This is a genomic window from Nonomuraea sp. IBHARD001, from assembly GCF_056106265.1.
On sequence record NZ_JBWBBW010000002.1, the window covers coordinates 1,982,501 to 2,210,319 of the forward strand.

At 69.8% G+C, this 227,819-nt stretch carries 195 protein-coding genes, 2 rRNA genes and 3 pseudogenes (2 of these 200 running past the window's edge); 106 read left to right on the forward strand and 94 right to left on the reverse strand.

Going from position 1 to position 227,819, the window contains the following annotated elements; translation table 11 throughout:
- Positions 1-2,551 (forward strand): 23S ribosomal RNA (locus tag ACTWNK_RS11295); it begins 553 nt to the left of the window's first position.
- Between the two features lie 76 nt (positions 2,552-2,627).
- A 5S ribosomal RNA gene (gene rrf, locus ACTWNK_RS11300) occupies positions 2,628-2,744 on the forward strand.
- Between the two features lie 109 nt (positions 2,745-2,853).
- On the opposite strand, the gene ACTWNK_RS11305 is transcribed toward rrf, so the two are convergent.
- Positions 2,854-3,804 (reverse strand): aminoglycoside phosphotransferase family protein, encoded by a 951-nt coding sequence (locus tag ACTWNK_RS11305; protein WP_474303842.1) that lies wholly within the window; start codon positions 3,802-3,804, stop codon positions 2,854-2,856.
- Positions 3,805-4,576: 772 nt separating this feature from the next.
- Entirely contained in the window at positions 4,577-6,049 is a 1,473-nt protein-coding gene (locus tag ACTWNK_RS11310) for a phosphodiester glycosidase family protein (RefSeq protein WP_474303843.1), read from the reverse strand.
- Positions 6,050-6,287: 238 nt separating this feature from the next.
- Here ACTWNK_RS11310 and ACTWNK_RS11315 point away from each other — a divergent pair, with 238 nt between their 5' ends.
- Together ACTWNK_RS11315 and trpS are read left to right on the forward strand one after the other, a co-directional pair.
- Positions 6,288-6,437 carry a hypothetical protein gene (locus ACTWNK_RS11315; protein ID WP_474303844.1) on the forward strand — a complete coding sequence of 50 codons (150 nt, stop codon included), beginning with the start codon at positions 6,288-6,290 and terminating at the stop codon, positions 6,435-6,437.
- Positions 6,438-6,638: 201 nt separating this feature from the next.
- Complete coding sequence (trpS, locus tag ACTWNK_RS11320; protein WP_474303845.1) at positions 6,639-7,631, forward strand: tryptophan--tRNA ligase; 993 nt, start codon at positions 6,639-6,641, stop codon at positions 7,629-7,631.
- Positions 7,632-7,708: 77 nt separating this feature from the next.
- On the opposite strand, the gene ACTWNK_RS11325 is transcribed toward trpS, so the two are convergent.
- The 8 genes from ACTWNK_RS11325 to ACTWNK_RS11360 form a co-directional block, all read right to left on the reverse strand.
- Positions 7,709-8,743: a methyltransferase gene (locus ACTWNK_RS11325; protein ID WP_474303846.1), complete on the reverse strand. Its 1,035-nt coding sequence runs from the start codon at positions 8,741-8,743 to the stop codon at positions 7,709-7,711.
- 49 nt (positions 8,744-8,792) lie between these two features.
- Positions 8,793-9,101, reverse strand: coding sequence for a cupin domain-containing protein (locus tag ACTWNK_RS11330; RefSeq protein ID WP_474303847.1), 309 nt, complete (start codon positions 9,099-9,101; stop codon positions 8,793-8,795).
- Positions 9,098-10,195, reverse strand: coding sequence for a DmpA family aminopeptidase (locus ACTWNK_RS11335; protein WP_474303848.1), 1,098 nt, complete (start codon positions 10,193-10,195; stop codon positions 9,098-9,100). The genes ACTWNK_RS11330 and ACTWNK_RS11335 overlap by 4 nt, the downstream gene beginning before the upstream one ends.
- Complete coding sequence (locus ACTWNK_RS11340; protein ID WP_474303849.1) at positions 10,192-11,808, reverse strand: PucR family transcriptional regulator; 1,617 nt, start codon at positions 11,806-11,808, stop codon at positions 10,192-10,194. Before ACTWNK_RS11340 ends, ACTWNK_RS11335 begins: the two co-directional genes overlap by 4 nt.
- A 455-nt stretch (positions 11,809-12,263) precedes the next feature.
- Positions 12,264-15,812, reverse strand: coding sequence for a M28 family peptidase (locus ACTWNK_RS11345; protein WP_474303850.1), 3,549 nt, complete (start codon positions 15,810-15,812; stop codon positions 12,264-12,266).
- A gap of 109 nt (positions 15,813-15,921) precedes the next feature.
- Positions 15,922-16,890 (reverse strand): LysR family transcriptional regulator, encoded by a 969-nt coding sequence (locus ACTWNK_RS11350; RefSeq protein ID WP_474303851.1) that lies wholly within the window; start codon positions 16,888-16,890, stop codon positions 15,922-15,924.
- Positions 16,891-16,954: 64 nt separating this feature from the next.
- On the reverse strand, positions 16,955-18,559 hold the full coding sequence (locus ACTWNK_RS11355) for an AMP-binding protein (RefSeq protein ID WP_474303852.1): 1,605 nt from the start codon (positions 18,557-18,559) through the stop codon (positions 16,955-16,957).
- A gap of 49 nt (positions 18,560-18,608) precedes the next feature.
- A complete protein-coding gene (locus tag ACTWNK_RS11360) occupies positions 18,609-19,322 on the reverse strand; it encodes a TetR/AcrR family transcriptional regulator (protein ID WP_474303853.1) in 714 nt (237 codons plus the stop codon).
- Between the two features lie 55 nt (positions 19,323-19,377).
- Between ACTWNK_RS11360 and ACTWNK_RS11365 the strand changes: the two genes are divergently transcribed.
- The 6 genes from ACTWNK_RS11365 (at position 19,378) to ACTWNK_RS11390 (ending at position 28,871) form a co-directional block, all read left to right on the forward strand.
- Entirely contained in the window at positions 19,378-20,838 is a 1,461-nt protein-coding gene (locus tag ACTWNK_RS11365; protein WP_474303854.1) for an MFS transporter, read from the forward strand.
- Positions 20,839-20,937: 99 nt separating this feature from the next.
- Positions 20,938-22,230: an aspartate aminotransferase family protein gene (locus ACTWNK_RS11370; RefSeq protein ID WP_474303855.1), complete on the forward strand. Its 1,293-nt coding sequence runs from the start codon at positions 20,938-20,940 to the stop codon at positions 22,228-22,230.
- Complete coding sequence (locus ACTWNK_RS11375) at positions 22,227-23,735, forward strand: CoA-acylating methylmalonate-semialdehyde dehydrogenase (protein WP_474303856.1); 1,509 nt, start codon at positions 22,227-22,229, stop codon at positions 23,733-23,735. The genes ACTWNK_RS11370 and ACTWNK_RS11375 overlap by 4 nt, the downstream gene beginning before the upstream one ends.
- Positions 23,736-24,634: 899 nt before the next feature.
- A complete protein-coding gene (locus ACTWNK_RS11380) occupies positions 24,635-25,375 on the forward strand; it encodes a hypothetical protein (RefSeq protein WP_474303857.1) in 741 nt (246 codons plus the stop codon).
- Positions 25,376-26,148: 773 nt separating this feature from the next.
- A complete protein-coding gene (locus ACTWNK_RS11385; RefSeq protein WP_474303858.1) occupies positions 26,149-27,348 on the forward strand; it encodes an extracellular solute-binding protein in 1,200 nt (399 codons plus the stop codon).
- A gap of 302 nt (positions 27,349-27,650) precedes the next feature.
- Entirely contained in the window at positions 27,651-28,871 is a 1,221-nt protein-coding gene (locus ACTWNK_RS11390; RefSeq protein WP_474303859.1) for a saccharopine dehydrogenase family protein, read from the forward strand.
- Between the two features lie 13 nt (positions 28,872-28,884).
- Here the strand turns inward: ACTWNK_RS11390 and ACTWNK_RS11395 are convergent, their stop codons facing one another.
- Together ACTWNK_RS11395 and gabT are read right to left on the reverse strand one after the other, a co-directional pair.
- A complete protein-coding gene (locus ACTWNK_RS11395; RefSeq protein WP_474303860.1) occupies positions 28,885-29,121 on the reverse strand; it encodes a hypothetical protein in 237 nt (78 codons plus the stop codon).
- 183 nt (positions 29,122-29,304) lie between these two features.
- Positions 29,305-30,654 (reverse strand): 4-aminobutyrate--2-oxoglutarate transaminase, encoded by a 1,350-nt coding sequence (gabT, locus tag ACTWNK_RS11400; protein WP_474303861.1) that lies wholly within the window; start codon positions 30,652-30,654, stop codon positions 29,305-29,307.
- An 87-nt stretch (positions 30,655-30,741) separates the two neighbouring features.
- On the opposite strand from gabT, the gene ACTWNK_RS11405 reads away from it, so the two are divergent.
- Positions 30,742-32,160, forward strand: a complete 1,419-nt coding sequence (locus ACTWNK_RS11405; protein ID WP_474303862.1) for a PucR family transcriptional regulator — start codon at positions 30,742-30,744, stop codon at positions 32,158-32,160.
- Between the two features lie 49 nt (positions 32,161-32,209).
- Here the strand turns inward: ACTWNK_RS11405 and ACTWNK_RS11410 are convergent, their stop codons facing one another.
- Positions 32,210-32,881, reverse strand: a complete 672-nt coding sequence (locus ACTWNK_RS11410; protein ID WP_474303863.1) for a TetR/AcrR family transcriptional regulator — start codon at positions 32,879-32,881, stop codon at positions 32,210-32,212.
- A gap of 180 nt (positions 32,882-33,061) precedes the next feature.
- On the opposite strand from ACTWNK_RS11410, the gene ACTWNK_RS11415 reads away from it, so the two are divergent.
- Entirely contained in the window at positions 33,062-34,489 is a 1,428-nt protein-coding gene (locus ACTWNK_RS11415; RefSeq protein ID WP_474303864.1) for an aldehyde dehydrogenase family protein, read from the forward strand.
- Between the two features lie 52 nt (positions 34,490-34,541).
- Here the strand turns inward: ACTWNK_RS11415 and ACTWNK_RS11420 are convergent, their stop codons facing one another.
- Together ACTWNK_RS11420 and ACTWNK_RS11425 are read right to left on the reverse strand one after the other, a co-directional pair.
- On the reverse strand, positions 34,542-35,678 hold the full coding sequence (locus ACTWNK_RS11420; RefSeq protein ID WP_474303865.1) for a trypsin-like serine peptidase: 1,137 nt from the start codon (positions 35,676-35,678) through the stop codon (positions 34,542-34,544).
- A 98-nt stretch (positions 35,679-35,776) separates the two neighbouring features.
- Positions 35,777-36,787 (reverse strand): trypsin-like serine peptidase, encoded by a 1,011-nt coding sequence (locus tag ACTWNK_RS11425; protein WP_474303866.1) that lies wholly within the window; start codon positions 36,785-36,787, stop codon positions 35,777-35,779.
- Positions 36,788-36,973: 186 nt separating this feature from the next.
- Here ACTWNK_RS11425 and dxr point away from each other — a divergent pair, with 186 nt between their 5' ends.
- The 4 genes from dxr to ACTWNK_RS11445 all read left to right on the forward strand — a co-directional run bounded on the left by dxr (position 36,974) and on the right by ACTWNK_RS11445 (position 42,089).
- Positions 36,974-38,197: a 1-deoxy-D-xylulose-5-phosphate reductoisomerase gene (gene dxr, locus ACTWNK_RS11430; protein ID WP_474303867.1), complete on the forward strand. Its 1,224-nt coding sequence runs from the start codon at positions 36,974-36,976 to the stop codon at positions 38,195-38,197.
- An 82-nt stretch (positions 38,198-38,279) separates the two neighbouring features.
- Positions 38,280-39,452: a flavodoxin-dependent (E)-4-hydroxy-3-methylbut-2-enyl-diphosphate synthase gene (gene ispG / locus ACTWNK_RS11435; RefSeq protein ID WP_474303868.1), complete on the forward strand. Its 1,173-nt coding sequence runs from the start codon at positions 38,280-38,282 to the stop codon at positions 39,450-39,452.
- A gap of 108 nt (positions 39,453-39,560) precedes the next feature.
- Positions 39,561-41,186, forward strand: a complete 1,626-nt coding sequence (locus ACTWNK_RS11440; protein ID WP_474303869.1) for an alpha/beta hydrolase — start codon at positions 39,561-39,563, stop codon at positions 41,184-41,186.
- A 60-nt stretch (positions 41,187-41,246) separates the two neighbouring features.
- The gene (locus ACTWNK_RS11445) at positions 41,247-42,089 is read left to right on the forward strand and encodes a GNAT family N-acetyltransferase (RefSeq protein WP_474310894.1); all 843 of its coding nucleotides are present in this window, start codon (positions 41,247-41,249) and stop codon (positions 42,087-42,089) included.
- Positions 42,090-42,092: 3 nt separating this feature from the next.
- On the opposite strand, the gene ACTWNK_RS11450 is transcribed toward ACTWNK_RS11445, so the two are convergent.
- The 4 genes from ACTWNK_RS11450 to ACTWNK_RS11465 are packed head-to-tail and all read right to left on the reverse strand — an operon-like array spanning position 42,093 to position 44,187.
- Complete coding sequence (locus tag ACTWNK_RS11450) at positions 42,093-42,464, reverse strand: DUF3037 domain-containing protein (RefSeq protein ID WP_474303870.1); 372 nt, start codon at positions 42,462-42,464, stop codon at positions 42,093-42,095.
- Positions 42,465-42,466: 2 nt separating this feature from the next.
- Entirely contained in the window at positions 42,467-43,267 is an 801-nt protein-coding gene (locus ACTWNK_RS11455; RefSeq protein WP_474303871.1) for a HipA family kinase, read from the reverse strand.
- A gap of 10 nt (positions 43,268-43,277) precedes the next feature.
- The gene (locus ACTWNK_RS11460; protein WP_474303872.1) at positions 43,278-43,808 is read right to left on the reverse strand and encodes a hypothetical protein; all 531 of its coding nucleotides are present in this window, start codon (positions 43,806-43,808) and stop codon (positions 43,278-43,280) included.
- A complete protein-coding gene (locus ACTWNK_RS11465) occupies positions 43,792-44,187 on the reverse strand; it encodes an SRPBCC family protein (protein ID WP_474303873.1) in 396 nt (131 codons plus the stop codon). Before ACTWNK_RS11465 ends, ACTWNK_RS11460 begins: the two co-directional genes overlap by 17 nt.
- A 63-nt stretch (positions 44,188-44,250) precedes the next feature.
- Here ACTWNK_RS11465 and ACTWNK_RS11470 point away from each other — a divergent pair, with 63 nt between their 5' ends.
- The 3 genes from ACTWNK_RS11470 to ACTWNK_RS11480 all read left to right on the forward strand — a co-directional run bounded on the left by ACTWNK_RS11470 (position 44,251) and on the right by ACTWNK_RS11480 (position 48,162).
- Entirely contained in the window at positions 44,251-44,799 is a 549-nt protein-coding gene (locus ACTWNK_RS11470; protein ID WP_474303874.1) for a TetR/AcrR family transcriptional regulator, read from the forward strand.
- Between the two features lie 55 nt (positions 44,800-44,854).
- Complete coding sequence (locus tag ACTWNK_RS11475) at positions 44,855-46,111, forward strand: serine/threonine-protein kinase (protein ID WP_474303875.1); 1,257 nt, start codon at positions 44,855-44,857, stop codon at positions 46,109-46,111.
- A 104-nt stretch (positions 46,112-46,215) separates the two neighbouring features.
- The gene (locus ACTWNK_RS11480; RefSeq protein WP_474303876.1) at positions 46,216-48,162 is read left to right on the forward strand and encodes a serine/threonine-protein kinase; all 1,947 of its coding nucleotides are present in this window, start codon (positions 46,216-46,218) and stop codon (positions 48,160-48,162) included.
- Here the strand turns inward: ACTWNK_RS11480 and ACTWNK_RS11485 are convergent, their stop codons facing one another.
- Entirely contained in the window at positions 48,163-49,101 is a 939-nt protein-coding gene (locus tag ACTWNK_RS11485) for a hypothetical protein (protein ID WP_474303877.1), read from the reverse strand. It lies immediately after the preceding gene.
- A gap of 53 nt (positions 49,102-49,154) precedes the next feature.
- Here ACTWNK_RS11485 and ACTWNK_RS11490 point away from each other — a divergent pair, with 53 nt between their 5' ends.
- From ACTWNK_RS11490 to ACTWNK_RS11500, 3 genes are read left to right on the forward strand one after another with little or no spacing between them, the layout of a single operon-like run.
- Positions 49,155-49,979 carry a response regulator gene (locus tag ACTWNK_RS11490; protein ID WP_474303878.1) on the forward strand — a complete coding sequence of 275 codons (825 nt, stop codon included), beginning with the start codon at positions 49,155-49,157 and terminating at the stop codon, positions 49,977-49,979.
- Positions 49,976-51,019 (forward strand): hypothetical protein, encoded by a 1,044-nt coding sequence (locus tag ACTWNK_RS11495; RefSeq protein ID WP_474303879.1) that lies wholly within the window; start codon positions 49,976-49,978, stop codon positions 51,017-51,019. Before ACTWNK_RS11490 ends, ACTWNK_RS11495 begins: the two co-directional genes overlap by 4 nt.
- A complete protein-coding gene (locus tag ACTWNK_RS11500; protein WP_474303880.1) occupies positions 51,016-52,131 on the forward strand; it encodes a sensor histidine kinase in 1,116 nt (371 codons plus the stop codon). Before ACTWNK_RS11495 ends, ACTWNK_RS11500 begins: the two co-directional genes overlap by 4 nt.
- Positions 52,132-52,259: 128 nt before the next feature.
- Here ACTWNK_RS11500 and ACTWNK_RS11505 read toward each other — a convergent pair whose 3' ends face one another.
- On the reverse strand, positions 52,260-52,802 hold the full coding sequence (locus tag ACTWNK_RS11505; RefSeq protein ID WP_474303881.1) for a TetR/AcrR family transcriptional regulator: 543 nt from the start codon (positions 52,800-52,802) through the stop codon (positions 52,260-52,262).
- 128 nt (positions 52,803-52,930) lie between these two features.
- On the opposite strand from ACTWNK_RS11505, the gene ACTWNK_RS11510 reads away from it, so the two are divergent.
- Both ACTWNK_RS11510 and ACTWNK_RS11515 read left to right on the forward strand, forming a co-directional pair.
- A complete protein-coding gene (locus ACTWNK_RS11510) occupies positions 52,931-55,147 on the forward strand; it encodes an MMPL family transporter (protein WP_474303882.1) in 2,217 nt (738 codons plus the stop codon).
- Positions 55,148-55,268: 121 nt separating this feature from the next.
- The gene (locus ACTWNK_RS11515) at positions 55,269-58,271 is read left to right on the forward strand and encodes an AfsR/SARP family transcriptional regulator (protein WP_474303883.1); all 3,003 of its coding nucleotides are present in this window, start codon (positions 55,269-55,271) and stop codon (positions 58,269-58,271) included.
- Here the strand turns inward: ACTWNK_RS11515 and ACTWNK_RS11520 are convergent.
- The 4 genes from ACTWNK_RS11520 to ACTWNK_RS11535 all read right to left on the reverse strand — a co-directional run bounded on the left by ACTWNK_RS11520 (position 58,244) and on the right by ACTWNK_RS11535 (position 63,680).
- Entirely contained in the window at positions 58,244-58,897 is a 654-nt protein-coding gene (locus ACTWNK_RS11520) for a M15 family metallopeptidase (protein WP_474303884.1), read from the reverse strand. The genes ACTWNK_RS11515 and ACTWNK_RS11520 overlap by 28 nt on opposite strands.
- Before the next feature lie 24 nt (positions 58,898-58,921).
- Positions 58,922-59,824, reverse strand: coding sequence for a CHAP domain-containing protein (locus ACTWNK_RS11525; protein WP_474303885.1), 903 nt, complete (start codon positions 59,822-59,824; stop codon positions 58,922-58,924).
- A gap of 151 nt (positions 59,825-59,975) precedes the next feature.
- Positions 59,976-61,586, reverse strand: coding sequence for a CHAP domain-containing protein (locus tag ACTWNK_RS11530; protein WP_474303886.1), 1,611 nt, complete (start codon positions 61,584-61,586; stop codon positions 59,976-59,978).
- Positions 61,587-61,880: 294 nt separating this feature from the next.
- Positions 61,881-63,680 (reverse strand): protein kinase domain-containing protein, encoded by a 1,800-nt coding sequence (locus tag ACTWNK_RS11535; protein ID WP_474303887.1) that lies wholly within the window; start codon positions 63,678-63,680, stop codon positions 61,881-61,883.
- Positions 63,681-63,809: 129 nt separating this feature from the next.
- On the opposite strand from ACTWNK_RS11535, the gene ACTWNK_RS11540 reads away from it, so the two are divergent.
- Positions 63,810-65,375, forward strand: coding sequence for a BCCT family transporter (locus ACTWNK_RS11540; RefSeq protein ID WP_474303888.1), 1,566 nt, complete (start codon positions 63,810-63,812; stop codon positions 65,373-65,375).
- 4 nt (positions 65,376-65,379) lie between these two features.
- Here ACTWNK_RS11540 and ACTWNK_RS11545 read toward each other — a convergent pair whose 3' ends face one another.
- Positions 65,380-66,513: a serine hydrolase domain-containing protein gene (locus tag ACTWNK_RS11545; protein ID WP_474303889.1), complete on the reverse strand. Its 1,134-nt coding sequence runs from the start codon at positions 66,511-66,513 to the stop codon at positions 65,380-65,382.
- A gap of 68 nt (positions 66,514-66,581) precedes the next feature.
- Here ACTWNK_RS11545 and ACTWNK_RS11550 point away from each other — a divergent pair, with 68 nt between their 5' ends.
- Both ACTWNK_RS11550 and ACTWNK_RS11555 read left to right on the forward strand, forming a co-directional pair.
- Positions 66,582-67,502 (forward strand): carbon-nitrogen hydrolase family protein, encoded by a 921-nt coding sequence (locus ACTWNK_RS11550; protein WP_474303890.1) that lies wholly within the window; start codon positions 66,582-66,584, stop codon positions 67,500-67,502.
- A 76-nt stretch (positions 67,503-67,578) separates the two neighbouring features.
- Positions 67,579-68,811, forward strand: coding sequence for an alpha/beta fold hydrolase (locus ACTWNK_RS11555; RefSeq protein WP_474303891.1), 1,233 nt, complete (start codon positions 67,579-67,581; stop codon positions 68,809-68,811).
- 4 nt (positions 68,812-68,815) lie between these two features.
- On the opposite strand, the gene ACTWNK_RS11560 is transcribed toward ACTWNK_RS11555, so the two are convergent.
- The 3 genes from ACTWNK_RS11560 to ACTWNK_RS11570 are packed head-to-tail and all read right to left on the reverse strand — an operon-like array spanning position 68,816 to position 72,704.
- Positions 68,816-70,246 (reverse strand): ATP-binding protein, encoded by a 1,431-nt coding sequence (locus ACTWNK_RS11560; protein ID WP_474303892.1) that lies wholly within the window; start codon positions 70,244-70,246, stop codon positions 68,816-68,818.
- Positions 70,243-71,889 (reverse strand): NAD(P)/FAD-dependent oxidoreductase, encoded by a 1,647-nt coding sequence (locus tag ACTWNK_RS11565; protein WP_474303893.1) that lies wholly within the window; start codon positions 71,887-71,889, stop codon positions 70,243-70,245. The genes ACTWNK_RS11560 and ACTWNK_RS11565 overlap by 4 nt, the downstream gene beginning before the upstream one ends.
- Positions 71,890-71,945: 56 nt before the next feature.
- Entirely contained in the window at positions 71,946-72,704 is a 759-nt protein-coding gene (locus ACTWNK_RS11570; RefSeq protein WP_474303894.1) for an SDR family oxidoreductase, read from the reverse strand.
- Between the two features lie 79 nt (positions 72,705-72,783).
- Here ACTWNK_RS11570 and ACTWNK_RS11575 point away from each other — a divergent pair, with 79 nt between their 5' ends.
- Complete coding sequence (locus tag ACTWNK_RS11575; RefSeq protein WP_474303895.1) at positions 72,784-73,452, forward strand: ThuA domain-containing protein; 669 nt, start codon at positions 72,784-72,786, stop codon at positions 73,450-73,452.
- 156 nt (positions 73,453-73,608) lie between these two features.
- On the opposite strand, the gene ACTWNK_RS11580 is transcribed toward ACTWNK_RS11575, so the two are convergent.
- The 4 genes from ACTWNK_RS11580 to ACTWNK_RS11595 all read right to left on the reverse strand — a co-directional run bounded on the left by ACTWNK_RS11580 (position 73,609) and on the right by ACTWNK_RS11595 (position 77,223).
- Positions 73,609-74,238, reverse strand: coding sequence for a MerR family transcriptional regulator (locus tag ACTWNK_RS11580; protein WP_474303896.1), 630 nt, complete (start codon positions 74,236-74,238; stop codon positions 73,609-73,611).
- 15 nt (positions 74,239-74,253) lie between these two features.
- Positions 74,254-75,129 (reverse strand): LysR family transcriptional regulator, encoded by an 876-nt coding sequence (locus ACTWNK_RS11585; protein WP_474303897.1) that lies wholly within the window; start codon positions 75,127-75,129, stop codon positions 74,254-74,256.
- A 236-nt stretch (positions 75,130-75,365) separates the two neighbouring features.
- Positions 75,366-76,199: a universal stress protein gene (locus tag ACTWNK_RS11590; protein WP_474303898.1), complete on the reverse strand. Its 834-nt coding sequence runs from the start codon at positions 76,197-76,199 to the stop codon at positions 75,366-75,368.
- A gap of 37 nt (positions 76,200-76,236) precedes the next feature.
- Positions 76,237-77,223: an N-acetylglucosamine kinase gene (locus ACTWNK_RS11595; RefSeq protein WP_474303899.1), complete on the reverse strand. Its 987-nt coding sequence runs from the start codon at positions 77,221-77,223 to the stop codon at positions 76,237-76,239.
- 80 nt (positions 77,224-77,303) lie between these two features.
- On the opposite strand from ACTWNK_RS11595, the gene ACTWNK_RS11600 reads away from it, so the two are divergent.
- The 5 genes from ACTWNK_RS11600 to ACTWNK_RS11620 all read left to right on the forward strand — a co-directional run bounded on the left by ACTWNK_RS11600 (position 77,304) and on the right by ACTWNK_RS11620 (position 82,111).
- Positions 77,304-78,185, forward strand: a complete 882-nt coding sequence (locus ACTWNK_RS11600; RefSeq protein ID WP_474303900.1) for a MurR/RpiR family transcriptional regulator — start codon at positions 77,304-77,306, stop codon at positions 78,183-78,185.
- A gap of 130 nt (positions 78,186-78,315) precedes the next feature.
- Positions 78,316-79,740 carry an N-acetylglucosamine/diacetylchitobiose ABC transporter substrate-binding protein gene (gene ngcE, locus ACTWNK_RS11605; RefSeq protein ID WP_474303901.1) on the forward strand — a complete coding sequence of 475 codons (1,425 nt, stop codon included), beginning with the start codon at positions 78,316-78,318 and terminating at the stop codon, positions 79,738-79,740.
- A gap of 13 nt (positions 79,741-79,753) precedes the next feature.
- Positions 79,754-80,638 carry a carbohydrate ABC transporter permease gene (locus tag ACTWNK_RS11610; protein ID WP_474303902.1) on the forward strand — a complete coding sequence of 295 codons (885 nt, stop codon included), beginning with the start codon at positions 79,754-79,756 and terminating at the stop codon, positions 80,636-80,638.
- Entirely contained in the window at positions 80,638-81,534 is an 897-nt protein-coding gene (locus tag ACTWNK_RS11615) for a carbohydrate ABC transporter permease (protein ID WP_474303903.1), read from the forward strand. The genes ACTWNK_RS11610 and ACTWNK_RS11615 overlap by 1 nt, the downstream gene beginning before the upstream one ends.
- A gap of 43 nt (positions 81,535-81,577) precedes the next feature.
- A complete protein-coding gene (locus ACTWNK_RS11620; protein ID WP_474303904.1) occupies positions 81,578-82,111 on the forward strand; it encodes a GNAT family N-acetyltransferase in 534 nt (177 codons plus the stop codon).
- Here the strand turns inward: ACTWNK_RS11620 and ACTWNK_RS11625 are convergent.
- Entirely contained in the window at positions 82,065-82,742 is a 678-nt protein-coding gene (locus ACTWNK_RS11625) for a DNA alkylation repair protein (protein WP_474303905.1), read from the reverse strand. The two genes, ACTWNK_RS11620 and ACTWNK_RS11625, sit on opposite strands and share 47 nt — an antisense overlap.
- A complete protein-coding gene (locus ACTWNK_RS11630) occupies positions 82,739-83,419 on the reverse strand; it encodes a TetR/AcrR family transcriptional regulator (RefSeq protein WP_474303906.1) in 681 nt (226 codons plus the stop codon). Before ACTWNK_RS11630 ends, ACTWNK_RS11625 begins: the two co-directional genes overlap by 4 nt.
- Positions 83,420-83,582: 163 nt before the next feature.
- On the opposite strand from ACTWNK_RS11630, the gene ACTWNK_RS11635 reads away from it, so the two are divergent.
- From ACTWNK_RS11635 to ACTWNK_RS11660, 6 genes are all read left to right on the forward strand, one after another.
- A complete protein-coding gene (locus ACTWNK_RS11635; protein ID WP_474303907.1) occupies positions 83,583-84,968 on the forward strand; it encodes an alkaline phosphatase D family protein in 1,386 nt (461 codons plus the stop codon).
- 98 nt (positions 84,969-85,066) lie between these two features.
- Positions 85,067-86,563, forward strand: coding sequence for a glycoside hydrolase family 3 protein (locus tag ACTWNK_RS11640; protein ID WP_474303908.1), 1,497 nt, complete (start codon positions 85,067-85,069; stop codon positions 86,561-86,563).
- Between the two features lie 354 nt (positions 86,564-86,917).
- Positions 86,918-87,601, forward strand: a complete 684-nt coding sequence (locus ACTWNK_RS11645; protein ID WP_474303909.1) for a pentapeptide repeat-containing protein — start codon at positions 86,918-86,920, stop codon at positions 87,599-87,601.
- 366 nt (positions 87,602-87,967) lie between these two features.
- Entirely contained in the window at positions 87,968-88,225 is a 258-nt protein-coding gene (locus ACTWNK_RS11650) for a hypothetical protein (RefSeq protein WP_474303910.1), read from the forward strand.
- Positions 88,226-88,318: 93 nt separating this feature from the next.
- A complete protein-coding gene (locus ACTWNK_RS11655) occupies positions 88,319-88,576 on the forward strand; it encodes a hypothetical protein (protein ID WP_474303911.1) in 258 nt (85 codons plus the stop codon).
- Between the two features lie 706 nt (positions 88,577-89,282).
- The gene (locus ACTWNK_RS11660; protein WP_474303912.1) at positions 89,283-90,098 is read left to right on the forward strand and encodes an ATP-grasp domain-containing protein; all 816 of its coding nucleotides are present in this window, start codon (positions 89,283-89,285) and stop codon (positions 90,096-90,098) included.
- Positions 90,099-90,138: 40 nt separating this feature from the next.
- Here ACTWNK_RS11660 and ACTWNK_RS11665 read toward each other — a convergent pair whose 3' ends face one another.
- Complete coding sequence (locus ACTWNK_RS11665; RefSeq protein WP_474303913.1) at positions 90,139-90,591, reverse strand: winged helix-turn-helix transcriptional regulator; 453 nt, start codon at positions 90,589-90,591, stop codon at positions 90,139-90,141.
- A gap of 95 nt (positions 90,592-90,686) precedes the next feature.
- Between ACTWNK_RS11665 and ACTWNK_RS11670 the strand changes: the two genes are divergently transcribed.
- Both ACTWNK_RS11670 and ACTWNK_RS11675 read left to right on the forward strand, forming a co-directional pair.
- Positions 90,687-91,361 carry a DUF899 domain-containing protein gene (locus tag ACTWNK_RS11670; protein ID WP_474303914.1) on the forward strand — a complete coding sequence of 225 codons (675 nt, stop codon included), beginning with the start codon at positions 90,687-90,689 and terminating at the stop codon, positions 91,359-91,361.
- A complete protein-coding gene (locus ACTWNK_RS11675; protein WP_474303915.1) occupies positions 91,358-91,798 on the forward strand; it encodes a pyridoxamine 5'-phosphate oxidase family protein in 441 nt (146 codons plus the stop codon). The genes ACTWNK_RS11670 and ACTWNK_RS11675 overlap by 4 nt, the downstream gene beginning before the upstream one ends.
- A 17-nt stretch (positions 91,799-91,815) precedes the next feature.
- On the opposite strand, the gene ACTWNK_RS11680 is transcribed toward ACTWNK_RS11675, so the two are convergent.
- Positions 91,816-93,108, reverse strand: a complete 1,293-nt coding sequence (locus tag ACTWNK_RS11680) for a DUF2252 domain-containing protein (RefSeq protein ID WP_474303916.1) — start codon at positions 93,106-93,108, stop codon at positions 91,816-91,818.
- A 156-nt stretch (positions 93,109-93,264) separates the two neighbouring features.
- Positions 93,265-93,582 (reverse strand): hypothetical protein, encoded by a 318-nt coding sequence (locus ACTWNK_RS11685; RefSeq protein ID WP_474303917.1) that lies wholly within the window; start codon positions 93,580-93,582, stop codon positions 93,265-93,267.
- 137 nt (positions 93,583-93,719) lie between these two features.
- Between ACTWNK_RS11685 and ACTWNK_RS11690 the strand changes: the two genes are divergently transcribed.
- From ACTWNK_RS11690 to ACTWNK_RS11700, 3 genes are all read left to right on the forward strand, one after another.
- Complete coding sequence (locus ACTWNK_RS11690) at positions 93,720-94,469, forward strand: GntR family transcriptional regulator (RefSeq protein WP_474303918.1); 750 nt, start codon at positions 93,720-93,722, stop codon at positions 94,467-94,469.
- Positions 94,470-94,828: 359 nt separating this feature from the next.
- Positions 94,829-95,398, forward strand: coding sequence for a GNAT family N-acetyltransferase (locus ACTWNK_RS11695; protein ID WP_474303919.1), 570 nt, complete (start codon positions 94,829-94,831; stop codon positions 95,396-95,398).
- 117 nt (positions 95,399-95,515) lie between these two features.
- Positions 95,516-96,196 carry a copper homeostasis protein CutC gene (locus ACTWNK_RS11700; RefSeq protein WP_474303920.1) on the forward strand — a complete coding sequence of 227 codons (681 nt, stop codon included), beginning with the start codon at positions 95,516-95,518 and terminating at the stop codon, positions 96,194-96,196.
- On the opposite strand, the gene ACTWNK_RS11705 is transcribed toward ACTWNK_RS11700, so the two are convergent.
- The 5 genes from ACTWNK_RS11705 to ACTWNK_RS11725 form a co-directional block, all read right to left on the reverse strand.
- Entirely contained in the window at positions 96,193-96,591 is a 399-nt protein-coding gene (locus ACTWNK_RS11705) for a RidA family protein (protein ID WP_474303921.1), read from the reverse strand. The two genes, ACTWNK_RS11700 and ACTWNK_RS11705, sit on opposite strands and share 4 nt — an antisense overlap.
- On the reverse strand, positions 96,588-97,757 hold the full coding sequence (locus ACTWNK_RS11710) for a DUF6986 family protein (RefSeq protein ID WP_474303922.1): 1,170 nt from the start codon (positions 97,755-97,757) through the stop codon (positions 96,588-96,590). The genes ACTWNK_RS11705 and ACTWNK_RS11710 overlap by 4 nt, the downstream gene beginning before the upstream one ends.
- Before the next feature lie 42 nt (positions 97,758-97,799).
- Positions 97,800-99,110, reverse strand: a complete 1,311-nt coding sequence (locus ACTWNK_RS11715) for an FAD-dependent oxidoreductase (protein WP_474303923.1) — start codon at positions 99,108-99,110, stop codon at positions 97,800-97,802.
- Between the two features lie 40 nt (positions 99,111-99,150).
- Entirely contained in the window at positions 99,151-100,284 is a 1,134-nt protein-coding gene (locus ACTWNK_RS11720; RefSeq protein ID WP_474303924.1) for a class I adenylate-forming enzyme family protein, read from the reverse strand.
- Between the two features lie 94 nt (positions 100,285-100,378).
- Positions 100,379-101,377 (reverse strand): phenylacetate--CoA ligase family protein, encoded by a 999-nt coding sequence (locus tag ACTWNK_RS11725; protein WP_474303925.1) that lies wholly within the window; start codon positions 101,375-101,377, stop codon positions 100,379-100,381.
- A gap of 224 nt (positions 101,378-101,601) precedes the next feature.
- On the opposite strand from ACTWNK_RS11725, the gene ACTWNK_RS11730 reads away from it, so the two are divergent.
- The 5 genes from ACTWNK_RS11730 to ACTWNK_RS11750 all read left to right on the forward strand — a co-directional run bounded on the left by ACTWNK_RS11730 (position 101,602) and on the right by ACTWNK_RS11750 (position 106,597).
- Positions 101,602-102,048 (forward strand): hypothetical protein, encoded by a 447-nt coding sequence (locus ACTWNK_RS11730; RefSeq protein WP_474303926.1) that lies wholly within the window; start codon positions 101,602-101,604, stop codon positions 102,046-102,048.
- 170 nt (positions 102,049-102,218) lie between these two features.
- Complete coding sequence (locus ACTWNK_RS11735; RefSeq protein ID WP_474303927.1) at positions 102,219-102,881, forward strand: hypothetical protein; 663 nt, start codon at positions 102,219-102,221, stop codon at positions 102,879-102,881.
- 85 nt (positions 102,882-102,966) lie between these two features.
- Positions 102,967-104,709: a proline--tRNA ligase gene (locus ACTWNK_RS11740; RefSeq protein ID WP_474303928.1), complete on the forward strand. Its 1,743-nt coding sequence runs from the start codon at positions 102,967-102,969 to the stop codon at positions 104,707-104,709.
- Positions 104,710-104,984: 275 nt separating this feature from the next.
- On the forward strand, positions 104,985-105,440 hold the full coding sequence (locus ACTWNK_RS11745; protein ID WP_474303929.1) for a DoxX family protein: 456 nt from the start codon (positions 104,985-104,987) through the stop codon (positions 105,438-105,440).
- Between the two features lie 197 nt (positions 105,441-105,637).
- Entirely contained in the window at positions 105,638-106,597 is a 960-nt protein-coding gene (locus tag ACTWNK_RS11750) for a zinc-binding dehydrogenase (protein WP_474303930.1), read from the forward strand.
- Between the two features lie 26 nt (positions 106,598-106,623).
- Here ACTWNK_RS11750 and ACTWNK_RS11755 read toward each other — a convergent pair whose 3' ends face one another.
- The 4 genes from ACTWNK_RS11755 to ACTWNK_RS11770 all read right to left on the reverse strand — a co-directional run bounded on the left by ACTWNK_RS11755 (position 106,624) and on the right by ACTWNK_RS11770 (position 108,200).
- Positions 106,624-106,836: a DUF4236 domain-containing protein gene (locus ACTWNK_RS11755; RefSeq protein WP_474303931.1), complete on the reverse strand. Its 213-nt coding sequence runs from the start codon at positions 106,834-106,836 to the stop codon at positions 106,624-106,626.
- A 104-nt stretch (positions 106,837-106,940) separates the two neighbouring features.
- Positions 106,941-107,138 carry a DUF4236 domain-containing protein gene (locus ACTWNK_RS11760; protein WP_474303932.1) on the reverse strand — a complete coding sequence of 66 codons (198 nt, stop codon included), beginning with the start codon at positions 107,136-107,138 and terminating at the stop codon, positions 106,941-106,943.
- A gap of 64 nt (positions 107,139-107,202) precedes the next feature.
- Complete coding sequence (locus ACTWNK_RS11765; protein WP_474303933.1) at positions 107,203-107,706, reverse strand: ferritin-like domain-containing protein; 504 nt, start codon at positions 107,704-107,706, stop codon at positions 107,203-107,205.
- Entirely contained in the window at positions 107,703-108,200 is a 498-nt protein-coding gene (locus ACTWNK_RS11770; RefSeq protein WP_474303934.1) for a hypothetical protein, read from the reverse strand. The genes ACTWNK_RS11765 and ACTWNK_RS11770 overlap by 4 nt, the downstream gene beginning before the upstream one ends.
- A 231-nt stretch (positions 108,201-108,431) precedes the next feature.
- Between ACTWNK_RS11770 and rimP the strand changes: the two genes are divergently transcribed.
- From rimP to truB, 8 genes are all read left to right on the forward strand, one after another.
- Positions 108,432-108,932 carry a ribosome maturation factor RimP gene (gene rimP, locus ACTWNK_RS11775; protein ID WP_474303935.1) on the forward strand — a complete coding sequence of 167 codons (501 nt, stop codon included), beginning with the start codon at positions 108,432-108,434 and terminating at the stop codon, positions 108,930-108,932.
- Between the two features lie 12 nt (positions 108,933-108,944).
- Complete coding sequence (nusA, locus tag ACTWNK_RS11780) at positions 108,945-109,949, forward strand: transcription termination factor NusA (RefSeq protein ID WP_474303936.1); 1,005 nt, start codon at positions 108,945-108,947, stop codon at positions 109,947-109,949.
- Entirely contained in the window at positions 109,933-110,229 is a 297-nt protein-coding gene (locus ACTWNK_RS11785; RefSeq protein WP_474303937.1) for a YlxR family protein, read from the forward strand. Before nusA ends, ACTWNK_RS11785 begins: the two co-directional genes overlap by 17 nt.
- A 124-nt stretch (positions 110,230-110,353) precedes the next feature.
- Complete coding sequence (gene infB / locus ACTWNK_RS11790) at positions 110,354-113,548, forward strand: translation initiation factor IF-2 (protein ID WP_474303938.1); 3,195 nt, start codon at positions 110,354-110,356, stop codon at positions 113,546-113,548.
- A 135-nt stretch (positions 113,549-113,683) separates the two neighbouring features.
- The gene (locus tag ACTWNK_RS11795) at positions 113,684-113,980 is read left to right on the forward strand and encodes a DUF503 domain-containing protein (RefSeq protein WP_474303939.1); all 297 of its coding nucleotides are present in this window, start codon (positions 113,684-113,686) and stop codon (positions 113,978-113,980) included.
- Between the two features lie 71 nt (positions 113,981-114,051).
- The gene (gene rbfA, locus ACTWNK_RS11800; RefSeq protein ID WP_474303940.1) at positions 114,052-114,546 is read left to right on the forward strand and encodes a 30S ribosome-binding factor RbfA; all 495 of its coding nucleotides are present in this window, start codon (positions 114,052-114,054) and stop codon (positions 114,544-114,546) included.
- The gene (locus ACTWNK_RS11805; RefSeq protein WP_474303941.1) at positions 114,543-115,532 is read left to right on the forward strand and encodes a DHH family phosphoesterase; all 990 of its coding nucleotides are present in this window, start codon (positions 114,543-114,545) and stop codon (positions 115,530-115,532) included. Before rbfA ends, ACTWNK_RS11805 begins: the two co-directional genes overlap by 4 nt.
- On the forward strand, positions 115,529-116,401 hold the full coding sequence (truB, locus tag ACTWNK_RS11810) for a tRNA pseudouridine(55) synthase TruB (protein WP_474303942.1): 873 nt from the start codon (positions 115,529-115,531) through the stop codon (positions 116,399-116,401). Before ACTWNK_RS11805 ends, truB begins: the two co-directional genes overlap by 4 nt.
- An 11-nt stretch (positions 116,402-116,412) precedes the next feature.
- Here truB and ACTWNK_RS11815 read toward each other — a convergent pair whose 3' ends face one another.
- On the reverse strand, positions 116,413-117,432 hold the full coding sequence (locus tag ACTWNK_RS11815; RefSeq protein ID WP_474303943.1) for a TRM11 family SAM-dependent methyltransferase: 1,020 nt from the start codon (positions 117,430-117,432) through the stop codon (positions 116,413-116,415).
- A 62-nt stretch (positions 117,433-117,494) separates the two neighbouring features.
- Here ACTWNK_RS11815 and ACTWNK_RS11820 point away from each other — a divergent pair, with 62 nt between their 5' ends.
- Positions 117,495-118,781 carry a leucyl aminopeptidase family protein gene (locus ACTWNK_RS11820; RefSeq protein ID WP_474303944.1) on the forward strand — a complete coding sequence of 429 codons (1,287 nt, stop codon included), beginning with the start codon at positions 117,495-117,497 and terminating at the stop codon, positions 118,779-118,781.
- On the opposite strand, the gene ACTWNK_RS11825 is transcribed toward ACTWNK_RS11820, so the two are convergent.
- On the reverse strand, positions 118,760-119,569 hold the full coding sequence (locus ACTWNK_RS11825; RefSeq protein WP_474303945.1) for a FadR/GntR family transcriptional regulator: 810 nt from the start codon (positions 119,567-119,569) through the stop codon (positions 118,760-118,762). The two genes, ACTWNK_RS11820 and ACTWNK_RS11825, sit on opposite strands and share 22 nt — an antisense overlap.
- A 116-nt stretch (positions 119,570-119,685) precedes the next feature.
- Between ACTWNK_RS11825 and ACTWNK_RS11830 the strand changes: the two genes are divergently transcribed.
- The 11 genes from ACTWNK_RS11830 (at position 119,686) to ACTWNK_RS11880 (ending at position 132,781) form a co-directional block, all read left to right on the forward strand.
- Positions 119,686-120,588 carry a proline iminopeptidase-family hydrolase gene (locus ACTWNK_RS11830; protein WP_474303946.1) on the forward strand — a complete coding sequence of 301 codons (903 nt, stop codon included), beginning with the start codon at positions 119,686-119,688 and terminating at the stop codon, positions 120,586-120,588.
- Between the two features lie 7 nt (positions 120,589-120,595).
- Entirely contained in the window at positions 120,596-122,251 is a 1,656-nt protein-coding gene (locus ACTWNK_RS11835) for an ABC transporter substrate-binding protein (protein WP_474303947.1), read from the forward strand.
- Between the two features lie 3 nt (positions 122,252-122,254).
- Positions 122,255-123,256, forward strand: a complete 1,002-nt coding sequence (locus ACTWNK_RS11840) for an ABC transporter permease (protein ID WP_474303948.1) — start codon at positions 122,255-122,257, stop codon at positions 123,254-123,256.
- A complete protein-coding gene (locus ACTWNK_RS11845; RefSeq protein WP_474303949.1) occupies positions 123,256-124,224 on the forward strand; it encodes an ABC transporter permease in 969 nt (322 codons plus the stop codon). Before ACTWNK_RS11840 ends, ACTWNK_RS11845 begins: the two co-directional genes overlap by 1 nt.
- Positions 124,217-125,158, forward strand: a complete 942-nt coding sequence (locus tag ACTWNK_RS11850) for an ABC transporter ATP-binding protein (protein ID WP_474303950.1) — start codon at positions 124,217-124,219, stop codon at positions 125,156-125,158. The genes ACTWNK_RS11845 and ACTWNK_RS11850 overlap by 8 nt, the downstream gene beginning before the upstream one ends.
- Positions 125,155-126,120, forward strand: coding sequence for an ABC transporter ATP-binding protein (locus ACTWNK_RS11855; protein ID WP_474303951.1), 966 nt, complete (start codon positions 125,155-125,157; stop codon positions 126,118-126,120). Before ACTWNK_RS11850 ends, ACTWNK_RS11855 begins: the two co-directional genes overlap by 4 nt.
- Before the next feature lie 45 nt (positions 126,121-126,165).
- Positions 126,166-127,122: a bifunctional riboflavin kinase/FAD synthetase gene (locus ACTWNK_RS11860; RefSeq protein WP_474303952.1), complete on the forward strand. Its 957-nt coding sequence runs from the start codon at positions 126,166-126,168 to the stop codon at positions 127,120-127,122.
- 70 nt (positions 127,123-127,192) lie between these two features.
- Positions 127,193-128,296: a carboxylate-amine ligase gene (locus tag ACTWNK_RS11865; protein ID WP_474303953.1), complete on the forward strand. Its 1,104-nt coding sequence runs from the start codon at positions 127,193-127,195 to the stop codon at positions 128,294-128,296.
- A gap of 182 nt (positions 128,297-128,478) precedes the next feature.
- The gene (gene rpsO / locus ACTWNK_RS11870; RefSeq protein ID WP_474303954.1) at positions 128,479-128,748 is read left to right on the forward strand and encodes a 30S ribosomal protein S15; all 270 of its coding nucleotides are present in this window, start codon (positions 128,479-128,481) and stop codon (positions 128,746-128,748) included.
- 324 nt (positions 128,749-129,072) lie between these two features.
- Positions 129,073-131,418, forward strand: a complete 2,346-nt coding sequence (locus ACTWNK_RS11875) for a polyribonucleotide nucleotidyltransferase (protein ID WP_474303955.1) — start codon at positions 129,073-129,075, stop codon at positions 131,416-131,418.
- 49 nt (positions 131,419-131,467) lie between these two features.
- On the forward strand, positions 131,468-132,781 hold the full coding sequence (locus ACTWNK_RS11880; RefSeq protein ID WP_474303956.1) for a M16 family metallopeptidase: 1,314 nt from the start codon (positions 131,468-131,470) through the stop codon (positions 132,779-132,781).
- A 4-nt stretch (positions 132,782-132,785) separates the two neighbouring features.
- On the opposite strand, the gene ACTWNK_RS11885 is transcribed toward ACTWNK_RS11880, so the two are convergent.
- Positions 132,786-134,321: a glycosyltransferase family 39 protein gene (locus ACTWNK_RS11885; protein ID WP_474303957.1), complete on the reverse strand. Its 1,536-nt coding sequence runs from the start codon at positions 134,319-134,321 to the stop codon at positions 132,786-132,788.
- A gap of 196 nt (positions 134,322-134,517) precedes the next feature.
- Here ACTWNK_RS11885 and dapB point away from each other — a divergent pair, with 196 nt between their 5' ends.
- The 5 genes from dapB to ACTWNK_RS11910 all read left to right on the forward strand — a co-directional run bounded on the left by dapB (position 134,518) and on the right by ACTWNK_RS11910 (position 139,088).
- Positions 134,518-135,258 carry a 4-hydroxy-tetrahydrodipicolinate reductase gene (gene dapB / locus ACTWNK_RS11890; protein ID WP_474303958.1) on the forward strand — a complete coding sequence of 247 codons (741 nt, stop codon included), beginning with the start codon at positions 134,518-134,520 and terminating at the stop codon, positions 135,256-135,258.
- Positions 135,259-135,656: 398 nt separating this feature from the next.
- Complete coding sequence (locus tag ACTWNK_RS11895; protein ID WP_474303960.1) at positions 135,657-136,139, forward strand: GNAT family N-acetyltransferase; 483 nt, start codon at positions 135,657-135,659, stop codon at positions 136,137-136,139.
- A 268-nt stretch (positions 136,140-136,407) separates the two neighbouring features.
- On the forward strand, positions 136,408-137,070 hold the full coding sequence (tenA, locus tag ACTWNK_RS11900) for a thiaminase II (protein ID WP_474303961.1): 663 nt from the start codon (positions 136,408-136,410) through the stop codon (positions 137,068-137,070).
- Positions 137,061-138,587 carry a PucR family transcriptional regulator gene (locus ACTWNK_RS11905; protein WP_474303962.1) on the forward strand — a complete coding sequence of 509 codons (1,527 nt, stop codon included), beginning with the start codon at positions 137,061-137,063 and terminating at the stop codon, positions 138,585-138,587. Before tenA ends, ACTWNK_RS11905 begins: the two co-directional genes overlap by 10 nt.
- Before the next feature lie 180 nt (positions 138,588-138,767).
- Positions 138,768-139,088 (forward strand): hypothetical protein, encoded by a 321-nt coding sequence (locus ACTWNK_RS11910; protein WP_474303963.1) that lies wholly within the window; start codon positions 138,768-138,770, stop codon positions 139,086-139,088.
- Here the strand turns inward: ACTWNK_RS11910 and ACTWNK_RS11915 are convergent.
- The 7 genes from ACTWNK_RS11915 to ACTWNK_RS11945 all read right to left on the reverse strand — a co-directional run bounded on the left by ACTWNK_RS11915 (position 139,083) and on the right by ACTWNK_RS11945 (position 146,972).
- On the reverse strand, positions 139,083-140,087 hold the full coding sequence (locus tag ACTWNK_RS11915; protein ID WP_474303964.1) for an adenosine deaminase: 1,005 nt from the start codon (positions 140,085-140,087) through the stop codon (positions 139,083-139,085). The genes ACTWNK_RS11910 and ACTWNK_RS11915 overlap by 6 nt on opposite strands.
- 5 nt (positions 140,088-140,092) lie before the next feature.
- Positions 140,093-141,838, reverse strand: coding sequence for an adenine deaminase C-terminal domain-containing protein (locus tag ACTWNK_RS11920; RefSeq protein ID WP_474303965.1), 1,746 nt, complete (start codon positions 141,836-141,838; stop codon positions 140,093-140,095).
- A gap of 3 nt (positions 141,839-141,841) precedes the next feature.
- The gene (locus ACTWNK_RS11925; RefSeq protein WP_474303966.1) at positions 141,842-143,209 is read right to left on the reverse strand and encodes a purine-cytosine permease family protein; all 1,368 of its coding nucleotides are present in this window, start codon (positions 143,207-143,209) and stop codon (positions 141,842-141,844) included.
- 105 nt (positions 143,210-143,314) lie between these two features.
- Positions 143,315-144,190, reverse strand: a complete 876-nt coding sequence (locus ACTWNK_RS11930) for a 1,4-dihydroxy-2-naphthoate polyprenyltransferase (RefSeq protein ID WP_474303967.1) — start codon at positions 144,188-144,190, stop codon at positions 143,315-143,317.
- A 135-nt stretch (positions 144,191-144,325) separates the two neighbouring features.
- A complete protein-coding gene (locus ACTWNK_RS11935; RefSeq protein ID WP_474303968.1) occupies positions 144,326-144,937 on the reverse strand; it encodes an N-acetyltransferase family protein in 612 nt (203 codons plus the stop codon).
- A gap of 86 nt (positions 144,938-145,023) precedes the next feature.
- Positions 145,024-145,542 (reverse strand): CGNR zinc finger domain-containing protein, encoded by a 519-nt coding sequence (locus ACTWNK_RS11940; RefSeq protein WP_474303969.1) that lies wholly within the window; start codon positions 145,540-145,542, stop codon positions 145,024-145,026.
- Positions 145,543-145,571: 29 nt separating this feature from the next.
- A complete protein-coding gene (locus ACTWNK_RS11945; protein ID WP_474303970.1) occupies positions 145,572-146,972 on the reverse strand; it encodes an aminotransferase-like domain-containing protein in 1,401 nt (466 codons plus the stop codon).
- On the opposite strand from ACTWNK_RS11945, the gene ACTWNK_RS11950 reads away from it, so the two are divergent.
- The 3 genes from ACTWNK_RS11950 to ACTWNK_RS11960 all read left to right on the forward strand — a co-directional run bounded on the left by ACTWNK_RS11950 (position 146,971) and on the right by ACTWNK_RS11960 (position 150,105).
- Entirely contained in the window at positions 146,971-147,894 is a 924-nt protein-coding gene (locus ACTWNK_RS11950; RefSeq protein ID WP_474303971.1) for a DMT family transporter, read from the forward strand. The genes ACTWNK_RS11945 and ACTWNK_RS11950 overlap by 2 nt on opposite strands.
- 54 nt (positions 147,895-147,948) lie before the next feature.
- Positions 147,949-148,971: a hypothetical protein gene (locus tag ACTWNK_RS11955; protein WP_474303972.1), complete on the forward strand. Its 1,023-nt coding sequence runs from the start codon at positions 147,949-147,951 to the stop codon at positions 148,969-148,971.
- A gap of 330 nt (positions 148,972-149,301) precedes the next feature.
- Entirely contained in the window at positions 149,302-150,105 is an 804-nt protein-coding gene (locus tag ACTWNK_RS11960; RefSeq protein ID WP_474303973.1) for an ABC transporter ATP-binding protein, read from the forward strand.
- Between the two features lie 206 nt (positions 150,106-150,311).
- Here ACTWNK_RS11960 and ACTWNK_RS11965 read toward each other — a convergent pair whose 3' ends face one another.
- Positions 150,312-150,818 (reverse strand): GntR family transcriptional regulator, encoded by a 507-nt coding sequence (locus tag ACTWNK_RS11965; RefSeq protein ID WP_474303974.1) that lies wholly within the window; start codon positions 150,816-150,818, stop codon positions 150,312-150,314.
- Between the two features lie 48 nt (positions 150,819-150,866).
- A complete protein-coding gene (locus ACTWNK_RS11970) occupies positions 150,867-151,346 on the reverse strand; it encodes a GntR family transcriptional regulator (protein WP_474303975.1) in 480 nt (159 codons plus the stop codon).
- Between the two features lie 1,069 nt (positions 151,347-152,415).
- On the opposite strand from ACTWNK_RS11970, the pseudogene ACTWNK_RS11975 reads away from it, so the two are divergent.
- Positions 152,416-152,674 (forward strand): annotated as a pseudogene (locus ACTWNK_RS11975) (IS701 family transposase); the annotation flags it as partial.
- A 221-nt stretch (positions 152,675-152,895) separates the two neighbouring features.
- Here the strand turns inward: ACTWNK_RS11975 and ACTWNK_RS11980 are convergent.
- From ACTWNK_RS11980 to ACTWNK_RS11990, 3 genes and pseudogenes are all read right to left on the reverse strand, one after another.
- A pseudogene (locus tag ACTWNK_RS11980) lies at positions 152,896-153,690 on the reverse strand (IS5 family transposase).
- Positions 153,691-153,801: 111 nt separating this feature from the next.
- Positions 153,802-154,464: a JAB domain-containing protein gene (locus ACTWNK_RS11985; RefSeq protein WP_474303976.1), complete on the reverse strand. Its 663-nt coding sequence runs from the start codon at positions 154,462-154,464 to the stop codon at positions 153,802-153,804.
- A 1,019-nt stretch (positions 154,465-155,483) separates the two neighbouring features.
- A complete protein-coding gene (locus tag ACTWNK_RS11990; RefSeq protein WP_474303977.1) occupies positions 155,484-156,206 on the reverse strand; it encodes a GntR family transcriptional regulator in 723 nt (240 codons plus the stop codon).
- A 198-nt stretch (positions 156,207-156,404) separates the two neighbouring features.
- Between ACTWNK_RS11990 and ACTWNK_RS11995 the strand changes: the two genes are divergently transcribed.
- The 3 genes from ACTWNK_RS11995 (at position 156,405) to ACTWNK_RS12005 (ending at position 161,470) form a co-directional block, all read left to right on the forward strand.
- Complete coding sequence (locus ACTWNK_RS11995; protein WP_474303978.1) at positions 156,405-158,747, forward strand: discoidin domain-containing protein; 2,343 nt, start codon at positions 156,405-156,407, stop codon at positions 158,745-158,747.
- A gap of 71 nt (positions 158,748-158,818) precedes the next feature.
- On the forward strand, positions 158,819-159,730 hold the full coding sequence (gene dapA / locus ACTWNK_RS12000; protein WP_474303979.1) for a 4-hydroxy-tetrahydrodipicolinate synthase: 912 nt from the start codon (positions 158,819-158,821) through the stop codon (positions 159,728-159,730).
- Positions 159,731-159,784: 54 nt separating this feature from the next.
- Positions 159,785-161,470: a ribonuclease J gene (locus ACTWNK_RS12005; protein ID WP_474303980.1), complete on the forward strand. Its 1,686-nt coding sequence runs from the start codon at positions 159,785-159,787 to the stop codon at positions 161,468-161,470.
- A 312-nt stretch (positions 161,471-161,782) separates the two neighbouring features.
- Here ACTWNK_RS12005 and ACTWNK_RS12010 read toward each other — a convergent pair whose 3' ends face one another.
- Entirely contained in the window at positions 161,783-162,550 is a 768-nt protein-coding gene (locus ACTWNK_RS12010; RefSeq protein WP_474303981.1) for an ABC transporter permease, read from the reverse strand.
- A gap of 89 nt (positions 162,551-162,639) precedes the next feature.
- Positions 162,640-163,296: pseudogene (locus ACTWNK_RS12015) on the reverse strand (ABC transporter ATP-binding protein); the annotation flags it as partial.
- A 117-nt stretch (positions 163,297-163,413) separates the two neighbouring features.
- Here ACTWNK_RS12015 and ACTWNK_RS12020 point away from each other — a divergent pair.
- The 3 genes from ACTWNK_RS12020 (at position 163,414) to ACTWNK_RS12030 (ending at position 166,328) form a co-directional block, all read left to right on the forward strand.
- Positions 163,414-164,940: a sensor histidine kinase gene (locus ACTWNK_RS12020; RefSeq protein WP_474303982.1), complete on the forward strand. Its 1,527-nt coding sequence runs from the start codon at positions 163,414-163,416 to the stop codon at positions 164,938-164,940.
- Positions 164,941-165,010: 70 nt separating this feature from the next.
- The gene (locus ACTWNK_RS12025) at positions 165,011-165,784 is read left to right on the forward strand and encodes a response regulator transcription factor (protein WP_474303983.1); all 774 of its coding nucleotides are present in this window, start codon (positions 165,011-165,013) and stop codon (positions 165,782-165,784) included.
- 10 nt (positions 165,785-165,794) lie between these two features.
- Positions 165,795-166,328 (forward strand): DUF402 domain-containing protein, encoded by a 534-nt coding sequence (locus ACTWNK_RS12030; protein ID WP_474303984.1) that lies wholly within the window; start codon positions 165,795-165,797, stop codon positions 166,326-166,328.
- A 374-nt stretch (positions 166,329-166,702) separates the two neighbouring features.
- Here ACTWNK_RS12030 and ACTWNK_RS12035 read toward each other — a convergent pair whose 3' ends face one another.
- The 4 genes from ACTWNK_RS12035 to ACTWNK_RS12050 all read right to left on the reverse strand — a co-directional run bounded on the left by ACTWNK_RS12035 (position 166,703) and on the right by ACTWNK_RS12050 (position 171,692).
- Positions 166,703-167,827 carry a hypothetical protein gene (locus tag ACTWNK_RS12035; RefSeq protein ID WP_474303985.1) on the reverse strand — a complete coding sequence of 375 codons (1,125 nt, stop codon included), beginning with the start codon at positions 167,825-167,827 and terminating at the stop codon, positions 166,703-166,705.
- A gap of 368 nt (positions 167,828-168,195) precedes the next feature.
- On the reverse strand, positions 168,196-169,224 hold the full coding sequence (locus tag ACTWNK_RS12040) for a YihY/virulence factor BrkB family protein (RefSeq protein ID WP_474303986.1): 1,029 nt from the start codon (positions 169,222-169,224) through the stop codon (positions 168,196-168,198).
- A gap of 318 nt (positions 169,225-169,542) precedes the next feature.
- Positions 169,543-170,817: an MFS transporter gene (locus ACTWNK_RS12045; protein ID WP_474303987.1), complete on the reverse strand. Its 1,275-nt coding sequence runs from the start codon at positions 170,815-170,817 to the stop codon at positions 169,543-169,545.
- A gap of 218 nt (positions 170,818-171,035) precedes the next feature.
- The gene (locus ACTWNK_RS12050; RefSeq protein WP_474303988.1) at positions 171,036-171,692 is read right to left on the reverse strand and encodes a tyrosine-protein phosphatase; all 657 of its coding nucleotides are present in this window, start codon (positions 171,690-171,692) and stop codon (positions 171,036-171,038) included.
- A 111-nt stretch (positions 171,693-171,803) separates the two neighbouring features.
- Here ACTWNK_RS12050 and ACTWNK_RS12055 point away from each other — a divergent pair, with 111 nt between their 5' ends.
- Positions 171,804-172,499, forward strand: coding sequence for a GntR family transcriptional regulator (locus tag ACTWNK_RS12055; protein ID WP_474303989.1), 696 nt, complete (start codon positions 171,804-171,806; stop codon positions 172,497-172,499).
- Between the two features lie 821 nt (positions 172,500-173,320).
- Here ACTWNK_RS12055 and ACTWNK_RS12060 read toward each other — a convergent pair.
- On the reverse strand, positions 173,321-174,157 hold the full coding sequence (locus ACTWNK_RS12060) for a metallophosphoesterase (protein WP_474303990.1): 837 nt from the start codon (positions 174,155-174,157) through the stop codon (positions 173,321-173,323).
- 127 nt (positions 174,158-174,284) lie between these two features.
- Between ACTWNK_RS12060 and ACTWNK_RS12065 the strand changes: the two genes are divergently transcribed.
- The 6 genes from ACTWNK_RS12065 (at position 174,285) to ACTWNK_RS12090 (ending at position 180,775) form a co-directional block, all read left to right on the forward strand.
- On the forward strand, positions 174,285-176,765 hold the full coding sequence (locus ACTWNK_RS12065) for a DNA translocase FtsK (protein ID WP_474303991.1): 2,481 nt from the start codon (positions 174,285-174,287) through the stop codon (positions 176,763-176,765).
- A 78-nt stretch (positions 176,766-176,843) separates the two neighbouring features.
- Positions 176,844-177,611 (forward strand): helix-turn-helix domain-containing protein, encoded by a 768-nt coding sequence (locus ACTWNK_RS12070; protein WP_474303992.1) that lies wholly within the window; start codon positions 176,844-176,846, stop codon positions 177,609-177,611.
- Between the two features lie 57 nt (positions 177,612-177,668).
- Complete coding sequence (rimO, locus tag ACTWNK_RS12075; protein ID WP_474303993.1) at positions 177,669-179,078, forward strand: 30S ribosomal protein S12 methylthiotransferase RimO; 1,410 nt, start codon at positions 177,669-177,671, stop codon at positions 179,076-179,078.
- Positions 179,075-179,647, forward strand: a complete 573-nt coding sequence (gene pgsA / locus ACTWNK_RS12080; RefSeq protein WP_474303994.1) for a CDP-diacylglycerol--glycerol-3-phosphate 3-phosphatidyltransferase — start codon at positions 179,075-179,077, stop codon at positions 179,645-179,647. The genes rimO and pgsA overlap by 4 nt, the downstream gene beginning before the upstream one ends.
- Positions 179,644-180,156, forward strand: coding sequence for a CinA family protein (locus tag ACTWNK_RS12085; RefSeq protein WP_474303995.1), 513 nt, complete (start codon positions 179,644-179,646; stop codon positions 180,154-180,156). Before pgsA ends, ACTWNK_RS12085 begins: the two co-directional genes overlap by 4 nt.
- Positions 180,157-180,418: 262 nt before the next feature.
- Positions 180,419-180,775 (forward strand): helix-turn-helix domain-containing protein, encoded by a 357-nt coding sequence (locus tag ACTWNK_RS12090; RefSeq protein ID WP_474303996.1) that lies wholly within the window; start codon positions 180,419-180,421, stop codon positions 180,773-180,775.
- 7 nt (positions 180,776-180,782) lie between these two features.
- On the opposite strand, the gene ACTWNK_RS12095 is transcribed toward ACTWNK_RS12090, so the two are convergent.
- From ACTWNK_RS12095 to ACTWNK_RS12105, 3 genes are read right to left on the reverse strand one after another with little or no spacing between them, the layout of a single operon-like run.
- Positions 180,783-181,751 (reverse strand): DNA-formamidopyrimidine glycosylase family protein, encoded by a 969-nt coding sequence (locus tag ACTWNK_RS12095; protein WP_474303997.1) that lies wholly within the window; start codon positions 181,749-181,751, stop codon positions 180,783-180,785.
- Between the two features lie 33 nt (positions 181,752-181,784).
- Positions 181,785-182,234, reverse strand: a complete 450-nt coding sequence (locus ACTWNK_RS12100; protein WP_474303998.1) for an RrF2 family transcriptional regulator — start codon at positions 182,232-182,234, stop codon at positions 181,785-181,787.
- A gap of 8 nt (positions 182,235-182,242) precedes the next feature.
- Entirely contained in the window at positions 182,243-184,051 is a 1,809-nt protein-coding gene (locus ACTWNK_RS12105; RefSeq protein ID WP_474303999.1) for an endonuclease/exonuclease/phosphatase family protein, read from the reverse strand.
- A gap of 90 nt (positions 184,052-184,141) precedes the next feature.
- Between ACTWNK_RS12105 and ACTWNK_RS12110 the strand changes: the two genes are divergently transcribed.
- Positions 184,142-185,320 carry an ROK family protein gene (locus ACTWNK_RS12110; RefSeq protein ID WP_474304000.1) on the forward strand — a complete coding sequence of 393 codons (1,179 nt, stop codon included), beginning with the start codon at positions 184,142-184,144 and terminating at the stop codon, positions 185,318-185,320.
- A gap of 9 nt (positions 185,321-185,329) precedes the next feature.
- Here the strand turns inward: ACTWNK_RS12110 and ACTWNK_RS12115 are convergent, their stop codons facing one another.
- The 4 genes from ACTWNK_RS12115 to ACTWNK_RS12130 all read right to left on the reverse strand — a co-directional run bounded on the left by ACTWNK_RS12115 (position 185,330) and on the right by ACTWNK_RS12130 (position 190,118).
- The gene (locus tag ACTWNK_RS12115; protein WP_474304001.1) at positions 185,330-186,769 is read right to left on the reverse strand and encodes a glycoside hydrolase family 3 protein; all 1,440 of its coding nucleotides are present in this window, start codon (positions 186,767-186,769) and stop codon (positions 185,330-185,332) included.
- 150 nt (positions 186,770-186,919) lie between these two features.
- Positions 186,920-187,771, reverse strand: a complete 852-nt coding sequence (locus ACTWNK_RS12120) for a carbohydrate ABC transporter permease (RefSeq protein WP_474304002.1) — start codon at positions 187,769-187,771, stop codon at positions 186,920-186,922.
- Positions 187,768-188,664, reverse strand: coding sequence for a carbohydrate ABC transporter permease (locus tag ACTWNK_RS12125; protein WP_474304003.1), 897 nt, complete (start codon positions 188,662-188,664; stop codon positions 187,768-187,770). The genes ACTWNK_RS12120 and ACTWNK_RS12125 overlap by 4 nt, the downstream gene beginning before the upstream one ends.
- A gap of 122 nt (positions 188,665-188,786) precedes the next feature.
- Positions 188,787-190,118, reverse strand: a complete 1,332-nt coding sequence (locus tag ACTWNK_RS12130; RefSeq protein WP_474304004.1) for an extracellular solute-binding protein — start codon at positions 190,116-190,118, stop codon at positions 188,787-188,789.
- Between the two features lie 212 nt (positions 190,119-190,330).
- Here ACTWNK_RS12130 and ACTWNK_RS12135 point away from each other — a divergent pair, with 212 nt between their 5' ends.
- On the forward strand, positions 190,331-191,491 hold the full coding sequence (locus ACTWNK_RS12135) for an ROK family protein (protein WP_474304005.1): 1,161 nt from the start codon (positions 190,331-190,333) through the stop codon (positions 191,489-191,491).
- 73 nt (positions 191,492-191,564) lie between these two features.
- Entirely contained in the window at positions 191,565-192,230 is a 666-nt protein-coding gene (locus ACTWNK_RS12140) for a M15 family metallopeptidase (protein WP_474304006.1), read from the forward strand.
- Positions 192,231-192,254: 24 nt separating this feature from the next.
- Here the strand turns inward: ACTWNK_RS12140 and ACTWNK_RS12145 are convergent, their stop codons facing one another.
- Both ACTWNK_RS12145 and ACTWNK_RS12150 read right to left on the reverse strand, forming a co-directional pair.
- Entirely contained in the window at positions 192,255-193,163 is a 909-nt protein-coding gene (locus ACTWNK_RS12145) for an oxidoreductase (RefSeq protein ID WP_474304007.1), read from the reverse strand.
- 195 nt (positions 193,164-193,358) lie between these two features.
- Positions 193,359-197,852, reverse strand: coding sequence for an ATP-dependent helicase (locus tag ACTWNK_RS12150; RefSeq protein WP_474304008.1), 4,494 nt, complete (start codon positions 197,850-197,852; stop codon positions 193,359-193,361).
- A 139-nt stretch (positions 197,853-197,991) separates the two neighbouring features.
- Here ACTWNK_RS12150 and ACTWNK_RS12155 point away from each other — a divergent pair, with 139 nt between their 5' ends.
- Positions 197,992-198,480, forward strand: coding sequence for a VOC family protein (locus ACTWNK_RS12155; protein ID WP_474304009.1), 489 nt, complete (start codon positions 197,992-197,994; stop codon positions 198,478-198,480).
- A gap of 16 nt (positions 198,481-198,496) precedes the next feature.
- Here the strand turns inward: ACTWNK_RS12155 and ACTWNK_RS12160 are convergent, their stop codons facing one another.
- Positions 198,497-198,661: a hypothetical protein gene (locus ACTWNK_RS12160; RefSeq protein ID WP_474304010.1), complete on the reverse strand. Its 165-nt coding sequence runs from the start codon at positions 198,659-198,661 to the stop codon at positions 198,497-198,499.
- Positions 198,662-198,705: 44 nt separating this feature from the next.
- On the opposite strand from ACTWNK_RS12160, the gene ACTWNK_RS12165 reads away from it, so the two are divergent.
- Positions 198,706-198,900 (forward strand): DUF3046 domain-containing protein, encoded by a 195-nt coding sequence (locus ACTWNK_RS12165; RefSeq protein WP_474304011.1) that lies wholly within the window; start codon positions 198,706-198,708, stop codon positions 198,898-198,900.
- Between the two features lie 16 nt (positions 198,901-198,916).
- Here ACTWNK_RS12165 and ACTWNK_RS12170 read toward each other — a convergent pair whose 3' ends face one another.
- The gene (locus tag ACTWNK_RS12170) at positions 198,917-199,804 is read right to left on the reverse strand and encodes a LysR family transcriptional regulator (RefSeq protein ID WP_474304012.1); all 888 of its coding nucleotides are present in this window, start codon (positions 199,802-199,804) and stop codon (positions 198,917-198,919) included.
- A 165-nt stretch (positions 199,805-199,969) separates the two neighbouring features.
- Here ACTWNK_RS12170 and ACTWNK_RS12175 point away from each other — a divergent pair, with 165 nt between their 5' ends.
- The gene (locus ACTWNK_RS12175; RefSeq protein ID WP_474304013.1) at positions 199,970-201,892 is read left to right on the forward strand and encodes a multicopper oxidase family protein; all 1,923 of its coding nucleotides are present in this window, start codon (positions 199,970-199,972) and stop codon (positions 201,890-201,892) included.
- Positions 201,893-201,951: 59 nt separating this feature from the next.
- On the opposite strand, the gene ACTWNK_RS12180 is transcribed toward ACTWNK_RS12175, so the two are convergent.
- Complete coding sequence (locus ACTWNK_RS12180; RefSeq protein WP_474304014.1) at positions 201,952-202,635, reverse strand: hypothetical protein; 684 nt, start codon at positions 202,633-202,635, stop codon at positions 201,952-201,954.
- A 256-nt stretch (positions 202,636-202,891) separates the two neighbouring features.
- On the opposite strand from ACTWNK_RS12180, the gene recA reads away from it, so the two are divergent.
- Both recA and recX read left to right on the forward strand, forming a co-directional pair.
- Entirely contained in the window at positions 202,892-203,989 is a 1,098-nt protein-coding gene (recA, locus tag ACTWNK_RS12185) for a recombinase RecA (RefSeq protein ID WP_474304015.1), read from the forward strand.
- 1,097 nt (positions 203,990-205,086) lie between these two features.
- Positions 205,087-206,205, forward strand: coding sequence for a recombination regulator RecX (gene recX, locus ACTWNK_RS12190; protein WP_474304016.1), 1,119 nt, complete (start codon positions 205,087-205,089; stop codon positions 206,203-206,205).
- A 4-nt stretch (positions 206,206-206,209) separates the two neighbouring features.
- Here the strand turns inward: recX and ACTWNK_RS12195 are convergent, their stop codons facing one another.
- Complete coding sequence (locus ACTWNK_RS12195; RefSeq protein ID WP_474310896.1) at positions 206,210-207,136, reverse strand: LysR family transcriptional regulator; 927 nt, start codon at positions 207,134-207,136, stop codon at positions 206,210-206,212.
- A 180-nt stretch (positions 207,137-207,316) separates the two neighbouring features.
- Here ACTWNK_RS12195 and ACTWNK_RS12200 point away from each other — a divergent pair, with 180 nt between their 5' ends.
- Both ACTWNK_RS12200 and rny read left to right on the forward strand, forming a co-directional pair.
- Positions 207,317-208,039 carry a CTP synthase C-terminal region-related (seleno)protein gene (locus tag ACTWNK_RS12200; RefSeq protein WP_474304017.1) on the forward strand — a complete coding sequence of 241 codons (723 nt, stop codon included), beginning with the start codon at positions 207,317-207,319 and terminating at the stop codon, positions 208,037-208,039.
- Between the two features lie 1,009 nt (positions 208,040-209,048).
- On the forward strand, positions 209,049-210,671 hold the full coding sequence (gene rny, locus ACTWNK_RS12205) for a ribonuclease Y (protein WP_474304018.1): 1,623 nt from the start codon (positions 209,049-209,051) through the stop codon (positions 210,669-210,671).
- Between the two features lie 234 nt (positions 210,672-210,905).
- Here the strand turns inward: rny and ACTWNK_RS12210 are convergent, their stop codons facing one another.
- The 5 genes from ACTWNK_RS12210 to ACTWNK_RS12230 form a co-directional block, all read right to left on the reverse strand.
- Positions 210,906-212,804 (reverse strand): S9 family peptidase, encoded by a 1,899-nt coding sequence (locus ACTWNK_RS12210; RefSeq protein WP_474304019.1) that lies wholly within the window; start codon positions 212,802-212,804, stop codon positions 210,906-210,908.
- 234 nt (positions 212,805-213,038) lie between these two features.
- Complete coding sequence (locus tag ACTWNK_RS12215; RefSeq protein ID WP_474304020.1) at positions 213,039-213,905, reverse strand: amino acid ABC transporter permease; 867 nt, start codon at positions 213,903-213,905, stop codon at positions 213,039-213,041.
- On the reverse strand, positions 213,902-214,585 hold the full coding sequence (locus tag ACTWNK_RS12220; RefSeq protein WP_474304021.1) for an amino acid ABC transporter permease: 684 nt from the start codon (positions 214,583-214,585) through the stop codon (positions 213,902-213,904). Before ACTWNK_RS12220 ends, ACTWNK_RS12215 begins: the two co-directional genes overlap by 4 nt.
- Before the next feature lie 67 nt (positions 214,586-214,652).
- Entirely contained in the window at positions 214,653-215,507 is an 855-nt protein-coding gene (locus tag ACTWNK_RS12225; protein ID WP_474304022.1) for a glutamate ABC transporter substrate-binding protein, read from the reverse strand.
- 75 nt (positions 215,508-215,582) lie between these two features.
- Positions 215,583-216,338, reverse strand: a complete 756-nt coding sequence (locus ACTWNK_RS12230) for an amino acid ABC transporter ATP-binding protein (protein WP_474304023.1) — start codon at positions 216,336-216,338, stop codon at positions 215,583-215,585.
- Positions 216,339-216,521: 183 nt separating this feature from the next.
- On the opposite strand from ACTWNK_RS12230, the gene miaB reads away from it, so the two are divergent.
- Positions 216,522-218,021, forward strand: coding sequence for a tRNA (N6-isopentenyl adenosine(37)-C2)-methylthiotransferase MiaB (miaB, locus tag ACTWNK_RS12235; RefSeq protein ID WP_474304024.1), 1,500 nt, complete (start codon positions 216,522-216,524; stop codon positions 218,019-218,021).
- 158 nt (positions 218,022-218,179) lie between these two features.
- Here the strand turns inward: miaB and ACTWNK_RS12240 are convergent, their stop codons facing one another.
- On the reverse strand, positions 218,180-218,623 hold the full coding sequence (locus ACTWNK_RS12240) for a hypothetical protein (RefSeq protein WP_474304025.1): 444 nt from the start codon (positions 218,621-218,623) through the stop codon (positions 218,180-218,182).
- Positions 218,624-218,783: 160 nt separating this feature from the next.
- Between ACTWNK_RS12240 and ACTWNK_RS12245 the strand changes: the two genes are divergently transcribed.
- Both ACTWNK_RS12245 and ACTWNK_RS12250 read left to right on the forward strand, forming a co-directional pair.
- Positions 218,784-219,299 carry a hypothetical protein gene (locus ACTWNK_RS12245; RefSeq protein WP_474304026.1) on the forward strand — a complete coding sequence of 172 codons (516 nt, stop codon included), beginning with the start codon at positions 218,784-218,786 and terminating at the stop codon, positions 219,297-219,299.
- 121 nt (positions 219,300-219,420) lie between these two features.
- Complete coding sequence (locus ACTWNK_RS12250) at positions 219,421-220,173, forward strand: isocitrate lyase/PEP mutase family protein (protein ID WP_474304027.1); 753 nt, start codon at positions 219,421-219,423, stop codon at positions 220,171-220,173.
- 82 nt (positions 220,174-220,255) lie between these two features.
- Here the strand turns inward: ACTWNK_RS12250 and ACTWNK_RS12255 are convergent, their stop codons facing one another.
- Complete coding sequence (locus ACTWNK_RS12255) at positions 220,256-223,549, reverse strand: glycosyl hydrolase family 18 protein (RefSeq protein WP_474304028.1); 3,294 nt, start codon at positions 223,547-223,549, stop codon at positions 220,256-220,258.
- 201 nt (positions 223,550-223,750) lie between these two features.
- Between ACTWNK_RS12255 and ACTWNK_RS12260 the strand changes: the two genes are divergently transcribed.
- Positions 223,751-224,440, forward strand: a complete 690-nt coding sequence (locus tag ACTWNK_RS12260; RefSeq protein ID WP_474304029.1) for a class III extradiol ring-cleavage dioxygenase family protein — start codon at positions 223,751-223,753, stop codon at positions 224,438-224,440.
- On the opposite strand, the gene ACTWNK_RS12265 is transcribed toward ACTWNK_RS12260, so the two are convergent.
- The 5 genes from ACTWNK_RS12265 to ACTWNK_RS12285 are packed head-to-tail and all read right to left on the reverse strand — an operon-like array spanning position 224,412 to position 227,689.
- Positions 224,412-225,305 carry a ribonuclease Z gene (locus ACTWNK_RS12265; RefSeq protein WP_474304030.1) on the reverse strand — a complete coding sequence of 298 codons (894 nt, stop codon included), beginning with the start codon at positions 225,303-225,305 and terminating at the stop codon, positions 224,412-224,414. The genes ACTWNK_RS12260 and ACTWNK_RS12265 overlap by 29 nt on opposite strands.
- Positions 225,306-225,347: 42 nt before the next feature.
- Positions 225,348-225,752: a type II toxin-antitoxin system VapC family toxin gene (locus ACTWNK_RS12270; RefSeq protein WP_474310897.1), complete on the reverse strand. Its 405-nt coding sequence runs from the start codon at positions 225,750-225,752 to the stop codon at positions 225,348-225,350.
- A 7-nt stretch (positions 225,753-225,759) separates the two neighbouring features.
- The gene (locus ACTWNK_RS12275; RefSeq protein WP_474304031.1) at positions 225,760-225,999 is read right to left on the reverse strand and encodes a hypothetical protein; all 240 of its coding nucleotides are present in this window, start codon (positions 225,997-225,999) and stop codon (positions 225,760-225,762) included.
- A gap of 10 nt (positions 226,000-226,009) precedes the next feature.
- Positions 226,010-227,071 (reverse strand): NAD(P)H-dependent flavin oxidoreductase, encoded by a 1,062-nt coding sequence (locus tag ACTWNK_RS12280; RefSeq protein ID WP_474304032.1) that lies wholly within the window; start codon positions 227,069-227,071, stop codon positions 226,010-226,012.
- A 15-nt stretch (positions 227,072-227,086) separates the two neighbouring features.
- Positions 227,087-227,689, reverse strand: coding sequence for a flavodoxin family protein (locus ACTWNK_RS12285; RefSeq protein ID WP_474304033.1), 603 nt, complete (start codon positions 227,687-227,689; stop codon positions 227,087-227,089).
- Between the two features lie 90 nt (positions 227,690-227,779).
- On the opposite strand from ACTWNK_RS12285, the gene ACTWNK_RS12290 reads away from it, so the two are divergent.
- Positions 227,780-227,819 carry the 5' portion of a TetR family transcriptional regulator gene (locus ACTWNK_RS12290; protein WP_474304034.1) on the forward strand. The gene runs 548 nt beyond the window's last position, so the window shows 40 of its 588 coding nt (coding positions 1-40); the start codon lies at positions 227,780-227,782; its stop codon lies beyond the right edge, outside the window.

Genomic DNA, 227,819 nt, shown 5'->3' on the forward strand with positions numbered 1-227,819 from the left:
GAAAGGTGAAAAGCGCCCCGGTGAGGGGTCGTGAAATAGTACCTGAAACCGTGTGCCTACAAGCCGTAGGAGCTTGCACCAGCTTGTCTGGTGTGTGATGTGACTGCGTGCCTTTTGAAGAATGAGCCTGCGAGTTATGGTGTGTGGCGAGGTTAACCCGTGTGGGGGAGCCGTAGCGAAAGCGAGTCTGAATAGGGCGTTTGAGTCGCATGCTGTAGACCCGAAGCGGAGTGATCTACGCATGGGCAGGTTGAAGCGAGGGTAAGACCTCGTGGAGGACCGAACCCACCAGGGTTGAAAACCTGGGGGATGACCTGTGTGTAGGGGTGAAAGGCCAATCAAACTCCGTGATAGCTGGTTCTCCCCGAAATGCATTTAGGTGCAGCGTCACGTGTTTCTTGCCGGAGGTAGAGCACTGGATGGCCGATGGGCCCGACAAGGTTACTGACGTCAGCCAAACTCCGAATGCCGGTAAGTGAGAGCGTGGCAGTGAGACTGCGGGGGATAAGCTCCGTAGTCGAGAGGGAAACAGCCCAGATCACCGACTAAGGCCCCTAAGCGTGTGCTAAGTGGGAAAGGATGTGGAGTCGCAGAGACAACCAGGAGGTTGGCTTAGAAGCAGCCACCCTTGAAAGAGTGCGTAATAGCTCACTGGTCAAGTGATTCCGCGCCGATAATGTAGCGGGGCTCAAGTACACCGCCGAAGTCGTGGCATTCACACTGCAAGGTGTGGATGGGTAGGGGAGCGTCGTGTGCTGCGGTGAAGCGGCAGAGTGATCTAGCCGTGGAGCGTACACGAGTGAGAATGCAGGCATGAGTAGCGAATCGAGGGTGAGAAACCCTCGCGCCGGATGACCAAGGGTTCCTGGGCCAGGCTAATCCGCCCAGGGTAAGTCGGGACCTAAGGCGAGGCCGACAGGCGTAGTCGATGGACAACGGGTTGATATTCCCGTACCCGCTTTAACGCGCCCATACTGAACCTCGTGATGCTAAGAGTCCTTAACCCCTCCTGTGACCTTCGGGTCTTGGTGGGGTGAACGCTCGGACCGATCGGGTAGTAGGTAAGCGATGGGGTGACGCAGGAAGGTAGTCCAGCCCAGGCGATGGTTGTTCCTGGGGTAAGCATGTAGGGCGAGACGTAGGCAAATCCGCGTCTTATTAAGCCTGAGGTGTGATGCCGAGCCGATTGTGGCGAAGTGGATGATCCTATGCTGCCGAGAAAAGCCTCTAGTGAGTGTTATGGCGGCCCGTACCCTAAACCGACTCAGGTGGTCAGGTAGAGAATACCAAGGCGATCGGGTGAACTGTGGTTAAGGAACTCGGCAAATTGCCCCCGTAACTTCGGGAGAAGGGGGACCTCTGCTGGTGATAGGCCTTGCGCCTGGAGCTGGTGGGGGTCGCAGTGGCCAGGGGGAAGCGACTGTTTACTAAAAACACAGGTCCGTGCTAAGTCGTAAGACGATGTATACGGACTGACGCCTGCCCGGTGCCGGAACGTTAAGGGGACCGGTTAGCGACGTAAGTCGCGAAGCTGAGAACTTAAGCGCCGGTAAACGGCGGTGGTAACTATAACCATCCTAAGGTAGCGAAATTCCTTGTCGGGTAAGTTCCGACCTGCACGAATGGCGTAACGACTTCCCCGCTGTCTCAACCGCAGACCCGGCGAAATTGCACTACGAGTAAAGATGCTCGTTACGCGCAGCAGGACGGAAAGACCCCGGGACCTTCACTACAGCTTGACATTGGCGTTTGGAACGTCTTGTGTAGGATAGGTGGGAGACTGTGAAGCTGTCACGCTAGTGGTGGTGGAGTCATTGGTGAAATACCACTCTGGTCGTTTTGAACGTCTAACCCTGGTCCGTGATCCGGATCGGGGACAGTGTCTGGTGGGTAGTTTAACTGGGGCGGTTGCCTCCTAAAGAGTAACGGAGGCGCCCAAAGGTTCCCTCAGCCTGGTTGGCAATCAGGTGTCGAGTGTAAGTGCACAAGGGAGCTTGACTGTGAGACTGACGGGTCGAGCAGGAGCGAAAGCTGGGACTAGTGATCCGGCGGTGGCATGTGGAAGCGCCGTCGCTCAACGGCTAAAAGGTACCCCGGGGATAACAGGCTGATCTTCCCCAAGAGTCCATATCGACGGGATGGTTTGGCACCTCGATGTCGGCTCGTCGCATCCTGGGGCTGGAGTAGGTCCCAAGGGTTGGGCTGTTCGCCCATTAAAGCGGTACGCGAGCTGGGTTTAGAACGTCGCGAGACAGTTCGGTCCCTATCCGCTGCGCGCGCAGGAGACTTGAAAGGAGCTGTCCCTAGTACGAGAGGACCGGGACGGACGAACCTCTGGTGTGCCAGTTGTTCCGCCAGGAGCACGGCTGGTTGGCTACGTTCGGAAGGGATAACCGCTGAAAGCATCTAAGCGGGAAGCTCGCCTTGAGATGAGGTCTCCCACCATGAGAGTGGGTAAGGCTCCCAGTAGACGACTGGGTTGATAGGCCGGAGGTGGAAGCACGGTAACGTGTGGAGCTGACCGGTACTAATAGGCCGAGGACTTGACCACAAAGCAACTTTTGCTCGCGTCCACTAGGCAATTCTGAAACCACAAACAGCTGGTCTGTTTGACAGTTTCATAGTGTTACGGCGGTTATAGCGTGGAGGAAACACCCGGTTACATTCCGAACCCGGAAGTTAAGCTCTACTGCGCCGATGGTACTGCACTCGGGAGGGTGTGGGAGAGTAGGTCGCCGCCGGACAATCTTTCGAGAAGGGCCACCCTGCTTGTGCGGGGTGGCCCTTTTTGCGTTGTACCGAAGAATGTTGCGCCGAAAACGCCGAAGAATGCTGGAAGCGGGATGCTGTCGGCTAGAGCAGGCGTTCTGCGGTGAGGAGGTAGGGCTGGGCCTGACTCACGGAGCCGAGGCTCTGGATGAACAGGCCGCTGGAGACGCGTTCGAGGTAGCCCCATTGCCAGATGGCCGTTTCGTCCACGTCGGTATGGGTGGCCAGGAGGCGGCAGTACCGGCGGGCCAGGGCGACGGGGTCGGGAGAGGCGAGGAGTTCGGGCGTCCAATCGCGCAGCACCACGCCCAGGTCGTACGCCGGGTCCGAGAGGAAGCCGTCCGGGTCGACGAAGACGAAGCCGGACTCGGCGCCCGCGCGAGGCGTGGAGATCTGGAGGGCGTTGGCCGGGTGCGGGTCGCCGTGGACGACCACGCAGCGCTCCGGCGAGTAGGCGTCGATGCGCTGCTGAGCGTAGTCGAGGGCTCGGGCGACGACGCGTTCCGGGCAGGGCCGGTCGAGTGTGGTCCACAGGTCGGTGACCAGGTCGACGAGCTGCTGCGCCTTCTCGTCGGTGTCCGGGACGGAACAATTCGTAGGGCGAGGCACCTGCCAAGCTTGTTGAAGCGTTCGTGCGAGAATCTCGATCTTCCGCTCGGGAGGGAGAGGCGAATCCTCCAAGGACGTACCGAGCGATTCGAGCAGGATGGCATGCCGCGCCGCGTCGTATTCCAGAAGGCGTACATATCCGTGGCCGTCGGCGGCGGCGATCGTACGGACCTGCTGGTCGAACGTCAGGTCCGGGGAGGGAAGCTCCAACTTGAGCACAACCGCCCGACCATCCGCGGTACGAGCCCGTGCCACATACGCGGCCGACCCACCCGGCAGCGACTCGCCCACCGTGATCGCCCACCGCCGCTCAAGCTCCCCCACCAAACCCGGCAGGCCGGCCACCCACCGTAGCCCCACCTCCCCAAGCTGCCGCGCCCGCTGCTCCACAAGCGGCTGCACTTCCACACCCTGCACCCTCTCCATGGGCAGCACTCTTTCATCGCGAGGGCTGGCGTTTCATCTGAAATATGGTCGCCCGGTTGTTGGCGTAAGGGGAGAGGCATGCGTATGGGGAGGCGTGACTGGGCGCCTGCGTGAATCTGGCAGGCCGACACCCAGCCACGAGGAAGCGCCAGGATCGAGAGGCGCCTATCGCCAAGCGCGCCAACGAGAGCGCGATGAGCGTCAGCCTCGACGCTGTGTCCATGCAGTCCGCGCGAGGAGTCGCTGGCGGGGCGGCTCATTCTGCTGGGAGCTCTAAAGGGTCTAAGCAGAATGCGGTGCTCGCTCGGTCGCCCCTTGCTTGCTCGGCCTTGCTCTGCTGGTGAGGGTAAGCCTGCGCTGACTGTATGTGGGGAAGCTCAGGGCGAGGAGCAGGGGAGGGCATTCTGCTGGCAACCCCAAGAGCGCCCAGCAGAATGCGGTAAGCGTCAATCGCAGCAGCGCGTGCGCGCGGACTGCACAAGGCGGAATGCTGGCAGGCTAACCCTGCAAGCCCAGCTCACCCTGCTGGACACCTCACCCTCCTGCAGCTAAGACCCGTCCTACCCCAAGGGGCTCGGTCGCTTGGGGTCCTTGATGCTTGCCCCTCAAGCAGCTGCCTGCTTGGCCATCCGGCTCCACGCCCAAGCCCCCGCAACCCACCCACCCGACACGCCAACCCCCCGCCCCAAGGCACCCCGATGGCGGCAACGCCAGCTGTGCGCCTACCGGGGCGGGCATAGACACGCGTACGATCCGGCGAGCCGGTCAGCCCCTACCGCGGTAGCACCAGCAGGGCATCCCCAACCGGGCGCTCGCGGCCGTCGGATGGGGCGTTGACGACCTTGCCGGAGACCACCATGGCCGTGGAGCCGCCTCCGTCCAGGTTGATCGCCTGGACGGCGCCGAGCCAGCGCATGAGTTGGGCGGCTTCGATCATGTTGGCGCCTACGGTGACGCCGGGCTTGCGGCCGTCGACGGTGGCGAGGATGAGGCCGCCCTTGCGGGTGATGCCGACCAGGGTGCGGGGGTGGCGGCGCAGGACCATGTTGACCGAGGCGTGGCCGTCCTGGGCGGCGGTGACCTTGACGCGGCCGTTGCGGACGAGGCCTACGCCGCCGCCCACGACGTGCAGGTCGGGGGTGAGCCGGAGCGCCTTGCCGGTGCGCTTGTCGACGACCTTGGTGTCGATGCCGATCTTCCAGCCTTCCCAGGCGTGCTCCCACAGCCATTCGCCCGCGACGCCGGCGCCGTGCAGGACGCGGGTGCCCTTGGGTACGGCTCCGCCTGCCGTACGGAGGGAGATGACGGTGCCGCTGGCGTCGATGACGGCTTCGGCGCCGCCGTCGGCGGGGGTCTTGGCACCGTACTCCTCGGTGTAGAGGATCATCTCGGCGCCCTTGCCGAGGCGGTTGACGCCCTTGACCTCGTAGCGGGCGCCGTCCTGGGAGGAGGCGGTGACGGCGGTGGTGAGTTCGGTGACGTGTGCGGTGCGGCCCTTGAGCACGACGGCCGAGCGACCGGGTACGGCCTCGCTGAGCAGGCGGCCGGCGACGACGGAGACGCCGACGGGCTCGCCGCGCAGGGCGGGCAGGGTGTGGATGTTGAAGAAGCCGCCGTTGACGGCCGCGACGGCCTTGGCCTGCTTGGCCATGGCCGAGGTGGTCTCGCGCTTGGCGACGGAGGTGCCGAGGCTGGCGGCGAAGGAGCCGCGGAAGGTACGCGGGTCGATCATGAGGACGCGCATGTCCCAGGGGCCCGTGGTCTGGACGCCGTCGTCGCCGAGGTAGTCGGCCTTGGCGCGGATGTCGGCCTTCTTGAGCTTGGCGACCATCTTGCCCGCCTTGGCCTGGTCCTTGAACGACCACAGGCCGACCCTGACGGTCCAGATCTCCTCGGCGGGGTCGTCGGCGACCGCGGGGCGGATCACCTTCTGCACGCTGGGCACCTCGCCCGCGGCCTCGACCTCGGTGGCCTTGAGTTCGGCCTGCTCGCGGGTGCCGTGGTCGCGGCCGTTGTCCAGGATGACGGTGGCGGTCCAGCCGTCGGTGGACTTGCCGGCGAGCACGTTGTAGAGCTCGATGCCCGGCGTGACGGATCTGACGGACTTGGCGGGCAGTGTGCGTTCGCCGAGCGGGAACTTCGTTGAGGGGAAACCGACGCTCGCTTGCTGGGCTGCGGCCGCCGGCACGGCGGAAACCGTGAGCACGGTGGCCATGGACAGGCCGACGATGACGCGTCGTGACATGAAGACTCTCTCCCCGGGGGTGGAAAACGATCCGCACCATACTGTCGGGATCTCTGCGCGCAGACCCGTGAAACACGCGAAACCCGGCAAAGTGAGCAGGGTTTGTTACCTAGTCGTGCTGGTCAAAATGGATCAGTCATCGACGTTCTGCTGCGAGCGATCGCAGGTCGGGGCTACGGTGCGGTAGGCCGCTTACGTCATCAGGTCAAGCGGCACGTACTCCCGAGAGGCAGCCGTCATGGGGCTGGGCATCCTCCTAGTGATCTTCGCAAGCGTCGTACTCGGCTTCATCCTTGGCGCGATCATGGCGCGTCCCCGTAGATGGGATCTCTACATCTGCGCCGACGACACCATCCACGCCGAAGCCTCATCCGATCGTCACGGCTGAGGCCGTACGATGGAGTTATGACACGCGTCAGCATGTGGTGGCGGCCGGACGACGGCCGCTGATCTTCGCATGCGCGGGCCGTCCTCGGACAGCCCGCACGGTCTCTCCCTGGACGGTCCTCGACCGACAGGGATCCCGGCCGACGGGGCCCCCGCGCGGGTCGCCTCGCCGGCACGGGACTGCCAGAGAGGGACCCCCGACATGACCGACCTCGATATGCCCGACGCCGATATGCCCGACCTGGTGCTCACAGGCGACCGCCCGACCGGGCCGCTGCATCTGGGCCACTACTTCGGCACGCTGGCCAACCGGGTCAGGCTGCAGGAGACGCATCCGATGGTCGTGCTGATCGCCGACTACCAGGTGATCACCGACAGGGACCGGCCCGGCCGGATCCAGGACAACATCGACCATCTCCTGGCCGACTACCTGGCCGTCGGACTCGACCCCGCGAGGGTGACGATCTGCAGGCACAGTGCGCTTCCCGAGCTGAACGAGCTGCTGCTGCCGTTCCTGAGCCTGGTGAGCGTGGCCGAGCTGCAGCGCAATCCCACCGTCAAGGACGAGATCGCGCACAGCTCGCAGAGCGCGGTCAGCGGGCTGATGTTCAGCTATCCGGCGCATCAGGCGGCCGACATCCTGTTCTGCAAGGGCACGCTGGTGCCGGTGGGCCGGGACCAGCTCCCGCACATCGAGCTCACCAGGACGATCGCCAGGCGCTTCAACGAACGCTACGGGCCGGTCTTCCCCGTGCCGGAGGCGATGCTCGGCCGGACGCCGCTGCTCATGGGCCTGGACGGCGGCAAGATGAGCAAGAGCCGCGGCAACGCGATCGCGCTATCGGCCACGGCCGACGACAGCGCCGCCCTCATCCGCAGGGCCCGCACCGACGGCGAACGCCTGATCACGTTCGAGGAGGAGCGCCGGCCGGAGGTGGCCAACCTGCTGCGCCTGGCCGGCCTGTGTCTCGGCCGCGCACCCGCGGAACTGGCCGACGAGATCGGGTACGGCGGCGCCGCGGGCCTGAAGAAGCTGACGACCGACGCCGTCAACGACTTCCTGCGCCCGATCCGGGAACGAAGGGCGCAGATCGACCCGGCGGACGCCAGACAGGTGCTCAGGGAAGGCAACGAGCGCGCCAGGCACCTGGCCGTACGCACCCTGAAGGAGGTGCACACCGCCATGGGCCTGTGACCGTCGTCAGCCTTCCAGGCGCCAACCGTCCAGGCTCCAACCTTCCAGGCGCCGGCCCGCACGAGATCGCCGCCGCCTCAGCGCACCGCGAGGGCGAGTTGTGTCGCCGGGGAGCGCAGGGGCCGGCGGTGGCGGGGGCGGGTGAAGCCGGAGGCGGTGAGCATGGCCGCGACCTGGGCGTATGTCCTGATCCGGCCGCCCACCGCGATCAGGTAGTTCAGGTCGAGCAGGTCGAGCAGGGTACGGCTGGCCCGGCCGGGCATCAGGCCGCCGCGGAACTGCTCGCCGACCACGACGACGCCGCCCGAGTTCAGCGAGCCCGCCACCCGCCGCAGCAGCAGGGCGCACTCCTCGTCCGTCAGGCCGTGCAGCACGTTGAACACCAGGGCGATGTCGTAGCCGTCGCCGAGTTCCTGGTCGAGGAAGGAGCCGGGGCGCAGCGTCACCCGTCCGGCCAGGTCGGCGTCGATCTCGGCCGACTTCAGCGCCTGGGGCAGGTCGACGACGGTGGCGTGCAGGTCGGGATGGCGGCGCAGCAGGGCGCAGCTGTAGGCGGCGTGGCTGCCGCCGACGTCGAGCAGGTTGCGCGCGTGCGGGTGCACGGGGATGGCCTTGACGGTCGCGGGCCCCTGGCGGCGGGCGATGGCCGAGGTCCAGGCCTGGAACGAGCGCGACAGCTCGGGGTCGCTCTCGGTCAGCCGGTAGAAGGGCACGGGCGGACCGCCGTCGCGTACGGTCTGGGCGAGTGCGGTCCACATCACGCACGCACTGCGCTCCCAGAACTCCAGCCCGTCGACGAGTGTGCTCGGCGAGTCGCCGACCAGCCAGACCTTCGACGCCCTGGTGAGGCGGTAGCGTCCGCGCCGCGCCTTGACGTGGCCCAGCCCGGTCAGCGAGCGCAGCAGGACCTCGGTGGCGCCGGGGTCGGCATCGATGCGCGCCGCCAGCTCGGCCGGGGGCATCGGCCCGGCGGCGAGGGCGTCGAACAGGCCGAGCCTGACCCCGGCGAGCAGGGTGTGGAAGCCGAGCACGCCGAAGTAGTCGGCCAGCATCGGCGGTACGACCGTGAGGCGGAACGCGGTCGCTTCGAGGGGGTTGGGGAGCAGCGGCACATATCCGACGTTAGGTGGTTGTGGCGAAAACGCCAGAGCCCACCGGCCCTCACCTGGAGTGGTACACCTTGCGTAGCGTCTCGTGCACGGTCCACGTCGTCCGCGCGCCTTCGGCCAGCAGGCACACGTCGCCGGGTCCCACCTCGACCGTGGCGCCGCCCTCGACCTCGATCGTGGCCCGGCCGGACAGCACGACGAACAGTTCGTCGCTCTCGACGTCGGTCACCACGCCCGGCGTGATCTCCCAGATGCCCCGGCCCTCGCCGAGCTCCGCGCTGGCGGTGGTGGGGCCGTCGGGGACGAGCGTGACGTCGGCGACGTGGTGCACGAGCACCCCGGCGGCGGCGAGATCGGTCATCGGGTTCCTCCTGAGACTCCTGAGACTCCTGAGACTCCTGGGGCGAGCAGGGCGGCCAGCCGGGCGCCGTCGAGGGCGTGTGCGGTGACGCCGTTCATACCGGTCATGGTCTCGGCCGCGACGAGGGCGTTGACGATGGCCTCCTCGGTCGCCTCGATCACCGCGTCGTAGAGCGGCGTGATGTAGTCGTCGGCGAGCACGTTCACCGTGTGGACGCGGGGCGGGTCCGCGTCCAGGGCGTTGGGCGGCAGGTTGCGGTTGCCGGTGGAGAAGCACAGGAAGCCGTCGCCGCTGGTGTTCTCACCGGCGCCGCCGAGCCTGGCCACGCCGAGCCCGGCGCGCTGGGCCAGCCGTGTGCACTGGTGCGGCAGCAGGGGAGCGTCGGTGGCCACGACGGCGATGATGGATCCGGCGCCCTCGGTCTCGGGACGGCCGGGCCGCGGCACGTCGGGCATCGGCACGGGCACGCCGTTGACCGCGAACCTGTCCCTGCGCCCGTGGTTGGCCTGGACGAACACCCCGACCGTGTACCCGTCGACCAGGCGGGAGGCGGTGCCCGAGCCGCCCTTGAAGCCGTGGCTGATCATCCCGGTGCCGCCGCCGACCGATCCTTCGGCCACCGGCCCGCCGGAGGCCGACGCATAGGCGGCCTGGACGTGGGCGAACCGTACGTGCTGGCCGTCGATGTCGTTGAGCCGGCCGTCCCACGTCTCGCCGACGACGGGCAGCGACCAGGCCTGGCCGCCCCGGCCGCGCTCGCCGAGCTCGATGCGGACCAAGGCGTCGCGCACGGTGCCGACCGAGGAGGAGTTGGTCAGCCCGATGGGCGAGGCCAGCAGGCCGAACTCCCGCATGTACGCCATGCCGGTCAGCTCGCCGTTGCCGTTGAGCCAGTGGTACCCGGCGAAGACCGGCTGTTCGAAGGTGAGGTCCTCGTGCGGCAGGATGAGCGTCACACCGGTGCGGACCGGCCTGGGGCCGTCGTCGGAGATGATCGTGCTCTGGCCCACCCGGACGCCGGGCACGTCGGTGATGGCGTTGAGCTCGCCCGGTGTGCCTGTGCCGATGACGATGCCGTGGTCGCGGGCCCTCATCTGTTCTCCCTTCGGAAGGACTCCAGCGCCAGCAGCGCGACGTGCAGCGACAGACAGGACTCGACGTCGTCGAGGTCGGTGTCGAGGATGCGTTCGAGTCGTCTGAGCCGGTCGTAGAAGGCGGGCCGCGACAGGTGCGCCCGCTGGGCGGCCACCGCCTTGTTGCGGCCCGCGTCGAGGTAGATGCGCAGGATGCGGGTCAGGTCGCCGCCGCGTTGCGCGTCGTGCGCCAGCAGCGGCCCGAGCTCGCGTTCGGCGAACGTCTGGATCCTGGCGTCGTCGCGCAGCAGATGCAGCAGGCCGCGCAGCCGCAGGTCGGGCAGCCGGTAGTAGGCCCTGCCGTCCGGCTGGCGCACGGCCACGTCGGCGACCTGCTCGGCTTCGAGGAAGCTGCGCCGTACGTCCCTGATCGACTCCACGACCGATCCGGCGGCCAGGACGAAGGCGCTGCCGGGCTTCCACAGCACGCGCAGGCGGTCGGCCAGGGCGGTGAGCGCGGGCTCGGCGTTGGTACGCGGGGGCAGGGGCAGCAGGACGCCGATGCGGTCCTGGTCGAGCGCGCCGACGAGGGCGGGCAGCCGGGCGTCGCGGCAGGCGGCGGCCGCGGCCTCGGCGAGCTCGCCGAGCTGGGCCTGGCCGTCGAGTGCGGTGTCGACCTGGTCGACCAGGCGGAGGACCACGCTGATCAGCTTGCGGCCGGTCAGCGGCACGCCGACGGCCCGAGCCCTGGCGGCGGCCTCGTCGGGATCGGCGTAGGCGTGGGTGAGGATGCCGGTGATGATCGTGCCGTGCGCCTGGCGTTCCAGCGACTCCTGGTGGCGTTCCAGCAGTCGGCCGAGCGCCAGCGTGGTGGCGGCGCGTTCGGCGAGAACGAGGTCGCGGGGGCCCGGCTGCTGGTCGCAGATGAGGATCAGGCGGCCCCAGTCCTGGCCACGCGCGCCGACGGTGGTGACCAGCCAGCCCGATGCTGGGTCGTAGGCGGTGCGTTCCGGCGGGGCGACCGCACGCGAGCGGCTCTCCCACCCGGCCAGCAGCGTGCCGGTGTCACGTCCTCCGGACTCGCAGGCGAGCACCTGGTGGGCCAGGTTCTCCAGCAGGACGGCCTTGCCCGACAGGCGTACGACCTGGGCGAGGACCTCGGCGGGGGAGGCGCCTTCGACCGACAGCTCGGTGAAGACCTCGTGCAGCTGTTCGGAGGCGCGTAGCTCCTCCAGCTGGATGTCGATGATCCGGGCGTGGACCGACTCGGTGATCTGCACGAACGGCGTCTCGCGTGCCAGCACGATGAGCGGGAGCCCGTGCTCCTCGGCCGCCTTGACGACGGCGTGCGGCAGCTCGCGCACGAACTTGCGGCCGAGCTCGACGACCAGGCCGGAGGCGCCGACCTCGGCCAGTTCGGCGATGTAGTCGACCAGCTTCTCCGGCTCGTCGGGCAGGGCGACGCCGGTGGTGAGGACCAGCTCGCCGCCGCGCAGCAGGTGCGCGATGTCGGTGATCTCCCCGACGTGGACCCACCGCACACGGGTGTCGAGCCGGTCGGCGCCCGCCACGACGCGAGGATTGCCCCGGCGGACGGTCTCCAGGGCCAGCACGTCGGCGATGGTGGGCAGCACGGCCCAGAGCCTAGCCGATCAGAGTGTAAGTATGGAGATTAGCCTCATTACATGCTGAAACGCGGCTCGATGAGCCGCGTTTCAGGACGACCCCGGCGTCGCTGTGGTGGCGTCCGCGCCGACGCCGTTGGCGACGCGGACGAGCTCCGGCTGACGTTCGCGATCGGAGTGGCCGCCCCAGTGCTGGCCTCAGGTCTCGCGGTGGTCGGGCGGCACCTGCCGCCGGGGTCGGGATCATGGGTTCGCCCGTGCGACGGGCACTCGGCGACCATGGCGGCGGGGGTCACCGCCGCCATGGCCACGGGGTACGGCCTGCGGGAGCCGGGTGTGGTGGTGGCTCCCGCTTTCGTTCACCGCCGTGATCGGCTGTTCGCCGGGCCCACGGCCGATGAAGCTTTTCGGGCAAAAGAAGGGACGGGCGGTCCCCCGGCGACCGCCCGCCCTTCGTCAGTGGGTCAGATCTGCTGCCAGAGAGCCGGAACGTTCGGCGGCTCCCAGCCGGGCAGGGACGTGTGGCCCTGCAGGCATCGGTAGCTGACTCCGTTGTAGGTCACCACGGCGCCCACCGCGTACGCGGTCCATTCCTGCCAGGTGGTGCCCTGGCCGCCGCCGATGGTGAGGTTGAAGGAGGTGGAGCGGTCGACCGAAGCGCCGTCGCCGGTGATCGAGATGTTGCCCGACGAAGCGCCGGCCGCGGTCGCGATCGTGACGGTGGAGCTCTGGCCCGCCGTGATGGTCGAGGGGCTGAAGCTCACCGTCACACCGCTGGGCACGTTGCCCGCGGTGAGCGAGATGCTCTGAGCGCTGCCCTGGGTGACCTGGGTGCTGACGGTCGTGGTGGTCGACTGACCGGCCGTGACCGTGGCGGAGGACGGGTTCACCGAGATGGAGAAGTCGTCCGTGCTGCCGCCGCCGACCGTGAGGTTGAAGGCGGTCGTACGGTCGACCGAGGTGCCGTCACCGGTGATGGTGATGCTGCCCGAGCCGGCGCCGGCCGAGGTCGCGATCGTGACCGTGGAGCTCTGGCCCGAGGTGATGGTCGCCGGGCTGAAGCTGACGGTCACACCGCTGGGCACGTTGCTCGCCCGGAGCGTGACGCTCTGGGCCTGGCCCGAGGTGACCTGGGTGCTGACGGTCGCGGTGGTCGACTGACCACCGGTGACCGTGGCGGAGGACGGGTTCACCGAGATCGAGAAGTCGTTCGTCGGGATCGGCGTGCTACCGACGGCGAGCTTCCAGATGCCGTAGGCGGCCGCGTCCGAGGCCCGGTCGAGAACGATGTCCTTGATGTTGCTGATGTTGTCGCAGGAGGCGTGGTAGCAGCGGTCGTAGGCCGTGTTGGCCTGGCCGCCCCACTTGCTGGCCTGCGCCGCCGTCATCCTCGCGCTGGCACCGGCTGCCACACCCGAGGTGGGGATGCCGGCGTTCCTGAAGGAGGCGTCGTCGGAGCGGTTGGCGCCCTCGGTGTTCTCCTCGGGCGACAGGTTCAGCGAGGTGTAGAACTCGCGCAGGTAGCGGGCTGCTTCGGTGTTGATGTTGTTGATGAAGTAGCCGCCGTTGGGCGAGCCCACCATGTCGTAGTTGTGGTAGGTCTTGATCTTCGCGCGCTCGGTGGCGCTGAGGGAGTTGACGTAGAACCTGGAGCCCAGCAGGCCCTGCTCCTCGTCGGTCCACCAGCCGAAGCGAACGTGCTTGTCCATGGTCGGGTTCTGCGCGGCCAGGGCAAGGGCGACCTCGAGCAGCGCGGCGGAGCCGGAGCCGTTGTCGTTGATGCCGGGGCCGGCGGAGACGCCGTCCAGGTGCGCACCGGCCATGATGACGTTGTTGGCGTCACCACCGGGCCAGTCGGCGATCAGGTTCGGACCGGCGCCCGCGGTGCAGCCGCTGGTGCAGGCCTGACGGACGACCGTGTAGCCCGCGGCGCGCAGCTTGCCCTCGACGTAGCTCACCGAGGCGGTGTAGCCGGGGCCGGTGGACCTGCGGTTGCCGCCGTTGCTGCTGGCGATCGACGCGAACTGCGACAGGTGCGCCTTGACGTTGGCCAGGCTGATGTTCGGCGGGTCGGTCGGGTTGGTGGGACCGGAGCCCACGGTCAGCGAGTACGCCGCCTGCTTGTCCTCGTTGGCGCCGTCGGCGGTGATCCCGATGGAGGCCGTGCCGTTCGGCGTGCCGGAGGTGGTGGAGATCGTCACGGTGGACGACTGCCCGGCGGTGATGCTGGCCGGGTTGAAGGAGACGCTCACACCGGCGGGCAGGCCGGTGGCCGCACGCAGGGTGATCGCCTGGGCGCTACCGCCGGTGACCTGGGTCGTCAGCGTCGTGGTGGCGGAAGAGCCGGCCGTGACGGAGCCGGCCGTCGGGTTCAGCGTGACGCTGAAGGTGTTGCCGCCCTGAACGGTGCAGGTGGGGTCGTTGGTCGCGGGGACCGAGACCGCCGTCCACGCGGCCTTGACCGCGTTGAACTCGACACAGCTGCTCGGGAAGGCCGACTTGGCCGCGTTCAGCGTGGCGATGCGGGCCTTGGCGTGGGTCCACGGGGAGGTCTTGAGGTTGAGACCGCCCATGAAGATCTTGCCGGCCGCCTGGATGCCGATGCCGGTCAGGCTGCTCGGGCCGCCACAGACGCCGCTGGCGGGCTTGCCGGGCGGGTTGGTGCCCTCGGCGAGCAGGTAGAACCAGTGGTTCTGCGGGCCGGCCGCCGCGTGCACCTCGGTGTTGGGGATCTGCGAGGAGTAGCAGTTCGGGTCGCCGAGCGCGCCCGGGTTGTACATGTTGCGGATCGGGCCCTGGCCGACCAGGTTGACCTCTTCGCCGACGAGGTAATCAGGCTCGTCGTACTGGGCCGGGGCGTTGACGAAGTGCTCGGTCAGCGCGCCGAAGATGTCACCGGTCGACTCGTTGAGGCCGCCGGCCTCGTTGCCCGAGCCGGCGCCGCCGCTTCCGGAGAACTGGAAGATCGCGTGGCCGTACTCGTGGGCCACCACGTCCATCGGCGTGGCCTGCTTGGTGTTGGCCTGGTTGTGGCCGAAGTTGGTGTAGCTGCCGTTCCAGTAGGCGTTGACCTCGTTCAGGCCCACGCGGGCCGGGAAGGCGCCGCCGGAGCCGTTGAAGCCGTTGCGGCCGACCCACTGGCTGAGCATGTCCCATTCCTTCTGGGCTGCCCACATCGCGTCCACACAGGCGGTCTCCAGGTTGGTGCCCGAGCCGTTGCCCCATGCGTCGTCGGTGCCGGTGTAGGCGGTGCCGCCCTGCCCACCACAGCGAAGACCCGAACGCGTCGTGTCGGTCATCGAGTAGGAGCTGCCGGAACCGGAGGTGTTGAAGGTCACCGGGCCGTTGAAGTGGCCGGTGCCCGTGCCCGCGCGCACGTCGTCGTAGCTGTCGAAGACCTTGCCGGTCTTGGCGTCGACGAAGACGTGAAGGACGCTCTCCTGGCCCTTCGCGGAGGCGCCCTTGACGACGACCTCGTAGGCGAGCCTGGGCGTGTCGGTGGCGGCGTGCACCAGAAGGGTGGGAGCCGAGACCGACTGGACGGTCGGGAGCTGGCCGCGGGCCGTGGCGGCCGCCTTGGCGGAGCTCACTCCGGCCTTGGTGGCGACCTTGACCTCGGCGGTCTGGCCGGTGGTCACCGTGTCGACGGCCTGACCTGTGGGGTCGGTCGCCACGATGACGTCGCCGCCGTAGACGGGCAGGCCGTCGTGCGAGCGGTTGTAGAGCAGGTACTTGAGTCCGCGGTAGCCCACGGTGGTCTTCGCCAGGCTGTACTCGTCCTGGTCGGAAGTGTGGAGGGCTTCGGCCTTCGATGCCAGTGTGCTTTCGGCGAGAAGGACGGCGCGGGTGAGCGCAGCTGGATCGGGCGCGGTGGACGCCCCCGCCGCTGCGGCGCTTGTGGCGCCTGCGGCTATCGTGGCGTTCGCGGCGCTTGTGACGCCCGCCAGTGAGGATGCGGTCAGGGCCGCCGCCGATAGCACGGCGACGGCGCCCAGCCTGAGCTTGGGGTTCACTCTCGGTGACTCCTATCCCTTGGGGGGTGGAGGGATGTGTAGCGGAGCCCGGCCGGGGCTGGAACCCAATGTGGCATTTGCCGTGTGCAGGGAGTAACCCTTCAGATTTCTATACTCTTGCGCTATATCCGGTGGGCTGAGGCAGAGGTCCGTGCCGGTCGAGCCAGCCGCGATAGGCCACGGCGTTCTCGGTGTCGGCCCAGTACACCTCGCGCACGGCCTCCACGAGCTTGTCCCCGTACGGCTCGACGGGTCCTGCGACCGTCCAGCCGATGAGGTTGCGGAACTGCAGCGGGGTCCCGACCAACGGCCGGATCGCGACGCCCGGATAGCCCCTGGTCGTCGCCTGGAACATGCCCACGCACCGGGCGCTCGCGATGACGTCGATGGCCACCGTGACCGAGACCTCGAAGGCGACCTCGGGGGTGAACCCGGCTCGCGCGCAGGCCTCCCAGAAGTGTTCGCGGTGCCCGGCCTCCATCAGGGCGGGCAGCGACCAGTCCTCGTGCGCCAGGTCGCCGAGCTCGATCTCGTCCTTGGCCGCGAGCGGGTGGTCGGCCGCGACCCCGACGAAGATGGGCTCGACGGCCACGGCCGAGTACACCACCCCCGGCGGGGCGGTGAGTTCGTGGCCCGGATAGTCACCGAGAGTAGCCAGCTCAAGCCGATGCGAGGCCAGCAGGCCCGGCAACATGTCGAGCGACTCCTCGGTGCGCATGGTCATACGCGCCTCCGGCATGAGGTCGCGCAAAGCGCCGCTGACATAGGCGGCCAGATGGCTGGGCATGCATCCTGCCCTGATCGTGACCGTGCCGCCGTCGAGCACGGCGTATCGTTTGCCGTCGCGTTGGAGTTCGTCGAAGGCGGGCAGCAACGACCTGGACCTGACCAGCACCCACCTGCCCAAAGGGGTGGGCTGGCTGCCGTCGCGGCCCCGGTCGAAGAGCGGGCCGCCGAACATGGTCTCGATCCGTCGCAGCTGCGCCGCGAGGGCTGGTTGAGAGGTCTTCAGCGCCACGGCCGCCTTGGAGATACTTCCATGATCGGCTATCGCGCAGATGGCTCGGAGGTGTCGCACTTCTAAGTCCACAATGAACAGCGTAAAAGTAAAGAACCTTTCCAGTAAGACCCAAATTCGCCGGTCAGAGGGTGAATTCGCGTCCTGGGGCCTGCTCTCGCAGCTCAACGCGCCGAATCTTGCCGGAGATGGTCTTGGGCAGGTCCGCGAACTCCAGGCGCCTGATGCGCTTGTAGGCCGCGAGGTTGGCCGTCGTGTGCTCCAGGATCGAGCGCGCGGTCTCCTCGGTCGGCTCGAAACCGGGCGCGAGCAGCACATACGCCTTGGGTACGGCCAGGCGCAACGGGTCGGGCGCGGGCACGACCGCGGCCTCGGCCACCGCCTCGTGCTCCAGCAGCACACTCTCCAGCTCGAACGGCGAGATGCGATAGTCCGACGCCTTGAACACGTCATCGGTGCGCCCGACATAAGTGATGTATCCATCGGCGTCCCGGGTGGCCACATCCCCGGTGTGGTAGTACCCATCCCGCATCGCGTCGCCGCCTCCCGAGACGTACCCGGTCATCAGCCCGGCGGGACGCCGGTCGAGCGGCAGGCAGATCTCGCCGTCGTCGCCGGGCTCGCCGGTGATCGGGTCGAGCAGGGCGACGTCGTAGCCGGGCAGCGGCAGGCCCATCGAGCCCGGCTTGACCGGCTGGCCGGGTACGTTGCCGATCTGCGCGGTCGTCTCGGTCTGGCCGTAGCCGTCGCGGATCGTCACGCCCCACGCCTTGGCGACCTGGTCGATGATCTCCGGGTTCAGCGGCTCCCCGGCCGCGACGACCTCGCGCAGAGCCAGCGGCCAGCGGGGCAGGTCCTCCTGGATCATCATCCGCCACACGGTCGGCGGCGCGCAGAACGTCGCGACCGACTCGTCGCGCATGACGTCGAGCAGGTCGGGGGCGGAGAACCTGGCGTAGTCGTGGATGAGCACGGTGGCCCCCGCGTTCCACGGCGCGAACACGTTGCTCCACGCGTGCTTGGCCCAGCCGGGCGAGGACACGTTGAGGTGGACGTCGCCGGGACGCACGCCGATCCAGAACATCGTCGACAGATGGCCGGCCGGATAGGAGGCGTGGGTGTGCTCGACCAGCTTGGGCTGCGAGGTCGTGCCCGAGGTGAAGTACAGCAGCAGCGTGTCGGCCGCCTTGGTGACGCCGATCGGCGTGAAGGCGGCCGTGGCGCCCGCCGAGTCGGCGAACGGCAGCCAGCCATCGGCCTCGCCGACGGCGATCCTGGTGAAGTCGCCTTCGGGGAACCTGCCGGCATCGGTGGCATTGGCGATCACGTGGGCCACGCCGCCGCGCTCGATGCGGTCGCGCACGTCGGCGGCCGACAGCAGTGTGGTGGCCGGGATCAGCACGGCGCCGATCTTCATCAGGGCGAGGATCGACTCCCACAACTCGGCCTGGTTGCCCAGCATGAGCAGCACGCGATCACCCCGGCGCACGCCCTGCGCACTCAGCCACGACGCCACCCGGTTGGAGCGCTCCGCCAGCTCGGCGAAGGTGTAGCGGGCGCCACTGGTGATCTTCAAGGCGACGGCGTCGGGCGTCTCCGCGGCCAGCACGCCGTCGAACCAGTCGATCGCCCAGTTGAACTCGTCGAGCTCGGGCCAGCGGAAGTCACGCTTGGCGGTGGCGTAGTCGGCGTCGAGAAGCAGGTCACGGGCGGCGCGGAAAGTGCTCATGCCCCGATCCTGCTACGCCGGTGCCGCCGCTCTCAAGCAGGGGGCGTGCTCAATGCCCGAGTCTGGCCTGGATGCCGTCCAGGATGCAGGTCAGGCCGAAGTCGAAGTTCATCGTCCTGGCCGTCTCGTGGTCGAGATGGGCGTACTTCTCGAACTTCTCCACCAGTTCGGGATGGACCGAGGCGGCGCGGTGCACCTGGGGGCGCAGGTGTTCGTCCCACTCCTGCGCGCTCGCGCCCGAACGCTCCAGCGTCGTGCGCCAGGTGACCTCGGGTGTGACCGCGCCCAGCACGTAGGAGAGCACGGCCGAGGTCGCCCTGTCGGTGTCGAGGCCGCTCAGCCCGGCCCGGCCGAACACCTTGCCGACATTGACCGACAGGGCCAGCGCGTTGGGGCCGATCGAGGGCACGGTGCCGATGAGCGAGACCGCCCAGGGGTGACGGAACAGCGCCGCGCGCATGTTGTAGGCGAAGGCGATCGCGGCGGCCCGCCACGGCGTGGTGTCGGGCCCCTGGTCGACGAGCTCGCCGAAGACCTGGTCCAGCGCCAGCTCCAGCAGCTCGTCCTTGGTGGCCACGTGCCAGTAGACGCTGGTGGCGCCCGAGCCCAGCCTGGCGCCCAGCTTGCGCATGCTGAGCGCGTCGAGCCCCTCGGCGTCGAGCAGCTCCAGCGCCGCGCCGACGATCTGGTCGCGGCTGAGGCCCTGGGGCTTGGCCTGGCGGGCCTCTCTGGTCCAGACCGAGGTGAAGAGCTGCTTGGTCATGAGCCCATCCTAATTCAGCTCGCACAGTGTGCGAGAATCGTCGTACAGTGTGCGAGTGAAATCGAACGATGTACGAGAACCGGATCCGAAACGCTGGTGGATCCTTGCCGTCCTGTGCCTGAGCCTGCTCGTCCTCGTGATCGACGGGACCGTGCTGAACCTCGCCATCCCCTCGCTGGTCGAGGATCTGGACGCCGGGCCGCACGAGATCCTCTGGATCATCGACTCCTACGTCCTGGTGTTCGCCGGGCTGCTGATCACCGCGGGCAGCCTGTCCGACCGGTTCGGCAGGCGGCGCTTCCTGGTCGTCGGACTGGCCGTCTTCGGCGTGGCGTCGTTGCTGGCCGTACTGGCGAGTGAGCCTTGGCAGCTCATCGGGGCCAGGGCGCTCATGGGGGTGGGCGGGTCCATCCTCATGCCCTCGACGTTGTCCATTCTCATCGTCACCTTCGACGAGGGGGAGCGGCGCAAGGCGATGGCGGCGTGGAGTGCGGTGGCCATGGTGGGGGTGATCGCGGGGCCTACGCTCGGCGGGTTCCTGCTCGAGCACTACTGGTGGGGGTCGGTGTTCCTGCTGAACCTGCCGGTCGCGGCGCTCGCCATCGTGGCGGCGTTCACGCTGATGCCCGAGTCGAAGGGGCCGGCCCGGCGCGTCGACCCCGTCGGCGTGCTGCTGTCCATCACCGGGATGACCGCACTGGTCTATGTGGTGATCGAGGCGCCGAAGCAGGGGGTGAACGTGCCGGTCGCCGTGCTCGCCGCGGTGGCGCTGGCCGCCTTCGTGTGGTGGGAGCGCCGGACGCCCGAGCCGATGGTGCCGCTCGGGCTGTATCGCAGGCGCGACTTCAGCGGGGCCTCCTTCTCCATCCTGCTGATGTCGTTCGGGGCCGGTGCGGTGATGCTCATGCTGACCCAATACCTCTACTACGTGCTGGGGTACGGCGTGCAGCAGGCCGGGCTCGCGCTGCTGCCGTACGTCGTGGCCGCGGCGGTGTTCAACGGGGTGGGGGCGGCGCTCGGGCAGAAGGTGAGCAATCGGGCGCTGATCGCGCTCGGCCTGCTGGTCATGGGCGCCGGCTTCGTCGTCCTGGCGACCACGACCGGATACCCGGCGCTGCTGACCGGACTGCTGATCATGGGAGTCGGCGGCGGCCTGGCCGGGCCCGCGGCGTACGCGACGCTGATGGGCGCGGTGCCGGTGGAGTCGGCCGGGGTCGGCTCCGCGCTGAACGACACCGTGCAGCAGGTCGGCATGGCCTTCAGCATCGCGGTGCTCGGCAGCGTGCTGACCGGCGTCTACAGCTCCGCCATGCCGGACGGCGTGCCGGAGGCGGCCAGGGAGTCGGTCGGGCAGGCCGTCCTGCTCGGCGATCCGGCCGTGACGGACCTGGCCAGGGCGGCCTACACGAGCGCGATGCACCTGGGCGCGTGGGTCGGCGCCGGATTCTGCGTGGCGGCGGCCCTGCTGGCGTTCACGGTCCTGCGTGCCCCGGTACGGGAGGCCGTCATGTCATGACATGAAGCCGGATGCGAGGGAGCAGAGTGTAAGGCGATGTGCGATCCCTCCGACAGAGTGATGGTGGGAGTTCGGGTGGGCAGCCGGGATACTCGGAGCATGTCGGAGCTTCTCGCGCGCCACCGGGCAGTGATCCCCAACTGGGTGGCCCTCTACTACAACGAGCCCATCGAGATCGTCGGCGGCAAGGGCAACCGTGTCGTCGACGCCTCGGGCAAAAGCTACCTGGACTTCTTCGCCGGGATCCTGACCAACATGATCGGCTACGACGTGCCCGAGGTACGCGAGGCCGTCGAGCGGCAGCTCGCCACCGGCGTCGTGCACACCAGCACGGTCTATCTGCTGCGCGGTCAGGTCGAGCTGGCCGAGAAGATCGCCAGGCTGTCCGGCATCCCCGACGCCAAGGTGTTCTTCACCAACTCCGGCACCGAGGCCAACGAGACCGCCCTGCTGCTGGCCACCTACGCGCGCAAGAGCGACCAGGTCCTGGCCATGCGCCAGAGCTACCACGGCCGCTCCTTCGGCGCCGTGTCGGTCACCGGCACCCGCGCGTGGAAGAACAACTCGCTCTCGCCGCTCAACGTCACCTTCCTGCACGGCGCCGACCGGCACCTGACCCAGTTCAGGGGCCTGAGCGACGCCGACTACATCAGGGCCTGCGTCGATGACCTGCGCCACGTGCTGTCCACCACGGTCACCAACGACGTCGCCGCCCTCATCGCCGAGCCGATCCAGGGCGTCGGCGGCTTCAGCATGGCGCCCGACGGCCTGTTCGCCGCCTACAAGGAGGTACTCGACGAGCAGGGCATCCTGTTCATCTCCGACGAGGTGCAGACCGGCTGGGGACGCACGGGATCGGCCTTCTTCGGCATCCAGAACCACGGTGTGACGCCGGACATGATGACGTTCGCCAAGGGGCTGGGCAACGGCTTCGCCGTCGGCGGCATCGTGGCGCGCGGCGACCTGCTCGACCAGCTGCACGCGGTGGGCCTGTCCACCTTCGGCGGCAACCCGATCTCGATGGCCGCGGCCAACGCCACCCTCGACTACGTGCTCGACCACGACCTGCAGGCCAACGCCCAGCGGACCGGCGAGATCATCATCAACGGGCTGCGCGAGGCCGCGCCCCGGCTGCCGATCGTCGGCGAGGTCAGGGGCAAGGGCCTGATGTTCGCCGTCGAACTCGTCGAGAACGGCGCTCCCTCGCCCGCGCTGGCCGGGCGCTTCATGGAGGAGAGCAGGAAGGCCGGACTGCTGGCGGGCAAGGGCGGCCTGCACGGCAATGTCATCCGCATGGCCCCGCCGCTCACCCTCACGCCCGACGAGGCCGCCGAAGGACTCGGCATCATCCTCGCCGCGCTGGAGACCGTCAACGCAGAGGTTCAGTCGTGAAGCACGTCCAGCACTGGATCGGGGGCGCGCTCGTCGACGGCGCCTCCGGCCGTACGTCCGAGCTGTTCGACCCGGCGACCGGGCAGGTCAGCGGGCAGGTCGCGCTGGCCTCGCCGGCCGAGGTCGACACGGCCGTCGCCGCCGCCGTCGCCGCCTTTCCCGCATGGCGTGACGCCTCGCTGGTCAAGCGGGCGCAGGTGCTGTTCCGCTTCCGCCAGCTCATGGACGCCCATCGCGACGAGCTGGCGGCCCTGATCTCGGCCGAGCACGGCAAGGTGCACTCCGACGCGCTCGGCGAGGTCGCGCGCGGCCTCGAGGTCGTGGAGTTCGCCTGCGGCATCCCGCATCTGCTCAAGGGCGGCTTCTCCGAAGGGGTCTCGACCCGGGTCGACTCCTACTCGATCAGGCAGCCGGTCGGGGTGGTCGCGGGGATCACGCCGTTCAACTTCCCGGCCATGGTGCCGATGTGGATGTTCCCGGTCGCGATCGCGTGCGGCAACGCCTTCGTGCTGAAGCCTTCGGAGAAGGACCCTTCGGCCTCGCTGCTCATGGCCAGGCTGTGGCGCGAGGCCGGGCTGCCCGACGGCATCTTCAATGTCGTCCAGGGGGACAAGGCGGCCGTCGACCGGCTGCTCGAACACCCCGACGTCCGCGCGATCTCCTTCGTCGGGTCGACGCCCATCGCCAAGTACGTCTACGAGAGCGGCACCGCGCACGGCAAGCGCGTGCAGGCGCTCGGCGGGGCGAAGAACCACATGCTGGTCCTGCCCGACGCCGACCTCGACCTGGTCGCCGACTCCGCCGTCTCGGCCGGGTTCGGCTCGGCGGGGGAGCGGTGCATGGCGATCTCGGTCGTACTCGCCGTCGACCCGGTCGGCGACGAGCTGGTCTCGAAGATCGTCGAGCGGGTGTCACGGCTGACGATCGGTCCGGGCGACGATCCGGCCTCCGAGATGGGGCCGCTGGTCACCGCCGAGCACCGGGACAAGGTCGCCTCCTATCTCGACCTCGGGGTGGCCGAAGGCGCCAAGCTGGTCGTCGACGGGCGGGAGACCGTACTGTCCAACGGTGAGAAGGCCGCGCAGGCGCCCGGCTTCTGGCTCGGCCCCACCGTGCTCGACCACGTGCCCGCCGGTTCGCGCGTGCACGTCGAGGAGATCTTCGGCCCGGTGCTGTCGATCGTCCGCGTCTCCTCCTACGAGGAGGGCCTCGCTCTCATCAACGGCGGCGAGTACGGCAACGGCACGGCGATCTTCACCAACGACGGCGGCGCGGCCAGGCGCTTCCAGAACGAGGTGGAGGTCGGCATGATCGGGATCAATGTGCCGATCCCCGTGCCGATGGCCTTCTACAGCTTCGGCGGGTGGAAGGCGTCGCTGTTCGGCGACACGCACGTGCACGGGAGCGAGGGCGTGCACTTCTACACCCGGGGGAAGGTCGTCACCTCCCGCTGGCTCGACCCCTCGCACGGCGGGGTGAACCTCGGCTTCCCGACCAACGGGTAGCCCTTCTCCCTCTCCTGCGCTCCCTCTCCTACTGTCCTTCTCCTACGGCAGGCGCCTCGCGGTGACGCGGGGCGCCTTTCCATTTGCGGCGTTTCTCCGGGTTGTCGAGAAATTCCGCACGCTTGTCCTGACCTTTGGGACGGGGTGGATAGTAATAGTCCGTAAGCCCTCAGCCAGCGGAAACTTCCCAATTCTGGGTTGATTTGCCCTGGCCGGGAGGAGGAGAGAGCATATCGTGGTTTCCATATTTCGAAAGGGCGTGGTGGGCGGAGCGCTCGCCGCGGCCGTTCTCATTTCGGCGCCCGCATATGCGGGGACGGCAGAGGCCAGTACGGCCGGATGCGCCGGGGCGGGTAAGTCCCGTCTCGGACCCGGTCCCGACGTGTCCGTCAGCGTGCCTTGCACCCCACCCGGCTACGTAGCACTGCCGGTGTGGATCGTTCTGCCGGAGGCCTTCGCCAAGCCGGGCGAGAAGGGCGACACCGGCCCCGCCGGCCCCCAGGGACCTGCCGGTCCTGCGGGCGCCGACGGCGCGCCCGGCGTCAAGGGCGACACGGGCGCCGACGGTGCTGTCGGTCCCGAGGGTCCGGCCGGTCCTGCTGGTCCTGAGGGGCCTGCGGGTGTCGACGGAGCCGTCGGTCCCGAGGGTCAGGCCGGTCCTGCCGGTCCTGCCGGTCCCGAGGGGCCTGCCGGTCCCGCGGGCGCCGACGGGGCGCCCGGCGTCAAGGGCGACACCGGTGCTGCCGGTCCGGCGGGGGTTGCCGGTCCTGCCGGTCCTGCCGGGGTCAAGGGCGACACGGGTCCTGCTGGTCCGGCGGGTCCTGCCGGGGTCAAGGGCGACAGCGGTCCTGCCGGTCCCGCTGGGGTCAAGGGCGAGAAGGGCGACACAGGTCCGGCGGGTGCCGCCGGGGTCAAGGGCGACAAGGGCGAGACCGGCCCTGCTGGTCCGGCGGGCGCTGACGGCGCGACCGGTCCTGCGGGTGCCGACGGTCAGACCGGTCCTGCGGGTCCTGCGGGTCCTGCGGGTGCTGACGGTGCGACCGGTCCTGCGGGTGCCGATGGCGCTGCGGGCCCGGCGGGCGCTGACGGTGCGGCTGGCCCTGCGGGTCCGGCGGGCGCTGACGGTGCCGCTGGTGCCGAGGGTCCGGCTGGTCCTGCGGGTCCGGCTGGTCCGGAAGGCCCGGCTGGTCCGGCGGGTGCCGATGGCGCGGCGGGTCCTGCCGGTGCTGACGGCGCGGCTGGCCCCGAGGGCCCGGCTGGTCCGGCTGGCCCGGCGGGTGCTGACGGTGCGGCTGGCCCTGCGGGTGCCGATGGCGCTGCTGGTCCTGCGGGTCCGGCGGGTGCTGACGGCGCTGCGGGTCCGGCTGGCCCCGCTGGTGCCGAGGGTCCGGCTGGTCCTGCGGGCCCGGCTGGTCCGGAAGGCCCGGCTGGTCCGGCGGGTGCCGATGGTGCCGCCGGTGCGGAAGGCCCGGCGGGTCCTGCTGGTCCCGAGGGGCCTGCGGGGATCTGCGGACCGTGCGGGGCGGAGGAGTTGCCGCCGTGCGCCGTCGAGCCGTCCGAGGAACTGCCGCCGTGCGCGGTGCCCGAGCCGGAGGAGACGCCCTCACGTCGGGGCTAGTCCAAAGGCAGAGGTGAAGTAACGGGGGTGCGGGCCGAACCAGGCTCGCACCCCCTCGCCAACTCCGACCCCTCGCCCCGCGTACTCCAGAAAGGGGCGGTGGACAAACACTTAGTCGGCCGCGACGCGAGTGAAGGGGCGGAATGCTCCGCACCAGCGGCTCCAGCCGAATGAAGGATCACCAAACCTAACGCCCGCCTTAGTTTGGCAAAGCGGGATAAACGGTAAGGAGAAGCCACTGCACCTCCTCCCAGATCGAGGAATCCGGATGGCCGAAAGCGACGACCGTCGACGACCCGATGTGTTTCAGCGAGCCATTGAACGCAGACGGAGCCAGGAGACCGCGCACGACTGGTTCGAGGTCATCGACCGGGCCCAGCGAGGCCCTCACGCTCCACGAGTGACAAAGGTGCCTTCGGCAGACACAAACGTGCCCTCGGAAGACAACAGAGCCTCGCGTCTCGCGACGCTTCTGGCCAGGCTCCGCTCATGGGTCCGAAAGCGGCCGGACGCGTAGGGCCGGTCGGCCGCAGCAGAACGTCTCTGTGTCTCGCCCGGAGAGGATCTCTCCCCATGAGGAGCGGCCCGGAGCGGTCTCCAGCCTGACCACACCCGCGAGCTGTACTCGCCGGTGGGTGGGTGGTGCGTGCGCTGTCGGGAATGCCGTGCACTTCGCCTATGTGGACCCTCGCTGCGAATACCGAGCCGCCCACCTCGGGTCCTTCGTCGACCTCGCCCCAGCCCCCTCCCACCTGCGACCCCGGTAAGCTCCACCGGGAAACAAGGGGGAGATCCGTGGCTCGTCGTACACCGGTGGTGTCGGGCGTCGTCGGCGTGTGTCTGGCGCTTGCCGCCTGTACGAGCGCCGGAGCCGCACCGGCGAAGACGACGACCACACCCGCGACCACGCCCACGGCAACGCAGAGCACCACCCCGAGCACCACGCCCCCGACCAGGACGACGACGCCGTCCCCGCCCCCGCCGAGCGACGGCACCCTGCAGATCCTCACCTACCGCGGCTACGCGGAGTACGGCGCGTCGGGGCCGAAGCGCAACTGGGTGGGGCCGTTCGAGAAGGTCACGGGATGCAGGGTGGCCAGACTGGACTCGGTGGGCACATCGGAGGAGATGGCCGTCAAGCTGGGCCAGCGCTCCTACGACGTGATCTCCGCCTCGCCCGACCTGGCCGCGCAGCTCGTCGCGGACCAGCAGGTGCAGCCGATCGACACGGCGAGGATCAGCGGCTGGGCCGACGTGACGAAGAAGCTCAAGCAGGGCCAGGGCCAGCAGGTCCACGGCATTCCGTACCTCTGGGGCTCCTACGACCTGCTCTACGACGTGAAGAAGGGTAAGCCGCGTTCGCCGCGTGAGCTGTTCGAGTCGGATCGGGCGGCGCTGCACGACAGTCCGATGACGATCGCGGACGTGGCCCTGGCCTACCGCGACGAGTTGGACGTCAAGGACCCCTACCAGCTCACGGCCGCCCAGCTCGACGGCGTCATGGCCAAGCTGGAGCAGCACGCCGACCGGCTGTACTGGAAGGACCCGCTCGACCTGGTCAAGGGGTTCGCGACGGGCGAGCTGGCGATGGCCCAGGCGACGCCGTACTATCGCGACCTGCTGCGGCGGGCCGGTAAGCAGGTGCCTTCGGTGAAGGTGAAGGCGTTGAAGACGCCGATGACGACCGGATGGGTCGATTCCTGGATGCTGGCGGCGAACGTCCCGAACCTGGACTGCGCCTACCGCTGGCTCGACTACATGTCCACCGCCGACGTCCAGCGCCAGGCGGCGGCGTGGGCGGGTCTCGCGCCGGCCAATCCGAAGGCGTGCAAGGGCGCGGCCAAGGAGATGTGCGAGATCTACGGCGTGGGCAGGCAGGCGAGGCTGGACAAGATCGCCTTTGCCGTTCGCCCACCGGGGGATTGCCGGGGCCAGGACGGGGAATGCACTGACTATGCCACCTGGACGACGCGGTGGCGGGGGCTGGTGAGCTGACCGGGGGCTTTCCTCTGCGTTAGAGCTGCGGGCGCGTCCGTCCCCCCGCTGGGCGCGGCCTGCCGGGGCGCCCGGCGTTCCCCCCGACCTGGGCGCCCCATCCCCCCACTCAAGCCTGTACGGCTGGCGCCCCGTCATGCCCACCGTGGGCACCGGGCAGGGGCCCGTCCATCACGCTCCTCCAGCAGGACTTCGGCGGGCGCCGCCACATCGCCCGCACACCCCGCACGCCCGCACGGGCTCCAGAATTTTGTCCGATTCCTCTAGTGACTGAATGACCAGTCAGTGGGTAGGGTCGGGCCATGCGAATCCTTCTTGTGGGGGCCGGCGGCGTCGGCTCCGCCGTTGTGCCCATTGCCGCTCGCCGAGATTTCTTCGAACACATCGTGGTCGCCGACTCCAAACAGAGCCGCGCGAGCGCCGCGGTCGCCCAGGTGGACGACCCCAGGTTCAGCGCCATCGCCCTCGACGCCTCCGACCGCGCCCAGGTCGAGGCCGCTATCGCCGAGCACCGGATCGACGTGCTGTTCAACGCCGTCGACCCGCGTTTCACGATGTCGCTGTTCGAGGCGGCGCTGAGCGCGGGCGCGCACTACCTCGACATGGCCATGTCGCTCAGCAGGCCGCACCCGCGCAGGCCGTACGAGTTGACCGGGGTCAAGCTGGGTGACGAGCAGTTCGCCAGGGACGGCGAGTGGCGGGGCAAGGGCAGGCTGGCGCTGGTCGGGATGGGCGTGGAGCCGGGGCTGGCGGATGTGTTCGCCCGGTATGCGGCCGACCATCTGTTCCAGAGCATCGACGAGGTGGGCATCAGGGACGGCTCGAACCTCGTCGTCGAAGGACACGACTTCGCCCCGACGTTCTCCATCTGGACCACGATCGAGGAGTGCCTCAACCCGCCCGTGGTGTGGGAGGACGGCGAGTGGCGCACGACCGAGCCGTTCAGCGAGCCCGAGGTGTTCGACTTCCCCGAGGGCATCGGCCCCGTGGAGTGCGTGAACGTCGAGCACGAGGAGGTCCTGCTGGTGCCGCGCTGGATCGACGCGCGGCGGGTGACGTTCAAGTACGGGCTCGGCGAGGAGTTCATCGGCGTGCTGAAGACCCTGCGCAAGCTGGGCCTGGACAGCGCCGACAAGCTGCGCGTTGGCGGCGCGGAGGTGGCGCCGCGCGACCTGGTGGCGGCCAGCCTGCCCGACCCGGCGACGCTCGGCGCGCTGATGCGCGGCAAGACGTGCGCGGGCACCTGGGTGAAGGGCGTGGGCAAGGACGGCGCCCCGCGCGAGGTCTACCTCTACCACGTGGTGGACAACGCCTGGTCGATGCGGGAGTACGGCTCGCAGGCCGTCGTGTGGCAGACGGCCCTGCATCCGGTCGTCGCACTGGAACTGCTGGCGCGCGGCGTGTGGCAGGGGGAGGGCGTGCTCGGCCCCGAGGCGTTCGACGCGGTGCCCTTCCTCGATCTGCTCGGCGACTACGGCTCACCGTGGGGCATGCGCGAGGAGAACGTGGTCGTCGCGGCCTGACCTCCGGCTCCGGTCAGTAGCCCGGGAAGGCGAGGACGGTGGCGAGCGGCGGGGCAGGGGCGAGCGCGTCGGCGCAGTCGTGGCAGGCCAGCACGGCGCAGTCGTCGGGCAGGCGGCCGACGCGTACTCTCGGACGCGGCCAGCGTTTGTGGCACACCACGCACGCGTCGCCGTCTCGCTGGGCCCACGACAGGCCATCAGGGTCGAATGTCACCATCACCCGCGCCGTCCTGCTCGGACCCCAGTCCATCACGCTCCTCGTGGCAGTCGTCCGGCCCTGTACCGCAACCGTTATAACCCTCTCTGCGATCAGGCCGACCCCGCTTGACGTCAAGAGAGGGTCAAATCCCCCCACTACTGCCCGCCGTACGGCAATAAAACGGGCATCCGACCGCAAGTCGGATGCCCGTTCTATTGGGATATGTCGATGGGACTACAGCGTCGACAGGCCCTTTTCGATGATCGACAGGCCCTCGTCGAGCAGGTGCTCGGGGATGACGAGCGGGGGCAGGAAGCGCAGCACGTTGCCGTAGGTCCCGGCGGTCAGCACCAGCAGGCCTTCGGCGTGGCAGAGCTTGGCCAGTTCGGCCGCGGCCGTCGGGTGCGGCTCCTTGGTGCCGGGCACGACGAGTTCGATGGCGATCATCGCTCCCCGGCCGCGTACGTCGCCGACGACGTCGAAGCGCTCGCGCATCGCGTTCAGGCGGGGCAGCATGATCTCGCCGATCCTGGCCGCCTTGGCCACCAGGTCGTCTGCCTCGATCGTCTCCAGCACGCCGAGCGCCGCCTCGCAGGCCAGCGGGTTGCCGCCGTAGGTGCCGCCGAGGCCGCCGACGTGCACCTTGTCCAGCAGGTCGGCGCGGCCGGTGACGGCGGCGAGCGGCAGGCCGCCCGCGATGCCCTTGGCGGTGCAGATGATGTCCGGCACGATGCCCTCGTCCTCACAGGCGAACAGCTGTCCGGTGCGGGCGAAACCGGTCTGCACCTCGTCGGCGACGAACACGATGCCGTTGGCCCTGCAGTACTCGGCGATGCGCGGCAGGAAGCCCTTGGCCGGCTCGATGAAGCCGCCTTCTCCGGCGATCGGCTCGATGACGACGGCGGCCACGTTCGAGGCGCCGACCTGCTTGTTGATCATGTCGATGGCCTGCGCGGCGGCCTCCTCCGCGCAGTTGTCCGCGCCGCCCGGCCAGCGGAACGGGTAGGCCAGCGGCACCCGGTAGACCTCGGGGGCGAACGGGCCGAAGCTGTGCTTGTACGGCATGTTCTTGGCCGTCAGCGTCATCGTCAGCAGGGTCCGGCCGTGGTAGCCGTGGTCGAACACCACGACGGCCTGCCTGCCGGTGGCCGCGCGTGCCACCTTGACCGCGTTCTCCACGGCCTCGGCGCCGCTGTTGACCAGGAACGTGCGCTTCTCGTGCGTGCCCGGCGTGAGCTCGTTGAGCCGCTCGCAGACACTCACGTACGACTCGTACGGCGCGACCATGAAACACGTGTGGGTGAAGTCGGCCACCTGGCGCTGGACGCGTTCGACGACGCGGGGAGCCGCGTTGCCGACATTCGTGACCGCGATGCCGGAGCCGAAGTCGATCAGGGAGTTGCCGTCGGCGTCCACCACGACGCCGCCGCCCGCGTGGGTCACGAAGACGGGCAGCGTGGTGCCGATGCCGGGCGGCACGGCCGCCTGCTTGCGCGCGAACAGCTCCCTGGACTTCGGGCCGGGGATCTCGGTGACGAGGCGGCGCTCCTGCGGAAGCGAGGGGCCTCCCTGAATGTTGGTCATGACTGTGACGGTAAGCCCACCGCCCACCAGCGCCGATATGTCGCCATGGCACAATGGCAACGACCAGCTTGGCCGGAATGGATAACTATGGCGCCCTCACTCGACATCGTCGTGCGACGCATGCGACTGCGGGTGCTCGCGGGTTCCACCGACCATCCCGTGCGCTGGGTCGCGGTCAGCGAGCTCGAGGACCCGACGCCGTTCCTCGAAGGCGACGAACTCGTCCTGACGACCGGTATGCGGTTGGCCGCGCCCTACGACGACTATGTCGCCAGGCTGACCGCTCGCGGGGTGGCCGGGCTCGGGTTCGGCGTGGGGCTGAGCCATGCCGAGGTGCCCGCCGAGCTGGTCGCCGCCGCCGGGGCGGCCGGGCTGCCGCTGCTGGAGGTGCCCAGGCGCACGCCGTTCATCGCGATCGGCAAGACCGTGAGCGAACTGCTGGCCGCCGAGCAGTACGAAGAGCTCAGCCGGGCCTTCGCCGCGCAGGGCAGGCTGACCAGGGCCGCGCTGCTGCCCGAAGGCACCCATGCGGTCATCGACAGGCTCGCGGCCGAGGTCGGCGGCTGGGCGATGCTGCTCGACGAGTCGGGCGCGGTGCGCCACGCCACCCGCGACGCCAGGCCCGCCGCCGTCACCGCCGAGCTGGAACGGCTGCGCGGGACCGGTCGCGACCAGGTGGCCAGCCTGTCGCTGTCGACACCGGGCGAGCACATCATCGTGCAGCCGATCGGCGCGCTGCGCAGGGTGCGCGGGTACTTCGCCGTGGGGGCGCCGATGGCGTTCAGCCCGGTCGTGCACACGGTGGTCAACGCGGCGGGCTCGCTGCTCACCCTGGCCGTCGAGCAGCGCGGGCAGCAACTCGCCGCCGTGCGCCGGTTGCGTTCGGCCGTGCTCAGGCTGCTGGTGGCGGGGCGGGTCGCCGAGGCCCGCGAGGTGCTCGGCACGCTGGGCGAGCTGCCCGCGGGCGAGGTCGTGGTGCTGGCCACCGAGGGGGAGTCGGCGCTGGATGCCATGGAGGGACGCGTGTTCGCCGCCTTCCTCGACGACGAGGGCCCGGTGATCGCCCTGCTGCCCGCCGGTGACGCGCTCGTCTTCGACCTCGAACCTGTCGGTCTCGGCTCGCCCGTCCCGCTCGGCGACCTGGCCACCGGCGTCGAGCAGGCCGTGCGCGCCCTGGACACCGCCAGGCGCAGCGGAGGCGCGATGCGGTTCGCCGATCTGGCGGGCCAGGGGCTGCTGTCGCTGCTGGACCCGGCCGCCGCCCAGGCGTTCGCCGCCGCCGTGCTGGCACCGCTGCGCGACTACGGCTCGAAGGCGGACCTGGTGGAGTCGCTGCGCGCCTACCTGGGCAGCAACGGGCACTGGGATTCCGCCGCCCAGCATCTCGGCATCCACCGGCACACCCTGCGCTACCGGATGAAACGCGTGTCCGAACTCCTCGGCAGGAACCTCGACGACCCGGGCGTACGCGCCGAGTTGTGGATCGCGCTGAACTGGGCCCGCTGACGACCGCTGAACCCGGGCCTGCTGACCTATCGAACCCGGGCTCGTTGACCTATCGCTGCACGAGGTAGCAGCAGATGGTGGCCGTGGTGACCGCGTCATAGGTACGGCTGTCGCGCAGGTGTCCGGCGCGTTCCAGGCTGATCGCACCCTGCGCGGCGGCCCAGAGGGCGTCGGCGATCTTGCGGGGCTGGGTCGGCACGAGGTACCCGGCCGAGATGCAGTCGGCGATCACCCGGTCCAGGATGTTGAGCGCCGCCCTGGCCAGGGTCCTGGCCCGCTCGCTCGGCTCGAAGCCGGGGATGGCGCGCTCGAACATGAGGCTGTAGTAGCCGGGCTCGGACAGGCAGGCCTCGCGATAGGCCGGGCCGAGCGCCGCGAGATGCTCGAACGGGTCCTTGCGGGCGGGCACCTTGTCCAGATGCCGTCTGAAGCGTTCGAAGCCCTCCAGGTAGAGCGCCTCGGCCAGGCCTTCCTTGCTGCCGAACATCGTGTAGATCACGGTCGTCGAGCAGTCGGCCTCGCTGGCGATCCTGCGCATGGACAGGCTGTCGGGGCCGTCGCTGACCAGCAGGGCGCCCGCCACGTCGAGCAGGCGCGAACGCAACTCGTCGTGCGAGGCGCGCTCGCCGAGCAGATAGGCGCCTTGCAGCCCGAGCGGCGCCGAGGGGTTCATGGCCACGCCCTTCTGCTCGGGGGCCCGCCGCACTCGGAACCCACTCACTTGATGTAGCCGGTCCGGGCTTTCCCTAAACCGCGCTCCGCCAATAAACATCCCGCTTTGGTGGTAGTTGTGTTACAGAACCGGGAAAAATACATGCTTATGCGTAACGGAGTGGTGAGTGGAGAGTGTTGTGCACTCCGGCGCAAGGATGAGGCGTCTGCGGTGTCATAGCGTCATGGCATGGATGTCCGCCCCTTCTGGCTCGCCGGCCGCCCCACCACCGGGGACGCCGAGCTCACCGTGACGAACTCCCACGACGGCCGTACCGTGGGTGTCTACTCTGTTCCGACCGCCGAGCAGGTCGAGGCGGCCGTCGCCGCCGCGGACGCGGTGCGCAAGCAGGCCGCGGCCCTGCCGATCCACGTCCGGGCCGAGGCGCTCGCACATGTGGCCCGCCGCCTGGCCGAACGGGCGGAGGAGATCGCCCAGCTGATCACCGGCGAGAACGGCAAGCCGATCCTCTGGGCCAGGGGCGAGGTGAACCGGGCGGTCTCGACCTTCCGTTTCGCCGCCGAGGAGACGCGCAGGTTCTCCGGCGAGGCCATGCGGCTCGACACCGAGCCCGCGGCCACCGGCAGGCTCGCCTACATCTCGCACGTGCCGCGCGGGCCCGTCCTGGCGATCACGCCGTTCAACTTCCCGCTGAACCTGGTCGCGCACAAGGTCGCGCCCGCCATCGCCGTCGGCGCGCCCGTCATCGTCAAGCCCGCGCCCGCGACGCCGCTGTCCTCGCTCGTGCTCGGGGAGATCCTCGCCGAGACCGACCTGCCCGCCGGGATGTTCTCGGTGCTGCCCGTGCCCAACGACCGGGCCGCCGGGCTGGTCGACGACCCCAGGCTGCCGGTCGTGTCGTTCACCGGGTCAGGGCCCGTCGGCTACTCGCTGCTTGAGCAGGTGCCGCGCAAGCACGTCACGCTGGAGCTCGGCGGGAACGCCGCCGCCGTCGTGCTGGCCGACGCCGACCTGGACTGGGCCGCCTCGCGGGTCGCGCTGTTCTCCAACTACCAGGCCGGGCAGAGCTGCATCGCCGTCCAGCGGGTGATCGTCGAGGAGTCGGTCGCCGACGCGTTCGTCGCCAAGCTGCTGCCCGCCGTCGACGCGCTCGTCACCGGTGATCCGCTGGACGACAAGACGCAGGTCGGCCCGCTCGTCTCCGAGGCCGCCGCCGAACGCGTCGAGCAGTGGATCGCCGAGGCGGTCGCGTCGGGCGCACGCGTCCTGGCCGGTGGCACCCGCTCGGGCGCCACCGTGGCCCCCACCGTGCTGGCCGACGTGCCGGCCGAGTCCAAGGTCTCCTGCGAGGAGGTCTTCGGGCCCGTCATGATCATCCAGCGGGTCGCATCGGCCGACGAGGCCTTCGCCTGCGCCAACGCCTCCAAGTACGGCCTGCAGGCGGGCGTCTTCACCCGCTCCCTCGACCTCGCCTTCCGCGCGAACCGCGAGCTGGAGGTGGGCGGCGTGATCATCGGCGATGTGCCGTCCTACCGTGCCGACCAGATGCCCTACGGCGGCGTCAAGGAGTCGGGCATCGGGCGGGAGGGTGTGCGCTCGACGATGATGGACCTGACGTACGAGAAGGTCATGGTGATCACCGGGGTGTCGCTCTAGGTGGTTCACGCCCTGGCGGGACCGTTCTCGCCAGGGCGGCGTCCCCTGGGCGTCAGGCCCGCTCGGCCGTGGCGTAGAGCTGCTTGGCCGACTCGCCGAAGTACGGGCCGTACATGGTGGAGCGGTCGTCGCTGTACTTGAAGCTGCTCACCGACATCAGGGTGCCCTTGCCGGTCGAGGCGTCGAAGGGCGAGAGCCAGGGGCCGCCGCTCGAACCGGCGGTCATGGCGCAGCCGAGGCCCTGGTCGCGGGTCTGCTCGTGCGGGTCGTCGTGCACGCGGCCCGCGCAGTAGATGAGCTCCTCGCCGTCGTAGGGCGGGTCCGCGGGGAAGCCGAAGCCGTGGACCTGGCCGCCTCTGGCGGTGTTGAAGGCGATGTTCTGCGCGCCGACGGCGTCGGTGACATGACGGCCGCCCGCGGTGTTGAGCGCGACCATGCCGAGGTCGTAGGAGTCGTTGCCCGAGCGCGACCACGGCCCGGCGACGAACATGCGCCTGGCGGTGAAGGAGCCGTTGGGCCGCCCGCCGCCCGCCTGGTAGCCGGGGACGAACGTCCAGTTGTCGGCCCACGAGCCGGTGCCGTCCTTGACGCAGTGCCCGGCGGTGACGACGACGTCCTTGTTGGTGCTCTTGACCGTGCTGGCCGAGCAGACGAAGTCGAGGCCGTCCATGGTGAGGAAGACGCGGCCCGTGGTGCTGACGACCGCGCCGCCCGCGGCCCAGCGCGCGCCCGTGGTGGTGGCAGCCGGCTGGGCGGCGTGTCTGCTGGGGGTCACCACCTTGCCGCTGCCGCCGGTGAGGTCCGGCCTGGTGGTCAGGCCGCCGGAGCCGGTCAGCCCGCTGAGCAGGCCGCCGTCCTTGGTCAGGCCGTCCTTGGGCAGGGCGTCCTTGGTCAGCGTGCCCTTGGTGACGGTGCCGAGCAGGTCGATGGGCAGGGCGGCGGCCATGCGCTGCGGCGTCCAGTAGGCCAGCACGCGACTCTGGTCGACGGCGGTCGCCGCGGCCGCGTGCTCGACGACGTCGGGGCGCTTGCCGACAGAGGTGACGGCGGGGACGGCGGGCACGGCGGGTCGCTTGGCGGGGCTGCTGAGCACCGGGGTCTGCTGGATGGGCGTCACGCCGATGAGGGGTGCGCCCATCAGCCCGGCGACGAGCGGAGCGGCCGCAAGCAGGGGGAGGCTCGGGGTCATGGGGACCGAGTGTGCACTACGACATGTGTTCTTGTGACTACTTTCGGTAAATCAGGTGAGGGTATCGCGGCCGAACGAGGAGGGTATCCCGGCAGCGGTCAGCGCACGTCTGTGTTTTGCGCGGCGTTGTAGACGGCCTGGGCTTCGGTCCCGAAATAGGGGCCGAACATCCAGTTCGTGGCAAAGCTGTATTTGAAGCTGTTCACCGAATTCTGCGTCCCGAGCCCGGTCGACTCGTTGAAGCTCAGGAACCACGGGCCACCGCTCGACCCACCCGTCATCGTGCAGGTCAGCCCGAGATCGCGCGAGGTCAGGAAGTCGTCGAACGCCCTGCCGCTGCAGTAGGTCAGCTTCGACCCGTCGTACGGCGCGGCGGCGGGATAGCCGAAGGAGTGCATCTGCTGCCGTCTGGCCTGGTTGAACGCCACCCCCTGCCCGCCGACGACCTCGGTGAGCGTCCTGCCGTCGAGGGGCGCGACCACGGCGGCGGCGACGTCGAAGTTGATGTCCTCTCGGGCGTTCCACTGCGGTGTGGTGAGCAGGGTGGTGGCCACCCAGGTGCCGAGCGGACGCTGCCCGCTGACATAGCCGGGCACGAACACCCAGTTGGTGTGGAAGGCGCCTCCCATCTTGACGCAGTGGCCCGCGGTGAGCACGGTGCTCTCGTTCGCGCTGGTCACGGCCGTGCCCGAGCAGGAGGCGCTGCGGCCCTGGTAGGTGAAGAACACCCGGCCAGCGGTCTTGGCGACGGCGCCGCCACCCGTCCACGTGCTGCCCTGCGTGGCCTTGGCGACGGTGGGCCTGCGCGGGTCGTCCTCGTCGTCGGGGGGAGTCGTGGGCTGGGTGATCCACGGGATGCCGGTCGAGGGTTCGCCGGGCGCGCCCATCTTGGCCGACGACGACTTGGGCGTGCTCACGTCGAGCGGCACCGCGTTCTCCATCTTCGCCTCCGTCCAGTACTTCTGGACGACGCGCTGCTCGGCCTTGGTGTCGGCGGCCTCCTCCTCGACCGGCGGTTTCGGAGCGGGTACGGCGCTCGCGGCGGCCGGGTGCAAGGCGGCGGCCGAGGCGATGACGAGGGCGGGGAGCAGAGCGAGTCTGCGGTGCATTGCGAACCTCCCTGGACGGATCCTGAACCGGATCTGAGGTTGGAAGGTAGCGAGCCCAATATCCCCATTTCTCAATATTTGCGGGTATGGATATAACGGAATTCCGGCATAAAACCCCTCGTTTATCAGGCGTCTCTGTGGTCCCCGCGCGGAGGGGCGTACGAGGGCTTGGTGGACAATGGGCGGGTGCACTCAGACCTTTCTCCCCGCTCCGTCGCCGCACCCGGTTCACCCCGCTCCGTCGTCGTGCTCGGCTCGACCGGTTCGGTGGGCACCCAGGCCCTGGACGTGATCTCCCGCAATCCCGGCGCCTTCACGGTGGCGGGGCTGGCCGCGGGAGGGGGCAGGGCCGATCTGCTCGCCGCCCAGGCCGCGCGGTTCGGCGTCGATGTGGTCGCCGTGGCCGATCCCGCCGCCGTGCCCGCGTTGCGCGAGGCGCTCGCCGCGCTCGGCGTCGCGCCGAGGGTGCTGGCCGGGCCCGAGGGGGTCGCCGAGGTCGCGGCCTGGCCGTGCGACGTCGTGCTCAACGCCGTCACGGGCGCGCTCGGCCTCACCTCGACGCTGTCGGCCCTGCGGGCGGGGCGCACGCTCGCGCTGGCCAACAAGGAGTCGCTGATCGTCGGCGGGCCGCTGGTCAAGGCGCTGGCGGCGCCGGGCCAGATCCTGCCGGTCGACTCCGAGCACTCCGCGCTGCAGCAGTGCCTGTGGGCGGCCGGGCCGCGGGGCGAGGAGAGCGAGCACGCGGCCGGGCGGGTGCGCAAGCTGGTGGTGACCGCGAGCGGCGGCCCGTTCAGGGGGATGAGGCGCGGCGAGCTGCACGACGTGACGCCGGAGGCGGCGATGGCCCATCCCACCTGGTCGATGGGCCCGGTGATCACCATCAACTCGGCCACGCTGGTCAACAAGGGCCTGGAGGTGATCGAGGCGCATCTGCTGTTCGACATCGGCTTCGACCGGATCGACGTCGTCGTGCACCCGCAGTCGATCATCCACTCGATGGTGGAGTTCGTCGACGGCTCGACGATCGCCCAGGCGAGCCCGCCCGACATGCGGCTGCCGATCGCCCTGGCCCTGGGCCATCCCGGCCGGGTGCCGGACGCGGCGAGCGCGGTCGACTGGACCCGCGCGCACACGTGGACGTTCGAACCGCTCGACGACGAGGCCTTCCCGGCGGTCGCCCTGGCCAGGCACGTGGGCGCCGAGGGCGGCACCGCGCCCGCCGTCTACAACGCGGCCAACGAGGTCTGCGTGGCGGCCTTCATCGAGGGCAGACTCCCGTTCCTCGGCATCGTGGACACCGTGGCCAAAGTGGTGGAAGAGCACATAGTCCAGCCCGCGACAAGCGTCGAAACCGTCCTCGCTGCCGACGAATGGGCACGTAGAAGAGCTAACCACCTCACAGCCGGATAAATGTACGCGTTCTGAACGACGTCCCCAGCCTGTCCAAATCCCGGCCTAGACTGGATGAGTCGTCGACAAAGCAAGGGTTGAAATGACATCTGTAGCTCTCGGCATCCCGTCCGTACGGCCCAAGCCGATCGCCGAGCGGCGCCCATCCCGTCAGATCATGGTCGGCTCCGTCGCGGTCGGCGGTGACGCCCCCGTCTCGGTGCAGTCGATGACCACCACCGTCACCGCGGACGTCAACGCCACGCTGCAGCAGATCGCCGAGCTCACCGCCTCCGGCTGCCAGATCGTCCGCGTCGCCGTGCCCTCGCAGGACGACGCCGACGCCCTGCCGATCATCGCCAGGAAGTCACAGATCCCGGTCATCGCCGACATCCACTTCCAGCCGAAGTACGTCTTCGCCGCCATCGAAGCCGGCTGCGCCGCCGTCCGCGTCAACCCGGGCAACATCAAGAAGTTCGACGACAAGGTGGGCGAGATCGCCAAGGCGGCGGCCGAGCACGGCGTGCCCATCCGCATCGGCGTCAACGCGGGCTCGCTCGACCCCCGCCTGCTGCAGAAGTACGGCAAGGCCACGCCCGAGGCGCTGACGGAGTCGGCGTTGTGGGAGTGCTCGCTGTTCGAGGAGCACGGCTTCCGCGACATCAAGATCTCGGTCAAGCACAACGACCCCGTCGTCATGGTCCAGGCCTACCGGCTGCTGGCGGCCCGGTGCGACTACCCGCTGCACCTCGGTGTGACCGAGGCGGGCCCGGCCTTCCAGGGCACGATCAAGTCGGCGGTCGCGTTCGGCGCCCTGCTGGCCGAGGGCATCGGCGACACGATCAGGGTCTCGCTCTCGGCGCCTCCGGTCGAGGAGGTCAAGGTCGGCAACCAGATCCTGGAGTCGCTCGGGCTGCGCGAGCGCGGGCTGGAGATCGTCTCCTGCCCCTCGTGCGGGCGGGCCCAGGTCGATGTCTACACCCTGGCCGAGCAGGTGCAGGCCGGGCTCGAAGGGCTCAAGGTGCCGCTGCGGGTCGCGGTCATGGGCTGCGTCGTCAACGGTCCCGGCGAGGCCAGGGAGGCCGACCTCGGCGTCGCCTCGGGCAACGGCAAAGGCCAGATCTTCGTCAAGGGCGAGGTCATCAAGACCGTGCCGGAGTCGCAGATCGTCGAGACGCTGATCGAGGAGGCGCTGCGCCTGGCGGAGCAGATGGGCGTCGAGATCGACTTCGACGACGACGACGAGAACGCCGGTCCCCAGGTCGTCGTCGGCTGACCCGTCATCGGGCGAAAGCGGTTCTTGGGCAAGCTTCTGGCAATACACTGCGTACACACTTCCTCACTCTGAGAGCATCTCCAGCGTTCTATGAGCAGAGGAGATCGAGTGAAGCGCGTCGTCGGGATTGTCAGTGGGGTGGCGTTGCTGGCCGTCGGCATCGGGGGAGCCGACGGAGCGGCCGCCGCCCGGGTGGGTGAGATCGAGTGGGGGTCGTGCGCCGAGCCGCAGGAGCGGTCGGTGCTGGGCGACGTGTTCGGCGGTCTCGGGCTGTTCGGCACGGCGCAGGCCGAGCCCGAGACCGGCGGTGTCGAGTGCGCCATGGTCAGGGTGCCGCTCGACCACACCAGCCCCTACGGCCAGAGCATCAAGATCGCGATCAACCGGATCAAGGGCAAGGTCTCCCGCGACCACAACCACCTGGGCACGCTGCTGGTCAATCCGGGTGGTCCGGGCGCCTCGGGCCGCGACCTGGCCGAGTACGTCGCCGCCGCGCTGCCGCCCAAGCTGGCCGAGCGCTTCGACGTCGTCGGGTTCGACCCGCGCGGCGTCGGCCGCAGTGAGCCCGCACTGCACTGCGTCGACCCCGAGCGCTACTACGCGCCGCCGCGCCCCGACCACGTGCCGAGGAGCAGGGCCGAGGAGCAGGTGCTGGTCGGCCGGGCCAAGGACTACGCCCAGCGCTGCGGCAACCTGTGGTCGTGGATGCTGCCGCACCTGACCACGGCCAACGCGGCCAAGGACCTCGACGTCGTCAGGCGGGCGCTCGGCGAGGACAAGGTGAGCTACCTGGGCTACTCCTACGGCACCTACCTCGGAGCCGTCTACGCCTCGCTCTTCCCCCAGCACGTCAAGCGGCTCGTCCTGGACAGCGTCGTCGACCCCAAGGGCGTCTGGTACGGCGCCAACCTGGCCCAGGACGCGGCCTTCGACCGCAGGCACCGCGACTTCCTGGCCTGGACCGCGGCCAACAACAAGGTCTACCGGCTCGGCAGGACGCCCAAGGCCACCACCTTCGCCTGGTACGCCATGCGAGACCGGCTGCGCGCACGTCCGGCCGAAGGCATCGTGGGGCCGAGCGAACTCGACGACATCTTCACCGTCGGCGGCTACACCGACGCCGTCTGGCCGCAACTGGCCGCCGCCTTCTCCGCCTATGTGAAGAAGGGCCAGACCGCCCCGCTCATGCAGTCCTACCGCCAGCACGCTCAGCAGGACGCGGGCGACGAGAACGGCTACGCGGTCTACCTGGGCGTGCAGTGCCGTGACGCCGCCTGGCCGCGCGACTGGGCCAGGTGGCGTTCGGACATGAGCAGGCTGCACAGGAAGGCGCCGTTCCTGACCTGGCCCAACGCCTGGTACAACGCGCCGTGCGCCTTCTGGGACGTGCCGGGTGGCAAGCCGCCTGTGATCGAGTCGTCGCCGGAGCTGCCGCCGATCTTGATGATCCAGTCGCGCAAGGACGCGGCGACGCCGTACCCGGGGGTGTTGAGCATGCGGGCTCTGCTGCCGGGGGCCAGGCTGGTGACCGATCCCGGTGGCAACCACGGGATCTCGCTGGCGGGCAACGCCTGTGTCGACCGGCATCTGGCGGCCTATCTGAAGGACGGCACCCTTCCGGCCGCGAAGATCACGCGGTGCCCGGGGCTGCCCGCGCCGAAGCCGGTCGCCAGGATGGCCTCGGGCACGGCGGGGCACCTCAAGCTGACCGAACTGCTCGGGGCTGCTCGGTAGGTGACAGGTAGGCGTCGGTTCACCGCAAAGCGGAGAGGGTCGCGTAGTCTGACCCGTGTGATGCTGCGTACTACGGCGTCGCGCGTACTCGACGACTTCGACAGGGACGAGGCGCTCGCGCTTCTCGACACCGATCCGGTCGCGAATGTCTTCGTCGCCTCCAGGGTGCGGACCGTCGGCCTCAGTCCGGCCAGGCTCGGCGGCCAGATGTGGGGATTCGGGCCGCGGGGCGCACTCACGTCGCTGTGCTACGCCGGCGCCAACCTCGTGCCGGTCAACGCCGGGAGCGAGGCCGTGCACGCGTTCGCCGACAGGGCGCGCAAGCAGGGCCGTCGCTGTTCCTCCATCGTGGGCCCCGCGCCCGCGGTGGAGTCCCTGTGGGAGCGGCTGCAACCGCACTGGGGCCCGGCCAGGGCGATCCGCTGGGCCCAGCCGGTGATGGCGACCTCGCAGAAGGCGCCGGTCGCGGCCGACCCGCTGGTGCGCAGGGTGATGCCCGAGCAGTTCGAGACGTTGCTGCCCGCGTGTGTGGCGATGTTCACCGAAGAGGTGGGCATCTCGCCCAACGGCGGCGACGGCGGCGCCCTGTATCGCACGAGGGTGTCGGAGCTGATCAGGATCGGCCGCTCCTATGCCCGGATCGAGGACGGCCGGGTCGTGTTCAAGGCGGAGATCGGCGCGGTGACGCCGCAGGCCTGCCAGATCCAGGGCGTCTGGGTCCATCCCGACCTGCGGGGCCAGGGCTACGCGGTGGCCGGGATGGCGGCCGTGGTGGAGCAGGCGCTGGCCTGCTTCGCGCCGGTGGTCTCGCTGTATGTCAACGACTTCAACTCCTCGGCCCGCGCGGTCTACCGCAAGGTCGGCTTCCGTGAGGTCGACACGTTCATGTCGGTGCTGTTCTAGCGTTCAGAGCACCAGGCGGGCGAAGAGGCGTCGCAGCTCGGCCTCCGGATCGGCGGTGAGTCCGGCATGCACGGGGCCGGTCTGCACGATCGTGCTCCTGGGGGCCGTCAGCCAGCGGAACCTGCTGCCCAGCGACTCCCGGGCCAGCGGCCCCCGCTCGTCGCCGCACGACAGCTCGTAGGCCGACAGCGCCCGGCGCACCCCCTCGGGCTCGGCCTTCGGGTCGAGCGCCCGCAGCCTGGCCTCGTCCAGCGCGACCCTGGCGCACAGGTAGGCGCGGGGCTGGCAGTACAGCAGCACGCCCGCGTTGATCTGCTCGCCCCGCTCCATCTGCGGAATGACCCGGATGACGGCGTATTCATAGATCTCGCGCATGCTCAGGCCCCCCGGTGGAAAGCGCCGACGGAGCCGGGACCCTGCTTGGGCCTGCCGCCCGTGGAGGCGCCGAGCCAGGCGCGTGGCCCGTGCGCCCTGGCCAGCAGATGCTCGACATACGCCTGACGTACGGCGTCGGCGGAGTCGAAGCCGGGCTCGTCGTCGAGCCAGGCGCCCGGCACCAGCGAGGTGACCTCGTCGAGCAGGTCGCGGTCGATCCTGGCGGCGAGGTCGGCGCCGACGTCCTCGGTGGCGAAGGGCGCGAGCACGTGGTCGCTCGCGTCGAAGGGACGTTGCGGGTCGGCCGACTTCCAGTTGTGGTGGAACCACAGCGAGGCGCCGTGGTCGATGAGCCAGACGTCGCCGTGCCAGAGCAGCAGATTGGGATTGCGCCAGCTGCGGTCGACATTGTGGATCAGCCCGTCGAACCACACCACCTGCGAGGCGAAGACCGGATCGGGGTCGGCCCAGGTGAGCGGCTCGAAGCCGAGCGCTCCCGGCAGGAAGTCGACGGCGAGATTGCGACCGGCGCTGGCGTTGAGCAGATCCTGGATCTCCTCGTCCGGCTCGCGCAGGCCGAGCTGCGGGTCGACGTCGATCACCTTGAGCTCGGGGGTGCGCAGGCCGAGCCGTCTGGCCAGCTCGGCCGCCACGACCTCGGCGACCAGCACCCTGCGGCCCTGCCCGGCGCCGACGAACTTGACGGCATAGGTGCCGAGGTCGTCGCCCTCCATGACGCCGGGCAGCGACCCGCCCTCCCGCAGGGGCGTCACGTAGCGGGTCGCGGTGATCTCATCCAGCACGCCGTCCAGGCTATCGGGTCGCCCGGTCGCGGATGGCGGCGAGCATCATGCGCCTGATCAGCCCGCTGCCGAGCCTGATGACCAGCCAGTACCTGCCCATGGCCCGGCGGGCGGCCGGGCTGGTGGCGTGCACCTTGGTCTCGGTGATCAGCCGGATGCGCCCGTCGTCGCCTTCGAGGCGGAAGACGAACACCCCCTTGGCGTAGCCGGGCAGGTCGAAGGACTCGAACGCGGCACGGTCGGCGAAGGCGGCGTTCTGCGCCCGGCCGAGCCGCCACCATTGGCCGATCGTCGCCTGCACCACCTCGTGGCCGTGCTCCTCGGCGAGCGTGACGAAGGCGGGCACGCGCTTGGCCGCCGTGCCGGTCGTCACCCGTGAGATCAGGTCGCGCACGGCGAACAGCGGTTTGGCCGCCTTGAGGTCGCCGGGCTCGAACGTGGTGAGCGCCTGCCACACCCGCTCGCGCGTGGCGGGCACGGTGACCTCGTGGCGTTCGGCGAAGTGCCAGGCCGGCAGGATCGCGTCAGCGGCTGAAGGCACGGCCGGCCTCCGTGGCGAGGTTGGCGAGCAGCTGCTCGATCACCTTGTCGTGCTGCCGTCTGATGATCAGCGGCCACAGGAGCCTGAACGCGCCCGGCGGCCTGCCCTTGACCTCGTGCCGCACCAGTGTGCCGGTGCGGACGGGCCGCAGTGTGAAGCCGTGGCCGAAGCCGTCGTCGATCGTGAACCAGAGCCGCTCGCCGTGCTCGACGCTCTCGACGCGGTAGACGCGGCCGAGGTGATGGACGGGCGCGCCCGGCCGCAGCCCTTCGGGCAGCCCGAACCCGCTGCCCGGGTAGTGCCGCTCGACGTCCAGCAGCAGGGACCAGGCCTCGTCCGGCGTGCAGGGGAGCACCTTTTCGTGCACGTTGTAGATCATCGCCGTGCCTCCATACGGTTGCGTATGGCATGACTATACGCCTGCGTATGGCAGGCTGGTCGCATGGGTCGGTTGACAGCGGAGGACTGGGCGAAGGCGGCACTCGAAGCGCTGGCCGAAGGCGGCCTGGCGGCCGTGGCCGTGGAGCCGGTCGCGGTACGGCTCGGCGCGACGAAGGGCAGCTTCTACTGGCATTTCGCCAACAGGCGTGCGCTGGTCGAGGCGGCGCTGAAGGAGTGGGAGGACAGCACCGAAGAGGTGATCGCCGAGATCGAGGCGATCGCCGACCCGGCCGCGCGCATGCTCACCCTGCTGGAGCTCGCCTACGGCGACATGCGCGACGCGTCGGTGTCCTTCAGGCTGATCAGCGCGGCCGACGACCCCGCCGTGCACGAGATCGCCCGCAGGGTCAGCACCCGCAGGCTGAGCGTCATGCAGGCCGCGCTCGAACAACTCGGCCAGTCGCCGCAGGAGGCCAGGGCGAGGGTGGTGGCCGGATACGCCAGCTACCTGGGGCTGGCCGGGCTGATCAGGATCGGCGCCGTCGCCGAGGCCCCCGCCGACATCATCGGACAGGCGATGCGCGAACTCGGCGTCACCCCTGTGCCGTGACGAACGGGGAAGGCCTGGTTTCTCCGCGTTCGCGATGCGTGGTAATCATGTCGCCATGCCCACGACGTCCCTGCGATCCACCGATCCCCGGCACGTACGGGGATACCGGCTGTGCGAGCGGCTCGGCGCCGGCGGACAGGGCGTGGTGTACCTGGCCGAGTCGCAGGACGGCGAACGCGTCGCGCTCAAGCTGATGCACGCGGGCACGGCGGGCTCCGAGCGGCGCTTCCTGTCGGAGGTGGCCAGCCTGCGCCGGGTCGCGCCGTTCTGCACGGCCAGACTGCTGGACGCGGGCGTCGAGAACGGCCGGCCGTACCTCGTGAGTGAGCTGGTCGACGGCGTCTCGCTGGACGAGCACGTGCGGGCCGAGGGGCCGCGTGACGAAGGGGCGCTCGAGCGGCTGGCGATCGGCACGATGACCGCGCTCGCCGCCATCCACAGGGCCGGGATCGTGCACCGCGACTTCAAGCCGCACAACGTCCTGCTCAGCCTCGACGGGCCTCGCGTGATCGACTTCGGGGTGGCCAGGCTGCTCGACAGCTCCAGCACGGTGAACGCGATGCCGGTCGGCACGCCCGCCTACCTCGCACCCGAGCAGGTCGCGGGCGAACCGATCGGCACGCCGGTCGACATGTTCGCCTGGGGCCTCACGATGGCCTACGCCTCCAGCGGCCGTCCCGCCTACGCGGCCGACTCGCTGCCCGCGGTCCTGGGCCGCATCCTGTACGGCGAGCCGGACCTCGGGGAGCTGTCGGGGTCGCTGCGTGAGCTCGTCGTCGCCTGCCTGGCCAGGGAGCCGGGCGAGCGGCCGACGGCCGAGCAGGCGCTGGCGAGGCTGCTCGGCGCGCCCGAAGAGCGGCCGCACGCCCCCACCCTCACCCCCGTGCCGGTGGCGCCCGTGGCCGTCGCGCCGCGCAGGCCGTGGTTGTTCTGGGGAGTCGCCGTCGCGGTGGTGCTGACCCTGCTCGGCGGTGTGACGATGTGGGTGCTGGGCCGGCAGGAGGCCGACGAGCAGGGCGGCGTCGCCGGGCTGTGGCGTGGTGCGGCCAGCCATCCGACCTCGCGCACGTCCTTTCCCGTGGAGATCAGGCTCGGCGAGGCGGCCGGGTACATGCGCTGGGGCGAGAGCATGCACTGCAGCGGCACGCTGACCAGGGTCGACGGGCTGGTGTATCTGCTGACCCTGGTCGAGGGCAAGGCGTGTTACCCGGGGACGCTGGTGCTCACCGAGCGGTCCGACGGGTCCATGGGGCTGGAGGTCACCCGCCAGCGCGAGGGCATACCCCGGTATAGCGGAACAGTCCGGAAATAGTGCGATCACAGCACTGTCACGGTACGTGTCCGGACCGTTGACGGCGTTCGATCTCTCGCCTTCAGTGGAGGAAGAGCAACGGGTGGCGGCGAGGGGAGGCGCCCGTGCCATATGCGCAGCCGCTCAGAACGGGGGACCCGGTCAGGCTCGGCGACTACGATCTCGTCGGCCGGTTGGGTGAGGGCGGCCAGGGACTGGTCTATCTGGGCAGCCGCGACGGCGTGCGCTACGCGGTCAAGCTGCTGCACGGCTCCGTGGGCCAGGGCAGTGCGGCCTTCCTGCGCGAGGTGGAACTGGCCAAGCACGTCGCCAGGTTCTGCACCGCCCAGGTGGTCGACGCCGGGTTCGACGAGGATCGGCCCTACATCGTCAGCGAGTACGTCGACGGGCCGTCGCTGCATCGCGAGGTGGCGCTGACCGGGCCGCGCACGGGAGGCGCGCTCGAACGGCTGGCCGTGGGCACCGCGACCGCGCTCGCCGCCATCCACCGGGCGGGCATCGTGCACCGCGACTTCAAGCCGCAGAACGTCCTGCTGGGCGCCGACGGCCCCCGGGTGATCGACTTCGGTCTGGCCAAGGCGCTGGACGCCGCCGCGACCGTCAGCGGGCGGGGCGTCGGCACGCCCGCGTACATGGCGCCCGAGCAGATCACCGCCTCGCTGGTGACCGGCGCCGCCGACGTCTTCGCCTGGGGCGCGACGATGTGCTTCGCGGCCAACGCCGCCGCGCCCTTCGGACAGGACTCGGTCGCCCCCGTGCTGCATCGCATCCTGACCGCGCAACCGGTGCTCGGCCGGTTGTCGGGGCAGCTCAGGGACCTGGTGGCGGCCTGCCTCGACAAGGACCCGCGCGGGCGGCCCAGCAGCAGGGAGTTACTGCTGGCGCTGCTGGGGGAGGGGGAGGGCGTGGCGGCGGAGGCACTGCGCTCGCCTCCGCCGCACCCGTATCCCCGGTCGGCGGCCGCGCCGTCGCCGTCGGGGGCCTCGCCCGACGCGTTCGCCGAGCCTGAGGGCAGCGGCGCATCCGGCGCGTACTGGTTGCTCGAGGTCACCGGTGCGCATGCCGGGCCGTCACGGCCCGCCGCTCCGACCGTCGAAAGCCCTCGGTGGGGCGGGCGTCCGGCCAGCAGGGGGCTGCTCGCCGTGTCCGGGGCCCTGCTGATCAGTGCCGCCGTGCTGGTGGCCGTGCTGGTGCCCGCCCTGCGGGCCGACGAGCGCACGGCGGGAGCGGCGGCGGCCCGGCCGTCGGACACCGCGGCCTCGCAGGCCCCGGTGCGGGAGCCGTCGAACTCGGCCAAGGAGAGCAAGGCCACACGCCCGCGCGGGCAGAGCCTGATCACGCCCGGGCTCAGGATGCCCGGCGTGGTGGGCATGGGCAGGGCGGACGCCGTCCAGGCGATCAGGGCGGCGGGGCTGACACCGGGCCGGGTGCGCGAGGTGGACTCGGCCGAGGCGGTGGGGCAGGTCGTCTCGACCGTCCCGGCGGCGGGCACGGCCGGGCTGGCCAAGGGGGCGAGCGTGGACCTCACCGTGTCGGCGGGCGTCCGGGTGCCCGCACTGGCCGGGCTCACCCGGACGGCGGCCGAGGCCAGGCTGGCCGCCGCCGGACTGCGGGTCGGCCAGGTCACCCGGGCGTGCGGCACGGGCCAGGAGGGCGGCGTGCTGTCCTCGAAACCGGGCGCCGGTCGCAGGCTGCAGGCGGGAAAGGCCGTGGCGCTCGTCGTGACCAGGCACGGCGCCGCCGTACCCGGGGTGACCGGGCTCGCGCCGCCCGACGCCAGGGCGGCGCTGCGGGCGGCGGGCTTCGCCGTACGGCAGCGGGGCAGGCTGGTGGAGGATCCGGCGTCGGTCGGGGTCGTGCTGGCGCAGAGCACGGCGTCGGGCACGTGCGCCGAGCCGGGCCTCACGGTGGTGCTGACGGTCGGGCTGCTCGCCCAGACGGGGCCGGAGCCGGGCCCGGATGAGCCCGAGCCCGGCCCGCCGACGAGTGCGCCTCCGACGAGCGCGCCGACCGAACCCCCGGCCGACCCCTCGGTGGGGGAGGCGCTCTAGTCAGATCGTGGTGGCCTGGATCGGTATGCGGTTGTACCAGAGGGTGGGGATCCAGCTCGGCAGATCGGCGCTGCGGGGCAGGACGCGCGACTGCTTGGGGCCCGGCTTGGGCAGGCCCGCCCCGTAGGCGCTGAGCACGCGGTGGACGTGGTCCATGCAGTTGTTGGTCAGGACGATGTAGCCCGACCTCTCCACCTCGGTGACCGCGGCGCGTGCGGCGCTCTCGTCGGCCGCGTCGACCGCCACGCACTTGTAGGAGGTGTAGCGGTTGGGCGAGTGCAGGGTGCCGCCGAACTCGGCCCGCATGTCGGACAGGGTGCCGTACGCACGCCAGGCGCCGGTGTCGCCGCCCGCCGGGATCCGGGGGGCTCCGGAGGGGTTCTCCGTCGAGCCGTACACGTACAGGTCCTGGCCCGACGACGAGCGCTGCCTGACCTTGAAGGCCCAGCCGACGTGGCCGAGGTGGACCACCCCGCCGATCGGCGCGCCCTTCGGCGCGTGGAACACGCACGCGCGTCCCGTCCACGCGGCCGTGCGGGGCGGCGAGCCGTCGTCGCCGCTCGCCCGCCTGCCGCCGCACTCGGGCACCTGCCGGGTGATGTCGCCCCCCGTGTCCAGCCACACGTCCGGGATGTAGCCGGTGCGGCCGTCGATGGCGGTCAGGTTCCAGTACGGGTTCGTCCCTCCCCATCCGCTGACGTCCTGGTCACCTCGGACGTAGCAGCTGACCGTTCCGCTGTGTCCGGTCGGGATGCGCGTGGCGACCGGCGAGCCGACCCGCGGCTCGACCCGCAGCCCGACATCCGGTACGGCTCGCACGACGCCGTTCAGGGCGGCCCCCGTGGCGGCCTGAACGGGAGTGGGGGCGGCGAGCAGGGCGGCGAGTGCGGCGATGGAGGTGAGGAGGGCGGGCAGGCGGGATCTGCGGGGGGACGGCATGGCGAATCTCCTGTTCAGGGGGAATCTCAAGGGGAACGGTGTCTCGCCCAGTTATGTCACCGCGCCACGCACAGCAACCAGTCGTGAAATATGGGGACAAAGGGGGGACATTGTTCTTGATCCACAAGCTGGGCGCAGTGGACAATGAGCCGCCGTTCCCGCTGTCGGCATCCAGCCGCCTTCCCGCTGTCGGCATCGCTCCACTGTTTCCCGTCTCGCCCGTCCCCCTTCCGCCAACCGTCCGAGGCTCGGCTGTGATCAAGCTTGCTGTGGTGGATGACCATCCCTTCATGCGGGAGGGCGTCGTGCGCTTCTTCCGGGACGTGGCCGACGTCGAGGTCGTCGCGAGTGCGGCGACGGCGGGCGAGGTCGGCGGGACGCCCGACGTGCTGCTGCTCGACCTCTACCTGGCCGACGGGCAACCGGCCGTCGCGGTCATCGAGGACTGGGCGCCGCGCACGAGGGTGCTGGTGATGTCGGCATCGGGCGAGCAGGCCGACGTGGTGGCGGCGTTGCGGGCGGGTGCGTGCGGGTACCTCACCAAGAACTCCGAGCCGGTGGAGTTCCACGCGGCGGTCGTGTCGGTCGCCTCCGGCGGGTTCGTGCTGGGCAACGGGCTGGCCGCGATCCTGCGCGGGCAACTGGCGGCCCCGGCCTCGCCGCTCGCGGGGCGGCCCGCGCTCGCCCCGCGTGAGGCGGAGGTCCTGGCCCACCTGGCCAAGGGGCGCACCCGCCGCCAGACGGCCACCCGGATGGGCGTGGCCGAGTCCACCGTGGACACGCTGGTCAAACGCATCAGGGTGAAGCTCGGCCTCGGTCACCTGGCCGAGCTCATCCGGGCGGCCGACGAGCTGGGCCTGCGCCCGCCGGACGAGTGAGCACACGCGAGCACGGCTCGGCCGAGCGCACGCTGCTGGTGGCGTTCGCGGTGATCAGGGCCGGGGCGCTGAGCACCCTGCTGGTCACGGCGGCGACCGGCGAGGCGCGCTCCTGGCCTGCCGTACTGCTGGTGGTGGAGGGGGTGGTGCTGGGGGCGCTGGCCTGGCGGTCGGGGCGGGTGCCGCCGTGGTGGCTGGTGGTGGCCGATGCCTGGCTGCTGGCTGTGATCATGGCATTGGTCGTCGTGCAGACGCGTGACCCCGGCGCGCACAGCTGGTCGAACTGGCCTTGGGACTACGCGGTGCCGACGGCGTTCGCGGTGGGGCTGGGCGCGGGGCGTCCCGCGGTCGCCGTGCTCTCCGTCGCTCCCGTGCTCGGCGTCGTGGCCTGGAGCGCGCCCGCGGTCGGGCTGCCGATCGGCCACACGTTCTTCGACCTGGCGACGGTCGTCGTCAACGTCCTGGTCGGCGTGCTGGCCGCACGCGCGGTGCGCCGCAGGGCCGCGGAGGCCGATTCGGCACGCGAGGCGACGACGGCGGCGCAGGCGGCCGTCGCACGCGAACGCGAGAAGGCGGCACACGCCCGGGTCCTGCACGACGAGGTGCTGCAGACGATGGAGACGCTCGCCCAGCCGGGCCAGGTCGCCGACGCCAGGCTGCGGGCGAGGGTACGCGCCGAGGCGGGCAGGCTCCGCGACCTCATCGCACTGCCCGCACGGGCGGCGGGCCCGCACACGGCGCTGGCCGACGCCGCCGACCGGGCCAGGCGGCTCGGCCTGACCGTGGACCTCACGCTCGCGGGCGACCTGCCGCCCGGCGGCTGCGCGCAGGCGGGAGCCGCCGTCCGGACGTATCTGACCGCGCTCGCCGCCGCCGACGAGCCGTGCAAGGTGGTGGTGCACGCCGAGGCCGAAGGGGACGTGCTGGTGGTGACCATGACCCACCGGGGCGAACCCGCGGCTCCGGTCGGGCCGCACGGGGTCGTCGAGCACACACCCGGTGAGGGCACCGAGGTCGAGCTCAGGTTCGCCTGCCGATGACGACGCGATTCGGACGGCAGGGCACCGAGCGCTCGGTGGCTCTCGTCTTCTGCGCCCTGCGCGTCGGCTTCGGCGCGCAACTGCTGGTGATGGCGCTCGGCGGCAGGAACGAGTGGCTGACCGGCCCGCTCGGACCGCTGCTCGCCGTGGTCGCCGCCGAGGCCGCGCTCCTCGTCGTCTGGGCGGTGCGCAGGCGCAGGCCGCCGCCCGCGTGGGCGGTCGTGGCCGACGCGCTGCTCCTGGCCGTGGTCGTCCTGCTCTGCTCGGGTCTGGCCGAGCCCGGCTGGACCTATCCCTACGCCTCGGTCGTCGTCGTGGGGGCCGGGCTCGCGCTGCGGCGGCTGCCCGTGTTCGTCGCGGCCGTCGCTCCGCTCACCGTGGTGGTGTCGGCGGCGATGGCGGGCGTCGACCGGCCGGTCGTGGTGGGTACGGCGATGGCCGGGATGGGCCTGATGGCCTGGACGAGCGCATGGGCGCTGCGCTCGCAGGCCGACGCGCTGGACGCGGCCAGGGAGCAGGCGGGCACGGCGGCGGCCGAACTGGCCAGGGCCGAGGAGCGCGCCGCGCACGCCAGGCTGCTCGGCACCCGTGTGCTCGGCGTCTTCGACGAACTGGCCTCGGGCGAGCGGGTCCACGACTCCCGCCTGCGCGCCCACGTGGCCGACCAGGCCCGCTGGCTGCGCTCCTACCTGCGCGAGGCGGGCGACACGGCCCCCGTACGGCTCGGCGCGGCGATGCGCACGCTCGTGGCCAGGGTCGAGGGCCCCACGCTCGCCGTCCGGCTGGAGCTGGGGCCCGCGGCCGAGGCGCGGTTGCCCGGGGAGGTGGGCCGGGCGTTGACGGCCGCGGTGCAGGAGGCGCTGGTCAATGTGCGCAAGCACGCCGGGGTGGGCAGGGCCAGGGTGCTGGCCGAGATGGAGTGCGGGCGGCTGCGCGTGAGCGTCGTCGACCGGGGACGCGGGTTCGCGGTGGGGGAGCGGGCGGGGTTCGGGTTGCGCGAGTCGCTGGCGGGCGCGGTCGAGGCGGTGGGCGGCGCCGTGGTGGTGGAGTCGGCGCCGGGCGAGGGGACCCGGGTGGTGATCAGCGTCGCGGCCGAGCCGAGTTCCGCCTGAAGCAGGCGTCCCCTGAACCGGGTGTCCCCGGACCAGGTGTCCCCAGAACCGGGGACACGCTCACCCTCGCAGCACGCTCACCCTCGCAGCACGCTCACCCCCGCAGCACGCTCACCCCCGCAGCACGCTCACCCCCGCAGCACGCGCAGTACCGAGGCGAGCAGGACCGGGCGTACCTGCTCCTCCGGCAGGTCGATCGTCTGCACGACGGCCGCCTGGACGGCCCCCATGACGGCCCATGCGGTGACGCGGCGTTCGGCGTCGGGATCGGGCCCGGTCACGCGGGTGTAGATCTCATCGCGAAAGGTACGGATGGCCTCGCCCGGCGACCCGGGAGGGGCGTGGTCGGCACAGCCGATGTCCTCCATGAGCAGCCGTATGACCGTGCGGTGCCGTACGACGAAGGCGACGAGGGCGCTCACGAACTCCTCGTGGCCGGCGAACTCGGCGCCGAGCAGGGCGAGCATGTCGTCGGCGGCGGGGGCGATGAGCTCGGCGGCGAGCCGGTCCTTCGGATGGAAGTGGTAGGCCACCGCGGTCTTGGTCAGGCCGACGGCGGCGGCGATGTCGGACAGCGACGTGGCCGCGTAGCCGCGCTCGGCGAACAGCGTCCTGGCCGCGGCCAGGATGCGCGTCCGGGTGTCGTTGCCGTGGTCGAGTGTGGTCATCATCTCAATTCCGACGAAGCTACAGCTTTACCCGAATATCCCGCCTAATCTCAGCCCATAGGGGGCTGAACGGTCGTACAGGACGGGCGTTTCGTGGGCATTTTCATACTTGCATAGGGTGGGCGAGGCCGATGACGCGTTTCCTTGGACGGCTGGGCGGCTGGTGCGCCAGGCACGGCTGGGCCGTACTGGCGTTGTGGGTGGTCGCGGCCGTCGGGCTGACCGCGACGAGCTTCGCCCTGGGCAGGCCGGTCAGCACCGACGCCTCGATCCCGGGCACCGACGCCCAGCGCGCGCACGACCTCATGCGTGAGGGCTTCGGCCCCGGCCTCGACCCGGGCGGCACGGTCAGACTGGTGCTGTACACGGCCGAGGGCAAACTCGTCGACGAACCGCGCAAGCAGGCCGTCGAACGCGCGATGGCCGCCCTGCGCGAGGCGCCCCACGTGGTGGAGGTCGGCACGCCCTACGCGATGGGCGGCCTGGCCCCGAACCTGGCCATCGGCGTGATCACCGTCAGGCTCGAAGGACACGACCCGGTGAAGGTCGCCGAGACCACCCAGGTCCTGTCCAAGGCCGCCGAACCGGCCCGCGCCGCCGGGATCGAGGTCGTGCCCGCCGACAGCTCCACTCCCGCCGACAAGGAGATCAAGACCGGGCCCAGCGAGATCATCGGTGTGATCTGCGCCCTGCTCGTGCTGCTGTTCGCGTTCGGGACGCTGGTGGCCGCACTGGTGCCGATCTTCACCGCGCTGATCAGCGTCGCCACCGGGCTCGCGGTGATCGGCCTGCTCGGCCATGTCGTCGACGTGCCCAAGCAGGCGGGCATCATGGCCACGATGATCGGGCTCGGCGTCGGCATCGACTACGCGCTGTTCCTGCTCTCGCGCCATCGCAGGCTGCTGGCCGACGGCGTGCCCGTGCCCGAGGCGGTGCGCCGGACGACGGCGAGTTCGGGCGGAGCCGTCGTGTTCGCGGGCGGCACGGTGATCATCGCACTGAGCGCGCTGCTGCTCGGCGGGTTCCCGCTGCTCCAGACGCTCGGCTGGATCACCGGCATCTCGGTCGTGTGCGCCGTCCTCACCGCCGTGACGCTGGTCCCCGCGCTGCTCGGCCTGCTCGGGCATCGGGTCAACGCGCTGCGGATCCCGTTCATCGGGCGTTCGGACGACTCGGGCTGGGCCGGGCTCGGCCACTGGGTGGCCAGGCGGCCGTGGAAGGTGCTCATCGGCAGCCTGCTGGTGCTCGGCGCGCTGGCCGCCCCCGCGCTGGCCCTCAAGCTCGGCCCGCTCGACGACGGGTACGGCGAGCGCGACTCGGCCGCGCGGCGCTCTTACGACCTGATGACGACGGGCTTCGGCCCCGGCAGCAACGGACCGCTCCTCGTGGTGGCCGCCCTGGACACGAGGACGGCAGCCACCACGCCCGCCGATCCCGCCCTGCAGATGCTCAAGGCCAAGGTCGAGCAGGTCGACGGCGTCGCCCACGTCACCGAGCCCAAGCTCAACACCGACGGCCGCTCGGTCCTGCTGCAGGCCGTCCCCGAGTACGCGCCGAGCGACGACCGCGCCGCGGACGTGGTGCGGGCCGTACGCGCGATCGAGGTGCCGGGGGCGCGTGTGCACGTGGGCGGCGAGGTGGCCGCGATGGCGGACGCCTCCACCCGGATCACCGAGCGCACGCCGCTGGTGATCGGCGTGGTCGTCCTGCTCAGTGCGCTGCTGTTGCTGCTGGCCTTCAGGGCGCCCGTGGTGGCGGTGAAGGCGGCGCTGATGAACCTCGTCTCGCTCGGCGCCGCGTTCGGGGCGCTGGCGCTGGTGTTCTCCATCGGGCTCGGCAGCGGGCTGGTCGGCATGGACGCACCGGCGAGCGCCTCCGACGGCTACCTGGTGACGTACTTCTTCACCGTGCCGATCGACGGCTACGTGCCGCTGATGCTGTTCGCCGTGCTGTTCGGGCTGTCGATGGACTACGAGGTGTTCCTGCTGACGGCCGTACGGCAGGCGTATCTCAAGCACGGCGACAACCGCAGGTCGGTGGCCGAGGGGCTCGGCTCGACCGGGCGGGTGATCACGTCGGCCGCGTTGATCATGGTGGCGGTGTTCGTCGCGTTCATCGCCTATCCCGATCCGCTGGTGAAGGTGTTCGGCGTCGGCCTGGCGGTGGCGGTCGCGGTGGACGCCACGATCATCAGGGGCTTCCTCGTGCCCGCCACCATGGTGCTGCTCGGCCGGGCGAACTGGTGGTGCCCGCGCTGGCTCGACCGGCTGCTCCCGAACCTGTCCATCGAAGGACACGAGGACGACGAGAGCCAGGCGCCCGCCAAGGAACTGCTCGGCACGCGCTGAGAACCGCACGGGTCCGGAACGTCATACGGTGGTACTCGGCTCGGCGTGGGCTCCGTAACCTTTCGGGAGAGCGGTGGAGTTTCGGGTACTCGGTCCCGTTGAAGTGTGGGACAGCGGTCGGATGGTACGTCTCGGCGGTCCCAAGCCGCGTGCGCTGCTGGCCGCCCTGCTGCTGGAGTCCGGCCGTGTGGTCTCGGTCGAACGGCTCATCGACGTCCTGTGGCCCGACGACCCGCCCGGCAGCGCGCCCGCCCTTGTCCACACCTACGTCTCGGCCCTGCGCAAGCAGCTCGGCGTCATCGAGACCAGGACGCCCGGCTACCTGGTCAGGCTGAACCCGGGCGAGCTCGACGCCGACCGTTTCGACGCGCTCACGGCGCAGGGCCGGAAGCTGGCCGCCGAAGGCAGGGCCGAGGCGGCCGGCGAGACGCTCGCCCGGGCCCTGGCCCTGTGGCGCGGTGCGCCGCTCGGCGGCATCGGCGACGCGCTCACCGCCGAGGCCGTACGGCTGGCCGAGCTCAGGACCGCAGCGATCGAGGACCGCGTCGCCGCCGACCTGGCCAGAGGGGCGCAGGCCGAGCTGGTCGCCGAGCTGAGGGCGCTGGTCGCCGAGCACCCGACGAGGGAGCGGTTACGCGGCCAGCTCATGGTCGCGCTGTACCGGGTGGGCATGCAGGCCGAGGCGCTGACCACCTTCATGGCGGGCCGGGCGCTGCTGGTGGACGAGCTCGGCGTCGAGCCGGGCGCGGAGCTGCGCGCGGTGCACGAGGCGGTGCTGCGCGGCGACGACGGCGTTCTGTGCTCGACGGGCGGCGGCATGCCCGTCGTCAGGGTGAGCGCGTCCGCCTCCCGGCTGTCCGGCGCCGTGGTCAGACCGGCGCAGCTGCCGCCCGAGCCCGCCGATTTCACCGGCAGGTCCGACGAGGCCGCCGTGCTGATCGCCCAGATGCGCGTCCGCCGAAGCGTCCCCGTTGCCGTCCTGGCCGGGCAGGGCGGCAGCGGCAAGTCGGCACTCGCCGCGCACGTCGGCCACCGGCTGGTCGCCGACTTCCCCGACGGCCAGATCCACGTGGAGCTGCGCGGTATGTCCGACGCGCCCGCCGCGCCCGGGGAGGTGCTCGGCAGGCTGCTGCGCGAACTCGGCACCGAACCGGCCGATCTGCCCACCAGCCTGGAGGAGCGGGTGGCCAGGTACCGCTCGGTCCTGGCGGGCAGGCGGGTCCTCGTCGTGCTCGACGACGCGGCCGACGAAGGGCAGGTGCGCCCGCTGCTGCCCGGCAGTCCCGGCCCCGGCGTGCTCATCACCTCGCGCAACCGGCTGCCCGGCCTGGCCGGAGCGGTGCTGACCGAGCTCGGTGTGCTGCCCGAGTCCGAAGGCGTGCTGCTGCTCAGCAGGATCGTGGGCGAGCAGCGGGTGGCGGCCGAGCCCGGAGCGGCACGCGCGATCGTCGCCCTGTGCGGCAGCCTGCCCCTGGCCATCAGGATCGCGGGCGCGCGTCTGGCCGCACGCCGAGGCTGGTCGCTCGACATGCTGGCCGGCAGGCTCGGCAGCGAGCGGCGCAGGCTCGACGAACTGTCGGCGGGCGACCAGGAGGTGCGGGCGAGCATCGAGCTGAGCCTGCGGGCGCTGCCCGACCCGGCCAGGCGGGGGCTGCGGCTGCTCGGCGTGCTCGGATCGCGCGACTTCTGCGCCAACACGGTCGCGGTGGCGCTCGACGTGACACAGGAGAGCGGCGAGGCCGTCGTCGAGAGCCTCGTCGACGCGCAACTGGTGAGCCTCGGCGGCAGCGACGCACGCGGACGGCTGCGCTACCGGATGCACGACCTGGTGCGCATCTTCGCCCGCGAACGCGCCGAGGCCGAGGACCCGCGCGAGCTGCGGATCGGGGCGGTGCGACGGGTGCTCGGCCAGTGGCTCGCCCTGATCAGGCGGATCACCCTGGCCGAGCCGAGAGGCGCCATCCACCTGCGCGAGAGCTACGAGCACGCCCTGGAGGTCGACGAGGCACACGCCGCCGATGTGCTGGCCGCCCCGCAGGCGTGGCTGGAGTCGGAGCAGGCCTCGATGGTCGTCGGCGTCGAGGTGGCCGCCGCCATGGACCTGGACGACCTGGCGGGCGAGCTGGCCTCGGCGCTGTTCGGCGCGGTCTTCGTCATGCACAACCAGTTCCAGGCCTGGACGCGTACCCACGACGCGGCGCTGGCCGCCGCCCGCCGCGCGGGCAACACGCACGGGGAGGCCAGGCTGCTGGCCGAGCTGGGCGAGCTCAGATACGCCCAGGACCGCTGGGCCGAGGCCCGCGTGTGCCTGACCAGCGCCCTGGCCATCTTCCACGACGAGGGCGACGTGCCCGGCGAGGTGTCGATCATGTCGACGCTCGGCGCCGTCTGCCGGGAGCAGGGCAGGCTGAAGGAGGCGCTCACCCATCTGGACCGGGCCCGCGCCCTGGCCGAAGGCAGGGGCGACGCCGCCGCCGTCGGACCGGTGGCCAGGCTCCAGGCCTCGGTGCGTCTCGAACTCGGCGACTTCGGCGGCGCCTTCGCCGACATCGCCCGCTCGCTGGCCGCGCACCGGCTCGACGGCAGCCGCAGGGGAGAGGCGCTGGCCCTGCGGACGATGTCCACCGTGCACAGGGCCGTAGGGGAGCTCGGCCTGGCCGAGGAGCTGTCGGTCAGGGCGATCGGCATGTTCAGGGAGGTGGGCGACGAACTCCTGGAGGCGTTCGGCGTACAGGCGTGGGTCAAGACGCTCGTGCGTCAGGGGCGCACGGCCGGGCTGGGCGAGCGCATGGAGACGGCGCTCGCCGCGCACCGCAGGGCGGGCGACAGGTTCGGCACGGCGCTCAGCCTGCGCACGGCCGCGGAGCTGCACCTGGCCGAAGGCGAGCACGCCGCGGCCAGGGCCAGGTTCGCCGAGGCGTTCGCACTGTGGCACGAGCTCGACCTCCCGCTGTGGCGCGCGCGAACCCTGCGCGACCTGGCCACGCTCGAACACCGCGAAGGCCGCGCCGAGGCCGCCGCGACCGCCATGACCGAAGCCCTGGCCATCTTCAAGAGCCACGGCTCACGCGAGTACGGCGAGCTCACGCGCGAGCCTCACGGCGGCCAGGACAGCGGCCCGTAGCGGGCGTCGGAGCCGGTGGCCGCCGCCCAGTACCTGTCGCCGTAGGACCAGTGCCACCACTCGGTCGGATAGTTGACCAGTCCGGCACGGCCCAGCGCGGTGAGCAGGATCCGCCGGTTGGCCACCGCGCGTTCGCCCAGCCCTTCGGCATGCGTGTAGCAGGCGCCGGACGCCTCGTCGGGGTCGGCGTTGACCTCGCCGCCCATACGGATCTCGTTGCCCTCCTCCGTGCACAGGGTGAGGTCGACCGCGCCGCCGCTGACGTGCGGCGCGATCGAGGGCGGGGCGAGGGCACGGCTGGTCTGCACGCGCAGGTGCTCCTCGCTCCACTCCGGGTGCCTGGCACGCAGGTCGGCGGCGTAGGCGTCGAAGTAGGCCACCTGCCGCCGCATCGGCCGATACCCCTCGACGACCAGCAGGCGCAGCCCGGCGGGCAGCGACTCGGCGGCGCGGGCCAGCCGCTCGGCCACACCCGACCTGGCCATGGCGTAGGCGCCTTCGGCGTCGGCCAGGCGTGCGTCCAGCCGCAGTCCGGGCACCTGCCGGAGGTCGACCAGCGGCTCGCCGCACTCGGCCACCGTGACGGCGGCGAGCCTCGGGTCGGACATCAGCATGATCTCGGCCATCGTCGCCCTCTCCGGCGGTGGTGGTCAGCAGGTCGGGATGACCATGCCGGTGTTGTCCTTGGCCTCGTCGTCGCCCCAGCGCGACAGGTACAGCGCCGAGACGTACTGCCCGCGCCACGGGTCGCCCGAGTCGAGGTCGGTGCACAGCCACCAGTGGTTGTAGGCCGATCCCGCCCGCATCACCGGGCCCCAGACCTTGCAGTACACATAGTTCGTCCCGGCCCGCAGCGTGCCGGTCGCCGGGCCGCCCGGTGTGGCGCTGCCGGGGGCGTCGGCGTAGGTGTCGACCAGGTAGGTGGTGAGGACGGGCTCGGCGTAGCCGACGATGCTCGTGGCGGACCTGGCGTAGCTGCGGCTCCTGATCTGGCTCGGCGTGCCGCTGTTGCCGTCGATCGTGCTCAGCGTGCTCGCGTTCGCCGTTTTCACCACGCCCACGTGGTCGATGACGCCGTCGCCGCCCCAGTCGAAGACGACGGCGTCACCGGGTTGCGGTGTGTAGGCGCTCCCCGCGGCGTGCCAGGTGCCGAAGGTCTGGCCGTAGTCCCTGAAGGAGGAGGCGTTGCCGGTCAGCACGCCGCCGCTCCCCTCGGGCACGTCGGCATGCCGTACTCCGGCTGCCTTCCACACGTACTTCACGAAGTCGGCGCACCAGTCGCTCTCGCGCCATCGCACGCCGTCGGTGGTGGGGCAGGACGGGGTGGCGGGCTTCCAGGCGCGGAAGTAGCCGGTGTAGTAGTTGCACACGCCCCATGTGCTCTGCGGGCCCGTGCCGTGGTTGCGGGTGGCGTCCGCCTGCTCGGCCTCGGCCTTCTCGATGATCAGCGCGCGTCCCGTCGAGGCCGACGCGGCGCCCGCTCCCGCCGCGAACTGCCCGATGGCCGCCACGAGTGTGAGGGCCAGAGCCGTGCTGAACCGCCTTGACACCATCGCGTGTCCCTTCCTGCCGTCGTTCCGGCCCTCCCCGGTGGGGCCGGGTGTTGCCCGGTGCGGTTCGAGGGCGGCTCGAACCGACGGGACCCACTGTGCGGCACGCGCCTATAGATCTCCTCCAAGCGCGGGGCGGCGGCAGGACAGGGGCTCAGGCGCGGTGGCGGCCCCTGCCGGGGACGAGGACGGGAGCGGCGGCGGCAGTGGCCGTAGCCGTGGCCGTGGCGCCGCCTCTGTGCCTGCGGCCGCGCAGCGGCGCGTCCTGGGTGAAGGCGGGCGTCGAGGGGACGTGGTGGTTCAGCAGGTCGTCGCGCTGGGTGAAGACCTGGCCCGCGGGCATGTGGTCCCTGCGGCTGTGCCGGCGACCGCGCAGCGGACCGTCCTGCGTGAACGTGGTGCTCTCCTCGACCGGCAGCTCACGCGACCTGCGCCGCCCCCGGTAGGCCGAGGCGGCCCTGGTGCGCGGCGACAGCCTGGGCGTGAAGGCCTCGAACTCCGACGCACGGCCTTCGGGCTCGCCGGTGAAGGACGGCGCGGCCAGCACCAGGTCGGGTACGGCCAGCGTGGAGCTCTGCGCGTGGCGGCCCGCCGCGGCTCCAGCGAGTTCGGCGATCGGCGCGGCGGTGACCGAGGTGAGCTGGACGGTCGAGGTCTCGGCCGCGACCGTGGGCGCCACGATCGTCGAGGACTCGTGGACCTCCTGCGTCTGCGGCACGGTCGTGCTCTCGGCCACACGCTCGGCGGCGAACGCCGTCACGCTGGGCACGGCCGTACGCCTGCGGGTGCCCGCGCGTCTGCGGCCGGGCTGGCGGGCGGGCCGCGACAGCAGGGCGGCGGCGGGGGCGAAGCGCAGGCGTACCTGACGCGACTTGGCCACGGCCAGGACGGCGAGCGCGGCGATCAGGGCCGGGCCGACGAGGGCGGGTGAGCCGAGTGCGGGCATCGGCGAGGTGGCGGAGGCGTCGGCGAAGGACGCGAGCGGCTCGGCGGTGACGGCCTTGGTGTCGGCGGTGGCCGGTTTGGCGTGCTTGCCGGTCTTGCCGGGCGCCGGAGCGGCTGCCTGGGCCGGGACGGCGGCCTTGGGCTCGGGCGCCTTGGCCACCGCGTCGGCGCTCTTGGGCTCGGCGGCGGCCAGCAGGGGCGCGTGGGCGGGCTCGGGCGAGGCGGGGGCGCGGTCGGGCACCAGGGCGGTGATGCTCGGCGGCAGCCGCAGATGGCCCACGTCGCTGTCCTTGGCGGCCTGCGACTGCTCCAGCAGGGCCTGCTCGTGCGCCTCCTCGGCGGCCTTGTCGAGCCTGGCCTTGATCTTCTCCGGGTACCCGTATCCGACGACCTTGCTCTGGTCGCGCTCCTTGCGCTTGGCGACGCCCCCGTCGATGTTGCCCTCGATCGTGAAGATCTTGTCGCCCTGGACCTTCGTGACGATGCCGACATGGTCGATGTCGTCGATCTCGTCGCCGCCGCGCCAGTCGTAGAAGACGAACGCGCCCGGCTTCGGGGTGGTGCCCCAGGCGTCCTGCTCCTTGAACCATTCGGCGTGGTAGACGGTGTAGGCGAACTGGCCCACCCACTCCTCGTAGCCGAGCTTGTGCGCACCCCACGACAGGAACATGTCGCACCACGGGGCGCCGGAGTAGTCGGCGTCGAACTCGACGTTCTTCCCGTACCAATCGCCGAACTTGGTGTCGCCGCCGTTGTCGTGCTCGGAGTAGCCGAGCTCGCCTTCGAGCAGCTCGATGAGCTTCTGCGTCTCTGGAGTCATGGAAGTACGGGGGAACCTTCCGGGCATGGCGGCAACGGGGGAGAAGCCTGGGGCATACGGGACGAAACCATCTGCGTGATGAGGGAGGCTACCTGTGCAAAAGAGCAGGTCAAGCCAGCGTCAACCACACGCCAAGTCCGTCGTCCCGGGAAAACCGCTGGTCACAAGGCTCCCAGACATATCTCGCAAAAGCCGACATCATGCAAAAAGATCTACCAAACTTCAGCGAGGAACGCGACCGAAACGTGACCATTCCCAGGCCGGAACGGCGATTCGCCTGCCGAAAGAGGGGGCTCACTCCCCTTCCACCTCGTCGGCAGACGTGCTTTCGACCGCGCCGCTCCCCATGGACGCCGTGCTCGCCGCGGGCGTGGTCTCGCCCGGCGCGGAGGCGGAGGCGGAGGCGGGGGTGGGTGCGGGCGCGGGAGCGGCGACGGTGGTGGGGGCGGGCAGGGGCGTGCGGAAGGTGGAGGCCGCGGTGGGCGTGCTCGGATCGGTGCTCCCGCCGGGAGGCGACGCCGTGGAGGGCGGGGCCGTGACGGGCGGCGGTGAGGTGACGGAAGGGGTGGGGCACGGCGGGCCGGTCACGGTGACCTCGCTGATCTGGGGCCCGTTGGCCGCCGCCGGCTCGGTGAACACCATGAGGCCGAAGTGCGCCTGCCTGCCGCACGCGACGTCGTCCACGTCACGCCGCACGCCGACGGAGTAGCCGCTGCGCCCGGTCAGCGTCGTCGTCGTCTGGTGCACGGTACGGGCGGGCCCCTCGCCGTCGCGCCGCGTGTAGGACACGCGCAGCCGTACGGGACCCGGCCCGCTGGCCGAGATGCGCAAGGCTCCGGCGGAGCCGTTCCAGCGGGAGATCTGCGCGGCCTTGACCGCGGGGGTGCGCGAGGCGGACGGCGGGGTGGGGACGGGCGGCTCGGGCGGTGTGGCCATGATCGTGCTGGGGGCGGCACTGGCCGAGCCCTTGGCCTTGGGCGGGCGCTGGGTGGAGCGTGCGGCCTTCGACGGGGTGATCTCGGTCGCGGGGGCCGACCCGGCCTCGACCGTGGACTGCGGCGGCTGCAGCAGCGCGCCGGGGTCGGGCAGCAGCCGCCCGCCCGAGACCAGCAGCGCCACCACCACCGCCAGCATCGCACCGCCCGCCACCCACACCCTCGGCGGCAGCTTCGGCACCGTGCCGATCGCCCTGGTGACCGGCGTGCCGCGCGGCGGCGTGCCCGCGCTCGCGACGGTCTGGGCGAGCGGGAAGCGCAGCGCGAGCACGGTGGCGAGTTCGGCCAGGTGCCTGCGCCCCCGCTTCTCCCACTCCGGCCCGTAGCTCGCGAGCGCGTCCTCCTCGACCTCGGCGGCGAACGCGGCGGCCGAGTCCGGCCGGTCGGCGCCGTCCTTGGCCAGTCCTCTGCGCAGCAGGTCACGCAGGGTGTCGGGCGCGACCTCGACCGGGATCGGCTGGTTCAGATGGGCCTCGCGCAGCCCCGGCACGTCGTCGATGCGGTACGGCGGGCGACCCTTGACGCACTCGAACAGCACACACGCCGCCGCGTACAGATCGGCGGACGTGCCCGCCTCCCCGCTGGTCCAGAGCTCGGGCGCCATGTACGGCGGGCTGCCCGCCGGAACGCCGGGCTCCTCGGCGTGCACGGCCAGCCCGAAGTCGGCCAGCTTGCTGGTCCCGTCCGCCTGGATGAGCACGTTGTCCGGCTTGACGTCCCGGTGTGGAATGCCCCTCCCGTGCGCGGCGTCCAGCGCCAGCAGGACGCCCTTGAGCACGACGAGCGCCGCCTCGGGCGACATGCGCGTGTGCTCGGCCAGCAGGGCGCGCAGCGACACCCCGTCGACGAGCTCCATGACGACGGCGGCCCGCTTGGCGGTCTCGACGTACTCGTAGAGCCTGACGATGTGCGGGTCGTCGAGATCGACCAGCGCGGGCGCCTCGTCGCGGTATCTCCGCATGAAGTCGGCGTCACGGCGCAGCGTGGCATTGAGATATTTGATGGCGACGTATGCGCCTGTTGTGGCGTATGTGGCGAGGAAGACGCGGCCAGTGCTGCCTGCGCCGAGCTGGCGCACTTCGCGGTATCCCGGAACCATCCATCACCCCGAATCAGATTCGTTCAGAACTTCGACGGTCTCACCCGGGGTTCCGGTTGTCACGAGTCACGATATTTCACTCTTGGCGTAAGGGGTATGACGCTCTGTAATCAAGGTGAGGGGATCTCGATGCGCACCCACAAGCCCGACCTACCGCTTGTAGCGGTGACCGTGGCGATGCTGCTCGGCGTGGTGGTCTGGGGCGCGCTCGGCACCGAGTCGCTCAACGACACCGGCGAGGCCGCACTCGGCTGGGTCCTGGCCAATCTCGGCTGGGTCTTCGTCGTGGCGGCCGACTTCTTCCTCGTCCTGGCCGTCGTCCTGGCCGTGAGCAAGTACGGCAGGATCAGGCTCGGCAAGGACGACGACGCACCGGAGTTCGGCAACCTGGCCTGGTACGCGATGATGTTCAGCGCCGGGATGGGCATCGGCCTGATGTTCTACGGCGTCGCCGAGCCGATGGAGCACTTCCTCGCCCCTCCGGGCGGCCTCGGCGTCACGCCCGGCACCCCGGCCGCCGCGCGCACCGCGATGGAGTACACCCTCTTCCACTGGACCCTGCATCCCTGGGCGATCTACGCCATCACCGGCCTGGCCCTGGCGTACTCGACCTTCCGCAAAGGCAGGGGCAACAGGTTCAGCGCCGCCTTCGAGCCGCTGTTCGGGCAGCGCAAAGGCGTGGGCCGGGCGCTGGACGGGCTGGCGGTGCTCGCCACCGTCTTCGGCACCGCGACCAGCCTTGGTCTCGGCGCACTGCAGGTGGAGTACGGGCTGAACCAGCTGTTCGACGTCGGCGGGCGCAGCGCCGAGGTGGTCATCATCGTCGTGCTGACCGCGGCCTTCGTCCTGTCGGCGGCCACCGGCGTGCACGGCGGGGTGCAGTGGCTGAGCACGGCCAATGTCTACCTGGCCGGGGTACTGGCCCTGGTGATCTTCGTATTCGGGCCGACGGTCGCCATCCTCGACCTCATCCCGGCCTCGGTCGGCAGCTATCTCAACGACCTGATCCCGATGGCCACCCGCACCGGCGCATTCGTGGACAAGGCCTGGCTGGGCGCCTGGACGATCTTCTACTGGGCGTGGTGGCTGTCGTGGGCGCCGTTCGTCGGCGCGTTCATCGCCCGCATCTCGCGCGGCCGTACGATCCGTGAGTTCATCGTGGGGGTGATGGCCGTGCCGAGCGCGGCCAGCGTCATCTGGTTCTGCGTCAGCGGGGGGAGCGCGCTCACCCTGCAGCGCTCCGGGGCGGCCGACCTCGCGGGCCCGGTGGCCGAGAGCCCCGAGGCGGGAATGTTCGCCCTGCTCGACGCGCTGCCGATCAGCGGCGTCACCACCGTCGTCGCCGTGGTGCTGGTCGCGCTGTACTTCGTCACGGGCGCCGACTCGGCCTCGCTGGTGCTCGGGTCGCTGTCGTCGAAGGGGTCGCTGCATCCGCCGCGCACTCTGGTGATCATGTGGGGCGTGCTCATCGGCGCGGTGGCGGTGGTGCTGCTGGTCGCGGGCGGGCTGCAGGCCCTGCAGCAGGCGACGATCCTGGTGGCACTGCCGTTCGTGATCGTGATGCTGTTGCTGTGCGTCGCGGTGGGCAAGGAACTGCGCCACGACCCCGGCGCGGGCCCGCCCCACGTACGCGCACGCGGCTACGGCCTGCCGATCGCGATCAAACGCGTGGTCGGCCGCGACACCAGGACCTGAGCGCCTACAGGCAACGGTAGGCGGCCTCCGTGAGCAGGAGGGCGCGGCTGTCGCCGACGAGTGAGCCGGCCATCCTGTTCATCACATAGGCCAGCGCCAGGCCGCTCCCGGGATCGCCCAGCCCGAGCGACCCGCCCATCCCGGTGTGCCCGAACCCCCCGGGCCCGCCCGGCACCGGGAAGGCCGCAGACGGCCGCATGAAGCCCAGCCCGAACGACGACTCCCCCCGCATCACCCGGTCCACCCCGGACACCCGGGCGCGTACGGCGTCGCGCAACGTGCCGGGCCCGACCAGCCGTCCCTCCAGCAGCGCCGCGTAGAACCCGGCCAGCCCCCGTGCCGTCGCCACCAGCCCGGCCGCCGGCCACCCGGCGCGCAGCAGGACCGGATGGTTGGCGCCGCCCTTGAGCAGCGTCATCCGAGGCCGGTTCAGCGCCTGGTTCAGCAGGCCGGACGGGTCGAGCTCGGGCGCCGCCCGGCCCGGCGCACCGGCGAGGACGCGCTCGCCCGCCGACGACATCGCCGTACGGGAGATCACGTCGTCGGGTGCGCCCAGCCACATCTCCAGGCCGAGCGGCCCGGCGATCTCGGACGCGACCAGCTCGCCGACCGATTGCCCGCTCGCCCGGCGCACGACCTCGCCCAGCAGGAAGCCGAAGGTCAGCGCGTGATAGCCGTGCGCCGTGCCCGGCTCCCAGATCGGCGCCTGGGCGGCCAGCCGGGCGGCGATCGCGGGCAGGTCGCCGAACTCCTCCACCGGCACGTCCGCCTCCAGCACCGGCAGGCCCGCCGTGTGGGTCAGCAGGTGTTCGACGGTGATCCCCGCCTTGCCCGCCGAGGCGAACTCCGGCCACACCCGCGCCACGGGCGCGGCCAGGTCCAGCAGGCCGCGTTCGGCCAGGCGCAGCACGACGACGGCCGTCACCGCCTTGGTGCAGGAGAAGACCGTCACCGGCGTCTCGCGCAGCCACGGCCTGCCGGTGCGCCGGTCGGCGACGCCGCCCCACAGGTCGGCGACGCGTTCGCCCGCCACGTGCACGGCCACGGCCGCGCCCAGCTCCAAGCCTTCGGCGAAGTGCCGCTCGAACACCTCCCGCACGGGCTCGAACCCGGGTGCGACATACCCCTCGACCGTCACGACCGACCTCCCGCCTGCGCCGACGCCACCCACCCTAGGACCGGTCCCGGGGCGGTTAGGATCGCGCCATGCGCATCTCCGCCGCCCAGGCCCGCTGCCCCTGGCTCGACCCGGCCGAGGGGGTCCGCAAGGTCGTCGACTTCCTCGGCCGCGCCGCCGGCACCGGCGTCGACCTGCTGGCCTTTCCCGAGACGTTCCTGTCCGGCTATCCGCACTGGCTCACGCTGACCGGCGGGGCGCGCTTCGACGACGCCGAGCAGAAGCGGGCATACGCCGCCTACCTCGACGCCGCGGTCGAGCTGGAGGGGCCCGAGCTGAAGACCGTGACCGAGGCGGTGCGCGATCTCGGCGTCTTCACCTATCTGGGCGTATCGGAGCGGGTGCACGGCACGGTCTACTGCACGCTGGTGGCGATCTCGCCCGCCGAAGGGATCGTCTCGGCGCACCGCAAGCTGGTGCCCACCTACGAGGAGCGGCTGGTCTGGGGCGCGGGCGACGGGCACGGCCTGCGCGTGCACCAGGTGGGCGACGTCCGCGTCGGCGGCCTCAACTGCTGGGAGAACTGGATGCCGCTGGCCCGCCAGGCGCTCTACGCCCAGGGCCAGGACCTGCACGTGTCGGTCTGGCCGGGCTCCACCGGCCTGACCAAGGACATCACCAGGTTCATCGCCAAGGAGGGCAGGGTCTACTCGCTGGCGGCCGGGGCGCTCATCTCCTACGACGACGTGCCCGCCGCCTTCCCCTTCCGCGCCGAACTGGCCGAGCACCTGTCGGGCTACGACGGCGGCTCGGCCGTCGCCGGGCCCGACGGCGAGTGGATCGTCGAGCCGGTCTCCGGCGTCGAACAACTCGTCACCGCCGACATCGACCCGGCCGTCGTGCGCGGCGAACGCCAGAACTTCGACCCGGTCGGCCACTACGCGCGCGGCGACGTCTTCAAGGTCGAGGTGAACAGGCGCAGACTCGCGCCCGCCGAGTTCACCGACTGACCGGCCGGCGGGAGCGTCGATCACAAGCGGGGCAGGCCGACAGACAACCAGTAATGTGCCCAGTAATGTGCACGACGTGACAGTCTTCCTGCCGGGCCTGCGCCTCACCGACCACGAGTTCACCGTGCCCCTCGACCACGCCGACCCCGGCGGCGCCACGATCCGGGTGTTCGCCCGTGAGATGGCCGCGCCGGACGCGGGCGAGCGGCCGTGGCTGGTCTTCCTGCAGGGCGGCCCGGGCGGCAGGTCACCGCGTCCCGTCGACGCGAGCCAGTGGGGTCCCGTGCTCGCCACCCACCGTGTGCTGCTGCTCGACCAGCGCGGCACCGGCAGGAGCACGCCCGTCACCCCGGCCGATCTGACGGGCTCACCGGCCGAGCAGGCCGCCTACCTGTCCTGCTTCAGGGCCGATGCGATCGTCGCCGACTGCGAGCACATCAGGAAGGCGCTCGGCGTCGAGCAGTGGGAGACGCTCGGCCAGAGCTACGGCGGCTTCGTCACCCTGACCTACCTCTCCCTGGCCCCCGAGGCACTCAAGGCCTGCTACATCACCGGCGGCCTGCCCGGCCTCACCGCGACGGCCGACGACGTCTACACCCGCACCTATCCCCGCGTACGGCACAAGCTGCGCGAGCACTACCGGCGCTTCCCCGCCGACGAGGCCGCCGTGCGCCGCATCGCCGAGCACCTGGCGACGACCGAGGAGCGCCTGCCCGACGGCGACGTGCTGAGCGTGGCCAGGTTCAAGACGATCGGCCACCGCCTGGGCATGGGCGACGGCTCGGCGCGGCTGCACTGGCTGCTGGAGGAGGCGTGGACGGGAGCGGCCCTGTCGGACTCCTTCCGCCACGAGGTCATGGCCGAGACCGGGTTCGCCGGAAGGCCGCTCTACGCCGTCCTGCACGAGCCGATCTACGCCCAGGGCGCGGCCACCGCCTGGGCGGCCGACCGCACGCTGCCCACCGACTTCCACCGGCCCGAGATGCTGACCGGCGAGATGATCTACCGCTGGATGTTCGACGAGATCGGCCTGCTCAAGCCGTATGCCGAGGCGGCCGACCTGCTGGCCGCACGGGCCGACTGGCCGCCGCTCTACGACACCGCCAGGCTGGCGGCCAACCGGGTGCCGGTCGCCGCCGCCGTCTACCACGACGACATGTACGTCGACGCGGGCCTGTCGCTGGAGACCGCACGCGCGGTCGGCAACGTGCGCGCCTGGGTGAGCAACGAGTGGGAGCACGACGGCATCCGCGCCTCCGGAGGCGCCGTGGTCTCCCGCCTGATGGACATGGCCGCAGGGCGCCTCTGAACGCTCAGGCCGTGACGTCCTCCTGCTGGGTCTCGCGCAGCGGCAGCCGTACCTCGAACCAGGTCTGGCCTGGTTCGGAGCGGACCTTCAGCTCGCCGCCGTGGTGGCCTGCCACGATCCGGTAGGAGATGTCCAGGCCGAGGCCGGTGCCCTTGCCCACGCTCTTGGTGGTGAAGAACGGCTCGAAGATGCGCTCCTTGATCTCGTCGGGGACGCCGTGCCCGGTGTCGCCGATCTCGATGATCGCCTCGTCCTCGTCGTGGCCGGTGCGGACCGTCAGCGTGCCGCGCTCGCCCATGGCGTCGAGCGCGTTGTGGATGAGATTGGTCCACACCTGGTTCAGCTCACCGGCGAAGGCCGGGATGTGCGGCATCGTGCGGTCGTAGTCGGTCACCACGGTGACATTCGGCGAGATCTTGCCCCTGAACATCGCCAGCGTGCTGTCCAGCAACTCGTGCAGATCACACACCTGGTACGGCGCGCGGTCCATCTGGGAGTACTGCTTGGCCGACGACAGCAGCGAGCTGATGCGCTCGGTCGCCTCGGTCACCTCGCCGAGCATCTGCGAGATCTCCGTCGCCTCGGCCAGCCAGCGCAGCGCGGCCCCGGTGTGCTCCTCGCCCACCTTCGAGCGCACCTTCTCCAGGCCCGCCACGTCGAACCCGGCGTTGACCAGCGCGGGGGCCAGCTCCCACGCGTCGTCGACGCCGATCTCCTCCAGCGCGTCGCCGAGCTCGTCCTCGGCGTCGGAGATCTGCAGCGGCGAGCGCGGCGGCAGGTTGCCGACGGCCGAGGCGCACCGCTCCTGCATCTCGATCAGCGCACGCAGCTTCTCCGGCGCGATCCCGGCCTCGGCCAGCCCGGCGAGCTGGGTACGCGAGGCGCCGATGAGCTGACGCAGCTCGCTCACCGCGCGCACGGCCGCGGCGGCCGGGTTGTTCAGCTCGTGGGTCAGCCCGGCGGTGATCTGGCCGAGCGCGGTCAGCCGCTGCCGCCTGTCGATGATCTCGCGCTGCGCCCTGCCGCCGAAGGTGAGCCCCTCCAGCAGGTGCATCGCCATTGGGAACCACTCCGACACGATGTGCGCGAACTTCGCCGCCGGAAGCACGAACATCCGCGTCGGCGCGGTCGCCCGCAACGAGTGCGAGTAGCCGGGAGGCGCCTTGTCGCCGAGATAGGCGGCGATGGCGCCGCCGTACACGCCCGGCTGCGAGGTACGGCTCATCGACACGACGCCCGCACTGGTGTCGGTCGACATCACGATCTCGCCCTCGACCAGCACGACGAAGCAGTCGGCCGGGTCGCCCTGGCGCACGACGAGATCGCCCTGCTCGAACTCGGCGATGCGCCCGGCGGCCCCGAGCTTGGCCAGCTGCTCGTCGGTCAGCCGCTCGAACAGGAAGAGCTTGCGCAGGATCTCGATGTCGACGCTCATGCCTTCTCCAGGTAACGATGGACCAACGCCACCGCCATGGCGCCCTCGCCGACGGCCGAGGCGACCCGCTTGATCGAGTCGGCCCGCACGTCACCGGCGGCGAACACACCGGGCATGTTGGTCTCCAGGTAGTACGGCTCCCGCCTGAGCGGCCAGTTGCGCGGCCGTCCGTGCATGACCAGGTCGGGCCCGGTCAGCACGAACCCCTTGGCGTCGCGCTCCACCGTGTCGCCGAGCCACGTGGTGTAGGGCTCGGCGCCGATGAAGACGAACAGCCACTGCGCGTCGACCGTGCGCCGCCCAGCCGGGCCTTCGAGGGTCAGGCTCTCCAGGTGCCCGTCGCCCTGCGCGCCGACGACCGAGGTCTCGACGTGCACCTCGATACTGGGGATCGCGGCGATCTGCTCGATCAGGTAGTGCGACATGGACTTCTCCAACCCGTCGCCACGTACCAACAAGTTGACCTTGCTCGCGAATCCCGACAGGTAGACGGCGGCCTGCCCGGCCGAGTTCGCCGCGCCCGCGATGAAGACCTCGCCGTCCTGGCAGCCGGGCGCCTCGGTCATCGCGGCGCCGTAGAAGACGCCGCTGCCGACGAAGTCGTCCAGGCCGGGCGCCTCCAGGCGGCGGTAGGCGACGCCGGTGGCCAGGATGACCGCGTGCGCGGCGATCTCACCGCCGTCCTTGAAGCCGACCACCCTGGCCTGGCCCTTGCTCTCCAGGCTGACCACCTTGCGCGCGGTGAGCAGCTCGGCGCCGAACTTCAGCGCCTGCCGCCTGGCCCGGTCGGCCAGCTGCCCGCCGGACACGCCGTCGGGGAAGCCCAGGTAGTTCTCGATCCTGGAGCTCTGCCCCGCCTGCCCGCCGGAGGCGAGCGCCTCGACGAGCACGGTGTTGAGCCCCTCGGAGGCGCCGTACACCGCCGCGCCGAGCCCGGCCGGGCCGCCGCCGATGACGATCAGGTCGTAGAAGTCGGTCGCGGGCGTCGTCGACAGGCCGACGGCCGAGGCCAGCGTCGACTGGTCGGGCGCCTGCAGCGACTCGCCCTCCACGGTGACGACCAGCGGCAGCCTGCACTCGTCGCCCACGGCCGCGACCAGCTGCGCGCCGTCGGGGTCCTCGGCCAGCATCCACTGGTAGGGCACGTGGTTGCGGGCCAGGAAGTCGCGCACCTGGTACGACAGCGCCGACCAGCGGTCGCCGACCACGCGCAGCTCGTTGCGCTCGACCCGGTCGGTGCGCTGCCAGGCGTCGAGCTGGCCGTCGAGCACCGGGTAGAACTTCTCCTCCGGCGGGTCCCACGGCTTGAGCAGGTAGTGGTCGAGGTCGACGACGTTGATCGCCTGGATGGCCGCGTCCGTGTCGGCGTAGGCGGTCAGCAGGACCCTTCTGGCGTAGGGGTACATGTCCATCGCCAGTTCGAGGAACTGCACGCCGTTCATCTGCGGCATGCGGTAGTCGGCCAGGATCGCGGCCACGTCGTCCCCGCGCAGCCGCATCTCGCGCACGGCCTCGATGCCCTGGTCGGCGGACTCCGCCCTGACGATCCGGTACTGCTGGCCGTACCTTCTGCGCAGGTCGCGTGCCACGGCACGGGAGACTCCGGGGTCGTCGTCGACCGTCACGATGACGGGCTTGTCCATTCGCTAGCCTTTCCTGTCGCTTCCTCAGGGGAAGCATGACACGCGGGCCGCCGGTGTCAGGCGATCACCCTGCTCTCACCGCCGTCGACCAGCAGCGACACGCCGTTGACGAAGGAGGCGCGCTCGCTGGCCAGGAACGCCACCACGTCGCCCACCTCCTCCGCGCGGCCGATCCTGCCGACCGGCACCTCCCGGGCCTTGGCCGCCAGGCCCTCCTCGGTCAGCATCGAACGCAGCCTGCCGGTGTCGATCGGGCCGGGCAGCACGTTGTTGACCAGCACGCCGTCGCCGCCGACCTCCCTGGCCAGCGTGCGCACGATCCCGGCGACGGCCGAGCGCGTCGCGTTGGACAGGGCCAGGCCGTCGAGCGCCTCGCGCACCGACCGGCTGGTGATCGTCACGATCCGGCCCCAGCCCGCCGCCCGCATCCCGGGAAGTACGGCATGCAGCAGGCGTACGGTGCCCAGCAGGTTGCGTTGCACGGCGACGTCCCAGTCGGCCGGGGCGGTGTCGACGAACCTGCCGAACGGCGGCCCTCCGGCATTGGCGACCAGGATGTCGGGCCCGCCCAGCACCTCATGCGTCTCGGCCACGATCCGCGCCGCCGCCTCGGGGTCCTCCACGTCGCCGAGCACGGCGTGCACGAGTCCGCCGTACTCCTGCAACTCCACCACGGCGTCGGCCAGCCGCTCCGGGCTGCGTGCGCTCACGCACACCGAACAGCCCTCCCTGGCCAGGCTCTTGGCCGCCGCCAGGCCGATTCCCGCACTGCCGCCCGTGATGAGGGCGACCTTTCCCTTGATACCGAGGTCCATGGACGGACTATAGGACGCGATAGATCTTCACGAAAAATCCTCCCTGGAAAAGTATCCCTACCCGTGATGAGCTGGGCAGATGGCGAGAAATCTGATCCTTTCTGGAGGCCTCTTCCACGATTTCGACGCTACGTCCAAGGCTCTCGCGGACGTGCTTGCCGACATCGGCGTCGAATCAGAGATCACCGACGACATCGCGGGCGCGCTGCGCGAACCGTCGGAGGTACAGCTCATCACCGTCAACGCCCTGCGCTGGCAGATGCGCGCCGACCGCTTCGCCGACCAGCGCCGCCAGTGGGCCTTCACCCTCCCCGCCGAGGCCCGCACCACCCTGCTCGACCACCTCGACCGAGGCGGCGGCCTGCTGTGCATGCACACCGCCTCGATCTGCTTCGACGACTGGCAAGGCTGGTCCCGCGTCCTTGGCGCCACCTGGAACTGGTCGACCTCCCACCACCCACCCCTGGGCTGGGCCTCCGTCTCGGTCAACGACACCCACCCCATCGTCGAGGGCCTACGCGGCTTCGACGTCGTCGACGAGGTGTACGCGGGCCTGGACGTCCTGCCCGACGTGCGCCCCCTGGTGTCGTCGGTGACCGGCGAGCCCCTCGTGTGGGCCCGGCCGGTCCGAAGGGGCCGGGTGGTGTACGACGCACTCGGGCACGACACCCGCTCCTACGACAGCCCCGTGCATCGCACGCTGCTGCAGCGGGCGGCGCTGTGGCTGCTGAAGCGCCCCCTCATCTGAGCAGCCGCCTGGCGCGGGCCAGGAGGTGGGGGTGCGCTTCCTGGCTCTGCGCGAGGAGGGCTCTTATGGAGGCGCGATAGGGGCCACGCGCCAGGCCCAGCTCGACCAGGGCCACTTTCCAGCGCAGGGCTGGGGGGCCGGTGACGGTGAACAGCGCTATGTGTGGTCTGGTCCGAACCGTCGGTATGACTCGGATTCGTGGGCCAGGCGGCGCAGTACGTCGAAGGCTTTGCCGTACAGGACCGTGCCGAGGACCAGGCGTTCGACGGCGGTGTCGCGGGGGCCGCCGACGGGGATGCTGTCGATCTCGATCTCGGTGACCAGGCGCAGGGCGGCTTCGGCGTAGGGGCGCAGGTCGCCGGTGAGGCCGACCTGGCGCAGGCGCAGGAGGGTGTGGGCGAGTTCGTCGCGAGGGGGCGCCGAGGGGGTGATCGACCAGCCCAGGTCGGTGAGCAGGGCGTCGACCTCGGCCCTGGCCTCGGCCCACTGCTCGCTGTCGTCGGCGGGCACGGCGGGGGCGAGGGCGTAGTGCGCGGTGCCCAGCATGGTGTGGACGGGCAGCGACTCGTCCTCGACGGCGTCGATCACGGCCTTGATCGAGGCCACGGGCACCCTGCCGACTTCGAGCAGCGCTCTGACCAGGCGCAGCCGTCGCAGGTGCGACTCGTCGTAGTCGGCGCGTGTGGCCGCCGTCTGCAGGCCCGGGTGCAGGAGGCCTTCGCGGAGGTAGTACTTGATCGTGGGCACGGGGACGCCCGACTCGGCACTGAGCTGCGAAATCCACATAGTTGGATACTATAACTATCCAATCGCTGCCGACGTGCGCGCCAGATGGCGTGCCGCGGTCAGCAGGTCGGTGAGCGGGGCCTGGCGGTTCCACAGGTACACGACCTCGATCGGCGGCACCTCCTCGACGATCGGCAGGAAGGCCAGTGTGTCGGGCACGGGCCCGCCCTCGCGTACGGCCAGCGTGTACCCGGCTCCGGCGTCGACCATCGCGATCGTCAGGTCGTGGCTGGCGGCCGAAGGGGCGAGCCTCGGATGCAGCCCGTGCCTGGCGAACGCGGCCAGGAAACGCCTGGCCCCCGCCACCGCGTCCGACTCGGGCAGCACCAGCGGCTCGTCGGCCAGCGCGCCGAGTGAGACGGGGGAGTGCGGAGCCTCGGCCGCGAGCGGATGGTCCTTGCGCAGCAGCGCCCTGACCGGAGCCCGCTGCAGGACCAGCCTGGCCAGCCCTCTGGGCAGCGAGCCGGGCGCGTACCCGAGTCCGGCCTGCAGGGCGCCTTCGGCGATCGAGACGACCTGCTCGGCCGTGCCCATCGGCGCGACCCTGAGCCTCGGCCCTCTGGCCTGCGGCTCCGACAGCAGGCTGGCCAGCACGTCGCCGAGGCCGTCGGCCACACCGAGCCTGATCGCCTCGCCCGTGCCCCTGGCGGCCGCCACCGCACGTTCGAACGCGTCGACGGCGACGGTGGCCTGGGCCAGGAAGACCTCTCCCGCCTCGGTCAGGCTGACGCCCGACGCCGAGCGCGTGAACAGCTCCACGCCGATCTCCTTCTCCAGGGCGCGCAACTGCTCCGACAGCGTGGGCTGGGCGATGCGCAGCACGGCGGCGGCCCGCCGCAGGCTCCCGGCACGGGCGATCGCCAGCGCGTATCTGACCTGACGCAGGTCCATCGCCGACCTCCCTCGGCGGCGACACCTGGCGATAGGGGCCGCCTATCGGATGATCGCACCCCAAAGCCGCGAAAGGGATCCCCCCAAGGTGAGATCCCTCTCCGAAGCCCGAAGCCCGAACCCAGGCCCCAGCCCTGATGACCGAGGCCCGAGCCCCAGGCGCGTGCCCTGATCGTCGAAGCCCGTGCCCTACGCGCCTGCCCTGATCTCCGAAGCCCGAGCCCTAAGCGGGTGCCCTACGCGCGTGCCCTGATCACCGCGACCGGGCATCCGGCGTGGTGGAGCATCGCATGGCTGACCGAGCCGAGCATCATGCCGACCAGCAGACCGCGCCCGCGCGAACCGACGACCAGGAGCTCGGCGCCGTCCGACTCCTCCTTGAGCACGTCGGCCGGATGCCCCTTGACCGACTCCTCCACCACGTTCACCCCGGGATGAGCGGCCCGCGCGTCGGCCAGCGCCTTCTTCAGCACGCCCGGACCGCCCTGCGCCTCGTCGACCCCGGCGGGCGTCAGCGACGTCCAGGTGTGCACGGCACGCAACGTCGCCCCACGCCTGGCCGCCTCGGCGAACGCGAACAGCACCGCCGCCTCGCCCTCGGCCGAGCCGTCCACGCCGACGATCACCTCACGCCGCTTGGCCGCCGAACTGTCGCGTACCACGACGACATCGCACGGCGCGAGCCCGGCCAGCCCGTAGGCGACCGAGCCGACCATGAGCCCGCGGAAGCCGCCGATGCCGTGATTGCCCACCACGAGCAGCTCGGCCTCGGCCCCGGCGTCGATGAGCGCCTGCCTCGGGTCGCCGGGCAGCAGCACCGACTCGACGACCACGCCCGGCGCCTCGGTGCGGGCCCGTTCGACCGCGGCGTCGAGCACGCTCTGTCCGCCTTCGCGCATCCACTTGGCCACCTCGGCGAGCCTGCCGGTGCCGTCCTCGGCGCAGGCCCACTCCGGCACCGCGTGCGCCACCCTGAGCGGCACATCGCGCAGCACGGCCTCCTTCGCGGCCCAGCCCGCCGCCTCGAGCCCGGCCAGCGAGCCGTCAACCCCAACAATGATCATGGTCATGTCCTGCCCTCCCACGTCCGTGGCAAAGCACCGGAAGCTACCAAGAGCCGGTGAACAGGGCGTGCGGCGGTTCCCCGTCGCTCACCCTGAGCGCGGCGAGCCATGCCGCCGCGCCCGCGCCGTCACCGGCCGTGGCCTGTGGCACCTCGCCCAGCAGCCGCCGTACGGCATGCCGTACGGGGCCCTCGTTGGTCAGGACGCTACCCGCCAGCACCACGGGACCGCCGATGCGCACGCGGGTGACCTTCGCCACCAGCAGCGCGGCGGCCTGCTCCAGGATCGAGGCGGCCTGGGCGTCGCCCTGCTCGGCGGCGGCGACGGTGAGCGGGACGAGTGCGGCCAGGCTCATGTGACGGGCCTGGGCCAGCCGTACGATGCGGTAGGCGGCGTCGCGGCCTTCGGCTTGCTCGCCGTCGAGGTAGTGCGCGACGACGAGACGGGCCAGCGGCGAGTCGCCTCCGGTGTCGAGCAGGTGCACGACGGCCTTGGCGCTCGCCCTGCCGATCCAGAAGCCGGAGCCCTCGTCGCCGAGCAGCCAGCCGAGCCCGTCGTAGAGCTCCTCGACCTCGCGCCCCTCGAACCTGGCGGCCACCGCGCCGGTGCCGGACAGCAGCAGCGCGCCGTCGGGTGCGGGCGTGCCCGCGGCGTAGGCGATCGGCACGTCGCCCATGACCTCCAGGCCGTGCGGGCCTTCGGCCGGGTTCGACCTGGCGCCCGCCAGCGTCGTGCGCTCCCATGCGACCTTGATGCCGTGCTCGGCCCACACCCCGGCGAGCGCACGGCCGAACAGCGGCAGGTTGCCCGCGACCCCGCCCACGCTGGAGACGATCAGCGAGGGGTCGACGCCGCCCAGCGCCTCGCGCAGGGCGGAGGCGACGTTCGCCGAGGCCGTGCGCAGGCCGTGGGCGCTGGGGTTGCCGCCGCCCGATGTGCCGTAGCCGACCCTCTCGCCGGACAGGGTGAAGATCGCGATGCGGCTCGACGTGCCGCCCGCGTCGAGGCCGAGGACGAGCGCGTTGTGCATGGGTCACATCCTGGCCCTTGACGGAAGCGATAGGCAAGAATAATTTTCATGAAAGGATCGAGTGTTCGGAAGGAATATTCGTGACCGCTGGCGCGCTCGGCCGCATCGAGACCGAGCTCTCCACGCTTCCCGAGGCGCTGCGCCGGGTGGGTGCGGCCGTGCTGGCCGATCCCGAGGCGGCGGCGCGCTCGACGATCACCGCACTCGCCGGGCGCGCGGGCAGCTCGCCCGCCACGGTGACCAGATTCTGCCGTGCGTTCGGCTTCTCCGGCTATGCGGGGTTGCGGGTCGCGCTGGCCACCGAGACCGGCAGGGCCGCCGCGGCGGGCTGGGACGCGGGAGTCGGCCACCAGATCGGTCCCGACGACCCGCTTGAGGCCGCCATCGCCGTCATGGCGGCCACCGACGCCAGGCTCATCCAGGACACCGCCGCGCAGCTCGACCCCGCCGTGGTCGCCAAGGTCGCCGACGCGCTCGTCGCGGCCCGCCGGGTGCTGCTGGTCGGCGTCTCCACCAGCGCGGACGTCGGCGCGCTGATCGAAGGCAGGCTGCGACGCATCCGCATCCCCTGCTGGAGCACCGGCGACGCCCACCAGGCGCTGTCGGAGGCGGCCCTGCTCGGCGCCGGCGACGTCGCGATCGGCATCTCGCACCGGGGCAGGACCCGCGAGGTCATCGAGGCGCTCGGCGAGGCGTCGGCGCGTGGCGCGATCACGGTCGCGGTCACCTCGTTCGCCCGTTCGCCGCTGGCCGAGGCGGCCGGACTGGTGCTCACGACCGCGAGCAGGGAGACCACCTTCCGGCTCGGCGGTCTGGCCGCCGTGCACTCCCAGATCTTCGTCCTGGACGCCGTCTACATGGCGGTCGCCCAGCGCACCTACGAGCGCACCAGCGAGGCGTTCGAGCTGACGATCAGGGCGGTGGACGGGCACCGGGTGGAGAAGGGCTGGTCGCCGGCATGAACGAAGGTCCGGCCGAGGCCGCGAGGGGACCGCCAGCGCGCCTGCCGGTCGACATCGCCGGTGGCGACGAGCATGACATGGAGCAGTGCACCCGCTTCCGTTCGCACCAGCCAGGCCAGGAGGTACGACCGTGTCCACCACCCCCATGACCAACCCCATGACGCGAAGGCAACTGCTGGGCAGCGCGCTCCTGCTGCCGGTCGCCGGAGCGCTGTCCGCCTGCGCGACGCCGGGCGCCCCGCCGGGAGCCGCGCCCACGGCGGCGCCGGTCGCGACCGGGCCGGACAATCCGTTCGGCATCGCACCCACCCAGCCGTTCGAGACCGTCATCTTCGACGGCGGGTTCGGCGACGCCTACGCCAGGACCATCCACCAGCCCGCCTTCACCGCCAGGCATCCGGGCGTGCCGATCAGGCACACCGCGCTCAAGGAGGTCGCCAAGACCCTCCAGCCGAGGTTCGCCGCGGGCGATCCGCCCGAGCTCATCAACAACTCCGGCGCCGACGCCATGGACACCGGCGCCCTCGTCCAGGACGACCAGATCCAGGACCTCACCGCCCTGCTCGACGCGCCGAGCTGGGACGACCCCGCCGTCAAGGTACGCGACACCATCCTGCCGACGGCCGTGGAGATCGGCACCTACGACGGCACGTTCCGCGTCCTGCCGTACGCCAGCACGGTCTGGGGTATCTGGTACTCCAGCAAGCTCTTCGCCGACAACGGCTGGCAACCGCCCAGGACGTGGGCCGAGTTCCTGCGCCTGCTGGAGGCGATCAAGAAGTCCGGCAGGACGGCTCCGCTGACCTATGCCGGGAAACACCCGTTCTACATCTACGAGACCATCCTCACCCTGGCCGCCAAGATCGGCGGGGTGGACGTGCTCAAGAACATCGACAACCTCGCCGAAGGCGCCTGGAGCGCCGCACCGGTGCTGACCTCGGCCACCGCCTGGTCGGGCATCGGCTCGACGTACCTCATGCGGGGCACGGCGGGCCTGGACCACGTCCAGACGCAGACCGCGCAGAACAAGGGTCAGGTCGCCCTGCTGCCCTGCGGCTCGTGGCTGGAGAACGAGCAGAAGGACAGCACGCCCGCCGACTTCGGCTACGCCATGTTCCCGCTGCCCGACTTCTCCGCCTCCGACGCCCTGCCGTACGGCACCGTGCACTCCAGGCCGGGTGAGGAGTTCGTGGTGGCGGCCAGGTCGGCCAATCCGCGCGCCGGGATGGAGTACATGCGGGCGATGCTGTCCAAGCAGGCGGCGGGCAGGTTCTCCGAGCTCGTCAGCACGCTCACCGTCGTCAAGGGCGCGGCCGAGGGCAGGACGCTCAAGCCGGGACTGCGCAGCGCCTCGGCCGCCCTCGCACGCGCGGGCGAGCACACCGTCCACTTCCGCTTCCGCCAGTGGTACCTGCCGCTGCACGACGAGGTCGCCGCCGCCACCGGCCAGCTCATGAACGGCCGCCTGACCCCGGCCGCCTGGGCCGCGCGCATCGAGGCCAAGGCCGCCGAGATCAAGGCCGATACCTCGGTCAAGAAGTTCACCCGCACATGAGCGGCAACGGCCGATGAGGTACGGCAGAGGGCGGTTCGTCGTGGGCTTCCTGGCGGCCCCGGTGACGCTCTACCTCGTCTACGTGATCGCGCCCTACGTCCAGGCGTTCTCCATCGCGCTCACCGACTGGCGTGGGGTGAGCGCGACGCCGCGCTTCATCGGCCTGGAGAACTTCGGGCGGCTGCTCGGCGACACCAAGGTGCATCAGGCCGTGCTGCACAACGGGCTGCTGCAGATCCTGCTGCCGCTGCTGACGATCGGCGTCGCGCTGCTGTTCGCGTTCCTGCTGGGGGCCGGGGGCGTCCGGGGGGCGAGGTTCTACCGGGTGCTGTTCTTCTTCCCCCAGGTGCTGGCCGTCGCGGTCGTCGCGGTGCTGTTCCAGCAGGTCTACCGGCCCGACGCCTCCGGCATGCTGAACGGGCCGCTGATCGCGCTCGGCCTCGAACCCGTCGGGTTCCTGTCCGACCCGTCGGTGGCGTTCTGGTCGGTGCTCGCCGTACTGGTGTGGCAGGCGGTCGGTTTCTACGTCGTGCTGTTCTCGGCGGGGATGGCGTCGATACCGCGTGAGGTGTTCGAGGCGGCGGCCATCGACGGGGCCGGGCGCGTGCAGCTGTTCGTACGGGTGACGCTGCCGCTGCTGTGGGACACCGTGCAGGTCGGCTGGGTCTATCTGGGCATCGCCGCGCTCGACGTCTTCGCCGTGGTGTGGGTGATGACGGCCGAGCACGGCGGGCCCGACTCCGCCACCACCGTGCTGGCGGCCGAGATCTACCGCAACGCCTTCCAGTACTTCAGGTTCGGCTACGCATCGGCGCTGGGGGTCGTGCTGTTCGTGTTCACCGTGGGGTTCGCCGCGCTCGCCCTGCGGTTGTCGCGTCGCGAGAGGATCGAGTACTGATGGCCTTCTCGCGCAGGGCGGCCCGGCTTGAGGGGCGGGCCAGGCTCGGGCCGCTGCGGGGGCTGTCGCATCTCGCGCTGGTGGTGTGGGCGGTGCTGGTCGCGGTGCCGATCCTGTGGACGTTCCTGGCCTCGGTGAAGAGCGAGAGCGAGATCTTCGGCGACGCGTGGTCGCTGCCGCGGACGCTGCGCTTCGACAACTACGCCAGGGCCTGGCAGCAGGCGGGCATCGGCTCGGCCATGCTCAACAGCGTCGTCGTGGTGTTCTTCGGCGTGGCCGGGACGATGCTGCTCGGGTCGATGGCCGCCTACGTGCTCTCGCGGTATCGCTTCAGGGGGAGCAGGGCGGTGTACCTGCTGTTCGTCTCGGGACTGGCCTTTCCCGTTTACCTGGCGTTGACGCCGCTGTTCTTCGTGGTGCAGAACATGGGTCGCGTCCCGCTCGTCGGGCCGTTCATCGGGCTGAACACGCATGCGGGGCTGGTGCTGGTCTATGTGGCCTACTCGCTGCCGTTCACGGTGTTCTTCCTGGCGGCCTTCTTCCGCACGCTGCCGGGAGCGGTCGCCGAGGCGGCCTTCGTGGACGGGGCCTCGCACAGCAGGGTGTTCTTCCAGGTGATGCTGCCGATGGCCAGGCCGGGCATCGTCAGCATCACGATCTTCAACATCCTCGGGCAGTGGAACCAGTACCAGATCCCGCTGGTGCTGCTGGCGGGCGACCGGTCGAAATGGGTGCTGACCCAGGGGATCGCCGACATCTCCACCGCCTCCGGCTACGACGCCGACTGGGCCGCCCTGTTCGCCGCGCTCAGCATGGCGATCCTGCCCATGCTCGTCGTCTACACGATCTTCCAGCGCCAGATCCAGGCCGGCCTCACCGCGGGCGCGCTCAAGTAGACCGGCTCTGGACCTTGATCGTCGGTGGTCGCATACTCCTGGGATGACGACCGTCTTCACCACCCCCCGCCTGCGCGTGCGCCCTTGGACGACCAGCCGGTCGGACCTGGACCACGTCGCCGACATGTACGGCAGGCCCGAGGTCACCCAATACCTGCCCGCCGTCGAGCTGACCCCCGTGCAACGGCTGGAGCGCTGGATCGCCAGGACCGGCACGACCTACGGCATCTGGGCCGTCGAGCCGCTGGCGGGCGGCGCCCCCGTCGGCACCGTCCTGCTGGTCCCGCTCGCCGACGGTGACGGCGAGGTCGAGGTCGGCTGGCACCTGCACCCCGACCACAGAGGAAAGGGCTACGCCACCGAGGCGGCCGGGGGAGCGCTCGAACGCGGCTTCGCGGCGGGCCTGGAGGAGATCCTCGCCGTCGTCATGCCGGCCAACGAACCGTCCAAGGCGGTGTGCCGGCGCCTGGGCATGGAGGCGCTCGGCCTGACGACCAGGTGGTACGGCGTCGTGGCCGATCTGTTCAGGATCACCCGGGAAGGTTCTTCAGCGCCTCACGGCGACTCAGCCCCGTGATGCCCTTGGCGTTGACATAACGCACGACCTCTTCGGGATTGACCTTGGCATGCTCGCGCAACGCCCAGCCGATGGCCTTGCGGGCGAAGAAGTCGGTGTCGGACAGGCTCGGCTCGATGCAGGCGTAGAGCAGGCCCAGGTCGGTCTCGGCATGGAACTTCAGCTGGCACAGGATCGCCGAGCGCCGCTTCCACAGGTCGTCGCCGTGCGCCCACTCCAGCATGAGCGGGCGCATCGCGTCGGGGTAGCGCCGCAGCAGCCCGCCGATCCGCCCGGCCGCGATCTCGTCGACATAGTCCCACCAGGCGCCCGTGACGATCATCTCTTCGTACATCGGCACGGTGTAGAGCGTCTGGAAGTCCTTGTAGTAGCGGAAGCCGGACAGGGCGATGGCGGCGTAGCGCTCCTCGCGATACTCCGCCTCGCGCCACAGGGCCAGGACGGCGCGCCGCCAGTCGGGGGCGCGCTCGATGCGGTGCTCGGCGAAGACCTGACGCAGGGCCAGGCGTCGTGGGGTCGCCTGGACGCCCAGGAAGGGCATGTCGGACTTCATATAGGCGCGCATCGGCTCGGCCTTGTCGGGCTCGGCGACCTCCTGCAGGGCGATCCGCACCGCCTTGCCGAGGCTCATCCCTTGTGTGACGTGCGCTCGCCCTTGGCCAGGCCGTCGAACAGCACGGTGATGTAGTGCTCGGCCAGCCCTGTGGTGTTGAGCCTGCCGCCCGGTTTGAACCAGCGCACCGCGACCCAGATGGTGTCGCGGATCATCCGGTAGGTCAGCTTGGGGTCGACGTCGGCCCGGAACTGGCCTGCGGCCTGCCCGGCCTTGATCTGCTCCACCCACATGCGCTCGACCTCGTCCTCGGCCTTGACGAGATAGTCGAAGCGCTCGAACTGCTGCAGGTAGTTGTAGTCGTTCTGCATGACGGTGATGGCGGCGCGGTGCGGCTCCAGCGTGCTGAAGCCGATGCGCACCATCTCCGCAAGCGCGTCCCTGGGCTCGCCGCCCTGCTCCAGCGCCGCGCGGTAGCGGGCGATGAGGTCGTCGAGGAAGGTGGAGAGCACCTCGTCGACGATCGTCTCCTTGGAGTCGAAATGGTGGTAGAGACTTCCGGAGAGGATGCCCGCCTCGTCGGCGATCTCGCGGACGGTGGTCGCCTGGAAGCCCTTGCGCGCGAACAGCTCGGCGGCGAGCTTGACGAGGTGGTCGCGGCGCTCCGATGCCGATCCTGACGCGGTCGTCCGCTTGGCGGTGGCGCGCTTCGCGGATGTCGCGGTGGCGCCGCCGGTGTTCTTTCGCGTGGTCACCCTCCCCATTATGGGCCCTTGCGCAATCGCTTGTTCACCGAACTCGCCCAGCTCACCCGCACTTCTGTGTGCGGCCAAGCGTTTGCTTTAGGCAAACGCTTTCACAGCAAGTGCGAGGCCCGACACCCCTGGTATCGAACGTCTGTGATGTCAGGATTGTCCTATGCCAAATCCCTTCACACTGGGCGTGGCATCGGGGGAGCCACTCCCTGATGGCGTGATCATCTGGACCAGACTCGCGCCCGACCCCGTGCACCCCGATCCGAACCGGCCGGGCGGCATGGCGGCCAAACCGGTCGAAGTGCGCTGGCAGGTCGCCGAGGACGAGCGGTTCGCCACGATCGTCCAGCAGGGCGTCGTCCAGGCGCTGCCCGCATGGGCGCACAGCGTGCATGTCAAGATCGTGGCACTGCGCCCGGCGACCGACTACTTCTACCGCTTCCGCGCCGGATCGGACCTCAGCCAGATCGGCAGGACGCGCACCGCGCCCGCGCCCGGCTCGCTGCAGCCCGTCAGGTTCGCCCTGGCCAGTTGCCAGCGCTACGAGCACGGCTTCTACCCCGCCTACCGCCACCTCGCCGCCGAACGCCCCGACCTCGTCCTGCACGCGGGCGACTACATCTACGAGTACGGCAGGCCCGCGGGCACACCCGGCCCCGGTCGCTGGGTCAGGCCCCTGGAGCCTCCGGCCAAGGAGGTGACGACGCTGCACGGCTACCGCAACAGGTACGCCCACTACAAACGCGACGCCGACCTGCGTGCCGCACACGCCGCCGCGCCCTGGGTGGCGACCTGGGACGACCACGAGGTGCGGGACAACTACGAGGGCATGTCGCCGGGCGACGGTTCGAGCGCATCGGCCTTCCGCAAACGCCGGATCGCCGCGTACCAGGCCTACTACGAGCACCAGCCGCTGCGGGTACGGCCGCAGCAGGCCGATCTGCAGATGTACCGCCGCAGGACCTACGGCCAGATCGCCGACTTCATCGCCCTGGACTGCCGCCAGTACCGCGACGACACCACGATGCTCGGCCGGGCGCAGGAGGAGTGGCTGATCTCCCGGCTGCGGACCAGCGGTGTGCGGTGGAAGATCCTGCTCCAGCCGCTCTTCTTCGCCAGGCGTTTCGTGCCCGGCCCCGCGCCGAACCTCAGACTCGACGCCTGGGACGGCTACCCGGCCGCCCGCGCCCGCATTCTCGGGGCCGGTGCGTCGGGTCTCGTGGTGCTCAGTGGTGACGTGCACAACAGTTGGGCGGCCGATCTCAAGGCCGACTTCCTCGACCCCGCCTCGCCGATCGTCGGCGCGGAGTTCGTCGGCACCTCGATCTCCAGCCTGCCCCCCGCGACCGACAGTGCTGCGGTGCTGGCGGCCAACCCGCACCTGCGCTTCTTCGAAGGACACCGAGGCTACGTCACCGGTACGGCGAGCGGATCGGAGTTCAGCGTCGCCTTCCATGCGGTCGACACGGTGGCCGACAGAAACGCTCCGTCGCGGACCATGGCGGAGTTCGTGACGGAGGGGAGGGGCATAAGACGCCGAGAGGTCTGAACAACATGGCGGTGACGTCTGTAGAACGGGAGGTCAGCCCCCCTAGAGAATAGTAAAGTTTCCTATTAGATTACGGGCATGCCCAAGAGCGGTGTTTCATGACACGGCCTGGCCGCGACTTGCTGCGCCTTGCCGACTCCGTCCTCCTGCCCGGCTTCGTGGGAAGGACGCCCCCCGACTGGTTGCGCCGCCGCTTGGACGGCGGACTCGGCGGGGTGGTGCTGTTCTCTCGCAACATCGACAGCTCCACCCAGGTCGCCGAGATGACCGAAGAGATGCGCGCGCACAACCCACACCTTCTCGTCGGCATCGACGAGGAATCGGGGGAGGTGACGCGGCTCGAAGTCGCTTCGGGAAGCAGCCGTCCGGGAAACTTCGCCCTCGGCGTCGTCGACGACGTCGAGCTCACCGAGCAACTGGCCCGAGATCTCGGCCACGACCTCGCCGCGGCAGGGGTGACGATTGATTTCGCACCCGACGCCGACGTCAACTCCAATCCCGACAACCCCGTCATCGGTCTGCGCTCGTTCGGCGCCGACCCCGATCTGGTCGCCAGGCACACCACAGCCTTCGTCCGCGGTCTGCAGGCCGCCGGGGTGGCCGCCTGCGCCAAGCACTTCCCCGGACACGGCGACACTTCGGTCGACTCCCACCACGGCGTACCCCTGGTCGCCGCGGGCATCGCGGAGCTGGAAGAGATCGCGCTGCGTCCGTTCAGAGCGGCGATCGAGGCCGGTGTGCGCTCGGTGATGACCGGGCACCTGCTGGTCTCGGCGTTCGACGACGAGACACCGGCCACGCTCAGCCCACGCGTGCTGACCGGTCTGCTCCGCGACGAGCTCGGTTTCGAGGGCATGATCATCACTGACGGCATCGAAATGGCGGCCGTCTCCGGCGTGTACGGCATCGGCGGAGCCTCCGCCCGTGCCATCGCGGCCGGCGCCGACGCCATCTGCATCGGAGGCGAGCATGCCGACGAGGCGACCGCAGAGGAGGCCCGCGACGCGATCGTGGGCGCGGTCGTCGACGGCTGGCTGCCTGAGGAGCGTCTCGCCGATGCGGCCCGCCGGGTGACCGAGCTGGGCGCCTGGGCCTACCAAAGGCGAGGGATCGTACGTGAGGCGTGCGACGGTGAGGTGGGCCTGATCGCCGCCCGCCGCGCGATCAGGGTGACGAGGAGATCGGCCACGGCAGTGTTGCCGCTGACCGTGCCACCACAGATCGTGGAGTTCGCGCCGGAGATGAACCTGGCGATCGACAAGGGCACCCCCTGGGGTGTCGGAGAGCCACTGGGCAGGATGCTGCCCGGCACGGAGGTCACCCGCTTCGTCATGGGCGAGGCAGGTGGCGCGGCGATCGAGGAAGTGCTCGCGGCGGCCTACGGCAGACCGCTCGTCCTCGTCGCCAGGGACGCGCACCGCTATCCGTGGCAGACGGAGGCGTTGCATCACTTGCTGAGTGCGCGACCCGACGCGGTCGTCGTGGAGATGGGACTGCCGGTGCGCTCCGATCTGGGCGCCGTGCACATCGCCACGCACGGGTCGGCCCAGGTATGCGGCCAGGCCGCGGCCGAGGTGCTGACCGGCGCACTGTAAACGCCCGGTGCTGGAACCGCCGCAGTGTAAACGGTTCGCGGCCGGGGCGCAGGCGGGGCGGGACTCGGGGGTCCTGCCCCGCTGGAGTCTGCGCACATTCCTCCAGCACCACCGGAAAGCGAGGCACCTCGTGAGGCGTCTCATCACGGCGGGAGCCCTGCTCAGCGCAGCCTTCTCCGCCCCCGCGGCGGTCACCGATCCTGTGGACATCGTGTTCCGCGCAAGGCGCTGACGCCGGCCCAGTCGCGCTGCGCATGCACGCGCTCAACAGTGCGATCCAGCTGCGCCTGCGCTGACCTGCCCACCGTGTACGGCGAGGCCCGGACTGTCGGCGCCTCGCCGTACCATCGCCGGATGGACCTCACGCACGCCCGCGAGTTCAGCGGCCTCGACCTGTCACACCAGTCCCACGAGCTCGGCGACGAGGGGCCCTACGTCTTTCGCGAGTGCGACTTCACCGAGGCCGATCTGTGGGGGGCGTTCCTGCCGGGGGCGAGGTTCGAGTCGTGCGTGCTCGACGGCGTCGACCTGCGCAAGGCCGATCTCGACGGGGCCGTGTTCACCGGCGGGGGCGGGATGCGCGCCAGGTTCGTCGACGCCGATCTCATCGATGTGGTGTTCACCGATGTCGATCTGTCGTCGGCCCAGTTCGGCGGGGCGCTGCTGACCGACGTGTCGTTCACCGGGTGCCGCATGATCGGCGCGGTCCTGACCGGTTCGCGTGGCACCGGGTTCAAGGTCAGCCGGAGCAATCTCACCATGGCCAACCTGGGCGGCTGCTCGCTGCGCGGGCACGAGATCGAGGGCGTGCGCTTCGACGACGCCGATCTGTCGGGCTGTGATTTCACCGACGCGGTGTTCAGCGACTCCCGGTTGATCGGGGCGAAGGTGCTGCGGACGAAGTTCACGAAGGCCGATCTGCGGGGGGCGGACATCGGGCATCCGGACGACGAGAAGCTCCGCGCGCTGACCGGGGCGATCATCACACAGGCGCAGGCGGCGGCCATCCTGGGGGATCGGGGGATCACCGTTCTCTGACGGTTTCCGGCGCTTCCGGCGGCGGACGTTCGGTGTTCGGCGCCGGCGTCTCGTGGGTTCCGACACGCGCGGTGAGGTGTGGCGGCACGCGGGTGAGGGGTCGGGGGAGCTCGACCGGAGCATGGCTGTGAGCTGGGGTTTCTCGGGGGCCGGGGATGGCCGGGCAGGGGATTTCGTGACCTGGAACAATCTTCTGATTACTTACAGCTATCCATCATCAACGCTCAGTTATATGATCGCTTTGGCTTTGACCCCCCAGGGTCAACCGGAGTCAAAGTAGTCGTCACGTGCCGTCGGGCCCGGGTTTCGTGATGACTCCTCCGATTTCGGCTCGGGGCCGACCTCACCTGGCGAAGGAGCTCAAGAGTGTTGAAGAAGCTGTGTGCTACAGGCGCGGTGCTGGCCGCGGCGACGGGTGCCACCCTGCTGGCGACGCCCGCTCACGCCGACAGCTGGACGAGCAACTGGAGCAGCAACAGCGACGCGGTGCAGTCAGGCAACAACCTCGGGAACGTCGGTGCTTCCAACGACGGTTCGGGCCGCTCCACCAACGTCAACAACATCAACGGTATCGCCACCACTGCCTCCGGCAGCAGCATCTCGGTGACCTACATCTTCAAGTAGGCCACCACTCGATCTTCTCTGCACTTCCCCGACCGCCGGGCACTTCGGCGGCCTGCATTCCGTACCTTCATCCCCTTCTCGGAAGGATTTGTCATGTTCAAGAAGCTCTGCGTCACCGGTATCGTCGTCGCCGCTGCGGGCACCGTCCTGATGGCCGTCCCGGCTCACGCCGACTCGACGACGGACAACTCGAGCTGGAACAACGACTCGCTGCAGTCGGGCAACAACTTCGGCAACGTGTTCGCCAGCAACGTCGGCACCGGCCGTTCGACCAACGTCAACAACATCAACGGCAACGCGGTCACCGCCTCCAACGGTAGCCGCGTGTCGGTCGACGTTCACGCCGAATAGCCCGACAAGACGAACGCGCGAGCCGGATTCGACGGGATCCGGCTCGTGTCGTTCAGCGCCGTTTCGCCCATCCTCGCCGACCATGACCGTGACGACTGTCGTGGTCGCGGCCCGGGTGGACGTTGTGGCGTTCCGGCGAGCTGACGCACCGGCGTGCCGATGTACGGCCGCGCCGATGTGCTCGTGGCTGCCGCACCAGCTACGGGGGCCATCGGCAGGTCGCACAGGGCGTGGGCGCGTCAGTCGCATCGCAGTCGCGTGACCGCATCGGTCGCATGACCGCATCGGCTGTGGATCGCAATCGGCTGTGCGGTCCGGCCAGCCATGGGGATCGGATCGGTGAGGCGATCGCCGTGGCCACGTGATCGCAGTGGGTTCGATGCCGCAGGTGATTGGGTTGTCGCCGACGATCGTGCCCACTGAGCGCGATCGCGTTACCCGGGTGGTTGAGGTGATCGCGGTCCTCGTGACGGCTTGGGCGATCACAGGGCTCCACACACACGGCCGTCGCCTCGTGACAGCCGTGGGAGCACTGTGATCGCCTTCGCCGTGTGCGGGGGCGCGTTTGGAGGACGCGCACTCGCGTGCCAGCTGCGCCCAGCCGTCAGCCGCCAACCCCACCCCTGCGCACAGCTCCACCCACTACCCCCGCCATACCCCCCTCAACCGCACAAACCCGTAAAGCATCTCTCCTACCATGTGATACGTGACTACCAGTGCATATGTGACATTCGCCGACCCGGACGCCAACGACAACGAGCAGGAGGTCGTGCTCGCGGCGTGGCGGGAGGTCGGGGTGCGAGGGCGGGCCGTGCGGTGGGACGACGCCGAGGTGGACTGGGCGGAGTTCGATGTGGCGGTCGTCCGGTCGGTGTGGGACTACGTGACGCGGCGGGTCGAGTTCGTGGCGTGGGCGCATCGCGTCGAGAAGGTGACGAGGCTGCTGAACCCGGCCTCGGTCATCGAGCGCAACACCGACAAGACGTACCTGCGTGACCTCGACGTGCCGATCGTGCCCACGCACTGGTCGTCGGAGGGCCTGCCGCAGTGGGCGGAGTACGTCGTCAAGCCGGCCGTCTCGGCGGGCGCCCTGCAGACGATCAGGACGGCCGACCCGGCCGTGGCCAAGGCGCACGCCGCCATGCTGGAGGCCGAAGGCCGTACACCGATGGTCCAGCCGTACCTCGACATGGTGGAGTCGGAGGGGGAGACCTCGCTGCTGTACTTCAACCGGACGTTCAGCCATGCCGTACGCCGTAGCCCGATGCTCGCCAAGGGGGCGACGCTGTCGGACAACGCGCTGGCCACGCTGCGTGCGCCGGACCCCGACCAGGTCGAGCTCGCCGAGCGGGTGCTGGCCGCCGTGCCCGAGGACCTGCTGTACGCCAGGGTCGACCTCGTCCGCCTGGCCGACGGCGCCCCGGCGCTGATCGAGCTGGAGCTGACCGAGCCGTACCTCTATCTGAGCCACTCCGGCGACGCGGCCAAGCGCCTGGCCACCGCCCTGACCGAACTGCTGTAGCCGGGCGCCGCCCTTCCCGGAGGGCGGCACTCCGGTGTCGTCAGGCGGCTCCCGGTCCGGGCAGCACGTCGACGTCCGTCGCCCGCATGGGCCCGCCGCACTCCGAGCAGTGCAGTTCGACGTGGGCGATCCGCCCGCAGCCGTGATGCCGGTACAGCACGGGCGGCCCGGCCTCGCCCGCCGTCCAGCGATCACCCCACCCGACCATCACCAGCAGCAGATCGCACAGCTCACGCCCCTTGGCGCTCAGCGTGTAGTCGTGGCGCACCGGCCTGACGGAGTACTCGCGCCGGTCGAGCACGCCGCTGTCCACCAGCCATCTGAGCCGTTCGGCCAGCACCTTCCTGGAGATGCCGAGCGACTGCTGGAGCTGCTCGAACCGGGTGATGCCGACATACACATTGCGCAGGATCAACGGCGACCACGGCTCGCCGATCACATCCAGGGTGCGGGCGATCGAGCACGCCATGTCGCCGAATTGCGTTCGCTGCATCCGATCAGTCTAGGGGTAAGGGTTCCCTCAGGGAACGGTCGCTGCTAGCGTCGGGAACGAGAGGGTTCCTTCAAGAAACGGAAGGGAGGGGAGACATGAGCCACAGCCACCCCGACATCGTCTCCCCCGAGCAGTGGCAGCGGGAGCGTGCCGCCCTGCTGGTCAAGGAGAAGGCCCTGACCAAGGCGCTCGACGCCCTGGCCGCCGAGCGCCGCAGGCTGCCGATGACCGCGCTGCCCGGCCTGGACGCCTACCGCTTCACCGCGCCGGACGGCGGCGCCACGGACCTCGCCGGTCTGTTCGCCGGACGGCGGCAGCTCGTCGTGTACCACTTCATGCTCGCCCCCGGCCAGGACGACATCTGTGGCGGCTGCGCCTCGTTCACCGACAACATCGCCGACCAGACGCATCTCAACGCCAGGGACACCACCCTGATCCTGATGTCGGAGGCGCCGCAGCGGGAGATCGAGCCGGTCAGGAGCCGCATGGGCTGGAGCGTGCCGTGGTACTCCTCGCGCACGCCCGCCTTCTACCGCGATCTCGGCCTGACCGGCGGCTTCGCCCTCAACGTCTTCCTGCGCGACGGCGACGACGTCTTCCGCACCTACGTCACCCAGGGCCGAGGCGTGGACCGCCTGCGCCTCGACTTCAACCTCCTCGACCTGACCCCGTACGGCAGGCAGGAGCAGTGGGAGGACTCGCCGCCCGGACGGCCGCAGGATCCGACGATGAGCTGGCTGCGCCTGCGCGACGAATACCCGGGCGCATGAGCGGGCCGCTGACCGAGGCCGAGCGGGAGCGCTTCCTCGCCCTGCCGCACATCGCCGTGCTCAGTGTGGCCTCGGGCGACGACAGGCCCCCGCTGGCCGTACCCGTCTGGTATGCCTATCGGCCGGATGGCGAGCTGACCTTCTTCACCGGCACCCAGGGCAGGAGCGCGCGCAAGACGGGACTGCTGGAGCGGGCGGGCGCCTTCAGCCTGAGCGTGCAGAAGAGCGACCCGCCCTACAGGTACGTCACCGTGGAGTGCGAGCTGACCGGGGTCGACCGCTCGCCTTCGGCCGGGCAGGTCGTGGAGATCGTCTCGCGCTATCTGCCGCAGGAGGCGGCGCTGGCCTTCGCCGAGGCGGAGGTCGCCGCGCCGACGGGTACGTTCGTGCTGTTCACCGGCCGGCCGCTGCGCTGGCTCAGCCACGACTTCGCCTAGGGGACGGCCCGTGCCGGCTACAGGCCGGGCAGCCGTCCGTTGCGGAACAGGTCGACGAACGTCTGGTGGTCGAGCCGCGCCCTGGCCCCGTAGGTGTGCGCGAACTCCACCAGCATCGTGGTGAACCCTTCGGCGTCGCCGCCCACGACCTTCTCGATCGCCTCCTCGGTGGAGAAGTCCACCAGGTCGTGGCTGGACTCGTCGTCGGCCACCGAGTGCATCCGTGCCACCGCGCGCCCGAGATCGCTCACCACGGAGGCCAGCTCGCCCGGCTCGTTGACGTCACCCCAGTCCAGGTCGGCGGAGTACGGCGAGACCTCGGCGACGAGCTGGCCGACGCCGCCGAGCGAGGTGTAGCCCAGCCACGGATCGGCATAGGCCTGCAACGCGCGCTGCGACTCGGCCGTGCGGTGCCCCTGGTGCAGGAAGTACGAGCGCACCCGGGAGTCGTCGATGTAGCGGGCGACGGCGGGCACCTGGGCCTGCTTCATATAGAGGATGACGTCGTTCTCCAGGGCCTGCGTGTGTCCTTCGAGCAGCAGGTTGTAGGAGGGCAGCCCGGCCGAGCCGATGCCGACGCCCTTGCGCAGCGCCACGTCCTTGATCGTGTGCTCGACGCCGCCGCCGTCACCGGGCAGTGTGGTCAGGTAGTCGGCGAACGCGGCGAGCACCGCCTCACGCGTGCCCTCGTCCACCGCCTCCCTGCCGTCCATGAGGGCGAAGCGCCGGTCGTAGTTGTCGATCGTGGTCTCGACGTCGAGCATCGCCACCCTGGTGTTGAGCCTGGCGGTCTGCAGCACCTTGTGCAGGACGCCGGTCGTGGTGTCGAGGGTGAGCGAGCCGATCGCGTCGTCGCCGCCGTGCGCGATGCCGGTCAGCTCGTGCAGGTAGGAACCGGCGAAGTCGCGCACGAGCGAGGTGATCGCCTCGTCCGACAGCGCCTTGGCGTAGCCGATCAGCGCCACACTGGCCACGAACCTCTTCAGGTCCCAGGTGTAGGGCCCGACATAGGCCTCGTCGAAGTCGTTGACATTGAAGACGAGCACGCCGGAGGCGTTCATGTAGGTGCCGAAGTTCTCGGCGTGCAGGTCGCCGTGGATCCAGGCCCTGCTGGTCGGCCCGTCGAGGAAGGCGTCGTCGGCGAAGGGGCCGGTCATGTCGGCGTAGAAGACGCACGCGCTGCCCCGGTAGAAGGCGAACGGCGAGGCCGCCATCTTGCGGAACTTGCGGGTGAAGGAGGCGGGGTCACGTTCCATCGACGAGCCGAACTCGGCGATGAGGACCTCTAACAGGTAGTCGGCGCGTGCCATAGAGGGCAGGTTACGGCCCGTGAGCGTCGCGCGACTAGAGGCGGAGGGCGCCCCGCGCGGTGGTGGAGTGCGTGCCCTGGCGGGCGTGGGGGACCCGCCAGGACACGCCTCCCTCCCCGACGCGACGGCGCGAGGACCCCGGCGAGGGATGGGGTCCTAGGCCGACTGCTCGCGTACGGAGTCGTTGGGGGAGTGCGCTTCCGGAAGTTGGTAACGCCGCGCGATGCGGTCGGCCGCGCCGACAGGATCGTCCAGCGGGTGAGTGACGAGCTCTCCGTCCTCATTCCACATGAACAGTCCATCTTTGCACCACACAGTGACTTCCGTCAGTACCGACAGCACGGACATGCCATTCCCGTTGCTCTGGTAGGTGTGGGTGAAGCCCTGGCGATGCAACGCGTAACGCAGTAAACGTGTTGCCTCGCGAGGGTCGTGCCAGGGCAGGTACGGCGCGTTCGCACGGACCGGCAACACCGGCGGTCACCCCCTCGCCGACCTTTCGATGGATTTGTACCAACGAATGGATAATGCGGCTGTCAAGGGCATGCGGTCAAGGGGTTGTGGCTAGGTAGAACCAGATCGTCTAAATTGTTGGAACAAAAGGGGTGAAAGTGGCACGGTCGTCGCTGTACCAGCAGGTGGCTTCGGAACTGCGCAGAGCCATCTACTCCGGTGACCTCGGTCCCGGCGACCAGTTGCCGACCGAGGCGGACCTGATGCTGTCCTATGGAGTCAGCCGCAACACGGTGCGGCTGGCCCTGGGTGAGCTGGTCAACGAGGGGCTCGTCACCCGAACGCCACGCCGCGGCACCGTCGTCAGAGACCGCAGGCCACTGCTCATGTACCCCCAGCGCGAGCTCGCCTCGCAGCCGGAGGGGGAGCTCAGGGAGGCCTTCGCCTTCGCCGTCTCCAAGGAGGGGCGCGATCCCAGCCAGGTGATCGAGGTCTCGATCGTGCACCCGCCCGAGGAGTACGCCAGTCGTCTCGAACTCGCCGACGACGGGCTGGCCGTCGTGCGCAGGCGGCTCAGGTTCGTCGACGGCCAGCCGTACAACACCAACGACTCCTTCTTCCCGCTGGCCCTCGTGGCGGGAACGGAGATCGCCCGTCCCGGGGACATCGCCCGTGGCGCCAACCGGGTGCTGGAGGAGCTCGGCTACGCGCAGGTCCGTGTGGTCGACGACATCATGGCGCGGATGCCCAACGAGGTGGAGGCCGAGCGCCTCAAGCTCGAACTGGGCACGCCCGTCGTCGTCTACGTGAGGGTCGGATACGACAGGAACGACGCGCCCGTGCGTGTCGCGGTGTCGGTGCTCCCCGCCGACAAGCACTTGATCAGATACGAGCTCGGTAGCCGCTGATCAGGGGTTCCGGGCCGGCTTGGGGGTGAACCCGCCGCCAGGGTAGCTGGCGGCGGACGGCTCGGTCGGGTTCTGCTTCCCCGCTGAGCGAGGGGGAGTCGTGCATACGCCCCCAAATTCCGATTTATCCGTCTATATCTACACGAAAGCCGTGTGCCGTCGAGTGAGCACACTTCGTGTTCATTCTGCTACCCAATGCAACTGCGCCACCCGAAGCAACTGAGCAGCCCAGGCGCACCGGGGCCACCAGAGGCAACTGGGCCCCTGCGCGCCGCCGGGCTTTTCGACGCCCCGATGCCCGTCCGAGCATCGGTGCCCCCGGCGCAGGGACGGCCCTCAACGCCATGAAGGGGCTCATCATGCACTCCAACACCCTGCTCCACCCGCTCACCCTGCGCCGGGCCAGGCCCGAGGACCTGCAGGGGGTGCTGACCCTGCTCGCCGACACCGCCGAGTGGCTCTACTCCCGGGGGGTGCGGCAGTGGCCCAGGGGCGGCTTCGGGCCCGAGCGCATCGAGCCGCTCATCGACGCCCAGGTCCTGCACGTCCTGGAGAGCCGCGAGCACACCGTGGCCACCATCGCCGTCGACGGGCATGCCGATCCCGAGTTCTGGGCGCTGTCCGATCGCCCGGCCGATGCCCTCTACGTCCACAAGCTGGCCGTGGACCGAGCCTGGTCGGGCGACGGCATCGGCGACGCCCTGCTCGACTGGGCGGGCACCCGCGTGCGCCAGGCCGGGCTGCGCTGGCTCAGACTCGACTGCGCCAAGGACAACCCGGGCCTGCAGGGCTACTACCGCAGCCGTCGCTTCACCCACCTGCGCACGGTGGATCTGCCGCACCGCGCCTCGGGGGCGCTGTTCCAGCGGCCGGCCATCATCCGCACGGGCTCGCTCGACTTCCACCAGCCCGAGCTGATCGAGGCCTGACGGCTCCTAAAGTCGTCTGATCTGGTCTGACAGGCGGTCCTCACCGTTCGGGGGAACCGCCTGTCAGCCACCCCCTGCCACCAGGTGGGGGGCGAACCACCCGATAGCCTCACCATCATGACCGGATCCCTTCTTGAGGTGATCGCACTGGATGTGCGAGACGCCGTCGCCGCCGAGCAGGGCGGCGCGGACCGCCTGGAGATCGTCGCCGACATGGCGTCGGACGGGCTCACCCCGGCAGCGGAGACGGTCGCCGAGATCACCAGGGAGTGCGCGCTGCCGCAGATGGTGATGCTCAGGCTGGAGGCCGGGTTCGGCGCCGACGCCGACATGCTCGACCGGCTCAAGGGCTCGGTGAAGGAGCTCGCACAGGCGGGCGCCGCCGGATTCGTCTTCGGCTTCCTCGACGAGGCCGGTGCGGTCGACCTGCTCGCCACCGAGGCGCTCATCCACGCCGTCTCGCCGCTGCCGTGGACCTTCCACCGCGCGGTCGACCACGCCGCCGACATCCAGGCGGCCTGGCGCGCCGTGCGGCTGCTGCCGAACCTCGCCACCGTGCTCACCTCCGGCTCGGCCACCGGCGTCGGCGACGGGCTCGCCCTGCTGAAGACCAGGGCCGAGGCCGGGGACGGCGGGCTGATCCTGGCGGGCGGCGGGCTGAAGCCGGCGCACGTGCCGCCGCTGCTCGACTACGGCGTGCGCGCCTTCCACGTCGGCAGCGCCGTACGCGCCTCGTGGAGCGATCCCGTCGAGGCGCCGCTGGTGGCCGAGTGGCGCTCGGTCGTGGACGCCTTCTAGGCCACGGCCGCCACGGCCTCGATCTCGACCAGGACGTCCGGGTGGAACAGCCCGGCCACCTTGACCAGCGAGCTCGTCGGCGGGCGCGCGGTGTCGACGAACTCGTCGCGCACGGCCCGTACGACCGGCAGGTGTGCGGTGTCGACGACATAGATGGTCAGCTTGAACACATCCGCCCACGTCGCACCGCCTTCGGCCAGCGCCGCACCCAGATTGCGCATGACCTGCCTGGTCTGCGCCTCCCAGTCGCCCGGGCCGACCAGCGTGCCGCGTGTGTCGTAGGGCACCTGGCCCGAGGTCCACACGATCCTGGCGCCGGGCGCGATCGAGGCGACGTGGCTGTAGCCGGTCGCGGGTGGCAGGTCCCGCGTGCCGCCGAGTTCGACGGTGGTCATGTCCGGATCTCCAATGCGTGCTCGGCCCGCCGCAGAGCCGCGGCGAGTGTCTTGACGGTCGCGGGCTCGTCCATGATCCCGCCACCCGCCTCCCGCCTGTCGCGCCACGCGCCGACCCGGGCGGCGTACTCGTCGTGGCGGGCCAGATGGAAGGCGTGCACGGTGGCGAAACGGCTGACCAGGTGCGAGGGATGCATGTCCCAGCCCTGGTAGAAGCCGTTGCCCAGCGAATGGCGTACGAGGGCCGCGTGCCTGCGCCACAGGGCGTGCACGTCGGCGGCGGCCTCGGAGGCGGGCGATGCGGCCAGCGAGCCGTCGGACAGCTCGACGCCGGTCCCGGCGAACGCCGTCTGCATGACGTGCCTGGCGTGGTCGCAGGACGGATGGTCCAGGCGTTGCTCGTGCGGCGGCAGGCCGATCGAGGCGGTGTAGTCGAACACGCCGAAGTGCGCGCCCGCCAGCCGTTCGCCGAGTGTGGAGGCCAGGTCCGGGCGCAGGAACGCCACCGTCTGCGGCGCCTCGACCTGCAGCTCGAACCGCAGCCCGGCCAGGCCGAGCCGGTGTTCGAGCCGGTCGAGCACGGCGCCGAACTGGGTGAGGTAGGCCTCCATCAACACCTTCGGGAAGGTCACCACGAACCCGGCGGGCAGCACCCCGGCCCTGGCGGTCACCTCGGTCAGGAAGCCGTCGAGCGTGCGCACCGCCCTGGCCGCGTCGCCGTCGGCGAAGGACTTCACCCGCAGCCCCCAGCGCCTGGGCAGCGTGCCTCTGGCGTGCAGCGCGGCCACGGCCTCGGCGGCCAGCGTGACGTGCTCGTCCTCCTCCTCGCCCGCCCGTACGCCGTAGCCGTCCTCGAAGTCGATGCGCAGGTCCTCGACCGGCTCGGCCGCCAGCTTGGCGAGCAGCCGTTCGCGCACGGCCGCGGCGAGGGGCTGCGGCAGGCCGAACACCTCGGCGAGCGTGCCCGCGTCGGCCAGGTGCTCGTGTGTCAGCCGCAGCGCCTGCTCGCCCCACGCGATCGTCGTGCCCGCGTCGAACCTGTCGGCGGGCACGTAGACCGTGTGCACCGGCTGCCAGCCCGGCTCCGCGTAGGGGTAGCGGATCTGCTGGCTGTCGTGGGCGGCTGCGAACCCGGCCACCGGCTTCTGGTCGAGGGTGATGCGCATGGCCGCACCCTACCCAGACGATCAGCGCGGCCCCGCGCCGCCCTACGCCCGCGCCGCCCGCACGGCCGCGTGCATGGCGTCGAGGCCGACGAGCTTGACGCGCTCGCCCCTGCCGAGCCGTTCGGCGAGCGCGGCCTCGGCGTCCTCGATGGCACGCCAGTCGGCATAGGTGACGGGTTCGACGCCGCGCGCGGCCAGCAGGTCGTCCAGCGAGGCCAGGGGGGTGGCCCGGCGGTCGGCGAGATCGGCGAGAAGGGTTCTGACGGTTTCGGCGGCGTCGGACTTGTTGGTGCCGATCACGCCGGTCGGCCCGCGTTTGAGCCAGCCCGCGACGTACTCGCGCTCGCGTACCCGTCCGGCGTCGTTGGGCACGGTCATCGTCGCGGTCGAGAACGGCACGCCGGGCAGCGGCACGCTCTGGTAGCCGACCGAGCGCAGCACCATGCCGACGGCGAGCGTCTCGAACTCACCGGTGCCCACCACCCTGCCGTTGTCGTCGAGCCGCGTGCGCTCCAGCCGCAGGCCCTCGACCCGGGTGGAGCCGAGGATCTCCACGGGCTTCATCCAGAAGCGCACGTCCAGACGTCGGGGCCTGCCGAGCGGCGCCCTGCCCGCCCACGACTGCAGCACGTCGATGTTGCCGCGTACCTGGCGGGGGTAGTCGGCGCCGGGCACGGCGGCCTCGTCCGGGCGTACGCACACGTCGGCGTTGGTCAGCTCGCCGAGCTCACGCAGCTCCTTGAGGGTGAACTTGGCATGCTCAGGGCCACGCCTGCCGATCATGTGGATGGCCTTGACCTGGCTGAGTTCGAGCCGGGCGAGCACGTCGTGCGGCACGTCGGTGGGGCTGAGCTCGGCCGAGGTCTTGGCCAGCACCCGCACGACGTCGACGGCCACATTGCCGACGCCGATCACGGCGACCTCGGGGCTGTCGAGGCTGAAGCGGCCGGGTTCGACGTCGGGGTGCCCGCAGTACCAGTTGACGAAGTCGGTGGCGGCCACACTGCCGGGCAGGTCCTCGCCCGGGATGCCCATGCGCCGGTCGACCATGGCGCCGGTGCAGTAGACGACGGCGTCGTAGCAGGTCAGCAGGTCTTCGGTGGAGACGTCCTGGCCCAGGGTGAGGCCGCCGACGAAGCGCACCTGGGGGAGTTCGAGCACTTTGCGCAGGTAGCCCGCGATCGACTTGATCGAGGTGTGGTCCGGCGCCACGCCGTACCTGACCAGGCCGTAGGGCGTGGGCAGCCGTTCGAGCACATCGACCCGGACCGCGCCTGCCGACTGCTTGACCAAGGCTTCCGCCGTGTAGATCCCGGCCGGTCCAGATCCGACAACCGCGACATTCAAGGTCATATGGACCTCCCTACGCGCGATTGTGTAACACCCCACCCTGTCACACCAGATGCAACCTCCCGATGTGATCGAGATATCCCCTGTCACCTGTGCGGACGAACCCGTCGCGGGTGAAGACACCCGGAGGGGTACGGCCGACATAGCCGCTCATCACGGCCTTGGAGCGCAGCAGGACGTGCCCGACGTCCCCCGCGACGACCTGGCGCCCGTCGGGTCCCCTGATCGAGACGTCCACGCCGACCCTCGGCCTGCCCACGGTCTCCTCGGCGTCCTCCGGCGGGTCGCCGGGCGAGGTGCCCATGCCCAGGCCCGCCTCCGTGCACTGGTAGCGGTTGCACACCGGCACCCCGTAGGTCTCGCGCAGCGCCTTGACCAGCGGCGCGGGGACCGGCGCGCCCGAGGTCAGCACCAGGCCGATCGAGGGCGGCCGCACGCCGAGGTCGAGCATGGTGGCCAGCTGGGACGGGCTGCCGTGCAGGACGGGCAACTCGTGCTGCACCACGACGCCGAGCGCCGAGACCGGGTCCCAGCGCGGCAGCACGTGTGTCGTCCTGCCGGTCTGCAGGGCCACGGGCAGCCGGGTGGCGAACGCCGCGTGCGCCAGCGCGTGCGGCACCAGCCTGGGCTCGCCCAGGCCCCACCGGGTGCCCGCGTTGTGCGCCCGGATCGCGGCCAGTTGCGCGTCGCCGAACACCACGCCCTTGGGCCTGCCGGTCGTGCCCGAGGTGTAGGAGATGACGACGGGCCGCCACGGATCGGGCGGCAGCGGCGGCGGAGGCGGCTCCTCGCGCAGCAGCGGCCCGTAGCTCACGCCGTCGCCCGGCAGCACGACGACATCACGCCCCGGCAGCGGCGGCAGCACACCGGGCGCGGTGATCACCAGGTCGGGTTCGAGGTCGTCGAGAAGGGTGCGCAGACCTCGCTTGCGGATGTCCAGCCCTGCCGTGACCGCGCTGATCTTGGCTGCGGCCAGGTAGCAGACCACGAACTCGGGCCCGTCCGGCAGTGCGGTGGCGACCACGTCGCCCACCCGAAGGCCCCTGTGGGCCAGCCCTGCGGCGACCGAGTCGGACATCCGATCGAGATCGGCGAAGGTGAGTGCGACCGTGCCGGTGACGAGCGCCGCGCGAGCCCCGAACCTCCGTGCGGCCTCTCCGGCGAGCATGCGAAGCATGAGCGGCTCCAGAGAAGTACGCCCTTACACGCTACCTCCCGAAACCCCGCCGAGCGCGCCCTCATCAGGTCTTTTTCAGTACGGCCTGCGCCGCTCACCCGCCCCGCGCCCGCCCGAGATGGTGCCCCCGCTCATCGACCACGACACCGTACGGCGTGAGCCCCGCCCCCTCGCCGACCGGCTCGACGCCGATCCGGACCGGGCTGACCGCCCGCACCGCCCGCCGCAGCCGCTCGTCGGCCTCCGGGTACGGCTCGGCGAACGCCACGGCGAGCGAGGCGACGTCGAGCGCGCCCGGCCTGCTCACGGTCAGCCGCCAGCCCGACACCCCCTCGACCGGCCGCAGCGCGGCGCCGAGCGCGGGCAGCGACAGCCATACGCCTCTGAGCAGGATGTGCTCGCCGATCGTGTGCTCGGGGGCGGGCAGCGCCGGGCCGCCTTCGAGCCTGACGACCTGCCCGGTGCGCAGCACCTCGCCGTCGCGTACGACCGACAGTTCGGCCAGGCCAGGCGCGTACGGCGGGGTGAGCAGTTCGTCCTTGTCCAGCGGGCACAGATCGACCAGCCCGCCCGGCACCGGTGTCAGCGGCTCGTCCTGCGCGCCGCGCCTGGCGATCGCGGCGCCGCTGAACGGATCGGCGTACACCTCGCTCACCTGCGCGCCGGTCGCGGCGGCCAGGGCGCGCAGGGTGCCGGGGGAGGCGACTTCGCCCGTCACCACGATGCGTCCGAGCCGCGGGCCGCCTCCCGCTTCGAGCAGGTGCACGGCCCCGGTCGGCGTGCTCACCAGCACGTCGGCCCGCAGCGCGCCCAGCGTCCCGAGCAGCCTGGCCCGCCCGCGCGGGCCCAGCGAAGCGGCGGCGGCTCCCGCGTCGGCCCCGGCCCGCGCCCACAGCGACCCGAACGGCTCGGCCAGCGTCACCGCGATCCGGTCGCGCCGGGTGACCCCGCAGGCGGCGAGCGCGGCGGCGGTGACGGCCTGGTGCTCGGGGGTCACGGTGACGGCGCTGGAGGCGTCGGGCGCCACGTGCAGCAGGCCGGGCGGTTCGTGCGCGGTCGTGCCCAGGTCCTGCCTGGTGTGCCAGCGGATCACGGGACCCCACCTCCGTCGCGGACCGGTGCGGCCCCTGGGGTCAGCCTGGCCCCGCCCCGCGCCGCCGTCCAGGCACGGACCGGACCGAGATTTGGCCTACACCGGATCCTGGGAGGCCTTGCGGGAAGGGGCCGGCTCGATCAGAGTGTGTTCTCGTGGGATCTGGCGCTTCGATGCGGCGAAACAAGGGCGCGAGGCGGCCCAAGGATGGCACGCTCCCAGACATGAGGGGTTTCCGCAGGACGCGCGAGACGCCGCGTGACCTGGACAGCGCGCGACGCTTTGAGGCTTTCGGCCGGGTCATGGCGGCTTTGGCGAGCGAGGCCGAGTTCATCGAGACGTGCCGCGACCTGAGCTGGTGGCTCGGCGCCGATCACAGCTGGCATGTCGAGTGGCGTGAGGGTCCCTTCGCCAGCGAGGTGACGACCCTGCTGCACGAGACCGTGCGCGACCCCGCCAAGCCCGCGGGCCTGGTGACGCCGATCGGCCCCGGCACCCGCACGATCGCCATCCTCGACGTGCTGGGCGTGCGTTTCGAGCTGCATGCCGTCGACCCGCTCGGCAGGGAGCGGATGCGGGCCAAGTCCGGGTTCTGGAGACTGAGCGAGGCGCTCGACACCACCCGGAGCACCAACGCGCGCAGGCCGTGGGAGGAACTGCTCGGCGGCTGAGCGTGCTGCGGGTTCTCGCTGGTCATCGGTGGTGTGCGCGGACTTTCATCAACCAAGCGATTGCTGGTCGCGTGAGAGCGTGACTTGTGGTTGACCGAAATTTACTTTTCCTGTAAGTCCGCATACTCTCCACAAAGCTACCTTTACAGGTGGTAGGGGGGAGGTAACCGATGAACGACACGATGAACCACAAGAAGCTACCTATCGACTATGCGGACTTCGCGGAGTACGACCGGCGGCTGCGTGGCATCCAGCGTCACGTGCTCGTCGCGTTCGTTCTCGGCCTCGGCGCCGGTGCGGTGGGCATGCTCGTCTCCGCGCTCGGCCTGCAAGGGGTGGGGGAGTTCTACGACCCCTACGCCTATCTCGCGGTCGCGATCTACGTGGGGGTCAGCGCCTCGGGGTTCGGCTGGGCGCTGCTGACCACCTTCCTGGCCTCGACGGCCACGCTGGTGGCGGCGATGGGCGGCAACGCGTTCATGGGCGACATGGACTTCGACGCCATCGGCGGCAGTGCGGCCGGGCTCAACATGCTGATGTTGCTGCTGGTCGTGCTCGGCATGCTGGGCTATCTCACGCGCAGGCGCGACGCCTGGGGCGACCTGGCCGCCGGGCTGATCACGGGCCTGCTGCTCGCCGACGTGGTCGACAGGGCCACACCGGGCTTCGTCGACTCGCAGGCCGGATTCTGGCCGGTGCCCGCCCTGGTGGTCGCCACCCTGTCGATCGGGCTCGCGGTGGCGCTGCGGGAGGGCGCGGCGGGACGGCTGCGGGCGGTGGCCATCGCCCTCGTGGTGGCCGGGGTCGCCACCTGGACGATGCTCGCGCTGTAGCGCACCGCCGGTAAACGTGAGCGCTTCAGGTGCGCGATGTCGATAGCCTGTAAGCCTTCACCTGGTTTCCGAGCAAGGAGTGGCCGTGCTGCTGCGCATGTCGTCGTTGTTTCTTCGCACCCTGCGGGACGACCCGGCAGACGCGGAAGTCCCGAGCCACAAGCTCCTGGTCCGCGCCGGATATGTGCGCAGGGTCGCGCCCGGCGTCTACTCCTGGCTGCCCCTGGGCAAGCTCGTCCTGGAGAACGTGACGCGCGTCGTGCGCGAGGAGATGAACCGGATGGGCGCCCAGGAGGTGCTCTTCCCCGCCCTGCTGCCCCGCGAGTACTACGAGGCGACCGGCCGCTGGACCGAGTACGGCGACACGCTGTTCCGCCTGAAGGACCGCAAGGGCGTCGACTACCTCCTCGGCCCCACGCACGAGGAGATGTTCACCGACATGGTGAAGGGCGAGTACTCCTCCTACAAGGACTACCCGGTCACCCTCTACCAGATCCAGACGAAGTACCGCGACGAGGCCAGGCCCAGGGCCGGCATCCTGCGCGGCCGTGAGTTCGTCATGAAGGACTCCTACTCCTTCGACCTCGACGACGACGGCCTCAAGCGCTCCTACGAGCACCACCGCGACACCTACATCAAGACGTTCGACCGGCTCGGCATCGACTACAAGATCTGCTTCGCCACCTCGGGCGCGATGGGCGGCTCGGCGTCGGAGGAGTTCCTGGCCCCGACGCCCACCGGCGAGGACACCTTCGTCGCCTGCCACACCTGCGGCTACGCCGCCAACGCCGAGGCCGTCACGACGCCCGCGCCGCCCGCCAAGGCGATCGACGGGCCCGCGCTCCAGGTGCTCGACACCCCGGGCACGCCCACGATCGAGAGCCTCGTCCAGCACGTCAACGACCACCACGGCCTGGGCATCACCGCGGCCGACACGCTCAAGAACGTCGTGGTCAAGGTGAGCACGCCCGGCTCCGCCGAGACGCAGACCCTGATCATCGGCGTCCCCGGCGACCGCGAGGTGGACTTCAAGCGCCTGGAGGCCGCGCTGGCGCCCGGCGAGCCCGCGATCTTCGAGGCGGGCGACTTCGCCAAGCACCCCGGCCTCGTCCGCGGCTACATCGGCCCGCAGGTGCTGCGCGAGCTCGGCATCCGCTATCTGGTCGACCCCCGCGTGGTCACCGGCAGCTCCTGGGTGACCGGCGCCAACGAGAGCGGCAAGCACGCCGTCAACGTGGTGGCGGGCCGTGACTTCGAGCCCGACGGCACGATCGAGGCCGCCGAGGTGCGCGCGGGCGACGCCTGTCCCCGCTGCGGCTCCGAGCTGTCCATCGACAGGGGCATCGAGATCGGCCACATCTTCCAGCTCGGCCGCAAGTACGCCGACGCCGCCGGGCTCGACGCGCTCGGCCCCGACTCCAAGCCGATCCGCATCACGATGGGCTCCTACGGCATCGGCGTCTCGCGTGCGGTGGCCGTGGTGGCCGAGCAGCGTCACGACGAGCTCGGCCTGGTGTGGCCGCGTGAGATCGCGCCCGCCGACGTGCACATCGTGGGCACCGGCAAGGAGAACCAGATCGAGACCGCACTCGACCTGGCCGCCGAGCTGGAGTCGCGTGGCGTGCGGGTGCTCGTCGACGACCGGGTCGGCGTCTCGCCCGGCGTCAAGTTCAAGGACGCCGAGCTGCTCGGCATGCCGACGATCGTGGTGATCGGCAGGGGCCTGGCCAACGGTCTGGTCGAGCTGCGCGATCGGGCGGCCGGGTCCAAGGAGGAGATCGCCCTGGCTCAGGCGGCCGATCTCATCGAGGCGGCCGTACGCGGCTGACCCGGTATTCCATACCTTCGTCTTATATACGGCCGTATATACAAATGACTCGTTGAGTTCACGGGCCGGCAACCGGATTTTTATTCGGGTGCCGGCCTTTGTGCTGCCCTGTACTGGGCGGACTTAGATGGAACCCCAACTACTTGACACTCACTCGTAAAATGCTCAACTAACACCATTTACTGTTAGGAAAGTTTCCTTTAGATTCTGGTCCGACCCCCCAGCACGGAGCACGACCTCGGGCTGTTCGATGCTCCGTCATCGAAAGGAGACCGATGGATCTCTTCCGCGGCACAATCGTGTCGCTCTTCCGCGTCGTCGTCGGGCTGCTGTTCGCCTGCCACGGTGCGGCGAGCCTGTTCGACATCATGGGCGGACCGTTCAACGGTCAGGTGCCCGAGATCGGCGCATGGCCGCATTGGTGGGCCTCGATGATCGAGCTCATCGGTGGCAGCTTCGTGGTGCTCGGTCTCGGCACCCGCGCCGCCGCCTTCATCTGCTCGGGAACGATGGCCTACGCCTACTTCTCGGTGCACCTGCCACAGAGCGTCTTCCCGCTGCTCAACGGCGGCGAGCTCGCAGCTCTGTACTCCTGGGCCTTCCTGGCCCTCGTCGTGATCGGCGGTGGCGCGTGGTCGCTCGACGCCCTCATCGCCCAGTATCGCCAGAGGGGAGCCGGTGAGACGGGGAGCGAACCCACTCCCGCCTCAGCGGTGGCGCCCCAAGCCTGATATCTCCTTCTCACACTCCGTCACCCCCGTACCCGGCCGGGCGTGACGGACCCAGGGCCTCGTCAGCGCTCCGTCACCCCCGTACCCGGCCGGGCGTGACGGCCCGGAGCGCACGACGATTGACCTGAAGGCCGGTTGAGGTTGCAGCATGGCTCCACGGGGCGCGAACACGCGCCCGCTACGAAGGAGTGGACGACATGCGCGTGGCCCAGGTGACCAAGTACGGCGAGCCCGACGTTCTGCGGACCGCCACGGTGCCCGATCCCGTGGCAGGGCCCGGCCAGGCCGTGATCACCGTCGAGGCCGCCGACACCCTTTTCCTCGAGACCGAGATCCGCAGGGGCAACGGCGTCGGCTGGTTCCCCGTCGATCCGCCGTACGTGCCCGGAGGCGCGGTGGCCGGACGCGTGCGTGCCGTGGGGCCCGGCGTGTCCGCCCAGCTGGTCGGCGCCGCCGTCGCCGTACGCACCGGGGTGAGCGGTGGCTACGCCGAGCAGGTGCTCGCCGATGCGGCCGGCCTGGTGCCCGTGCCCGAAGGGCTCGCCTTGGATGTGGCCGCCTCCCTGCTGCACGACGGGCCCACCGCACTCGGCCTGTTCGACGCGGCCGGGGTCGAGCCCGGCCACCGGGTCCTGGTGACCGGCGCCAGCGGCGGCCTCGGCGTGCTGCTGGTCCAGCTCGCCTCGGCCGCGGGCGCGCACGTGATCGCCACCGCCAGGGGCAAGACCAAGGCCGACCTCGTACGGGAGCAGGGCGCCGCACTCGTCGTGGACACCACGGCAGAGGACTGGACCGACCTGCTGCCCGCGAGCGGCGTCGACGTCGTCTTCGACGGGGTCGGCGGCGAGGTGGGGCTGCGCGCCTTCGAGACGGTGGCCGACGGCGGTCACTTCTCCGCGCACGGAGCGCCCGGCGGCGGCTTCGCCGCGATCGACCCGGCCCTGGCCGCAAGCAGGGGAGTACGGCTGGCGGGGATCGAGCAGGTGCAGTTCGCGCCGGAGGAGATCGGGCCGCTCGTCGTGCGCTCGCTGGTCGAGGCCGCGGCCGGGCGGCTGCGACCGGTGATCGGCCAGAGGTATCGCCTGGAGGAGGCGGCACGCGCACACGCGGCCATCGAGGAGCGCACGGTCGTCGGCAAGACCCTGCTGCAGCCCTGACCCTCGCGCGTCGGTAGCCTCGTGCGTCAGTAGCGGAAGCGGCGCCCGTGCGGGCCGCGACGGGAGCCGCCCAGCGTCTTGCCGATGTGGAAGCCGCCGGGAAGACGCAGGCTGACATGGCGGCGGCCGTCGGGCGCCGTGCTCACGTGCACCCGTCCGGCGCCCACGCCCACGCCGCGCCTGGAGAGGTTGATCCGGAACGGGCCGATCTTGATGGACTTGTGATAGTGCCAGCTCATCGCGGCTCCTTCGGACATGTTCGAGGGTGCCCTGACAACGAAGGGCACCCTCGAAGAGTTCCGTACGGCGAGTTCCGTGCGGCGAGTCCCGTGCGGCGCGACGCCTAACCGCGCTTGGCGCGCCCGCTCAGCGTCTTGCGCCAGTGGAAGCCGCCGGGCAGGTTCACCGACAGCGTCCTGCGTCCGTCGGCCGTCCGGGTGACCCGGAACATCCGGTTGCCCCAGCTGTGGCCGACGCCGCCCCGGGAGAGGTTGAGCCGGAACGGCCCGAACTTGAGTGACTTCCTGTATCCCCAGCCCATCGGATCCTCCATAACGGTGAGCCCATCGGCTACCCGGTAAAGAGAGGTTCAAGCCCGGCTTCGCTCAGCCGCCCTGAGGCGAGGCCGGCGCCGAGGCGGAAGGCTGCTGCGCGACCGGCTCCGCCGCCATCCCGGGAAAGGCGGCGATCTCGGGACGCATGGAGTACGACCTGGCGACCGACTCCTGCATGGCCAGCGCCGCGTATCGCCGCAACGCCGCGTCGCCCGACGCCACCAGCTCCAGATAGGTCGCCGTCACCCCCGCCTCCAGATGCACGGCCAGCTCCACCGCCTCACGCGCCGAACCGGGCGAGACCGGCAGCGTGTAGGACGCCTCCGGCTCGGCGGGCTTGGCGCCCTTGGCCGTGATGAGCGCGCGCACCTGGTCGCGCCGTGCGCGATGGGCGTTCCACGCGGCGCCGAGCCTGGCGCGCAGCACACCGGTCGTGCGCGCCGCGACCATGCCGTAGGCGTAGACGGCGGCATGCTCGGCGGCCAGCACCTTGCGCAGGGCGGCGACGTCGGCGTCGGCCGATGCCGTGGGCGTCGCCGTGGGATCGGCCGTCACAGGGGCCTGCCCAGCGCGATGACATGGGCGGACTCGCACGCGCCGATGCTGGCGATGAGCTGGGCGAGCGCGGGCGAGGCGGTGGCCAGCTGGCGCGTGCGCAGGGCGACGGCCTTGCGCTCGGCCTCACGCAGCCGCGACTGCGACGGCTTGACCGGCGCCGAACCGGAAGGCGAGGCCGACCCCGAGGGAGAGGCCTGAGGAGAAGGGGAGGGCAGGCGCTCGCGCAGCTCCGTCAGATGGGCCTGGTGCCGCTCGCGGAACGGCGTCAGCTTCGTGCGTCCCGCCTCGATCATCGCCGTGTAGAGCGCGACGATCTCCTCCTTGCCCTGGACGAGCTCGCGCAGCAGGACGTGCTCGGGATCCGGCGGCGGCGTGACGGCCTCGGTCGCGGCGGGCTCGGGCGAGCAACCGGACAGCAGCGCCGTCGACCCCGCGATGACCACCGTCGCCGTGCCGCCCGCGATGACGGCTCGCCGGGACAGGGGGCGCACAGGATCGACCTCCGGGGTGTGGGATACGGTTACGCGACGCGCACACAGCATCGTACGGGCTCCCGGGTGCGCACACCTCCGAGACCGTCGGGCGCCGCGGCAGACCGCGGCCTTCGCCGCTCCGGTGCGACCGAGTGGCGCTCTTTCCATGCCTTGATGTGGATAGGCTGGTTACCCGCATGGGCGAGTTCCGCCCGAGCGGATGACTCATGATGAATATGGGAGGTCGATATGGGCAGCGCCTCATCCCGCGACCACCTGATGAAGCTCCTTGAGCCCGTAGTGGCCGCAGAGGGCCTTGATCTGGAGGACGTCACGGTCACCACGGCGGGCAAGCGGCGTCTGCTCCGCGTGGTCGTCGATCGTGACGGCGGCATCAGCCTCGACGACATCGGTGAGGTGAGCCTCGCCGTCTCCACGGCGCTCGACGAGGACGCCTCGATGGGCGAGGCCCCTTACACCCTTGAGATCTCCTCTCCCGGCATCGACCGTCCGCTGACCGAGCCACGCCACTGGCGTCGTGCGGCCAAGCGGCTGGTGAAGGCCGATCTCAAGGACGGCAGCCAGGTGGAGGGTCGCGTCGTCGCGGCCGACGAGTCCGGCGTGCAGCTGGACCTGGGCCGCGGCACCAAGCGTTACGAGTTCGTTGACCTGACCCGAGGCCGGGTGCAGGTGGAGTTCCGCCGGTTGGACGACGAGGACGAAGACCTCGACGACGGCGACGAAGGCTAAGGGGGAAGCCTCGTGGACATCGACATGAGCGTCCTGCGCAGCCTTGAGCGGGAGAAGGACATCTCCTTCGACCTGGTCGTCAAGGCGATCGAGGACGCGCTGCTGATCGCATACTTCCGCACCGAGGGCGCCGCGCCCAAGGCGAGGGCCCAGCTCGACCGCGCCAACGGCCACGTCACCATCTGGGCCGCCGAGATCGACGACGACGGCGAGATCTCTCGCGAGTTCGACGACACCCCGGGCAACTTCAGCAGGATCGCGGCCACCACCGCCAAGCAGGTCATCCTGCAGCAGCTGCGCGACGCCGAAGACGAGATCAACTTCGGTGAGTTCGCCAGCCGCGAGGGCGAGCTGGTCGCGGGCATCATCCAGCAGGGCAAGGACCCGCGCGTCGTGCTGGTCGACCTCGGCAAGATCGAGGCCGTCCTGCCGCACAACGAGCAGGTCCCGGGCGAGGACTACGTGCACGGCGAGCGGCTGCGCTGCTACGTCGTGCAGGTGAAGAAGGGCCACAAGGGCCCCTCGGTCACCCTGTCGCGTACCCACCCCGGCCTGGTGAAGAAGCTGTTCGCGCTGGAGGTGCCCGAGATCGCCGACGGCACCGTCGAGATCGCCGCCATCGCCCGCGAGGCCGGTCACCGTACGAAGATCGCGGTGCGTTCGCGCAGGCCGGGAGTCAACGCCAAGGGCGCCTGCATCGGCCCGATGGGCTCGCGGGTGCGCAATGTGATGACCGAGCTGCACGGTGAGAAGATCGATATTATCGACTGGTCGGACGACCCGGCCGAGTTCGTGGGGAATGCCCTGTCGCCCGCCCGTGTTTCGCATGTCGAGGTGCTTGATCTCGACGGGCGGGTCGCGAGGGTGACGGTCCCCGACTACCAGCTCTCCCTTGCCATCGGCAAGGAGGGGCAGAACGCCAGGCTCGCCGCGAGACTCACCGGGTGGCGGATCGACATCAGGCCTGACACCCAGGCCGAGGATGCCGCCGGTTCCGTAGATGCGTCCACACGGTAAGCTGGAATATGGTGGCCAGGCTGCCCCGCTGAGAACATGCGTGGGCTGCAGGGTTCGCACGGCCAAGTCCGAGCTGCTCCGTCTGGTGCTGGTCGAGGATGTCATCGTCCCTGACCTGCGCGGACGCCTCCACGGAAGGGGTGCCTCAGTGCATCCCGACCCGAGATGTCTGGAGCTCGCCGAGCGCCGCCGAGCGTTTCCACGCGCCTTTCGCGTGCCGGGACCGCTTGACGTCTCGCGGCTGCGGGCGCACCTAGAGGGAGAACCACATGTCATGTAGGACGCCGAGTTGATGGGCGGAGTCAGATTGCTATGAGCGCCTGATGAGCACGCGGCGATGAAGACGTCAAGGTAGCGACGGTCCGGCGGCACTGCCAGCCTCCCGGGCCGAGTAAGGGAGTGCAGTGGCAAAGGTCCGGGTATACGAGCTCGCTAAGGAGTTCGGCGTGGAGAGCAAGGTCGTCATGGCCAAGCTCCAAGAGATGGGAGAGTTCGTCCGTTCGGCGTCCTCGACCATAGAGGCGCCGGTCGTCCGCAGGCTCACCGAAGCTCTGGGCGCACCCGCAAAGGGTGGGTCCTCGCGGGGCGGCGGTTCGCCGTCCAAGCCGCAGCCGCCGAAGGCTGCGCCCCGTCCTGGTGACAACCAGGCGGCAAACACGACTCAGGCACCGGCCGCACCCGGCCGTCCTGGTCCTGGTCCCAAGCCGGGCCCCAGGCCCGGTCCGGCCGCCGCGCCGCGGCCGCCGGTTCCGATGCCGCACGTGCAGCAGGAGGCTCCGGCCGCCGAGGCTCCGCGTGTGGAGGCCGCTCCGCGTGCCGAGGCTCCGCAGGCTCCGAGGTTCGAGGGCGCGCGTCCCGCGCCGTCCAGCGCCTCGGGTCCGAAGCCCGGCCCCCGTCCGGCCCCTCGTCCCGGTCCCGCCTCGCCGCGCCCCGGCGCGCCCGCGGGCCCGCAGGACCGTCAGGGTGGTCAGGAGCGCCAGGAGCGTCAGGACAGGCCGGAGCGTCAGGAGCGCCAGGGTGGCGGTCAGGGCACGCGCCCTGCCGGACCCGGCGCGCCTTCCGGCGGTGCTCGTCCGGGCCCCGGTGGCCCGAAGCCGGGTCCGCGCGGTCCGCGCCCCGGCAACAACCCGTTCTCCTCCAACGCCAGCGGCATGGGCCAGGCCCGTCCGCCGCGTCCCGGTGGCCCTCGTGACGGCGCTCCGCCGCGCGACGGCGCCGGACCTCGTCCTCCGCGTGAGGGCGGCGGCGCTCCTCGTGAGGGTGCCGGGCCTCGTCCGCCGGCCGGACGCACCGGTGCTCCCGGTGCGGGCGGTCCGCGTCCCGGCCCCGGCGCCGGTGGTCCCCGTCCCGGTGGTCCGGGTGCGGGTGGTCCCCGTCCCGGTGGGCCGCGTCCCAACCCGATGATGATGCCGCAGGGTCGCCCCGCGGGTCCGGGTGGCGGTGGCGGCGCAGGCCGTCCCGGCGGTCCCGGTCGTCCCGGCGGCGGTGGCGGCGCGGGTCGTCCCGGTGGCGGTGGCGGCGGCGGTCGTCCCGGTGGCGGCGGCGGTTTCGCCGGTCGTCCCGGTGGTGGCGGCGGCGCCGGCCGTCCCGGCACCGGCACGGGTGGTCCCGGTGGCGGCGGTGGCGGTTTCGCCGGTCGTCCCGGTGGCGGCGGTCGCGGTCGCGGCGGCGGCACGGCGGGCGCCTTCGGCCGTCCCGGCGGTCGTCCCACGCGTGGTCGCAAGTCCAAGCGTCAGAGGCGCCAGGAGTTCGACAACATGGCGGCGCCGGCGATCGGCGGCGTGCAGGCTCCTCGTGGTGGCGGTGCGACCATTCGCCTGCCGCGCGGCGCCTCGCTGTCGGACTTCGCCGACCGGATCGGCGCCAACCCGGCGTCGCTCGTGCAGATCATGCTGCACCTCGGCGAGATGGTCACGGCGACGCAGTCGGTCAACGAGGACACCCTTCAGCTCCTCGGCGCCGAGCTCGACTACAACATCCAGGTCGTCAGCCCGGAGGAGGAGGACCGCGAGCTTCTCGAGGCCTTCGACATCGAGTTCGGCGAGGACGAGGGCGACGAGGCCGACCTGGCCGCACGTCCGCCCGTCGTGACCGTCATGGGTCACGTCGACCACGGTAAGACCAAGCTGCTCGACGCGATCCGCAAGACCAACGTGGTCGCACGCGAGGCCGGTGGCATCACCCAGCACATCGGCGCCTACCAGGTCTCCGCCGAGCACGAGGGCGAAGAGCGCAAGATCACCTTCATCGACACCCCCGGTCACGAGGCGTTCACCGCCATGCGTGCCCGTGGTGCGAAGGCCACCGACATCGCCGTCCTGGTGGTCGCGGCCGACGACGGTGTGAAGCCTCAGACCATCGAGGCGCTCAACCACGCCCAGGCGGCCGACGTGCCGATCGTGGTCGCGGTCAACAAGGTCGACAAGGAGGGCGCAGACCCCAACAAGGTCCGTGCCCAGCTCACCGAGTACGGCCTGGTCGCCGAGGAGTACGGCGGCTCGACCATGTTCGTCGACATCTCCGCCAAGAACGGGACCAACATCGAGAGCCTTCTCGAGGCCATCCTGCTCACGGCGGACGCCGAGCTCGACCTGCGGGCCAACCCGACCATGGACGCCCAGGGCATCGCCATCGAGGCGCACCTCGACAAGGGCCGCGGCCCGGTCGCGACCGTCCTCGTGCAGCGCGGCACGCTCCGCGTCGGCGACTCGATCGTCTGTGGCGAGGCCTTCGGCCGCGTCAGGGCGATGCTCGACGACAACGGCGAGCCGGTCGAGGAGGCCACGCCTTCGCGTCCCGTCCTGGTGATGGGTCTGACCGCGGTGCCGGGCGCCGGTGACAACTTCATCGTCGTCACCGACGACCGCATGGCCCGTCAGATCGCCCAGCAGCGCGCGGCGCGCAAGCGCAGTGCCGACATGGCGAAGTCGAGCCGTCGTCTCACCCTTGAGGAGCTGTTCAGCAACCTCGAGAAGGGTCGCGTCGACGAGCTCAAGCTCATCATCAAGGGTGACGTGTCCGGCTCGGTCGAGGCCCTGGAAGACGCCCTGCTCAAGATCGATGTTGGCGACGAGGTCAGGCTCCGTGTCCTGCACCGCGCGGTCGGCGCGATCACCGAGTACGACGTCAACCTGGCCGTCGCCGACGACAACGCGGTCATCATCGGCTTCAACGTGCGTCCGGAGCCTCGGGCGCGCGACCTGGCCGAGCGCGAGGGCGTCGACATTCGCTACTACTCGGTCATCTACCAGGCGATCGAGGAGATCGAGGCCGCGCTCAAGGGCATGCTCAAGCCCGAGTTCGAAGAGGTCCAGATGGGCACCGCCGAAGTCCGCGAGGTCTTCAAGGTGCCGAAGATCGGCAATGTCGCCGGTTCGCTGGTCCGTTCGGGCACGATCGTGCGCAACAGCAAGGCCAGGATCATCCGCGACGGTGTGGTCATCGCCGACAACCTCACGGTGTCGTCGCTGCGCCGCTTCAAGGATGACGCCACCGAGGTCCGCGAGGGCTTCGAGTGCGGCATCGGTGTCGGCTACAACGACATCAGGATCGACGACGTCGTCGAGACGTTCGAGATGCGGGAGAAGCCGCGCGCGTAACACGCGGCAGGGCGCCCGGCGGGCCATCCGCCGGGCGCCCCTCGCACGCCGAGGGCCTGACGGCCCGAGCGGCCCGCTTTCCACCGCAGCGGGCGCGGCGTGCCTCACACACCAGCACAGCGGTGGTTGCCAACGATGTATGTCGGTGCCCTGACCCTGGACATCCTGCTCGGCGACGTGCACTCGCTGAAGCAGAAGCGCTCTGTGGTACGTCCCATCGTCGCGGAGCTGCAGCGGCGCTTTCCCGGCGTGGCCGTCGCCGAGACCGGCCATCTCGACCTGCATCGCAGGAGCGAGATCGGCGTGGCCGTCGTGTCCTCCTCAGCGGGCAACTGCGGCGAGGTGCTCGACGCGGTCGAGAGGCTGATCGCCTTCCGCCCCGAAATCGAGTTGCTGTCGGCCAGGCAGCGGCTCTACAACGACGAAGATTGATCGATCAGTACGGCCGGCACGCGAAGCCGCCCTTCGTGGGCCCGGCCGTCGTGAGTTGAGGGGGAGCCACCATGGTGGACGCCGCACGAGCGCGCAAGCTCGCCGACCGCATCCAGCAGATCGTCGCCGAGATGCTGGAGCGCCGGATCAAGGACCCGCGCCTCGGCTTCGTGACCGTGACCGACACGCGCATCACCAACGACCTGCGCGAGGCCACGGTCTTCTACACGGTGTTCGGCTCCGAGGCCGAGCGCGGCGACACCGCCGCCGCGCTGGAGAGTGCCAAGGGCATCATCCGTTCGGAGGTGGGCCGCCAGACCGGTGTGCGCCACACGCCGACGCTGACGTTCGAGCACGACCCGCTGCCCGACAGCGCCCGCCAGCTGGAGGACCTGCTGGCCGTGGCCAAGGCCAAGGACGCCGAGGTCGCGGCCAAGGCGGCCAACGCCGAGTACGCAGGCGAGGCGGACCCGTACAAGAAGCCCGAGCTGGACGAGGACTTCGACGACGAGGACGACGAGGACGAGGTCGAGACCTCCGAGAACGCGGGACGCTCGGCGACGTGACGTCCGACGCGTCTGTCATCTCCGAGGACGACTGGGACAGGGCGGTCGCCCTGATCCGGTCGTCCGACGAGGTCGCACTGGTCTGCCACGTCTCGCCGGACGGCGACGCCCTGGGGTCGATGCTGGCCGTCGGCCTGGCGCTGAGCGCGCTGGGCAAGAGGGTGGTGGCCTCGTTCGGCGACCGCAAGTTCGACGTGCCGAGGCTGCTGCACTTCCTGCCGGGGCAGGAGCTGCTGGTCAAGCCCGCCGACTATCCGGCCGCCCCGGCGCTGATGGTGTCGTTCGACGCCTCCACGCTCGACCGGCTCGGCCTGCTGGGCGACAACGCCACCAAGGCGGGCGAGCTCGTGGTCCTCGACCATCATCCGTCGAACTCGGGGTTCGGCACCCTTCGCCTGATCGACCCGAAGGCGGCGGCGACCGCCGTGGTGGCCGAGCAGCTGATCAGGCGGCTCGGCGGCACCGTGGATCGTGACATCGCCACCTGTCTGTATGTCGGGCTCGTCACCGACACCGGTTCGTTCAGGCACTCCTCGACCACGGCCGCCGTGCACGAGATGGCCGCACGCCTGGTCGCACACGGCCTGCGCACCGACGAGATCGCCCGTGAGCTGTGGGACCGCTCGCCGTTCGGCTATCTGAAGGTGCTGGGCGCGGCGCTGGAGCGGGTGGTGCTCGAGGACGACCTCGTGTGGACCTCGGTGCCGCATGCCGACCGGGCCGCGCACGGCCTGCCGTACGACGAGATCGAGGGGGTCATCGACGTGATCCGCCGCACCGACGAGGCCGAGGTCGCGGTCGTGCTCAAGGAGGACGACTTCGGGGCCTGGCAGGTCTCGACCAGATCCAAGGGCGCGGTCGACGTCGGCGCGCTGTGCACCGCTCTGGGCGGCGGCGGTCACGCCTATGCCGCCGGTTTCACCTCGCACGAGTCCGTCGAACAGACGATGGCCCGTTTCCGCGACCTCCTGAGGACGACCCGATGACCGAAAGCGGCTTGATCATCGTCGACAAGCCTTCCGACTGGACCTCGCACGACGTGGTGGCCAGGATGCGCAGGCTGGCGGGCACCCGGAGGGTGGGCCACGCGGGCACGCTCGACCCGATGGCCACCGGCGTACTGGTGATCGGCGTGGAGAAGGCGACCAGGCTGCTCGGCCATCTGGCGCTGACGGAGAAGGTCTACGAGGCCACGATCAGGCTCGGCGAGACGACCAACACCGACGACGCCGAGGGCGAGACGAGCGCGCGCGTCCCGGCCGGGCACGTGAGCGCCGAGGCGATCGCCGAGGGCGTGGCCGGGCTGAGCGGTGCGATCATGCAGGTCCCGCCGCAGGTCAGTGCGATCAAGGTGAACGGCGAGCGCGCCTACAAACGGGCCAGGGCGGGCGAGGACGTGGAGCTGAAGCCGCGTCCGGTCACCGTGCACGAGTTCACGGTGAGCGCGATCAGGACGCAGGGCGACGTGGTCGACGTGGACGCGGTCGTGCGCTGCTCCAGCGGCACCTACATCAGGGCGCTGGCCCGCGACCTGGGCGCCGGGCTCGGCGTCGGCGGTCATCTGACGGCGTTGCGGCGCACGCGGGTCGGGCCCTACGACCTGTCGCGGGCGCGCACGCTGGAGGAGCTCGCGGTGGAGTGCGTGGTGCTGCCGATCGGGGAGGCGGTCTCGGCGGCCTTCCCGCGCAGGGACGTCACCGCCGACGAGGCCAGGGTGATCTCGCACGGCGGCAGGCTGCCGTCGGCCGGGCTCGGCAAGGGACCGATCGGCGTGTTCGGCCCCGAGGGCGAACTGCTGGCCCTGGTCGAGGAGCAGGGCCGGGCGGCCAAACCGCTGGCCGTCTTCGTGGGGTAGGCGCGAGGCCTTCAGGCCGGGCGGCGGGCGACCATGATGTCGCGCACGATCGCCTGGTCGACCCAGTGTTCGAAGCTCGGGTAGTCGGTCACGACGTCGAGCCCGGCCTCCCCGAGCACCTCGGCCAGCTCGGCCCGCTCGCCGCCGTAGGTGTTCCAGGAGATGCCGAGCGCGCCGCCCGGCTTGAGCAGGGAGCTCCAGACCGGCGCGGCCTTCCTGATCAGCTCCATCGGGCTGCGCGACATGCCGCCGCCGCCGCTCCTGCTGCCGTGCTGCACGCCGTAGGGCGCGTCGGTGACGAGCACGTCGAACGAGCGCGGCTTGAAGAACTCACGCCCGCGCAGGGTGTCGGCGTTGACGACGGCGAGCTGCTGGACCTCTCCCGCCTTGTAGGCCTCCTTGGTGGCGGCGAACGCCACATTGAGCCTGCGCCCGGCGATGGCCCGCTCTCTGCGTACGGGGACGATCTCGGCGGTGTGCTTGAGGCGTTTGTTCTTCAGCCAGGTCTTGACGAAGCCGCAGTAGGCCTCGAAGTCCTTGGTGTCGAGGTCGATGCCGTAGGCGTCGTAGCCGTACATGAGGGCCTGGTTGAGCGTGGTGCCGCGGCCGCACAGCGGGTCGAAGACCGACAGGCGGCCGTCGAGGGGGCGCTCCCCGGCGAGCACGGTGACGTTGAGCAGCAGCTTGGTGAAGTGCTCGTTGGTCTTGCCGGCGTATTTCTGGATGGTGAGCAGGTCGCTGCTGAGCCGGTCGAGCGGTGTCACGGTGAGCGGTCGCAGCAGCTCGCCCTCGACGCCGAAGATCGCGTAGACAGACGACAGGTTGGACAGCAGTGCCACGTCGCGCTCGGTCAGCTCGCCGGTGAAACCGACGTAGGGCACCCCGCCGATCACCCGCTCCTCGACCTCGCCGATCTTCCCTTCGAGTGCGCGTGCGCCGAAGACGGCGAGCTCGCTCTGGGTGAGGCGGATGGAGCTTTCGCCGTAGACCCGGTTGAAGGCGGGCAGGATCAGGAGCGCGTATGTGGCCATGGTCCTCCGATGGTACCGGCCCTGTTATGGTTCGCTCAGCAGACCATATCAAGGAGCCCCCGATGAACGTGTCCTTCGCCTCCCACCTGCCGGTGGATCTGCTCGTGTCGCCCATGCCGGACGCCTACGCCGACTTCGGCGACGAGCTCCTGGTGCCCGCTCCCGAAGGCGCCAGGCTCTACCTGGCCGACGTCACCGGCCCGGCCGAGGTACGGCGGGCACTGCTGCAGGCGGGCCCCACGCTCAGGCGGTTCCGCCGGGTCGGTGTCGACCTGCCGCACCCGGAGGTCGTCGTCGAGGCCGTTCGGGAGGGCTGCTATCGCTTCGACGGCTACAAGAGCGACCCCGAGCCGATGCGCCTGACCGATCTGGTCCTGCACGCCGAGCCGTTCGACCTCACCCGGGCGCATGTCGTGTCCGACGCGGTCGAGCTGGTACGCGACCTGGTCAACACGCCCGCTGGCGACCTCGTGCCGATGGACCTGGCGGCCAGGGCCGAGGAGATGGCCGGGCGCGACGGGCTGACGGTCAGGATCCTGGACGAGCGCGCGCTGCGTGCGGGCGGCTACGGCGGGCTGCTCGGCGTCGGGGCGGGCAGCGCGAACCCGCCGTGCCTGATCGAGCTGAGCTACGCGGGCACGGGAGGCGGCACGGTCGGCCTGGTCGGCAAGGGCATCACCTTCGACTCCGGCGGCCTCGGGATCAAGAGCCTCAAGCAGATGGCCACCATGAAGTGCGACATGGCGGGCGGCGCCACCGTGCTCGCGGTCGCCCAGGCGGCGGCCAGGCTCGGCCTGCGCACCGGCGTGACGGCCGTCGTGGCCGCCGCCGAGAACATGGTGAGCGGCTCGGCGACCAGGCCGGGCGACGTGCTTAGGCACCGCAACGGCCGCACGACCGAGGTGCTCGACACCGACTGCGAGGGCCGCCTGGTGCTGGCCGACGGCCTGGCCCACCTGGCCGAGCAGCGGCCGGACGCGCTCATCGACGCCGCGACGCTGACGTACTCGGTGACCCAGGGCCTGGGCGAGGACTTCACCGGCGCGATCGGCTCCGACAGGGGCCTGGTGGCCGAGCTGATCGCGGCGGGGGAGCGGGCGGGCGAGCCGCTGTGGGAGCTGCCGCTGTGGCGGCCGTACGCCAGGCGCCTTGACTCCAGGATCGCCGACGCCACCAACGACGGCGGCGCTTCGGCCGACGCCATCATCGCCGCGCTGTACCTGGAGCCGTTCACGGCCGGGCTGCCGTGGGCGCACCTGGACGTCGGCGGTTCGGCCTACGACAGTGCGAGCGGCGCGACGGGTGTGCTGGTGCGCACGCTGATCGGCTATCTGGAGAGCCGTTCCTGAGCCCTGGCCAGCATGGTGCGCATCATGTCAGAGGTCATCGAGAAGTGGCGTTCGGCCAGGGTGCCCGCCTGTTCGGCGTCGCCCTTCACGATGGCCTCGTAGATGGCGCGGTGCTCGCTCAGCGCCTGGTGGTAGGCGCTGGGGTCGTCCTCGCCGTAGGGCTCGACCGGGAAGCCGAGGCTGACCCTGGTCATCATGACCCGGCTGAGCGCCTGGATCTTGGGATTGCCGGTGGCGGCGAGCACGGCGGTGTGGAAGGCGGCGTCTCCCGCCTGCTCCTCGCGCAGCGTGCTCGCCCGTGCGTAGCGTTCGATGGCGGCGCGCATCTGGGCCAGGTGCTCGTCGGTCCTGCGTTGCGCCGCCGTACGGGCGACCAGGCCTTCGACCAGGCCGCGCAGGTCGAACAGCTGCTCCAGCTCGGGCCAGCGGGGCAGCAGTGTGCGTTGCACGGCCGATGCGGTGGCCTCGGTCCATCCGGCGCGCACGTAGGCGCCGCCGGTGCGCCCGCGCCTGATCTCCACGATGCCCACCGCCTGCAGCCTGCCGATGGCCTCGCGCACGGTGGCCCTGCTGACGTCGAGGATCTGGGCCAGCTCGCGCTCGCCGGGCAGCCGGTCGCCCGGCAGGTAGTCGCCGATGGCGACGGCCGTCATGAGCCGGTCGGCCACCTCGGTGGCCACCGACTGCACGCGCACGGGGCTGAGCGTGCCCGCCGGAGCGCCGTCGTCGAGCACCTGGCCGAGCATGCGGGACAGGTGGTCGAGGGGGGCGTCGTGGTGAGGCTGCACAGGCGGCACGTTACACATACCGACCGTTATTTAAAAGGTATTGTGCTCAGGCCATTCATCCATAAGATGTCCACAACACGGACATATGTCTCATCTAGCGACACTGGAGTGCTGCGGTGGCGATCCCTCCCCCGACCACCCAGGGCCTGGCCCCCTTCAAGGACTGGACCACCTGGTACCGCGTCACCGGCGACCTGACCTCGGACAAGGCGCCCCTGGTCGTCCTGCACGGCGGTCCGGGCGCGGCGCACGACTACACGCTGCGCATGGCCAGGCTGGCCGAGCGCGACCGTGCGGTCGTGCACTACGACCAGATCGGTGTGGGACTGTCCACCCATCTGCCGGAGCGTGGCGCCGACTTCTGGACGGTGGAGCTGTTCCTGGCCGAGCTGGACAACCTGCTCGCCCATCTCGGCATCTCCGGCCGCTACCACCTCATCGGCCAGTCGTGGGGCGGCATGCTGGCCGCCGAGCACGCCGTACTTCGGCCGGGCGGGCTGCGCGGTCTGGTCATCGCCGACTCGCCCGCCTCGATGAAGCTCTGGATCGAGGAGTGCGACCGGTTGCGCCGCGAGCTCCCCGCCGAGGTCGAGGCCGTCCTGCGCGCCCACGAGGCGGCGGGCACCACCGACCACCCCGGCTACCGCGCCGCGGAGAAGGTGTTCAACGAGCGCCACGTCTGCCGCGTCGTGCCCAACCCGCCGGAGGTCCTGGCCAGCGACGCCAAGACCGAGCAGGACCCGACCGTCTACCACACGATGAACGGGCCCACCGAGTTCCACGTCGTGGGAACGCTCCAAAGCTGGTCGGTCGTCGACCGGCTGCATCTGGTGAGCGTGCCCACCCTGCTCGTTTCAGGACGCTTCGACGAGGCCACCCCTCGTACCGTCCAGCCCTTCGCGGACCACATCCCCGACGTCCGCTGGCAGCTGTTCGAGCAGTCAAGTCACATGCCGCACATCGAGGAGGAGGAGCTCTTCCTCCAGGTCGTCGGCTCCTTCCTCGACTCCACGGACTAGGACACCCATGAAGCGCTTCCCCATCGTGGCCCTGCTGGCCCTTTCGCTGGCCGCCTGCTCCTCCGGCGGCGGCACCGAGGCCGCGCCCGCCGCCGCACCGGGCGCGGCCGACACCGCCCAGCACAAGGGCGGCACGCTCAAGCTGCTGGCCAAGGCCGGTGACGGGACCATCGACCCGCACATCAACTACAGCAACGGCAACTGGCAGGTCTTCCAGGCCCTCTACGACGGCCTGCTGGCCTTCAAGAAGGTCGGCGGCGAGGCCTCCTACGATCTGGTGCCCGACCTGGCGGAGAAGATGCCCGAGGTCGGCGCCGACGGCAGGACCTACACCTTCACCCTGCGCAAGGGCGTGAAGTTCGCCAACGGCGACCCGGTCACGGCCGAGGACGTGGTTGCCTCCTTCACCCGCATCTTCAAGGCCTCGGGCCCGACGTCCGGCACCTTCTACGCGGGGATCGAGGGCGCCGCCGCCTGCGTGAAGAAGCCGGCCGACTGCGACCTGACCGGAGTCACCGCATCGGGCGACACGGTGACGATCAAGCTGGTCGAGCCCGACTCGGAGTTCCCGCTCAAGCTCGCGCTCCCGCATGCCGCCGTGCTGCCCAGGTCGACGCCCGGCAAGGACCAGGGCGCCAAGGGCATCCCCGGCACCGGCCCGTACACGATCGCCTCCTACGACCCGAACAAGCAGCTCACGCTGGTGCGCAATCCGCACTTCGCCGAATGGTCGAAGGAGGCGCAGCCGCAGGGCTACCCGGACGAGATCCACTACTCCTACGGCCTGACCGCCGAGAGCGCCGTGACCGCCGTGCAGAACGGCCAGGCCGACTGGGTGTTCGACCCGCTGCCCGCCGACCGGCTCCCCGAGATCGGGACGAAGTACGCCTCCCAGGCGCACGTCAACCCGCTCTCGGCCCTGTGGTACGCCCCCGTGAACGTCAACCTGGCCCCCTTCGACAAGCCGGAGGCCCGCCAGGCGCTCAACTGGGCCATCGACCGCGAGGCCATCGTCAAGATGTACGGCGGCGCCAATGTGGCGGCCCCGGCCTGCACCATCCTGCCGCCGGGCATCCCCGGCCACGCCGACTTCTGCGACTACCCCAAGCCCGACCTGGCCAAGGCGCAGGAACTGGTGAAGAAGTCGGGCACCGCGGGCCAGGAGGTCGCGGTCGTGGTGGCAGACGACGAGGTCAGCAAGCAGATCGGCGAGTACCTGCGCAGCACCCTTGAGCAGATCGGCTACATCGGCAAGCTCAAGGTCATCTCCACCAACATCCACTTCACCTACATCCAGAACACCAAGAACAACGTCCAGCTCAGCGTCTCGCAGTGGTACGCCGACTACCCCGCAGCCTCCGACTTCCTGAACGTGCTGCTGTCGTGCGCCTCCTTCCGCGAGGGCAGCGACTCCAGCATCAACATCTCCGGCTTCTGCGACAAGCAGATCGACGCCCGCATGGCCGAGGCGATGACGCTCGACCGCACCGACAAGGCGGCGGCCGGGACCAAGTGGGGACAGCTCGACCGCGACCTCGTCCAGGCCGGTGCGCTGATCCCGCTGTTCAACCCCAAGCAGATCGACTTCGTGTCGTCGCGCGTGGGCAACTACCAGTTCCACAAGCAGTTCTTCATGCTGATCTCCCAGCTCTGGGTGCAGTGACCGATGGCCGCACCTCGGATCGGCGCCGGACCCTGGCGACAGGCGGCCCGGCGCCTGGCCCGCAACCGCTCCGCGTTGCTCGCCGCCGCCGGGCTCGCCCTCATCGTGCTGCTGTGCCTGCTCGCCCCCGTCTACGCGGGTTCGATCGCGCACACCGACCCGTTCGTGTCCAACCTGTCGGGCACCACCGTCGTCGACGGCCGGAGCGTCCCCGTGCTCCAGCAGAGCACGGAGGGCCTCGGCCTGGGCGTCACCCCCGTCGGCCCGACCTGGGACCCCGCCCACTACTTCCTCGGCGCCGACCAGCAGGGCCGCGACGTCATGGCCAGACTCCTGTACGGCGGGCGCAACAGCCTGCTGATCGGCGTCGGCGCCGCCCTGCTGTGCTGCGCCCTGGCCACCCTGCTCGGCGTCGTGGCCGGGTACTTCGGCGGCTGGATCGACGCCGTGCTGGCCAGACTGTTCGACGTCATCTGGGCCTTCCCCGTGTACCTGCTGGCCATCTGCCTGTCGGTCGTGCTGCTGACCAGCGGCCTGCACGTCGGGCCGATCCACATCGACGCGGGCAGCCTGGCGCTTCCCGTGGTCATCATCGCGCTGATCTACGTGCCGTACGTGGCCAGGCCGTTGCGCGGGCAGGTGATGGCGCTGCGGCAGAAGGAGTTCCTGCACGCGGCCGTCGGTGTCGGCGCCTCCGACATGCGGATCATGCGCAGGGAGGTGCTGCCGAACGTGCTGCCGACGGTGGTGGTCTTCCTGCCGCTGATGACGGCGCTGAACATGCTGACGGAGTCGGCGCTGTCGTTCCTCTCGGTCGGCGTGCAGTCGCCCGACGCCAGCTGGGGAACGATCATCAACGACGGCCTGGCCCTTCTCTACACCCGGCCGATGATCACCATCAGCGCCGGGCTGTTCGTCGGGCTGACCGCGGTCGCGCTCAACGTGCTCGGCGACGGGGTGCGTGACGCCCTCGACCCGAACGCCCGGTTGCGAGGGGTCGCCTGATGCTCGGATACATCCTGCGCAGGTTCGGCGCGGCCGTCCTGGTGCTGTTCGCGATCAGTGTGCTGGTCTTCCTCATCTTCTTCGCCACCCCGGGCGTCGACCCGGCCGCCCGCATCGCCGGAAAGAACGCCGACCCGGCCACCCTGGCCGCCGTGCGCGCCTCCTTCGGCCTCGACGAGCCGCTGCCCGTGCAGTACGCGATGATGATGAAACACCTGTTCGTCACCCACGACCTGACCTCGTTCGTCAACCGGGGCACGCTGGTCATCCCGCAGATCGTCGAGGCCATCCCGGTGACGCTCTCGCTCGTGGTGGGCGCCGCCGTCATCTGGATGGTGCTCGGGGTGGCGATGGGCACACTGGCCGGAGCCATGCGCGGCACGTTCGTCGACCCGCTGGTCATGCTGCTGGGCGTCTTCGGCGTCTCGCTGCCCGTCTACTGGCTGGGCGAGGTGGTCAACCTCCTCACGCAGAAGCAACTGCACGACTCGGTCTTCTCCTGGGTGCCGCCGCTCGGCTACGCGCCGCTGTCGGAAGGGGTGGGGCAGTGGGCGCTGCACCTGCTCTTCCCCTGGCTGACCCTGGCCCTGCTGTACGCGGGGATCTACGCCAGGCTGCTGCGCGGCGAGCTGATCAACGCCATGAACGAGGACTACGTGCGCACCGCGCGGGCCAAGGGCCTGTCGGAGCGGCGGGTGCTGATCAAGCACGCGTTGCGCTGCTCGCTCATCCCGATCGTGTCGCTGTTCGGCCTCGACTTCGGGGCGCTCGTCGGCGGCGCGGCGCTGCTGACCGAGGTGGTGTTCGGCCTGCCGGGCGTCGGCAAGCTCACCTACCAGGCGCTGCAGAACCTCGACCTGCCCGTGATCATGGGCTCGGTCCTGTACGCGGCGTTCTTCGTCGTACTGGCCAATGCCGTGGTGGACGTGCTGTACGCCCGGCTCGACCCGAGGGTGCGCCGTGCCTGAACCCCTTCTCGAAGTCGAGGACCTGCGGGTCGCCTTCGGCTCCTTCACCGCCGTCGACGGCCTGTCCTTCACCGTGGGCCGGGGCGAGATCCTCGGTGTGGTGGGGGAGTCGGGATCGGGCAAGAGCGTGTCGATGCTCGGCCTGCTCGGTCTGCTGCGCGGCGCCCAGGTCTCCGGCCGTGTCCGCTTCGGTGGCCGCGACCTGCTGGCCCTGCCCGAACGCGAGATGCGGGCGCTGCGCGGCGGCGAGATCGCGATGATCTTCCAGGACCCGATGACCGCGCTCACCCCCGTCTACACGGTCGGCTGGCAGATCGCCGAGCAGATCAGGGCCCACCACAAGGTGTCACGCCGCGCGGCCAGGACCCGGGCGATCGACCTGCTCGAACAGGTCGGCATCCCGGCGCCGGGCAAGCGCGTCGACGCCTTCCCGCACGAGTTCTCCGGCGGCATGCGCCAGCGCGTGGTGATCGCCATGGCCCTGTCGTGCGACCCGGCCCTGCTCATCGCCGACGAGCCCACGACCGCGCTCGACGTCACCACCCAGGCCCAGATCCTCGACCTCATCAAACGCACCGGCTCATCGGTCGTGATGATCACCCACGACATGGGCGTGGTCAGCGAGATCGCCGACAGGGTCCTGGTCATGTACGGCGGGCGCGCGGTGGAGCGCGGCGGGCGCGAGGACATCTTCCGCCGGGCCCGCCACCCCTACACCAGGGGCCTGCTCGACTCGGTGCCCAGGGTCAGCGGCCCCAGGCTGCGCCGCCTGGCCACCATCCCCGGCTCGCCCGGAGCCGCGAGCGGCGGCGGCTGTCCCTTCGCCGACCGTTGCGCGCACCGCCACGACGCCTGCGCGACGGCTCCCGAACTGACCGGCTCGGGCTCGCACCTGGACGCCTGCTGGCTGCCCGTGGAGGAGAGGACGCGATGAGCACGCTGCTCAGGGCCACCGACGTGGTCAAGCACTTCAAGAAGGTCCAGGCCGTCAACGGCGTCTCGCTCAGCGTCGAGCAGGGGGAGACGCTCGGCGTGGTCGGCGAGTCCGGGTGCGGCAAGTCCACGCTCGGCCGATGCCTGGTCAGGCTCACCGACCTGACCTCGGGCACGGTCGAGTTCGACGGCCAGGACATCACCTCCCTGTCGCGCCGCAGGCTGCGCCCGATCCGGCCCGCCGTCCAGCTCGTCTTCCAGGACCCCTACGCCTCGCTCAACCCGCGCCGCACCGCGGCCGACGCGGTGGCCGAGCCGCTGCGCATCCACGGGTACAAGGGCGATGTCAGGCGACGGGTGAGCGAGCTGTTCGACCTCGTCGGCCTGTCGGCGGCCCACCTCGACCGCTACCCGCACGAGTTCTCGGGCGGCCAGCGCCAGCGCATCGGCATCGCACGCGCGATCGCCCTTTCCCCCAAGCTGGTCGTCGCCGACGAGCCGGTCTCGGCGCTGGACGTCTCGGTGCAGGCCCAGGTGCTCAACCTGTTCGCCGATCTGCAGGAGGAGCTCGGTCTCACATATGTGTTCGTGGCCCACGACCTCGGCGTCGTGCGGCACGTATCCGACCGGATCGCGGTCATGTACCTGGGGGAGGTCGTGGAGCTGGCCGACGCCGAGTCGCTCTACGCCGCTCCCGCGCATCCCTACACGCACGCGCTGCTGTCGGCCGTGCCGGAGATCGACGACGGTTCGGGTGCGCCCAGGCGTGAGCGCGTGGTGCTGACCGGCGACGTGCCCAATCCCATCGACCGGCCCTCCGGCTGCTCCTTCCATCCGCGCTGCCCGGCGGCGCGTGCGCTGTGCCGTACCGAAAGGCCGCTCGCGCGGCTGGTCGGGGGGCGTCAGGTGGCCTGTCACTTCCCCCTGGTGAACGACGAGGGCGCCGGGCATGGCACGCTTTAGGGGATCAGTTCCACAGCTGCAGTAGCGACAGGGGAAGAGGCCGAGGTGCGAGGCTGGCACGGACTCGACGAGGTGCCCGCGGACTTGGGCAGGCCGGTGGTCACGCTGGGCGTCTTCGACGGCGTACACCGGGGGCACCAGGAGATCATCAGGCGGGCCCGCGCGCTGGGCGGGCCGTTGGTGGTGGTGACGTTCGAACCGCATCCCGACGAGGTCGTCAGGCCGGGCAGCCATCCGCCCAGGCTGACCACCGCGCGCCACCGCACCGACCTGCTGGCCGAGCTGGGCGCCGACGCCGTGCTCGTGCTGCCGTTCACCCTTGAGCTGTCCAGGACGAGTGCGGAGGAGTTCGTCCGCACGGTGCTCGCCGACACGCTGCACGCTGGTGTCGTCGTGGTCGGCGCCGACTTCGTCTTCGGCCACAAGGCGGCGGGCGACGTGGAGACGCTGCGCAAGCTGGGCGAGGAGCTGGACTTCACCGTGGAGGCGATCGACCTGGTCGGCGGGGCGGCGGCCGTCACCTCGAGCCGGGTGCGCACGCTCATCGAGGCCGGGGACGTCGAGGCCGCCGCCGTCGCGCTCGGCCGCCCGCACCGCGTCGAAGGCGTCGTGGTCAGGGGCTACCAGCGCGGCCGTCAGCTCGGCTTCCCCACCGCCAACGTCGAATGGCCCCAGCACACCGCCATCCCCGCCGACGGCGTCTACGCGGGCTGGCTGCAGTGCGTGCCGTCGGGCAACCTGCCCGCCGCCTACGACGCCTGCCGCTGGCCCGCCGCCATCTCGGTCGGCACCAACCCGACCTTCGAAGGCGTCCAGCGCACGGTCGAGGCCTACGCGCTCGACCGCGACGACCTCGACCTGTACGGCCTGCACGTGGCGGTCGACTTCGCGGCACGGCTGCGGGGCAACACGAAGTTCGACTCGATCGACGCGCTCGTCGTGCAGATCCAGGCGGACGTGGACGAGGCCAGGCGGATCACGTCGAAGCGCCAGGACGGTTGATCTCTCGACCGATTTGGATGACTATGAGGTTGCTCATCCGGTTCCATGGTCGAACTGATGGAGATTCGTTGTGCAGCTCGGGGCTGAACAACCACTTCAGGGTCTGTCCTTAGGGGTCGAGGAGGAGTTCATCCTCATCGATGGCAAGAACGGAGGCGCGAGCGACTCCATAGACGAGATCTATGCCGAGCTCGACGCCGACCTGCTGCCCGACATAAGACGCGAGTACCTCTTCGCGCAGATCGAGATCGCGACACCGCCCCTGCGCGACCTGCGCGCCCTGCGGGTCAGGCTGCGTGAGCTGCGCTCGGGCGTGGCCGCCGCGGCCGAGCGGGTGGGCGTGCGCGCGGTGGCCATCGGCTGCCCGCCGACGGCCATGCCGACGCTCGCGCACCGCGACGTGCCGCGCTACCGTGCGCTCGCCGAGAGGTTCGGCGCGCTGGCGCCGGGCGCGCTCAACGGGCTGCACGTCCACGTCGAGGTGCCGGACCCGGCCACCGGGGTGCAGGTGCTCAACCACCTGCGGCCGTGGCTGCCGCTGCTGCAGGCGATGAGCGCCAACTCGCCCTTCGACGCCGGGCGCGACACCTCGCACGCCAGCTGGCGCTCCATTTTGTGGGCGCGCTTCCCCGGCAGCGGGCCGCCGCCGTACCTGCGCTCGGTCCAGCACTACGACGAGCTGACCGACGCGCTCGTGCGCTCGGGGGCGATCCTGGACCGGGGCATGCTCTATTGGTACGCGCGGCTGTCCAGCGTCTATCCGACCGTGGAGATCAGGGTCGGCGACGTGTGCGCCTCGGTCGACGACACCATCCTCATCGCCGCGCTCGCCAGGGCGCTGGTGGCCCAGGCGCTGGCCGACGTGCGCAGGGGAGTGGATCCCGAACGGCCGCCGCAGGAGGTGCTGCTCGCCGCGCACTGGAGCGCCGCGCGCTACGGGCTGGAGGGGCCTGCCGTCGATCCGTTCACCGGGGCCACCGTGCCGGTGCGGGCGCGGGTCAACGCGCTGCTCGACCTGGTCAGGCCGCAGCTCGCGGTGGCGGGTGACATGGAGCTGGTCGAGACGCTGCTGGCCAGGCTGATGGCCAGAGGCACGGGTGCGTTGCGCCAGCGCAGGATCCACGCGCGTACCGGCCGGGTCGAGGACGTGCTGGACCAGCTCGCCATCCGGTGAAATGATCACTGCGGGTGCGACGATGTGCTACGCGCCGAACCGCGATGGTAACCTTGCATGTCGGCTCTGTGACGGCTGCGCTTCGCGCTGCCCGTTGGCCTTCGGCGGCGACTGTAGGCACGCACGGTCGCTCGCGTCTTCACCTTACTGTTCACGCGTGTCCACATCATGAATGGAGAGCCGTGTCCCTCGACACCGCTGCCAAGAAGGCGATCATCGCCGACTACGCCACCGCAGACGGCGACACCGGATCGCCCGAGGTCCAGATCGCTCTGCTCAGCAAGCGCATCAGCGAGCTGACCGAGCACATGAAGAAGAACAAGCACGACTTCCACAGCCAGCGCGGTCTGCTCCTGCTGGTCGGCCGTCGTCGCCGGCTGCTGAAGTACCTTCAGGCCAAGGACATCACGCGCTACCGCTCGCTGATCGAGCGGCTCGGCCTGCGCCGATAGTGTGACAAGGGAGCGGCGTCCGCGTCGCTCCCTTCTCATGTCGCCACCGGCGTGCCGCCCACGCGCGGCAGCCGAGGCTGGCGTACAACTGAATTCCGGCCACCGATGCGCGAGCACGGCGGCCGAGGACCACAACTGAATATCCCGAGACACACAGCCCCCGCGTCCGCACAGCACCACGCGACCCGCGACGCCTGCGGGCCGGTCCTCGGTAGTGGCTTCCGGTATGCGATACCGGGCGCTTCGATCGAAGACCGGCGCTGCACCTTACGAGGGTGCCGGTGAGAGAGGGCGCGGGTGACCGACCGACCAAGGAGGTCCCCCGTGGAGGGTGTCCACAGCACGGAAGCCGTGATCGACAACGGCTCTTTCGGCACGCGCACGATCAGGTTCGAGACCGGTCGCCTCGCGCGTCAGGCGGCGGGTTCCGCCGTCGTCTACCTCGACGACGAGACGATGGTGCTCAGCGCCACGACCGCGTCTAAGAACCCCAAGGAGAACCTCGACTTCTTCCCCCTCACGGTGGACGTCGAGGAGCGCATGTACGCCGCGGGCCGCATCCCCGGCTCGTTCTTCCGGCGTGAGGGCCGTCCCTCCGAGGACGCCATCCTCACCTGCCGGCTCATCGACAGGCCGCTGCGTCCCTCGTTCGTCAAGGGGCTGCGCAACGAGATCCAGGTCGTCGCCACCATCATGGCGCTCAACCCCGACCACCTCTACGACGTGGTCGCCATCAACGCCGCCTCGCTGAGCACCCAGCTCGCCGGGCTGCCGTTCTCCGGCCCGATCGGCGGCGTCCGCGTCGCGCTGATCGACGGCCAGTGGGTGGCCTTCCCCACCCACCCCGAGCTCGAGCGCGCCACGTTCGACATGGTGGTCGCCGGTCGCGTCCTCGACGACGGCGACGTCGCGATCATGATGGTCGAGGCCGAGTCGACGCGTGACACGCTGAAGCTGGTCGCCGAAGGCGCCGTCGCGCCGACCGAGGAGACCGTCGCGCAGGGCCTTGAGGCGGCCAAGCCGTACATCAAGGTGCTGTGCGAGGCGCAGTCGAAGGTGGCGAAGGTCGCGGCCAAGGAGACGGCCGAGTACCCGATCTTCCTGGACTACCAGCCCGACGCCTACGCCGCCGTCGAGGGCGCGGTCAAGAGCGAGCTCGCCACCGCGCTGACCATCGCCGGGAAGCAGGAGCGCGAGCAGGAGCTCGACCGGGTCAAGGCCCTGGTCGTGGAGAAGGTCGGCGCCGACTTCGAAGGCCGTGAGAAGGAGCTCGGCGCGGCCTTCCGCAGCCTGACCAAGAACCTCATGCGCGAGCGCGTCATCAAGGAGGGCGTGCGCATCGACGGCCGCGGCCCGAAGGACATCCGCGCACTCGGCGCCGAGGTCCACGTGATCCCGCGCGTGCACGGCTCGGCCCTGTTCGAGCGCGGAGAGACCCAGATCCTGGGCGTCACCACGCTCAACATGCTCCGCATGGAGCAGATGATCGACACGCTCAACCCCGAGCGCACCAAGCGCTACATGCACAACTACAACTTCCCGCCGTACTCCACCGGTGAGACCGGCCGCGTGGGTTCGCCCAAGCGCCGCGAGATCGGTCACGGCGCGCTGGCCGAGCGGGCGCTCATCCCGGTCCTGCCGACGCGTGAGGAGTTCCCCTACGCGATCCGCCAGGTCTCCGAGGCGCTGGGCTCCAACGGCTCCACCTCGATGGGCTCGGTCTGCGCCAGCACGATGGCCCTGCTGGACGCCGGTGTGCCGCTGCGCAAGATGGTCGCGGGCATCGCGATGGGCCTGATCAACGAGGGTGACGACTACGTCACGCTGACCGACATCCTCGGCGCCGAAGACGCCATGGGCGACATGGACTTCAAGGTCGCCGGCACCGACGAGGTCATCACCGCACTGCAGCTCGACACCAAGCTCGACGGCATCCCCGCCTCCGTGCTCGGCGCCGCGCTCAAGCAGGCCAAGGGCGCCCGTCTGGCGATCCTCAGTGTGATGCAGGAGGCGATCGACTCCCCGGCGGAGATGAACGCGACCGCGCCGCGCATCATCACGATCAAGGTCCCGGTCGACAAGATCGGCGAGGTCATCGGCCCGAAGGGCAAGATGATCAACCAGATCCAGGACGACACGGGCGCCGAGATCACCATCGAGGACGACGGCACGATCTACATCGGCGCCACCGACGGCCCCAAGGCGGAGGCCGCCAGGTCCGCGATCAACGCGATCGCGAACCCGCACATGCCGGAGGTCGGCGAGCGTTACCTGGGCACGGTCGTCAAGATCGCCGCCTTCGGCGCGTTCGTCAGCCTGCTGCCCGGCAAGGACGGCCTGCTGCACGTCTCGCAGATCCGCAAGCTCCACGGGGGCAAGCGCATCGAGAACGTCGAGGACGTCATGGGCGTCGGCGAGAAGGTCCAGGTGGAGATCGCCGAGATCGACTCGCGCGGCAAGCTCTCCCTTGTGCCCGTCGAGGTCATCGAGAAGGAGGCCGCGGCCAAGGCCGAGGGCGGCGGCTCCGACGACGACGCCCCCGAGGGCGACGCGCCCGCCGCAGCGTCCTCCGGCGAGGACAAGGCCCGCGAGGAGCGTCCGCGCCGCACCCGCACGCGTGCGCCGCGTACCTCCGAGCGGTCCGACCGGGGAGAAGACCGCAACTCGTGATCACCATCACCGGCGAGGCTGCCTACGGGCACGGAGCAGTGGAGACCCCATGAAGACGACCGTCCTGCACCCCGGCAAGGACGGCGTCGGGGTCGTGCGACGCACCGTGCTCCCCGGGGGGCTGCGCGTGGTGACCGAGACCATGCCGACCGTGCGTTCCGTCGCGGTCGGCATGTGGGTCGGCATCGGCTCGCGAGACGAGGCGCCCGAGCACACGGGCGCCACGCACTTCCTGGAGCACCTGCTCTTCAAGGGCACGCCGACGAGGGACGCCATGGAGATCTCGGCGTCCATCGAGGGCATCGGCGGTGAGATCAACGCCTTCACCGCCAAGGAGTACACCTGCTACTACGCCAGGGTCCTCGACGAGGACCTGCCGGTGGCGGTCGACGTGCTCGCCGACGTGGTCACCTCGTCGCTGATCACCGAGGAGGACGTCGAGTCCGAGCGCGGCGTGATCCTGGAGGAGATCGCCATGCACGACGACGACCCCTCCGACGTGGTGCACGAGCAGTTCTCCGCCGCGCTCTACGGTGACACGCCCATCGGCAGGCCGATCCTCGGGACGGTGGACTCGATCAACGCGATCGAGCGCGACCGGATCGTGGAGTACTACCGGCGTTACTACCAGCCGCCGCGCACGGTCGTCTCGGTGGTGGGCAACATCCGCCACGAACACGTGGTGGAGCTGGTCGCCAAGGCCTACGAACGTGCGGGCGGGCTCGGCGAGGCCGCCGACAGCCTGGCGCCGCGCACCACGGGCGAGGGCGCCGAGACGCGCTCCAGCGTCCGGGTGGTCGACCGCCAGACCGAGCAGGCCAACCTGGTGCTCGGCACGACCGGCATGTCCCGCACCGACGATCGGCGTTTCGCACTCGGCGTGCTCAACGCGGCGCTCGGCGGCGGCATGTCCTCACGCCTGTTCCAGGAGATCAGGGAGAAGCGCGGCCTGGCCTACTCGGCCTACAGCTACACCTCCGCCTACTCCGACACCGGGCAGTTCGGCATCTATGTCGGCTGCCTGCCCTCCAAGATCGACGAGGTCCTGCGCATCTGCCGCGAGGAGGTCGCCAGGGTGGTCGCCGACGGCATCACGCCCGAGGAGATCGCCAGGGGCAAGGGCCAGATGCGCGGCGGGCTGGTCCTCGGCCTGGAGGACACCGGTTCGCGCATGTCGCGCATCGGGAAGAACGAACTGGTCTACGACGAGTTGATGTCGGTCGACGAGGTGCTCTCCAGGATCGAGAAGGTCACCGAGGACGAGATCGACGAGGTGGCACGCGACGTGCTGAGCCGCCCGCTCACCCTCGCCGTCATCGGCCCCTACGGGGACAAGGACTTCAGCAAGGCCATCGCCCGCTGAGGTCTCAGTAGAAGTGCCTGAGCTGGGGCCAGATCGCCGACCACGGCGCTCTGGCCCCTTCGCACACCAGCACCGCCGCCCCCTGCTCCTCGTTGTCCACGCCCTGGCCGTTGTCCACGGCGCCGCTCTCGCGGCAGCCGGTGAACATCGTGCGGATCCTCGTCTGCCCCTCCTGGTGCACCAGCACGACCGGTCCGTCGGCGGTGTCCGGAGGCGGTCCCCAGTCGGCGAAACTCATGTGCCCCGAGTACGGCGTCGCCGTGCCGTACCTGGCGATCGCACCCGCCTGGCCGTAGTTGGCGGTGAACACGACGCTCGCCGCCCGCCGCTCCGCGGGGATCTCGGCCAGGGCCGCCTCGACCGTGCGGGCCAGCTCGGGCCAGCCGACCTGTTCGCCCTGCTCCTTGTTGATCGCATTGACGACGCCGAGCGAGGAGGACGGCAGGACAGGCAGCGTGATCACCGCATTCACCACGACCGCGACGACGACCAGCACGCCCACCAACACGGGACGCTTCGACCGGGTCTGCGGGTCGCGCCCGGCGGGTGGTACGGGATGCTCCGACCGGGTCTGCGGGGCGCGCCCGGCGTCCAGTACCGGATGCTCCCACCGGGCAAGCGGCTCGCATCCGGCGGCCAGCAGGACCAGCAGCAGCGGAAGCGCATAGTACGACTTGCCGCCCAGCGCGAGGACCAGCACCAGCAGCGCCGGGTAGGCCACCGCGAACGGCCTGGCCCAGCACAGGTCCGGCTCCCGCCACACACGTAGCAGCCCGGCGATCCACACCGGCACGAAGAGCGGCGACAGGAAGATCAACTGCTGGGGCAGCAGCATGATCCGGTTCTCCATGCCGTCGTCGGCGCTGATCCCGCCCGCCACGGTGAGCTGCGGCCAGCCGTTCTGCGCCTGCCACCACAGGTTCGGCGCCGCGATCAGTACCGCCAGCGCCACCCCCGCCCACACCCACGGACCGCGCAGCACCCGCCGCGGCCCCGTCACGAGCACCCCCGCGAGCAACGCCACCACCAGCAGCCCGACGAGGTACTTGTTCTGTACGGCCACCCCCACCGCCAGGCCGATCGCCACCCACCAGCGCCCCTCGCCCGTACGCAGCAGCCGCAACGCCAGCAGGCTGACGACCAGCCAGGCGAGCATGTCGAAGGTGGCGGTCGAGACCATGTGGCCCAGCGCCATGACCATGCTGGACCCCGCCGCGCCGATCACGGCCAGCACCTGTGCCCTGCGCCCGCCACCCAGCTCCCTGGCCACCAGCCCCACGACGAGCGCGATGGCGAGCCCTGCCACCGCGGCGACGACCCGAAGGCCGGAGGGGGAGTCGCCGAACAGGGCGGTGGAGGCCCTGGCCAGCAGTGGGGTCAGGGGCGGCTGGTCGACATAGCCCCAGGCCGGGTGGTCGCCCGCGACCATGAAGTAGAGCTCGTCACGGTGGAATCCGTATCGACCCGACAGCGCACCGAGCCCGACGGCCTGCACCGCCAGCACCACGGCGATCGGCCGCCAGGGTAAGGGGGAGAGCATGGCGCGATCATGACACCAGCGGGGGCTGGCTGCCAGCTTTGAGGGGGCTTGGGGTGGTGGGGGCTTGATGTTTAGGGGTGCTTGGGGCGGTGGTGGGTTTGGGTGGGGACCTGCCTGCTCGACGTGACCGGACCGGGGGTCGGTGGGGCTTGGGGGAGTGCGGTGCCTGCTGGATGGTGCCCGCTAGGCTTGGGGTGTGATCAGGGTAGGTGTGCTGGGCGCCAGAGGGCGCGTGGGTGTCGAGGTGTGCAAGGCCGTCGAGGCGGCCGACGACCTGGAGTTGGTCGCGGCGGTCGATCAGGGCGACGCGATCGAGGAGCTGGAGGGCGCCGAGGTCGTCGTCGACTTCACTCATCCCGACGTCGTGATGGACAACCTGAGATGGTGCATCGCCCGAGGCGTGCACCCGGTGGTCGGCACGACGGGCTTCGACGACGAGCGGTTCGCCGCCGTGCGTGGGTGGCTGGCCGACAGCCCTGGCACCAATGCGTTGATCGCCCCCAACTTCGGCATCGCCGCCGTGCTCATGATGACGTTCGCCCAGCGGGCTGCCAGGTTCTTCGACTCCGCCGAGATCGTCGAGCTGCACCACCCGTACAAGGCGGACGCCCCCTCCGGCACCGCCAGGCGCACCGCCGAGCTGATGGCACGGGCGCGGGCCGAAGCGGGCGTCGGCCCGATGCCGGACGCGACGAGCTCCGAGCTCGACGGGGCCAGGGGCGCCGACGTCGACGGGGTACGCGTGCACTCGGTCCGTCTGGCCGGCCTGATCGCACACCAGGAGGTGCTGCTCGGCCTCGACGGCGAGACACTGACGATCCGCCACGACACGATGAACCGCTCGTCCTTCACCCCGGGCGTCCTCCTGGGCGTACGCAAGGTGACGTCCCTGCCCCCCGGCCTCACGATCGGCCTTGAGCACCTGCTCGACCTGTAGCCGGTCGGCGGCTGGACACGGTTCGCCCATACCTGCGACATCCTGGTGCACACCCCGGCTCGACCGTGAGCGGGTCGCGGCACCTGGACCTTGTCCCGATGCCTGCGCCATCCCGGGTACGCCCCTGCGCGACCTGTAGCCGGTCGGTGTCGAGACAAGGTTTCCCCATGCCTGCGATCTCCCGGATACGCCCTGCGCAACCGGCGCCGGCTCCGGGCCCCGTAGCGAGACGGGGCCCGGACGATTCGGGCGCACTCACAGTCGCTGGAGCGTGTCCCTCATGGAGGAGGGCGTTCGTGACCGGGCTCCGCACAGCCAGGCTCACGATCACTCACCTTAGTGCTGGCCAGGGTGATAATCGCTGGAAACATGAGTGCGTGTCGGGCAAGGATGACGCCATGGTGAGATGGGCCGCCGAGGCGGAACTGAAGGATCTGGTGGCGATCGAGCTGGCCGCCGACGAGGTGTTCGCGAGCGAGGGCATCGTGTTCCCGCCCGGCACCACGATGGTGGAGGAGGCCGAGGACCCCGGCGCCGTACTGGTGGTGGGCGAACCGCCCGTCGGCTTCGCGATGTGGAGCTGGATCGACGCCCAGGTCCATCTCGACCAGCTCGCCGTACACCCCGGCCACATGCGCCGGGGTCACGGCGGGCGACTGCTGACCGCGGTGTGCGACCATGCGCTCGCCGTCGGGGCGGCACGGGTGACGCTGACGACGTTCAGGGACGTGCCGTGGAACGCCCCCTGGTACGCGGGGCACGGCTTCGCCGTCGTCGAGCCCGGCGATCAGGGCCCCGAGCTGAGGGCGTTGGTCGAGCACGAGAGGGCGCTGGGCCTGGAGATCAGGCCAAGAGTCGTGATGAGCAGAGAGATCCGGTGAGTGGCTATCCCGCTCACCGGTGGGGTGGGACGAGCAGGGAGCTCCGGTGGATGAGCGTCCCGCTCACCTGTGGAGCGGGACGAGCAGGGAGCTCCGGTGGATGAGCGTCCCGCTCACCTGTGGAGCGGGACGAGCAGGGAGCTCCGGTGAGTAGGCGTCCCGCTCGCAGGCGGGTCAACACGAGCAAGCCGATACCGCGAGTGACCGTCGCCCCCGCAAGCTCGGCCGGATGACCAGCGCGATCCGGTGAGCCCGATACAGTGAGTGAGTGTTCCGCTCGCAGGTGTGGCAGGTCGTCGAAGGTGTGTACGGCCGTATTCTGGCCCATCCCTTCCTCACCGGCCTGACCGACGGTTCCCTGCCGCGTGAGGCGTTCCGCCACTATGTCGTACAGGAGGCGCACTTCCTGCCCGACTACGCCCGTGCGCTGGCGGGGGTGGCCGCGCGGGCGCCTGAGCCGGATGCGGTGCACAGGTTCGCGGCCGATGCGGCCAGTGCGATCGAGGTCGAGCATCGGCTGCACACGGAGCTGCTGGCGGCGTTCGGCCTGGAGGCGGCCGAGGCGCGCAGGCTGACCCCGTCGCCGACGACGGTCGGCTACAGCTCCTATCTGCTGCGCGCCTGCCACCTCGGCACGTTCCCCGAGGCGCTGGGTGCGATCGTGCCGTGCTACTGGATCTACGCCAAGGTGGGCGAGGCGCTGCTGGCCAGTTCGTCGCCCGATCCGCTGTACGCCTGGTGGATCGAGACCTACGGCGGCGAGGGCTACCAGGAGACGGCGGACGGCGTGCTCGACCTGCTCGACGAGACGGCGGCGGCGCTGAGCCCGGCCGAACGCGAGCGGCTGCTCGGCCATGCGCTGACGACCGCGCGCTGGGAGTGGATGTTCTGGGACGCCGCCTGGCGCCATGAGACGTGGCCATGCGGCTGAGGGACCTCACGCTGGACGACAGCCTCTCGCTCAAGGTGCTGACCGGGCACGACCTGCTCGACCGGCGGGTACGCGGCGTCTCGACCACCGACCTGATCGAGCCGGGCCGCTTCGTCAAACCGGGCGAGCTGGTGCTGACCGAGCTGACCTGGCACACGGACGCGGCCTCGTCGCGCACGTTCGTCGCCAATCTCGGCCCGGTGGCGGCGCTGGTGGCGGGCACGGCGCTGAAGGTGCCGCCTGCCGATCTCATCGACGCCTGCGCCGAGGCGGGGCTGCCGCTGCTGAGCCTGCCGGTCGACGTGCCGTTCAGCCGGTTGACCGAGCACGTGCTGCGGGCGTTGATCGCCGAGATGGGCGCGACGCCGCGCGGTTCGGGCGGCGGCAGGCGCAGGCTGGCCAGCACGCTGGTCGACGGCGGCAGCCTGTCCAAGCTGGTGACGACGGTCGCGGGCGAGCTCGACGTGCCGTGCTGGGTGATGTCGGCGACCGGCAGGGTGATCGTCGGCTCCCAGCCGCTGGCCGCCGAAGACAGGCAGCGCCTGGCCCTGACGTACCTGTCGGCCAGGCAGCTGCCCGCGATGGACGGACGGGGGCTGTCGGTCTTCCCCGTGGCCAAGGGGGCGCCGCATCGCATCGCCAACTGGTATCTCGCCTATGCCGGGGAGCGGGCCAGGGGTGAGGCCGAGGACGTCGTGGTGGAGCTGGCCGCGCTCGTGGCGCTGGAGCGCTCCCGCCTGGAGGCCGCGCAGCGCATCGAGCGCCGGGTGTTCGACCAGCTCCTGCAGCTGCTCGACAGCGGCGAGGCGAGCCTGCCCGGCGTGGTGTCACGCCTGCACACCCTGCATGTGGAGACCGAGCACGGCCTGGTGGCGGTCGCCCTGGCAGTGCGCACGGACAGACCGGACGCCGACGCCGAGACCGCCGTCGCCGTACTCGACGAGTTGCTGCGCCCGCTCGCCCCCGGTGTGGTGACGGCGGCGGGCGGCGAGGCCGTGGCGCTGGTGCCGCTGGCGGGCAACACCGCACGCGAGCTCACCGCCCATGTGCTGAGCGGCGCCCGCACGCTGGAGGCCGGGCTCGGCGACGGCCGGATCACGCTCGGCGTCAGCGGCGCCACCCAGGGGCCCGCCGCGATCGGAGCGCTGATCGAGGAGGCGCGGCACGCCCGCACGCTGGCCTCGCTCGGCGCGGGCAAGGTCAGTGTGATCAGCGGCGACGACGTCAGCTCGCACCGCTCGTTGCTGGCCGCCATTCCGGCCGATCTCAGGCGTTCGTTCAGGACACGCCTGCTGGGCCGCCTCGAGGATTATGACGCGGCCAACCAGACCGAGCTGCTGGAGACGCTGGAGACGTTCCTGGCCGAGTCCGGCTCATGGGCCGCCACGGCCGAACGCCTGCACGTCCATGTCAACACCCTGCGCTATCGGCTCAAACGTATCGAGGAGCTGACCGGCCGCTCGCTCACCTCATGGGACGAACGGGTGGATTTCATGCTGGCCCTGCACATGCGCTAGTGGATCGTTCCGCCCTTTGCTGTGACGCAGATCACATTTCACACTGACAACGGCCTTGACCCGCACTTTTTCGGACCTGTGGAATCGGCGGCTACCACGGGCGAGCGCCCGCCCGTTGACCCGGCCTTGATCGTCGATCACCATCCCCCTCAGGCAGGGTGCCTTCCGAAGGGATATGACATGGCGGAGCGGCGATATGCCCTGGCCTTCTGGGCGGCTTCAGCCACCACACCGCGCCGGGCCTACGAACTCATGACCCGGGGCGAACTCGACACCTTCGAGCCCGCCCTGGCGGTAACCGCCTTCCGGGCGGCGCTCATCGCCCGCTGGCCGGACGCCACGGCCATGCTGGAGCCCCGGCAGGCCGCCTCCGACGGCCTGTCGCGATGTGTGCTCATCACCCTGCCCTGGGACGCCGTCGAGCGGGTCACAGCCGTGCTGGAGACCGCACATGAGTACGGCCTGCACGGCTACGACCCCCAGAGCGAGGAGCCGCTATGACCGCGCGGCGTAGTCGTCCAGCTCGGCCAGATAGCCGTCCTTCACCGGCCGGGGCAGCCAGGAGATCTCGAACGCATTGCGGGCGAGCCGGACCACCTCCTGCCGGTCCAGAGCGAGCTCGTCGGCCACGACCTCGAGGTTCTCCTGTACATATCCGGCGAAGTAGGCCGGGTCGTCGGAGTTGACGGTGACCCGCACGCCGAGGTCGAGCAGCCGCCTGATCGCCTCGGTCTTGGTCGAGTCGGTGACATAGCCGTTGGAGATCGGGCAGACGGTCAGCCCCAGGCCCCTGTCCACGATCTTGGCGATCAGCGAGGGGTCGTCCAGCGCATTGACGCCGTGGTCGATCCTGTTGACGCCGATCTCGTCCAGGCACTGGCGGATGTGCTCGGTCGAACCCTCCTGGTCGACGTCGCAGTGCATGGTCAGCAGATAGCCCTCCTGCCTGGCCCGCTCGTAGACCGCGGCGAACTTGGCCGGAGGATTGCCCTTCTCGTCGGAGTCGAGCCCGACGCCCACGATCCACTCACGGTAGGGCAGCGACTCCAGCAGCGTCGCCATGGCGTACTCGGCCTGGAAGTCGCGCAGGAAGCACATGATGAGCTGCGCCCGCACCCCCAGCTGCGTCTCGGCGTCGAGCAGCGCCCGGCGCAGCCCCCGGATGACCACGTCGAACGGCACGCCGCGCGAGGTGTGCGCCTGCGGGTCGAAGAAGATCTCGGCGTAGCGCACGTTCTGCGAGGCGGCCTTGCGCAGATAGGCCATGGCCAGGTCGTAGAAGTCGGGCTCGGTCAGCAGCACCCGCATGCCCTCGTAGTAGATCGTGAGGAACGACGGCAGATCGTCGAAGTCGTAGGCCGCCCGCATCGCGGCCACATCGGGGTACGGCAGAGCGAGCCCGTTGCGCGCGGCCAGCTCGAACTTGAGCTCGGGCTCCAGCGTGCCTTCGATATGCAGGTGCAGCTCGGCCTTGGGCAGTCCGGCGATGAAGTCCTTCATGGGTGTCAGGCCTCCGAGACGATGGGTTCGACGATCTCCAGCTTGACGCAGTCGACCAGACCGAGGTCGGTGACCGCATAGTCCGGGATCGCGGTGATGGACAGGAAGAACAAATACATCAGCGGCGCGGGAAGGGTGCAGCCCAGCGACCTGGCCAGGTCGTCGAGCCGCTCCTCCAGCACCGCCATCTCGGCCGCGGGCAGGTCGGAGACGATGCCGCCGATCGGCAGCGGCAGCAGGGCGAGCACCTCGCCGTCCACGACCACGGCCTGGCCGCCTCCCGCCCGCACGACCGTGTTGACCGCGAGCGCCATGTCCTCGCGGGAGACACCGGCGCAGATGACATTGTTGTCGTCGGGCGCGGCGCTGGTGGCGATGGCGCCCTTGCGCAGGCCCATGCCGCTGACCATGGCCATCGGGCGGTTGCCCGTCCGGCCGTAGCGCTCGACGACGGTGACGAGCAGGGCGTCCTGCTCGACGCACGACTCGACGACGCCGTCGGTGACGGGCACGGTGACCTCGCGGCCCTTGCGGACGAACACCTGGTCGGTGAAGCCGAGCGTCAGCACGGTGGCCTGGGTGGCGGCCGGGTCGGCCGTGCGCAGCACCAGGTCGCCCGCCGTCAGCTCGGGCACGGGGAACGGCGTCACCTCGCCACGCGAGGGCGGCACGGTAGGCGTGATCATGGCGCCGTCGCGGGCGACGAGCTTGCCCGAGGCCACGACCTCGCGCACGGTGAAGTCGGCCAGCGAGTCCACGATCAGCACATCGGCGAACCTGCCGGGTGTGAGGCTGCCGACCAGATGGTCGATGCGATACATCTCCGCGCAGTTGACGGTGGCCATCTGGATCGCGGTCACCGGGTCGATCCCCTCGGCGATGGCCATCCGCACCAGTTTGTCCATGTGCCCGCCCGCCAGGACGTCGGCGGCGTGCACGTCGTCGGTGCAGAACGCGACGCGACGGGCGCCGACCTGCTCGACGATGCGGATGTTGTCCTTGAGGAAGTGCGCCACCGACGACTCGCGCACGATCGCGTAGATGCCGAGGCGCAGCTTCTCCAGCGCCTCCTGCGCGGAGTACGACTCGTGGTCGAGGCGGACACCGGCGGCGGCCAGGCCGTTCATCCGGCGCGTGTCCGAGAGCGGCGCGCAGCCGAACACCGGAAGGCGGCGCTCGGCGGCCAGATCGAGCGCCTCCAGCACAGCCGGGTCGCCGTGCTCAACGAACTCCTGCACGGTCTCCCAGATGCCCACGCACTCCGGCCACTCGTGCGCCAGGCGATGCTCGGCGGGCCCGAACGTGTGGCCGACCGTGGACTCGGGCACCGTGTAGGGCGCCTTGGCCGGTGCGCCCCACCAGATGCGCATGCCGGTCCGCTTGGACTCGTCGAGGAAACGCCGCACACCGGGCAGGCCCTCCACGACGAGGATCTGGTCGAGGCCGGACACGACACCGGTGGTGCCGAACGGCACGACGAGGTCGGCGAAGCCGGTCACCGACAGCTTGCTGCACTCGATGTGCAGATGGCCGTCGATCAGGCCCGGCACCAGATGGCCGCCGCGCGCGTCGATGACCTTCGTGTCCGGGCCGCGCTCCAGCGACTCGCCGACGCAGGCGATCCGGTCGCCGACGATGCCGATCTCGGCCGGATACACCTCGCCGGTGATCACATTGACCAGCGTGCCGTTGGCGATGACCGTCTCGGCCGGGCGCCTGCCGTACGCGACGTCGAGCAGGGTGCGATCCATGGGTCAACCGACCTTTCCACTGAAGAGGGGACTGGTGCTCACGGGAACGGAGCGCGGGCTGAGGGCCAGATAGGTCACGCCCGCGACCAGGAAACCGGCGAAGATACTGAAGTCCGACCCGCCGGTCGCGGCCGAGATCGGGCCGACGAAGGCGGCGGAGTTGATCCACAGGGCGGCGGCGGCCATGCCCAGGACCTGGGCGATGATCGCGGGCCAGCGGACCTGACCCGGCCCCTTCTCGTCGAACAGCGCCGCGGCGTCGTAGCGCCCCTTGCGCCGGACCCAGTCGGAGACGTAGACGCCCGCCCACGGCGCCAGCCAGATGATCAGCACCCCGAGGAAGGTGTTGAGCATCGTGTTGAAGGAGTCGGACATCACGGCGACATAGGTGATGACCACACAGATCGCCAGATCGGCCAGCACGGCCACCCAGCGCTTGACCTTGATCCCGGCGGCCTGCAGATTCAGCCCCGAGGAGTACAGGTCGGTGGTGTTGACCGCGAACAGCGTCACGATCGCCAGCACGAGATAGGGCACCACGAACCACGAGGGCAGCGCGCCGGGCAGCCCGGAGATCGGATCGCCCGCATCCTGCACGACGGTGGCGACGGCCGCGCCCAGCGTCATCAGCAGCACGTACGGGATGAAGCCGCCGAGCGCTGCGGAGAAGAACACGGCCTTGCGCGAGGAGCCCGCCGGAAGGTAGCGCGAGTAGTCGCCGCCCAGCGGCCCCCACGACAGCCCGCCCGCCGACATCACCAGCGCCACCGCGATCGTGAACGTGGCGAAGTCGGCGCCGCCGCCGGTGGCGGCCACCGAGACCTTGGGTGCGATGAGCACGGCCATCAGCCCGAACAGGGCGACGAACACCCAGGTGAAGTACTTCTGCGCCTTCATCACCGCGGCATGCCCGATGAGCGGCAGCACGAGTTGGATGAGCGCGGCGACCAGGATGACGGCCACCTTCAGCCCGGCGCTCTGCTCGGTGACGCCCGCCTGCTCCAGCAGCGACAGCGAGGCGAACGTGATCAGCACCATGCCGCCGGCCTCGAAGCCGACCATGTTGAGCCAGCCGAAGAAGCTCAGCGCCCTGGCGCCCTTGGTGCCGAACGCCGCCCGCGAGACGGCCATGGTCGCGGTGCCGGTGGCCGGGCCCTGCAGACTGGTCAGCCCCACGAGCGGGAAGGCCAGCAGGTTGCCGATCACGATGGCGGCGATCGCCTGCGGGAAGCTCAGCCCCAGCGCGATGATGACCGTGCCGTACACGAGCGTGAAAACGCCCATCGTGGTGCCGGACCAGAGGAAGAACAGGTCACGCGGGCGGCCGTACCTCTCCCCGGCCGAGACCAGCTCGATCCCGCGTTGCTCCATCAGGGCCCCTCCCAGGTCGCCGACTGTCCACAGTCAGTGCACCAAAGAAGGCCGGGACGCACCCTTGTACGGACGTCCAGCGTGCGGGAGGGCAGTTGTAGCCGCCTACAAGGTGATCGCGAGTCCCACGGTGAACAGCAGCCCGAAGCCGAGCTGTACCTTGCCCGTGGCCTGCAGGGTCGCGATCAGCGCGGGCCCCGTGGCCCCGTGGAGCACCGCGCGCACGGGCGCGACGGCCAGCGCGGCCGCCGGCAGCGCCAGCGCGCTCCACGGCGTCCACGGCACGATCGCCAGCGCGATCACGAACGGCGCCACGAGGCACGACGCGTAGAGCACGCGCGTGCGGGAGTCGCCGAGCACCACGGCCAGCGTGCGCTTGCCCGAAGGCCCGTCGGTGACGATGTCGCGCAGGTTGTTGACCACGAGCATCGCGCAGGCCAGCAGCCCGACGGGCACCGAGGCCACGACCGCCAGCCAGGAGAGGTAGCCCATCTGGACGTACGCCGTGCCCGCCACCGCGACCAGGCCGAAGAACACGAACACCGACACCTCGCCGAGCGCACGGTAGCCGTAGGGGCTCCCGCCGCCGGTGTAGAACCAGGCCGCGGCGATGGCGGCCACCCCGATCAGCAGCAGCCACCAGGCCCGCGTGGCCACCACCAGCACCAGCCCGGCCACCGCCGCCGCCAGGAAACACCCGAGCGCCGCGGCCAGCACCTGACGTGCGGGAGCCGCACCGGAGCCGACCAGGCGCATCGGGCCCACCCTGGCGTCGTCGGTGCCCCTGATGCCGTCGCTGTAGTCGTTGGCGTAGTTGACGCCGATCTGCAGCAGCAGCGCCACCAGCAGGGCGAGCAGCGCCCGCCACCAGACGGCCTGACCGAAGTGCAGCGCCACACCCGTGCCGACGGCTACGGGGACGACGGCTGCGGGAAGGGTACGCGGGCGCGCGCCCGCCACCCACTGGCTGAGGTTGGCCATGAACTCTCTAACGCTTGGGATCTCTCACACAGGATCTCTGTGAACGCTTAGGATCTCTCACCCCGGGATCTCGGTGACACGCCGGGCCCCTGTAACACTTCGGGCCCTGTGACATTCAGGGCAATGACCGCGCCTTCAGCTGATGTCGGTGCTGAGCCTGACCATGCGGACAGGGCGTCCCATGTCGAGCACGCGCTCGGCCATGTCCTCGCCCCAGCCCGCCGACTCCAGGAAGCCGAGCACCGCGTGGTTGTCGGCGAACACCCATGTCACGATCATCCGGAAGCCGTCTTCGCGCAGGTGGTCGACGGTCGCGTTGAGCAGCCTGCTGCCGTGGCCGCGCCTGACGAAGTCGGGGTCGACCAGCAGGGTCAGCATCTCGGCCGCCACCGTGGGGTCGAGGTCCGGGTCCTCGGCGGGAGCGTGCGAGGCGAGCCCGACGACCCGCTCACCGCCGCGCGGCGTCGAGGTGCCCGCCGCGACCCCGCCGGGGCCGAGTGCGGTGAACCCCTCGGTGTCGAGAATGGTCTCGACCGCCACCAGAACCCGGTGCATGCGGGTGGGCGGGGCGACGATCGCCTCGTCCCACTGCCGCAGCCACATCTTCTCGGCCGCCGCGCCCGTCATCTGCTCAAGCGGGCCCTCGGGCAGGAAATCCCGATAGCCGTAGCGCCAGGCGCGGATCTGGGTATTCGCCACCTGGAGCACATCCTCGCGCCGGGCCGCCCGGACGCCTACGTCTGCCATCTCGGCCCGCTCCTTCGCATGCCGTCATGCCCGCACGACTCGGAGGATCTCGGGGGCACGAGTAACACCGTATCGGTGATTGGCCCCTAGGGATGACGCGATCCGGGGTCGACCTGCCTTCTTGCCCGGTATGCCCGAGTCTTTGTGCGATTGCCACAGAGCTTCATTGAGCACCACGTACGTGAACGGTTACGGGTGATGTCGATGAACGCCCACTGGCACGTTCCTTCCTGGCAGACCTTCATCCGCTCCCAATGACCCTCCACCTGGGCGATGACCATGGCCGCGACGATCCAGGCGATGCCGCCCGGCACACCGTCCTCGACAGGGGCGACGTTGAGTGTGTTGTTGATCACGGCTCGCAGAGGCAGGCGGTCGAGGACCGGGTAGTGGGCCGGGCCCTTGTGCTTCAGCGCGTCGCGCAGGCTCTCGCGCAGGGCCACCGCGAGCGCCAGGTCGTCGTCGGTCGCCCCGAGGTGGTCCTCGATGAGACCTTGGTCGTGCAGCCACAGCGTGAGCTCGGCGGGAGAGGACCACTCCTCGTGTTCGCGCTCCTGCTCGAACGTGTTAACGAAGTCGAGCACCAACGTCGTCGCGCGTGTCATGGACGTCATCGTAGGAGAGTGAGGGGCTGTTACGGGGTGTGTCGGGCGAGGGCGGTCGCCAGGCGGTGCACACCTTCGGTGAGTTCGGAGGCGTGGGTCGTGGCGACGTGGGTCACCCTGATCCTCGGTCCCGGCGGCTCCGACGGGTAGTACATGCGTCCCGGGCTCACCAGCACCCCGGCCCGCATCGCCCCCTCCACCAGCGCCGTCTCCTCCACCCCGGGCGGCAGCCGCAACCACACGTGCAGCCCGCCCCTGGGCACCAGATGGACCTCCGCAGCCGGCAGCCGTGCGGTGAGCGCGGCGACCAGCAGATCGCGCCGCACGGTCAGCTCGGTGTGCACGGCCCCCAGGTGACGACGCCACGCGGGCGACCCCACGAACTCGAGCGCCGTCTCCTGCAACGGCCTGGCCACGAAGAACGACTCCACCAGCTGACTGGCCCGCAGGCGCTGCGCGGCCGGACCCCTGGCGATGACGGCGGCCAGCCTGAGGCTCGGCGCGAGGACCTTGGTGAGGGAGTTCACGTGGACGACCGTGCCGTGCGCGTCCATGGCGATCATCGGGATCGGCGCCTCGGCCGTCAGGTAGCGCGCGTAGTCGTCCTCGACCACGAACGCGCCCGCGGCTCTCGCCACCTCCAGCACCTGCCGCCTGCGCTCGGGCCCGAGCGTGGCGCCCGTCGGGTTGTGCAGCGTCGGCTGGCAGTAGAACACCCGCGCCCCCGTCACCCCGAACGCCTCGGCCAGCAGCTCCGGCCGTACCCCTTCCCGATCCATCGGTACGGCTGACGCCCGCAGTCCCGCCGCCTTGAGCGCGGCCAGGGCGCCGGGATAGGTCGGCGTCTCCACCAGGACCGGCGTGCCGGGCGCGGCGAGCGCCCTGAACGCATGGGTGAGCGCCGCCTGCCCGCCGCTGACGACGAGCGTGTCGGCGGCGGTCACGTCGCCTCCCGCCTCGGCGGCGAACCAGCGCCGCAGCTCCTCCAGCCCGCCGAGCGGCGGCAGCGCCCAGACGTCGGACCTGCGCACGGCTCGGCCCGCCGCCGCCGACAGCTGCTTGGCCGGGCGCAACGCCGGGTTGAGGTAGCCGCCCGTGAGCGGGATGACACCCTCGGGCGGCGCGGCCAGCAGCGCGCCGACCCCCGAGGCGTCGATGCTCCTGTCGCCGAGCGCCACGGTCTGCCAGGACAGGTCCGCGGCGTCGCCGTGCGCCTGGGGGCGTTCGGCGGCGAACGCGCCGCTGCCCGGCCTGGTGACGACCCGGCCCTCGGCGGCGAGCCTGCCGAGCGCGCGCGAGACCGTGACCGGGCTGACGCCGTGCCGCCGCATGATCTCCCTGCTGGACGGCAGCCGGTCGCCAGGCCGTAGCGATTCGAGCTCTTCGCGCAGTATCGCGGCGATATGGGCGACACTGCTATCGTTGGACATGAGAGTCAAGGATAGCGCTATCGCAACCGAGGTAGTAGCGGAACGCCGTGGCGCGGCCCGCTCTGGGACCCTGCTGGCCTTCGTCGGCGTGCTGGCGTTCTCCGGGTCGTTCCCGGCGACCGTGTTCGCGATGCGGGGCTTCGACCCCTGGCTGGTGGCGATCGGCAGGGCGGTGGTCGCCGGGCTCGTCGCCCTGGTGTGCCTGAAGGCGGCCAGGCTGCCGTTGCTGCCGCCTCGGGGTGATTGGCGGGCTTATGGGTTGATCTCGCTTGGTGTGGTGTTCGGGTTCCCGGTGTTCAGCGGGCTGGCGTTGCATCTGGGGGCGAGCACCTCGCACTCGGCCGTGGTGATCGGCCTGCTGCCCGCCGCCACCGCCGCATTCGCCGTACTGCGGGCGGGGGAGCGGCCAAAGCCGATGTTCTGGGCGGCGTGCGCGGCCGGGGCCGCGGCCATCTGCGCGTTCACGTTCTCGCGCGGCTCCGGCTCCGGTGGGGCCTCGTGGGCCGATCTGCTGCTGGTGGCCGCGCTGCTGTCGGCGGCCGTCGGCTACACCGAGGGCGGCAGGCTCTCACGTGAACGGCCCGGCTGGCAGGTCATCTCCTACGCCCTCGTCGTCTCCCTGCCGGTCAGTGTGCCCGTGACCGCGGTGCTGGCCGTCGGCACGCCTGTGACGCCGTCGTGGGAGGCGCTGGCCGGGTTCGCGTACGTAGGGCTGGTGTCGATGTTCCTCGGTTTCGTCCCCTGGTACGCCGGTCTCGCCAAGGGCGGCATCGCGCGCGCCGGTCAGACGCAGCTGGCCCAGCCGCTGCTCACGCTCCTGTGGGCCTGGCTCCTGCTCGGCGAACGTTTCGGGGTGGCCACCGTCCTGGCCGCGCTCGCCGTACTGGCCTGTGTGGCGGTGACCCAGCGGACGCGGGGGTGAGGTCCTTGCTTGATATGACACTTCGGCGCAGGATGGGCCTTGGAGGTGTCACACATGGCGGACCTCACGATCCCCGAAGGCGGCTTCTGGCCGGCCCCGGAGATTCCGCAGCCCAACATCTACCCGATGGAGTGGCGGGTCGAGACCGACAAGCTCGCCGCCATCTACGAGAAGTCGAAGCGCACGGTCTGGAACCCCGCCGACCTGCCCTGGGACGACCTCGACCCCGGCGACTTCACCGTCGAACAGCGCCTCGGCATCATGTACTGGTTCTCGGTGCTGGCCAACTTCGACGCCTCGGGACCCGCCGTCTTCGCCAGGGCCACCATCCAGGCCTTCGAGAAGCACGAGGAAGATCCCGTACGTAAGTGCTTCTTCTCCATCACCCGCGACGAGATGAACCACGAGGAGTGCTGCCAGCGCTCCATCGCGAAACTCTGGCCCGGCGGCCCGCTCGACTGGACCCCTCGGACCGACCTGGAGAAGGCCGCCCACAACAACATCGGCTGGTTGTACCACAACGGCGGTCGCTACTGGACCGGCTACAGCAGCGCCATCGGGAAGTACTCGCTGCCGGTGCTGTTCACCAGCTTCATGATGGGGGAGATGGCGGCCTCCACCCTGTTCCGCGGTATGGCGAGCGGCGCCCGGCATCCCGTGTTCAGCGAGATGTTCCACAAGATCGGCCGCGACGAGTCCAGGCATCTGCAGATCTGCATGACCATCCTGGAAAACGAATGGCCCGGCCTCACCGACGACGTCCGTACCCTCATCACCAGGCAACTCCGGGCCGGCTTCGTCTTCCTGTCCATGATCCTCTGGGAGCCCCCCGACGGGTTCTGGGAACTGCCGCCGTACTTCCTGGCCAACCATCGCGTGCTCATGGACCACGCCCGTGACGCCGGGCTCGGGCTGCTGTCGTACGAGGAGCAGGCGGACAACTGGCGAGTGGCGATGGCCAAGGTACGGGCGATCGTCGAGCGGTGGGGGATCGCGTTTCCGGCGATTCCCGAGCTGGACATCGAGGGGGTGGAGGTGGACTTCATCGACCCTGAGGAGATCATTCCGGTGTTCTGAGGGGGCGGGGTTGGGGTTGGGCCAGGCTTCGCCTGGAGTGAGGCTGGCTCACCTTGAGCTTGGCCTCGGTAGGGCTTCGCCGGAAGGCGTCAGGTAGGACTTCGTTTTCAGTTGCGCCTTGAGTCCTCACCCGCCTGGAGTCCTCACCCGCCCTGCGCTGCCCTCATCCTGCGCCGCCCCGCTCTGTGCCCCCTTACTCGGCGCCGCTCCCCATCTTGCGCCGCCCCCCGCCCTGCGCCTCCCATCGCCCTGGTCCTCCCACCCTGCGCCTCGCTCCCACCCTGCGCCCCCACCCGAAGCGCGCCTCCACCCCCTTAGTAAGGTGCCCGGATGAACGCGCTGGAGATGACGGACGCAGGTGTCCGTGTGGTCGGCAGGACGTTGCTCGCCGGGATCGACTGGAAGGTCGGGTACGGCCAGCACTGGGTGGTACTCGGCCCGAACGGCGCAGGCAAGACCACCCTCCTCTCCCTGGCCGCCGCCGTACGCCACCCCACGACCGGCGCCGTCACCGTCCTCGGCCGACGCCTGGGCCGAGTCGACATGCGCGAACTACGCCGCGAGATCGGCCTGGTCGCCTCCAGCCAACGCCTGGTCGACGAGGCCATGCTGGAAGAGGAAGGCGCCACCGCCCACACGGTCGTCCTGACCGGCCATACCGGCACAAGCGCCCCCTTGTGGCACCAGTACGGCCCCGCCGAACACGACCGGGCTCACGCCCTCCTGTCCGACCTCGGCTGCAAGGACCTGGCCGACCGCCCCTTCCGCGTGTGCTCCCAAGGCGAACGCGCCCGCGTGCGCGTGGCCCGCGCCCTGATGGCCGACCCGCGCATCCTCCTGTTCGACGAGCCGTTCGCCGGTCTGGACTTCCCCGCCCGCGAGGACCTGATCACCGCCATCGAGTCCCTGGCCACGACCCGCCCCGCCCTCACCACGATCACCGTCACCCACCACCTGGAGGAAGTGCCCGCCACCACCACCCACGCCTTGCTCATGCGAGACACCCGCATCCAAACGTCCGGCGAAGCCACCCAAACTCTGACCCCACCCCACCTGGCAGGCTGCTTCGGCCGCGACCTCCAGGTAACCCACCACCCCGACGGCCGCTGGTCAGCCCACGCAACCCGCCACTGACCACACCCACCGGCGTTCGAAACCCCACCAAGGGCCATCCGCCCCGGCCATGCGCACCTCGTTTGGTGACCGGCTCGCGCCGCGACCCGGCGAGGACCCTACTTCGCCTTCGGGTTGATCCCCCGCAGTCGGCGCGACGCGGCCAGTCTCACGGAGCGTAACCCTCCGAAGCCCCCGCGACCAGGCCTACGCCACAACATCCACGATCATTCACTTCTGTCCCGTGAAGGGGCCGGACAGTCAGGCCAGGACTCCTCTGATGCCACATAGCTGCCCCGCTGGGCGACCGTGTAGATCAGTCCGGCCTGCCGGAGGGCCGCCATGGCTTTGCGCACGGTTTCGCGGGCGCAGTCGTAGCGCTGCACCAATGAGGTCTCGCTGGGGATGGCCTTGCGGGGGCGTAGCTCACCTGAACGAATACTGTGCTCGAGGTCGTGTGCGATCTGCTGGTAGATCGGCGTCGTGCGAGCAGCCCGGGGCGCCTCGCCGGGCGAACCCACGAAGGTGCCTTCGCCTTGCACGGAGTACAGCAGCCCTTCCCGCCTGAGCAGATGAACCGCCCGGCGTACGGTGGTGCGGGCGACACCGAACTCACGCTGGAGCGCGGCCTCGCTGGGCACCGGTGCCCCCGGGCGCATGTCCCGGGTGATGCGCGTACGAAGCACCTGGCTGAGCTGAACATAGAGATGCGTATCGCCGTCCGGATCCAGCATGCGAACAGGCTAGAGGGCTGGTACGACAATCGACGGACGTGCTGGAGGTCAGGCCTCCGGCCAGTTCTCAGGCTCGGTGGCGTACGTGCCGCGGTACGGCACGGTGTACGCGTAGCCGTTCTCGCGAAGCCATGACACGGCCTGCCGAACGGTCACCTTGGCCACGCCGTACTGCTGCATGAGTGTCTTCTCGCTCGGGATCGGCCGGTTGGGACGGATCTCGCCGGCTCGGATGCGTGCCGCGATCTCCTCGCCGATCGTTTGGTACAGCGGCGTCTTACGCGGCAGCCGTGGTGCGCCCGGCTCGCCGACGAATGTGCCCTCGCCCTGGATCGTGTAGACGAGTCCACGCTCGCGCAACTCGCGATGTACGCGCCGAGCGGTGGTCCTGGCGATGCCGTGCTCACTTTCGAGCTGCGCCTCACTCGGCATGGCGGCGCCTTCGGCGAGCTCGCCGCTCTCGATGCGATCGCTGATCATGTCGGCGATCTGCTTGTAGACCGGTATAGGTCCGTCGCGATCCAGCACGCTCGCACTCTAGACCAATAGGTACATGCGACCACAAAGCAGACACTCACTTGAGCGTCTAGATACGGGTGGGTAGACCTATTGAGACGTATGACCTATGGTTGAAAAGTGTTCCCATTCGAATGGTGTACGGGAAAGCAATGCTTCTCGCCGCATCCTGCTCTTGAAGTGGAGCGGTTCCTGGCCACCTCATGGCGGCGACCAATGTCGAGGGCGGAGCGCGTTCGGGTCCGAAGTCACACCTGTTCATCGCTGCCCGTGTCTTACGAGCTTTGCCATGCGGGCGGCCTTCTTTTCATCCGCCGCACCATGATCGTTAGAGCGGAGTCGGGGCGGCTTACAACAGAGGTCGAGGAGTCGGACTGGCAGAGCTACCGTGTCGTTGAAAGGCAGCGGAAGGCATTGTTGACAGGGCGCCTGCCGCCGACTATTCGCGGCACCGCACTCGAATGCTCCGACCTGGGGCCATCAGACGACGGGTCGGTCGAGGGGGGAGTGTTCAATCGACAACTGGCATTGACCGGCTCACCGAGTTGCAGTGGTTGAATGCCGGGTCGTTGTCGCTTCCCTTCATATCTGGAAGGGCGGCCCTTCACGCCTTTCCAATCGAGCTCCGGTCAGTCCTGAGCCGGAGAGCTGAGCGGCTGTACCTAGCCGCCCAGGTTTGCGAACGCCAAAGGCACCGCGTTCGCCGGGCCCTCGGCAGATTCATCCGCACGCCGATCTGCCGGGGGCCCACACTCAACGCAGTTCGACCACGATGTAGCTTCCTTTGATGTGCCATGTGCTCACGCGCCTCGGTAGGGACGAGATGCTCCAGCGCCCGTGCATGTCGGCGCATACCCCTGTCGGCCATCCCTCATGAGCCCGGACATTCCTTGGTGTGTCGGGCCTGCGTATTTCCGGGCCCACCTGTTTTCGATTCCCGGACTGCTTTTCGGCGACCTATGTGATGGTCGGAATTGGCGGCCTACCCTGGTTGCCGTCACGTCGGCGACAATGCCTCACTTCCCCCATGGCTCTGATGCCTTGAATCGCATCCACGGCGCTCTCGGTTTGCCACGATGGTGGTCACCGGCTGCTGGCCCGTCGCAGCATCAGTGATGCTACCGATGCTGCTGCTGATATCGCCTACTTGTTTCGGCCCGACGGGAACGCCAGTCGAAGAGTTGGTCCGCATGGCTGGCGGCCGATGGGCGATCGAGGAACGCTTTCAGGTCACCAAGAACGAAACCAGCCTCGACCACTACCAGGTCCGCCGTTACCAAGCCTGGCGTCGGTGCATCACTCTTTTCATGATGGGAGCGGCTCTTCTCCTGGTCATCCAACACCTGGAACGAACGGAGAACACCGAAAAGGCCGACCCTAATGTCATCGTCCAGCCCCGCAACGAAATACGCCGCCTCTTCAATCGCATTGGCGACCAGCCAACACCCCGCACCGGTCGACATAGAGACGAACAAGCCAATCCCGCGCCCCTCTCAGCCACCACCGAAGACCCCGCTATCACGACCTGTCGTTGTCGTACCAAGAGGTCCTAACAGACAGGTCAGCGGACGAGGCGTCGCCAGCCAATGATCGCTGCAGCGAGTTTCAGGAACGCTTCGTGGATGTCGTCGCGAACCTCCCAGCGGATGCGCAGGCGGCGGCACCAGTGCAGGAGCGCAATCGCCTGCTCGACCACCCATCGGTGGATGCCCAAGCCGGAGCCGTGCAGGATGCCGCGCCGGGCGATGATGGGCTTGATACCGGTACGCCAGACCAGGCGGCGGTGCTTGTCGTGGGCATAGCCCCGGTCGGCGTACATGCAGTCCGGCCGCATGCGGGGTCGGCCGATGCGGCCGCGCCCGGGGGATGGCCTTGATCAAGGGCAAGGGTTGGGTGAGGTCGTTACGGCTACCGCCAGTCAGGGAGATGGCCAGCGGAATGCTTCCTCTCATCGGTGATGACGTGGTGGTTTCGAGCCTGGTTTGGCGCGGTCGACCGGCTCGGGTCCGTTTCGGGCCGCCCTTGAGCACTCGGATGTACAGGCTGTCGATCACCGCCTTGGACCAGTCGAGCCGCCCGACGGTGTGCAACTCGGCGAGCAAGACCTGGTGCAGCCTGCCCCAGACACCGGCCGCGTGCCGGTCACGCTGCTGTCGCCATTAGGTCATCCCCGAGCCGAACCTCAGCTCCTGGGGCAGAAATCCCCATGGGGTCGCGCTGCAGAGCACGAACAGATGCCCTGCGATGCCAGCCGGCCATCGAGACGTTTGCGCCCCGGATGACGTCGGCGACGCTCCACCTTCGGCAGCAGCAGCCCAATCCGCTCCCGCAGGCTGTCCTGCACGATCCACTGCAGTTGCTCGCCCTTCTTCACACGAAGATCAACGCCTTGCAGCACGGCGGGGAATGCCTCTAGATCATTCTGTTAGGACCTCCAAGCGCCCCGTGGCCTTGCACCTGCCGCAGCTCACAGTGGCTCCACCCGTCGCCACCCGTTCTCCGTGATGATCACATGGTCGAGAAAACGGAGTCCCACAGTCGCGGCCGCCTCCTGCAGACGTGTGGTCGTCTCCCGATCGCTGAAGCTGGCATCGAGCGACCCGCTGGGATGGTTGTGCGCCACCCCGAACGCCGCACCCGCAGACGTGAGCACCGATGTAACGATCTCCCGCACCGGCGCCGCCGTATGGTCACTCCCGCCTTCGGTCAGGAGAGTACGGCGCAGCACCGCGCCCTTGTGATCGCACACCACGATGGCCAGCCGCTCACGAGGGTGCCCCCGAAGCAGCGGTGCCGCGACGGTCGCCAGGTCGGCCGTGGAAGCGATACGCCGCCGCTCGGGCTCGGCCTGGGAGCGGCGTACGAGATGAAACGCGGCCGCGACACGAGCGGCCTTGGCGGGTCCGATGCCTGGAATGGCCAGCAGCCGATGTGCCTCGGACTGAGACAGGGCGCCGAGATCCCCACAATGCGCGATGACATTGGCGGCGAGGTCGATGGCGTTGGAACCGCGGTTACCCGCCCCCAGGAGCAGCGCGAGCAGCTCCCGGTCGGCCAGGGCGCCAGGCCCCTGGGTGAGCAGACGCTCTCGCGGACGATCACAGGCAGGCAGGTCCTTGACTCGACGCACCGACGACACCTCCCGAACAAGGGCCGACCGTACGGAAGGCGATCGGCACCTGGTCCGTCTGTCATATCAACGCCGACCGACAGTCGATCTTCCCTGATCAGAGCCCCGATCTCCACCGACCAACCCCCGCCGAACACACACGCACACGACCAATCCGAAGACACGGAAGCACGACGGGGCGGCGACAAGCCGGCGTTGCGACCGCTCGCAGCGACCAAAAGCGACGCCGTGAGTGCGCGTGCCCGAGCCATAACGTGCGTGCCAGAGCGACAAGCTGAAGCACATCCGCAACTGAGATTCCTCGAAGCCTCGTACCGGCGCAAGCAGAACACCAGCCAAGTCGACATGGCGGGGGATAGCTGCGTGCTCTTGGCCCTGCTGATCGACAACAGGCTCTTCGGTGTGACGGCGACCCTTGTGACGCGTCAACGCCTGGCATCAGCCCGAGAGCTGCCGCCAGCCCACGAGCCAACACCTCCACATATCTACGCTGAGCCCTGAAGGCCCACAACAAGGCTGCGAGACAAGCGCCCGGGCAACCAAGCCAGCCTCCTCGTCACGGCAGCCCCTGTGGCCTTGTGGGCCACGACCTCACAACATCTCCCACGACCACCCGAATCTCCAACGATCACCCGACGAACGCAATCCAGAAGCCTTCGAGGCCCTCCAGACCGTCCACGCCTCAGTTTCTTCGCCGATCAAAGCGTTCAATCAGGGCCATAGCCCGCCAGGTGGACTTCGCTCCACGACCGGGCCAAACACACTTCCGCAATCAGCAGTCGAGCTTTCCGCCCAACAAGGCTCACCAAGGCCCGACGCCAACTCCCCGCAGAACACCCCCTAACGAGGATGTCCTCAGAAGAAGGCCGGTGGTGTGAGCAGCCGCGTTGCCTCGGTAGACGGCTGCCTGGCCCACCGGCCGGGGGGACATCGTGCCCGGACCGAAACCCGGGCTCCGACCGAGCCGAAGCCCAGCCCAAGCCCGGACCGCAGTGCGAGCCCCCGGACCGTAGTCCGAGCTAAACGTGAACCGGCGTGCTGTAGACCACGCGGAACCGGTCGCCCGGCACCACGATGTCGCTGGTCTCCACCGGTCGGTCGCCGGCCCAGTGAGTACGTTCGATGTGCAGCACATGCACCCCCGCCGGAATATTGAGCGCGTCGCTCTCTGAGGGGCGGGGGACGCGGGTGTGCACGCTCTCGACGACCTCGGTGATCTTGACGCCCTGGGCGGCCATGCGGCTGACCAGGCTGCGTCGTTCGTCCTCGGCGTGACCGGCGAGCTCGATCGGCTCGTAGGAGGTGGCGAGCTGGAGGGGCTTGCCATCGCCGCGGAACACGAAGTGGGTCCGGGTCACGGGGGCGGATTCGTCGAGCCGCAGCCGTAGGGCGATCTCGGGCGTCGCGTCGGCCGCTTCACTGTGCCAGTCCCAGGTGGCCCTGCGCCCCTGAGTCTGCATATCGGCCACGAAAGGAGCATGGTGGTCGTGGAACCTCCAGCGATGCAAGGGCACCAGGATCGGGCGTTCGCGGACGTAGTGACCGGAGCCGACGCGGCCGAAGATGAGTCCTTCGGCGGCGAGCACGCGCAAGGCGTGTCGGGCGGCCGTTTCGCCCACTTGGTACTTACGGGTCAGTTGCGCCCGAGAAGGGATGGGCGCGCCTGGGGGGAGGGTGCCGTCTGTGATCTGCCGCCGAATGTCTTCGACGACGCGCAGGTAGACCGGATCGGAGCTGGCCACTAGTCCATCCCTTGGGGTTGGGGTGAGGCGTTGCCCTATGTTGCCGTATTCGACAGGTAACCGACCGTCATCAAGGTAAATTGGAGCTCCAACTTTGCCAAGCGAGTCGTGCCGCAACCCGGGTCTGGGAAAAATTGTCCCGAGATCTGTGTAACGCCCACGAAGGGGTCTCCGATTGACGGTAGAGGTCGTCGATGTGTGTACCCCCGAGCACATATCGGCGGCCTCTTTCCATGTCCGACATATGGGACCCCCCAGGCGGTAGCAAAGCGGACACCAATACCATTCGTTCTCATGCTTGGACGTTCGGCGCTCGGTGTCGCTTTGATCTTCATTCCCCTCATATCGCCTACGCGGGCGTACGCCGTAGTCGATCACAATCCTGTGCCCTCCACCGTGCCCGCCGTCTGGGAGTGGATCGGCGGCCATGGACCGGTCAAACTCACGACGAATACCCGTCTCGTCGTCACCCGCGAAGCCCCAAACGCTGCGAAGAGCGCAATCGCCGCGAACGTCACGACTCCCACAAGCAGTGCGATTCCCGCGAACAACGCAACCACCACAAACGCCTCGCCCTCCCTGAACGTCGAAGAGCTCGCGGCAGACCTGCGCTCGATCACGGGCTTGCCGCTCCCGACCGCCTCCGAGCAAGGAGACGGCGTCGACATCGTGCTCGCCCCGACCGCCAAGCTCGACCCTGAGCTGGGTTCCGAGGGTTATGCCATGCTCGCCCGCGAGGACGGCATCACGATCACTGGCACCGAGACCGGCGTCTTCTACGGCGTCACGACACTCGCGCAGATCCTGAAGTCGGGCCGCGTGCCGATGGGTGAACTTCGCGACCGGCCACAGCTGGCGCACCGGGCGATCAGGCTGGACGTCGTGCGACGGTGGTGGCCGGTCGCCGACGTGAAGAAGCTGCTGGCCGATATGGCCTGGCTCAAGCTGAACGCCCTGCATCTGAGATTGGCCGGCGATGCCACGACTCGACTGGCTGCTCCTGGTTTCACAGTGCCCGTAGAGCACTACACGAAGGAGCAGATCACGGAGATCGAGGCGATCGCTCGCCGCAACCACATCACGATTGTGCCCGAGTTCGACGAGCCGTGCGACCGGTTCGGCGAGGCCGTCACCACGTTCGCGCGATGGTTCGCCTCGCCGTACATCGGTGCAGGTCAGGACTGTGATGGGCCCGTCGGTAAACAGCGGATTCTGTCGGTACGCGAGGCCGCGCAGGCGCCGCCGGAGCCCGGTCTCGTCCTGAACCTGGGTACGGCGGGCACCGGCACCGCATTGCGTACACAAGGGCACAAGGTGATCGACACGGCAGGCGAGGCGGGGACGTTCAGGGTGGACGCCTCGCGGGCTCCCGCGCAGGGCGAGGTGCTGGCCTGGACGCCGGACCAATCGGCCTTCGGGCAGGCGATCACCGTCGAACCGGGACGCTTCGGCGAATCCTCGGCCGTAGAGGCGCTGCTGGCACGACCAAGGGCCGAACTGGCCGAACGTACCTGGAACCCGGCGTCCGACGAGGCCTTCGAGCAGCGGGTACGAGCCGCGGGCAATCGACCGCGAAACACGACAAAGGCGGCTCCGGTACCGACCGGGCTGCTGCACAAGTACACGTTCGACACGCCGTTCACACCGGGCGGCCAGCTGCTCGGCGTACGCGACGACGCGGCGGGCGCGCACGGCACCGCCCTCCGGCCTGCGGCGCCCGCGATGCCGGTGCCGGGACGGATCAAGGGGGCGGCCAGGTTCACCACGGCCACCGAGCTCGAGGTGGGCGTCGCATCGACGCCTCCGCCGTGGACGGTGACATTCTGGCTCAATCGCACCGACGACTCCCACGGCACGCTGCTCGGCACCCTCGACCGAGGCCTGACCATCGAACGCGGCGAACCCGCCATCTCCGGCGAACGTGACTTCTCCTTCGGCTACACCGCTCCGCGCGACCAATGGGTACACCTGGCGGTGGTCGCGACTCCCGCCGGAACCACGTTGTACGCTGACGGCCGCCAGGTCGGCGCCGCGCCCGACCTCATCGACCTTCCACTGGGCAGAATCGGCCCGTTCGCCGGAATGATCGACGAACTCGCCGTCCACGGCAGGGCGCTGTCGGCGCGCGAGATCGCCGCATTGGCCGCCGATGACGGCACCGACCTCGCCCTGGGCCGCACCGCGACCGCCTCGGGCGTCGAAGGCGAGGGCCTGGGCCCGGACAAGGCGTTCGATGACGACCCGAAGACGCGCTGGGGCTCGGCCAAGCGCATGGACCCCCAGTGGCTCCAAGTCGATCTGGGCGGTATGCACTCCATCTCCCGCATAGAACTCACCTGGGAAGCCGCCTACGCGGCCGGATATCTGGTCGAAGGTTCGCCGAACGGTCGCGACTGGACCACCCTCGCCACCGTCACAGACGGCAACGGCGGCCTCGACGAACTGAGCGGCCTTGAGGCGAATGCCCGCTATGTACGCGTGACCGGAGTACGGCGAGGCACCGACTGGGGGTACTCGTTGTGGAATCTGGCGATCTTCTAGGAGGATCTGTCGATCTTCTTAGAGGGGTGTCGGGGTCCAAGGTTTTTGCGAATCCAGGTAGCGTTCGCACTATGGCATCGCCCAACGCAACCTCCGACGCCCCCTTCGGCCGCATGCTGACCGCCATGGTCACGCCGTTCAACGCCAACGGCGAGGTCGACATCGAGGGTGTGCAGCGCCTGGCCACCTATCTGGTGGACGAGCAGCGGCACGACGGCCTGGTCGTCAACGGCACGACCGGCGAGTCCCCGACCACCAGCGACGAGGAGAAGGCCCGCATGGTCCGGGCCGTCGTCGAGGCCGTCGGTGACCGCGCGACCGTCGTCGCCGGCGCTGGGAGCTACGACACCCACCACAGTGTCGCCCTGGCCAAGGCCGCCGAGCGCGCAGGTGCGCACGGGTTGCTGGTTGTCACGCCGTACTACAACAAACCTCCTCAGGAGGGTCTCTACCGCCACTTCACCACCGTGGCGGATGCGACCGGGCTACCTGTCATGCTCTATGACATCCCCGGCCGCAGCGGCGTCCCGATCACCACCGAGACGCTGGTACGGCTGGCACAGCAAGAACGGATCGTGGCCGTGAAGGACGCCAAGGGCGATCTCTTCGCGGGCTCGATGGTTCTGACCGCCACTGACCTGGCGTTCTACTCGGGCGATGACACGCTGAACCTGGCTTGGCTCGCGATGGGCGCAGCTGGTTTCGTGAGCGTTGTCGGACATGTCGTGGGCGCCGAACTTGCCCGCATGATCGACCTCCACAGGTCTGGCGACGTCGCCGGGGCGCTCGCCGTACACAGGCAGCTCCTGCCCGTGGTGGACGGGATCATGAACAGGGCGGGCGGCGCGATCATGGTGAAGGCCGCGCTCGACCTGGTCGGGCACCCGGTGGGAGGCCTGCGGTTGCCGCTGGTCGCCGCCGATGACAAGCAGATCGCCGAGCTGAGGACCTGCCTCGTGGCCGGCGGAGTGAAGTTGGTATGAACGGGGAGGAACGGACGATTTGAGAACAAGATGTAGCCGGTCAGGGGGCGCCCAGTGAGCCACCCGCATCCGGAACTGGGCGTGCCACCGCGACTTCCCGAAGGCGGCCTGCGCATCGTCGCGCTGGGCGGTCTCGGGGAGATCGGCAGGAACATGGCCGTCTTCGAGTTCGACGGCAGGCTGCTGATCGTCGACTGCGGAGTGCTGTTCCCTGAGCCGGACCAGCCAGGCGTCGATCTGATCCTGCCTGACTTCGAGTACATCCGCGATCGGCTCGACGACATCGAAGCCGTGGTGCTGACGCATGCGCACGAGGACCACATCGGCGCCGTGCCGTACCTCCTGCGTGAGCGTAGGGACATTCCGCTCGTCGGGTCGAGGCTGACGCTGGCCCTCATCGAGGCCAAGCTCACCGAGCACCGCATGCAGCCGGTCAAGGTCGAGGTCGTCGAGGGCGAGCGGCACAGCTTCGGGCCGTTCGAGTGCGAGTTCCTCGCGGTCAACCACTCGATTCCCGACGCGCTGGCGGTCGCCATCCGCACACCGGCCGGAATCGTGCTGCACACCGGCGACTTCCGCATGGACCAGCTGCCGAGCGACGGCCGTCTCACCGACCTCGGCGGCATGGCCCGTCTCGGGTCCGAGGGCGTCGACCTGCTGATGTCCGACTCGACGAACGCCGAAGTGCCCGGGTTCGTCACCAGTGAGCGTGAGATCGGCCCCGTCATCGACGAGGTCATCAGGACTGCGGCCAAGCGCGTGGTCGTGGCCAGCTTCGCCTCGCACATCCACCGCGTGCAGCAGGTCGTCGACGCGGCCGAACGCCACGGTCGCAAGATCGCGCTGGTCGGCAGGTCGATGGTCCGCAACATGGGCGTGGCCCGTGACCTCGGCTACCTCAAGGTGCCGCCGGGCCTGATCGTCGATGCCCGCGACATCGAGGAATGGCCCCCGGAGGACGTGGTGCTCATCTGCACCGGGTCGCAGGGTGAGCCGATGGCCGCGCTCTCGCGCATGGCCAACCGCGACCACGCGATCCGCATCGCCGAGGGCGACACGATCCTGCTGGCGTCCTCGCTCGTTCCCGGCAACGAGACCGCAGTGAACAAGGTCATCAACGGCCTCACCCGCTGGGGCGCACGTGTCGTGCACAAGGGCAACGCCAAGGTGCACGTCTCCGGCCACGCGGCCGCGGGCGAGCTCCTCTACGTGCTGAACCTGACCCGCCCGTCCAACTTCATGCCGGTACACGGCGAATGGCGACACCTGCGGGCACACGCCAAGCTCGCCGCGTTGACCGGCGTACCCGATGATCACATCGTGATCGCCGAGGACGGAGTCGTCGTCGACCTGGTCGACGGCCGTGCCAGGATCGTCGGCGCGGTGCCGGCCGGCTACGTGTACGTGGACGGCTCGTCGGTAGGCGAGATCACCGACACCTCGCTCAAGGACCGCCGCATCCTCGGCGACGAGGGCTTCGTCTCGGTCGTCATCGTGGTCGACTCCACCACCGGCAAACTCACCGCCGGGCCGGAGATCCACGCGCGCGGATCGGGCATCGACCCCGACCGCTTCGACGAGATCATCCCGCAGATCGAGAAGGCCTTGGAGAACAACGCCGCCGACGGTGTCGTGGACCTCCAGCAGGTCCGCCGCATTGTCCGTCGCACGGTGGGCCGTTGGGTCAGCGACACCTATCGTCGCCGTCCCATGATCATCCCCGTGGTGGTCGAGGTCTGACCTTCCCGTATCCGGCCAGCCGCGGTCGCCGCGCTGGCCGGATACGAGGGGTGCACATAGCATGTTGAACGCTCCTCCTGTGATGGGGCGGGCTTGGCGAGAGGCGGAACCCGCGCTGGGCGAGATGGACATGTCTGCGGGGGTTGGCAGGGTTTCTCTGAGGCTGCCTTGACGACTGCTCCGCCGTAGCGAATGGCGCGCGGGTGCGCGGGTGCGCCATGGAACGGGCGTTTGAGGGATAGGGCGGTTCGAGGCGGTGTTGGCAGGTTGGTGGCTACTCGGAGCCTGAGGCGGTATCAGGTGCTAGGTGGGTCAGGCGTCCCGGCGTAACAGGATGGCCAGCCCCGCGCCCAGGGGTACGACTGCGTAGAGCCCCATGACGACGACAGCCATGGGAGGCGAAAGCAGCCCTCCGAACACCGAGCTGCTCAGATCTCCTCCAGTGATCTCTCTCGGTAGCGCCCCGAACATCACCGACCCGATCCGCTCGCTCCACGGCTCCGGCAGGTTCCCAACGATGATCGGCACCACGTACGTGATCGCCACCAGCACGGTGACACCCGCTGCGGTCGAGCGCAGCACGGCTCCAAGCCCGACGCCGAACAGCGCGAACACCGCCACCGACACGCCGCACACCAGCAGTAGCCCGAGCTGATCCGCCAGCGGCGTCGTGTAGACCCCCATGAACCGCGACCCGATTGTCGCCCGTGCGACGAAGTAGCTGCCTAGGACCACCGCTGGCCCCACCAGCAGCGCAATCCCGCCCACCACTCCAGCTTTGGCCGCGAGGACGGGCCAGCGCCGTGGCGTCGCCGTGAAGGTGGACCTGATCAGCCCCGTCGCGTACTCAGAGGTCATCGCGAGCACCCCCATCAGCCCGAAGCACAATTGCGGTACCAGCAACGCCACCTCCTCCAGCCCTGCCATCCGGGCGGAGGCTTTGGCCGCAGGAGGCGCGCCGTCGAACGAGGCCGCAGCCGCAGCCGCGATCCCGTACGTCAACAGCACCGCTCCGACGGAGATCGCGATCAGTAAGTACGTCGATCGAACCGACCACAGCTTGATCCATTCAGCGCTCATCGCGCTCCTCCCGTGTCGAATGCGCATCATCGGGCGGCTCGGTAGTCGATGTCGCCGGCGGTCAGGGCCAGGTACGCCGACTCCAGCGAGGAGTGGGCCGCGTTGAGCTCGGCCATCGTCGCGTCGGCCAGCAGGCGGCCCCGGCCCACGATGATGATGCGGTCGGCGGTCACGGCCATCTCGCTCATCAGATGACTGGACAGCAGGACAGTGCGCCCTTCGGTGGCTAAGGCACGCATCAGCCCACGGATCCAGAGAACGCCGTCGGGATCGAGACCGTTGACCGGCTCATCGAACATCAGCACCGCCGGGTCGCCGAGCAGAGCGGCGGCGATGCCGAGGCGCTGCTTCATGCCGAGGGAGTAACCTCCGACTCGCTTTCGCGCGACGCCGGCCAGTCCCACGTGCTCCAGAACGACGGATACGCGTTCGCGCCCTATGCCGTTGGCCGCGGCGAGCCAGTGCAGGTGGCTGAAGGCGCTGCGCCCGCCGTGGACGGCGTTGGCGTCGAGAAGTGCACCCACCTCGTGCAATGGTCGCCTCAGAGAACGGTATGCCTTGCCGTTGACGAGAGCAGTGCCTGATGTGGGTCGGTCGAGGCCGAGGACGAGACGCATGGAGGTTGACTTGCCTGCGCCGTTGGGACCGAGGAAGCCGGTCACCAAACCAGGTCCCACCTGGAACGAGAGGTCGTCGACAGCCACGGTGGCGCCGTAGCGCTTGGTCAGATTTCTTAGCTCGATCATGCCGTCGAGATTGGCCGAACGAGGGCCGCCGTCGCGTCGGAGCAGGGTCTGATGTTGGCTCGGTTCTCATACCCAGGTCTGACGCGCTCGCCGTACGCCCGCAGCTACCTTCAGGGGGTGAACGAGTCGCTGCTGGCCAAGCGGATGAGCCGGAGGCAGCTGGTCGGGCTTGACTGCCTTGCCGGGCTGGCCTTCGCGCTGACCTTCCTCAGTGTGGCATCAAAGTTCGACGGTCCAGACTGGATCAAGGTCGTGCTGCCGCTTGCCCTCGGCGTTCCTTTGGGCGTGCGCAGGATCTGGCCGGTCGGTGTGTTCGTGTTCGTCCTTGCGATGGCAGTGGTGGCCGAAGTCGGTTCAATCATCGGGTTCGCCTACTTGGCTCCTTGCGTCGCGCTCTACGCGGTGGCACTCGACGATCGAGCTGCCAGGCACGTGCCGACGCTTGGCATCGCCGGGGCGACGGTGTTGGCAGGATTGGCTCTCGCCGTGGCTGGGGCTCCTCTGCCTGCGGGGGATGTCATCGGCGATGTCGTACTTCGTGGAGCAGCCCTTGGTGGCATATGGACGATTGGGCGTGCCGTGGCCGAGCGTCGACGGCAGGCCGCGCGGGAAGCGACCAGGCTGGCCGAGCGGGCGGTAAGCGAGGAACGCCTGCGTATCGCCAGAGAGATGCACGACGTGGTCACGCATGGCATGGGGGTGATCGCGGTCAAAGCCGGCGTGGCCAATCACGTTCTGAGCACTCGGCCTGAGGAAGCGCATGACGCTTTACGCGTGATCGAAGGGGTGAGCCGGGACTCCTTACGGGAGTTGCGGCACATGCTTGCCGTCCTCCGGTCGGAGCCGACGGATGGCGGGGATGAGTGGGGTTGGTATGGGACGGCTGGGGCGTCGGTGCGTGGGGATGACGCGAGGGAAGCCTCGCCCGGGCATGGTGGGGCTGGACGCAGCGTAGAAGGGCCTCAGGGCGATGAACTGGGGATGGCGGCCTGGCAGGAGGAAAGTGCGCCGGAGTCGGCCGACGGCATGCAGAGAACGCTTGCGGCGGGCTCATCTGAGGGGACGTCTCGTGTGGGCGGCGTCGGGAGTGATCGGATCAAGGTGACGGACGAAGAGGGAAGGTCTGCCGAGCTGGGAGTTGGCTTGGGTGAAGATACGGGCGCACTGACTCTTGCTGGTACGGCATCGGGAGCTGGCGTTGGGTTGGCTGGTCTCGGGGATAGCGAAACGGATCTTGCGTGGAGGCCTACGCCGGGGATTGGGGATCTTGGAGCTCTTGCTGAGCGGGCCAGGATGGCGGGCGTGATCGCTCGATTGGAAGTGCGAGGGGAGGCTGAACCGCCGACGGGGGTGGCGCTTTCGGCGTATCGGATCGTTCAGGAGGCGCTGACGAATGTGGTCAAACACGCGGCTCCGGCAAGCTGCCTCGTGCTGGTCGAAGTGAATGAGCGTGAGGTGCGGGTGGAGGTCTCCGACGATGGGCCTGGTCGGCGGGTACTGCCTGCCAAGGCGGGAGGGCATGGACTGATGGGTATGCGGGAGAGGGTGGCTGTGTACGGCGGCGCGTTTCATGCCGGACATGCTGGGGCGGGTGCGCGAGGGTTCAAGGTGGTGGCGACACTGCCGTACGGGGATTTGCAGTGACTGTTGTGGAGGTGTGCGGCGGACAGCTGGCTTGGAGGCGTATGTCTCAACGCAGAGGGAGGGGTGATCGGTGATCCGGGTCTTGGTGGCCGACGATCAGGCGTTGCTGCGCGGGAGCTTCAAGGTGTTGGTGGATTCGGCGCCTGATCTTGTTGTGGTGGGGGAGGCGGCCACGGGGGTTGAGGCCGTCGCTCGTACGCGGGAGGTGCGGCCCGATGTCGTCCTGATGGATGTGCGGATGCCGGAGATGGACGGCATCGAGGCCACCCGGCGGATTGGTCGAGGGGCGAAGGTCTTGGTTGTGACGATGTTCGACCTGGATGCGTATGTGTTTGAGGCATTACGGGCTGGGGCGTCTGGATTCTTGCTCAAGGACACGCCACCTGCGGAGTTGCTGGCCGCGATTCGGGTGGTCGCGGCTGGAGATGCGCTGCTTGCGCCGAGTGTCACTCGCAGGCTGATCGGGCGCTTTGCTCGGTTGTCGGAGGCGGAAGCGCGCGGCGGTGCCGGAGGGCGCCGGACGGCTGAGCAGGTTGCTCGGTTGAAGGTTCAGGGGATCACCGATCGCGAGCGTGAAGTCCTGGTGGCTATCGCCAAGGGGCTTTCCAATGCCGATATCGCCGAGGAGTTTCACCTGAGTCTTGCCACTGTGAAGACGCATATCGGGCGTCTGCTCGCCAAGCTTGAGGCCAGGGATAGGGCACAACTGGTCATCGCTGCGTATGAGAGTGGGCTGGTGCGGGCGCAGGTGGGGAAGGGCGTTGGCGGGAGCTTGCCGGAGGGCGGAACGGCTGGCGGAGGTGGGAGCGGAAATGTGGTTGTCACACGGCGGGGTGTGCCGTAGCGTCCCGGCGGTGACTGAGGTAAGGGTGGTTTACCGGAAGTACGGCGGGGCGCTGCACTGGAATCATCCGGCGTGGCTGCTTGGGGAAGACGAGTACGGAGTCTGGGTCGGGTGTCCGGCTGGGACTCAGGGGAGCAAGGGGGACGGGCCGCTGATCACGTGGCAGCGGGCGTTCGTCATGCTGTTTCCGCGTGATGCTTGGTGGACGGCTACGTTCAATGCGCAGCCGCATCCTGTGGATATTTACTGCGATATCAGTACCGTGCCTGAGTGGCGGGGGGACGAGGTGACGATGATCGACCTCGATCTGGATGTCGTGTTGCCTCATGAGAAGGCGTTGATCCTTGATGACGAGGACGAGTTCGCCGAGCATCAGGTTGTTCTTGGGTATCCGGCCGAGATCATCGCGGAGGCGGAAGCGTCGGCGCGGTGGTTGCTTGAGGCGGTTGGTACAAAGGCCGGGCCGTTTGGAGGGGCTCATGTGCCGTATCTCGATCGGGTAGGTCGAGGGGAGGCGGCGGCGATCTTGGGGGATCGGGGATGAGGTGAGGGGCAGCGTTTTCGTCGCTCTGGTGGTGGGTGAGGGGCGGCGGAGGGTGCGATGGGGTGTGTTCGGCGGGGAGGTCTTGGATCGAGGTGTTGAAGCTAGCCTCGGCTTGGGTTTGCGGGAGAGGGCGCATCGCTGGGGCGCGGTGGGATGGCTTGTGTGGCTACCTGCGGGGGGGAGATTGGTGTGGGGCTTCGGCGGTGGGCTTGGAGCGTGACTCGCTGGGGTGAGGTTGGTCTGGGAGCGGCCGAGGTGCGTTGAGGCGGGCAGCCTTTGTCGGTGAAGGCGTGAAGGCGTGAAGGCGTGAAGGCGTGAAGGCGTGAAGGCGTGAAGGCGTGAAGGCGTGAAGGCGCTGTTCTTGGGGTGTGGGGTTATGGGTGGGGGTGGTGTTTTAGGGCTTCTGTGAGGGTTGATTGGCGGGTGGGGCTGGATAAGCCGGCGTGGTAGAGGTGGAGTTCTTGGGCGCCTGCTTCTGTGTAGGCGTGGATTAGGGAGGTTAGGGCGGTGACTGTGGGGGGTCTTGGGGGGAGGGTGAGGATGTGGGCGCCTACGCGTTGGTCTGGGTGTTTGGCGGCCAGCGTTCGGAGGGTGTGTAGGCGGGTGGTGTCGGTTGTGAGGTTGTTCGAGCAGTTGCCTACCAGGACTTGGGGGCGGGGGTCGCCTTCGGGGAGGGCTGCGAACTGGCCTGACGCCCATGGGTCGGGGTCGGCGTGGAGGGTGATGGGGATGTGGGGTGGAATCTCGGCCAAGAGGGCGGCTCGGAGGGTTGCCGACAGGCCGATGCGGGATTCCTGGATGGCGAGGGAGAGGTGGCCGAGGGCTTCCTCCATCGAGTGGGCGTTGAGGTCGGTGTCGATGGCGGCTTGGACGCGGATTCTCGCGCCTGACGGATAGCGGGGTTCGCAGGCGTCGCAGAAGCACAGGGACAGCAGGTCGATCTCGACGTCGCTCCAGTCGGCGCCGGCGGTTTGTTCGTGGTGTCCGGAGTGTGCGAATCCCATCGGGCCGCATGCTTCGAGGATGACGGCGTCGGGCTCGGCGATCTCGACGATCTCCCTGATCAGGTGCATGCCGTACTCGATGACGTCCTCGTGGGCGGGGCAGAGGGCGTAGGGGTACGGGTCGCCGAAGGCGTTGCGGGTGACGAGGGTGGGGTGGGTGGTGCCCAGGTAGGTGTTGTGGGTGATGACGGTCCAGGCGTGTACGCGCAGGCCTGCTGATTTGAGGGCGTCGCGGGCTTGGAGGTAGGCGTCTGGGGGTGTCCACGTAGGGGAGGCGGGGGTCAGGCGTGCCCAGGAGTGGCGGCGTACCGGGAGGTAGAGGGCGGAGTGGCGGGCGTCGACGATGCGGTGGGCCGGGTGGAAGGGGGTGGCGGCTCTGGTCGAGTGGTAGGAGACGGCTAGGGCTACCGCGTTGACGCCGAGTCCTGCGATGCGTTCGGGGGCGGCTGGGTCGCCGACGACGTCCCATGGGTAGACGTAGGCGATGGTGTTCACCGGCTGTGCCTCCTGGCCGAGGCAGTGGTGTTCATGCGCTTCCTCTCCGGGCCAGGGGTGTCGTTTTCATGCGCATCATCTCCCGGATGGGGGAGCTTTGTTTTGCGTTGTGACGTTCTGCCCGAAAGTGCGCTGTTCACGCGGTACGTCGGAATTGGTATGGCGGGTGTGTGGTCGAACGGGGGCAGGGGTGGGCAGGTGACGGTGGGGCGAAGTGGCGGTGCGGAGGGGGAGGGGGTATTGAAGGGAGGGGCAAGCGTGTGAAAGGGGGGCGAGAAAGGTTTGGGGGTGGGCGGTAGAAGAGCTTGCCTTGGTGCGGGTGGTGCGGGTGGTGCGGGTGGTGCGGGTGGTGGAGGGGTTGTGGCTTGTTAGGGGCGGCGGGAGGTTAGGCGGAGGAGGGTTCGGGTTGCGTTGAAGAGGGCCATGCCTACTGCGCCGACTATGGGTTCGCGTTCTTCTTGGGCTGTGGGGCCGGGGTCTGGGGATGCGGGGGCGGGGGTGCCAGAGCGGACGGCTTCCAGTTGGGCGGCGAAGGCGAGGCCTAGGAAGAGGGCGGTGGAGCTGAGGAACGACCAGAGGAGGAGGGCCATGACGGCGGTCAGGGAGCCGTAGGTCGAGTCGAATGAGCCGCTTTGGCCGGTGTAGACGGCGAGGCCGAGGGTGAAGACGGTCCAGAGCAGGAGGGCTACGAAAGCGCCGAATGCCAGCCAGGAGTGGCCGGGCTGGCGGCGGCGTGGGGAGGCGCGGAACAGTACCGAGGTGGAGAGCATGGTGAGGAGGAAGCCAGTCGGCCAGCGGGCGATGTCGAAGGTGCGCAGCGCGCCGGGGCCCCAGTCGTACACCTCGGCCAGGGCTGGGCCGATGGCGCCGCCGCCGACCATGAGGACGAATCCGCCCGTCATGAAGGAACCGGCTGTGATCGCCAGAATGAATGCGCGGCCGTACTTGCGGTGGAAGGGGCGGTCGCGTTCGACGCCGTAGAGGCGGTTGGCGCCGCGTTCGACCTGGGCCATGGCGCTGGTCAGGGAGAACAGTGCGGTGATGAAGCCGAGCCAGAGGGCGAGGGTGGCCTGGCGGTGGCTGCCGGTGAGGACTTCGCGTACTACTGTTCCGCTGCCGTCGGGGGCGAGCCTGGCGAGGACTAGTTCGAGGACTTGGCCGAGTTCCTTCTGGTTGACGACTGTACTGAGGCCTACCAGGGCGATGGCGCCGGGGATGATCGACAGGCAGAGCTGGAAGGCGAGAGCTCTGGAGTTCGTCATGCCTTCGCCGTACCGGAATCTGACGAAGGAGTCCCTGGCCAGGTGCCAGCGGCCGTACTCCCGCAGGGTGTCCCACGCGTGGTCGGCGGAGAGCTCCATGTCGCGTGTCTGCGGCACGCGGGTCGCGGTTCCCACGCCGGGAGCGTACCAATCATCCGATTTGTCGATTTGTCGCCTTGTTGGGCGGGGGGTGAGGAGGGCCTGGGGGCGGGGGCGGGGTCGGTAGTGGAGCGAGGGGGTGGCGTGGGGTGGGGCTGAGGGAGTGGAGAGGGCTGGGGTGGATTCGCGGGAGTGGGGCGGTTGATCATGCTCTGGTGCAGGTGGTGCAGGTGGTGCAGGTGGTGCAGGTGGTGCAGGTGGTGCAGGTGGTGCAGGTGGTGCAGGTGGTGCAGGTGGTGCAGATGGTGCAGGTAGGGGTTTTGGGTGGGTGGGGGTGTTGTTGTGGGGAGGGGGTTAGGGGGCGGTGCGGAGGAGGGTTACCAAGGGGGCTGCGGTCAGGGTGAGGAGGCCGCAGGTTAGGAAGAGGAGGAAGTAGTTGGGGCCGTTGGTGAAGGGGTCGGTGCCGATGCCGAGGAGGAGGGGGGCGATGGCGGGGCCGATGGCGCTGGGGAGGTGTTTGGCCATGGAGAAGGCGCCGAGGTAGCGGCCTGCGTCGCGTTCGTCGGGGAGTACTTGGGTGACCAGGCCCAGGTCGACTGCGTAGTAGACGCCGGTGGCCGCGCCTGAGATGACGGCGACGAGGATCACTACGGGCACGCTGGCGGTTGATGCTTTCAGGATGAGCATGGCGGCGAGTACGACGGTCGCCCACAGGACGAAGGGGCGGCCTCTGCCGGTGCGGGAGGACAGGCGGCCGCCGAGGTAGGCGAACAGGCCGGACAGCAGGGTGCTGACGATCACGGTGATGCCTACCAGGGCGGCGGCATCGGCGGTGGGCATGGCCAGGCGGCTCTGCAGGTAGTACAGCGAGTAGGACGAGATCAGGGCGAAACCGAAGCTGACCAGGAGACGCTGCAGCCAGAGCAGGCGGTAGTCGCGTGCGCCGCGGGGGAGTACGAGCAGGGCGGCGGCGAGGGTGCGCAGGCTGATCGGGCGGCGTTCGGCGTGCGGGAGTCGTCGGTCGGGCAGGAGGGCGCACAGGACGCTGGCCGCGGTAACGGCGAGGGCGCCGCAGATCGTGAACTGCAGGAGTAGTGATCCCTTGAGTACCTGGGACAGGAGCATTGCGGGTACGACGCCGACGACGTTGCACATGGAGAACACGCCGGCTACGTGGGTACGTCGTTCGGCGGGGAACTGGTCGACGACTGTCGCGGTGAGGCCGGCGACCATGGCTTGGTAGCCGCATACCGCGACCATCCAGGACAGGGCGACCATGACGATGGTGGGGGAGAGGGCCAACATGATCAATCCGGCCAGGCCCACGAGGGAGCCGCCGAGCATCCAGGGGCGGCGCATGCCGTACTTGCTGGTGGTGCGGTCGGACAGGTGGCCGCTGATCGGGTTCGCCAGGACGGTGGCGATGCCGCCCAGCGCTGCCACCAGGCCAAGGGTTGTTTCCTTGCCTTGGGGGGCCAGTTCTTGGATCTTCATGCCCAGGCCGAGGAGGAGGGGGAGGGCTCCGGCTGCGGCGTAGAACAGTTCGGCCATGCCGATGGCGGTGATGAGGCCGCGTTTGGTGGAGGCGGGGGCAGGGGGTGGCGTTTCGGGGGTGAGGGTGAGGGACATGTGGTTCTCCGGGGAGACGCGGGAGTGGAAGTGGGTGGGGAGGGCGGAGGGGGTGGGAGTGAACGGGAAGGTGGGGGATGGTGCGGTGGGCGCTTCGATTGACCGAGGAGCTGCGGGGCTGAGGGCGGCGGAAGGGCTCTCGGCGGACTGAGGTGCTCTTCGGTGTCGCTTCGGGTGGTCTTGGTGAGCGTGTTGCTGTGGCTGAGCTCTGCTGGGTTCTAGGTGAGTAGTTCGGTGTGGAGTTGGGTGATGTGGGTGCTGGACAGGCCGTGGCCCTTGAGTACGTGGGCGGGGCCGCCTCGGTCGGTCAGGGCGTTCAGGAAGGTCTGCATGGCGGACTGCGGTGCTTCGAGGAGGGCGGGGTGGGAGGGCGTGGTGGTGGGGAGCATGGTGAGGATGGCGGGGAGGGAATGGGTGGTTTGGGTGTAGTCGCGGATGATGGCGGAGTGGGGGATGTCCAGGAGGGCGAGGGTGAGGGCTATGACCAGGCCGGTACGGTCCTTGCCTGCGGCGCAGTGGACGAGGGCGGGCAGGCCTTCGGCGAGTTCGGCCAGGATCGAGGCGAACCAAGGGCCTTTGTGGTCGAGCATGAGGACGTAGAGGTCGCCGAGGGTGATGTCGGGTGGGAGGCCGGTCAGGTCGGCGGGGGAGCCGGTGAGGCCGGGCAGGGATACGGCGACGTTGTGCCCGTGGGTTTCGGACCAGTCGGAGGGGGTGCGTTCGGGGGCGCTCCTGAGGTCGACGATGAGGCGCAGGCTCCGGGCGAAGGCGGTGTCGGCCGGTGAGAGCGTGTGCGGCTGCGCCGAGCGGTACAGACGGCCGGGGCGAAGGCGGGGGTCGGCTGTGGCCACGTCGCGGAGGTTCAGGAGAGGCATGGGTCATATATATGAGTGCCTCGACGACGCGAGTGGAGCGGTCATGTGGACGACGGATGAACACACCGGCAAATCGGCCGGGTTGTGGCGCTTGGCCGTAAAGTGACCCGCGTGTCCAGACAGGCCCGCTACCGGGAGATCGCCGCAGGCCTTCGGATTCGCATCGAGTCGGGGGACCTCGCGCCGGGCGAGCGGCTGCCCACGGAGGATGCGCTGGCCGCCGCGCACGGGGTACACCGGCTGACCGCGCGGCAGGCGATGGTCGAACTCAGGCGTGCGGGACTGGTCGAAACCAGGCAGGGGCTGGGCAGCTTCGTCAGGACCAGCCCTCGCCGTATCGAGGTGTCGATCGACCCGGCCACCCGTCGACACCATCCGCACGATGTTGAGGGGCTGGCCGCTACGTTCGCGGACGGCGAGGAGGTCGTGTCGCGAGGGCTTGTCGATCATCCTGTCGCGGCCGGGCATCTGGGGGTCGAGGGGCCGGTGTACGAGATCGTCACGCGGTTGCGGGCGGGCGGTGTCGTTTGTGTGGTGAGTCGTTATCACCTGGGGGTCGAGGTGGAGGTCGATCCGGGGCTGGGGGTGCTGGGGTCGCTTGAGGGGGCCGGGTCTGCGTACGTGTACCTCTGGCATGCGGTGTCCGCTGATCTCGCCACTGCGGCCGATCAGCCGGTGCTGGGGGTTGACCCCGGGGCTCCGGTGCTTGTACGCGAGGGGCTTGTCGCCTTTGACGGCAAGCCCTTGTGTCATGTCGAACGGCGTTGCAGGGGGGATCGGATCTCGTTCGTTACTCGCTACGCGTAGGTGGTTGTCGCATCCCTGGTGTGGGTGGTGTGGGTGGTGTGGGTGGTGTGGGTGGTGCGGGCCCAGGGCTTGGGCTGTGGCCTGGTGGCTACAGGGCTTGGGGCTGTGGTCTAGGGGCTATGGGGAGTGGGGGTGCGGGGGCTCGGGGTTGAGTGCGGGCAGCCTGTCCCCACGTGTCTGCAGGAGGTGTGGGCGTAGGGGTGTGAGGGGCTGCAGAAATGCGTGTGCGGGTACGAAGGGCTGCCAGAGGTGCGGGTTGTGGGGGATGTAGGGCATGTGGGGCTGTGGTGCCCACTGAAGTGCGGGGCTGTGGGTGTTTGGGGTGTGCGGGTGCACGGGGTTGCGGGGACAGGAGGAGAGCGGGGGACTGGGTTTGCCGAGTGTGGGTGTGAGGGGCCGCAGAGGTGGAGGTGTGAGGGTCTGCGGCGGTGCGGGGCTCGGGTGTCTGGGATGTCTGGGGTGCACGGCGATGCAAGCGCACGGCAATGCGGGTGCACGGCAACGCGGGTGCGCGGGGGCGTGGGGAAGCGGGGAAGTGGGTTTGCCGGGTGCAGGTGTTCAACGCATGCTCGTACCGGCCTTCGGTGGGCGTGCGAGGCGTCCTGGGCCATCGGTGCGAGGGCGTCCAGTGCCTGCTCGTTACCCGGCGCGAGTATGCGGGCGACGCTGCTGGGGCGCTTGCCCGCCACAGGCCAGCCGCACACCAAACACCCCCACCGCCATCACTCCCGCCGCCATCACCTCTACCCCGATCACCCCACCCCGGTGCCCCTCACCCCCATCACCTCACTCCCATCACCCCACCCCCCATGCCACCCCCATCACCCCCCATGCGCCGCCATGTACCCCAAGATGACCGACGTCTCCACCTCGTAAACCGCCTCCCCACCCCCAAGCGGCACCACCGTCATAACCACCCCACCACCCGACACATCCACCCGCCCGAACGCCCGCGACGCCACCCCACGAGTCCACCCTTCGGGCGCCAACGCGTCCCCCGAGTACGCACTACTGGGCCCGACCCACACAGGAATCCCCCCAAGCGCCCCAGAAGTCGCACAATGCGTATGCCCCGCCAGGATCGCGCGTACATCCGACCCGATGAGTGCCTCGGACAGCCGGTGTGGATCGCGTAGCCCGATGCCGTCCATCAGGGGTAGCGCGCTGGGGATCGGCGGGTGGTGCAGCACGAGGACCGTGCCGTGCGGTGCGGGCGTGGCGAGCTCGGTACGGAGCCAGGCGAGTTGCGAGGCGTCGAGTTCGCCGTGATGGGCGCCGGGCACACTGGAGTCCAGCGTGACGATCCGCAGCCCTCCGACCATCGTCACATGATCACAAGACGCAGGCCGTACGGAGACGGCGGGGAAAGCGGCGCGGAAGGCGGTGCGGTCGTCGTGGTTGCCCATGGCGGGTACGACGACCGCGGACAGCCGCCCGGCCGCGTTCTGCAGCAGGCTCGACGCCACAAGGAAGGACGCCTCGTCCCCTTGGTCGGTGATGTCGCCGGAGACGATGATCGCGTCGATGTGCTGTCCGGACGCCACGACCGCGTCGAGGGCCTCGCGCAGGGACCGGGTCGAGTCCGTCGTGCCGTGCAGCAGTCCGTCGGCCACCACGTGGGTGTCGGACAGGTGGATGAGTGTGTACCTGTAGTCCATGGCGAGACACGCTGTCCTACGCGGCTGAACCCGACCAGTCATCTATATGAATTCCGCCTGTCGGACATTTGCCCCGGATCGGCGAGCCTCCTCCCGTTGGGGAGAGCGGCGTCGTAGGTTTGCCATCATGGCCACCCGTACGCCCAAGGGCGCAGCGAAGGGCCCGGCGAAGCGCACGACGTCGACCCGCACGCCCCCCGCCAAGCGGGCCGCCCCGTCGAGGACGAAGCGACCCGCGCCGGCCCGCAAGACCAACGCGACGCATCCGGACCCGATCACGTGGGTGTTCACGATGATCGGCAAGCTCATCGTCGGGCTGTGGATGCTCGTGGCCAACGGCATCGGGGGAGCGGCGAGAGCCCTCGGCAAGGGCGCGCGCGAGCTCGACCCGGCGCACCGGCGCGACGGCGTCGGCCTGGCGGTGCTCGGCGGCGCGATCGTGCTGGCCGCGATGACGTGGCGCGACGCCAAGGGCGCGGTGTCCCAGGTCGTCGACATCGTCATGCACGGGGTCTTCGGGTCGCTGGCCTGGGCGCTGCCGTTGCTGCTCGGGCTGCTGGCCTGGCGGTTCCTGCGCCACCCCGACCAGAACGCCGACACCGGCCGCATGGTCATCGGCTGGAGCGCCCTGCTCATCGGCATCCTGGGCGTCATCCACGTGGCGGGCAACGTGCCCTACCCCTCGGGTGGCAAGGGCGACGGCATGGACAAGGTGTCGCAGGCCGGTGGCATCATCGGCTTCATCGTGTCGGCGCCGCCGCACAGCATCCTGCCGCCGTTCATCACGATCCCGCTGCTGATGCTGCTGTCGGGGTTCGGCATCCTGGTGATCACCGCGACGCCGGTGCACCGCATCCCGGAGCGGCTGGCCGAGCTGCAGCACATGCTGTTCCAGAAGGGCGCTCCCGGCAGTGCGCCGGTCAGGAAGCGCACGCGCAAGCCGTCGGGTCCCGAGGTCGGCGACACCGTCAAGCCGTACGACACGCCGGTGGTCACCGAGACCAAACGGCCGGACCACTCGCCCGAGATCGTGCCGGGCCTGGTCGACGCCGAGGAGGAGCAGGGCGAGGCACCGCGCAAGCTGGAGCCGCCCGAGCCCTCGCCCGCGCCGCGCAAGGTCGAGCAGCTCGTGCTCTCGCCCCAGGCCGGGCCGTACGTCCTGCCCGATCTGCAGACGCTCAAGACGGGCAGTGCGCCCAAGCCGCAGACCAAGGCCAACACGACGGTGGTCAACGCGCTGACCAGTGTGCTGGAGCAGTTCACGATCGACGCGCAGGTGATCGGGTTCACCCGGGGGCCGACCGTCACGCGCTACGAGATCGAGCTCGGGCCGGGCATCAAGGTGGAGAAGGTCACCGCGCTCACCAAGAACATCGCCTATGCCGTGAAGTCGGCGGACGTGCGCATCCTGTCCCCGATTCCCGGCAAGTCGGCGATCGGGGTGGAGATCCCGAACGCCGACAAGGACCTGGTCTCGCTCGGCGACGTCCTGCGCTCGCAGGTCGCCCAGGCCGATCATCACCCGATGATCGTCGGACTGGGCAAGGATGTCGAAGGCCGAACGATCGTGGCGAACCTCGCCAAGATGCCGCACCTGCTCATCGCGGGCGCGACCGGCGCGGGCAAGTCCGTCTGTGTGAACGGCCTCATCACCTCGATCCTGATGCGCGCCACGCCTGACGAGGTACGCATGGTGCTGGTCGACCCCAAGCGCGTCGAACTCAGTGTGTACGAGGGCATCCCGCATCTCATCACGCCGATCATCACCAGCCCGAAGAAGGCCGCCGAAGCCCTCGAATGGGTCGTGGGCGAGATGGACAGGCGTTACGACGACCTGGCCGCCAGCGGGTTCCGGCACGTCGACGAGTTCAACAAGGCCGTGCGTGCGGGCAAGCTGGTGCCGCCGCCGGGCAGCGAACGCGTCTACCAGCCCTACCCGTATCTCCTGGTGATCGTCGACGAGCTCGCCGACCTCATGATGGTCGCGCCGCGTGACGTCGAGGACTCCATCGTGCGCATCACGCAGCTGGCCCGTGCCGCCGGTATCCACCTGGTCATCGCCACCCAGCGACCTTCGGTCGACGTCGTCACCGGCCTGATCAAGGCCAATGTGCCCTCGCGCCTGGCCTTCGCCGTCTCCTCGCTCACCGACTCGCGCGTCATCCTCGACCAGCCGGGCGCCGACAAGCTGGTCGGCCAGGGCGACGCGCTGTTCCTGCCGATGGGCGCCTCCAAGCCGCTGCGCCTGCAGAACGCGTTCGTCTCGGAGAAGGAGATCGCCGAGATCGTCGCGCACTGCAAGACGCAGATGCAGGCCGAGTACCGCGACGACGTCGCCGTGGTCGCGGTCAAGAAGGAGATCGACGAGGACATCGGCGACGACCTCGACGTCCTGATCCAGGCGGCCGAGCTGATCGTCACCACGCAGTTCGGCTCGACCTCGATGCTGCAGCGCAAGCTCAGGGTCGGCTTCGCCAAGGCGGGCAGGCTCATGGACCTGCTCGAATCGCGTGGCGTCGTCGGGCCGAGCGAGGGTTCGAAGGCGCGTGAGGTGCTGCTCAAGCCCGATGACCTGCCCGGACTGCTGGCCGACCTGCGCGGCGAGTGACCCCGGCGGCATTCCTCCCCCTGATAGCTGGTTGAATAGGGACCACTACGCAGCGTCAGGGGCGGGGAGGCGTTTGTCGTGAAAGAACAGAGCATCGGGGCTGCGCTCGCGGAGGCGAGACGCACGGCGGGGCTGACGGTGGGGCAGCTCAGCGCCACCACACGCATCAGGGAGGCGCTGCTCTACGCCATCGAGCGTGACGACTTCTCGCTGTGCGGGGGCGATTTCTACGCGCGCGGGCACATCAGGAGCATCGCCAAGGTCGTGGGGCTCGACCCGGAGGCGATGGTCCACCTCTACGACGAGCAGCACGGGGGTGTGCCGCTGCCGGTGCGGGCCGCGACCGTGTTCCAGACCGACCGCAAGGTCAAGCTGCGCGAGCGGCGCGGCCCCAACTGGACGACCGCCCTGGCCGTCGCCCTCGCCATCGTGGTCGTGTTCGGCGTCGTGCGGGTGATGGGCGGTTCCGGGCAGACGCCGACGGCGGAGATACGACAGGTCGCCAGTGTGCCGACCGTGCCGCCCAATCTGCCCGTCTCGGCCGCCCCGCGCCCGCCTGCGAAAGCACAATCCACCACCAAGCCCAGCAATATGGTGGTAGTTACGGCAAAGGCTAAAAGATCGGCTTATCTGAGTGTCCGGGACGCCAAGGGTCGCCGAATCTTCGCCGGCACCTTGCGTAAGGGCAAGAGCGGCACGTTCCGCGCCAAGTCGGAGGTGAGAGTGCTCATAGCCGACGGCAGCGCCGTATCCGTGCAGGTCAACGGCAGAAATCTCGGCACGCTCGGCGACACGGGCGAGACCGTGCGGCGCTCGTTCGGCCCTACGGCCCCACGCCGACGCTGACGAGAAGGGGGGAGGTGCGCCGGGTAGTGGCCAACTCCCGATACCGTAGTGTTCACCATGTCTTCCCGCCGAACAGCATCGCTGATCACACTGGGCTGCGCGCGCAACGAGGTCGATTCCGAAGAACTCGCCGCGCGACTTGAGGCTGCCGGTTGGCAGCTCGGAGACGACGACCCCGATGTCGTCGTCGTCAACACGTGCGGCTTCATCGACTCGGCCAAGAAGGACTCCATCGACACTCTGCTGGCCGCCGCCGACTCCGGGGCCAAAGTGGTCGCCGCGGGATGCATGGCCGAGCGCTACGGCAACGAGCTCGCCTCGGCGCTGCCCGAAGCCAGTGCGGTGATCTCCTTCGACGACTACACCGAGATCGGTGAGCGCCTCGACGACGTGCTCGCGGGCAAGTCGCTCAAGGCGCACACGCCGCGTGACCGCCGCACCCTGCTGCCCATCTCGCCGGTGGCCCGCGCCGCCGCGCCCAAGACCAACATCCCCGGCCACGGTGACCTGCCCGACGGGCTCGCGCCCGCCAGCGGGCCCCGTGTGCTGCGCAAGCGGCTCGACGAGAGCCCGGTGGCCTCGCTCAAGCTCGCCTCCGGCTGCGACAGGCGCTGCACCTTCTGCGCCATCCCGGCCTTCCGCGGCGCCTACGTCTCGCGCCAGCCGCAGGACCTGCTGGCCGAGGCCGACTGGCTGGCGCACCGGGGCGTGCGCGAGCTCGTCCTGGTGTCGGAGAACTCCACCTCCTACGGCAAGGACCTCGGCGACCTGCGGGCGCTGGAGAAGCTGCTGCCCCAGCTCGCGGCCATCGAGGGCATCGAGCGGGTGCGCGCCAGCTATCTGCAGCCCGCCGAGCTGCGTCCGGGCCTGCTCGACGTGATCGCGGGCACCGAGGGCGTCGCCGCCTACTTCGACCTGTCCTTCCAGCACGCCAGCGGTTCCGTGCTGCGTCGGATGCGGCGTTTCGGCGACCCGAAGCGCTTCCTCGACCTGTTGGAGATGGTCCGCGACCGCGCCCCCGAGGCCGGTGTGCGCTCCAACTTCATCGTCGGTTTCCCCGGTGAGACCGACGAGGAGTTCGGCGAGCTGGTCGGCTTCCTGGAGGAGGCCAGGCTCGACGTCATCGGCGTGTTCGGCTACTCCGACGAGGACGGCACCGAGGCCGCCGGGTTCGAGGGCAAGCTCGACCAGGAGATCGTCGACGAGCGGGTGCGCATCCTCACCGAACTCGCCGAGGAGCTCACCTCCCAGCGGGCCGAGGACCGCATCGGCACCGAGGTCGACGTGCTCATCGACGAGGACCTCGGCGACGGGGGCTACGAAGGCAGGGCCGCGCACCAGGGCCCCGAGGTCGACGGCTCGGTCACGGTGCAGGGCATCGGCCTGGTGCCGGGCCAGATCGTCCGCGCGGTCGTGGTCGACGCCGAGGGGGTCGACCTGATCGCGCGTATCAAGGCCGGTCCATGACCAAGGACGAGCGCCGCGTGGTGAGCCCGTGGAACATCGCCAACGTCCTCACGGTGCTCAGGATGGCGCTCGTCCCGTTCTTCGTCGTCTGTATGTTCCTGCCGGGCAACGGGTGGCGACTGGGCGCGCTCGTGGTGTTCGCCGTCGCCTCGCTCACCGATCATCTCGACGGTGAGCTGGCCAGGCGCTACGGGCTCGTCACCGACTTCGGCAAGATCGCCGATCCGATCGCCGACAAGGCGCTCACCGGCGCCGCGCTGGTCAGCCTGTCGTGGCTGGGCGAGCTGCACTGGTGGGTCACCCTGCTGATCCTGACCAGGGAGCTCGGCATCACGCTGCTGAGGTTCTGGGTGATCAAGGACGGCGTGATCCCCGCCAGCTACGGCGGCAAGATCAAGACCGTGCTGCAGATCGGCGCGATCATGTTGTACCTGCTGCCGGGCATTCCGCCGCTGCTTCGCGGCGCGGTGATGGGCCTGGCCGTTCTCGTGACGGTGGGCACCGGTGTCGACTACGTCGTGCGTGCCGTACGGCTGCGCCAGGTGGCCAGGCAGGCCAGGGCGCAGTGAGTGCCGCGTCGCCGGGCGGGACGAGGGTGGCGCGCCTGCTCAAGGCGGCGCGTGAGGCGGGCGTGACGGTGGCCGTGGCCGAGTCGCTGACCGGCGGGCTCATCGGAGCCGCGATCACCTCGGTGGCGGGCGCCTCCTCGGTGTTCAGGGGCGGGGTGATCTCCTATGCGACCGAGCTGAAGCGCGACCTGCTGGGCGTGCCCGGCGCGTTGCTCGAACGCGAGGGCGCGGTGCATCCCGAGGTGGCGGCGGGCATGGCGGCCGGTGTCATGCGCGTGTGCGGCGCCGACTACGGCCTGGCGGTCACCGGGGTGGCCGGTCCGCAGCCGCAGGACGGACAGCCGGTCGGCCGGGTGCACGTCGCCGTCGCCGGTCCCGGCGCCCGAATCTGGCACAGATCCCTGAATCTACGGGGGTCACGCGAGCAGATCAGGGTAGAGACCGTGCACGAGGCCGTTGATCTGCTAACAGGTGTGCTGGAGGCGAACGTGGGGGAACATTCCCGATGATTACCGTGTTACGTCCCCAGCGAACATGCGATACACGGTCTGACGCGCTGTCGGTGGATACGGGTACGGTGGAGCTGTGAGTGAGGTCCGTGAGCCATTGACAAGCGAAAGCCCGGCGGGCGGGCCCAGAGCGGCCGTCGGCCGCCAGAAGATGACGGCGAGGAGTATGTACGGAGCGAAGAAGAAAACTGGCGAAGCGCCGCCTATCAAAGCGATCGCGCGGGGCGTGGCCAAGGCCTCGGTCCCGGGGAGGGAGCGACAGATGATCCTGCTGCGTCAGCTGCTCGGTGACGTGCTGCGGCGGCTGAGAGTGCGGCAGGGGCGCACTCTTCGTGAGGTTTCGACGCTGGCCCGTGTCTCGCTCGGATACCTGTCCGAGGTGGAGCGAGGTCAGAAGGAGGCGTCCTCCGAGCTGCTCGCATCCATTTGCGGCGCTCTCGGTGTTCCCCTCTCCCAGGTGCTGCGCGAGGTTTCCGACCAGTTCGCACTCGCCGAGCTTCAGGCCGCCCCCGTGCTGGCCGATGTGCCCGAGCGTGAGCGTCTGCCGCTGGCCGAGACGGTGCCGGGTTCGATGTCCGAGCCGCTGTTCCCCGAGGTCAAGGACATGGTGGCCGCCTGACGACCCCTCAGGGCCGATAGGGCTCGCCAGGCTGGCAGCGGGCGCACCAGAAGATGAGGCGCTCCTGCGTTCCAGCCCCCATTTCCGTACGACCGATGCGCGTGCCGCATCGGTGACAGGGCCGTCCGGTCCTGCCGTATACCCACGTCCGGAACCCCGGTCGTCGATCACCCGTGGTGACGACCTCCCAGCGATCCCATCGTGGATCCACACCGGCCGCGACGGTCATGGCCTCGACCTCGCGCTCCCCGGCGTCCGCGCCGGCGACGGCTCGCCGTTCCATCGGGACCGTCCACCGACGACCTCCCGCGCCCCCGGACCGCCTCCCAGCCGCTCGTGAACCACCCTCCCGCGGTGGTGCAGGCTCGCCGACATTGGCCGCCAGCAGGCGTTGCGCCAGCGTGACCACGCCCTCCAGATCATCGACCTCGCCCACGGGCCGCCACGGCGACAGCCCGCTGAGGAACAGCGTCTCCGCACGGTAGATCGTGCCGATGCCCGCCAGATTGCGTTGGTCGAGCAGCGCCTCGCCGATCGTCACGCCGGGTTTCTCGCGCAGCCGCAGCACCGCCTGGGCCGGGTCCCAGCCGGGGCCGAGCAGGTCGGGGCCCAGATGGCCGACGACCCTGTCCTCGTGCTCGGTGCGCAGCAGGTCCACCATGCCGAGCCTGACCCCTGTGGCCTGCCATTCGGCATTGGCCAGGATCAACCGGACGATGTCGCCCGGCGCCGAGCGGCGGCCGTGCTCGGCGATGCGCCATGAGCCGTCCATCCGCAGATGCGTGTGCACGGTGAGCGCGCCTTCGACCCGGGTGAGCAGGTGCTTGCCGACGGAGACGGTCTCCAGCACCCGCCGGCCCGTGAGGTCGGCGGTGGCATGCCTGGGCACCCGGAAGTCGGATCTGGTCAGCGCCCGCCCGTCGAGGGCGGCGCCGAGCCTGCGCGCGGTTCTGTGGACGGCGTCTCCCTCTGGCATGCCGTCCAGTCTAGAAAAGAGCCGAGCGCCGGATCAGTCCCAGGCGGCGGGGTCGGCCGACAGGCTGCGCACGCTCTCCGGCAGCGCGCCGGTGGCGACGTGCTCCAGCGTCACCTCCTCCAGGATCGCGCGCTCGCTGGCCCGCAGGGCGATCCAGACGGTCTGCAGGGCCTCGGCGGGTCCCCGGTAGCCGACGTGCTCGGGCCGCTCCCCCCTGACATTGGCGAGGGGGCCGTCGACGGCCCTGATGACATCGGCGAGTGAGATCTCGGAGGCGGGACGGGCCAGCACATAGCCGCCTTCGGGGCCGCGCTGGCCACGGACCAGACCGGCCCTGCGCATCTGGAGGAGGATGTTCTCCAGATACTTGGGCGGCATGTCCTGCTCCTTGGCGAGCTCACCCACCGTGGTGGGGCCCGCTCCGGCGGCGGCCAGTTCGGCGGCGGCTCGGAGGGCGTAGTCGACACGAGCGGAAAGACGCATGTAACCGATTATCCCGCCTGGCCAACACTGGTTAGCCGCAAGGCCACCACAACGGGCAGATGATCTGAGTACGGCACGTGCGGAACGTCGGCGGACACCGCGCTCACCCCTTCGCCGAGCAGGACATGATCGATACGTTCGACCGGCCGGTCGGCCGGTGAGGTGGGCGGGTCGCCCATCGCCAGCAGCGGGTCGTTCAGCCCCGCGGCCAGCAACGTTTTCATTCCGGCGTCACCGTGACGCAGGTTGAGGTCGCCCGCGACGACCACCGGCAGACCGTCCGCCCGCAACCCGGTCACCAGGTCGGCCACGTGCCGGGCCTGCTCGTCGGGAGCCTGCAGATGCGTGTTGACGAGCGCGACCTGCCTGCCGCCCACCTCCAGCACGACGGTCTGGGCCTGCGCGCCCGTCGCCTTGCCGTACGCGGGCAGGGGGTGGCCGGCGATCCGGGTGATCGGCAGGTTGGTCAGGACGGCGTCGCCCCACAGCCGGTCGGCGGCCGGGGCGAACACGTGGCGCATGCCGAGGCCCTTGGCGATCCGGGCCAGGTCGTCGTGCCCGCCGTTGAGCAGCCAGCCCCGGTCGACCTCGCTGAGCAGGACGACATCCGGCCTGCGTCCGGCGGCCCACGAGGCGATGGCGTCGAGCGAGAGCCTGCCGTCGAGGCCGAAGCCCATCCGTATGTTGTAGGCGACCAGCGTGAACGTGTCGCGCCGCACGGCCTGCACGGCGGGAGCGGGCCCGCTCCAGACCAGACCCACGGCCAGGGCGAGAACCAGCGAGACGGCCAGGAAGGCGCCGACACCCCGCGCGGACGGACGCGGCGGCGCCGCAGAGTCGGCAGGCGTCCTGAGGAGCACCACCGCCACCCCGAACGCCACCCCGATCGGCACCACGACGTTCGGAAAGCCGAGCACGATGTCGTAGGCGGCGTAGTACACGAATGTGGCGACCAGGAACAGGAGCATCCCGGAGAGCACCGCGACTCCGGGCCTGCGTGGCGCCCGGCCGGTCAGGGCCAGCGTGCCGAGCCCCCAGCCGAGCGCGGCGGCGAGAAGTTGCGCGACGCCCGCCCAGCCGCCCAGCGCGCACCCCAGCGAACCGCCCAGCACCAGCACCGCACCGATCCATCGCCCGTACGGCACCAGCCCGGCCAGGAACGTCGCGCCGAGCAGCCAGGCGGCGGCCAGGGCCTGACTACCGGCTGCGAGCGGAGCAGGATCCGGCGGTGTCAGGCCGTACATGCCCACCAGCAGCAGAACAGGCCCGAACAGCACCCAAACCCCAGAAGGGGCCAATTCGTCCGTCACAGGCGGCGTCAGGCGCGCACAGGCGGTCACCAGCGCCCCGCACACGATGATCACGCCGATCCACGGCCCCACACCGTCGCGCCAGACCAGATCGACGCCGCCGAGCAGCAGATGCGCCGTCACCGCGACGGCCACCCCGCCCGTGAGCCCGGCGGGCACGTCCGCACGGGCCAGGGTGCGGGCGCAGCCGTACAGGAAGATCAGGCCCGCGCTCACCGCGACCGAGGACAGGTAGAGCTGCGCCGGACCACCGGGGAAGGCCTGCAGGGCCACGCGGAGCAGAGCGAGGGCGATCCCGGAGACGATCAGATTCAGACGCGGGTGAAAAAGGGCGGCGATGAAGGGGACGAGAAACCATACAGCCGCGTAGGCTCCCATGAGCTCGGCAGGCGTCTCTCCGGCCCGCCCGAACAGGGTGATCAGCGACGGCAGAAACACACGGAGAACGTCGAAGAGGACGACGACGCCAAGCCCGAGCAGTAAGACCGGGCCCCGGGAAATGGGCATGAGCCATCCTCATGTCGGCCTGTCCAGGCTGGCAAGGCGCATGAGCGCTAAACTTCCAACAACATTGATGAATTGACGGTGGGAAACAGCGTGGAGCGACGTCCTGGTGTGCCCAGATTGCTGCGGGAGATCAACGACAGGGCCGCTCTGGAGCTGCTCCTGACGTCTGGCCCGATGACCAGAGGCCAGATCGGCGAGATGACGGGCCTGTCCAAGGTGACCGCCTCGCAGACGCTGGCCAGGCTCGAGGAGCGTGGCCTGGTCGAAGTGGTCGGCGAGCAGGGCGGTGGCAGAGGGCCCAATGCCGCGCTCTACTCGGTGGTCTCGACCTCCGCGTATGTCGCCGGCCTCGACGTCGGTCCCGAGCTCGTCTCCACGACCATCGCCGACATCCACGGCCGCACGGTCGCCGAGGTCACCGTCTCGCCCAACGGGCACGACGATCCCGTCTCGGTCGTGCACAGCGCCGTGGTCAAGGCGTGCAGGAGTGCCAGGGTGGCGCTGACCAAACTGCGCGGCGTGGTCATCGGCACGCCGGGCGTCGTCGACCCGCGCAGCGGCGACGTGCGCTTCTCCTTCGACCTGCCGGGCTGGCACGAGGGCATCCACGAGGCGCTCGCCCGTGACCTGCGGCGCGAGGTGACGATCGAGAACGACGTCAACCTCGCCGCCATCGCCGAGCGCGAGTCGGGAGCGGCCAGGGGAGCAGACGACTTCGTGCTGCTGTGGGCCGGCCGTGGGCTCGGCCTCGCGGTCGTGCTCGGCGGCAGGCTGCACCGCGGCAGGTCGGGCAGCGCGGGCGAGATCGGCTATCTGCCGGTGCCCGGCGTGCCGCTGGCCGAGGAGGTCGTCGTGGTGCCTGGCCGGCTGCCGACGCTGGCCGGAGGTCTGCAGTCGCTGGTCAGCTCCGAGGCCGTGACCGGTCTGGCCAGGCGTCACGGGTTCGAGGGCACGAGCGCGGCCGAGTGCGTCGAGGCCGCGGTGGCGGCGGGGCGCGCCGGTGAGGCCATGCTCGACGAGGTGGCCTCGCGGCTGGCGCTCGGCGTCGCCTCGGTGTGCGTGGTGCTCGACCCCGGCATGGTCGTCCTGGCAGGAGAGGTCGGCCATGCCGGGGGAGCTGCGTTGACCTCCCGAGTGGAGGAGGCGGTCGCGAGGATCTGCCCGATCAGGCCCGAGGTGGTCACCACCAAGGTCGAGCAGAATGCGGTCCTGCACGGAGCCGTCCTCGCGGCCCTGGACCAGGCCCGCGAGGAACTCTTCAGCTCCTGAGGCTCGCGGCTAGGCCGTGAGCAGTTCGACGGCGGCCTGGGTGTTGGCCCGGGCCGCCCCGTAGGTGGCGATGTAGGCGGCGCTGTCCGGCCGCCAGATGGGCAGGCCCATCTCGATCACCGTGGCGTCGGCCCTGGCCGCGACCAGTCGCGAGACCAGCGCCTGCGACTCGGCGTAGCGGTGGGCGTCCTTGACCACGACGACCAGCGAGCGGTCCTTGGCCAGGGCCAGCAGCGCGCTCTCGTCGGCGTCGCCCGGCTTGACCCGGACGATCTCGGCGTCGGGCAGCCACGGAGCCACACCCCACGGCACGTCGCCGACGGCGATCGTGGGCGGCGTGTCGATCTCGACGACCAGCGGGTCGACCAACGGAGCGGCCTGGCCGGTCAGCTGCACCGCACGCCGGGCGGCGTGCAGCCCGACCACGGTCTGCTCCGACACGGCGCCGTCGCCCGAGCCGAACCACGCGCGCAGGGCGGCGGTGCGGGCCGCGGCCTCCTCCAGGCGGGCCAGCGGGAGGCGCCCGTCCTTGACGGCCGCGACGATCCCGTCGATGACCTTCAGGACCTCCTCGTACGGCGGGATCGGCCCGAGGCAGAGCAGGTCGGATCCGGCGGCCAGCGTCTGCACGGCGCCTCCGGCCAGGCCGACGGTGTCGGTGATCGCGTGCATGTCGAGCGCGTCGGTGACGACGACGCCCTGGTAGCCGAGTTCGCGTCGCAGCAGCCCGGTGAGCGCCGCTGCCGACAGCGTCGCCGGGATGTCGCCGGTCACCGAGGGGACCGCGACGTGAGCGGTCATGATGGACTTGGTGCCCGCGTTGATCGCCGCCTGGAAGGGCACGAGCTCACGCTCACGCAGCACGTCCAGCGAGACGTCGACGACGGGGACGGCCAGATGCGAGTCGACGCGCGTGGCGCCGTGGCCGGGGAAGTGCTTGACGCAGGCGGCGACGTTGACCGACTGCAGGCCCTGTACGGCGGCCACCGTGTGCCTGGCGACCAGGGCGGTGTCGTTGCCGAACGAACGGGTGCCGATCACCGGGTTGTCGTCCTCGGTGTTCACATCGGCATCGGGCGCCATGTCGAGATTGATCCCGCAGGCTGCCAACTCCGAGCCGATCGCCCGGTAGACGCGGTGGGTGAGCTCCACGTCGTCCACCGCGCCGAGCGCCGCGTTGCCCGGGTACGGGCTGCCGACGTGGTAGGCGAGGCGGGTGACGTCGCCGCCCTCCTCGTCGAGCGAGATCACCGGGTCGCCCGCTGCCTTGAGCGCCTGGGTGAGCCCGGAGAGCTGGGCGTTGTCGTGGACATTGAAGCCGAAGAGCGTCACGCCGCCGAGACCGTTCTCCAGCTCGCGGAGAATCCAGTCCGGTGCGGTGGTGCCCTGGAATGCTACGAGCAGCGTGCCGGCCGCGAGGCGACGCAGCCCCCGATCACTCTGACTCATGGTTCCTCATCACATGGGAGAAGCAGGGTTCGTACGGCCCGCGCCCAGCGCTCTGACGCGTGTGGCGAGCCGTACCCCCTGCGGGTGGGCAGGGTGAGGTACGGCTCGCGCAGTGGGTGAGCGCGAGCCGTACGAGGCACCTGGAAAAGGTCAGCCCTTGACGGCGCCGGCGACGAGGCCGGAGACCATTCGGCGCTGGACCAGGAGGAAGAAGATGACGACAGGGATCGTCATCATCGTCGAGGCCGCCATGATGGCGCCCCAGTCCGTGCCACGCTGGCCGAAGAAGAACCTCAGGGCGACCGGCATGGTGTAGCCGGTGGAGTCGTTCATCAGGATCAGCGCGAAGACGAACTCGTTCCACGCGGTGATGAACGAGAAGATGCTGGTCGCGACCAGACCGGGGGCGACCAGCGGGAACAGCACCTTCCAGAAGGTGGTGAACCTGGTGGCGCCGTCGATCCAGGCGGCCTCCTCCAGCGACTTGGGCACGGCGGCGACGAAGGTGCGCAGCATCCAGATGCCGAAGGGCAGGGTGAGGCCGACGTTGATCACGATCAGGCCGAGCAGCTGGTCATACAGGCCGAGGCGCTTGACGCTCAGGAACAGCGGGATCAGCAGCGCTTCCGCGGGGATCATCTGCACGATGAGCAGCAGGATCAGGAAGGTGTTGCGACCCTTGAAGCGGAACCTGGCGATGGCCGTGGCCGACAGCAGGGCGAAGACCGCGCCGATGAGCACGGTCGCCAGTGCCACGATCGCGCTGTTGCGCATGTAGACCCAGATCGAGTTCCCCGCCACACCCTCGGTGAGGATGCGCTCGAGGTGGTCGAACGTGAACTCCGTCGGGAACGGAATGAAGTCCGTGGTGAAGATCTGGTCATTGGTCTTGAAGGCGGTCGAGACCATCCAGTACACGGGGAAGACCGCGAACAGGAACACCAGCACACCGGCTGTGTTCAGTGCGATCTTGTTCAGCCGCTTGCGTGCGAGCGGGGTCATGACACCTCCTCCGACTTGACCATCTGCCGGATGTAGACAGCGGTGACAATGAGCAGGATCACTGTCAGCACCACCGCGATGCCCGCACCGATGCCCATCTTGGGCGGGGCCTTGAAGGCCTCGGCGAAGGAGTAGATCGACAGGTTGAACGCCTCACGGTTGGTGGGGCCGTTCGTCAGGACGTAGAGCTGGGCGAAGACCTTGAAGTCCCAGATGATGGACAACACGGTCAGCACCGAGAAGACCGGCTTGAGCATGGGGAAGGTGATCTGCCGGAAGATGCGCCAGCCGGTGGCGCCGTCCACCTTCGCGGCCTCGTAGAGCTCGGTGGGAATGCCCTTGAGCCCGGCGAGGACCGATACCGCGACGAACGGGAACGAGGCCCAGACCACACAGATCGTGAGGATCGTGTAGAGCGGCAGCACGTCGTTCAGCCACGGCTGACCGGTCCAGTCCGACCTGCCGAACAGCAGGTTGGAGAACCAGTCGGGAAGCATGTTGAGCGACCAGTTGATGATTCCGGCCTCGGAGTCGGCCAGCCACTTCCAGATGACGCCCTGGGCGATCGGAGGGACGGCCCACGCCGACATGATGCCGATGATCACGAACGTGGACATCCGCTTGCTCAGCTTGTTGAGCAGGACGCCGACCGCGGTGCCGAGCACCAGGGTCAGGGGCACTGCGACCAGAGCGAAGAGGAGGGTGTTGCGAAGCGAGGACCAGAAGATGTCGTTTTCGAAGATCTGCTGGAAGTTCTTCCAACCGACCCACTCGGCCGGCACGCCACGGCTGATCGTCCTCAGGCCGATGTTCTGGAAGGCCATGACGGACATCTGGAACAACGGGTAGATCAGCAGGATGGCGATGACCAGCACGCCGGGGATGAGCAGCACATAGGGGACCGCCCAGTTGGGCAGTCCGCTGGCCTTGGCCGGTCGGCTTGCCCTTCGGCGGCCCCGGTCCGGGGTGGGGGGGTTGCCCCCACCCCGGGCGCGAGTAGTCGTGTTCGTCATAGTTACGACTGGTTCAGAATCTCTTCGAGTTCCTTGTTGGCCTTGGCGAGCGCGTCGTCAGCGCTGGCCTTGCCCTCGATGACCGAGCGGGCCGCGTTCTGCAGAACGGCCTTGGTCTCGTTGGCCTCGGTCCAGTTCGGGTCGGCCGGGAAGGCCTTGGCCTTCGCGAAGGCGAGGGCGAACGGGGCCTGAGCCGGGTCGTCGGCCAGCTTGGAGAGCTGGTCGGTGTAGATCGGCAGCAGACCGCCTTCCATGGCGTAGCGGCCGGCCCACTCCTTGTTGGTCGCCAGCTTCAGGAACTCGGTGGCGAGCTCCTTGTTCTTGGCGTCCTTCCAGAGGGCGATGTCGTTGCCACCGAAGAACGCGGGGGCCTCGCCGCCGGCCTTCGCGGGCAGCGGGAAGAACGCGAGCTTGTCGCCCTTCAGCTTGCCGTTGGAGTCCTTCTCGATGCCGGACAGGTCCCACGAAGCCGTGAGGTACATGCCGACCTTGTTGTTGGCGAAGCGCGTACGGATGTCCGTCGTGTTCTGCGTGAGACGCGACTTGCTGGACAGGCCGTCCGTCACCAGGCTGGTGTAGGTGGCGAAGCCGTTCTTGAAGGCGGGGTCGGTGAGCTTGCCGACCCAGGCGTCGCCCTCCTTGAGGGCGTACTCGCCGCCCTCGCTCCAGGCGAGCGAGGCGAGCAGGTGGTTGGCGTCGGAGCCGCCGTTGAAGGCGAAACCGTCGACGTCCTTGCCCTTCTCGGCCTGGACCTTCTTGGCCGCGGCCACGACCTCGTCCCAGGTCTTCGGGACCTCGATCTTGAGCTCCTTGAACCAGTCCGCGCGGTAGAGCACAGCGCGCGTGCCGCCACCCCACGGCAGGGCGTAGACCTCGCCGTCGATGGTCTCAAGACCCTGAAGGTTCTTCGGGATCTCGGCCTGCTCGCCGGCGCCGACGATGGCGGTGACCGGCTCCAGGGCGTCCTGGCTCTGCCACAGCGGCACCTGGTCGTTACCGATCTCGGTGACGTCCGGGCCGGCGCCACCCGCGGCGGCGGCGGTGAACTTGTCGTTGACCTGCGGCCACGGCACCCACTCGACCTTGACCTTGGCGCCGGTCTCCTTCTCGAAGGCGGCGACAAGCTCGTCGGTGTACTTCTGTGCGGCGGGGTTGGTGTCACCAAGACGCCAGAAGGTCAGTTCCTGACCGGCGAACTTCGGACCGGCCGCCGTGGTGGCGTCGGCCTGCGGCGTGCTGGCAGGGGTCTCAGGCTCGCTGGAGCCACAAGCGGCCAGGCCAAGGGCCAGGGCGGCCGTGGTGACCGTCGTGGCCGTGATCTTCGCGATCCTCACTAGGGTTCTCCCTTCCCGGCTTACGCGTCGGGGTTTGCGCTCATCGGTGCCGGCTCAGGCGATCCGCACCAGGTGGAGACGTCAGTTCTGCGAATCCCGGAGCTTTGATCGTCAAGCTGTGATCGTCAGCTCCAAGGACTGCTGCTAAACTAACAAGAAACTTTCTTAAAAGAAACAGGTGTTAGCTGATCGTGACGAGAGGAGGAGCATCCATGACCCGGAGCCCGGGAACCCCACGGTTGCTACGTAGGCTGAATGACCGCTCGGCACTGGAGCTCCTCCTGGCTGACGGCCCGCTGACGCGTGCTGAGCTGGGGGAACGCACCGGGCTCTCCAAGGTAACCGCTGGACAGTTGTTGTCACGTCTAGAGGAACGAGGTCTCGTTCAGGTCACGGGTGAGCGTGCCGGAGGCCGTGGGCCCCACGCCGCCTTGTACGGCGTGGTTCCGTCGAGTGCCTATGTCGCCGGGCTCGAAGTTCTGCCCGACAGCGTTACAGCGGGTGTGGCCGACATCACAGGTAAAATTGTTGTCGAGGTCACTGTCGACCCCTCCGAAGGCAAAGATCCGGTCAGGACAGTGCAAGGCGCCGTCCAACGGGCCTGTGATACCGCCAACGTCGACATGTCCCAGCTTCGCTCCTTCGTCATAGGCACCCGAGGAGTGGTCGACCCGCGCAGCGGAGACGTGCGATTCTCCTACGACCTGCCGACCTGGCACGTCGGGGTGCTCGCCAGCCTGCGCGAACGCCTCGGCGCCTCCGTGCTCATCGAGAATGACGTCAACCTAGTGGCGCTGGCCGAACATCGCTATGGGGTGGCCAGAGGTCAAGATGATTTCGTTGTCATTTGGGCCGGTGTCGGACAGGGACTCGGCGTCATGCTCGGCGGCCGGCTGCACCGCGGCATCACCGGTGGCGCGGGCGAGATCGGCTGGCTGCCGGTGCCCGGGGAGCCGCTTCCCGCCGATGTCTCCCAGCCGCAGTCGGGCTCCTTCCAGCGCCTGGTCGGGCACGAGGCGCTGAGCGGGCTCGCTGCCATGCACGGTGTGGGCGGCCGGTCGGCGGCCGAGCACGTGCGGATGGCGGTCGCGCACCACGACAACCCCTTCCTCGACGAGGTGGCCGGCCGGCTGGCCGTCGGCGTGGCCGCGGTGGCGGTCGTGCTCGACCCCGGGCTGATCGTGCTCAGCGGCGACATCGGCAGGGCCGGAGGGGCCGAGCTGGCCTCCCGGGTCGAGGCCGCCGTCGCCCGGATCTGCCCGTCGCAGCCGACCGTCTCGGCCACCGGCGTGGCGGGCAATCCGGTGCTGCGCGGAGCGCTCGTCGCAGCCCTCGAACAGGCCCGTGAGCAGGTCTTCTCCGACACTGTGTGATCGATCCTGTGATCGGCGAGGCGGGAACGGCGGTGCTCGGGGGCGCCGCCGTTCTGTGTGAGAATTTTGGGCTATGCGTTCAGAAGACGGCTCCATTGTCCTGATCTCCGACCCGCAGGTGTCCGCCGTTCCGGTGCGCGAGTCCGGCGAACCTCTGCAGGACGTACGCGGCCGGTTGCGCGTCGACGACCGGCTCGCCGACGCCGAAGGCGCCTACGCGCATCTGCGGGCCGGGCTGCTGCGGCGGCTGGAGCTGGCCCAGAGCCGCCTGCCCGCCGGGCACCACCTGCTGATCGTCGAGGGCTATCGGCCGATCGCCACCCAGCGGCGCTACTTCGACGACTACCGCGACTCGCTGGCGCCCCAGCACCCCGGCCTGCCCGCCGCCGAGCTGCACGTCCTGGCCAGCAGGTACGTCTCGCCGGTCGACGTCGCACCGCACACGGCGGGAGCCGCGGTCGATCTGACGTTGTGCTCCGACGACGGGGTCGAACTCGACATGGGCACCGCCGTGAACGACAACCCCGAGGACAGCGCGGGCGCGTGCTACACGGCCTCGCCTGACATCTCCGGCCTGGCACGTTCCCATCGCAAGATCCTCGGCGCGGCGCTGGAGTCGGCCGGGCTGGTCAACTATCCGACCGAGTGGTGGCACTGGTCGTACGGCGACCGCTACTGGGCCCTGACGACAGGCGCCGCGCATGCGAGCTACGGGCCGGTGGAGCTGCCGCGGGACTGACGCGACCGGAGCCGCGCGCCCGTGTCAGAAGGGATAGCGCACGCCGGTGAGCTCCTCCGACACCGACCACAGCCTGGCCGCGGTCGCGGTGTCCTTGGAGGCGGCCGAGGAGTCGACGATCCTGGGGTAGCCCCGCGACTCCATCAGGCCGTCGGGTCCCACATAGGAGCCGGGCGGCAGGTCGCGCACCGTCGAGGCGTAGAGCAGCGGCAGCGAGCCGCGCTCGGCGCTCTGCGCCACCAGCGCGTTGCCGATGCGGGCGGCGACCTCCATCAGCCTGTTGCCGGTCATCCTCGCGCCCGCCGTCTGCAGGTTCGTCGCGGCGAAGCCCGGGTGGGCGGCCACGCTCAGCAGCCCGGTCTCGGCGGCCCTGCGCTGCAGCTCGTAGGCGAACAGCAGATTGGCCAGCTTGGACTGGGAGTAGGCCGCCCAGCGGTGGTAGCCGCGCTCGCCGCCCAGGTCGTCGAAGTCGATGCGGCCCGCCCGGTGCATGCCGCTGCTCACGGTCACGACCCTGGGCGCCGCGCTGCGCATCAGCGCGGGCAGCAGCAGTCCGGTCAGGGCGAAGTGGCCCAGGTGGTTGGTGCCGAACTGCATCTCGAACCCGTCGGCCGTCCTGCGGTGCGGCAGTGCCATCACGCCCGCATTGTTGACCAGCAGGTCGACGCTCCCGGTGAACAGCGCGGCGAACTCCCGCACCGAGGACAGATCGGCCAGATCCAGTCTGACCACCTCGACCTCGGCATGCGGCACGGCCTTGCGCATCCTGTCGCGCGCGGTCGCGCCCTTTTCGGTGTCGCGGCAGGCCAGCACGGTCACCGCGCCCCTGCGGGCCAGCTCTCCCGCCGTGATCATCCCGATGCCGCTGTTGGCGCCGGTGACGATCGCTGTGCTACCCGACAGATCCGGAATGTCGGCTGCAGTCCACCCCATGGAATGCCCTCCTTCGACGATCTGCCTCACGCTATCCCCCCAGCCGCCGGACCGCGTTCCACATCGTGACCGACTGATTCCCCGACCGGGACTCGAATGAGGACACCCCCACATGGATGACCCCATTCACCCCACTGCTCCTCCGGCTGCTCGGCCCCCCGCTCACGACTGACCTCATTCAGCCGCCGCCTGTGGTCACGCCCGCAACCTCAGCCCCCGAGGCGTCGGATGGAACCCGGCCGCCTCCAGCGCCGCCCCCAGCGGCGAGTCGTTGATCGAGGCCCCGTCGGCCCGCTCCACGGTCAGCTTGCCCAGCGCCCCATCGCGTACGGCCAGCGCCAGCGCGTCCACGGCGGGCTGCAGGCGCTCGTCGTCGGCGAAGGACAGCAGGGACTTGCCGCCGCGCTCGACATACAGCGTGAGGAAGCCGTCGACCAGCACCACCAGCGCCCCGGCCTTGCGCCCCGGCTTGTGGCCGATGTCGCCGGGATGGCTCGGCCACGGCAGCGCGGCGCCGTAGGGATTGGCGGGGTCGGCGGCGGCCAGCACCACCGCACGCCTGGTCGGCTCGCGGGTCGCGCCCCAGGCCTCGGCGGCCTTCGGCCCGGCGTCAGGCGCCATGGCCCGCATGCGGTCGACGGCTCCGGGCAGGGCGAACTGGGCGCCGCCCAGGCCCTCGACGAAGTAACCCCGGCGGCAGCGCCCGCTCTCCTCGTAGGCACGCAGCACCTGATAGACACCGGCGAACCCGCCGGGGATGCGCTCGGCCATGACCGCGCCCCTGGTCACCACGCCGTGCCGCTCCAGCAGCACCTCGGCCTGCGCCTGGGCCCGCTGGGTGGCGTCGGGCGAAGGCTCGGGCAGCAGCCACCAGCGCCCGGCCACCGTGGGCGGGCCCGACCGGGTGGGCAGCACGGCACGCCGCCGTCTGCTGCTCGCGGCCGGCCGGTGCGCCGGGCGGCCCGAGCCGAGTGCGGCACGCAACGGCGCCAGCGTGTCGCCCGACACCCGGCCGCCCCACACCAGATCCCACAGCGCCGTGGACACGGCCGCGTCGTCGAGCGCCCCGGTCCGGTCGGCCAGCGCGCGGAAGAACAGCGCGCCACCGCCGCCGAGCAGCTCGACCAGCTGATCGTGCAAGGGCGTCATGGTGATCGGCGCGGGCTCGGGCAGCAGCAGGGGCGCGGTGTCGGAGAAGTACAGCCCGATCCAGCCGTCGCCGCCGGGCAGCGAGCCGTGCCCGGCCCACATCACCTCGCCCGACGCCGTCAGCTCGTCGAGCATCGCGGGGGAGTAGCCGGGCACCCGCGAGGGCAGCACCAGCGTCTCCAGCGCCGATGCGGGCACCGCGGCGCCCTGCAACTGCTCCAGGGCCGCGACCAGCGCATCCATGCTCCTGGCCGCCCCGCCACTCGCCTTGCCGCCGATCGCGGCCATGCCATGCCAAGCGGGTGCGAACAGGGCCAGCGTCTCGGGCGCGACCGGCTCGACCTCCTTGCGCAGCCGGGCCAGCGAGCGCCTGCGCAGCAGCCGCAGCACACCGGCGTCGCACCACTCCTCGCCCCTGCCGCCCGGCCTGAACTCCCCGTTGACCACACGGCCGGAGGCGGCGAGCCTGCGCAGCGAGTCGCTCACCACGGCGGCGCCGAGCCCGAACCGCCCGGCGGCCGTGCTCGCATGGAACGGCCCCCGGGTGCGGGCGTGCCTGGCCAGCAGATCGCCCAGAGGATCGGCCACCGGCTCGAGGAAGGCATGCGGCACCCCGACCGGCAGCGGCACGCCGAGCGCGTCACGCAGCCTGGCGGCGTCCTCGACGGCGGCCCAGCGCTCCTCACCGGCGATCCTGACCCGCAGCGCCCTGCGCGAGCGCTCCAGCTCGTCGAGCCAGGCCGGGTCGCCCTCGCGCAGCCCGACGTCCTCGGCCACCAGCGGGCCGTGCGTGCGCAGCAGGTCGGCCAGGTCCTCCAGATCGCGCAGGGGACGGTCGAGCCTGGCCAGCTCACGCTCGGCGTCGGCGATGACATCGGGATCGAGCAGCTCACGCAGGTCGGCCTGACCGAGCAGCTCGGCCAGCAGCGCGGTGTCGAGCGTCAGCGCCTGCGCCCGGCGCTCGGCCAGCGGTGCGTCGCCTTCGTACATGAACGCACCGATGTAGTGGAACAGCAACGCCGCCGCGAACGGCGAGGCCTGCGACGTCTCCACCTCCACCACCCGCACCCGCCGCGCCGCGATGTCCCGCATGAGCTCGACCAGCCCCGGAACGTCGAAGACGTCCTGCAGGCACTCGCGCATGGTCTCCAGCACGATCGGGAACGAGGAGTACTGCCCGGCCACGGTCAGCAGGTGCGCGGCACGCTGGCGCTGCTGCCACAGCGGCGTGCGCCTGCCCGGACTGCGCCTGGGCAGCAGCAACGCCCGCCCGGCGCACTCACGGAAGCGCGAGGCGAACAGCGCCGAGCCGCCCAGCTCCTCCACCACGATCTGCTCGATCTCCTCGGCGTCGAAGGCGGCCACGTCGGAGGGCGGCTCGGACAACGTGTCCGGAATGCGGAGCACGATCCCGTCGTCGGAGTGCACGGCCTGCACGTCGACGCCGTAGCGCTCGCGAAGCCGCCTGCCGATCGCCAGCGCCCACGGCGCGTGCACCCGGGCCCCGTAGGGCGAGTGGATCACCACCCGCCAGTCGCCGAGCTCGTCGTGGAAGCGCTCGACCAGCAGCGTGCGGTCGTCGGGCACATAGCCGGTGGCCTCGCGCTGCTCCGCGAGGTAGGACAGCAGATTGGCCGCCGCATAGGCGTCGAGCCCGGCGGCGAGCAACCGCTCCCCGGCCTCCGGCTTGACCGCCTCACGCAGGAACGCGCCGATGGCACGGCCGAGCTCGGCCGGTCTGCCCATCATGTCGCCGTGCCAGAACGGCAGCTTGCCCGGACGGCCAGGCGCGGGCGAGACCAGCACCCTGTCGGCGGTGATGTCCTCGATGCGCCACGAGGTCGCGCCGAGCACGAACACGTCTCCGGCCCGCGACTCGTAGACCATCTCCTCGTCGAGCTCGCCCACCCGTGAGGCCTTCTCGCCGACGAGGAAGACGCCGAACAGGCCGCGGTCGGGGATCGTGCCGCCGTTGGTCACCGCCAGGCGCTGGGCGCCCGGCCTGCCGCGCAGCACGCCCGTCACCCTGTCCCACACGATGCGCGGCCTGAGCTCGGCGAACTCCTCGCTGGGATAGCGGCCGGCCAGCATGTCGAGCGTCGCCTCCAGCGCGGTGCGCGGCAGGGTGGCATAGGGGGCGGCACGCCGTACGAGGGCCTCCAGGTCGTCCAGGGGCCAGTCGTCGAGTGCGGTCATGGCGACGATCTGCTGGGCGAGCACGTCGAGGGGGTTGCGCGGGTAGCGCATCTCCTCGATCTGGCCGCTCTTCATGCGCTCGGCGACGACGGCGGTCTGGATCAGGTCGCCACGGTACTTGGGGAAGATCACGCCCTTGGACACCGCGCCCACCTGGTGGCCCGCCCTGCCGATGCGCTGCAGGCCGCTGGCCACGCTCGGCGGCGCCTCCACACAGGCGACCAGGTCGACCGCGCCCATGTCGATGCCGAGCTCAAGGCTGGAGGTGGCGACCACGGCGGGCAGCCTGCCCGCCTTCAGCGCCTCCTCGATCTGCGAGCGCTCCTCCTTGGACACCGAGCCGTGGTGTGCGCGCACGATCTCGGGGACCGTGCCCTTGCTCGCCCCCGCCTGCGCCATCAGCTCGGCGGGAACGGCGTCGACATACAGAGCCTCGGGGCCTTCGGCGCGCTCGTAGGCCAGCTCGTTGAGCCTGGTCGACAGGCGCTCGGCCAGGCGGCGCGAGTTGGCGAACACGATCGTCGAACTGTGGGCCTCGATCAGGTCGAACAGCCGCTCCTCGACATGCGGCCAGATCGAGCGCTGCGGCTGGTCATCGCCGCCGCCCTCCATCGCGGTCATGTCTTCGACGGGGACGACGACCTCGACCTCGATCACCTTGTCCGACGGCGGCTGCACGACGGTCGCGGGACGCGTGCCGCCGAGGTAGGAGGCCACCTCGCTCACCGGCCTGACGGTCGCAGACAGGCCGATGCGCTGGGCCGGGCGCTCCAGCAGGGCGTCGAGGCGCTCCAGGCTCAGCGCGAGATGCGCGCCGCGCTTGGTGGCGGCCACCGCGTGCACCTCGTCGACGATCACGGTCTCGACACCGCTCAACGCCTCGCGCGCCTGGCTGGTCAGCAGCAGGAACAGCGATTCGGGAGTCGTGATGAGAATGTCGGAGGGCCGGTTCGCGAAGCGCCTGCGCTCCTCGGCCGGGGTGTCGCCCGAACGGATCGAGACCGACACGTCGGGCACCGCGACGCCCAGCCTCCTGGCCGTCTGCCTGATGCCGGCCAGCGGCGCGCGCAGGTTGCGCTCGACGTCGACGGCCAGCGCCTTCAGCGGCGACACGTAGAGGACGCGGCAGCTCTTCTTCCCCTCCGGCGCGGGTGTGGTCGCCAGCCGGTCGAGCGACCACAGGAACGCGGCCAGCGTCTTGCCCGACCCCGTCGGCGCGACCACCAGCGTGTTGTCTCCCCTGGCGATCGAGGCCCACGCGCCCTCCTGGGCGCTCGTCGGCGCCTCGAAGGCGCCGGCGAACCACTGCCTGGTCACATTGCTGAAGTGCTCGAGCGCGCTCACGTGCCCATACTGCCTTCCGCCACCGACAGAAACCGCAAGGGGGCTCCCCGTCACCGAGGTGCCCGTTCAGGAGATTGTCGCCCCCGTGCGCGGTTGAGCCCGCGCGGCCATGGAGATACAGCGGGTGAGGTGAGCGTCAGTGAGCATCGACCCCGGGGCCATCGAGGCCACACGCGAGCACATACGGCAGACCTATCTGAGCGAGCGCCGCCCACTGTCCAGTGCGCGCGGTCTGCATCATTTCGCCCTGCTGTCGTCGGACGTCGAGCAGACCGTCCGCTTCTACCAGGAGTTGCTGGAGTTCCCGCTCACGGAGATCTTCGAGAACCGCGACTACAAGGGGTCCAGCCACTTCTTCTTCGACGTCGGCAACGGCAACCTGCTGGCCTTCTTCGACTTCCCCGGCCTCGCACTCGGCCCCTACGCCGAGGTGCTGGGCGGACTGCACCACATCGCGATCTCGGTCGACCCCTCGACCTGGGAACGGCTGCGCGGCAAGCTGGAGGCGGCGGGCGTGCCGCACCAGATCGAGAGCGGCGCCTCCATCTACTTCCGCGACCCCGACGGGACCCGCCTCGAACTGCTGGCCGACCCCTTGGGCGAGATGTACGGCACGAGCGTCGCCTAGAGCGCTGCTCCGGGCGCTAGCGGCGTGAGGCCCGTCTGCTGCGTGGCCTGCCGCTCTTCGGTTCCTGCCTGGCCTCCTGGTGCCGCTCGGCACGCTCGGCCTTCTGCTCGAGTACGGCCAGGCGCAGCTGGTGCTGGATCCTGTTGCGCCGGGCCTTGTTGGCTTTGGGGGGATTGGCCATGCCGGATGTTCTACCCACTGCCGGGGCGGTTCCATACTTGGGTGATGCGCCTGACCGACTTCTGGAATCGAATGCACGCCCACTTCGGTGAGGCCTATGCCGATTCGTGGGCGCACGACTACGTCATCGCGCCGCTCGGCGGGCGCACGGTCGTCCAGGCGCTGGCCGACGGTGAGAGCGCCAAGACCGTGTGGCGTGCCGTGTGCCAGGTGAGCGACGTGGCCTCCGGGCTGCGCTGAGCGCTGTCCTGCGGCCTCAGCTTTTACCTGCGACGGCGGCCCGCACCCGCTCGCGCAGCCACCTGTGCGTCTCGTCGGCGTCGTTGCGCGGGTGCCAGGCCATGCCGATCTCGATCGGCGGCAGTTCCAGCGGGATCTCGAACCCCGTGAGCCCCGGCCACCGCCAGCCCGGCGAGACCGGCGCCAGTCCCACCAGATCACCGGCTCCCACCACGAACAGCGCCGCCGCGTAGCTCGGCACCACGGCCGCGACCCTGCGCCGCAGCCCGAGCGCGGCCAGCCCCTCGTCCACGGGCCCGCGCGTCACCCCGCGCCGCGACACCCCGATGTGCCCGGCCGAGGCGAACCTGCGCGCGGTGACCTGCCGGGCCAGCAGCGGATGCCCCTCGCGCACCACGCCTCCGGCGCGCAGCGTCGTCAGCGGTTCGCGTACGGTCTCGGGGTCGACGTGGTCGAGCACGCCCACCTCCAGGTCGATCAGCCCCTCGCGCAGCGCGGCCGTGCCTTCGGCGGTGTCGGGCGCGAACCTGAGCGTCACACCCGGCGCCTCGGCGCGCACCGACTCGATCAGCCCCGCCGCGAGCCCCGCCAGCAGCACGTCGCCCATCTGCAGGGTGAACGTCCTGCTCAACGCCGCCAGATCGGGCGAGTACGCCGGTGTCAGCAGCCCTCGTGCCTGCCGTACCAGGGCGCGTACGGGGGCGCGTAGTTCCAGTGCCCTGGGGGTGGGGACGAGGACGCGGCCGGCGCGTACGAGGATCGGGTCGTCGAGGGCGCGGCGGATCCGGGCGAGCGTGCGGCTCATGGCCGGGGGAGAGGTGTGCAGCCGTTCGGCGGCGGCGGTGACGCTCTCGGTCTCCAGCAGGGCGTCGAGGGCGAGCAGCAGGTTGAGGTCGAGCTCCATGGCCTCTCCTTGGCGTGAGGTACGTCACGCGGATACGGCGGCAGGGGACGCCGGCCTTGGAGATTGTCTCAGGTGGAATGACTCCTTGCTGTTATTGCACTGGAGGTCATCCGTGGGGCTGTCTACGGTCGCGGCGTAACCGTATTTCAGGGGGAGCTCTCACTCATGTTCATCGTGCTCGACATCCTCAGCGCAGCCTGCTCCGGAGCCGCCTTCCTCCTGTGGGGGGTGTACGCGGCGCTGGCGGGCCGGTTGCGCAGGCGGGGGCTGCTGGTGTGGCTCGTCGTCTGCGTGGTGCCGCTCGTGGCCAAGGCGGTCGTGGTGGGCCTGCTCTGGTCGCGGCACGGCTGGCCGTTCGTCAACGACCAGGTTTTGCTCGAACTGCCGCTGCCGCTGGTCCCCGCCGCGGTCGCCGGCTGGCTGCTGGCGCGCTCGCTGCCGCACGCGGTCTTCGCCGTACGGGTGGCGACGGTGGGGGCGGGGCTGGCGGCGTTCGGCGCGTTCACCGTCAAGCCCGAGACGCCCGCGGTGTTCGCGCAGGTGGCGCTGCTGCTGCTGATCTCGGCCGCCGTGCGGGCCTGGCCGATGCTGCCGCGCAAGGCGCTGCGGCGGGTGGTGGCGCCCGCCGGGGTGCTGGCGCTGGCCGGCGTCCTGGTGTTCAACGAGGCCGCGAGCAGCATGTGGCCCGAACGCATCAACATGAGCGACCACAGGGGAGCCGTCCACGACACCCACGGCGCCGCCGCCACGCCCGCGACACCCGTCGACCTGACCACGCTCACCGGGCCGCGTACGGGGACGCCCGACAGGACGTACACGCTCACGGCGTCCGAGCGTGAGATCCGGCTCGCCTCGGGGGCGAAGGTGAGCGCGTGGACGTTCAACGGGCAGACGCCCGGGCCCGAGCTCAAGGTCTCGCAGGGCGACCTGGTCGAGGTCACGCTGGTCAACAAGCTGCCCAAGCAAGGGGTGACACTGCACTGGCACGGCATCGACGTGCCCAACGCCGAGGACGGCGTCGCCGGTCTGACCCAGGACGCGGTGCTGCCCGGCGCCTCGCACGTCTACCGCTTCGTGGCCGAGCGGGCCGGGACGTACTGGTACCACACGCACCAGGCGTCCTCCACAGCCGTCGTACGCGGACTGTTCGGGGCGATCGTCGTGGAGCCGAAGGTCGCCAGGCAGGCCGTCGGGCTCGATCTCGTCGTCATGTCCCACGTGTGGAACACCGGGTCAGGCCTGCGTCCCGCCTTCGGCGTCGCCGACGCCGTCACCCGGCGCAAGGTCGAGGCGGGTACCCGCGTGCGGCTTCGCCTGGTGAACACCGGCAACAACACCGTCTCCGACGCCGAGGCCACCACCTTCGCCCTCACCGGCACGCCGTACCAGGTCACCGCCATCGACGGCACCGACGTCAACCGGCCCGGCGACCTGAACGGGGTACGGCTCGCCCTGGCGACAGGAGGGCGCTACGACCTGGAGTTCACCATGCCGGACGGCCCCGTGCACCTGCGCGACCTGGCCGACCCCAAGGCCGGGCTGCTGCTGAGCCCGGGCGACGCCGTCACACCCGCTCCCGAGCCCGGCGCGGCCGTCTTCGACGCCTCCACGTACGGCGCTCCGGCGAAGGCACCCTTCGGGGCCGGGAGCGAGTTCGACCGGGAGTTCACGATCGTGGCCAGTGACGGCGTCGGGTTCATGAACGGCGGGATCGACCTGATCCAGGCGTTCAACGGCAAGCTGTACCCGCACATGCCGATGCAGATGGTGCGCGAAGGCGACCTGGTGAAGATGAAGCTCATCAACAGAAGTCATGACAACCACCCCATGCACCTGCACGGCCACCACGCCCTCGTCCTCACCGCGAACGGCCGCCCCGTCACCGGCAGCCCCTGGTGGACCGACACGCTCGACATGCCGCCAGGCACCTGGTACGAGATCGGCTTCCTGGCCGACAATCCCGGGCTGTGGATGGACCACTGCCACAACCTGGACCACGCGGCGGCCGGGATGGTGATGCACCTCGGCTACGAGGGAGTGAGCACGCCGTACGTGAGCGGGACGAAGACCATCAACCAGCCTGAGTGAGGGGGCTGTGGGTGGTGGGCTGCGGGCTGGGGTGGGGGGCTGCGGCTGGTTGGGTGTGGTCAGCGGTTGCCCGGAGGGTGGCCGACCACGCTGGTCTGGCCCATCAGGGCTTCTACCTCGGCTCGGCTCATCGTGGTGGTGCCGGGGTCGTCGGTGTTCGTGCCGTCGGCCTCGGCGGTGTCGTGGCCGTGGCCGGCCGGGCCTCGGCGTACCGGGGTTTCGGTGAGGGTGGGGAGAGGCGGGGGCGGGGCGCCGAGGATGGGGATGTGCGGAGGTGGGGGGCCGAGGGCGGGGATGTTCGGGGGTGCGGGGATGTTCGGGGGTGGTGGTGAGAGGGCGGGTTGCCTGCGGGGGGAGGAGATTTCCGGTGTGGGGTTGGGAATGCGGTGGGGGAGCGGGGGGCTCGTCCTGGTGTTGCTCGGTGCTGCTTCTCCGGCTTTTGTGGCTTCTGCGGGTTCGGCGGCTTCTGTGGTTTCTGGCGGTTGCGAGAGGACCGACTTCAGGGTGGTGGCGACGGTGTCGGGCTCGTCGGCTCGGGCCTGGCCGGCCGGGGACCACAGGAGCAGCCAGCCGTTCTGCGAAGGTGTGGCGAAGATGATCGTCTGGCGTCCGGTGCGCGGGTGCCAGACCCAGAGGACGGGGTCGTTCCCGCCCAGCATGCGGCTGACCAACCCCTTGGCAGGGAGCACTGCGGCGAGTGCTTCGAGGTAGGCGCGCCGGTCCTTGGTGTACGTGCTCGTCACGTCGCATCCTCCCGAAAGCCCTCGGGTTTCTCTCAGGATCTCCCCAGCTCACGGCCATGGCAACAGGTGCAGCGGAATGCCCCGGAATGTCGTCGGGGAGCCCTCGGCGTGTTCGGACGCCATCGAACAGTCGTTCGGCTACTATGGCAATCCCACGCGACGACGAAGGCCGTCTTGCGAGTGTCTCCGGAAATTGTCGGTGACACCCCGTAGCTTTCACTCGACCGTCCAGACACAACCCTCCAGGGGGGCTCCCATGGCTATCAACGACCGCGAGAAGGCCCTTGAGACAGCCCTCGCACAGATCGAGCGGCAGTTCGGCAAGGGCTCCGTCATGCGCCTCGGCGACGAGGTGCGGGCCCCGATCGAAGTGATCCCCACGGGATCGATCGCCCTCGACGTGGCCTTGGGGATCGGCGGGTTCCCGCGCGGCCGCATCGTCGAGGTCTACGGCCCCGAGTCGAGCGGTAAGACGACCGTCGCGCTCCATGCCGTCGCCAACGCCCAGCGTGCGGGTGGCATCGCCGCCTTCATCGACGCCGAGCACGCCCTCGACCCCGAATACGCCAAGAAGCTCGGCGTCGACACCGACGCCCTGCTCGTCTCCCAGCCCGACACCGGTGAGCAGGCGCTGGAGATCGCCGACATGCTGATCCGCTCGGGCGCCGTCGACCTCATCGTCATCGACTCGGTCGCGGCCCTGGTGCCCAAGGCCGAGATCGAGGGCGAGATGGGCGACAGCCACGTCGGCCTCCAGGCCCGGCTCATGTCGCAGGCGCTGCGCAAGGTCGCGGGCGCGCTCAACAACACCGGCACGACCGCGATCTTCATCAACCAGCTGCGCGAGAAGATCGGCGTCATGTTCGGCTCGCCCGAGACCACGACCGGTGGCAAGGCGCTGAAGTTCTACGCCTCGGTCCGGCTCGACATTCGGCGCATCGAGACCCTCAAGGACGGCACCGAGGCCGTCGGTAACCGCACCAGGGTCAAGGTCGTCAAGAACAAGATGGCTCCGCCCTTCCGCGTGGCCGACTTCGACATCCTCTACGGCGTGGGCGTCTCGCGTGAGGGCGGCCTCATCGACATGGGCGTCGAGCACGGCTTCGTCCGCAAGTCCGGCGCCTGGTACACCTACGAGGGCGACCAGCTCGGCCAGGGCAAGGAAAACGCGCGTAACTTCCTGAAGAACCACCCCGACATGGCCAACGAGATCGAGAAGAAGATCAAGGACAAGCTCGGTGTGGGCCCGCGCCTCGACGCCCCCGCCGACGCCCCCGCGGCCCCGCCCACTCCTCCGGCTCCCACCGGCCGCGGCTCCAAGGCCGCCGCCACGCCGAAGCCCGGTGACGTCTAAGCGACCTCGTCATGAGCGACGTACCATCCAACGCGCCCCGGTCTCGCGACTGGGGCGCGTGGGTTGACGATTCTGAGGCTGGGCTTTCCGGGGCTGAGTTTTCCGGGGCTGGGCTTTCTGAGGGTGGGGTTTCTGGGGCTGGGCTTTTCGGGGGTGACTCCGAGGCGGGGGCTGCTGAGGGGGGCTTGGGGGCGGGGGCTGCTGGTTCTGTGGATTCTGGGGCTTCTGCTGGTTCTGGGGCTATTGCGGGGGCTGGCGGAGTCGGGGGCGAAGGGGCTGCGGGGCGTGGTCGTAAGCGTCCTCGTCGGTCGGCTGGCGGCTCGTCCCGTGGGGGTGGGGCTTCGGGCAGATCGGGTTCGGTTGGTTCGCCAGGTTCGTCCGGGGGTGCGGGGCGGGGCTCTCGGGCTGTGTCCGGGGCCGATGGGTGGTGGACCAAGGAGGTTTCTGCTCCGGCCGACGCCTCGCTGCCTGCCATCGAGCCTGGTGCCGAGTCCAGTTGGCGTCCTTCCGGGGTGCCTTCCGCTGCGACGGAGAATGCCTGGTGGGTTCCCAAGGGGGATGACTCTTCGGCGGTCGTCTCCTCGTTCATCGGCGGCGATCCGGGGGCGGCATCCACTCGGCGTCACGCCTTCTTCGAGAGCGGCCCGGCGTTCCGGCCCGGCTTGTCGCCGGGTGGGGAGTCGTCGGGGGTGGCGCCTGTCGTGGAGCCGTACCGGTTTGTGGATCGGTCGGGTCGATTGGATCGGTCGGATGGGTCGGATCGATCCGATTGGTCGGGTCGATCCGATTGGTCGGGTCGGTCGGATCGGTCGTTGGAGGGGGCGCCTTCGAGGGGGGTGCCTGCGGGGGGTTCGCTTTCGGAGGGTTTGCCTTCGGGCGGTTTGCCTTCGGCGGGGGTGGCTGAGGATGGGGTGCCTGGGACTGCTGGCCTAGGTCCTGCCACTGCGCCTACGCCTGCCCCTGCCCCTGCCCCTGCCCCTGCCCCTACCCCTGATCCTGTGCCTGCGCTTGCCCCTGTGCCTGCGTCTGCCTCTGCCTCTGCCTCTGCCTCTGCCTCTGAGCCTGTGCCTGCTCTTGCGTCTGTCCTCGGTCCTGAGATGGAGCCTGTTTCTGGGGTTTCGTCCGTGGTGCCAGCTGTTGTTTCATCCGGGGTTTCGCCTGTGGTTGAGGTGTTGCCTGAGGTGGTGGGGCCGGATCGGGCTTCGCGGCGTGGGGGGAGGCGATCGGCTGACCTGGCTGTTTCTAACGTTGCGGATTGGCCTGACGTCATACCGCCTCGTGAAAGGGGTGACGCGTCGCACGAGTACGTGGAGCCGAGCCTGCCTGCGCAGCCGTCGGTCGTCGTGCCGGACAAGACGCCTTCTCGTCCTCGTCGTAGTGCCAAGGCCGAGACGAGTGATGCCAATCCGCATGACTGGGGCGGCTGGCCTGAGGTCGACAAGCCCGCGAAGCCGAAACGCAAGAGCGCCGAACGTACACAGCCGATCGACGACGAGCCCGCACGTGAAGGCGACGACCAGGCTCCGGCAGCGGGCGAAGCGACGACAGGCTACGAGAGCGGCCGGCGGCGCGGTGGTACGAGCGGCGGCCGACGTGGACGCGGCGGCGGCAGGCGATACGAACGGCGTGGTGAACGCGACCGGTCCGAAGACGCCGACGGCGTGGGCCACGAGGCCGAGGAAGAAGCGAGCACCGGACGGCGTGGAGCCGGGCGGAAGCCTGCCGACCCCGAGGCGGCGGCACGGAATGTATGCCTTCGGCTGCTCACGATGGCTCCCAAGACGCGTGCGCAACTCGCCGAGGCGCTGCGCAAGCGCGAAATTCCGGACGATGCCGCGACGAAGGTACTCGACCGGTTCCAGGAGCTCGGCCTGATCAACGACGAGGCGTTCGCCGAAGCCTGGGTCGACTCTCGCCATCACGGTAGAGGCCTGGCCAAACGGGCACTCGCCAACGAACTACGCCACCGAGGAGTCGACGGCGAAACGGTCAAGGAAGCCGTGGAACGCCTCGATCCCGACCAGGAAGCCGAGACCGCCCGACGCCTGGTCGACAGGAAGCTCTCCTCGACACGAGGCCTCGACCCGAAGGCGCGTACCCGACGACTCGCCGGAATGCTGGCCAGAAAGGGCTACGGAGCGGGACTGGCGTTCCGGGTGATCCGCGAAGCCCTGGAGAGCGAGGGACAGGCGGTCGAGGACGACGATTTCGAGTAGCCGCTCACTCCGGAATGCCGTACGGAACCTCGTCGCGCAAGTGGGCGACGAGAGCACCCGCGGGCCCGGCCGGTAGGGAGCCGTGCAGCAGTTCGACGCGGAAGACGACACGAGGGCTGAGCAACGGCACCACCACGACGGACGGCCATGCAACGGCCGAAGCCGGAAGCAGGGTCAAACCATGCCCGGCAGCCACCAACTGCAACAAGGTATGCATATCCATGCCCGCGTACCGAAGCGCCCGGCGGAACCCGTCGCTCCCCGTGAGATGCCGAAGCCTGCCCAGCGGCGCCACGGCATCGGCGTCCAGCCACAGCGCGTCCGACAGATCGCCGAGCCGTAGTCCCCTGTCGCCGCGTTGCCCCGGCCGTACGGAAGGTGCGAGTGGGTGGGAGGCGGGCAACGCCACCATGACGGCCTCCTCCGACATCCCCGCGGCGGTGAGAGGCCCCAGCTCGGGCAGCGGCAGCGGATCGGTCGGCGCGGCCAACCCCGAGATCAGCGCCAGCTCGGCCCCGCCCGACGAAACCGCCCGCGCGGCATCGGCAGGCGAGGACAGCTCGACGCCCACCGTGAGACGAGGCAAGGCCCTCCGCGCCCGAGCCAGCCGATCCGCCAGTACCTCGCCCAACGCCAGCGGCGATACCGCCATCGTGACGTGCTGAGCAGGCATGGCCGCCGTACGCACGACATCCGCCCGAGCGGCCTCATGCCGAAGCAACAGAGGTACCGCATGCTCCAGCAACCTCGCCCCCGCCTCGGTCGGCACGACCGGCCGCCGCAGCAGGACCGGCACGCCGAGATCGCTCTCCAACGCGGCGATCTGCTGAGACACAGCCGACTGGGTGTACCCCAACTCCTCAGCCGCCCCCGAAAAGGAACCGAGCCGAACCACAACGACAAACGTCCGCAGCAGGTGGGGGTCCAGAATGACTGCCTCCTCGTGTTGGCGATCGCGCCGGGGACCGGCTCGGCCGACTTGGCTTGCGGGGTCTACGGTCCCTCGGTGGATGTCATGGAGCCGCGTGGTGGGTGCTGCATCAGTGTTGCTTATTGGTGGAGCAGGAACCATCGTTGGTGCTTACCGTGGGGCTGGGGTGAGGATGAGGGCATGAGAATTGCTCTGGTTGCTGATCGGTCGCCCAGTGTGCGGGCGCATGGGCGGGTACCTCTGCTGTTGGAGGCGTTGCGGGAGCGGGAAGGCCTGGTCGTCGATGCGTACTGGATTCCTACCGACGAGGTGGGCGACCTGACCGGCTTCGACGGCATCTGGATGCTTCCGGGAAGTCCGTACCGCAGCGAGGACGGAGCGGTGGCGGCGGCCAGGACGGCACGTGAGGACGGTATTCCCTTCCTGGGGACGTGTGGAGGATTCCAGCACGCGGTGCTGGAGTACGCGCGCAACGTCTGCCGCCTCGACGCCGCCCACGCCGAGAACGGCCCAACCGGCGGACGTGAAGTCCTGGTCATGCCCCTGGCCTGCTCCCTCGCCGGCCATGAAGGAGCGGTACGGCTGACGCCGGGTTCGTTGGTCGAGGCGATCGTCGGGGTGAACCGTACGGTGGAGCGGTATCACTGTGCGTTCGGGGTGAACTCCGCCTACCTGACGGTGCTGGAGGAGGCCGGTCTGCGCTTCTCCGCCCACGACGAGGAAGGAGAAGTACGCGCTGCCGAACTGCCTGGGCACCCGTTCTACCTGGCCACCCTGTTCCAGCCGGAAATGTCCGGCGACGGACGAAAGCCGCACGCCATCATCACCGCCTTCGCCAGGGCCGCCAAGACGAAGGCTGCCGAGAGGGCGGGGATTGTGGGAGCGGTCGCCTCGACAGGGTGAAGTCCGGACAGGCGGCGACCTGCGATCGACCGGTCCTTTCCCTTCCCTAGCGTTCCTGTCGAGAGCCTGCCGAGGGCCTGCTGAGGGCCGGTCGCGGGCCGGTAGCGGGCGCCTTCGCCTCTCGACTCCCGCCTCTCACCCTTCACCCTTCACCCTTCACCCTTCGCAATTGTGAAGCCCGAATGAAGCCGGAAGACCTGGACTGTGAGCAACGGAAGCCGGAAGGGCGCACCGCCGGAAGGCGCAGGACAGCCATGCGGTTAGGTGCAACCCGTGCGAGCTCGCATCGCCGCGTGCCGATACGAATGCGAGTGTGAGTGCGAGGGCCAAGGAGAGAGCGAGGGCCAGCGAGGGCGAGGGTGATGCGACCGTGAGGGCGAGGCCGATACGACCGGGAGGAACGGACGCGTACGCATCCAAGCCAGCCACGCGTAGCCCGCGCCCCCACAAACGACCGTCCCTCCCGGCGACTGACCGCTACCCAAAGCACCCCCCTGCCCAAAAATCCCCCGAACCGATCCCCAATGACGGGTGTGACGGTGGGGATGGTGGGGGAGGAGGGACAGGACGTGGTGTTTGGGATGTGTAGGGCGACGCGTGATAGGTCGGGCCACTGGGCGGGGTTTCGTCTGTCTATCTTGGCAAAAGTCGGATAAAGAGGGACGTTCAAGGCGAAGCTGGGTGGATGGGGTAATCCGTGAAGCAGAGCTGGTCGGACACGCTCGACCGCATGTCTTTGCTTGCTCGTTACCTCTTCGACGCATAACCTCGACGGCAGTGAGGAGTTACTCCGCGCAGTGCGGATTGCCATACCGGTGAACGACGGACGAGCAGGCTTGACAGGCAGAGGCAAGCGAGGTGTCGGCTCGATGGGTCGGGACCGGGTTCGTCCTGGCTTGATATGTGTCTCGGCGACAGCCGTAGCCGAGGCCATCCGTGCTGTGCATGTGACACCTCCCGTGGTTGGAGACCGCGTTTCAGGTTGGCGACGCGAGGAGGGTGAGCGCACATGGCTTCCGGAGTGTTCGTGATCGTATTGTCGGTGGCGGTGCTGGTGCTTGCCGCTGTGACGATCGCCGCGCTCGTCGTGCTGGTGCGCCGCACTGGAGGACACCTCCCACAGGCGAAGGGCCCTTCCCCCGAACAGCTGGCCGAGGTGCAGGCCGAGCTCGACGAGGCCAAGCAGACCGCCCGTGAGATCAGGTCGAGGGCCGAGAACGAGGCCGCCGACACGCTGCGCCGATCCGAGCAGGCCGCCGACGGCGTCGAGCGGCTGCGCAAGGAGGTCGAGGAGGAGCAGCGCATCCTCAAGGCCGAGGTCAAGGACCTGCGCGCCGACCTCGAACGCAGAGAAGGACGCCTGGCCGAACGCGAGCAGCGACTCGACGAGGAGGCCCGCAGGCAGCTCGAACGCGGGCGCAAGCTGGCCGAGACCGAGACCGAGCTCGCCGACAGGCGCGCCGAGCTGCTGCAGGTGGAGGGCGAACGCCGGGCGATCCTGCAGCGCGTGGCCGGTCTGACCGCCGAGCAGGCCAAGTCCGAGCTGGTCAAGGAGATCGAACGTGACGCCAAGCGCGAGGCCGCGCTGATCGTCAGGGAGATCGAGGGCGAGGCGCGCAAGGAAGGTGAGAAGCGAGCCTGCAAGATCGTGACGCTCGCCGTGCAGCGGGTGGCGACCGAGCAGACGGCCGAGTCGGTGGTCAGCGTGCTGCACCTGCCCGGCGACGAGATGAAGGGCCGCATCATCGGCCGCGAGGGCCGCAACATCAGGGCGTTCGAGTCGACGACCGGCGTCAACCTGATCATCGACGACACCCCAGAGGCCGTGCTGCTGTCGTGTTTCGATCCGGTACGTCGTGAGACCGCGAGGTTGACCCTGGAGAAGCTCGTCCTGGACGGCCGGATCCATCCCCAGCGCATCGAGGAGGCCTACGACCGCAGCAAGGCCGAGGTCCAGGACCTGTGTGCGCGGGCCGGTGACGACGCGCTCGTCGAGCTCGGCATCACCGACATGCACCCGGAGCTGACCCTGCTGCTCGGCCAGCTGCGCTACCGCACCTCCTACGGCCAGAACGTACTCAAGCACCTCATCGAGTCCGCCCACATCGCCGGCATCATGGCGGCCGAACTGCGGATGAACCAGACGCTGCTCAAGCGCTGCGCCCTCCTGCACGACATCGGCAAGGCGCTCACCCACGAGGTGGAGGGCAGCCACGCCCTCATCGGAGCCGAGATCGCCAGGCGCTACGGCGAGCACGAGGACGTCGTGCACGCGATCGAGGCCCACCACAACGAGGTCGAGGTACGCACTGTCGAGGCCGTGCTCACCCAGGCGGCCGACGCGATCAGCGGCTCCCGCCCCGGGGCACGCAGGGAGTCGCTGGAGGCCTACGTCAAGCGCCTTGAGCGCCTGGAGGAGATCGCCCAGTCCTACGAGGGCGTCGAGAAGGTCTTCGCCATGCAGGCCGGGCGCGAGATCAGGGTCATGGTCAAGCCCGACTCCATCGACGACATCCAGGCCCAGGTCATCGCCCGCGACGTCGCCAAGCAGGTCGAGGAGGAGCTGACCTACCCCGGCCAGATCCGCATCACCGTCGTCCGAGAGTCCAGAGCGACCGAGTTCGCCCGCTGAGAACGCCCACGGCAGACGCAAGCCACAGTGCTGCGTTCGCCGCCCGAGATGCAGCCGGCGAGCAGCCGTTCTCCTGAAAGCTCGAACAGCGCCTATCGAAATGTGCTGGGCGTCAGCCGTCGCACCGCGTTCGAGCTGTTCGCACGAGGTGTCGCTGGAAGGGCGACTCATCATTCAGGCGGGAGCCAGCCCCCCAAAGCCCCCAAAGCCCCCAAGTCTCCGAACCCGCCCCACCTACCCAGGCTCAGAGAAAATCTGCAGATAAAACGCCAGCTCAGCCGCCAGCGCCGCCGTACGCGTCTCCGCGCGACGAAATCCGTGGGTCTCTCCCTCAAAGGTCAGATACGTACACGAAACCCCCCGCGCCGCCAACGCGTCAGCGAACGCCGCGGACTGCTCAGGCGGTACCACCACATCGTCCAAGCCCTGCAGCAGCAGCATCGGGCAGCTGACCCCGTCGGCGAGGGCGAGAGGCTCGCGGGTGGCGTACAGGGCGGCGTCTTCGGGGCCGACCAGCCACTCCAGGTAGCGGGACTCGAAGTCGTGCGTGTGGGCGTTGAGGGGAGCCAGGGCGCTGACGCCGTAGTAGGACACGCCGCCGGCGAACACCTCGGAACGGCAGCAGGCGGCCATGACCGTGAAGCCTCCGGCGCTGCCGCCGCGTACGGCGATGCGGGCGGGGTCGGCCAGGCCGGAGGAGGCGAGCCATTCGGCGGCGGCCACCGTGTCCTCGACGTCGACCACGCCCCACTGCCCGCGCAGCCGTTCCCGGTAGGCGCGTCCGTAGCCGGTCGAGCCGCCGTAGTTCACATCGAGCACGCCGATGCCGCGCGAGGTGAAGTACGCCTTCTCCATGTCGAGCGCGCTGAGCGAGTGATGCGAGGGCCCGCCGTGCAGGAACACCACATACGGCGGAGCGGCGTCGCCGACGGACGCCGTCGGATTGGACGGCGGGTACAGGAACGCGTGCACGTGCCTGCCGAACCTCCCGGTGAACTCCACCGCCCTGGCCCGGGGCAGGTAGGCGATGTCGGGCAGCTCGTCGACGTCACGCCGCAGCCCCTCCACCCGCCCGGTGACCGTGTCGACGCGTACCACCGACCGGGGGACGTCCGACCCGTACGCCACCCCGGCCAGCATCGTCCCGTCGGCCGAAAGAGCCGCGTCCCAGCCGGAGTAGGGCACGTCGACCTTGCTCAGCACACCGGTGTCGGGATCAAGGATGCCCAGCTCGAGGTCGCCCTGCCCGTGCAGCACCGCGAGCCTGCCGTCACCGAGCACGAGGTACGGCAGGCCGCCGAGCTGCCACATCGGCCAGGCGAACTCCGCCTCGGCGGGACAGAGCGCCTGCGAGGAGGTGCCGTAGATGCCGATCTGGTAGAGGTTCCACCAGCCGGACCAGTCGGACACCAGGTACAGGCTGGAGTCGTCGCGCCAGCGCGGCGCCAGCACCGATTCGGTGGAGCTGCCCTTGACCGTCCAGGAGTTGCCGTCGGCTACCCGCGTGATGCGCAGCTCGGTGCCGATCCACGGCATACGGGGATGGTTCCAGCAGATGTAGGCCAGATGCCGCCCGTCGGGCGAGAGGGCGGGAGAGGCGTAGAAGTCGCTGCCGCTCACGTGCTCGACGACCGGCCCGCCTTCGACCGGGAGCGAGACGATCGTGCGCACGACCTTGCCGTTGTCGTGGTGCTGTTCGCGTACGCACCAGACGCGGCCGTCGCGTACGAGCAGTTCGGCGTAGCGCAGGGCGCACGGCGCGTCGGGCTCGGGGGTGATCGGGGTGGGCTCCTCGTAGGCGGGGTCGCCTTCGCGCAGCAGGTAGAGCCGCTGGTCGGCGAAGTTGGCGAACACGACGCCGACATCGGGCGCGACGACGTAGGAGCGCCCGCCGTACTCGTGCACGCGGGTGCGGGCGCTCCACGGCGTGCTCAGCAGTTCGGTGCGCACGCCGTCGGCCGCGCGGTGCACGATCGTCGTCCTGCCGCCTTCGCCCGGCCTGTCCTCGGCCCACCAGACCTGCTCGCCGAGCACGGTGGGCCAGCCGAGGCGCAGCCCGGACCGGGCGACGTCGGTGGTGGAGATGGGAGAGGGCCAGGCAGAGTACGGCACGGTGGCACGCTCGGGGGGCATAGCCGCATCCTGCCCGATAACCGCGTCCTGCGTGGCCCATAAGGCGCTCTGGGGTGAAACGCCCGGTTTCCTGTTGAAGTGCGGCTATGCAGTGAAGTCGGCAGCCAAGTACGGCTACGCCTTGATACCAGCCGCCAAGTACGGCCGTGCCGCAAAACCGGCCGCCAAGTGCGGCTATGCCGCAAAACCGGCCGTCATGTGTGGCCGTGCCGCAAAACCAGCCGTCAAATGTGGCTATGTCTTGATGCCGACCGCCGTGATGGGGCCGATCGCGGTCACGGTGGTCTTCCTGCTCCGCCTGCTGCGCCGTTCCAGGGCGCCGGCCAGCAGTCCGAGCAGCAGGTTGATCACCACATAGATGGCCGCGATCACGATGGCGCTCGGGATCAGGTTGCCGTAGTTGGCGCCGATCTGCTTGAGCCCGGCGTTGAGCAGCTCCTCGTAGGCGATGATCCAGCCGAGTGCGGTGTCCTTGAGCAGGACGACCATCTGGCTGACGATGGCCGGCATCATCGCGGTCGTCGCCTGGGGCACCAGGACGAGGCGCATGACGTTCGTCTTGCGCAGGCCGATCGCATAGGCCGCCTCGGACTGCCCGCGCGGCACCGCGAGGATGCCCGCCCTGAAGATCTCGGCCAGCACCGACCCGTTGTACAGCGTCAGGCCGAGCACCACCGCGGTGAAGGCGGGCACGTTCATCGTGTAGCCCGACAGGGTCGCGGGACCCGCCTGGATGAAGAAGATCAGGATGAGCAGCGGGATCGCCCTGAAGAACTCCACGATCCAGCCGGACACTCGCCGGACGACCGCGTGCTCCGACAGCCTGCCCAGGCCGAACACCACGCCGAAGACCAGCGCGAGCACGGCGGCGAGCCCGGCGGCCTGCAGGGTGCCGATCAGGCCGGGGATGATGAACCCGGTCCAGGTGTCGGCCCGCAGGAACGGCTCCCACAACTTGGCGTCGAGCTGCCCCTTGTCGGCCAGGGTGGACAGCACCAGCCACACCACACCGAGCAGGGCGGCCACCGAGACCAGGGTGAGGACGTTGTTGCGCAACCGGGCGCGGGGGCCCGGCGTGTCGAACAGGACCGAGGTGCTCATCGGACCACCGCCAGTCGCTTGGCCAGCCAGCCGAAGAAGTAGCCGGTGGGAAGGGTCAGGATCATGTACCCGGCGGCGAATCCGGCGAAGATCGGGATCGTCGCCCCGAAGTCGTCGAACATCTGCTTCATCTCGGCCCCGGCCTCGAGGTAGCTGGCCACGATGACGATGGTGGTGTTCTTGGTCAGCGCGATCATGATGCTGCCGAGCGGCGCGATCACCGTACGGAAGGCCTGGGGCAGCACGATCAGCCGCAGCGACTGCAGGAACGTCAGCCCGATCGCCCGCGCGGCCTCCGCCTGGCCGAGCGGCACCGTGTTCACACCCGAGCGCAGCGCCTCGCAGACGAAGGCCGCGGTGTAGGCGGAAAGCCCGGTGACGGCCCACCAGTAGTAGTTGGTCGACGGCTCGTCGGAGAAGGTGAGCTGCATGACGTCGCTGAGCCCGAGCGCGCACAGGATGAGCACCAGGGTCAGCGGGATGTTGCGCACCGTGTTGACGTAGACGGTGCCGGCCAGGCGCAGCACCGGCGTCGGCGCCACCCGCATGCCGACCAGGATCGTACCGAGGACGAGCGAGAGGATCGCGCTCATCACCGTCAGCCGGATCGTCGACCAGAACCCCAGCAGGATCTTGTCGGCGTTCTCGATCAGGGGACCGAAGTCCCACAGAGCGTTCATCGAACTCCCCGTGATATGGGCGCGCCGGTGAGCGGGCGGCTCACCGGCGCGGTCCGTGCGCGAACGGTCAGGCGCAGCCGGCCGGGGTCGGGGCCGTCGTCGACCACTTCAGGCCGGTGTTGTTGAAGTGCTTCTCCAGGAGCTTGACGGCGGTGCCGTCGGCCCACATGGCGGCGACCGCGTCGTTGATCGCCTTGCAGGACTCCAGGTCGCCCTTCTTGATGCCGATGCCGTAGTTCTCGTCGGTGAACGGGGCGCCCGCGACCTTGACCGAGCCGCCCTCGCGTGCGGCGAAGCCCGCCAGGATGGTGTCGTCGGTGGTCACGGCGTCGATCGCGTTGCCCTTGAGCTTGGTGATGCACTCGTCGTAGCCGCCGGCGGGCACGAGGGTCGCGGCGACCTTCTTGTTCTCCTTGTTGGTGCCCTCGACGATGTTCTTCCACGAGTTGGAGCCGCTCACCTGGCAGACCTTCTTGCCGGCGAGGCTGTCCAGCGTGGTGATCGAGGTGTCGTCGGCGCGGATCAGCGTGTCCTGGTGGGCCACGTAGTACGGCCCGCCGAAGGTCACCTTGGGCTTGCGCGCCTCGGTGATGGAGTAGGTGGCGATCACGATGTCGACCTGGCCCTGCTGCAGGAAGGTCTCACGGTTGGCCGAGCGGGCCTCCTTGAACTCGATCCCGCTCTCCGGCACGCCGAGCTTGCCGGCGATGTACTTGGCCACGTCGACGTCGAATCCCTCGACGGTGCCGTCCGGCTTCTTCAGGCCGAGGCCCGGCTGGTCGTACTTGACGCCTACCACGATCTTCTTCTCGTCCTTGGCCTTCTGCAGGACGCTTGCGGGAGCGCTCTCTCCACAGGCGGCGAGTCCTGCGACCAACAGACCGGCGGCGGCGAGAACGGCTCCCACGCGACGAATACGCATCAGCGATACCTCGGCTTTCTCAGTGCGGAAAAATCGGTGCGTCAGGATCAGTGCGTCAGGGTCAGTGGGTCGGGATCAGTGCGTAAGGATCTTGGAGAGGAAGTCCTTGGCCCGGTCGGTCTTCGGCGAACCGAAGAATCCGTCGGGGGTGTCCTCCTCGACGATCTGGCCGTCGGCCATGAACACGACGCGGTTGGCCGCCCTGCGGGCGAAGCCCATCTCATGCGTGACGACCATCATGGTCATCCCGTCGCGGGCCAGTCCGATCATCACGTCGAGCACCTCCTGGACCATTTCCGGGTCCAGTGCCGAGGTGGGCTCGTCGAAAAGGATCATCTTGGGGTCCATCGCGAGCGCCCGTGCGATCGCGACGCGTTGCTGCTGGCCGCCGGAGAGTTGAGCCGGATACTTCTGTGCCTGTGCGGCGATGCCCACCCGTTCGAGCAGCTCCATCGCCCGCTGTTCGGCCTGCGCCCTGGCGATGCCGCGCACCCTGGTCGGGCCGAGTGTGACGTTCTCCAGGATGGTCTTGTGCGCGAACAGGTTGAACGACTGGAACACCATGCCGACCTCGGAGCGCAGCTTCGCCAGCGCCTTGCCCTCGGCGGGCAGGGGGTTGCCGTCGAAGACGATGGTGCCGCTGTCGATGGTCTCCAGACGGTTGATGGCCCGGCACAGTGTGGACTTGCCACCTCCGGATGGTCCGATCACGACCAGCACTTCGCCTCGGGAGACCGTCAGTTCGATTTCCTTCAGGACGTGCAGGGTCCCGAAGTATTTGTTGACGTTCTCCAGCCTGACGAGTGGAGTCGTGTCCCCGTTCTCCGTCATGGCTCAAAACGTAAAGCGGTCTGGGACACCCGTCACTAACTGGCCGGTACCGATCAGATCACGGCCAGATCACTAGAGGGCGATTTATGCATTTACATCCATTTTCACGCTCTGTGATACGACTCGTTCGAGGCGTTGACCGGTACGACACTGGCCCTGGCAGCGCCTACCCTGGATACCGAGATGACTGTGACCCAGGAGAGCGCCCGCACGTACCAAGTGCGTACCTATGGGTGCCAGATGAACGTTCACGACTCCGAGCGGCTGTCGGGCCTGCTGGAGGACGCCGGCTACGTGCCCGCGGCCGACGGCGACGCCGCCGACGTTGTCGTGTTCAACACGTGCGCCGTGCGCGAGAATGCCGACAACCGCCTCTACGGCAACCTCGGCCACCTGCGCCCGGCCAAGATGAGCAACCCCGGCATGCAGATCGCCGTGGGCGGTTGCCTGGCCCAGAAGGACCAGGGCGAGATCGTCCGCAAGGCGCCCTGGGTCGACGTGGTGTTCGGCACCCACAACATCGGCTCGCTGCCGGTGCTGCTGGAGCGCGCCCGCATCGCGGGAGAGGCCCAGGTCGAGCTCAAGGAGTCGCTGGAGGTCTTCCCCTCCACACTGCCGACCAAGCGGGAGTCGGCCTACGCCGCGTGGGTCTCGGTGTCGGTCGGGTGCAACAACACCTGCACCTTCTGCATCGTGCCCGCACTGCGCGGCAAGGAGAAGGACCGCCGTCCGGGCGAGGTGCTCAACGAGGTGCGCACACTGGTCGAGCAGGGCGTCCTCGAGGTCACGCTGCTCGGGCAGAACGTCAACACCTACGGCGTCGAGTTCGGCGACCGGCTGGCGTTCGGCAAGCTGCTGCGCGCCTGCGGCGACATCGAGGGCCTGGAGCGTGTGCGCTTCACCTCGCCGCACCCGGCCGCCTTCACCGACGACGTCATCGCGGCCATGGCCGAGACGCCCAATGTGATGCACCAGCTGCACATGCCGCTGCAGTCCGGCTCGGACCAGGTGCTCAAGGCGATGCGCCGCTCCTACCGTGCCGATCGTTACCTCGGCATCATCGAGCGCGTGCGCGCGGCCATGCCGGACGCCGCGATCTCGACCGACATCATCGTGGGCTTCCCCGGCGAGACCGAGGAGGACTTCCAGGGCACGCTGGAGGTCGTCAGGCGCTCGCGCTTCGCCAACGCCTTCACCTTCCAGTACTCCATCCGGCCAGGCACGCCCGCCGCGACCATGCCGGACCAGATCCCGAAGGAGGTCGTCCAGGAGCGTTACGAGCGCCTGGTCGCCCTGCAGGAGGAGATCGCCTGGGAGGAGAACAAGAAGCAGGTCGGCCGCACGCTCGAGGTGCTGGTCGCCGAGGGCGAAGGCCGCAAGGACGAGGCGACCCGCAGGCTGTCCGGCCGTGCGCCCGACAACCGCCTGGTGCACTTCGCCGTGGGCGAGGACACCCCGAGGCCCGGCGACATGGTCACCGTCGAGGTCACCTACGCCGCGCCGCACCACCTGGTGGCCGACGGCGCCATGCTCGGCCTGCGCCGCACCCGCGCGGGCGACGCCTGGGCCGCCAGGCAGGGCGCACCCGCCCCCGCCAAGGGCGTCTCGCTCGGCATGCCGACCATCGGCCGCCCCGCCCCCCTGCCGGTCGCCGACGCCCCCGGGTGCGCGATCCCCGGCTGACCTTTTCTGTTGTACGGCGTGCGCACGCCCGTGTTCCGCGATCGCGGAGCGCGGGCGTGCGGCCGTTCGCACCGGGGCGGCCCGGGGTAGCCCAGGAGGCCGGGTCACTCCTGGAGGCAGGGGTGCTCCTGGGGTCCGGGTCACTCCAGGAGGCGGGCTCAGCCCAGCAAGTGGTCGAGGATCATGTGGCAGTAGTCGCGGCGGGTGTCGCGGAAGGTCGCGCACGGGTCGGGGCCGGAGGGCGGCTCGGCCGACGGGGTGTCGCGGCGCGGCGGCGTCGCCTTCCTGCGGCGCTCGCCGGGCGCCGCGGCGACACTGCGGTTGGGGACCGGGCGGGCGAGGACACGCCGGCCCGATGCCGGGGCGGGCACGCGTCTGGTCCAGCCCCTGGCCGCCACCGGGGGCGTCTCGGTCTTCCCGGTCTTCCCGGTCGCATCGGGCGAGGGGGAAAGCGGCCTTATCGCAGGGGGAGAGGGGCTTTTCTCCGTGGCCGTCGGCGATTTCGCCGCCCTCGACGGAGTGTAGGGAAGATCGTCAGGAGCGGCCGATCGGCCGAGCAGAATTCCGGCCCCGCCCACCCCCGCGACCACCACTGTGATCATCAACGCACCCCGCCAGCCTGCGCGTATCCATGCGAGAAGGGACAAGTCGTGATTCCTTCGTGATAGGTGCGTGGGCATTGCACTACTGCGGCTAGTGTGGGCCAACACCCGCGGAAGCCGTGGCGGTTTCCCCCCAATACGACCGCAGGAGTTGTCACACATGGACGGGCACGCCGACCCCACTCCCGCCAAGACGCCGAACCCCCGGCGCAAGACCTGGCTCGTCGTCGCGGCGGCCCTCGTCGCCGTGCTGGCCGCGGGCGGCATCGGCTTCGCGCTGGCCGGCTCGACCTCGGGCACACCGGACGGGACGAAGACATCGGACACGGCGGGCAAGGGACAGCCGGCCGTACCGTCCGACGGGCCGAGCGCAGGCCCGAGCGAGTCGGCCGAGTCCGCCGAGCAGGGCGCCTCCGACGACCTGGGCGACGACGGCCAGGGCCAGTCGGGCACCGCCACCCAGGACGACCCCGGCACCGGCGACGCGGGCACGGGAGACTCGGGCACCGGTTCCACGGGCTCCACCGGTTCCACGGACAAGGGCTCGGCGGGCCAGGGCACCGGCAAGCCCAAGCCCAGCTCCAAGCCCAGCACCCCGCCGAGCGAGCAGCCGGACGACCCGGCCGACGGCCCCGGCGGCCTGGTGGGCGGCCAGTGCTCCAAGAACGGCTGCTGACCGGCTCGTACCCGGCGAAGCGGTATCCCGGCCACCGGCCCACCCCGGCGAAGTGGTACCCCCGATATGCCCCCCGATTGGCTCTTACCGGCTCCCACCTGCGCCCATAGAGTCGCTCGGCATGACGGATGTGAGTGCGGGGGCGCTTCGGGCGCTGCATGTGGCCGGGCGGCCCGTGGTGCTGCCGAACGTGTGGGACGCCGTGTCGGCCAAGGCCGTACAGGCGGCGGGGTTTCCGGTCGTGGCGACGGGGAGTGCCGCGATGGCCGAGGTGCTGGGCTACGACGACGGTGAGGACACGCCCGTCGCGGAGATGATGGCGGCGATCGCCCGCATCGCCAGGGCGGTGCGCCTGCCGGTCACCGCCGACGTCGAACGCGGCTACGGACTCGACCCGGCCGAACTGGTCGCCAGGCTGGCCGACGCGGGCGCCGTGGGCTGCAACCTGGAGGACACCGACGCCGGCACCTCCACGATGATCGACGCGGAGCAGCAGGCACGGTTCCTGGCCTCGGTACGGCAGGCGGCCGACGCCGAGGGCATCGACCTGGTGATCAACGCCCGGATCGACTCCTACTGGGCGGGATCGCGCACCCTGCGGGAGGCGGTCGAGCGCGGCAGGCGCTATCTGGACGCGGGCGCCGACTGCGTGTACCCGATCAGCCTGCAGGACCTGGGAGAGATCGAGGAGCTGGCCTCCCAGGTGGGCGGCCCGGTCAACGTGCTGTTCAAGCGCGGCGGCCCCTCGCTGGCCGAGCTGGCGGAGGCGGGCGCGGCACGGGTGAGCTTCGGGCACGGCCTGCACGCCTCGGCCGCGGAGCACACGGCCGCCCAGCTGATCCGCATCGCCGACGGCCGCGACCCCTACGTGTAGCGAGCACCGGTCCCTGAAACGGCCAATCGGCCCGATCCCCCCAGGCGGATCGGGCCGAGCGGCCGCATGTCCCGGTGCGGTCTTAGCGTGGGTTGTCGGTCGAGAGCCGGTAGGACTGGCCTCCGAACGTCACCACGAAATTGGATGGACTGGCGATCGGCAGGTCGTAGCGGAGCTGGATCTCCTTGGACGCGCCGGGGGCGATGCTCTCGTAACTCGGGACTGTGATCTTGACCCGATGGAAGTCGCCCTTGAGTCCGCCGACGTTCGTCCCCGTATGGCCTGCGGTGACCGTGAGCGGCCAGCCGGTCGTCTGGCTGAGTGTCGCCGGAGCCGACGTGCCGTAGTCGAACTCGATCGTCGCGTTGCCGGGGATGGCGGTCGTGGAGTTGTTGGTGAACTTGATCTTCGGTGAGATCGGGTAGTTGGCGTCGCCCACCGCGAACCCGCCCAGGCTGACCTGGACGTTCAGCGTCTGCGTCGGCATCGTTCTGGTGCCGGCTCGCAGGTTGCCGTACGGGGCCGCGGTCTTGAAGGTGTTGTAGATCTTGGTGGTGAGCGTGTCGCCGATGAAGTACTCGCCTCTGCCGCCGTCACGCTGGGGGTAGTAGGCGTAGTCGCCCGCCAGCTCCCAGATCATGATGCCGCCCATGCCCTTGGCCGCGACGTAGTCGGCCTTGGCCTGCACCGACTGGTCGTCCTCGGTGGAGAGGTAGACCTTCTTGTCGTTGTTCCACAGCCACGGCGCGACCATGGAGGTGGAGTACTTGCGGACGTAGGTGCCGGAGATGCGGTCGGTCGGGTCGGTGTCGGGCGTCAGGCCGTACTGGGTGATGTAGCTGCCCTGCTTGCCCTCCTGCAGGTTCTTGAAGTGCCAGACCGGGTTCACACCGGCGGGCACCTCCTTGCCGCCCGCGTCGAGGTCGTGCCAGACGTTGTCGATGCCGATGGCGCCGTCGCCGCAGGGCACGGTCGAGCCGATGTCGGACCCGGTGCCCTTGGGGCACTTGGTCTGGTCGGCGAGTTTCGACAGGCCCCAGAGCCCGTCGACGCCGCCGGTCACGCCCTTCCAGCCTCGGCTGTAGTAGCCCAGGCCGAGGTTGATGCGTCCCGACTGCATGGCGCCGCGCAGGTGGTGATAGGCCCAGTCGCCGTTCATGTACCCGATGCCGCTGTAGGTGCCGTAGACGTTCCAGTGCTTCATCTCGGCGTCGCTGCCGTCGTCGTAGAGCGCCTGCAAAGGCCCGACGAACTGGTTCCACGCGCCGTGGAGGTCGTACGTCATCATGTTGGCGAAGTCGAGGTACTGGGTGACCTGGTAGTTCTCGCTGCCGCGCAGGATCCAGCCCGACGCCGTGGTCGCGGCGGTGAGCAGGTAGTACTTGCCGTCGGCCACCGAGGCGGCGTCGAGCTTCTCGCGCAGCGTCTTCATCAGGTTGACGTATCCGGCCATCAGCGTGGCGCGGCGCGGGTTGGAGAACTGGAAGTCGTCAGGGTTTCCGGCGTTCGGCGCGGACGTCGCGTACTCGTAGTCGATGTCCAGGCCGTCGAAGCCGTAGTCCTTGAGGAACTTCACCGCGGAGTCGGCGAAGGCGTTGATCGAGGCCTGCGAGGAGGCCATCGTGTAGAAGCCGCCGCTCGGCTGACGCACGCCGTTGTCGTCGATGTAGCCGCCGGTCTCGGCCCAGCCGCCGACCGAGAGCATCGTCTTGACGTTCGGGTGCTGCTTCTTGAACTTGTTGAGCAGGTTGAAGTGTCCCTTGTAGGAGTACGCCGGGTCCATCTCGGCGCCCGCGACGCCGGGCCACTCCATGCCGGTCGAGACGTTGTTCGGACCGGGCCCGCCGACCGAGACCTTGTTCTGGCCGTCGATGTGGGCGAACGCGTAGTTGATGTGGGTGATCTTGTCCCACGGGATGTCCTTGGCGAGGTAGGACGGTGCGCCATTCTTGCCGGTGCGCCAGTTGGTGAAGTACCCGACGACCCGGCGGGGGTGGTCGGCGCCCATCTTCTCTCGCCCGTTGGTGTCATAGACCGTGCAGTACGGCACGCCGGTCACATTCGGCGCGCGGTAGAGGCCGTCGGGGCGGCAGGCCGACTGGTCGGTCGGCTGCTGCTCGGTCCTGACGGTGACGGTGCCGGAGTAGGCCGAGACGTTGGCCGCCGCGTCCTTGGCCCTGACCTTGAAGGTGTACTCGGTGTCGGCGGTCAGCGAGCCGACCGTGGTGGTCGTCGCCGGGGGGTTGCCGGTGACGGTGGTGGCCAGCGTGCTGCCGTTGTACACCTCGTAGGCGACGACACCGGTGTCGTCGGTGGAGGCGCCCCACTGCAGCGTGACGCTGGTGGTCGTCTTGCCGGTGGAGGTGGGGGTGCCCGGCGTGGTGGGCGGCTGGAGGTCGGGCGCGTCGGTCCTGACGGTGACGGTGCCCGAGTGCGCGGAGGTGTTGGCCGCCGCGTCCTTGGCCCTGACCTTGAAGGTGTACTCGGTGTCGGCCGACAGGGAGCCGATCGTCGTCGTCGTGCCCGGCGGGGTGCCGGTGACGGTCGCGGCGAGGTCGTCGCCGTTGTACACCTCGTAGGCGGTGACGCCCCTGTTGTCGGTGGAGGCGTCCCACTGCAGGGTCACACTGCTCTGCGTCTTGCCGGTGGAGGACGGCGTGCCCGGCACGGTCGGCGCGTCGGTGTCGGGCGCCTCCGGCAGGGTGCGCACGGTGGTCTCGGGGGAGGGGGGAGACTCCTGGCCGATGGTGTCCTTGGCGCGCACGGTGAAGGAGTAGTTGCTGTCGGCGAAGAAGCCTTCCATCAACGCCGAGTTGGTGGTGACGGTCTTGGCCTTCTTACCGCCCACGTACACGTCGTAGGAGGAGACGCCCTTGTCGTCGGTGGAGGCGGCCCACGTCAGCGAGACGGTGGTGATGCCCGGCGTGCCGACCGGTTTGCCCGGTGCGGTCGGCGGGGTGTCGACGGGACCTCCGGCGCAGGGATTGCCGTTGATCTTGCAGTTGAGGGGAGGGGTCTTCGGACCCATCCCGACGAAGCCGAAGCTCCTGGTGCCCGTGGTCCCGCCTGCGGGCACATTCGCGTTGGTGCTGGCCGGGCGTACGGTGACATGGCTGCCGCTCACGGTCGGCGTGCCGTTCCACCAGTTGCCTATGGTCTGTCCGGCGTTGAGGTCGAATTCGAGGGTCCAGGTGGTGGCTGCTGCGTCGCCGGTGTTCTTGACTTCGTAGCCGCCCTGCCACCAGGTGCCTCGATCGCTCGCGGAGAAGGTGGCGGTCAGCGTGGCTGCGGCGTACGCGGCTGTGGCGCCTGTGGCGACCAGAGCGAGCGAGACGACCGCGACCAGCACAGCCCTCCAGGAACGGAGACGGGACATGGTGCTTTCCTCTCTGACGGAGGAATAAAAGAAAGGAAACTTTCCTATTAGTTCGGGAAGTTACGCACGTCACACCAGGTCGTCAACCCAACACTTTGTCGCTGCTACGGCGTTATACCGGTATGTGGACGGAATGCGGGTGGGACGTGGGCCGGGCGCGGGTGGGGAGTCGTGCCCGGTCGCTCCGATAATCTGGCTCGCGTGCTAGTCGCCGCGGCCGTGTGCCCGCACCCGCCCCTGCTCCACCCCGCCCTGGCCGGTGCCGCCGCCCCCGAGCTCGACGGCCTGCGCGCCGCCTGCGACGAGGCCGTCACCGCCCTGCTCGGCGTCGGGCACGACACGCTCGTCGTCGTCGGCGGCGGTGAGCGCACGGCACGCCACGCGGGGGACGCCGCCGGGTCGCTGGCGCCCTGGGGAGTGGACGTGCGAGTGGGCGAGGGTGAGGCGGTGCTGCCGCTGTCGCTCACACTCGGGCGCTGGCTGCTCGGCCCCTCACGGGCGCCCGACTCGATGGACGAGATCGGCTTCGACGCCGACACCGCCGAATGCCTGGCGCTCGGCGCCTCGCTCGGTGGCGATCGGCGGGTCGCCCTGCTGGTGATGGGGGACGGATCGGCGTGCCTGAGTGAGAAGTCGCCCGGCTATCTGGATCCCGACGCCCAGGGCTACGACCAGCGGATCGGCGCCGCGCTCGGGGCGGCAGACCATCGCGTGCTCGCCGGGCTGGACGTCGCCGAGGCCGAGCGGTTGCAGGTCGGCGGGCGGGCCGCCTGGCAGGTGCTCGCCGGTGCCGCGGTGGGGTCGAGCGGTCTGACCGGGCGGTTGCTCGCGGCCGAAGCGCCCTACGGGGTGGGGTACTTCGTCAGCGTCTGGGGACCGGGATTCGCATGAGGTCGCGGGCGATGTGCACCTCGCCGTCGTAGCTTCGCCGTACCTCCTCCAGGAAACGGGGCTCGTCGGCCGGGCCGTACCTTTCCGAGAAATGGGTCAGGACCAGGCGTCTCACACCCGCCTCCGCCGCCACCTTGCCCGCGTCGGCCGCCGTCAGATGGCCGTGCTCGGTGGCCAGCGCCGCCTCGGGCGACAGGAACGTCGACTCGATCACCAGCAGGTCCACGCCTTCGGCCAGGTCGAACACGCCGTCGCACATCCGGGTGTCCATGACGAAGGCCATGCTCTGCCCCTTTCGCGGCGTGCTGCACTGCTCCAGCGTCACACCGCGTACGGCACGGCCTCGCTGCAACTCGGCGATCTCCGGGCCGCTGATGCCATAACGCCTGAGCATCTCGGGAAGCATCCTGCGGCCCGCCGGTTCGTCCAGGCGGTAGCCGTAGGCCTCGACCGGGTGCGACAGCGGCCTGGCCGTCAGCCCCTCCAGCCGCCATTCGCCGCCCGACACCGGGTGCTCGGTGATGCGATCGGTGTCGGCGAACGCCGCCGCGTGCCTGAGCCCGCGCCAGTACCTCTCGCCGGAGGCCGGGTACACCGCCCGCACCTCGTGCCGCACCCGGTCACGCGCGATCCGCTGCACCACGCCCGGCACCCCCAGGCAGTGGTCGCCGTGGAAGTGCGTGACACAGATGTGCGTCACGTCGTGCGCACTGACCCCCGCGAGCAGCATCTGCCGCTGCGTGCCCTCGCCCGGGTCGAACAGATACCCCTGGCCGTCCCACAGCAGGAGATACCCGTTATGACTGCGATGCCGCGTAGGCACGGCACTCGCCGTCCCCAGCACGACCAACTCTCTGACCGACACGCCCCCGATGGTAGGCGCTGACAGCCGGGGCGGACCAAAGCGTCACGGCAGCAAGGTGAAGTGGCCGCCACGGGAGTTCTGGACGGCTCCGAAGTGACGATGATCGATGGTGGCGATCTCCGGAACGCCGAGCCGCTCGGCGACGGCGATCACGGCGGCGTCCACCGCTCCCAGCGGGAAGTCGGCGTATTTCACCACCAGACCTTTCATCCTGGCCACGTCGGCGGTGGTCAGCGGCTCCATGGTCAGTTCGCCATCCACGATGGACTGGAGGAAGGCGGCTTCGGCGGCAGGCCCGACCCGGGACTCCAGCAGCCAGCAGACCTCGGCCAGTACCGGGCCGGGAAGAATCAGCGGACCGGCGTGGGTCTCAAGAAGATCAAGGCAGCGGGCGCGTGGTCCTTGTCCTTCCGATTCATCGCCGCGTACAGGGGGCCGGTGTCGCAGATCAGCACTAGCGGGCCCGGAAGCGGTCGAGGAGGAGTTCCTCTGCGCGCTCGGCGCTGTCGGGGGCGTCGGCGATGATCCCGGCGAAGGAGAGTCGCCGCCGACGTCCGTCCGATTCCCCGGGCGGGGGCGCGGGATCGCTTTCGACGAGTTCGAGTGCGACGGCGCGCAACGCTCGCGCCTGGTTCGGCGTCAAGCGGTCGACCAGCCGGTGCAGGTCGTCGTACTCCTCGTGTGCCGCGCTCATGAGAGTGAGCTTACGCCGCACCGAAGATCGTCAGGATGCGTCTCGCGTCGTTCACCAGCTCGTTCAGGTAGTCGGCTGCCGGGCGGGGGTGGGTGAGGGCGGCGGACTGGCCGGACCACAGGTTGGTGTGGGCGGGGGAGCCTGCCTGGCGGATGGGGAGCATGAGGGTGTTCTGGATCGGGTACGGCGGGACGTCGGGTTCGGCGTGGGACAGGGCGGTGGTGAGGTCGTTGGGGATGGCGCGGGCCAGGCGGCCGGAGAACAGGCGGGTCAGGATGGTCGTACGGGCGTGGGGGCCGTGGAGGGCCGCCTTGTGGATCGGGCTCGCGCCGGACTCGTCGGTGGCGAGGAAGCCGGTGCCGATCTGGACGCCGTCGGCGCCGAGGATACGGGCGGCGGCCACGCCACGGCCGTCGGCGATGCCACCGGCGGCGATGACGGGCACGGTGACGGCATCGGCGACCTGCGGCACCAGGGAGAACGTGCCGACGAGCGACTCCCGCACCGGACGCAGGAACGCCCCGCGATGGCCTCCGGCGTCGCTGCCTGAGGCGACGACGGCGTCGAGCCCGGCCTCCTGCAGCGCCACGGCCTCGTCGACCGTGGTCGCGGTGCCGATCGTCAGGATGCCCTTGCGCCTGGCCTCGGCGAGCACCGGGGCGGGCGGCACGCCCATGACGAAGCTGATGACCGGCGGCTCGGCGGCCAGCAGGGCTTCGGCCTGGGCGGCGAAGTCCTGCCCGGTCAGCGAGTCGATCGGCGGCGGCGTCACGCCGAGCTCGTCGTAGTAGGGACGCAGCCGCTCGATGTGGCGTTCCAGGTCGTCCGGCACCTCGCCCTCGCCCGGCTGCGGCACCCACAGGTTCACCGCGAACGGCTTGCCGGTCGCCGCACGCAGGTCGGCGACCAGGACGGGCAGCGCGTCGGGTGCGAGCGCGTGCGCGCCGAAGGAGCCGAGACCGCCCGCCTCCGACACGGCGGCGGCCAGGGCGACGGAGGAGTTCCCGCCGCCGAACGGGCCCTGGACGATGGCGTGCTCGATGCCGATCAGGTCTTCCAGATGTCTGGTCATGTCGTGATCTCCGGTTCAGAGGGTGGCGAGGGCGCGACGGCCGTGCAGGAGTTCGGCGGCGGTGGTGGCGACCCGCCTGCCGAGGTGTTCGGCCGTACGCAGGTCGGCGGGTGAGGGCGCCTGGTCGGGTCCGATGTCGGTGGGCGACTGGGCCATCGCACCGGCGAAGCCGCCGAGCCTGTTGAGGTCGTCCGAGCTGCCGGTCGAGGTGTAGATCCAGCCGGGCGGCAGGCCGAGCGTCACCCAGTGCATGCCGTGCTGGGCGGCGAGCAACATCATCGAGGTGAGGGTGTTGAGCTTGTCGCCGCTCGCGCCCGCCGAGTTCGTGAAGCCCGCCGCGATCTTGTCCCGCCAGCCCGCACGCGCCCACACGCCCGAACTGGCCTCGGCGAAGGCCTGGAAGACGCTGGACTGGCTGCCCATGTACGTCGGCGAGCCGAACACGATGGCGTCGGCGGCGTCGAGCGCCTCCCACAGTCGCTCGTCGAGGTGGGAGACGTCGTACAGGCCGGCACGTGCGCCTGGCGCCGAGCCTGCTCCTTCGGCCACGGCCTGGGCCTGGCGTGCGGTGTGGCCGTAGCCGCTGTGATAGGCGACGGCGACGGTGACGATGGTCATGCGGTCCTCCGGATGGGTGGTGACGCCGACGCTAGACGACCGGTCAACTATTACGCAAGCCGGATAGTTGACCGGACGTATACTCGCCCCATGGGACGGACGAGCACAGCCAGGGAACGCCTGGTCGAAG

What these genes read in the sequence shown, in the direction of transcription:
- ACTWNK_RS11305 (WP_474303842.1), bottom strand. Translation starts at nt 3,804, where the DNA reads ATGGAGAGGGTGCAGGGTGTGGAAGTGCAGCCGCTTGTGGAGCAGCGG.
- ACTWNK_RS11310 (WP_474303843.1), bottom strand. Translation starts at nt 6,049, where the DNA reads ATGTCACGACGCGTCATCGTCGGCCTGTCCATGGCCACCGTGCTCACG.
- ACTWNK_RS11315 (WP_474303844.1), top strand. Translation starts at nt 6,288, where the DNA reads ATGGGGCTGGGCATCCTCCTAGTGATCTTCGCAAGCGTCGTACTCGGC.
- trpS (WP_474303845.1), top strand. Translation starts at nt 6,639, where the DNA reads ATGACCGACCTCGATATGCCCGACGCCGATATGCCCGACCTGGTGCTC.
- ACTWNK_RS11330 (WP_474303847.1), bottom strand. Translation starts at nt 9,101, where the DNA reads ATGACCGATCTCGCCGCCGCCGGGGTGCTCGTGCACCACGTCGCCGAC.
- ACTWNK_RS11335 (WP_474303848.1), bottom strand. Translation starts at nt 10,195, where the DNA reads ATGAGGGCCCGCGACCACGGCATCGTCATCGGCACAGGCACACCGGGC.
- ACTWNK_RS11355 (WP_474303852.1), bottom strand. Translation starts at nt 18,559, where the DNA reads ATGAGCACTTTCCGCGCCGCCCGTGACCTGCTTCTCGACGCCGACTAC.
- ACTWNK_RS11360 (WP_474303853.1), bottom strand. Translation starts at nt 19,322, where the DNA reads ATGACCAAGCAGCTCTTCACCTCGGTCTGGACCAGAGAGGCCCGCCAG.
- ACTWNK_RS11370 (WP_474303855.1), top strand. Translation starts at nt 20,938, where the DNA reads ATGTCGGAGCTTCTCGCGCGCCACCGGGCAGTGATCCCCAACTGGGTG.
- ACTWNK_RS11390 (WP_474303859.1), top strand. Translation starts at nt 27,651, where the DNA reads ATGCGAATCCTTCTTGTGGGGGCCGGCGGCGTCGGCTCCGCCGTTGTG.
- ACTWNK_RS11395 (WP_474303860.1), bottom strand. Translation starts at nt 29,121, where the DNA reads ATGGACTGGGGTCCGAGCAGGACGGCGCGGGTGATGGTGACATTCGAC.
- gabT (WP_474303861.1), bottom strand. Translation starts at nt 30,654, where the DNA reads ATGACCAACATTCAGGGAGGCCCCTCGCTTCCGCAGGAGCGCCGCCTC.
- ACTWNK_RS11405 (WP_474303862.1), top strand. Translation starts at nt 30,742, where the DNA reads ATGGCGCCCTCACTCGACATCGTCGTGCGACGCATGCGACTGCGGGTG.
- ACTWNK_RS11415 (WP_474303864.1), top strand. Translation starts at nt 33,062, where the DNA reads ATGGATGTCCGCCCCTTCTGGCTCGCCGGCCGCCCCACCACCGGGGAC.
- ACTWNK_RS11420 (WP_474303865.1), bottom strand. Translation starts at nt 35,678, where the DNA reads ATGACCCCGAGCCTCCCCCTGCTTGCGGCCGCTCCGCTCGTCGCCGGG.
- ACTWNK_RS11425 (WP_474303866.1), bottom strand. Translation starts at nt 36,787, where the DNA reads ATGCACCGCAGACTCGCTCTGCTCCCCGCCCTCGTCATCGCCTCGGCC.
- ispG (WP_474303868.1), top strand. Translation starts at nt 38,280, where the DNA reads ATGACATCTGTAGCTCTCGGCATCCCGTCCGTACGGCCCAAGCCGATC.
- ACTWNK_RS11445 (WP_474310894.1), top strand. Translation starts at nt 41,247, where the DNA reads ATGCTGCGTACTACGGCGTCGCGCGTACTCGACGACTTCGACAGGGAC.
- ACTWNK_RS11450 (WP_474303870.1), bottom strand. Translation starts at nt 42,464, where the DNA reads ATGCGCGAGATCTATGAATACGCCGTCATCCGGGTCATTCCGCAGATG.
- ACTWNK_RS11465 (WP_474303873.1), bottom strand. Translation starts at nt 44,187, where the DNA reads ATGATCTACAACGTGCACGAAAAGGTGCTCCCCTGCACGCCGGACGAG.
- ACTWNK_RS11470 (WP_474303874.1), top strand. Translation starts at nt 44,251, where the DNA reads ATGGGTCGGTTGACAGCGGAGGACTGGGCGAAGGCGGCACTCGAAGCG.
- ACTWNK_RS11475 (WP_474303875.1), top strand. Translation starts at nt 44,855, where the DNA reads ATGCCCACGACGTCCCTGCGATCCACCGATCCCCGGCACGTACGGGGA.
- ACTWNK_RS11485 (WP_474303877.1), bottom strand. Translation starts at nt 49,101, where the DNA reads ATGCCGTCCCCCCGCAGATCCCGCCTGCCCGCCCTCCTCACCTCCATC.
- ACTWNK_RS11490 (WP_474303878.1), top strand. Translation starts at nt 49,155, where the DNA reads ATGTCACCGCGCCACGCACAGCAACCAGTCGTGAAATATGGGGACAAA.
- ACTWNK_RS11500 (WP_474303880.1), top strand. Translation starts at nt 51,016, where the DNA reads ATGACGACGCGATTCGGACGGCAGGGCACCGAGCGCTCGGTGGCTCTC.
- ACTWNK_RS11505 (WP_474303881.1), bottom strand. Translation starts at nt 52,802, where the DNA reads ATGATGACCACACTCGACCACGGCAACGACACCCGGACGCGCATCCTG.
- ACTWNK_RS11510 (WP_474303882.1), top strand. Translation starts at nt 52,931, where the DNA reads ATGACGCGTTTCCTTGGACGGCTGGGCGGCTGGTGCGCCAGGCACGGC.
- ACTWNK_RS11515 (WP_474303883.1), top strand. Translation starts at nt 55,269, where the DNA reads ATGGTACGTCTCGGCGGTCCCAAGCCGCGTGCGCTGCTGGCCGCCCTG.
- ACTWNK_RS11520 (WP_474303884.1), bottom strand. Translation starts at nt 58,897, where the DNA reads ATGGCCGAGATCATGCTGATGTCCGACCCGAGGCTCGCCGCCGTCACG.
- ACTWNK_RS11525 (WP_474303885.1), bottom strand. Translation starts at nt 59,824, where the DNA reads ATGGTGTCAAGGCGGTTCAGCACGGCTCTGGCCCTCACACTCGTGGCG.
- ACTWNK_RS11530 (WP_474303886.1), bottom strand. Translation starts at nt 61,586, where the DNA reads ATGACTCCAGAGACGCAGAAGCTCATCGAGCTGCTCGAAGGCGAGCTC.
- ACTWNK_RS11535 (WP_474303887.1), bottom strand. Translation starts at nt 63,680, where the DNA reads ATGGTTCCGGGATACCGCGAAGTGCGCCAGCTCGGCGCAGGCAGCACT.
- ACTWNK_RS11540 (WP_474303888.1), top strand. Translation starts at nt 63,810, where the DNA reads ATGCGCACCCACAAGCCCGACCTACCGCTTGTAGCGGTGACCGTGGCG.
- ACTWNK_RS11550 (WP_474303890.1), top strand. Translation starts at nt 66,582, where the DNA reads ATGCGCATCTCCGCCGCCCAGGCCCGCTGCCCCTGGCTCGACCCGGCC.
- ACTWNK_RS11560 (WP_474303892.1), bottom strand. Translation starts at nt 70,246, where the DNA reads ATGAGCGTCGACATCGAGATCCTGCGCAAGCTCTTCCTGTTCGAGCGG.
- ACTWNK_RS11565 (WP_474303893.1), bottom strand. Translation starts at nt 71,889, where the DNA reads ATGGACAAGCCCGTCATCGTGACGGTCGACGACGACCCCGGAGTCTCC.
- ACTWNK_RS11570 (WP_474303894.1), bottom strand. Translation starts at nt 72,704, where the DNA reads ATGGACCTCGGTATCAAGGGAAAGGTCGCCCTCATCACGGGCGGCAGT.
- ACTWNK_RS11575 (WP_474303895.1), top strand. Translation starts at nt 72,784, where the DNA reads ATGGCGAGAAATCTGATCCTTTCTGGAGGCCTCTTCCACGATTTCGAC.
- ACTWNK_RS11580 (WP_474303896.1), bottom strand. Translation starts at nt 74,238, where the DNA reads ATGTGGATTTCGCAGCTCAGTGCCGAGTCGGGCGTCCCCGTGCCCACG.
- ACTWNK_RS11585 (WP_474303897.1), bottom strand. Translation starts at nt 75,129, where the DNA reads ATGGACCTGCGTCAGGTCAGATACGCGCTGGCGATCGCCCGTGCCGGG.
- ACTWNK_RS11590 (WP_474303898.1), bottom strand. Translation starts at nt 76,199, where the DNA reads ATGACCATGATCATTGTTGGGGTTGACGGCTCGCTGGCCGGGCTCGAG.
- ACTWNK_RS11595 (WP_474303899.1), bottom strand. Translation starts at nt 77,223, where the DNA reads ATGCACAACGCGCTCGTCCTCGGCCTCGACGCGGGCGGCACGTCGAGC.
- ACTWNK_RS11610 (WP_474303902.1), top strand. Translation starts at nt 79,754, where the DNA reads ATGAGGTACGGCAGAGGGCGGTTCGTCGTGGGCTTCCTGGCGGCCCCG.
- ACTWNK_RS11615 (WP_474303903.1), top strand. Translation starts at nt 80,638, where the DNA reads ATGGCCTTCTCGCGCAGGGCGGCCCGGCTTGAGGGGCGGGCCAGGCTC.
- ACTWNK_RS11620 (WP_474303904.1), top strand. Translation starts at nt 81,578, where the DNA reads ATGACGACCGTCTTCACCACCCCCCGCCTGCGCGTGCGCCCTTGGACG.
- ACTWNK_RS11625 (WP_474303905.1), bottom strand. Translation starts at nt 82,742, where the DNA reads ATGAGCCTCGGCAAGGCGGTGCGGATCGCCCTGCAGGAGGTCGCCGAG.
- ACTWNK_RS11635 (WP_474303907.1), top strand. Translation starts at nt 83,583, where the DNA reads ATGCCAAATCCCTTCACACTGGGCGTGGCATCGGGGGAGCCACTCCCT.
- ACTWNK_RS11640 (WP_474303908.1), top strand. Translation starts at nt 85,067, where the DNA reads ATGACACGGCCTGGCCGCGACTTGCTGCGCCTTGCCGACTCCGTCCTC.
- ACTWNK_RS11645 (WP_474303909.1), top strand. Translation starts at nt 86,918, where the DNA reads ATGGACCTCACGCACGCCCGCGAGTTCAGCGGCCTCGACCTGTCACAC.
- ACTWNK_RS11655 (WP_474303911.1), top strand. Translation starts at nt 88,319, where the DNA reads ATGTTCAAGAAGCTCTGCGTCACCGGTATCGTCGTCGCCGCTGCGGGC.
- ACTWNK_RS11665 (WP_474303913.1), bottom strand. Translation starts at nt 90,591, where the DNA reads ATGCAGCGAACGCAATTCGGCGACATGGCGTGCTCGATCGCCCGCACC.
- ACTWNK_RS11670 (WP_474303914.1), top strand. Translation starts at nt 90,687, where the DNA reads ATGAGCCACAGCCACCCCGACATCGTCTCCCCCGAGCAGTGGCAGCGG.
- ACTWNK_RS11675 (WP_474303915.1), top strand. Translation starts at nt 91,358, where the DNA reads ATGAGCGGGCCGCTGACCGAGGCCGAGCGGGAGCGCTTCCTCGCCCTG.
- ACTWNK_RS11680 (WP_474303916.1), bottom strand. Translation starts at nt 93,108, where the DNA reads ATGGCACGCGCCGACTACCTGTTAGAGGTCCTCATCGCCGAGTTCGGC.
- ACTWNK_RS11695 (WP_474303919.1), top strand. Translation starts at nt 94,829, where the DNA reads ATGCACTCCAACACCCTGCTCCACCCGCTCACCCTGCGCCGGGCCAGG.
- ACTWNK_RS11700 (WP_474303920.1), top strand. Translation starts at nt 95,516, where the DNA reads ATGACCGGATCCCTTCTTGAGGTGATCGCACTGGATGTGCGAGACGCC.
- ACTWNK_RS11705 (WP_474303921.1), bottom strand. Translation starts at nt 96,591, where the DNA reads ATGACCACCGTCGAACTCGGCGGCACGCGGGACCTGCCACCCGCGACC.
- ACTWNK_RS11710 (WP_474303922.1), bottom strand. Translation starts at nt 97,757, where the DNA reads ATGCGCATCACCCTCGACCAGAAGCCGGTGGCCGGGTTCGCAGCCGCC.
- ACTWNK_RS11715 (WP_474303923.1), bottom strand. Translation starts at nt 99,110, where the DNA reads ATGACCTTGAATGTCGCGGTTGTCGGATCTGGACCGGCCGGGATCTAC.
- ACTWNK_RS11720 (WP_474303924.1), bottom strand. Translation starts at nt 100,284, where the DNA reads ATGCTTCGCATGCTCGCCGGAGAGGCCGCACGGAGGTTCGGGGCTCGC.
- ACTWNK_RS11730 (WP_474303926.1), top strand. Translation starts at nt 101,602, where the DNA reads ATGAGGGGTTTCCGCAGGACGCGCGAGACGCCGCGTGACCTGGACAGC.
- ACTWNK_RS11735 (WP_474303927.1), top strand. Translation starts at nt 102,219, where the DNA reads ATGAACGACACGATGAACCACAAGAAGCTACCTATCGACTATGCGGAC.
- ACTWNK_RS11745 (WP_474303929.1), top strand. Translation starts at nt 104,985, where the DNA reads ATGGATCTCTTCCGCGGCACAATCGTGTCGCTCTTCCGCGTCGTCGTC.
- ACTWNK_RS11750 (WP_474303930.1), top strand. Translation starts at nt 105,638, where the DNA reads ATGCGCGTGGCCCAGGTGACCAAGTACGGCGAGCCCGACGTTCTGCGG.
- ACTWNK_RS11755 (WP_474303931.1), bottom strand. Translation starts at nt 106,836, where the DNA reads ATGAGCTGGCACTATCACAAGTCCATCAAGATCGGCCCGTTCCGGATC.
- ACTWNK_RS11760 (WP_474303932.1), bottom strand. Translation starts at nt 107,138, where the DNA reads ATGGGCTGGGGATACAGGAAGTCACTCAAGTTCGGGCCGTTCCGGCTC.
- rimP (WP_474303935.1), top strand. Translation starts at nt 108,432, where the DNA reads ATGGGCAGCGCCTCATCCCGCGACCACCTGATGAAGCTCCTTGAGCCC.
- ACTWNK_RS11785 (WP_474303937.1), top strand. Translation starts at nt 109,933, where the DNA reads ATGCGTCCACACGGTAAGCTGGAATATGGTGGCCAGGCTGCCCCGCTG.
- ACTWNK_RS11795 (WP_474303939.1), top strand. Translation starts at nt 113,684, where the DNA reads ATGTATGTCGGTGCCCTGACCCTGGACATCCTGCTCGGCGACGTGCAC.
- rbfA (WP_474303940.1), top strand. Translation starts at nt 114,052, where the DNA reads ATGGTGGACGCCGCACGAGCGCGCAAGCTCGCCGACCGCATCCAGCAG.
- truB (WP_474303942.1), top strand. Translation starts at nt 115,529, where the DNA reads ATGACCGAAAGCGGCTTGATCATCGTCGACAAGCCTTCCGACTGGACC.
- ACTWNK_RS11815 (WP_474303943.1), bottom strand. Translation starts at nt 117,432, where the DNA reads ATGGCCACATACGCGCTCCTGATCCTGCCCGCCTTCAACCGGGTCTAC.
- ACTWNK_RS11820 (WP_474303944.1), top strand. Translation starts at nt 117,495, where the DNA reads ATGAACGTGTCCTTCGCCTCCCACCTGCCGGTGGATCTGCTCGTGTCG.
- ACTWNK_RS11835 (WP_474303947.1), top strand. Translation starts at nt 120,596, where the DNA reads ATGAAGCGCTTCCCCATCGTGGCCCTGCTGGCCCTTTCGCTGGCCGCC.
- ACTWNK_RS11840 (WP_474303948.1), top strand. Translation starts at nt 122,255, where the DNA reads ATGGCCGCACCTCGGATCGGCGCCGGACCCTGGCGACAGGCGGCCCGG.
- ACTWNK_RS11845 (WP_474303949.1), top strand. Translation starts at nt 123,256, where the DNA reads ATGCTCGGATACATCCTGCGCAGGTTCGGCGCGGCCGTCCTGGTGCTG.
- ACTWNK_RS11855 (WP_474303951.1), top strand. Translation starts at nt 125,155, where the DNA reads ATGAGCACGCTGCTCAGGGCCACCGACGTGGTCAAGCACTTCAAGAAG.
- ACTWNK_RS11880 (WP_474303956.1), top strand. Translation starts at nt 131,468, where the DNA reads ATGAAGACGACCGTCCTGCACCCCGGCAAGGACGGCGTCGGGGTCGTG.
- ACTWNK_RS11885 (WP_474303957.1), bottom strand. Translation starts at nt 134,321, where the DNA reads ATGCTCTCCCCCTTACCCTGGCGGCCGATCGCCGTGGTGCTGGCGGTG.
- ACTWNK_RS11895 (WP_474303960.1), top strand. Translation starts at nt 135,657, where the DNA reads ATGGTGAGATGGGCCGCCGAGGCGGAACTGAAGGATCTGGTGGCGATC.
- ACTWNK_RS11905 (WP_474303962.1), top strand. Translation starts at nt 137,061, where the DNA reads ATGCGGCTGAGGGACCTCACGCTGGACGACAGCCTCTCGCTCAAGGTG.
- ACTWNK_RS11910 (WP_474303963.1), top strand. Translation starts at nt 138,768, where the DNA reads ATGGCGGAGCGGCGATATGCCCTGGCCTTCTGGGCGGCTTCAGCCACC.
- ACTWNK_RS11915 (WP_474303964.1), bottom strand. Translation starts at nt 140,087, where the DNA reads ATGAAGGACTTCATCGCCGGACTGCCCAAGGCCGAGCTGCACCTGCAT.
- ACTWNK_RS11920 (WP_474303965.1), bottom strand. Translation starts at nt 141,838, where the DNA reads ATGGATCGCACCCTGCTCGACGTCGCGTACGGCAGGCGCCCGGCCGAG.
- ACTWNK_RS11925 (WP_474303966.1), bottom strand. Translation starts at nt 143,209, where the DNA reads ATGGAGCAACGCGGGATCGAGCTGGTCTCGGCCGGGGAGAGGTACGGC.
- ACTWNK_RS11930 (WP_474303967.1), bottom strand. Translation starts at nt 144,190, where the DNA reads ATGGCCAACCTCAGCCAGTGGGTGGCGGGCGCGCGCCCGCGTACCCTT.
- ACTWNK_RS11935 (WP_474303968.1), bottom strand. Translation starts at nt 144,937, where the DNA reads ATGGCAGACGTAGGCGTCCGGGCGGCCCGGCGCGAGGATGTGCTCCAG.
- ACTWNK_RS11940 (WP_474303969.1), bottom strand. Translation starts at nt 145,542, where the DNA reads ATGACACGCGCGACGACGTTGGTGCTCGACTTCGTTAACACGTTCGAG.
- ACTWNK_RS11950 (WP_474303971.1), top strand. Translation starts at nt 146,971, where the DNA reads ATGAGAGTCAAGGATAGCGCTATCGCAACCGAGGTAGTAGCGGAACGC.
- ACTWNK_RS11945 (WP_474303970.1), bottom strand. Translation starts at nt 146,972, where the DNA reads ATGTCCAACGATAGCAGTGTCGCCCATATCGCCGCGATACTGCGCGAA.
- ACTWNK_RS11955 (WP_474303972.1), top strand. Translation starts at nt 147,949, where the DNA reads ATGGCGGACCTCACGATCCCCGAAGGCGGCTTCTGGCCGGCCCCGGAG.
- ACTWNK_RS11960 (WP_474303973.1), top strand. Translation starts at nt 149,302, where the DNA reads ATGAACGCGCTGGAGATGACGGACGCAGGTGTCCGTGTGGTCGGCAGG.
- ACTWNK_RS11965 (WP_474303974.1), bottom strand. Translation starts at nt 150,818, where the DNA reads ATGCTGGATCCGGACGGCGATACGCATCTCTATGTTCAGCTCAGCCAG.
- dapA (WP_474303979.1), top strand. Translation starts at nt 158,819, where the DNA reads ATGGCATCGCCCAACGCAACCTCCGACGCCCCCTTCGGCCGCATGCTG.
- ACTWNK_RS12010 (WP_474303981.1), bottom strand. Translation starts at nt 162,550, where the DNA reads ATGAGCGCTGAATGGATCAAGCTGTGGTCGGTTCGATCGACGTACTTA.
- ACTWNK_RS12045 (WP_474303987.1), bottom strand. Translation starts at nt 170,817, where the DNA reads ATGTCCCTCACCCTCACCCCCGAAACGCCACCCCCTGCCCCCGCCTCC.
- ACTWNK_RS12050 (WP_474303988.1), bottom strand. Translation starts at nt 171,692, where the DNA reads ATGCCTCTCCTGAACCTCCGCGACGTGGCCACAGCCGACCCCCGCCTT.
- ACTWNK_RS12060 (WP_474303990.1), bottom strand. Translation starts at nt 174,157, where the DNA reads ATGGACTACAGGTACACACTCATCCACCTGTCCGACACCCACGTGGTG.
- ACTWNK_RS12065 (WP_474303991.1), top strand. Translation starts at nt 174,285, where the DNA reads ATGGCCACCCGTACGCCCAAGGGCGCAGCGAAGGGCCCGGCGAAGCGC.
- rimO (WP_474303993.1), top strand. Translation starts at nt 177,669, where the DNA reads ATGTCTTCCCGCCGAACAGCATCGCTGATCACACTGGGCTGCGCGCGC.
- pgsA (WP_474303994.1), top strand. Translation starts at nt 179,075, where the DNA reads ATGACCAAGGACGAGCGCCGCGTGGTGAGCCCGTGGAACATCGCCAAC.
- ACTWNK_RS12090 (WP_474303996.1), top strand. Translation starts at nt 180,419, where the DNA reads ATGATCCTGCTGCGTCAGCTGCTCGGTGACGTGCTGCGGCGGCTGAGA.
- ACTWNK_RS12095 (WP_474303997.1), bottom strand. Translation starts at nt 181,751, where the DNA reads ATGCCAGAGGGAGACGCCGTCCACAGAACCGCGCGCAGGCTCGGCGCC.
- ACTWNK_RS12100 (WP_474303998.1), bottom strand. Translation starts at nt 182,234, where the DNA reads ATGCGTCTTTCCGCTCGTGTCGACTACGCCCTCCGAGCCGCCGCCGAA.
- ACTWNK_RS12105 (WP_474303999.1), bottom strand. Translation starts at nt 184,051, where the DNA reads ATGCCCATTTCCCGGGGCCCGGTCTTACTGCTCGGGCTTGGCGTCGTC.
- ACTWNK_RS12115 (WP_474304001.1), bottom strand. Translation starts at nt 186,769, where the DNA reads ATGAGTCAGAGTGATCGGGGGCTGCGTCGCCTCGCGGCCGGCACGCTG.
- ACTWNK_RS12120 (WP_474304002.1), bottom strand. Translation starts at nt 187,771, where the DNA reads ATGACCCCGCTCGCACGCAAGCGGCTGAACAAGATCGCACTGAACACA.
- ACTWNK_RS12135 (WP_474304005.1), top strand. Translation starts at nt 190,331, where the DNA reads ATGACCCGGAGCCCGGGAACCCCACGGTTGCTACGTAGGCTGAATGAC.
- ACTWNK_RS12140 (WP_474304006.1), top strand. Translation starts at nt 191,565, where the DNA reads ATGCGTTCAGAAGACGGCTCCATTGTCCTGATCTCCGACCCGCAGGTG.
- ACTWNK_RS12145 (WP_474304007.1), bottom strand. Translation starts at nt 193,163, where the DNA reads ATGGGGTGGACTGCAGCCGACATTCCGGATCTGTCGGGTAGCACAGCG.
- ACTWNK_RS12160 (WP_474304010.1), bottom strand. Translation starts at nt 198,661, where the DNA reads ATGGCCAATCCCCCCAAAGCCAACAAGGCCCGGCGCAACAGGATCCAG.
- ACTWNK_RS12165 (WP_474304011.1), top strand. Translation starts at nt 198,706, where the DNA reads ATGCGCCTGACCGACTTCTGGAATCGAATGCACGCCCACTTCGGTGAG.
- ACTWNK_RS12170 (WP_474304012.1), bottom strand. Translation starts at nt 199,804, where the DNA reads ATGGAGCTCGACCTCAACCTGCTGCTCGCCCTCGACGCCCTGCTGGAG.
- ACTWNK_RS12175 (WP_474304013.1), top strand. Translation starts at nt 199,970, where the DNA reads ATGTTCATCGTGCTCGACATCCTCAGCGCAGCCTGCTCCGGAGCCGCC.
- recA (WP_474304015.1), top strand. Translation starts at nt 202,892, where the DNA reads ATGGCTATCAACGACCGCGAGAAGGCCCTTGAGACAGCCCTCGCACAG.
- recX (WP_474304016.1), top strand. Translation starts at nt 205,087, where the DNA reads ATGGAGCCTGTTTCTGGGGTTTCGTCCGTGGTGCCAGCTGTTGTTTCA.
- ACTWNK_RS12200 (WP_474304017.1), top strand. Translation starts at nt 207,317, where the DNA reads ATGAGAATTGCTCTGGTTGCTGATCGGTCGCCCAGTGTGCGGGCGCAT.
- rny (WP_474304018.1), top strand. Translation starts at nt 209,049, where the DNA reads ATGGCTTCCGGAGTGTTCGTGATCGTATTGTCGGTGGCGGTGCTGGTG.
- ACTWNK_RS12210 (WP_474304019.1), bottom strand. Translation starts at nt 212,804, where the DNA reads ATGCCCCCCGAGCGTGCCACCGTGCCGTACTCTGCCTGGCCCTCTCCC.
- ACTWNK_RS12215 (WP_474304020.1), bottom strand. Translation starts at nt 213,905, where the DNA reads ATGAGCACCTCGGTCCTGTTCGACACGCCGGGCCCCCGCGCCCGGTTG.
- ACTWNK_RS12220 (WP_474304021.1), bottom strand. Translation starts at nt 214,585, where the DNA reads ATGAACGCTCTGTGGGACTTCGGTCCCCTGATCGAGAACGCCGACAAG.
- ACTWNK_RS12225 (WP_474304022.1), bottom strand. Translation starts at nt 215,507, where the DNA reads ATGCGTATTCGTCGCGTGGGAGCCGTTCTCGCCGCCGCCGGTCTGTTG.
- ACTWNK_RS12230 (WP_474304023.1), bottom strand. Translation starts at nt 216,338, where the DNA reads ATGACGGAGAACGGGGACACGACTCCACTCGTCAGGCTGGAGAACGTC.
- miaB (WP_474304024.1), top strand. Translation starts at nt 216,522, where the DNA reads ATGACTGTGACCCAGGAGAGCGCCCGCACGTACCAAGTGCGTACCTAT.
- ACTWNK_RS12240 (WP_474304025.1), bottom strand. Translation starts at nt 218,623, where the DNA reads ATGATCACAGTGGTGGTCGCGGGGGTGGGCGGGGCCGGAATTCTGCTC.
- ACTWNK_RS12245 (WP_474304026.1), top strand. Translation starts at nt 218,784, where the DNA reads ATGGACGGGCACGCCGACCCCACTCCCGCCAAGACGCCGAACCCCCGG.
- ACTWNK_RS12250 (WP_474304027.1), top strand. Translation starts at nt 219,421, where the DNA reads ATGACGGATGTGAGTGCGGGGGCGCTTCGGGCGCTGCATGTGGCCGGG.
- ACTWNK_RS12255 (WP_474304028.1), bottom strand. Translation starts at nt 223,549, where the DNA reads ATGTCCCGTCTCCGTTCCTGGAGGGCTGTGCTGGTCGCGGTCGTCTCG.
- ACTWNK_RS12275 (WP_474304031.1), bottom strand. Translation starts at nt 225,999, where the DNA reads ATGAGCGCGGCACACGAGGAGTACGACGACCTGCACCGGCTGGTCGAC.
- ACTWNK_RS12280 (WP_474304032.1), bottom strand. Translation starts at nt 227,071, where the DNA reads ATGACCAGACATCTGGAAGACCTGATCGGCATCGAGCACGCCATCGTC.
- ACTWNK_RS12285 (WP_474304033.1), bottom strand. Translation starts at nt 227,689, where the DNA reads ATGACCATCGTCACCGTCGCCGTCGCCTATCACAGCGGCTACGGCCAC.